Source organism: Sphingobium sp. BS19, from assembly GCF_027925545.1.
Classification (GTDB): domain Bacteria; phylum Pseudomonadota; class Alphaproteobacteria; order Sphingomonadales; family Sphingomonadaceae; genus Sphingobium.
In genome coordinates this window covers 1-230,686 of record NZ_BSEF01000003.1, presented here as the reverse complement: position 1 = coordinate 230,686, position 230,686 = coordinate 1, and the positions used below count along the sequence as shown (strand labels likewise).

191 protein-coding genes, 1 tRNA gene and 2 riboswitches (1 of these 194 cut by a window edge) are annotated in these 230,686 nt (G+C 61.5%); of the genes, 106 read left to right on the top strand and 86 right to left on the bottom strand.

Annotated features, from left to right (window positions below; translation table 11 throughout):
• Positions 1-1,129: the 5' end (the start) of a TonB-dependent receptor gene (locus QMG56_RS04645; protein WP_281821424.1), read on the bottom strand. 1,205 nt of this gene lie to the left of the window's left edge; the window shows 1,129 of its 2,334 coding nt (coding positions 1-1,129); its start codon is at positions 1,127-1,129; its stop codon lies off the left edge, out of view.
• A gap of 220 nt (positions 1,130-1,349) precedes the next feature.
• Between QMG56_RS04645 and QMG56_RS04640 the strand changes: the two genes are divergently transcribed.
• Entirely contained in the window at positions 1,350-1,958 is a 609-nt protein-coding gene (locus tag QMG56_RS04640) for a TIGR02117 family protein (protein WP_281821423.1), read from the top strand.
• A gap of 7 nt (positions 1,959-1,965) precedes the next feature.
• Here QMG56_RS04640 and ligA read toward each other — a convergent pair whose 3' ends face one another.
• The 8 genes from ligA to QMG56_RS04600 all read right to left on the bottom strand — a co-directional run bounded on the left by ligA (position 1,966) and on the right by QMG56_RS04600 (position 14,128).
• Positions 1,966-4,026: an NAD-dependent DNA ligase LigA gene (gene ligA, locus QMG56_RS04635; RefSeq protein WP_375713641.1), complete on the bottom strand. Its 2,061-nt coding sequence runs from the start codon at positions 4,024-4,026 to the stop codon at positions 1,966-1,968.
• Positions 4,027-4,243: 217 nt separating this feature from the next.
• A complete protein-coding gene (gene recN, locus QMG56_RS04630; protein ID WP_281821421.1) occupies positions 4,244-5,908 on the bottom strand; it encodes a DNA repair protein RecN in 1,665 nt (554 codons plus the stop codon).
• Positions 5,909-5,954: 46 nt separating this feature from the next.
• Positions 5,955-6,728: an outer membrane protein assembly factor BamD gene (locus tag QMG56_RS04625; RefSeq protein ID WP_230187242.1), complete on the bottom strand. Its 774-nt coding sequence runs from the start codon at positions 6,726-6,728 to the stop codon at positions 5,955-5,957.
• 84 nt (positions 6,729-6,812) lie between these two features.
• Positions 6,813-7,826 (bottom strand): sensor histidine kinase, encoded by a 1,014-nt coding sequence (locus QMG56_RS04620; RefSeq protein ID WP_230186713.1) that lies wholly within the window; start codon positions 7,824-7,826, stop codon positions 6,813-6,815.
• An 82-nt stretch (positions 7,827-7,908) separates the two neighbouring features.
• Positions 7,909-8,757: a phosphodiesterase gene (locus QMG56_RS04615; protein ID WP_281821420.1), complete on the bottom strand. Its 849-nt coding sequence runs from the start codon at positions 8,755-8,757 to the stop codon at positions 7,909-7,911.
• Positions 8,758-8,780: 23 nt separating this feature from the next.
• Entirely contained in the window at positions 8,781-10,715 is a 1,935-nt protein-coding gene (locus QMG56_RS04610) for a cytochrome c3 family protein (protein WP_281821419.1), read from the bottom strand.
• A 4-nt stretch (positions 10,716-10,719) separates the two neighbouring features.
• Positions 10,720-11,595 (bottom strand): hypothetical protein, encoded by an 876-nt coding sequence (locus QMG56_RS04605; RefSeq protein WP_281821418.1) that lies wholly within the window; start codon positions 11,593-11,595, stop codon positions 10,720-10,722.
• Between the two features lies 1 nt (position 11,596).
• The gene (locus tag QMG56_RS04600; RefSeq protein WP_281821417.1) at positions 11,597-14,128 is read right to left on the bottom strand and encodes a cyclic nucleotide-binding domain-containing protein; all 2,532 of its coding nucleotides are present in this window, start codon (positions 14,126-14,128) and stop codon (positions 11,597-11,599) included.
• 151 nt (positions 14,129-14,279) lie between these two features.
• Here QMG56_RS04600 and QMG56_RS04595 point away from each other — a divergent pair, with 151 nt between their 5' ends.
• Entirely contained in the window at positions 14,280-15,230 is a 951-nt protein-coding gene (locus tag QMG56_RS04595; protein ID WP_281821416.1) for a tetratricopeptide repeat protein, read from the top strand.
• Here the strand turns inward: QMG56_RS04595 and QMG56_RS04590 are convergent.
• Positions 15,227-16,255, bottom strand: a complete 1,029-nt coding sequence (locus QMG56_RS04590; protein WP_281821415.1) for a 2-oxoadipate dioxygenase/decarboxylase family protein — start codon at positions 16,253-16,255, stop codon at positions 15,227-15,229. The two genes, QMG56_RS04595 and QMG56_RS04590, sit on opposite strands and share 4 nt — an antisense overlap.
• Before the next feature lie 77 nt (positions 16,256-16,332).
• Between QMG56_RS04590 and QMG56_RS04585 the strand changes: the two genes are divergently transcribed.
• From QMG56_RS04585 to QMG56_RS04575, 3 genes are all read left to right on the top strand, one after another.
• Entirely contained in the window at positions 16,333-18,144 is a 1,812-nt protein-coding gene (locus QMG56_RS04585) for a tetratricopeptide repeat-containing sulfotransferase family protein (RefSeq protein ID WP_281821414.1), read from the top strand.
• Positions 18,145-18,277: 133 nt separating this feature from the next.
• Positions 18,278-20,653 carry a TonB-dependent receptor gene (locus QMG56_RS04580; protein WP_281821413.1) on the top strand — a complete coding sequence of 792 codons (2,376 nt, stop codon included), beginning with the start codon at positions 18,278-18,280 and terminating at the stop codon, positions 20,651-20,653.
• Positions 20,654-20,739: 86 nt separating this feature from the next.
• The gene (locus QMG56_RS04575) at positions 20,740-22,071 is read left to right on the top strand and encodes an amino acid permease (RefSeq protein WP_281821412.1); all 1,332 of its coding nucleotides are present in this window, start codon (positions 20,740-20,742) and stop codon (positions 22,069-22,071) included.
• On the opposite strand, the gene QMG56_RS04570 is transcribed toward QMG56_RS04575, so the two are convergent.
• The 6 genes from QMG56_RS04570 to QMG56_RS04545 all read right to left on the bottom strand — a co-directional run bounded on the left by QMG56_RS04570 (position 22,033) and on the right by QMG56_RS04545 (position 28,961).
• A complete protein-coding gene (locus QMG56_RS04570) occupies positions 22,033-23,634 on the bottom strand; it encodes an NAD(P)/FAD-dependent oxidoreductase (protein ID WP_281821411.1) in 1,602 nt (533 codons plus the stop codon). The genes QMG56_RS04575 and QMG56_RS04570 overlap by 39 nt on opposite strands.
• On the bottom strand, positions 23,631-24,776 hold the full coding sequence (locus QMG56_RS04565; RefSeq protein ID WP_281821410.1) for an aromatic ring-hydroxylating dioxygenase subunit alpha: 1,146 nt from the start codon (positions 24,774-24,776) through the stop codon (positions 23,631-23,633). The genes QMG56_RS04570 and QMG56_RS04565 overlap by 4 nt, the downstream gene beginning before the upstream one ends.
• Positions 24,777-24,863: 87 nt before the next feature.
• Positions 24,864-26,228 (bottom strand): M20/M25/M40 family metallo-hydrolase, encoded by a 1,365-nt coding sequence (locus QMG56_RS04560; protein ID WP_281821469.1) that lies wholly within the window; start codon positions 26,226-26,228, stop codon positions 24,864-24,866.
• A 116-nt stretch (positions 26,229-26,344) separates the two neighbouring features.
• The gene (locus QMG56_RS04555) at positions 26,345-26,665 is read right to left on the bottom strand and encodes a PilZ domain-containing protein (RefSeq protein ID WP_281821409.1); all 321 of its coding nucleotides are present in this window, start codon (positions 26,663-26,665) and stop codon (positions 26,345-26,347) included.
• Positions 26,666-26,739: 74 nt separating this feature from the next.
• Positions 26,740-27,378, bottom strand: coding sequence for a carbonic anhydrase (locus QMG56_RS04550; RefSeq protein WP_230186701.1), 639 nt, complete (start codon positions 27,376-27,378; stop codon positions 26,740-26,742).
• Positions 27,375-28,961 carry a SulP family inorganic anion transporter gene (locus QMG56_RS04545; protein ID WP_281821407.1) on the bottom strand — a complete coding sequence of 529 codons (1,587 nt, stop codon included), beginning with the start codon at positions 28,959-28,961 and terminating at the stop codon, positions 27,375-27,377. Before QMG56_RS04545 ends, QMG56_RS04550 begins: the two co-directional genes overlap by 4 nt.
• A gap of 257 nt (positions 28,962-29,218) precedes the next feature.
• On the opposite strand from QMG56_RS04545, the gene QMG56_RS04540 reads away from it, so the two are divergent.
• Together QMG56_RS04540 and QMG56_RS04535 are read left to right on the top strand one after the other, a co-directional pair.
• Positions 29,219-29,890, top strand: coding sequence for a glutathione S-transferase family protein (locus tag QMG56_RS04540; RefSeq protein ID WP_230186699.1), 672 nt, complete (start codon positions 29,219-29,221; stop codon positions 29,888-29,890).
• 251 nt (positions 29,891-30,141) lie between these two features.
• Positions 30,142-30,912, top strand: coding sequence for a SapC family protein (locus tag QMG56_RS04535; RefSeq protein ID WP_281821404.1), 771 nt, complete (start codon positions 30,142-30,144; stop codon positions 30,910-30,912).
• A 244-nt stretch (positions 30,913-31,156) separates the two neighbouring features.
• Here QMG56_RS04535 and QMG56_RS04530 read toward each other — a convergent pair whose 3' ends face one another.
• Complete coding sequence (locus QMG56_RS04530) at positions 31,157-32,086, bottom strand: N-formylglutamate amidohydrolase (protein WP_281821403.1); 930 nt, start codon at positions 32,084-32,086, stop codon at positions 31,157-31,159.
• Positions 32,087-32,247: 161 nt separating this feature from the next.
• Between QMG56_RS04530 and cpdR the strand changes: the two genes are divergently transcribed.
• The 11 genes from cpdR to QMG56_RS04475 all read left to right on the top strand — a co-directional run bounded on the left by cpdR (position 32,248) and on the right by QMG56_RS04475 (position 42,564).
• A complete protein-coding gene (gene cpdR, locus QMG56_RS04525; protein ID WP_230187239.1) occupies positions 32,248-32,625 on the top strand; it encodes a cell cycle two-component system response regulator CpdR in 378 nt (125 codons plus the stop codon).
• A 93-nt stretch (positions 32,626-32,718) separates the two neighbouring features.
• Positions 32,719-32,793, top strand: a tRNA-Val gene (locus QMG56_RS04520).
• Positions 32,794-33,526: 733 nt separating this feature from the next.
• Entirely contained in the window at positions 33,527-34,564 is a 1,038-nt protein-coding gene (locus QMG56_RS04515) for a site-specific integrase (RefSeq protein WP_281821402.1), read from the top strand.
• Between the two features lie 93 nt (positions 34,565-34,657).
• Positions 34,658-35,176 (top strand): hypothetical protein, encoded by a 519-nt coding sequence (locus QMG56_RS04510; RefSeq protein WP_281821400.1) that lies wholly within the window; start codon positions 34,658-34,660, stop codon positions 35,174-35,176.
• 1,102 nt (positions 35,177-36,278) lie between these two features.
• The gene (locus tag QMG56_RS04505) at positions 36,279-37,175 is read left to right on the top strand and encodes a 3'-5' exonuclease (RefSeq protein ID WP_281821398.1); all 897 of its coding nucleotides are present in this window, start codon (positions 36,279-36,281) and stop codon (positions 37,173-37,175) included.
• 125 nt (positions 37,176-37,300) lie between these two features.
• A complete protein-coding gene (locus tag QMG56_RS04500; protein WP_281821396.1) occupies positions 37,301-37,855 on the top strand; it encodes a hypothetical protein in 555 nt (184 codons plus the stop codon).
• Between the two features lie 130 nt (positions 37,856-37,985).
• Positions 37,986-38,819: a hypothetical protein gene (locus QMG56_RS04495; RefSeq protein WP_281821394.1), complete on the top strand. Its 834-nt coding sequence runs from the start codon at positions 37,986-37,988 to the stop codon at positions 38,817-38,819.
• 337 nt (positions 38,820-39,156) lie between these two features.
• Complete coding sequence (locus QMG56_RS04490) at positions 39,157-39,570, top strand: hypothetical protein (RefSeq protein WP_281821392.1); 414 nt, start codon at positions 39,157-39,159, stop codon at positions 39,568-39,570.
• Positions 39,571-40,026: 456 nt separating this feature from the next.
• Entirely contained in the window at positions 40,027-40,287 is a 261-nt protein-coding gene (locus tag QMG56_RS04485) for a hypothetical protein (RefSeq protein WP_281821390.1), read from the top strand.
• A 130-nt stretch (positions 40,288-40,417) separates the two neighbouring features.
• Positions 40,418-41,452 carry an IS110 family transposase gene (locus QMG56_RS04480; protein WP_281821388.1) on the top strand — a complete coding sequence of 345 codons (1,035 nt, stop codon included), beginning with the start codon at positions 40,418-40,420 and terminating at the stop codon, positions 41,450-41,452.
• Between the two features lie 416 nt (positions 41,453-41,868).
• Positions 41,869-42,564: a hypothetical protein gene (locus tag QMG56_RS04475; protein WP_281821386.1), complete on the top strand. Its 696-nt coding sequence runs from the start codon at positions 41,869-41,871 to the stop codon at positions 42,562-42,564.
• 161 nt (positions 42,565-42,725) lie between these two features.
• On the opposite strand, the gene QMG56_RS04470 is transcribed toward QMG56_RS04475, so the two are convergent.
• Positions 42,726-44,642 (bottom strand): SIR2 family protein, encoded by a 1,917-nt coding sequence (locus tag QMG56_RS04470; protein WP_281821384.1) that lies wholly within the window; start codon positions 44,640-44,642, stop codon positions 42,726-42,728.
• 489 nt (positions 44,643-45,131) lie between these two features.
• Between QMG56_RS04470 and yhhA the strand changes: the two genes are divergently transcribed.
• The 7 genes from yhhA to QMG56_RS04435 all read left to right on the top strand — a co-directional run bounded on the left by yhhA (position 45,132) and on the right by QMG56_RS04435 (position 50,589).
• A complete protein-coding gene (yhhA, locus tag QMG56_RS04465; RefSeq protein ID WP_281821383.1) occupies positions 45,132-45,302 on the top strand; it encodes a YhhA family cyclophane-containing RiPP in 171 nt (56 codons plus the stop codon).
• Between the two features lie 17 nt (positions 45,303-45,319).
• Positions 45,320-46,444 carry a cyclophane-forming radical SAM/SPASM peptide maturase YhhB gene (gene yhhB / locus QMG56_RS04460; RefSeq protein ID WP_281821382.1) on the top strand — a complete coding sequence of 375 codons (1,125 nt, stop codon included), beginning with the start codon at positions 45,320-45,322 and terminating at the stop codon, positions 46,442-46,444.
• Positions 46,441-47,022, top strand: coding sequence for a cyclophane-containing peptide 2OG-Fe(II) oxygenase YhhC (yhhC, locus tag QMG56_RS04455; RefSeq protein WP_281821380.1), 582 nt, complete (start codon positions 46,441-46,443; stop codon positions 47,020-47,022). Before yhhB ends, yhhC begins: the two co-directional genes overlap by 4 nt.
• Positions 47,019-47,849, top strand: a complete 831-nt coding sequence (locus QMG56_RS04450; RefSeq protein ID WP_281821379.1) for an HEXXH motif-containing putative peptide modification protein — start codon at positions 47,019-47,021, stop codon at positions 47,847-47,849. Before yhhC ends, QMG56_RS04450 begins: the two co-directional genes overlap by 4 nt.
• A 264-nt stretch (positions 47,850-48,113) precedes the next feature.
• Complete coding sequence (locus QMG56_RS04445) at positions 48,114-48,923, top strand: hypothetical protein (RefSeq protein ID WP_281821378.1); 810 nt, start codon at positions 48,114-48,116, stop codon at positions 48,921-48,923.
• Positions 48,884-49,960: an IS5 family transposase gene (locus QMG56_RS04440; RefSeq protein ID WP_281821377.1), complete on the top strand. Its 1,077-nt coding sequence runs from the start codon at positions 48,884-48,886 to the stop codon at positions 49,958-49,960. The genes QMG56_RS04445 and QMG56_RS04440 overlap by 40 nt, the downstream gene beginning before the upstream one ends.
• A gap of 170 nt (positions 49,961-50,130) precedes the next feature.
• A complete protein-coding gene (locus QMG56_RS04435) occupies positions 50,131-50,589 on the top strand; it encodes a hypothetical protein (protein ID WP_281821376.1) in 459 nt (152 codons plus the stop codon).
• Between the two features lie 36 nt (positions 50,590-50,625).
• Here QMG56_RS04435 and QMG56_RS04430 read toward each other — a convergent pair whose 3' ends face one another.
• From QMG56_RS04430 to QMG56_RS04405, 6 genes are all read right to left on the bottom strand, one after another.
• Positions 50,626-51,651, bottom strand: a complete 1,026-nt coding sequence (locus tag QMG56_RS04430) for a hypothetical protein (protein ID WP_281821375.1) — start codon at positions 51,649-51,651, stop codon at positions 50,626-50,628.
• Positions 51,584-52,060 (bottom strand): hypothetical protein, encoded by a 477-nt coding sequence (locus tag QMG56_RS04425; RefSeq protein ID WP_281821374.1) that lies wholly within the window; start codon positions 52,058-52,060, stop codon positions 51,584-51,586. Before QMG56_RS04425 ends, QMG56_RS04430 begins: the two co-directional genes overlap by 68 nt.
• 152 nt (positions 52,061-52,212) lie before the next feature.
• Positions 52,213-53,505, bottom strand: a complete 1,293-nt coding sequence (locus QMG56_RS04420) for a hypothetical protein (protein ID WP_281821373.1) — start codon at positions 53,503-53,505, stop codon at positions 52,213-52,215.
• Between the two features lie 1,273 nt (positions 53,506-54,778).
• On the bottom strand, positions 54,779-55,066 hold the full coding sequence (locus tag QMG56_RS04415) for a hypothetical protein (protein ID WP_281821372.1): 288 nt from the start codon (positions 55,064-55,066) through the stop codon (positions 54,779-54,781).
• 415 nt (positions 55,067-55,481) lie between these two features.
• Entirely contained in the window at positions 55,482-55,769 is a 288-nt protein-coding gene (locus QMG56_RS04410; RefSeq protein WP_281821370.1) for a hypothetical protein, read from the bottom strand.
• A gap of 242 nt (positions 55,770-56,011) precedes the next feature.
• Entirely contained in the window at positions 56,012-57,082 is a 1,071-nt protein-coding gene (locus QMG56_RS04405) for a hypothetical protein (protein ID WP_281821369.1), read from the bottom strand.
• Between the two features lie 346 nt (positions 57,083-57,428).
• On the opposite strand from QMG56_RS04405, the gene QMG56_RS04400 reads away from it, so the two are divergent.
• From QMG56_RS04400 to QMG56_RS04385, 4 genes are all read left to right on the top strand, one after another.
• Positions 57,429-57,794: a response regulator gene (locus QMG56_RS04400; RefSeq protein WP_281821368.1), complete on the top strand. Its 366-nt coding sequence runs from the start codon at positions 57,429-57,431 to the stop codon at positions 57,792-57,794.
• 66 nt (positions 57,795-57,860) lie between these two features.
• Positions 57,861-58,244 (top strand): hypothetical protein, encoded by a 384-nt coding sequence (locus QMG56_RS04395; RefSeq protein ID WP_281821367.1) that lies wholly within the window; start codon positions 57,861-57,863, stop codon positions 58,242-58,244.
• Between the two features lie 416 nt (positions 58,245-58,660).
• Positions 58,661-58,825 (top strand): hypothetical protein, encoded by a 165-nt coding sequence (locus tag QMG56_RS04390; protein ID WP_281821366.1) that lies wholly within the window; start codon positions 58,661-58,663, stop codon positions 58,823-58,825.
• 875 nt (positions 58,826-59,700) lie between these two features.
• A complete protein-coding gene (locus QMG56_RS04385; protein WP_281821365.1) occupies positions 59,701-61,140 on the top strand; it encodes a hypothetical protein in 1,440 nt (479 codons plus the stop codon).
• 87 nt (positions 61,141-61,227) lie between these two features.
• On the opposite strand, the gene QMG56_RS04380 is transcribed toward QMG56_RS04385, so the two are convergent.
• The 5 genes from QMG56_RS04380 to QMG56_RS04360 form a co-directional block, all read right to left on the bottom strand.
• Positions 61,228-64,053 carry a TonB-dependent receptor domain-containing protein gene (locus QMG56_RS04380; RefSeq protein WP_309298538.1) on the bottom strand — a complete coding sequence of 942 codons (2,826 nt, stop codon included), beginning with the start codon at positions 64,051-64,053 and terminating at the stop codon, positions 61,228-61,230.
• Positions 64,054-64,247: 194 nt separating this feature from the next.
• Complete coding sequence (locus tag QMG56_RS04375) at positions 64,248-64,454, bottom strand: hypothetical protein (protein ID WP_281821364.1); 207 nt, start codon at positions 64,452-64,454, stop codon at positions 64,248-64,250.
• 215 nt (positions 64,455-64,669) lie between these two features.
• Positions 64,670-65,317, bottom strand: a complete 648-nt coding sequence (locus tag QMG56_RS04370) for an SOS response-associated peptidase (RefSeq protein WP_281821363.1) — start codon at positions 65,315-65,317, stop codon at positions 64,670-64,672.
• Positions 65,318-65,531: 214 nt separating this feature from the next.
• Complete coding sequence (locus QMG56_RS04365) at positions 65,532-66,272, bottom strand: hypothetical protein (protein ID WP_281821362.1); 741 nt, start codon at positions 66,270-66,272, stop codon at positions 65,532-65,534.
• A gap of 154 nt (positions 66,273-66,426) precedes the next feature.
• Positions 66,427-66,732 carry a hypothetical protein gene (locus QMG56_RS04360; RefSeq protein ID WP_281821361.1) on the bottom strand — a complete coding sequence of 102 codons (306 nt, stop codon included), beginning with the start codon at positions 66,730-66,732 and terminating at the stop codon, positions 66,427-66,429.
• A gap of 376 nt (positions 66,733-67,108) precedes the next feature.
• Between QMG56_RS04360 and QMG56_RS04355 the strand changes: the two genes are divergently transcribed.
• The 4 genes from QMG56_RS04355 to QMG56_RS04340 are packed head-to-tail and all read left to right on the top strand — an operon-like array spanning position 67,109 to position 72,673.
• The gene (locus QMG56_RS04355) at positions 67,109-67,840 is read left to right on the top strand and encodes an ImuA family protein (RefSeq protein WP_281821360.1); all 732 of its coding nucleotides are present in this window, start codon (positions 67,109-67,111) and stop codon (positions 67,838-67,840) included.
• Entirely contained in the window at positions 67,761-68,519 is a 759-nt protein-coding gene (locus QMG56_RS04350; RefSeq protein ID WP_281821359.1) for a DNA polymerase Y family protein, read from the top strand. The genes QMG56_RS04355 and QMG56_RS04350 overlap by 80 nt, the downstream gene beginning before the upstream one ends.
• A 4-nt stretch (positions 68,520-68,523) precedes the next feature.
• Positions 68,524-69,312: a DUF6504 family protein gene (locus QMG56_RS23330; RefSeq protein WP_309298539.1), complete on the top strand. Its 789-nt coding sequence runs from the start codon at positions 68,524-68,526 to the stop codon at positions 69,310-69,312.
• 43 nt (positions 69,313-69,355) lie between these two features.
• Positions 69,356-72,673 carry an error-prone DNA polymerase gene (locus QMG56_RS04340; RefSeq protein ID WP_281821466.1) on the top strand — a complete coding sequence of 1,106 codons (3,318 nt, stop codon included), beginning with the start codon at positions 69,356-69,358 and terminating at the stop codon, positions 72,671-72,673.
• 335 nt (positions 72,674-73,008) lie between these two features.
• Here QMG56_RS04340 and QMG56_RS04335 read toward each other — a convergent pair whose 3' ends face one another.
• The 4 genes from QMG56_RS04335 to QMG56_RS04320 all read right to left on the bottom strand — a co-directional run bounded on the left by QMG56_RS04335 (position 73,009) and on the right by QMG56_RS04320 (position 75,832).
• Positions 73,009-73,737, bottom strand: coding sequence for a hypothetical protein (locus tag QMG56_RS04335; protein WP_281821358.1), 729 nt, complete (start codon positions 73,735-73,737; stop codon positions 73,009-73,011).
• Between the two features lie 76 nt (positions 73,738-73,813).
• A complete protein-coding gene (locus tag QMG56_RS04330) occupies positions 73,814-74,908 on the bottom strand; it encodes a hypothetical protein (protein WP_281821357.1) in 1,095 nt (364 codons plus the stop codon).
• 14 nt (positions 74,909-74,922) lie between these two features.
• Positions 74,923-75,270 (bottom strand): hypothetical protein, encoded by a 348-nt coding sequence (locus tag QMG56_RS04325; protein ID WP_281821356.1) that lies wholly within the window; start codon positions 75,268-75,270, stop codon positions 74,923-74,925.
• Positions 75,260-75,832: a hypothetical protein gene (locus QMG56_RS04320; protein WP_281821354.1), complete on the bottom strand. Its 573-nt coding sequence runs from the start codon at positions 75,830-75,832 to the stop codon at positions 75,260-75,262. The genes QMG56_RS04325 and QMG56_RS04320 overlap by 11 nt, the downstream gene beginning before the upstream one ends.
• A 1,350-nt stretch (positions 75,833-77,182) precedes the next feature.
• On the opposite strand from QMG56_RS04320, the gene QMG56_RS04315 reads away from it, so the two are divergent.
• The gene (locus tag QMG56_RS04315) at positions 77,183-78,130 is read left to right on the top strand and encodes a hypothetical protein (RefSeq protein WP_281821353.1); all 948 of its coding nucleotides are present in this window, start codon (positions 77,183-77,185) and stop codon (positions 78,128-78,130) included.
• A 159-nt stretch (positions 78,131-78,289) separates the two neighbouring features.
• Positions 78,290-80,191, top strand: a complete 1,902-nt coding sequence (locus QMG56_RS04310) for a hypothetical protein (protein ID WP_281821352.1) — start codon at positions 78,290-78,292, stop codon at positions 80,189-80,191.
• A gap of 11 nt (positions 80,192-80,202) precedes the next feature.
• On the opposite strand, the gene QMG56_RS04305 is transcribed toward QMG56_RS04310, so the two are convergent.
• Both QMG56_RS04305 and QMG56_RS04300 read right to left on the bottom strand, forming a co-directional pair.
• Positions 80,203-80,559 (bottom strand): hypothetical protein, encoded by a 357-nt coding sequence (locus tag QMG56_RS04305; protein WP_281821350.1) that lies wholly within the window; start codon positions 80,557-80,559, stop codon positions 80,203-80,205.
• Positions 80,543-80,764 carry a hypothetical protein gene (locus tag QMG56_RS04300; RefSeq protein ID WP_281821349.1) on the bottom strand — a complete coding sequence of 74 codons (222 nt, stop codon included), beginning with the start codon at positions 80,762-80,764 and terminating at the stop codon, positions 80,543-80,545. The genes QMG56_RS04305 and QMG56_RS04300 overlap by 17 nt, the downstream gene beginning before the upstream one ends.
• A gap of 125 nt (positions 80,765-80,889) precedes the next feature.
• Between QMG56_RS04300 and QMG56_RS04295 the strand changes: the two genes are divergently transcribed.
• The 4 genes from QMG56_RS04295 to QMG56_RS04280 are packed head-to-tail and all read left to right on the top strand — an operon-like array spanning position 80,890 to position 88,127.
• Positions 80,890-83,712: a DNA methyltransferase gene (locus tag QMG56_RS04295; protein WP_281821348.1), complete on the top strand. Its 2,823-nt coding sequence runs from the start codon at positions 80,890-80,892 to the stop codon at positions 83,710-83,712.
• Entirely contained in the window at positions 83,709-84,875 is a 1,167-nt protein-coding gene (locus QMG56_RS04290) for a hypothetical protein (protein WP_281821347.1), read from the top strand. Before QMG56_RS04295 ends, QMG56_RS04290 begins: the two co-directional genes overlap by 4 nt.
• Positions 84,872-86,941 (top strand): DEAD/DEAH box helicase, encoded by a 2,070-nt coding sequence (locus QMG56_RS04285; protein ID WP_281821346.1) that lies wholly within the window; start codon positions 84,872-84,874, stop codon positions 86,939-86,941. The genes QMG56_RS04290 and QMG56_RS04285 overlap by 4 nt, the downstream gene beginning before the upstream one ends.
• 1 nt (position 86,942) lies before the next feature.
• The gene (locus tag QMG56_RS04280) at positions 86,943-88,127 is read left to right on the top strand and encodes a GIY-YIG nuclease family protein (protein ID WP_281821345.1); all 1,185 of its coding nucleotides are present in this window, start codon (positions 86,943-86,945) and stop codon (positions 88,125-88,127) included.
• A gap of 372 nt (positions 88,128-88,499) precedes the next feature.
• Here QMG56_RS04280 and QMG56_RS04275 read toward each other — a convergent pair whose 3' ends face one another.
• The 5 genes from QMG56_RS04275 to QMG56_RS04255 form a co-directional block, all read right to left on the bottom strand.
• Complete coding sequence (locus QMG56_RS04275) at positions 88,500-88,805, bottom strand: hypothetical protein (protein WP_230186678.1); 306 nt, start codon at positions 88,803-88,805, stop codon at positions 88,500-88,502.
• A gap of 77 nt (positions 88,806-88,882) precedes the next feature.
• Positions 88,883-90,469: an amidohydrolase gene (locus tag QMG56_RS04270; protein ID WP_281821344.1), complete on the bottom strand. Its 1,587-nt coding sequence runs from the start codon at positions 90,467-90,469 to the stop codon at positions 88,883-88,885.
• 88 nt (positions 90,470-90,557) lie between these two features.
• The gene (locus QMG56_RS04265; protein WP_281821342.1) at positions 90,558-92,153 is read right to left on the bottom strand and encodes an amidohydrolase; all 1,596 of its coding nucleotides are present in this window, start codon (positions 92,151-92,153) and stop codon (positions 90,558-90,560) included.
• 129 nt (positions 92,154-92,282) lie between these two features.
• Positions 92,283-95,342, bottom strand: coding sequence for a TonB-dependent siderophore receptor (locus tag QMG56_RS04260; protein ID WP_281821341.1), 3,060 nt, complete (start codon positions 95,340-95,342; stop codon positions 92,283-92,285).
• Positions 95,343-95,410: 68 nt separating this feature from the next.
• The gene (locus QMG56_RS04255) at positions 95,411-95,710 is read right to left on the bottom strand and encodes a hypothetical protein (protein WP_281821340.1); all 300 of its coding nucleotides are present in this window, start codon (positions 95,708-95,710) and stop codon (positions 95,411-95,413) included.
• Between QMG56_RS04255 and QMG56_RS04250 the strand changes: the two genes are divergently transcribed.
• Positions 95,693-96,136, top strand: coding sequence for an Lrp/AsnC family transcriptional regulator (locus tag QMG56_RS04250; protein WP_281821339.1), 444 nt, complete (start codon positions 95,693-95,695; stop codon positions 96,134-96,136). The genes QMG56_RS04255 and QMG56_RS04250 overlap by 18 nt on opposite strands.
• 3 nt (positions 96,137-96,139) lie before the next feature.
• On the opposite strand, the gene QMG56_RS04245 is transcribed toward QMG56_RS04250, so the two are convergent.
• The gene (locus QMG56_RS04245) at positions 96,140-96,553 is read right to left on the bottom strand and encodes a hypothetical protein (RefSeq protein WP_230186673.1); all 414 of its coding nucleotides are present in this window, start codon (positions 96,551-96,553) and stop codon (positions 96,140-96,142) included.
• Between the two features lie 133 nt (positions 96,554-96,686).
• On the opposite strand from QMG56_RS04245, the gene phhA reads away from it, so the two are divergent.
• From phhA to QMG56_RS04180, 13 genes are all read left to right on the top strand, one after another.
• Positions 96,687-97,547, top strand: a complete 861-nt coding sequence (gene phhA / locus QMG56_RS04240; protein ID WP_281821337.1) for a phenylalanine 4-monooxygenase — start codon at positions 96,687-96,689, stop codon at positions 97,545-97,547.
• A 176-nt stretch (positions 97,548-97,723) separates the two neighbouring features.
• Positions 97,724-100,807 (top strand): CHAT domain-containing protein, encoded by a 3,084-nt coding sequence (locus QMG56_RS04235; RefSeq protein ID WP_281821336.1) that lies wholly within the window; start codon positions 97,724-97,726, stop codon positions 100,805-100,807.
• A gap of 6 nt (positions 100,808-100,813) precedes the next feature.
• Positions 100,814-102,817 (top strand): adenylate/guanylate cyclase domain-containing protein, encoded by a 2,004-nt coding sequence (locus QMG56_RS04230; RefSeq protein ID WP_281821334.1) that lies wholly within the window; start codon positions 100,814-100,816, stop codon positions 102,815-102,817.
• A complete protein-coding gene (locus tag QMG56_RS04225; protein ID WP_281821332.1) occupies positions 102,804-103,568 on the top strand; it encodes a hypothetical protein in 765 nt (254 codons plus the stop codon). The genes QMG56_RS04230 and QMG56_RS04225 overlap by 14 nt, the downstream gene beginning before the upstream one ends.
• A 305-nt stretch (positions 103,569-103,873) precedes the next feature.
• Positions 103,874-105,628, top strand: coding sequence for a ShlB/FhaC/HecB family hemolysin secretion/activation protein (locus QMG56_RS04220; RefSeq protein WP_281821331.1), 1,755 nt, complete (start codon positions 103,874-103,876; stop codon positions 105,626-105,628).
• Entirely contained in the window at positions 105,628-112,989 is a 7,362-nt protein-coding gene (locus QMG56_RS04215) for a hypothetical protein (protein WP_281821330.1), read from the top strand. Before QMG56_RS04220 ends, QMG56_RS04215 begins: the two co-directional genes overlap by 1 nt.
• Before the next feature lie 19 nt (positions 112,990-113,008).
• The gene (locus QMG56_RS04210; protein WP_281821328.1) at positions 113,009-114,655 is read left to right on the top strand and encodes an acetolactate synthase large subunit; all 1,647 of its coding nucleotides are present in this window, start codon (positions 113,009-113,011) and stop codon (positions 114,653-114,655) included.
• Between the two features lie 46 nt (positions 114,656-114,701).
• Entirely contained in the window at positions 114,702-116,135 is a 1,434-nt protein-coding gene (locus QMG56_RS04205; RefSeq protein WP_281821327.1) for an aldehyde dehydrogenase family protein, read from the top strand.
• Between the two features lie 125 nt (positions 116,136-116,260).
• Positions 116,261-117,697, top strand: coding sequence for a multiheme c-type cytochrome (locus QMG56_RS04200; RefSeq protein WP_281821326.1), 1,437 nt, complete (start codon positions 116,261-116,263; stop codon positions 117,695-117,697).
• 1 nt (position 117,698) lies between these two features.
• Positions 117,699-119,660: a heme-binding protein gene (locus tag QMG56_RS04195; RefSeq protein WP_230186663.1), complete on the top strand. Its 1,962-nt coding sequence runs from the start codon at positions 117,699-117,701 to the stop codon at positions 119,658-119,660.
• Positions 119,661-119,663: 3 nt separating this feature from the next.
• Positions 119,664-121,532, top strand: coding sequence for a hypothetical protein (locus QMG56_RS04190; RefSeq protein ID WP_281821325.1), 1,869 nt, complete (start codon positions 119,664-119,666; stop codon positions 121,530-121,532).
• Positions 121,532-125,572 (top strand): LVIVD repeat-containing protein, encoded by a 4,041-nt coding sequence (locus tag QMG56_RS04185; protein ID WP_281821324.1) that lies wholly within the window; start codon positions 121,532-121,534, stop codon positions 125,570-125,572. The genes QMG56_RS04190 and QMG56_RS04185 overlap by 1 nt, the downstream gene beginning before the upstream one ends.
• A gap of 120 nt (positions 125,573-125,692) precedes the next feature.
• A complete protein-coding gene (locus QMG56_RS04180) occupies positions 125,693-127,564 on the top strand; it encodes a CHASE3 domain-containing protein (RefSeq protein ID WP_281821323.1) in 1,872 nt (623 codons plus the stop codon).
• 88 nt (positions 127,565-127,652) lie between these two features.
• Here the strand turns inward: QMG56_RS04180 and QMG56_RS04175 are convergent, their stop codons facing one another.
• From QMG56_RS04175 to rimP, 11 genes are all read right to left on the bottom strand, one after another.
• Positions 127,653-127,796 carry a hypothetical protein gene (locus tag QMG56_RS04175; protein WP_281821322.1) on the bottom strand — a complete coding sequence of 48 codons (144 nt, stop codon included), beginning with the start codon at positions 127,794-127,796 and terminating at the stop codon, positions 127,653-127,655.
• A 69-nt stretch (positions 127,797-127,865) separates the two neighbouring features.
• Complete coding sequence (gene pnp, locus QMG56_RS04170; RefSeq protein WP_281821321.1) at positions 127,866-130,178, bottom strand: polyribonucleotide nucleotidyltransferase; 2,313 nt, start codon at positions 130,176-130,178, stop codon at positions 127,866-127,868.
• 213 nt (positions 130,179-130,391) lie between these two features.
• Positions 130,392-130,661 carry a 30S ribosomal protein S15 gene (gene rpsO, locus QMG56_RS04165; RefSeq protein WP_230186659.1) on the bottom strand — a complete coding sequence of 90 codons (270 nt, stop codon included), beginning with the start codon at positions 130,659-130,661 and terminating at the stop codon, positions 130,392-130,394.
• Positions 130,658-131,596 (bottom strand): tRNA pseudouridine(55) synthase TruB, encoded by a 939-nt coding sequence (gene truB, locus QMG56_RS04160; RefSeq protein ID WP_281821465.1) that lies wholly within the window; start codon positions 131,594-131,596, stop codon positions 130,658-130,660. Before truB ends, rpsO begins: the two co-directional genes overlap by 4 nt.
• A 2-nt stretch (positions 131,597-131,598) precedes the next feature.
• On the bottom strand, positions 131,599-132,150 hold the full coding sequence (locus QMG56_RS04155) for a GNAT family N-acetyltransferase (protein WP_281821320.1): 552 nt from the start codon (positions 132,148-132,150) through the stop codon (positions 131,599-131,601).
• Positions 132,151-132,182: 32 nt separating this feature from the next.
• On the bottom strand, positions 132,183-132,764 hold the full coding sequence (locus QMG56_RS04150) for a thymidine kinase (protein ID WP_281821319.1): 582 nt from the start codon (positions 132,762-132,764) through the stop codon (positions 132,183-132,185).
• Between the two features lie 12 nt (positions 132,765-132,776).
• Positions 132,777-133,175, bottom strand: coding sequence for a 30S ribosome-binding factor RbfA (rbfA, locus tag QMG56_RS04145; protein ID WP_281821318.1), 399 nt, complete (start codon positions 133,173-133,175; stop codon positions 132,777-132,779).
• A gap of 103 nt (positions 133,176-133,278) precedes the next feature.
• Positions 133,279-135,852 (bottom strand): translation initiation factor IF-2, encoded by a 2,574-nt coding sequence (gene infB, locus QMG56_RS04140; protein WP_281821317.1) that lies wholly within the window; start codon positions 135,850-135,852, stop codon positions 133,279-133,281.
• 9 nt (positions 135,853-135,861) lie between these two features.
• Positions 135,862-136,602 (bottom strand): DUF448 domain-containing protein, encoded by a 741-nt coding sequence (locus QMG56_RS04135; protein WP_281821316.1) that lies wholly within the window; start codon positions 136,600-136,602, stop codon positions 135,862-135,864.
• 42 nt (positions 136,603-136,644) lie between these two features.
• Entirely contained in the window at positions 136,645-138,252 is a 1,608-nt protein-coding gene (nusA, locus tag QMG56_RS04130; protein WP_281821315.1) for a transcription termination factor NusA, read from the bottom strand.
• An 8-nt stretch (positions 138,253-138,260) separates the two neighbouring features.
• Positions 138,261-138,785, bottom strand: a complete 525-nt coding sequence (rimP, locus tag QMG56_RS04125) for a ribosome maturation protein RimP (protein ID WP_230186652.1) — start codon at positions 138,783-138,785, stop codon at positions 138,261-138,263.
• A 190-nt stretch (positions 138,786-138,975) separates the two neighbouring features.
• Between rimP and QMG56_RS04120 the strand changes: the two genes are divergently transcribed.
• Positions 138,976-140,115 (top strand): PQQ-dependent sugar dehydrogenase, encoded by a 1,140-nt coding sequence (locus tag QMG56_RS04120; RefSeq protein WP_281821314.1) that lies wholly within the window; start codon positions 138,976-138,978, stop codon positions 140,113-140,115.
• A gap of 8 nt (positions 140,116-140,123) precedes the next feature.
• Here the strand turns inward: QMG56_RS04120 and QMG56_RS04115 are convergent, their stop codons facing one another.
• From QMG56_RS04115 to rpmI, 8 genes are all read right to left on the bottom strand, one after another.
• Complete coding sequence (locus QMG56_RS04115; protein WP_230186650.1) at positions 140,124-140,855, bottom strand: extensin family protein; 732 nt, start codon at positions 140,853-140,855, stop codon at positions 140,124-140,126.
• Positions 140,852-141,628 (bottom strand): NUDIX domain-containing protein, encoded by a 777-nt coding sequence (locus QMG56_RS04110; protein ID WP_281821313.1) that lies wholly within the window; start codon positions 141,626-141,628, stop codon positions 140,852-140,854. The genes QMG56_RS04115 and QMG56_RS04110 overlap by 4 nt, the downstream gene beginning before the upstream one ends.
• A gap of 67 nt (positions 141,629-141,695) precedes the next feature.
• On the bottom strand, positions 141,696-143,273 hold the full coding sequence (locus QMG56_RS04105) for a peptide chain release factor 3 (protein ID WP_281821312.1): 1,578 nt from the start codon (positions 143,271-143,273) through the stop codon (positions 141,696-141,698).
• Positions 143,274-143,376: 103 nt separating this feature from the next.
• Entirely contained in the window at positions 143,377-144,249 is an 873-nt protein-coding gene (locus QMG56_RS04100) for an aldose 1-epimerase family protein (protein WP_281821463.1), read from the bottom strand.
• A 102-nt stretch (positions 144,250-144,351) separates the two neighbouring features.
• On the bottom strand, positions 144,352-146,775 hold the full coding sequence (pheT, locus tag QMG56_RS04095; RefSeq protein WP_281821311.1) for a phenylalanine--tRNA ligase subunit beta: 2,424 nt from the start codon (positions 146,773-146,775) through the stop codon (positions 144,352-144,354).
• On the bottom strand, positions 146,772-147,851 hold the full coding sequence (gene pheS / locus QMG56_RS04090; RefSeq protein WP_281821310.1) for a phenylalanine--tRNA ligase subunit alpha: 1,080 nt from the start codon (positions 147,849-147,851) through the stop codon (positions 146,772-146,774). Before pheS ends, pheT begins: the two co-directional genes overlap by 4 nt.
• An 89-nt stretch (positions 147,852-147,940) precedes the next feature.
• The gene (gene rplT / locus QMG56_RS04085) at positions 147,941-148,306 is read right to left on the bottom strand and encodes a 50S ribosomal protein L20 (protein WP_104951758.1); all 366 of its coding nucleotides are present in this window, start codon (positions 148,304-148,306) and stop codon (positions 147,941-147,943) included.
• Between the two features lie 13 nt (positions 148,307-148,319).
• Entirely contained in the window at positions 148,320-148,523 is a 204-nt protein-coding gene (rpmI, locus tag QMG56_RS04080) for a 50S ribosomal protein L35 (protein WP_230186645.1), read from the bottom strand.
• A gap of 158 nt (positions 148,524-148,681) precedes the next feature.
• On the opposite strand from rpmI, the gene QMG56_RS04075 reads away from it, so the two are divergent.
• Positions 148,682-150,844 (top strand): AsmA family protein, encoded by a 2,163-nt coding sequence (locus tag QMG56_RS04075; RefSeq protein WP_375713639.1) that lies wholly within the window; start codon positions 148,682-148,684, stop codon positions 150,842-150,844.
• Positions 150,845-150,847: 3 nt separating this feature from the next.
• Here QMG56_RS04075 and hisN read toward each other — a convergent pair whose 3' ends face one another.
• Positions 150,848-151,633, bottom strand: a complete 786-nt coding sequence (gene hisN, locus QMG56_RS04070; protein WP_281821309.1) for a histidinol-phosphatase — start codon at positions 151,631-151,633, stop codon at positions 150,848-150,850.
• 101 nt (positions 151,634-151,734) lie between these two features.
• Between hisN and QMG56_RS04065 the strand changes: the two genes are divergently transcribed.
• Positions 151,735-151,968 (top strand): hypothetical protein, encoded by a 234-nt coding sequence (locus QMG56_RS04065; RefSeq protein ID WP_281821308.1) that lies wholly within the window; start codon positions 151,735-151,737, stop codon positions 151,966-151,968.
• Positions 151,969-151,991: 23 nt separating this feature from the next.
• Here the strand turns inward: QMG56_RS04065 and QMG56_RS04060 are convergent, their stop codons facing one another.
• A complete protein-coding gene (locus QMG56_RS04060) occupies positions 151,992-152,927 on the bottom strand; it encodes a ribose-phosphate pyrophosphokinase (RefSeq protein ID WP_230186642.1) in 936 nt (311 codons plus the stop codon).
• A 118-nt stretch (positions 152,928-153,045) separates the two neighbouring features.
• Here QMG56_RS04060 and QMG56_RS04055 point away from each other — a divergent pair, with 118 nt between their 5' ends.
• The 8 genes from QMG56_RS04055 (at position 153,046) to ribH (ending at position 161,019) form a co-directional block, all read left to right on the top strand.
• Positions 153,046-154,701 carry an NAD+ synthase gene (locus QMG56_RS04055; RefSeq protein ID WP_281821307.1) on the top strand — a complete coding sequence of 552 codons (1,656 nt, stop codon included), beginning with the start codon at positions 153,046-153,048 and terminating at the stop codon, positions 154,699-154,701.
• Positions 154,698-156,032, top strand: coding sequence for a glutamate--tRNA ligase (gltX, locus tag QMG56_RS04050; RefSeq protein WP_281821306.1), 1,335 nt, complete (start codon positions 154,698-154,700; stop codon positions 156,030-156,032). Before QMG56_RS04055 ends, gltX begins: the two co-directional genes overlap by 4 nt.
• 195 nt (positions 156,033-156,227) lie before the next feature.
• Complete coding sequence (locus QMG56_RS04045) at positions 156,228-156,896, top strand: energy transducer TonB (protein ID WP_230186639.1); 669 nt, start codon at positions 156,228-156,230, stop codon at positions 156,894-156,896.
• A 148-nt stretch (positions 156,897-157,044) separates the two neighbouring features.
• Entirely contained in the window at positions 157,045-157,614 is a 570-nt protein-coding gene (locus QMG56_RS04040; protein ID WP_230186638.1) for a hypothetical protein, read from the top strand.
• A gap of 11 nt (positions 157,615-157,625) precedes the next feature.
• Positions 157,626-158,609 carry a bifunctional diaminohydroxyphosphoribosylaminopyrimidine deaminase/5-amino-6-(5-phosphoribosylamino)uracil reductase RibD gene (gene ribD, locus QMG56_RS04035; RefSeq protein ID WP_281821305.1) on the top strand — a complete coding sequence of 328 codons (984 nt, stop codon included), beginning with the start codon at positions 157,626-157,628 and terminating at the stop codon, positions 158,607-158,609.
• A gap of 9 nt (positions 158,610-158,618) precedes the next feature.
• The gene (locus QMG56_RS04030) at positions 158,619-159,227 is read left to right on the top strand and encodes a riboflavin synthase (protein WP_281821304.1); all 609 of its coding nucleotides are present in this window, start codon (positions 158,619-158,621) and stop codon (positions 159,225-159,227) included.
• Positions 159,228-159,304: 77 nt separating this feature from the next.
• Positions 159,305-160,588, top strand: a complete 1,284-nt coding sequence (ribB, locus tag QMG56_RS04025; RefSeq protein WP_230186636.1) for a 3,4-dihydroxy-2-butanone-4-phosphate synthase — start codon at positions 159,305-159,307, stop codon at positions 160,586-160,588.
• A gap of 11 nt (positions 160,589-160,599) precedes the next feature.
• Positions 160,600-161,019 carry a 6,7-dimethyl-8-ribityllumazine synthase gene (gene ribH, locus QMG56_RS04020; RefSeq protein WP_230186635.1) on the top strand — a complete coding sequence of 140 codons (420 nt, stop codon included), beginning with the start codon at positions 160,600-160,602 and terminating at the stop codon, positions 161,017-161,019.
• A gap of 48 nt (positions 161,020-161,067) precedes the next feature.
• Here ribH and QMG56_RS04015 read toward each other — a convergent pair whose 3' ends face one another.
• Positions 161,068-162,162, bottom strand: coding sequence for an alkene reductase (locus QMG56_RS04015; protein WP_281821302.1), 1,095 nt, complete (start codon positions 162,160-162,162; stop codon positions 161,068-161,070).
• Between the two features lie 69 nt (positions 162,163-162,231).
• On the opposite strand from QMG56_RS04015, the gene QMG56_RS04010 reads away from it, so the two are divergent.
• The 5 genes from QMG56_RS04010 (at position 162,232) to ssb (ending at position 166,571) form a co-directional block, all read left to right on the top strand.
• Positions 162,232-163,128 (top strand): DMT family transporter, encoded by an 897-nt coding sequence (locus QMG56_RS04010; RefSeq protein WP_281821301.1) that lies wholly within the window; start codon positions 162,232-162,234, stop codon positions 163,126-163,128.
• 9 nt (positions 163,129-163,137) lie between these two features.
• Complete coding sequence (locus tag QMG56_RS04005) at positions 163,138-163,800, top strand: COQ9 family protein (RefSeq protein WP_281821300.1); 663 nt, start codon at positions 163,138-163,140, stop codon at positions 163,798-163,800.
• Positions 163,801-163,881: 81 nt separating this feature from the next.
• Positions 163,882-164,139: a FeoA family protein gene (locus QMG56_RS04000; protein WP_281821299.1), complete on the top strand. Its 258-nt coding sequence runs from the start codon at positions 163,882-163,884 to the stop codon at positions 164,137-164,139.
• Positions 164,136-165,995 (top strand): ferrous iron transporter B, encoded by a 1,860-nt coding sequence (locus QMG56_RS03995; protein WP_281821298.1) that lies wholly within the window; start codon positions 164,136-164,138, stop codon positions 165,993-165,995. Before QMG56_RS04000 ends, QMG56_RS03995 begins: the two co-directional genes overlap by 4 nt.
• A 27-nt stretch (positions 165,996-166,022) precedes the next feature.
• Positions 166,023-166,571 carry a single-stranded DNA-binding protein gene (gene ssb, locus QMG56_RS03990; RefSeq protein ID WP_281821296.1) on the top strand — a complete coding sequence of 183 codons (549 nt, stop codon included), beginning with the start codon at positions 166,023-166,025 and terminating at the stop codon, positions 166,569-166,571.
• Between the two features lie 20 nt (positions 166,572-166,591).
• Here ssb and QMG56_RS03985 read toward each other — a convergent pair whose 3' ends face one another.
• Positions 166,592-168,316, bottom strand: a complete 1,725-nt coding sequence (locus QMG56_RS03985) for a class I adenylate-forming enzyme family protein (RefSeq protein ID WP_281821295.1) — start codon at positions 168,314-168,316, stop codon at positions 166,592-166,594.
• A gap of 67 nt (positions 168,317-168,383) precedes the next feature.
• Between QMG56_RS03985 and lgt the strand changes: the two genes are divergently transcribed.
• The 4 genes from lgt to QMG56_RS03965 all read left to right on the top strand — a co-directional run bounded on the left by lgt (position 168,384) and on the right by QMG56_RS03965 (position 172,515).
• Positions 168,384-169,250: a prolipoprotein diacylglyceryl transferase gene (gene lgt, locus QMG56_RS03980; protein WP_375713638.1), complete on the top strand. Its 867-nt coding sequence runs from the start codon at positions 168,384-168,386 to the stop codon at positions 169,248-169,250.
• Between the two features lie 82 nt (positions 169,251-169,332).
• Positions 169,333-170,313, top strand: a complete 981-nt coding sequence (locus QMG56_RS03975; protein WP_375713640.1) for a class I SAM-dependent methyltransferase — start codon at positions 169,333-169,335, stop codon at positions 170,311-170,313.
• Entirely contained in the window at positions 170,310-171,080 is a 771-nt protein-coding gene (gene pgeF, locus QMG56_RS03970) for a peptidoglycan editing factor PgeF (protein ID WP_281821293.1), read from the top strand. Before QMG56_RS03975 ends, pgeF begins: the two co-directional genes overlap by 4 nt.
• A gap of 100 nt (positions 171,081-171,180) precedes the next feature.
• The gene (locus QMG56_RS03965) at positions 171,181-172,515 is read left to right on the top strand and encodes a cystathionine gamma-synthase family protein (RefSeq protein WP_230186626.1); all 1,335 of its coding nucleotides are present in this window, start codon (positions 171,181-171,183) and stop codon (positions 172,513-172,515) included.
• Here QMG56_RS03965 and QMG56_RS03960 read toward each other — a convergent pair.
• Positions 172,512-173,159 carry an HAD family phosphatase gene (locus QMG56_RS03960; protein WP_281821460.1) on the bottom strand — a complete coding sequence of 216 codons (648 nt, stop codon included), beginning with the start codon at positions 173,157-173,159 and terminating at the stop codon, positions 172,512-172,514. The genes QMG56_RS03965 and QMG56_RS03960 overlap by 4 nt on opposite strands.
• Before the next feature lie 167 nt (positions 173,160-173,326).
• On the opposite strand from QMG56_RS03960, the gene QMG56_RS03955 reads away from it, so the two are divergent.
• From QMG56_RS03955 to QMG56_RS03940, 4 genes are read left to right on the top strand one after another with little or no spacing between them, the layout of a single operon-like run.
• The gene (locus QMG56_RS03955; RefSeq protein ID WP_281821290.1) at positions 173,327-174,436 is read left to right on the top strand and encodes an ABC transporter permease; all 1,110 of its coding nucleotides are present in this window, start codon (positions 173,327-173,329) and stop codon (positions 174,434-174,436) included.
• Positions 174,433-175,311: an ABC transporter ATP-binding protein gene (locus QMG56_RS03950; RefSeq protein ID WP_230186624.1), complete on the top strand. Its 879-nt coding sequence runs from the start codon at positions 174,433-174,435 to the stop codon at positions 175,309-175,311. The genes QMG56_RS03955 and QMG56_RS03950 overlap by 4 nt, the downstream gene beginning before the upstream one ends.
• Before the next feature lie 5 nt (positions 175,312-175,316).
• Positions 175,317-176,276, top strand: coding sequence for an MlaD family protein (locus tag QMG56_RS03945; RefSeq protein WP_281821289.1), 960 nt, complete (start codon positions 175,317-175,319; stop codon positions 176,274-176,276).
• 14 nt (positions 176,277-176,290) lie between these two features.
• Complete coding sequence (locus QMG56_RS03940) at positions 176,291-176,887, top strand: ABC-type transport auxiliary lipoprotein family protein (RefSeq protein ID WP_281821287.1); 597 nt, start codon at positions 176,291-176,293, stop codon at positions 176,885-176,887.
• Positions 176,888-176,891: 4 nt separating this feature from the next.
• Here QMG56_RS03940 and pepN read toward each other — a convergent pair whose 3' ends face one another.
• A complete protein-coding gene (pepN, locus tag QMG56_RS03935; RefSeq protein ID WP_281821286.1) occupies positions 176,892-179,492 on the bottom strand; it encodes an aminopeptidase N in 2,601 nt (866 codons plus the stop codon).
• Between the two features lie 86 nt (positions 179,493-179,578).
• Between pepN and QMG56_RS03930 the strand changes: the two genes are divergently transcribed.
• Positions 179,579-180,433, top strand: a complete 855-nt coding sequence (locus QMG56_RS03930) for an SDR family NAD(P)-dependent oxidoreductase (RefSeq protein ID WP_281821285.1) — start codon at positions 179,579-179,581, stop codon at positions 180,431-180,433.
• Here the strand turns inward: QMG56_RS03930 and QMG56_RS03925 are convergent.
• Both QMG56_RS03925 and QMG56_RS03920 read right to left on the bottom strand, forming a co-directional pair.
• Positions 180,346-181,278, bottom strand: a complete 933-nt coding sequence (locus QMG56_RS03925; RefSeq protein WP_281821284.1) for a DMT family transporter — start codon at positions 181,276-181,278, stop codon at positions 180,346-180,348. The genes QMG56_RS03930 and QMG56_RS03925 overlap by 88 nt on opposite strands.
• Positions 181,275-182,276, bottom strand: a complete 1,002-nt coding sequence (locus QMG56_RS03920) for a low specificity L-threonine aldolase (RefSeq protein ID WP_281821283.1) — start codon at positions 182,274-182,276, stop codon at positions 181,275-181,277. The genes QMG56_RS03925 and QMG56_RS03920 overlap by 4 nt, the downstream gene beginning before the upstream one ends.
• Before the next feature lie 267 nt (positions 182,277-182,543).
• Here QMG56_RS03920 and QMG56_RS03915 point away from each other — a divergent pair, with 267 nt between their 5' ends.
• The 3 genes from QMG56_RS03915 to QMG56_RS03905 all read left to right on the top strand — a co-directional run bounded on the left by QMG56_RS03915 (position 182,544) and on the right by QMG56_RS03905 (position 188,226).
• Positions 182,544-184,874: a hypothetical protein gene (locus tag QMG56_RS03915; protein ID WP_281821282.1), complete on the top strand. Its 2,331-nt coding sequence runs from the start codon at positions 182,544-182,546 to the stop codon at positions 184,872-184,874.
• 240 nt (positions 184,875-185,114) lie between these two features.
• A complete protein-coding gene (locus QMG56_RS03910; protein ID WP_281821281.1) occupies positions 185,115-186,887 on the top strand; it encodes a type I secretion system permease/ATPase in 1,773 nt (590 codons plus the stop codon).
• Between the two features lies 1 nt (position 186,888).
• Positions 186,889-188,226 carry an HlyD family type I secretion periplasmic adaptor subunit gene (locus tag QMG56_RS03905; protein ID WP_281821280.1) on the top strand — a complete coding sequence of 446 codons (1,338 nt, stop codon included), beginning with the start codon at positions 186,889-186,891 and terminating at the stop codon, positions 188,224-188,226.
• 192 nt (positions 188,227-188,418) lie between these two features.
• On the opposite strand, the gene QMG56_RS03900 is transcribed toward QMG56_RS03905, so the two are convergent.
• Both QMG56_RS03900 and QMG56_RS03895 read right to left on the bottom strand, forming a co-directional pair.
• Positions 188,419-188,955 (bottom strand): peroxiredoxin, encoded by a 537-nt coding sequence (locus tag QMG56_RS03900; protein WP_281821278.1) that lies wholly within the window; start codon positions 188,953-188,955, stop codon positions 188,419-188,421.
• A gap of 10 nt (positions 188,956-188,965) precedes the next feature.
• Positions 188,966-189,355, bottom strand: coding sequence for a VOC family protein (locus QMG56_RS03895; RefSeq protein WP_230186613.1), 390 nt, complete (start codon positions 189,353-189,355; stop codon positions 188,966-188,968).
• Positions 189,356-189,452: 97 nt separating this feature from the next.
• Here QMG56_RS03895 and recF point away from each other — a divergent pair, with 97 nt between their 5' ends.
• The 3 genes from recF (at position 189,453) to QMG56_RS03880 (ending at position 191,917) form a co-directional block, all read left to right on the top strand.
• A complete protein-coding gene (recF, locus tag QMG56_RS03890) occupies positions 189,453-190,517 on the top strand; it encodes a DNA replication/repair protein RecF (RefSeq protein ID WP_281821277.1) in 1,065 nt (354 codons plus the stop codon).
• Between the two features lie 132 nt (positions 190,518-190,649).
• A complete protein-coding gene (locus QMG56_RS03885) occupies positions 190,650-191,162 on the top strand; it encodes a CHAP domain-containing protein (protein WP_281821276.1) in 513 nt (170 codons plus the stop codon).
• Positions 191,163-191,248: 86 nt separating this feature from the next.
• Positions 191,249-191,917, top strand: coding sequence for a CHAP domain-containing protein (locus QMG56_RS03880; RefSeq protein ID WP_281821275.1), 669 nt, complete (start codon positions 191,249-191,251; stop codon positions 191,915-191,917).
• Positions 191,918-191,920: 3 nt separating this feature from the next.
• On the opposite strand, the gene QMG56_RS03875 is transcribed toward QMG56_RS03880, so the two are convergent.
• From QMG56_RS03875 to QMG56_RS03860, 4 genes are all read right to left on the bottom strand, one after another.
• A complete protein-coding gene (locus QMG56_RS03875; protein WP_281821458.1) occupies positions 191,921-192,187 on the bottom strand; it encodes a DUF3297 family protein in 267 nt (88 codons plus the stop codon).
• Positions 192,188-192,290: 103 nt separating this feature from the next.
• Positions 192,291-194,216 carry a 1-deoxy-D-xylulose-5-phosphate synthase gene (dxs, locus tag QMG56_RS03870; protein WP_281821274.1) on the bottom strand — a complete coding sequence of 642 codons (1,926 nt, stop codon included), beginning with the start codon at positions 194,214-194,216 and terminating at the stop codon, positions 192,291-192,293.
• Positions 194,217-194,297: 81 nt separating this feature from the next.
• Positions 194,298-194,762 (bottom strand): Fur family transcriptional regulator, encoded by a 465-nt coding sequence (locus QMG56_RS03865; RefSeq protein ID WP_230186608.1) that lies wholly within the window; start codon positions 194,760-194,762, stop codon positions 194,298-194,300.
• Between the two features lie 87 nt (positions 194,763-194,849).
• Entirely contained in the window at positions 194,850-196,364 is a 1,515-nt protein-coding gene (locus tag QMG56_RS03860) for a catalase (RefSeq protein ID WP_281821273.1), read from the bottom strand.
• Between the two features lie 142 nt (positions 196,365-196,506).
• Positions 196,507-196,694, top strand: a riboswitch (yybP-ykoY riboswitch).
• Positions 196,695-196,707: 13 nt separating this feature from the next.
• Here QMG56_RS03860 and QMG56_RS03855 point away from each other — a divergent pair.
• The 6 genes from QMG56_RS03855 to QMG56_RS03830 all read left to right on the top strand — a co-directional run bounded on the left by QMG56_RS03855 (position 196,708) and on the right by QMG56_RS03830 (position 202,424).
• Entirely contained in the window at positions 196,708-197,289 is a 582-nt protein-coding gene (locus QMG56_RS03855) for a TMEM165/GDT1 family protein (RefSeq protein WP_281821272.1), read from the top strand.
• A gap of 76 nt (positions 197,290-197,365) precedes the next feature.
• The gene (locus tag QMG56_RS03850; protein WP_230186605.1) at positions 197,366-198,583 is read left to right on the top strand and encodes an argininosuccinate synthase; all 1,218 of its coding nucleotides are present in this window, start codon (positions 197,366-197,368) and stop codon (positions 198,581-198,583) included.
• Positions 198,584-198,669: 86 nt separating this feature from the next.
• Positions 198,670-199,323: a methyl-accepting chemotaxis protein gene (locus QMG56_RS03845; RefSeq protein WP_281821271.1), complete on the top strand. Its 654-nt coding sequence runs from the start codon at positions 198,670-198,672 to the stop codon at positions 199,321-199,323.
• Positions 199,324-199,370: 47 nt separating this feature from the next.
• Positions 199,371-200,018 (top strand): DUF1345 domain-containing protein, encoded by a 648-nt coding sequence (locus QMG56_RS03840; RefSeq protein WP_281821270.1) that lies wholly within the window; start codon positions 199,371-199,373, stop codon positions 200,016-200,018.
• Between the two features lie 66 nt (positions 200,019-200,084).
• A complete protein-coding gene (locus QMG56_RS03835) occupies positions 200,085-201,062 on the top strand; it encodes a CorA family divalent cation transporter (RefSeq protein ID WP_281821269.1) in 978 nt (325 codons plus the stop codon).
• 54 nt (positions 201,063-201,116) lie between these two features.
• Entirely contained in the window at positions 201,117-202,424 is a 1,308-nt protein-coding gene (locus QMG56_RS03830) for an isoprenylcysteine carboxylmethyltransferase family protein (RefSeq protein ID WP_281821268.1), read from the top strand.
• Between the two features lie 3 nt (positions 202,425-202,427).
• Here the strand turns inward: QMG56_RS03830 and QMG56_RS03825 are convergent, their stop codons facing one another.
• Positions 202,428-203,801: a glutamate--cysteine ligase gene (locus tag QMG56_RS03825; protein ID WP_230186601.1), complete on the bottom strand. Its 1,374-nt coding sequence runs from the start codon at positions 203,799-203,801 to the stop codon at positions 202,428-202,430.
• 103 nt (positions 203,802-203,904) lie between these two features.
• Positions 203,905-204,657 (bottom strand): 16S rRNA (uracil(1498)-N(3))-methyltransferase, encoded by a 753-nt coding sequence (locus tag QMG56_RS03820; RefSeq protein WP_281821267.1) that lies wholly within the window; start codon positions 204,655-204,657, stop codon positions 203,905-203,907.
• 97 nt (positions 204,658-204,754) lie between these two features.
• On the opposite strand from QMG56_RS03820, the gene ubiA reads away from it, so the two are divergent.
• Both ubiA and QMG56_RS03810 read left to right on the top strand, forming a co-directional pair.
• Entirely contained in the window at positions 204,755-205,657 is a 903-nt protein-coding gene (ubiA, locus tag QMG56_RS03815; RefSeq protein ID WP_230186599.1) for a 4-hydroxybenzoate octaprenyltransferase, read from the top strand.
• 83 nt (positions 205,658-205,740) lie between these two features.
• Complete coding sequence (locus QMG56_RS03810) at positions 205,741-206,193, top strand: hypothetical protein (RefSeq protein ID WP_230186598.1); 453 nt, start codon at positions 205,741-205,743, stop codon at positions 206,191-206,193.
• A 1-nt stretch (position 206,194) separates the two neighbouring features.
• Here the strand turns inward: QMG56_RS03810 and smc are convergent, their stop codons facing one another.
• The 4 genes from smc to QMG56_RS03790 form a co-directional block, all read right to left on the bottom strand.
• Complete coding sequence (gene smc / locus QMG56_RS03805) at positions 206,195-209,635, bottom strand: chromosome segregation protein SMC (protein WP_281821264.1); 3,441 nt, start codon at positions 209,633-209,635, stop codon at positions 206,195-206,197.
• Positions 209,636-209,706: 71 nt separating this feature from the next.
• A complete protein-coding gene (locus tag QMG56_RS03800; RefSeq protein ID WP_230186596.1) occupies positions 209,707-210,447 on the bottom strand; it encodes a thioredoxin domain-containing protein in 741 nt (246 codons plus the stop codon).
• 46 nt (positions 210,448-210,493) lie between these two features.
• Positions 210,494-211,177 carry a thioredoxin domain-containing protein gene (locus tag QMG56_RS03795; RefSeq protein WP_281821263.1) on the bottom strand — a complete coding sequence of 228 codons (684 nt, stop codon included), beginning with the start codon at positions 211,175-211,177 and terminating at the stop codon, positions 210,494-210,496.
• Positions 211,178-211,200: 23 nt separating this feature from the next.
• Complete coding sequence (locus QMG56_RS03790) at positions 211,201-211,776, bottom strand: DUF721 domain-containing protein (RefSeq protein WP_281821262.1); 576 nt, start codon at positions 211,774-211,776, stop codon at positions 211,201-211,203.
• A 26-nt stretch (positions 211,777-211,802) separates the two neighbouring features.
• On the opposite strand from QMG56_RS03790, the gene mutY reads away from it, so the two are divergent.
• The 5 genes from mutY to mazF all read left to right on the top strand — a co-directional run bounded on the left by mutY (position 211,803) and on the right by mazF (position 215,653).
• Positions 211,803-212,855 carry an A/G-specific adenine glycosylase gene (mutY, locus tag QMG56_RS03785; RefSeq protein ID WP_281821261.1) on the top strand — a complete coding sequence of 351 codons (1,053 nt, stop codon included), beginning with the start codon at positions 211,803-211,805 and terminating at the stop codon, positions 212,853-212,855.
• Positions 212,852-214,117, top strand: a complete 1,266-nt coding sequence (locus QMG56_RS03780) for a serine hydrolase (RefSeq protein ID WP_281821260.1) — start codon at positions 212,852-212,854, stop codon at positions 214,115-214,117. Before mutY ends, QMG56_RS03780 begins: the two co-directional genes overlap by 4 nt.
• Complete coding sequence (gene nudC, locus QMG56_RS03775) at positions 214,114-215,013, top strand: NAD(+) diphosphatase (protein WP_281821259.1); 900 nt, start codon at positions 214,114-214,116, stop codon at positions 215,011-215,013. The genes QMG56_RS03780 and nudC overlap by 4 nt, the downstream gene beginning before the upstream one ends.
• Positions 215,014-215,078: 65 nt before the next feature.
• Complete coding sequence (locus QMG56_RS03770; RefSeq protein WP_281821258.1) at positions 215,079-215,321, top strand: AbrB/MazE/SpoVT family DNA-binding domain-containing protein; 243 nt, start codon at positions 215,079-215,081, stop codon at positions 215,319-215,321.
• The gene (gene mazF, locus QMG56_RS03765) at positions 215,321-215,653 is read left to right on the top strand and encodes an endoribonuclease MazF (protein WP_281821257.1); all 333 of its coding nucleotides are present in this window, start codon (positions 215,321-215,323) and stop codon (positions 215,651-215,653) included. Before QMG56_RS03770 ends, mazF begins: the two co-directional genes overlap by 1 nt.
• Here the strand turns inward: mazF and QMG56_RS03760 are convergent.
• Entirely contained in the window at positions 215,650-217,056 is a 1,407-nt protein-coding gene (locus tag QMG56_RS03760; RefSeq protein ID WP_281821256.1) for an amino acid permease, read from the bottom strand. The genes mazF and QMG56_RS03760 overlap by 4 nt on opposite strands.
• A gap of 317 nt (positions 217,057-217,373) precedes the next feature.
• Between QMG56_RS03760 and QMG56_RS03755 the strand changes: the two genes are divergently transcribed.
• Positions 217,374-218,720, top strand: coding sequence for a TldD/PmbA family protein (locus QMG56_RS03755; protein WP_281821255.1), 1,347 nt, complete (start codon positions 217,374-217,376; stop codon positions 218,718-218,720).
• A gap of 7 nt (positions 218,721-218,727) precedes the next feature.
• Entirely contained in the window at positions 218,728-219,519 is a 792-nt protein-coding gene (locus tag QMG56_RS03750; RefSeq protein ID WP_281821254.1) for a 3'(2'),5'-bisphosphate nucleotidase CysQ, read from the top strand.
• Positions 219,520-219,610: 91 nt separating this feature from the next.
• Here QMG56_RS03750 and QMG56_RS03745 read toward each other — a convergent pair whose 3' ends face one another.
• From QMG56_RS03745 to crtY, 4 genes are all read right to left on the bottom strand, one after another.
• On the bottom strand, positions 219,611-220,525 hold the full coding sequence (locus QMG56_RS03745) for a phytoene/squalene synthase family protein (RefSeq protein WP_281821457.1): 915 nt from the start codon (positions 220,523-220,525) through the stop codon (positions 219,611-219,613).
• A 96-nt stretch (positions 220,526-220,621) separates the two neighbouring features.
• Positions 220,622-221,203, bottom strand: coding sequence for a TIGR00730 family Rossman fold protein (locus QMG56_RS03740; protein WP_281821456.1), 582 nt, complete (start codon positions 221,201-221,203; stop codon positions 220,622-220,624).
• Positions 221,204-221,252: 49 nt separating this feature from the next.
• Complete coding sequence (locus tag QMG56_RS03735) at positions 221,253-222,734, bottom strand: phytoene desaturase (RefSeq protein WP_230186586.1); 1,482 nt, start codon at positions 222,732-222,734, stop codon at positions 221,253-221,255.
• On the bottom strand, positions 222,734-223,906 hold the full coding sequence (crtY, locus tag QMG56_RS03730) for a lycopene beta-cyclase CrtY (RefSeq protein WP_281821253.1): 1,173 nt from the start codon (positions 223,904-223,906) through the stop codon (positions 222,734-222,736). Before crtY ends, QMG56_RS03735 begins: the two co-directional genes overlap by 1 nt.
• A gap of 104 nt (positions 223,907-224,010) precedes the next feature.
• Here crtY and QMG56_RS03725 point away from each other — a divergent pair, with 104 nt between their 5' ends.
• The 5 genes from QMG56_RS03725 (at position 224,011) to QMG56_RS03705 (ending at position 227,708) form a co-directional block, all read left to right on the top strand.
• Positions 224,011-224,286 (top strand): metal/formaldehyde-sensitive transcriptional repressor, encoded by a 276-nt coding sequence (locus QMG56_RS03725; protein ID WP_230186584.1) that lies wholly within the window; start codon positions 224,011-224,013, stop codon positions 224,284-224,286.
• Position 224,287: 1 nt separating this feature from the next.
• Positions 224,288-225,292, top strand: a complete 1,005-nt coding sequence (gene dmeF, locus QMG56_RS03720; protein WP_281821252.1) for a CDF family Co(II)/Ni(II) efflux transporter DmeF — start codon at positions 224,288-224,290, stop codon at positions 225,290-225,292.
• Positions 225,293-225,503: 211 nt separating this feature from the next.
• Positions 225,504-226,259 (top strand): sterol desaturase family protein, encoded by a 756-nt coding sequence (locus QMG56_RS03715; protein WP_281821251.1) that lies wholly within the window; start codon positions 225,504-225,506, stop codon positions 226,257-226,259.
• A gap of 6 nt (positions 226,260-226,265) precedes the next feature.
• Positions 226,266-226,727: a DUF2141 domain-containing protein gene (locus tag QMG56_RS03710; RefSeq protein WP_375713637.1), complete on the top strand. Its 462-nt coding sequence runs from the start codon at positions 226,266-226,268 to the stop codon at positions 226,725-226,727.
• Between the two features lie 135 nt (positions 226,728-226,862).
• Positions 226,863-227,708, top strand: a complete 846-nt coding sequence (locus QMG56_RS03705; RefSeq protein ID WP_281821250.1) for a MipA/OmpV family protein — start codon at positions 226,863-226,865, stop codon at positions 227,706-227,708.
• Here QMG56_RS03705 and QMG56_RS03700 read toward each other — a convergent pair.
• Entirely contained in the window at positions 227,696-227,974 is a 279-nt protein-coding gene (locus QMG56_RS03700; RefSeq protein WP_281821249.1) for a hypothetical protein, read from the bottom strand. The two genes, QMG56_RS03705 and QMG56_RS03700, sit on opposite strands and share 13 nt — an antisense overlap.
• Before the next feature lie 51 nt (positions 227,975-228,025).
• Positions 228,026-228,132, top strand: a riboswitch (TPP riboswitch).
• 44 nt (positions 228,133-228,176) lie between these two features.
• Between QMG56_RS03700 and thiC the strand changes: the two genes are divergently transcribed.
• A complete protein-coding gene (gene thiC / locus QMG56_RS03695; protein ID WP_281821248.1) occupies positions 228,177-230,057 on the top strand; it encodes a phosphomethylpyrimidine synthase ThiC in 1,881 nt (626 codons plus the stop codon).
• A 42-nt stretch (positions 230,058-230,099) separates the two neighbouring features.
• A complete protein-coding gene (locus QMG56_RS03690) occupies positions 230,100-230,576 on the top strand; it encodes a hypothetical protein (protein WP_281821247.1) in 477 nt (158 codons plus the stop codon).
• The last annotated feature ends 110 nt before the right edge of the window (positions 230,577-230,686 follow it).

Genomic DNA, 230,686 nt, shown 5'->3' with positions numbered 1-230,686 from the left:
AAATCGGCGCGCCGGTCGGGCTGGCGACATAGGGCGTCCACCACAGACCCTGACCCTTGTTATTGTGGTAATAGCCCTGCAGCTTTGCGTGGACGTTGTTGGTGATCGGCGTTTCGAACGTTACACCGCCCAGCCAGTCGCGGCGAATGCCCGCTGCGTCATAATAGGCATCGTCGAGCGACTTGACCGGCGTCGGCAAGGTAACGCCGAAGGTCGGGTAAGGGAGCGGGGCCGTAGCCGAGCCAGCGCGCGCCGCCTGATTGGCGGAGACGGCTGCCACGGTATAGGCGGTCCGCCAATCGGGCGCGAAATTGTCCCAGCGATTGCCAAGGCGACCGATCATTTCAGCGGACATGTCCTGATAATCGTTTTCGCGGCGATCGGAATAGTTTACGAAGCCGGTGATCTTGCCGTCGCCGACATCGGCCACGACCTTTGCATTGACCTGATGCTGACGCTGCTCGCCATCGCCGCGCCATTTGCCTGCGTTCAGATAGCCGTAGCTGAGATACCCGCGCACGCCGCCCAGATCGCCGCTGTCGACGCGAACGAAGCCGCGATAGGTGTCGTCGCTGCCGTAAGTGCCCGACGCCGCGATATCGAAATTCCGCGAAGGATCGCGCGAGGCGAAGAGCAGCGTGCCGCCCAGATTGCTGGTCGATGCCGTGGCAAGATTGCCTGCGCCCTGGCTGACGGTGACAGTGCCGAGATTTTCGGAGATGAGCGCGCGGCTGATGTGCAGGCCGTTATAGTTGCCGTAGCTCATGTCGCCCAAGGGCACGCCGTCCAGCGTAAAGCCCAACTGGTTCTGGTTGAAGCCGCGCAGCGAAATGCGCGTCGACCATTCATAGGCACCAAAGGCGTCGCCCGACTGGAAGTTGACGCCGGGCAGCTTGCTGACTGCCTTGAGCGGCGAGGTGCCGGGGGTGAGCAGCTTGATATCGTCTGCGGCGGCCGTCTGCACCTGGCGCGTTTCGCCAAAGCCGTAGACGACGATTTCGTCGCCGGCATTTGCGTCGGCAGCGGCAGCGGTTTCAGCAGCAGGAACGACATCCTGCGCCTCGGCAAGGGATGGCAACAGGGCAATGCTGGCAACGGAAGCCAGCAAGATAAGATTTTGGCGGCGCATTAGGTAACTCCCCACGAGAAACGTCAGTAAACTTGCGGGCCTCTGCGCCCGGGACATGACTGTTCGGCGGCGCAGCAATTACGTTTCGATGACGAATCGAAGTCGTTGTGTGACGATGCAGGATGGCCACAGTCTTGGCAGGATTGTAGGGGAGCGGAGCTGCGCCTAGGCTGTCGTCATGCAGTGGACAGTCAGCAAGGCAAGGCGGTGGATCGGAGGCATGCTCCTATTGCCGCTGATCCTCATGCTGCTGGTCGTCGGAGGATCGGCGATTCCGGCCAACCATGTGGCAAACCCGCCGCCACGGGGCGTGACCATCCATGTCTATACCAATGGCGTGCACACGGGCTTGGTGCTGCCCACGGTCAATGCTCTGCATGACTGGCGCAGTCGGGTGCCTGCGAGCGATCTGGCAGATCCGCGCCTTGCGGGGCAATGGCTGCTGTTCGGTTGGGGGCAGCGGGACTTTTATCTCAATACGCCCACATGGGATCGGGTCGACCCGGCGACGGTGATCCGCGCCATATTGGGCAGCGACCGGACGCTGATGCATGTCGATCATCTGCGCCAGTTATGGCGCGGGCCGGATTTGCGGTCGGTCGTGCTCACGCCTGAGCAATATCGCGCATTGGTTGCAGCCATCGACGCCGATTTTGCGCCGGGCAAGGCGATTGCCGGATATGGCCCGGACGACGTCTTCTATCCGGGGCGAGGGCGCTATAGCGGAATCCGCACATGCAATGAATGGACGGGCGTTAAACTGCGCGGGGTTGGCGTGCGCGTGGGGATGTGGACGCCGTTGAGCTGGAGCGTGATGCGCTGGTTCTGAGGTTTGGCTAAGCGCCTCGCACGATGTCCGCCCATTCCGCTTCGTCGATCACGCGGATGCCGAGTTCGGCGGCTTTCTTCAGCTTCGATCCGGCGCCGGGGCCGGCGACGATCAGGTCGGTCTTGGCGCTGACCGATCCGGCTGCCTTTGCGCCCAGCGCTTCAGCCTGCGCCTTGGCTTCGTCGCGGCTCATGGTTTCGAGTTTGCCGGTGAAGACGATGGTCTGGCCCGAAACGCTGCTTTCGCGGACATCCACGACATAAGGCGGGGGGGAGACTTCGCTGAGCAGGTCGTCCCAGACGTCGCGGTTGTGCGCTTCGTGGAAGAAGTCGCCCAGCGCCTCGATGACTGCGGGGCCGACGCCGTCGATACCGGTGAGGTCGGCCAAGGCATCGGCGTCCCCTGCCCGCGCCTTGTCTGATGTTTCGCGCAGAGTGGGTAAGGTGCCGAACGCTTTCATGAGATCGCGGGCGGTCACCGCGCCGATATGGCGGATGCCGAGGGCGAAGAGCAGGCGGGCAGCATCGGGGGCGCGGCGGTCCTCGATAGCGGCGAGGAGATTGTCGACCGACTTTTCCTTCCACCCTTCGCGGGCCAGAAGATCGGCGCGGTGGCTTTTCAGGCGGAAGATATCGGCGGGGCTTTCCAGCCAGCCGAGGTCGAAAAATTCGCGGATCGTCTTCTCGCCGAGGCCATCGATGTCGAGCGCCACGCGGGAGACGAAATGCCGTAGCCGCTCGATCCTTTGCGCGGGGCAGATGAGGCCGCCGGTGCAGCGGACGTCGACCTCGCCCTCCGCCGCGACGGCTTCGGAACCGCAAGCGGGGCAGTGATCGGGAAAGACGTAGGGCGCGCGTTCGGCGTCGCGGGTCAGGTTTTCGACGACCTGCGGGATGACGTCGCCTGCGCGTTGCACGACCACGCGGTCGCCGGGGCGCACGCCGAGCCGGGCGATCTCGTCGCGATTGTGGAGCGTGACGTTGGAGACGACGACGCCGCCGACCGTTACAGGGGTGAGCCGCCCGACCGGCGTCAGCTTGCCTGTGCGACCGACTTGGATGTCGATGGCGACGAGGTCCGTCTGTGCCCGTTCGGCGGGGAATTTGTGGGCGATGGCCCAGCGGGGGGCCTTTGCGACGAAGCCGAGGCGATCCTGCCAGTCGAGGCGATCGACTTTGTAGACGACGCCGTCGATGTCGTAGGGGAGATCGGCGCGCAAGGCTTCGATTGCGCGATACTGGGTGAGCAGGTCAGCGACGCTATCGAGTTGCCGCAGATGTTCGGACAGGGGGAAGCCCCAGCGGCCGATGGCCTGCATCACACCCATCTGCGTGTCGGCGGGTAGCGCGGAACAAGCGCCCCAACCATGCGCGAGGAAGCATAGCGGGCGGCTGGCGGTGACGCTGGCGTCCTTCTGGCGCAGCGATCCGGCGGCGGCGTTGCGCGGGTTGGCGAACTGGCGGACGGTTTCGGGATCGAAGACTTCGCCGCGCGTTTCTGCCGAGGCCTGCGCCTGTGCCATCAGGCGGGCGTTGAGCGCCACGAAATCGGCCTTCGCCATGTAGACTTCGCCGCGTATCTCGAACAGGTCGGGGGCGTCGTCGGGGAGCGTCTGGGGGATGTCGGCGATGTGGCGGACATTGGCGGTAACGTCCTCCCCCACCTGTCCGTCGCCGCGCGTTGCCGCCTGTTTGAGAGCGCGATTTTCATAGCGGATGGAGAGGGACAGGCCGTCGATCTTGTCCTCCGCCGTCATCGCCACCGGCGCATCATGGGGCAGCGCAAGATAGCGCCGGACCCGCGCGACGAACTCCTCCACCTCCACATCGGCAAAGGCGTTGTCGAGGCTCATCATCCGCTTTTCGTGGGTGACCTTGGCGAGCGGCGAGGCCTCTACCGACGCGCCGACTTGGCGGTTGGGGCTGTCGGCGCGGACCAGATGCGGGAACTGCGCCTCCAGCGCGTTGTTATCCCGCACCAGCGCGTCATAGTCAGCGTCGCTGATCTCGGGCGCGTCCTCGGCGTGATAGCGGGCGTTGTGATGGGCGATGAGTTTCGCGAGCCGCATGAGGCGGTTCGCAGCTTCGGCTTCGGTCACTTCTGCCACGATTCCCAAAGTCCCAAGATAAGCAAGCCTCCGAACACGCTGATTCCACCGAGTAAAGAGCAAATCAATACCGGCATCATCGGCTTCCCTCGCTGACGACCTGCGAACGCTACAGGTAGTCCAATCAAAAATGCCGTAACTAAAGAACCCACAAAAAGTGATAACCAAGTGAGCGCCATTAAACCCCCTCCAGCAACCGTCCCGCCTGCGCACGAGCCTCGACGGTAATCTCCGCCCCCGACAACATCCGCGCGATTTCTTCGCGGCGTTCGGTGGGGTCTAGGGGGCGGACGCCGGTGCGGGTTACGGTGCCTTCGCTCGATTTGGCGATGAGCATGTGGGCGGCGCCGCGCGCGGCGACTTGCGGGGAGTGGGTGACGACAAGGAGCTGACTGCCCTGCGCCAGCCGCGCGAGGCGGTCGCCGATGGCGCTGGCGACGGCGCCGCCGACGCCCCGGTCGATTTCGTCGAAGATCATCGTGTCGGCTCCGCCCTCCTGCGCCAGCGCGACCTTGAGCGCGAGGATGAAGCGGGAGAGTTCGCCGCCCGATGCGATCTTGACCAGCGGGGCGAAGGGCGCGCCGGGGTTGGTGGAGATTTCAAACTCGACGCGATCCGCGCCCTGTGGCCCCCATTGCGCGTCGTCGAGCGGCGCGACGGCAGTGCGGAAGCGGGCGGCGTCCAGTTTGAGCGGCGCGAGTTCTGACGCGACGGCTGTGTCCAGCCGCTTGGCTGCCGCCATACGTTGCGCAGTGAGCGTTTGGGCGGCTTGGGCGTAAGCCTGTGCTTTCGTTTTCAGGTCCGCTTCCAGAGAGGCGAGGCCTTCTTCGCCTGCGTCGATGCGTTGCAGCTTGCTTTCCATTTCCGCCTGAAACGCGGCGAGATCGTCGGGCTGTACCTGATGTTTGCGGGCCAGTGCGCGCATTTCGAACAGGCGGGTTTCGATGCTGTCGAGGCGGGCGGGATCGAAGCTGAGGGCTTCGTTGGCAGCGGTGAGGTGATCTTCCGCTTCGCTGGCTTCGATGACGGCGCGGTCGAGTGCGGCAAGGGCTTCGGCCAGCATCGGATGTTCGACGGCGATTCGGTCTAGGCGGCGCGCGGCTTGGCGCAAGCGGGCGAGGCCGCCTTCGGAACCGTCGAGGAACTCGGCCACAGCGACCAGATCTTCGGTCAGGCGCGCGCCCTTTTGCATCGTAGCGCGGTCTTCGGCGAGGGTGGCTTCCTCGCCGGGTTCAGGCGCGAAGGTGGTGAGTTCAGCAACGGCATGTTCGAGATAGTCGCGATCGCGCGCGGCGCTTTCCACGTCGGCGCGGGCTTGTGCCAGTGCGGTTTCGGCAGCCCGCCATGCACCGTGCGCCGTGGACACGGCCCCGGTGTCGCAGCGACCGAAGGCATCGAGCAGCGCCCTGTGGCCGCGCGGATTGAGCAGGCCGCGATCATCATGCTGGCCGTGGATTTCGACCAGCGATGCGCCGACTTCGCGCAGCAGCGCTGCCGAGCACGGCTGGTCGTTGATGAAAGCGCGGCTGCCGCCATCGGCCTTCAGCGTGCGACGAATGATGATCGGTTCGCCCGGTTCGATATCAAGGTCGTTTTGCGCCAGTGCCGCGCGGATCGGGTGATCGGCATCGGGTTCGTCGAAGGTCGCGGTGACGCTGGCCTGTGCCTCCCCCTGCCGTACCAGTCCGCTATCCGCGCGCGCGCCCAGCGCCAGCCCCAGCGAATCGAGGAGGATCGATTTGCCTGCTCCCGTTTCGCCCGTCAGCACGCCCAGCCCCGGCCCGAAAGCCAGATCGAGCGCTTCGATCAGTACGACATTGCGGATGGACAGGTTGGTCAGCACGTTACGGCTTTAGCCCCTTAGATACGAAAGGGGAACAGGACGCGCATCACGCCTTGGGCGGATGCTCCTGCATGAGCTTGTACGAGCGCTCATACCATTTGGACCCCGGATAGTTAGCGCCAAGCACGGCGGCTGCCTTCTTCGCTTCTTCGGGCAGACCGAGCGACAAATAGCTTTCGACGAGGCGTTCGAGCGCTTCAGGGGTGTGCGTCGTCGTCTGATATTCGTCGACGACCTGACGGAAGCGCAGGGTCGCGGCGAGCCACTGGCCACGGCGCTGATGGAAGCGGCCGATTTCCATTTCCTTGCCGGCGAGATGGTCGTTGACCAGATCAACCTTCAACCGTGCATCGGCGGCGTAGCGCGTGCCGGGGTAGCGGCGGATCAGTTCGCCAAGCGAATCGAGCGCCTGCTTGGTGATTTTCTGATCGCGGGTGACGTCAGCGATCTGTTCGTAATAGCACAGCGCAATCAGATAGTAGGCGTAGGGCGCATCCTTGTTACCCGGATGGATCGACAGGAACCGCTGCGCACCCTGAATCGCTTCGTTGTAATCGGTGTTCATGTAATAGCTGAACGCCGCCATGAGCTGCGCGCGGCGCGCCCAGGGGGAATAAGGATGCTGCCGCTCGACTTCGTCGAACAGCGCCGCCGCGATCTTGAACTGGCCGCGATCCAACCGGTACTTGCCCGCATTATACAGCGTCGACACGTCGCGCGCGACGTAGAGCGTATCGGCCTTGTTCTTGGACGTGGAACAGGCGCCGAGCGTGGCAACAGCGGCAATCGCCAGCGCGAACTTTATCGAATGTTTGTGCATAGGCGTCGGGTCATAGCGGAGGAGCGCCGCGTCGCCAAGCGGCAGATTGCGAGGATGCGACAAGACAGCCGAATGTCCGTGTGCCTATGCCGATGCCGGAATAGCCAGCAGGGCGCGCGTCCCGCCATTTTCACCCGGTGCGATGCGGAAGGTGCCCCCAAGTTGCTGCGCCAATGTGACGGCGATACGCAGGCCGAGGCTGCCGCTATTCTCCAGCTTGAAATTTTCCGGCAGACCGCATCCGTCGTCCACGATCTCCATATCCAGCCCGTGGCCGCCACGAATGCCGATGCGGATACTGCCGCCCGAACCATCGGCAAAGCCGTGTTCCAGCGCATTGGCAATCGTTTCCGTCAGGATGAGCGCGAAGGGAATCGCGGCATCGGGATCGATAGTGGCATTTTCGTCGATCACCATCTCGACACGCACGTCGGTACGACCGTTTGCGTCGAGGATATCTTCGGCAAGCGTTTCAACAAACGACCGGATGGACAGCAACTGGCCGTTGGGATCGTACAGAGAGCGGCTGATCTTGCCGATCAACGCCAGACGCCGCGATGCCTCGTCCAGTGCCTTACGAGCATCGGGGTCACTGATGTCACGGCGTTGCAGCGCCATAAGCGCAGCGGCAACCTGAAGATTGTTCGATATCCGATGCTGCAGTTCGCGAAACAGCATTTCGCGGTTTTCGGCCATCGATGCGCTTCGTTCACGTTCGATAGCCAGCTTGCGATTGGACGATTGCATCCAGAGAATGAGGACAATGTCCACCACCACTACGACCAGATAGAAGAGCAGTGCGACCAAAGCCCCCGAGTTAAAAGCAAAAGAATTGCGGGGAGTGATGAAAAAATACCAGGCCAGGAGCCAGCATATCAGGCAAGCAACAATCGCAGGACCACGACCGAACAGAAACGCGGCAATGACGACGGCTGGAAAGAAACTGACATAGGGGTACCCATTGCCCAGGGCAGGGTCCGCAAACATGCGCACGGCCCACGCCAAAGCGCACAAACCGAGCGTTGCCGCATAGGCCAGCAATGGATGCAGGTTGGCGATCGGTAATCGCTCAATAAGCCGCTCATTGTATCGTTGCATGATGCCTTTTGCGTTTTACGCTGATGAGCCCTTTAGCAGATCGTTACACCGTCGCACTAACATCGATCAAGATATGCGCAATTCAGGCAGGACGTTCGCTCACCAGCGCGCGGACCAATGGCTGCATCTTATCGTCGAACTTGGCGAGCATGACATGTTCGTCCGCCGTATCGAAATGACTGACGAGTCCGTAGGGAGTCCAGCGATGCAGCGCGAAGGCTGGCGGATCGGCGATGATCATCGGGCGGTTGTCCGGCTTTTCCGGGTCGATCGGCCTTAAATCCAGCGACACTTGCGGCGCAGTGGACGGGCAGATGGCAATGGTGGTGCCTTTCCACGGGGCAACGATGGCGCGGTGGAGATGGCCGCAGATCAACGCCTGTATCTGGTCATGTCCGGCAATGGTGGCGGCAAAGCGCGCGACCCACGGTTCCTCAGGGTCGGTGTTCATCCATTCGATGCCCACCTCTACAGGAGGATGGTGCATCACGATGATCGTGGGCGTATCGCGATCTTCGGCCAGTCGTGCGCCGAGCCACGCGGCCCGCGCTTCACAGAACGCGCCGCCGTGGCGATCCGGCTCCAGCGTGTCGATGACGATCAGGCGTAGCCCCTCAAGAGGGACGACATATTGCACGAAGCCATCGACGACGGGAATGTGCGGGAACAAGGTAGCGAAATTGGCGCGGTCGTCATGATTGCCCATGCAGGGGTAGACGGGAAATGGGCAGATGCTGAGTGCGTTGGCCAGGCGGCGATAGCTGTCGATGTCACCCCGATCCACAAGATCGCCGGTGGCCAGCAGCATGTCCGGGCGATTGGGACCGTCCATCAAGTGATTGAGCACTTGGTCCAGCCGCTTGCGGTTGAACTCGGCCGGATTGTCCGGCTCAAAGCCCAGATGAATGTCCGTGATCTGTGCGATCAGCATCGGACGAGCGCCCCTCTCTGGTTTTACCGGTTTCGTTTCGTATTGCTCGATAACCCACCCGTTGATGCTTTCGATGCCGTGGCACCGGAAAGCGCGATGACCTTTGCAACCGTTTTGTCCTGAATGCTGTTGGCCGGCACCCAAGGTGCACCATCCCCGATGTGATAACTGTGACATAAAGCACAGCCTGACGGGACATCGACTTTTGCCTTCTCTCCGCCATGGCATTGGCGGCAGTTGGCGATGCCGGGGAGCAGCAGGTCGCTCGCTTGCTTCGATTTGGGTGCCGCGTGGCAGCTTTCGCAGGTTTCGGTCTTGTGCGCGGCGTGGTCGAACCAGCCGTTCATCATGTAGCGCATCGGCTGATTCACAGGTGTGACGTACCAACTGGCGTTGCCGCCCGCACCCGGAGGCGTGATGACGTGACAGTCGTAGCAGGCACCACCCTTTGAGAAGACGGCGCGGATCGCCGCTTCCGCATTGCCGGGCCGGGCCGAGGCGGCCTGAACATAGGCGGCATTCACCTTGGTTGCGGCATAGTCGCCCGGAAGGCGACGGGCCATGCCGCCCAGTGCGATCGGACGCGCAGGGCCGGTCGAGCGGTAATAAGCACGCAGATCGGCGATGACCTGTGCCGGCTGTCCGTGACGCAAGGTGCGAACCGTGCCGCCCACGCTTTCAAAGCCCAGGCTGTGGCAGGACTGGCAATCGGTTTCCATGTCGACCGGCAGGAACCGGACGCCGTCCGCCGTCGGGCGATGGCAGTCGGCGCAGGCAAGCGCATCGCCATAGCCTTCTTGCGCTTTCAACGTCCGCGCCATGCGCGCAACGCCGCCGCTCTTGCTCAGGTGCATATCGTGCGGGAATTTGAGGCCGCTATTGTCCGTCGGCTTCTTATCGAGCGAAATCCGGTCGAAGCGCGGATATTTCATGCCGATGCCCGCAGGGGCGACCATGACCGCGGGTTCGAACTGCGGATGGCTGGTGCTGAAGTCACCGGCATTGCCGAGCTTCGTGTCCTTCAGCCGCTGGTCCATGGTCCCGTGGCAGTCGGTGCAGAATTGCTGTGCAGTCTGCTGCATCGGCGCAGCGCCTTCATGTTCGCTGTGGCAATCGACGCAGGAGCCGGCGGGCGGCTTGCCGAAAGCCGATGCAACGCTGGCGAGGAAGCGACCGCCCAGCCCCGGTGTTTCGCGCGCCATGGCGATGCGCGCAGCGGGGGCGTGTTCGTGCACGTCCTTGGGATTGTGGCAGGTCTGGCAAGCGGTGTCCTGCACCGCGACGAAGGCCTTGACGTGGCAGCTTTCGCATTTGCCTTCGAGCGCGTGATGCGCTTTGCTGAGCGGGCCGGGAGACCATGCGGCATCGCCAGTGACGGTGTCGCCTTGCGTAAGGCTCGCCTTCTGCATTTGCGCCTGCCGCTCGTTCTTCACCGCGTAGATATTGCGCGTGTCTGGCGCGGGGCGCGTAGCGTAGCTGATGATCGGGATCGCCAGAAAACCGATGAGTATCGACAGCGCAAAGGCCCATGCCATCGCCCGCCGACCGGGCAATAAGCCGATGAGCGAAAACACCCGCGCTTCGTCTTTTTCCTCCGACGCATCGGACAGGGCATCGACGCGCTGGACCGCGAGGATGATCTGATCGTCCTCGCCATGCGATACGGTGATGCGGTGCGCGCCGAAGCGCAGTTCCGCGCCTTTGACGGCGTCGATGTCGACGCGCGTGACGGTGCGACCGTCAACGTCGAAGCCCAAGGTCCCGGTGGCGCGGACGATAACCCGACGCGCGTCGACCTGTTCGATGCGGGCATGGTCGGGCGTAACCGCCAGATCCTGAAGGTGAATGTCGCTGCCGGCGGCGCGGCCGATGGATATCTGCGGCTTGGGCAGCACGGCATCGCGGACGATTTCGCGTCCGGTGGCAGTGTAGCTGATCTGGCGGATGAGAAATGTCATGCAATCACCAGTAGAAAAAGACGCTGACGATGTGGGCCGTCAAAGCTGCCAGGAGGGCGAAGGTGGCGGGCACATGGACGTACAGCCAGATTTCGAGAAGCGCACGCAGCCGCAGATGCTTGCGCAGGCGCGCGAGCATTGCCTGCTTGCGTTCCAGCAGCGCATCGACCCGTTCGAGTGGATCGTCGCCGGTATCGGGCCGCGACCCGGTCCATTGGCGCAGCGCCGCCTGCGCGCGGGCGGTGGCGCAGTTGGGGTAATTTCCGGTAAGCCGACGCCAGAGTCCGCCGCTGAAGGGGTCTTGATCCAGCGACCATTGCACCGCTTCGGCTTGTTCGTGCGGCAACGGCTGTGCAGCGTCATGCAGTTGCCGGTCGATGGCGCGGAGCGCGTCGAGCATCTGGCCCTGCGTCATTTCATCGCGATTGTCGCTGAGCGCGGCGGGGATACCCGCATACATGGCGACACCGAACATGCCCGAGACGATCACCAGCACCATCAGCGCCCAGGCAAGCGTGTGGACGTTCCAGCCAAGTTGAAAGCCGGTGTGCATCGTGCCGATGACGATCAGGCTGAGCCCCAGATAGACATGCGCGGAGGTCCATGCCTTGAGCGACCAGCGCCCGGTAGTCATCGCCCGCTTGCGCATGCCGAGCGCGGTCAGCCAGAGGATCAGGAGAACGCCGATGGTGCCGAGCGTATAGCCATACCAGCTTCCGCCATTATGCCGCGGCGTGATGTCGATCATCAGATAGCTGGCGATGACGACAAGGCACAAAGCCGTCGCGATCTTGAGCCAGCGGAATCCCGCATGGGTAAGGAACCCGTCATGACGGGTTTCGCCCTTTACGCGGCGGGACGTCGTCGCACGTGTGGCCATATCAGCGATTGTCCCCGGTGATCCGTTCAAGGCGCGCGACGCTCAGGAAATCTTCCGGTGAGACGCGGATTGCAGCGCCCGTGGGGCAGGCGCGGACGCAGGCTGGGCCGCCGTCGATCCCCGAGCACATGTCGCACTTGATTGCCTTCTTCGGCTTTTCGACGCCCGGGTCGGCATTTTTGTAGCGCCACTTTTTCGATGGTTCCCCCGGCCCCGGTCCTGCGCCGAACAGCATCCAGCTTAGCAGTCCCGGCTTCTTCGGCGGCACGCTGTCCATGCGGATGACGCCATAGGGGCAGTTGCGCTGACAATTGCCGCAGCCGATGCAGGTATCGTCGATGAACACTTCGCCGTCGGGCCCGCGATGAATGGCATTAGGCGGGCAATCCGCCATGCAGTGCGGATGTTCGCAATGGCGGCAGCTCGTGGGCACATGCAGATGCGCGTAGGTCTTGCCCGCTTCGCGATCCAGCCGCGAGAGGCCTTCATGGCTGTCGGCACACGCCTTTTCGCAATTGTCGCAGCCGACGCACAGATGCTCGTCGATCAGCAGCACGTCGGTCGCTTCGCCGATGCCGTTATCGACCAGGAATTTGGCGGTCTGCGAATACATGTCGACGACGGTCGAAAAGCTGTCCTTGCGGCTTTCGACGAAGGCGTTGATGTCCTGCCGCGCGGCCATGTCGCGGCGGGCGCGCTCCAGCAGTGCGGGCTTGGCCTCCATCAGTGCACGGAAGGCTTCGCCTTTCAGGCGGATGACTTCGGATTTGATCGTGGCTTTGACGCTGGCGGTGCGGCGTCCGCCCGATATCAGCGCCATTTCGCCGACATAGCTGCCTGCGGGCAAGTAAGACAGGAACACCGGCTTGCCGCCGACGACCTTCTCGACAATCATCGACCCGACGCGGATGACGAAGATGTCGTCGCCTTCCTCACCTTCGCGGATGATGAAGTCGCCTGCCTTCACCGTCATGATTTCGGCGGTGTCGAGCACTTCGGTCAGGTCCGCCGGGGTCAATCCCGCGCCGAACATCTGGAGCAGTTGCCGCTCGGTCGAAATGCGGGTGACGGCGCGCTTGGCCGCCGGGACCGACGACATGAGTTTGAGCGCGGCGGTGCGCGAGACCTCGACCATGATAGAATCTTCGCCTGCGCGGACGGTCGCGCCACGGCGGCGACCGGAAATGAGGCCGACTTCGCCGAAGATCGATCCCTGTTCGATCGGTACGCTTATGGATGGCGCTTCCGACCGGATCTCGACCAAAGCCGATCCCTGCGCGACGGCGAACAGCGAGGAACCCGGATCGTTCTTTTCGAAGATCACTTCACCCTTGCGATAGGCGCGCGCTTCGCTGTCGAGCATGAATTCGCGCATCTGGAGCGGCGACATGCCTTCGAGAATCGAGACGTTGGTACGCAGCACCTCCAGCCATTCGTCGACGCTCTTCTTGCCCGGCAGATCCTTGAACTTGGCGGCGAGAATCGGTTCGTCGGCGGGTTTGAGCGAGGTGTTGCCGTTGATGAACTCGACCACGTCGTGGCCCTGATTCATGCAATGCTTGATCAGCGGATAGCCCGCGAGTGCACCGATGACGAAGATGCCGGGCGCCGTCGTTTCGAACACCGGCGAGAGCTTGGGGAAAGCCAGACGGTCGCCGCTGGTAAATTCGATGCCGCATTCTTCGACGAAACCGCGCGGCGGGGCGGAGCCCATGCGGGCGATGATGCGGTCGCAGGGCAAGCGGACTTCGCCATCGCGGGTATCGACGGTGATGAAGCCGGTTTCGACCTTCGACGTCGTGCTTTCGACGAGCAGGCTGACGCGGCCGGCGGCGCTTGCCGCCATCAGAGCCTGAACATTCGCGCCCTTGGCGGTCGAAAATTCCGCACCGCGATTGATGAGGCTGACGATGTTCCCCTGCGCTTCGTCGGCGGCGAGCCCGAGCGCGTTTTCAATGCCGGCGTCGCCGCCGCCGATGACGAAGATATGCTCGTCATTATATTCGGCAGGATCGTCGAGCTGATATTGCACATGGGGCAGATCGCCGCCAGGGCAGCGCATCAGATTTGGGTTGCCCTGCGTCCCTATGGCCAGAATCACGGCGTCGGCGATGATCTCGGTGCCGTTCGTCAGCGTGATCTTGTACGGCGGGGCATGACGCTGCTTCTCGCGCGTTTCGCTGGTGCCGTCGCGATTGCGGATGACCGTTTTCTGGATGCTGCCGGGGATAGGATCGCCGGTGCCCTCGATGGCCTTCACTTCGCTTTTATAGGCGACGTTGATGCCCTGCCCTGCGGCCTGTTCGTTCCACGTGCCGAGGATCTTTTCGCGCTTGCCAGCGTCAAAATCGAAGTCGGAACGCAGCACGAGCTGGCTGGGCGTCGCCATGACATGCTTGCCCTTCTGATACTTGTAGATCGTATCGGAAAGGTGATCGGTCTTTTCGAGAAGAACGTGAGACAGGCCAAGCCCAGCGGCGCGCGCAGCCGCACTCAGGCCCGCTGGACCAGAACCTACAATAGCGATGCGCACGCGGTCACCCACAGCTTTCCCCCATGAATCTGTCAGACGCTCCGACCTATCCCCCGGCCGGTTGCGCGTCGTACGGGTGCGAACCGTGGCGGCACTCTACCATTTCCACCGCTTCGCGCTAGACTGCAGTTACAAGTTAGAGAGGATTTCGATGACGGAGGGGACAAAAGCACCGGGCAGGACAGGCCGGATGCTACTGATCGGGGCAGCGGGCATCGCGATATTGTCCGTGGCTTATGCTGTTACGCGCGAATCGGACGCGCCATCGGCTCCTGCCCCGGCCACCGGTCCGGCTGCCATGAAGGGTGCCGCGCCCGATCCTGCAGCGGTCATTCAGGAGCTGCAGAACCGCGTCGGCGCGAATCCCAACGATGCCGAAGGGTGGCAGATGCTGGGCTGGGCCTATTTCGAAGCGAACCGCTATGCCGATTCGGTGCGGGCGTACAAGCGCGCGACGGCGCTGGTGCCGGGCAATGCGACGTTCTGGTCCTCGCTCGGCGAAGCGCTGGTGATGGGCAGCGCGGATAACCCGATGCCTGACGATGCTGCAAAAGCATTCGAAAAGGCGATCGGCATTGATGCGAAGGAACCGCGCGCGCGCTATTTCCTTGCCGTGCGCAAGGATCTGAAAGGCGATCATGACGGTGCGATTGCCGATTGGCTGGCGCTGCTGAAGGATACGCCGAGCGGTGCGCCGTGGGAGCAGGATTTGCGGCGAACCATTGAACAGGTGGCGCGCATTCATAAGGTCGACGTGGCCGCGCGACTGGCGGCGATCAAGCCCGCGGCGCCGCATCCGGCGCTAGGCTCGGTGGCGACGGCAGCGATCCCCGGCCCGACGCGCGATCAGATGCAGGCAGCATCCGCCCTGCCCAAGGGTCAGCAGGACCAGATGATCGAAGGCATGATCAGCAGCCTGGAAGGCAAGTTGAAAGCCAATCCCGCCTATGTCGACGGCTGGATCATGCTGATCCGCAGCCGCATGACGTTGGGGCAGACGGCGCAGGCAAACGCCGCGATGAAGAATGCCGTGGCGGCGAACCCGACACAGGCAAAACGGATCAGGGACGAAGCGAACCTGTTGAGCGTGCCGGGGGTCTAGGCGTCCAGCGACGCCGTCATCTTGAAGATACCCTGCGCATTGCTGCTGTCGAATTTGAGATCGAGGCGACCGCTTACGGGGTCCACGGCGCGGTCGATAAATTCGTAGAAGGAGCCGGGGACAGTGAGTGTGACTTGCGTTCCGTTGTCATCGACGAAGGGGCGTTCGACCCAGTCGGCGCGATAGGCGGTCTGGCGGACGCGGCCGCTGCCGGAGACTTCGACGCGGTCCTTCATGGCGCGACCGGCGGCGCGCTGCGCATCGGCGACCGCTTCGACGTCAGTGACGCGGTCGGTGCCGTGGTTGAAGGCATTGCCTTCGGTGGCGATCCATGCGGCTTCGGCGCTGGAGCCTTTCAGGGTTTCGTAATCGCGGACGAAAGGCACGTCGTGATGCCGGTCGAACGCCGCGACGATAGCGGGCATGGCGGCGAGTGCCTGTGCGAGCGACACCTGCCCTTGCGCGGCGAATGCGGCGAGGGCGGCGTTGGCGCTATCGTCGAGGGCGTCGCGGGTCGTGGCGAAGATGCGCGTTGCGGCGGCGGCGAAGTCTGCGTCGAAGCGGTCGACATGCAGTTCGCTGACGAAGAATTGCGCGATGCTGTCGGGGAAATCGTCATGGCACCAGGCAAAGCCGGTCATCCGCAGACGGTCGAGCGGGTAGATGTCCGCGCGGCTATACCCCAGAGGTTGCAGGATGCGGGCGAACGCCGCCGCACCAGCCGGGATCGCGCCGGTGGCTGCGCCATCGGGCAGGACGACCGTGCGCAGCGCGCCGTGATCGAGCATGATCGGACGACCCGCGGCCCGGCAATCGACTGCATAAGCGGCGGCCGTCGGTACGCGGGCCAGCAGCCCCCAGTGCAGCGCGACCGTCATGGCGAGTGCGAACTCGGCGCGAGTGACGGTATCGGGGCCGCTGTCGGGGATGTCGGTCGGAACGACCAGATCGGCAATGGCGCGGGATGCGTCCTGCCCCAAAGCGGCAGCGACGAGAGCGGTGAGTTTGTCCGGTGCGATAGTCATGTGACATAGATAGCGTCTGGAACGGCTGTACACCAGTATAACTAGGCGAAGGGCGGACGAGGCGCTACGCTGGGCAGATGCAAGCTCCTTCCGATGCCATTCCTGTTCCCGATGCTCTTGCTTATGCGCGACGCCTGATCGGGAGCGATCCCACGCGGGCGCTGGCGCAAGTTCGTGAGGTGATTTCGGTAACGCCGCATGTGGGGGAAGCGCATCGGCTGGCGGCGCTGGTGCTGCGGCGGCTGGGGCGAGTTGCCGAAGCGGAGGACGCGGACCTTGAGGCAGTGCGGATGGCGGTGCACGATCCGGACATGCTGACGGCGGCGCAGGCGATGCTGGCCAACGAGCTGCACATTGCCGAGCCGATATTGAAAGGACGATTGAAAGCCGAACCGACCGATTGCGCCGCCATACGCATGCTGGCGGAACTGGCCGCGCGGATCGGGCGGTTGCCGGATGCGGAACATCTGTTGCGGCGGGTGCTGGAACTGACGCCCGGTTTCGGGGCGGCGCGGGCCAATCTGGCGACGGTGCTGTACAAGCAGAACCGCTTTGCCGATGCGGTTGCCGAACTCGACAATGTGCTGACCGACGACCCTGACAATGCCGCGCACAGCAACTTGAAAGCCGCTGCATTGGGGCGGATCGGCGGCTATGACGAAGCTATCGCGCTGTATGAGGAACTGACGCAGCGCTTTCCCGATCATGCCAAGTTGCACATGAGCCATGGGCATATGCTGAAAACCGTGGGGCGGCAGGAGGACAGCATTGCGGCCTATCGCGCCGCGCTGGCGGTGCAGCCGGGACTGGGCGAAGTGTGGTGGAGCCTTGCGAACCTGAAGACTGTGCGGTTCGATGAAACGGATGTGGCGGCGATGGAAGCGGCGCTGGGCGATCCGGCAATTTCGGTCGAGGATCGCTTCCACCTACATTTCGCGCTGGGCAAGGCGGCGGAGGATGCGAAGGACTGGGCCGCGTCTTTCGGGCATTATGCGCAAGGCAATGCGCAACGGAAGGCGCAGATCGATTACGATGCCGATGACATAAGTCGACACGTAAAACATGTTATCGATAGCTTCACGCCCGAATTTCTGGCGGCGCGGGCGGGCGTGGGGCATGATGCACCGGACGCTATCTTCATTCTGGGGATGCCGCGCGCAGGCTCTACGCTGATCGAGCAGATATTGGCGTCGCATTCGATGGTCGAAGGGACGATGGAGCTTCCCGATATTCCTTCCATCGCGATGCGTGAGGGGCGGGACCATGGCGATGTACCGGGAAGCTGGGTCGCGGCGGTGCGCGATATGCCTGCGGAAAGACTCGCGGAGCTGGGCGCGGAATATCTGGCGCGCACGCGGGTTCAGCGGAAGAGCGACAAGCCGTTCTTCGTCGATAAGCTGCCGAACAACTGGCTCTATAGCGGGCTGATCCACCTGATCCTGCCGAATGCGAAAATCATCGATGCGCGGCGGCATCCGATGGATTGCTGTTTCTCCAACTTCAAACAGCATTTCGCGCAGGGGCAGGCGTTCAGCTATGCGCTGGACGATGTGGGGCGCTATTATGCCGATTATGTGCGGTTGATGCAGCATATCGACACGGTGCTGCCGGGGCGTGTGCATCGGGTTATTCATGAAGCGCTGGTGGCCGATCCCGAAGCGGAAGTACGCCGCCTGCTGGATTATCTTGGTCTGCCGTTCGAGGAAGGATGCCTTCGCTTCCACGAAAATGCACGGGCGGTGCGAACGGCGAGCAGCGAACAGGTGCGTCGGCCCATCAATCGCGACGGTATGGACCGGTGGCGGCATTATGCGCCATGGCTGGGGCCGCTGGAAACTGCGCTGGGCGATGTGCTGACGGCCTATCCACAGGTGCCGCCGCTGCGCTGATCGTGTCGATCCTGCAACAGTAGGATAAATTCGTCTGCCGCTGTTATACGTTTGTCATAATCATCTTGCGACGCGTGAAATTTCGTGAGGAAATGCCCCTGTAGATCAAATAGATCGCAAAGGGGGCCACTTCATGCAATTTTCGACAACCACCAAGCGTATTGGAACAGCGGGTTCCATTGCGCTGCTCGCATCGACGATGCTGTGCACATCGGGCATCGCCTATGCGCAGGAGCCAGCCGACACCGCCGGTAGCGATGCCATCGTGGTGACGGCGCAGCGCCGCACCGAAAATCTGCAGGACGTGCCTATCGCGATTACGGCGTTCGGCACCGAAAAGCTCGACCAGTTGCAGGTACAGAAGTTCGAGGACTATGCACGCTATCTGCCCAGCGTCTCCTATCAGACCAGCGGCCCGGGGTCGGCCAAAGTCTATTTCCGTGGCGTAGCCAGCGGCGAGAACGCGAACCATTCCGCGTCGCAGCCTTCGGTCGGCATCTATCTGGATGAGCAGCCGATCACGACGATTCAGGGTGCGCTGGACATCAATGTCTATGACATCGCGCGCGTCGAAGCGCTCGCGGGGCCGCAGGGGACGCTTTATGGCTCCTCCAGTCAGGCAGGCACGATCCGCATCATCACCAACAAGCCTGATGCGACCAAGTTCGAGGCTGGTGGCGACTTCGAACTGAACAGCGTGGCCAAGGGCGGCGAAGGCTATGTCGCGCAGGGGTTCATCAACACCCCCTTCAACGACAATATCGCGCTGCGCGTGGTCGGCTGGTACAAGAAGGACGCGGGCTATATCGATAATATCGCAGGCAGCCTGACCTTCCCGTCATCCGGCATCACGATGAACAATGCGCCCTATGTCGAGAAGGATTATAACGACGTCACGACCTATGGCGGTCGTGCCGCGCTGAAGATCGACCTCGACGATAACTGGACCGTCACGCCGCAGATCATGGGGCAGAAGCAAAAGTCCAACGGCAGCTTCGCCGTGGAAAGCGGCTTGGGCGACCTGCAGACGATGCAGTTCAACCCGGAAGGCGCGAAGGACAACTGGTATCAGGCGGCGCTGACGATCGAAGGAAAGATCGGCACGTGGGACGTGACCTATGCCGGATCGTATCTGAAGCGGAAGGTCACGACCAACAGCGACTATGCCGACTATTCGTATTTTTATGACAAGCTGGCCGGATACGGTAACTATTTTTACGACAACAACGGCGATCTGGTGAACCCGAACCAGTATATTCAGGGTATCGACCGGTTCACCAAGCAGAGCCATGAATTGCGCTTCGCTTCGCCAGCCGATGCCGTGGTGCGGTTCGTGGGTGGAGCGTTCTACCAGCGGCAGACGCATAATATCCGCCAGAACTATATCATCGACAATATTGCGGACTCGCTCACCGTGCCGGGGACCGCCAGCAATATCTGGCTGACGGAGCAATATCGCGTGGATCGCGACTATGCCGTTTTCGGCGAATTGACGGCGGACGTCACGGACAAGCTGGCGGTGACCTTCGGCACCCGCATCTACAAATATGACAACAGTCTGGTCGGCTTCTTCGGCTATTCGGCGGGATATTCCAGCAGGACCGGCGTAGCCGCCTGCTTTGCACCGACGATCGTAGCCGGTTCACCCTGTACCAACCTCGACAAGAGCACCAAGGACACAGGGTTCCTGCACAAAATCAATGCGACGTACAAATTCACGCCCGATGCGCTGGTCTATTTCACGACATCGCGCGGCTATCGTCCCGGTGGCATCAATCGGCGCGGCGACCTGCCGCCTTACAGCGCCGATTTCATCGACAATTACGAGGCGGGCTGGAAAACAAGCTGGGCCGGAGACCGCATTCGCTTCAATGGCGCGATCTATCAGCTCAACTGGCAAGATCTGCAGATTTCGATACTCGGCGCAAACGGCCTGACGCAAATCCAGAACGCCGGTAAAGCGCGCATTCGCGGGTTCGAAGCCGAATTGTGGACCCGACCCGCAGACGGTCTGACGCTGTCGTCCAGCATTTCGTATAATGATGCGAAGCTCACCAAGGCCTATTGCGGCGTCGACGATGCCACCGGCTGCCCTGCTGGCGAGGTCCTTGCGCCAAAGGGCACACGTTTGCCGGTAACCGCAAAGGTGAAGGCCAATGCCGTAGTGCGTTACGAGTTTCCGATCGGATCGATGAACGTCCATATGCAGGCCGCAGGAATTTACGAAGGGCGGCGCACGACCGACCTTCGGCCACTGCAGGGCGGTATCAAAGGTGATCTCCCCGCTTACGCCACCTTGGATACCAGCATCGGGGTTTCAAGCGGCATGTGGACTGCTGAAATCTTCGCCACCAATTTGCTCGATAAGCGAGCATTTAGCACGGTTGGCATACAGTGTCTGGAAACTGTGTGCGGCGATCCCGATGGTCAGACGGCAATCGGTCCCAAAATCTACCGCACGCCGATCCAGCCGCGCCTGATCGGTGTGAAGGCCGGGTTCAAGTTCTGATACGCATCTGTTGCGTCCCTTTCTCCCGATGAGGAGGGGACGCAACATGGCTTGCATATTGGCGGGACTTGCTTCCTAATTCGCAGGTGACGACGCCCAACGCCCCTGCCCCTATCCAGCGCGTCGCCCGGCCGCTGGGCCTTGCCGCCTGCATCGCGCTGGTGATGGGAAATATGATCGGCAGCGGTGTGTTCCTGCTGCCCGCAGCGCTCGCGCCTTATGGCTGGAACGCGGTGGCGGGCTGGGCCATTACCATATCGGGAGCGCTGGCGCTGGCATGGGTCATCGCGCGGCTGACGGTCCGTTTGCCCGATGCCAAGGGACCGCCTGCGATGATCGCCGCAGCCTTTGGCCCCGTCGCCGGATTTGCGCTTGGCTGGTCATATTGGGTGTCGATCATCACCGCCAATACGACGATTGCCGTGGCAGTGGTCGCGAACATGACGCCTATCGTCCCCCTGCTGGGGCAAGTGCCTGCCCTTGGCGTGGGTGCGACGCTGGCGATATTGTGGGCGACGACGGCGCTCAATCTGCGCGGTGCGCAGGCGGCAGGATCGCTGCAACTGGTAACGGTGATTTTGAAGCTGGTGCCGATGGTCGTGGTGGTCGTGCTGATCGTAGTGGCGTTGAGCAGTGGCAGCGCCGTCGTTGCGCCATTTCCGCGCGAAGGACTGACCCTTCCTGCGGTCACGGCTTCCGCTGCGCTGACCTTATGGGCCCTGCTAGGGTTCGAATCCGCGAGTGCGGCAGCGGACAAGGTGGCGGACCCCACGCGCACCATCCCGCGCGCGACGATCATCGGGACGGCAGCGACGGGCGCGGTCTATCTCTTCGTCTGTTCCGGCATCGCGCTGATGCTGCCCATGGCGGAGGCCGCATCGGCATCGCCCTTTGCCGCGTTCGTCACACGATATTGGGCGCCCGGTCCCGCCAATCTGATCGCGTTGTTCGCTTCGATCAGTTGCCTTGGCGCGCTTAATGGCTGGACGTTATTGCAGGGCGAAGTGCCGCTGGCGATGGCGCGCAACGGGGAATTGCCCGCATGGCTGGGGAAGACTGACGCGAGAGGAACCCCGGTGCGGGCGCTGATCGTGTCAACTGTCTTTGCCAGCCTGCTGTTGATTGCGAACAGCCTCAATGGGTTGGTGGCGATCTTCACGGCGATGGCTTTGCTGTCCACCTCTGCGACATTGTGGCTCTATCTGGGTTGCGCCGCTGCGGCCCTGCGCTTCCGTGTCGCCATTCCCGCAGGGGTGCTGGGCGTCGCCTATGCGCTTTGGACCTTATGGGGCGCGGGACTGTCCGTCAGCGGACTGAGCCTCGTCCTGATGCTGGCGGGGTTGCCGCTATACTGGTGGGCGCGGCGGGGGGCGAAGCGTCTACCGCCCGCGCAGTTTGCCGAAGATGCTGCCGTCTGAGAGGATGGCGCGGGCGGCGTTGTGGCCCGGCGCGCCGGTGACGCCGCCGCCGGGGTGGGTGCCTGCGCCGCACATGTAGAGACCGGCGACGGGGCCGCGATAGCTGCCGTGGCCCAGCACCGGGCGGGCGGCCCAGAGTTGGTCGAGGCTCATATTGCCGTGCATGATGTCGCCGCCCGAAAGGCCGAATTTGCGCTCCAGACCCTTGGGGCTGAGGCGCGTTTGCGCGATGATCGAGGCGCGGAAGCCGGGGGCGTTTTTTTCGACGGTGTCGATGATGCAGTCGGCAGCGGCTTCTTCTTCATCGTCCCAATCGCGGCCATCGGGCAGGACAGGCGCGAATTGCTGGCAGAAGAGGCTGGCGACGTGGCATCCCGGCGGGGCGAGGCTGTCGTCCACGGTCGAGGGAATCAGCATTTCGACGATGGGTGCCTTCGACCAGCCGTGCATCTTTGCGTCCATGAAGGCGCGGTCCATGTAATCGAGCGTCGGGGCGATGATGATGCCGGACTGGTGATGTTCGCCCGGTTCGGGGTGGCTGGTGAAGCGCGGCAATTGGGACAGCGCGACATTCATGCGGAAGGTGCCGGAGCCGGCCTTGAACGCTTTGGCCCGTTTGAGGAAATCGGCTGGCAGGTCGGACGGCGCCATCATCTTTTCGTAGAGCAGCTTGGGTCCGACATTAGCGATGACGCGGCTGGCCGCGATTTCCTCGCCGGAGACGAGGCGGACGCCCACGACCTTGTCGCCATCGACCAGCACTTGGTCGACGGGGCTTTCAAGGCTGATCTCGACGCCCATGTCGCGGCAGATCTTTGCCATGATCTGGGTGATGGTGCCCATGCCGCCGATGCTGTGGCCCCATGCGCCTTTCTTGCCATTCACTTCGCCGAAGACGTGGTGGAGCAGGACATAGGCGCTGCCCGGCGTATCGGGCGATGCGTAGTTACCGACGACCGCGTCGAAGCCGAAAGCCGCCTTCACCGCTTCGCTTTCGAACCAGCTATCGAGGAAAGTGCGCGCGGATTTGGTGAAGAGGTCGAGGACGTCGCGCTGCTGTTCGAGCGTGAGCTTGGAGAGCGCGCGGCCCTGCATCGCGCCGTCGTAGAGCGTGCGAAGGCCGTCGCCGACGTTTGGCGGGGCTTTGAGCGCGAGGCCGCGCAAGACTTCGGCGACATTTTCCAGCGCGTCGTAGTAAGCGGGGAGCGCGGCGGCGTCCTTTTTGGAGAAGCGCGCAAATTCGGCCTGCGTCCGCTGGAGACCGCCGCCGAGTTTCAGGAAATCGCCATTTTCCTGTGGCAGAAAATTGGAGATGGGCCGCTCGATCACGCGATAGCCGTGATCGGCGAGCTTCATGTCCTTGATGACTTTGGGCTGGAGCAGGCTGACGGTATAGCTGGCCACCGAATTACGGAAGCCGGGATGAAATTCCTCCGTCACGGCCGCGCCGCCCACGATATCGCGCCGCTCGACGATGCGGACTTTCAGGCCTGCACGCGCGAGGTAGAAGGCGCAGACAAGGCCATTATGCCCCGCGCCGATGATCAGTGCGTCATAGGTCATGTTCGGCTCCATCCGGGGGTGGGTCGCTGTTCTTCGCGGGCCTGTGGGATCAGCGCGCGCATCTGGCGGCAGAAGGCGCGCAGGCACACTTCGCTTTGCCCCAAGGGCCCGATCGAGAAGCTGCGCGAGGCCATGCCGTCCTGCACACGGGCGATAAGCTGGGTATCCTCTGCATTGACCTGCCGGTTGATGCGCCAGTTGAGGTAGCGCGCGGCCTTCATCTCGCGACGGTCATCGGGCAGCACATAGCTGATTTCGCGGATCAGCGTTTCAGTGGGGCTGACGGGAAGAAACTGCATGAAATCGACCTGATCGGGATAGATGTCGAACGCGACATTGGGCCATAGCTTGAAATAGAGCCAGCGTTTCTGCGCGGCCTCCGGCAAGTGCGGCACCGGCGGCAGCAGCGTCTGATACAAGCGCTCGGACCAGTTGGCCGAGGGTCGCTCGATCAGGTCGCCCCACATGCGGTCGACATGCGTTTCCGCCTCCACGCCATAGCTGCGCCCGAAGAGGCGGGTGAGGCCGGGATGCGCGACGGGAATATGCAGGCCATCGGAGTAATTATCCGCGACATTCTTCCAGTTCACGGTGCGGGGACGCAGCGTGACGCGGCCGAGCGCGGTCAGTTCCTCGAAACGATAGGGCGCGACCTGATCCTCATAGGGGGCCATCATGTCCGCGACCGATGGGCCTTCGCTGACGAGGCGCACGAAGATGAAGCCGCGCCAGATCTCCATGTCCACTGGCGTCAGGCCATGCTTGCCCGTGTCGAGACCGGGATAGTCGCTTTTCTGCGGCACGCCCGAAAGGCGCCCGTCAAGATCGTAGGTCCAGGCGTGATAAGGGCAGACCAGCTTTTTCGCGCAGCCGCTTGCGCCATCGACGATCCGCGAGCCGCGATGGCGGCAGACGTTGGTGAAGGCACGGACGGCATCGTCGTCTCCGCGCACCACGATGATGCTTTCGCCCAGATATTCCAGCGTATGCCAGTCGCCTCGCGCAGGGATATCGCTAATGTGGCAGACGACCTGCCAGCTTGGCGCGAAGACGCGTTCCTGTTCCGCCCGGAAAAAATCGGGATCGTCATAGGTCCAGGCGGGGAGGCTCCAGCCTTCGAGCGGATCAGATATAATGGTCATTGTTGTGCGAACGTAAAACAATGACCATTGGCGCGCAACCCTTGGTTATTTGGCCTTGGTTATTTGGCCCTGCTTATTTGGCCCTGCTTATTTGGCGATGGCTTTCAGCACGCTATCCCATTGCCCCAGTGCACCGGCGATGCCATCGACAGGCACGCGTTCGTTCAGGCCATGCGCAAAACCGTCGCTGGATTTCATGAAGAGGCTGCTGACCCCATAGCTCGGTACGCCCAGCGCGCGGAAATAGAGGCTGTCGGTGGCACCGGCGGACATGTTCGGCGTGATTTCCAGCCCGGGATAGCGCGCCTGCACCGCTTTGGTGACGGCGGCGGTCACATCCTTGCGCAGGGGTGAGGCATCGCTGCCGGTCGGCTTGTCGATGGTTGTGATCGTGGCGCTGTCGTCGGCTATGACCTTGGTCAGTTCAGCCTTTACCGAGTCGATGGCGACGCCGGGGAAGATGCGGCAGTTGACGCTGACGGTCGCGCGCTGCGGCAAGGCGTTCAGGGCGTGACCGCCGCTCAGCATTGTGGCGACGCAGGTGGTGCGGACCTGACCGATAAATTCCGGCTTGGAGGACAGGTAGGCAGCCGCCTCAGCGTCCTTCGGATTGGCAGCATAGCGGGCCATCGCTGCGCCCGCCTCTCCGCCGATGCGACGCGATCCGGCGAGCATCGACGCCTTGGTCAGTTCGTTCGCCATGGGCGGGAATTGATAGGCGCCCAGGCGATCCAGCACCTTGGCCAGACGATAAATCGGGTTGGTCGCGGTCGGTGCGCTGCTGTGGCCGCCAGGATCGGTGATCGCGATTTCGAAATCGGCATAGGTTTTCTCACCGGCCTGCAGCAGATACATGGCAGGCTTGCCGTCCTCACCGATGACACCGCCGCCGCCGTCGCCGTTCAGGACGAGTTCGGCGCCCTTATATTTTTCGGCCAGCGCGCGCGTGGTCGCCATCTGGGTTTCTTCGTCGCCGGACAGCAGCAGGATGATCGTGCGGCGCGGCGCGAAGCCTTCGCGCTTCAACTGGGCGAGCGATGTCACCATCATGGCGACGTCATATTTGTTATCTTCCGATCCGCGTCCGAAGATGTAGCCATTTTCCTCGACCGGGACGAAAGGATCGCGCGTCCAGTCCTTTCGTTCGGCGGCGACGACATCCATGTGGCCGATCATCACGATGGGTTTCAGCTTTGGATCGCTGCCCTTGAGGGTCGCTGCCAAAGTGGCGGTTTCGCCGATCGGGGTAATCACGATATCGGCGTCCTTGAACCCCGCGTCCTTCAGCACCGAAGCATAATAGGCCGCGAGTTTGGGAACCTGCCCCTCCCCTTCGACCGTCTTGAAAGCGACCGATCGCAGCAGAACCTGCTTTGCGAGCGCCGGGTCCGCCGCTGCACGCGCTGCTGTCGTCACCGCCAGCGGTGCCAACAGAGCCGCAGTTGTCATCATCGCGCGTGTGAAATTCATGAAAGCCGACCCCTGCTGGTGCGCCGAAGCGCGAATGCATGGCAAGGGTGTGGCACAGGCTTTAACCGTAGCCAACGAGGAATGCTGCCAAAGTCGCCTTAGACGACGTGCATCGTCGCCCGGCGATAGACGGCAAGGTCGATAACGGAGGAAAAACGTATCCCTGCCCGCCCGTTTCGCAGGCGAGCAACGGTGCAGATGATTTCCCCGACGCCCGGCAATCGTGCGACAAGCACATCGTCGATCCGCAGCGCCGCCGGGGAATCGATCAACATGCCCGACGTGGAGATATTGCGTACCCGGCTTCTGAACGGAGCCACCGTCGGGCCGTAAAGGTCGGCATGGCACTGCCCCTCTTCGCGGGGCGCACGCTCCACAAAGTCCGTTTTGGTTTCTATCGTTGCCAGTGGGATCGTCATGTCATATCCAATGTGCCTTAACGCACCTTATTGGAAAAGACTTACCCTACTGTTAATTCAAGGAATTAATCGCGTTACACCAGCACCCGTTCTGGCTTGCCCACTTCCTCCAGATTGGTTTGCGCGTCGATTTCCATCAGCGGCTTGATCAGGCCGTCGCGCATGTCATAAACCCAGCCATGCAGAGCGAGCGGCTGGCCGCTCGAAAACGCACCTTGCACCGTCTTGGTGCGTGCCAGCCTGATCAATTGGTCGCGCACGTTCACTTCGACGAAGCGATTGACCTGCGCATCCCGTTCGCCCGCACCGGCGATTTCATCGGCATGGTCTGCACGAACCTGCCGGGCATTGTCGAGCCACTCATCGACCGCACCGTCTACCTGGCCGTCCAGCGCGGCCATGATCCCGCCGCAGCCATGATGGCCGCAGATGATGATGTGCTTCACCTGAAGCACGGTGACGGCATATTGCAGCACCGACATCAGATTCAGGTCTTCGTCATTGACCAGATTGGCAATGTTGCGGTGAATGAACATGCCGCCCGGGGGCGTCATGGTCATCTGTTCGGGGTTCACGCGGCTGTCGGAACAACCGATCCAGAGAAATTCAGGCATCTGGCCGGTAAGCTGACGCTTGAAGAAATCGGGATTTTCTTCCTTCAGTTCCATCGACCACGCCTGATTGGCGAGCAGCAGTTGCTTGTAGCTTTTCATGCGAAGCGTACCCCGGATTCTTGCGCGTTGATGAGCGGCGAGATTTTTTCAGCGATGTCAGCCCGCAGGCGTACCGAGATATTGCGATAATCGGCGCTTTTGATGAAGGCATTGATGATGCCGACATTGTCCAGATCGACATAGTTGGTCGACGACAGGTCGATCAGCACCGCGCAATCGTCAGGCACCTGCGCCAGTACCTTCTGCAATTCATATTTGTGGATGAAATACAGGTTGCGGCGGGCGCGGATGATGCACTCGGTCCCCTCTGCGTCGCACGCATAAGTGATGGCAGGGCGGAAGTTGCGCGCAATCACGAATATGAAGCCGACGACCAGACCGATCAGGATGCCGATGAGCAAATCGGTAAACAGGATCGCGACGACGGTGACGACGAAGGGAATGAACTGCGTCCAGCCCTGTTTGTAGCGTTCGATGAACAGCTTGGGCTTGGTCAGCTTGTACCCCGTAGCGATCAGCACGGCGGCAAGCGCGGACAAGGGAATGAGATTGAGCACCGTCGGGATCAGCAGCACGCTAAGCAGCAGCCAGAAGCCGTGCAGAATCGTCGACATCTTGCTTTCCGCGCCCGCATCGACGTTCGCGGAGGAGCGGACGATGACCGACGTTACCGGAATACCGCCGATCATGCCGGACAGGATGTTACCGCCGCCCTGCGCCAGCAATTCCCAGTTCTTGTCAGTCGAGCGACGGCGCGGATCGATTTCGTCGACTGCCTTGAGGCTGAGCAGCGATTCGAGGCTGGCGACAATCGCCAGCGTCAGGGCCACGGTCCAGACAGTGGGGTTGGAAATGGCAGTGAAATCGGGGGTCTGGAAGAACGAGATGAAGGCCGACAAATCTTCAGCCACGGGCACCTGAACCAAGTGGCTCGTCCCGATATTCAAGGTCGGCGCAACTTGTCCGAACAGCAGATTGCCGAAGATACCGATCAGCACGACCACCAAGGGGCCGGGCAGGAAACGCAGCGGGCCCGTCTTCGGCCGTGCGCCATCCCACCAGAAGAGGAAGGCAAGGCTGAGGACGGCGATCAACATCGCGCCCCACAGGAAGCTGTCGCCGAGCGAAAAGAGAATGGCCGAAAATGTGTTCATGCCATCGGTTTGGGTAAAGTTGAACGTGCCTTCGTAGCTGCCGTCATAGCCGAGCGCGTGAGGCAATTGTTTGAGGATGAGGATGAGGCCGATGGCGGCCAGCATGCCTGTAATAACCGAAGAGGGTACAAACTCGCTCAAAATGCCCGATTTGGTAAAAGCGAACGCCAATTGCATCACGCCCGCGATGACCACGGCAAGCAGAAACGCTTCGTAGGTCGGCAGGCTTTCGATGGCGGAAAATACGATGACCGTCAGGCCGGCGGCGGGGCCGCTTACCGACAAAGGCGATTTGGACAGACAGCCGACGACGATGCCACCGACGATCCCAGCAATGATACCGGAAAACAACGGCGCACCGGAAGCAAGCGCAACACCCAGACACAATGGCAGCGCGACAAGTGCAACGACAATCGACGCGGGGACATCAGCACGCAGGTTCGCGAAAAGAGACTTGGGTTGAGACACGGCAGCTCCCTGAAGCATTGGTAGCGCGTGCGGACGTTACCCGATCGGGTACGCTGCAGTGCGCAATAGAATGCCAGATAAAGGATAATTCCATCTGCCGGACGAACGCGCTGTAACAAAATGTTTCTGGTGCACTGCAGCATAACGGTCTCGCGACGTTTTCGCTTTTCCTCGTTGGACAATCATATTTCGCGGAAAATGCAATAGCGCTGTCATTGTGCCTTTCCCCTGCGCGCTGTGGAGCCTAACACGAGGGCATGTGGCAACTTTATCAATTTCCGCTCTGCCCCTTTTCGCGCAAGGTTCGCTTGCTGCTGGGTGAAAAAGGAGTCGGCTACGATCTGGTTCGCGAATCGCCGTGGACGATGCGCGACGAGTTCCTCGACCTCAACCCTGCAGGCACCACGCCGGTCATGGTGGATCTGGACAAGGGCGTGACCCTGATCGACAGTCAGGCAATCTGCGAATATTTCGAGGAAACGGTGGACAAGTTTCCGCTGATTTCCGGAACGGCGGCGGGCCGGGCCGAAGTGCGACGGCTGGTGACGTGGTTCGACCAGAATTTCTATGGCGATGTCGTTGCGCCGTTACTGCACGAACGGATGAAGAAGCGGATCGTCCATCGCGCCTCCCCCGATGGCGGCGTGCTGCGCGAAGCGATGAAGCGCGCGAACACCCATATGGATTACATGGACTATCTGCTCGACCATCGTAGCTGGCTGGGTGGCGGAACGATGAGTCTGGCCGATGTCGCGGCCGCCGCGCACCTGTCCGTCGCGGATTATCTGGGCGGGATCGACTGGACGGGGCATGAGCCGGTCAAGCGCTGGTACGCCGGGTTCAAATCGCGGCCCTCGTTCCGGCCGTTGCTGTCGGAACGCATGGAAATCGTGGTGCCGCCGGCGCATTATGAGAAGCCGGATTTTTAGCGCGTCCTGGCGTCTGACGGTGACAGAATGAGCGCGGCCGTTCCCCTGCTAACGCAGGAGTCTGGGAGGGTTGGCACGACCAACGCTTAACGCCCTGGGCTCCTGCCTACGCAGGAGCACTGCGGAGTGGGGAGATTGCTCCATACCCATCCGACAAAGCGATTGCGTCGAACGCGCAGGATCATTACTGCGCTGGCCCATCCGACCAGTTTAGCGCGGCCTTTGCGCTTTCGATCCATGGAGAGAATTTTATGGCCACTGCGCCGAACAACGGATTGCCCATTTTCTACAACGACCTGATCCCGCTCAACAGCCAGGAGCATGGCGATTACCATATTCGCCCGTCCGATTCGGCACCGTATCTGACCAATCAGCATGCCGTGCCGCTGACCGTCGATGAGTTCATTTCGGCGCAGCGTTTCGTGCCGATCATCTTTTCCGCAGGCGAAGATCCGGTGCCACTGGCGCTGATGGGCCTGAACGAAGGCATCAACACCTTCGTCGACGATGAAGGCAAGCTGCGCGGCCCGACCTACCTGCCTGCCTATGTGCGTCGCTATCCCTGGATGCTCGCAAAACTGCGGCCCGACAGCGAAGAGCTGTCGCTGTGCTTCGATCCGACCAGCGGGCATGTCGGCGTGTTCGAAGAAGGCGAAGCCTTGCTCGCCGACGGTCAGCCGACCGAAACGACCACCAATATCCTGAAATATTGCGAAGAATTTGAGCAGGCAGCCGCCCGCACCGGCCAGTTCGTTGCCGAGTTGAAGACGATGGGCCTGCTGATGGATGGCGAAGTGTCGATCCAGACGCCGGGCAATGACCAGCCCTTCATCTATCGCGGATTCCAGATGGTGAACGAGGAAAAACTGCGCGACATGCGCGGCGATCAACTGCGCAAGATTACCCAGAACGGCATGCTGCCGCTGATTCACGCGCACCTGTTTTCCTTGCAGTTGATGCGCGAAATCTTCCAGCAGCAGATCGATCAGGGCAAGATGCCCAACGTTCCGGCACCGCAATAACGCCTCAAAAGCGTCGGTTCGGCGGGGAACGAGAAAAAAGGTTGCCAAACCGCACCGAATTTTCGCTTCCCCGCTTGAAACTTCCGGCACTTGATCTTAATTCACTGAGATACGGCGCACCTGTTCCCCTTTCGGGTGTGCTGTATGGATGTCTCTTCGGAGACGTCTCCTCCCTGAACCTAGGCCACCCCGTGGAAACACGGGGTGGTTTTTTTGTAGGCCGCAAGAAATGGGGCGGTTGACGCTATTCCGCTGCCTGGGCAAAGTCGGTTGCGGGCCATTCATCGGCCAGCGCTTGCGCGAGGTCGATCAGCAACGCCTGCATGGCTGCTACGCCCGCTGTCGGGCGGTCCAAAGCCGAATCGAGATACAGGCTGCGGTCGATCTCTATCTGAACGGCGTGTAGCCCCCGATCCGGCCTGCCGTGCCGATCGATCAGGTAATTGCCGGGATAAGGATGATTCTGCGCCACGCGGATGCCGCGCGCTTGCATGACATCGGCGGCGCGCGCGGTCAGGCGATTCGACGCGCTGCGACCGAAGCGATCGCCCAGCACGATATGTGGCGCGTCCTGCCCCGGCGTAAAGGGCAGCGGCGGCATCGAATGCAAGTCGATGAGAATCGCATAACCATGCACGTCGCGCGCCCGCGCCATCATGGCGGCCAACGCATCGTGATAGGGGCGATGCACCTGGGCGATGCGGCATTGCGCCTCCGACCAGTCCAAGGGGCCGCGCCACAGCTCATTCGCGCCTTGCAGGCGGCGAGGGAACAGCCCCAGCCCACCGCGCAGCTTGGCCGTGGAGCGAAGTGCCGCCCCATGCGGCGCGTCGCGCAGCATCACTGGGTCGATTTCGCGTTCGTCGCGGTTGAGATCGATCAATGCGCGGGCGGTGCGCGCGATCAGCACTTCGTGCCCCAGATCGATCAGGCCATGCGCGAGCAGATCGGAATAGCGATCCTCCAGCCGCCGCAAAGTGATGGCCGGGACACGTGCCTGCGCCAGAAGCGGTGCGGGATATTCGCGCCCCGCATGCGGCACCGATATGACGATGGGACTGGATACCGATCCACTGCGCCCACCGAAGCGGTCGAAAGCGGCATGGCGCTCGACAGGCGCGCAGGAGGAAGGAAAGGATGGCGAGTCGATATCGGGGTGCGACGCGCCGACCATGAATTTCCTTTCATAGAGCGCGAAACATGTCGCGCGGCTGGAAAATATTAAGCCCTTGTCGCATAAGGTGACGCTTCATGCCAAGCCCCGCGCGCCTGCGGGTGCAGCACTGTGTCCGGGCATGTCCGTGCCGGACCGGAACCGAAAGACTGATGACGACCATGGTGCGGATATTGCTGGCGGAAGATGACGATGCAATGCGGCAGTATCTGGCGCGGGCGCTGGAGAAATCGGGCTATGAAGTCGTGGCGGTCGACAGGGGTACGGCGGCGTTGCCGCTGATCCAGACCGAACGATTCGATCTGCTGCTGACCGACATCGTCATGCCAGAAATGGACGGCATCGAACTGGCGCAGCAAGCCGCGACGATCGCACCGGACATGCGGGTCATGTTCATCACCGGCTTTGCTGCCGTGACGCTGAAAGCAGGGAAAACGATGCCGCAGGCCAAGGTATTGTCCAAGCCGTTCCATCTGCGCGACCTCGTGCTGGAAGTCGAACGGATGTTCGGGCCGCAAAGTGCAACCGGGTTAAGCTGAGGCCGAACCGGAGCGCAACAGGAACACCGCGAAGAAAGCGCGATTCCCGCTTGCACGGCCATCCAACCCTCGCTAATGGCAGCCTTCCTTCGTGGGCGTGTAGCTCAGTGGTAGAGCACTGTGTTGACATCGCAGGGGTCGCAAGTTCAATCCTTGCCACGCCCACCATCGAAAACCCCGCCAATTCAAGTTGTTGGCGGGGTTTTTGCTGCCATAAGATATTGCCAGCAGCCTACTACGTGCCGTTTATTCGCACAGCAAATTTGGGCAATTTCACGGACTTTTGGGCAAATACTGGGCACGCCGAGGGTGACGAATCTTGGGTTCAGATCGCTTGCTTGGCAGAAATCGAAATCTGCGATATAATGTATTTCGGCGCTCCACTCGCTTGCGCGTGGAGAAGCCGGCTCGACGATACTCAGGAAACTTCGCGTGTGCGGGTCTCCGGCCGTCGCCGAGTGCTAGGCCGGGGACCCGTGCGCGCCGACGAGTGGATTTTCCACATGTTGATTAAAGATCCTGCAGCGGAGGCCGTCAGCCGAACCGATGCAGTGGTGCCGCCAGAGTCTATGACTAAGGCACCTATGGCTGACACGACGCCGAGGGCATCGCCTGATCAAGCAGCGGTTTCACCGCAGCCATCCTCTGCGCCCAAAACTCATGCCCGTGGCTGCCTCTCAGACAATGGTCCGGCGCGTCCCCCTCCCTGTGATGCCGACGTCGCGTGCAGCGATGTTCTACTTACGCCCAACGAAATCCTGTCTCGGTTGAGAATGAGTAGCACTGAGCCAGCGAAATGGTTGCGGCGTACTTTCGATAAACATGGCGTTTCCTTTGTGCGGGTGAACGGAAAGACACTCGCCACCGAAGCGCAGTATCGTGAACTTCTGGGAAAAATCACATGCTCACCATCCGCCGCCGTGGGAAGAACGGCAATTTCTATATCCGTGGTTCAGTCGCGCTCGGCGACAAGCGGATTGAAGTCAAAGAATTCAGTTCAGGATCGTGTAACGCAGATGCTGCGTCGCACTTGATGGCTGAGTATGAAACCAGGCTGCGCAATCAGTTGATGTTCGGTCCTGCCGCGCTTGTCGCAGAGGGTGTGAACGCCGACGCCTTCAACAGCTATTTGTCGAAGGCCAAACCGCCCGGTGCGTCGGATATTCTGCGCATCGGTAAGTTAAATGCCCACATCGGCGAAATGTCCATAAGGGAGCCGAAGCAGGCGTGGGATCAGTTTCGTCGCACTTACTTAACTGGGCATGATCCCGCTGGGCAGGATCGCTATCGGGCTGTGTTTCAAGCGGCGGTTAACGTCCACCACGAACTGCACAATTTAGCACCAATTAAGATCAAGGGCATCCCATTCGTTAACCAGCGCGTGCGGTTTCTGAGCAAAGTAGACCGGGATCGTTTAATTGCGTCATACACGCCACACGTTCAGCCGATCATTACAATGCTCGCCTTTCAAGGCCCTCGCGTTCAAACGGCGCTCCAGATCCAGTGGGGGGTAAACGGTGTAGATATCAGTCGCGAAGCTATCCGGCTGAACCATAGCAAAAACGCGGTGACACAGTCGGTTCCAATGCACCAGCGTGTAAAGGCGGTGCTGCTGCCGATCTGGAAGGCACAGGGCGAGCCCACGAGGGGTCACGTCTTCCTGAACCGGTTCGGAAAGCCCTATCAAGACACGCGGGTCGCGCCGATTCCAGGAGGTAACCCTTTGAAACGTCAGCATGCTACGGCGTGCACGCGCGCAGTTATAGAGGACTTCACTGTCCACGACTGGCGCCACCATTGGGCGTCGCATTGTGTGATGGCTGGTATCGATCTCATTACCATCATGCACATGGGTGGCTGGAAGTCGCTCCGGATGGTGCAACGGTATGCAACCGTCGGCGTCGATCACATGCGCGAGTCTATAAACAAACTGTCCTGACGGCCATCATTTATGTTTCAATAAGAACGCCGACACCCATTAACAATATCAAACAGTGCGTTGCGTTGTAGACGAAAGAAGAAGGTTGGTTGTATGGATGATGCGGAATTTGAAGCTTGGAGTGCCTCTATTCTGTCGGCAGGTATCAGTACTTTCGCGGATGATATAATTGGTTTCCCCATACGTCTTCTGCCTGCCCCTGTAGGAACTATTGGTCGCGATGACCCTGTAGTTCTATCTGCGCTCGGTCAAAACATGTGGTGGCTTGACGAACCAGCCGTTCAGGCACGGCTTCATGCCATACTGCTTTATCAGCAGGCTTCGGAACGGTCGGTGCGGATCCCTGATCGAACTGGTCGCGACATTGAAGTTGATAATCCGCTGTTCGGTGCAACGCTGCTTGCTGATGTCCAGCAGGCCGACGATGCTGTTAAGCGCATTCTCGCCGATGAAGCCCGGAAGCAAGACAACTTTCTAGTTCTGGTGTCGCAACTCCCAGAATGGTGTGAGCATCGCATTTACGTGTTGAGCAGCGCTCTTTCGAGAAAGATATATTGGCTGCCGAGATATCGACGTTCTTCTAGGTTTCGCACAGTTGCGACGCGGCCTTAATACCCTAAGTAGGCGACCACAAGTGGGTATCGAAGACCATAGACCGTGTTAAGTTCACGACGTCTAACCATGTTGAATCGGTCAGGCTTTCTTTCTGAAAACGCAACCTACTGCGGACCCCGTGTGGGAGCGTTTAGCTACAGGAAGCAGGCGGATGGCTCCGAGTTGGAGATGCTCAGTCACATTGGGCAAAGCCGCCACCATGATTTGCAGTCGTTTTACGAGAATGGCTGCGCCTCCTTTCATGAACCAGGCCTCTGAGTATTTCCGCGGTCCCGTACCTTCCCGCGTATGGCCCACGATGTCGTCAACGACGAGTTGCTTCGTGTCCGAAACTTCCGTGAGAAGTCGGGCGTATACTCTTCAAAAAGGCGCTCCAAAATCTCGCTCGCGTCGGCGGTTAAGCGAGCGGCGACATTATACATTGGTGAGAAGATGCGACTGCTACGCCCATCCTCGTCAGGTTTGATATCATAGTGCCACGCCGTCGTTACGCCGAGCTCATCATTCAGCCCGTGCTTGAAAATCACCACCGCGTCGCTTGCCGTCATGTGTCCGCGGCCGATCTGTTGGATCATCACGTTTGTTGTCTCCCATCGAACCGATAGACACGCAGCAAGGCGACGAGCCTCAACGGGGTCAGCGGTTCCAAATGAGACGGTTATAGGACGGCTTATGACATTCCGCAGGTAGATTCGACGGCGGTAATGATGGCGAGCTCCACGTCGGAGCAGTTAGCTGGTAGTAGCCGCATTCAATTCTCGGCGTCGCGTCGGCGTAAGCGTGTCGAGCGAGGGGACTATGCTGAGGGGCACCAACATCACCGAGCGCGCCAAGCGCAGCGATATCGGTGTTGCAGGTGCGCCCGCTGTCTTTTCGTCCTACAGCGTTTATCACTGTGCGGTGGGACGGGTCTCACACTCAGTGATCTCCAATAGCATAGCGCGATCGATGTTCACACGTTGCTTCCTCAACGCTGCGCCTGAACGCCATCGTCACGTGGCTTCTATGGAAAAGCCGCCGGTCACGGCTTGTTTTGATCGAGATACAGTGAGGGGAAAAGGTTTCTCCAAGTCTCGGTCGACACAGGAGCATTTCGACCATGACACACAACAAGGCTGCCGGGAACACGGCAGCAACAACCTGCGCGGGCTGCGCGCAGGACGACTGGGACGTGCGCATCGTGCGCCGCGTCGGCAGGCTGGAAGATTTTCCGCTTGCCCTTGACCCGCAGGGTCCGATCCGGCGCATTGCCGTTATCGACACCGAGACGACCGGCACCGATCCGGACCGCGACGAGATCATCGATATCGCCTATGTCATCCTGCAGGTCGACGCACGCGGTGAGATCTGCGGCATCGAGCGCTGGGGCCAGGCACTGCGCGATCCGGGCATGCCGATCCCGCCGATGATCACGCAGCTGACGGGTATCACCGATCACGACGTGAGAGGCCTCGCGGTGGATCTGGACGCGCTGCAAGCCATATTGTCCGGTGTCGACGCCTGTATTGCCCATAATTGCAAATTCGATTCTGTTTTCCTGCAGAACCTGCTGCCGGCGATGGCGGACGCGCCATGGGCGTGCAGCGCCCGCGACTTCGACTGGTTCGAAGCCGGATTCGACGGCAGGGCGCGGGCGCTGGGATATCTGCTGATGCAGGCGAATTTTTTCAACAAAGGCCACCGCGCGATGGCCGATGTCATCAGCCTGATCCATCTGCTGGCCTGGCGGCAGCCCAATGGCCAGACGGTGATCGGCACACTGCTGGCCAATGCCGAACGAGACACCGTGCGCGTCGAAGCCAACGGCGCCGGCTATCACAAACGTTCTGTTCTTAAAGCACGCGGCTACCGCTGGGACCCGGCGGCCAACGTGTGGTGGATCGAAGTGTCGCAGGAACAAGTCGACGACGAGACCTTGTGGCTGCGGCTTCAGGTGCTGCCCTATGGCCCGGCGCCCCGCACCGTTCCCCTGAGCTGGCGTCAGCGCCACCGCTGAACGCGCAAGGAGAAGAGTGCCGCAGCCACGGGGCTGCGGCACTTGTCCCATCAGCATTGGAAAGTGAGCCCCACGGGATGTGGAAAATGGCTCCGGCGCCAAGCCGAACCCAAGAAGGAATAGTAATGAACTCTCTTAAAGATACGCTGCACGCTTCTCCGCAGAACCACATGCTGGGACTGCGCCAGGAAATGGGCTTTCCGCACACAGCGCCCCAGCAGCCAGCAGTCGGATGGACGCACGGTGGCCCGGTGAACGCGCAACGTGTACATGACCTGGCGCAGCTTGCCGGGATGACCAGCTGTGATTTGATTTACGGCGCATGGGATACGGACGCGCAGGCGGCACCGGACGAATATGTTCTCGTTCTCCGGAAGGGCTCCACGGTCGCACTGATCCGCCATTGTGCCTTCTACGCTGCCGATGCGACGGCACCAGTTGTGATCATCGCCCCGTCGCGGAACACCCACTACGCCCTCAACGGTGATCTGAGGCTGGAGTGCCGCACAGGAATGCCGGGTGCAGACCTGGCGCAGGGACAGAGCCGTGCACTTGCGCGCATAAATCAGGAGGCGCTGGCGCGTGAGAGCGGAAATGTCGTCGGTTACAGCCTGCTCTGGTGCAGCGGCGACACGCTGTCGCAAGCCGACGCGACCGACACGGCTGTGCGGTTCGACTGATCCAGGCGGCAGGCTGCACCCATGCAGCCTGCCTTGCAACTATCCCATGATTATGCCCGCAAGTCCGGGCTGGAGACCATCCATGAAATTCGACATGATATTCGAACCCCGTCGTCCGCGCGCCTATGTCGTGCTCGACATTGAAAGCGCCGTACTCGATGACACGGCGCACAAGCGCTACCAGGCGATGGAGCGCTGGGCGCCAACCAGTGAAGAAGAGCCCAGCCGCCGCGGCTACAAGCGCTGCGACGATCCGCTCGTCACGCCACGCTGGCCGTTCCAGACTCTGGTCACTGCCGCCATCATGCTGCTGGTGGAACATGCCGATGGCAATGTCGATGTCGCCCGTTTCGTGACGCTGAGCGCGCCGGACCTTGATGAGCGCGAAGTGCTAGCCGGCATCATCCAGGTGCTGGCTGACGCGCCGGAGGGTGCTGAAATCGTGACCTACGGCGGCAGCATGCATGATTTGCCCATGATCCTCATGGGGTTGCTCAAACACGGCTTGACCTTGCCACGCCGCTGGCAATGGCTGAGCCATGGCGGTGTGGGAAACACGCCGCACATCGACTTCAGCCGCACCATCACCGGTGGATACCGGATGAAGCCGGTGCACGAAGCTGAAATCCTCGCCGCGCTGGACATTCCGGCAAAGGTGCCAGCGCCGGCGTTCGCGGTGAGCGGACTGATTTACGCTGGAGAATGGGAGACGGTTGCAAGCCAGTGCGAATTCGATGTCATTGCAACATCCCTCCTGCTCGCCCGGTGGAAGAAGCTGCATGATGCGCGCGTGGAGGTGCCGGTGTTTGAAGATCGCATCCTGCGGCGAGTCATAGAGCTACGCGAAGGCCGTGGCTACATTCCGGCGCTGCAAGCGCATCGCAAGCGGATCTTCGCGCAGCAGACGGCAACGGCCGAGCAGGCGATGGGCGTACTGGCGCCCTGGTTGCAAGACGAAGCATGATTGGTCGGGCGGTGGCAGCGCCGCCGCCCGGAACCCCTTGGAAGGCGAAGCAGCAACGCTGGCGTGGCTCGCTCGGCGGCGGTGCATCCGCCCCCTTTTGGACGCGCTGACAGCGCGGCTCGATGGGAAACATTCGGAATCGGGATCCGTGAATCTGCGGAAAATTGGAAACCCCCGGCCAGCAGGCCGTCAGCACAAACATTGGAGTATGAACATGACGCACCCTTACATCGCACGGGGACAGGCCTGGATTTTGGCCTTGAGATCACTTCTGGGTTATCCACTACATGAACCCACGCGGCACACGATGGCCTTCTGCGCGAGCGGGCCGCGTACAATGGGAACAATCGTCCATGTCACGCAATTGGCCCAGGAGATGCAGCGGGATTTCCTGCATCTGGCGTTCCAGTCCGTCGATGCCCCTGAACCGTCCCTCATATCGTTGGCGGTCCTGTTGCCACTCAGCGTCGAGTGGGTCGACGGATGTCAGCTCTATGCCGCCAGCGAAAAAGCGCCAGTGGAGCTGATCCAAAACGGCAAACGGTGGCGTATCGATGAGCGCAACCAGCTTGTGAGCGCAAAGCCGCCAGCGCGCCATCTTCTGGTCCGTGGTGAGCAGATCGCCTGGGACCGCTGGCGTCGGATGTCGGTGGAAATGGAAGGTGTTGGACTGGACGGCAACATGTTCGTGCCGCAGGGACAGGCCTTCACCGATGCGCAGCCGGTCGAGGCAATCAGAGTCGTTGGCTGAACAAAGCCCATTGGTTCGCGACGTCAGGTCGCTCGGCAACGCCGCCTTCGGGCGGCGTTGCCGTTTCAGGAGGCATCATATGCTTAGCGGCACAGACATTATCGAGCGCCGCGCTAAGCTCCAACGTTTTCGCCCTTAAGTGCACTTTATCAGGATGATGGGTCACACATCCCGGAGCTGCTGGGCCCCGTAGGCGGATTTTCGCGCTGCGGGCTGCAGTGACAAAGCAGGCGATGATTGTGCTGGCGCCATGATTTCAAAACGAAGCATGATCGGTCCGGCCTCGCAGATTTCGATCGCTGGTGAGAAGAGGGGGAGCTCAGAGATGCGAATGTCTTGAATGCGCCATTTGTTGCCATTGAATGTGGCCAGTACGGATCCCAGTTGCAGACATTCCGATAGCCGGGTACCTTACGGGGTATGTGGGTTGGCTTGGCCGTTCTTCTAGGACTTACCGTGGCAGGTGCGCTGTTGACTTGTGTGGCATCGGTCATTGTTCATCGTGCGGGAGCATGCGACAAGTGGCGTACCGCGCTGAGCGGAGTTTGCTTTCCCGCCATTCTTTTCTTTGTCGGTAGCGTTGATGTGATCTGCTTCCAAGATGTTGATGGACCGCCGCCTGGTATGATGCTGCTTGGCTTGCTCCTGACGAGCATCGCTCTTTTGCCATTTACCTCGCTAATGGGGCTTTTTATGGCTCGACGTGCCCCGCACTAAGCGCGGTAAACGACCAAAGTTGGTCGTTCCAGACTAGTTCTGCCGATCCCGAACCTGATGGGGTGGACGCCCCCCGACGGCATCTATGTGCCAAAGTGGAGGTGTTGATTCACCACTGAAGGAGGCGTCCGTGTCGGAAGTTATCACGATTGGTTTGGATATTGCTAAGAACGTTTTTCATGCGCACGGCGCTGATGAGCGCGGCGCGATGGTGTTCAGTCGCAAGCTGACGAGGGGCAAGCTGCTAGACTTCTTTGCAACTCAGCCGACGTGCGTGGTTGCGCTTGAGGCGTGCGGTGGCGCGCATCACTGGGCGCGCGAGTTACAGGCGATGGGACATGAGGTGCGACTGATCCCACCGGCCTACGTGAAGCCGTTCGTGAAGCGGAACAAGAACGATGCGATCGATGCCGAAGCGATCTGCGAAGCGGCGCAGCGCCCCGGCATGCGCTTCGTTGCGGTGAAGAGCGAGGAGCAGCAGGCTGCTGGGCTTGTGTTCCGGACACGCGATCTGGTTGTGCGTCAGCGCACCCAGCTCATCAATGCGATCCGAGGTCATTTGGCCGAGTATGGCTGGGTAGCGCCGCGCGGGACGGCGCATATGACGATGCTCGCCGACCTCCTCGAGGATGAGGAGATGGCCTCGACCCTGCCGGAAGCAGCGCGGCCGATGTTCAAGCTCATGGTCGAACTGCTGACCGATCTCGACAAGCAGATCTCTGTGCTCGATCGTGAGATCGCCCGGCGAGCAAAGGAGGACGAAGCGGCCCGGCGGCTGATGACCATCCCCGGCATCGGTCCTATCGCCGCCACCGCCATCATTGCGCTAGCTCCTCCGATCGAAACATTCCGCAAGGGTCGTGACTTCGCCGCCTGGCTCGGTCTCGCCCCGCGCCAGCACTCGACCGGCGGGAAACAGAGGCTTGGCAGCATATCGAAGATGGGCGAACGGACCATCAGGCGGCTACTCATCATCGGGGGCAGCTCGATGGTGCGACAGGCGTGTCGCTTTGGCGCGCCGGCCGGATCATGGTTGGAGCGGATGCTGGCACGCAAACCGCGCATGCTCGTCTCGGTCGCGCTGGCGAACAAGATGGCGCGCATGGTCTGGGCGTTGCTCACAAAGAAGGAAGATTACAGAGCTCCGGTGGTTGTCGCGGCATAAGCCAAGGCAGCGGCCAGAGGCGTCGGGGACGTAGGCGGCCGAAGGAGGGTATGGCACAACAGTCGGCGAGACGGGGCCGGAAGAACCAGTGAATGGCAGAGCGCTACCCAAGCGCGCAAGCCTGTAATGGATCCGGTCCGCGAACTCCCATACTGGCCCGCAGCTATGGCGCTGCTCATCGAGGCCGGACAGATGACAGCATCCGACTACGTGCCAACATACCCAAATTTACCGCTTGCATCCAAAGGGGCGTCCACAGATGCCATTCGTGATGCACAAATCAAAACTTTTGCATCAGACCGCGATCTATAGACCTACGCATTTTTAGGTCGAAGCTTGGCAAACTGCTGCCCCTGTTTCTGACTGACGATTTCGCCCCATGATGCTAGGTGGAATCTGTAAGTACCGGGGGACATATGAAATTCGGATTTGTTTTTGTCACCGCAGCACTCTTTTGTGCCGCACCAGCGTTTGCTGGAACCAAGCTCTGGGGCGACTTTGAAGCGGGAATGATTCCGCAGCAGGTTGTTGATGTGGCTGTGAAAATTCCAGGGGTGAGCAGCGCTAAAATCAAACAGAAAAAAGATCGTGTTGAGGTCAATGTCAGTCACGGCATGTACTCGAAATTTGAAGTCGCCGGAAAAAAGAGCCGGTTGAACTTCACTTTCCGCAATGGTGTGCTGTTCGCAGTCGATATTTCGCCGGAGCCGTATGAGTTTGGAACACCTGGTTGCATCCAGGGTGGTGTTCAAGCGTTTCGCTACTATGATGAGCTACTGAAGACAAAATACGAGCGCAACTATGACCCCACTCCGAATGTAGACGATAGTCAAGTTAACCTGATGATCGCTCGCGCTAACCTCGCGACGCTGAGCAAAGAACGCTATGCCGTACCGGTGGATAGCATGGCTGCGGGCTATAGCGATGGAAAGGTGCAGATCATTAATCGAGTTCGATTTGCGTATCTCACGGTCGGCCTATGCGGGCGTCAGGGCAACCTGCGCGGGTCTACCTCCCTCAGCTACATGGACAAGGCCGAGTTCGAGGCTGCGGCGAAGCTGAACCAGAATAGCCGTGACCAAGCGGTGACGAATCTTGGCAAGGATCTTTAGACGCAGCACGTAACCGCCATGTCAGGGTGGCGCAGAGCATCCATGATACGAAGATCACCAGTTTTGCATCAGGACGATAGGTTGGCCGCCGTGAAAATCATCGGTGCCCGCGTCTGGTGTGCTGTGTAATCATTCCATGATCTAAAGCACTGTTGGTCAAATTACGCTTCGCAATGCAACCGGTTGCGGATTCGACCAGCACTATGCTCATCATCGAGCGCCTCGTAGATGCTCAACGCGGCCTCGAAAAATTGCGCCTCCTCGACACGGGAGCCGTGTGCCTCGTCATTGAATTTCGCCCGCATTGAACGGATCGCCTCCGCCAGGTTCTCAAGTGCACCAGCGTGCTGTTCGCCGGGCGTGTTCAAGCCGGTCCACTGGACCACCTCGCGAAACAGCGTTTGGGCCTCTCTCAATCGGCTTGCGGCTTGAACGCCTTCCCCCTCATACTCAGCTAAGGCGATGAGTGCGCCAGCGAGACCCTCCTTGCATTCCTTGGCCTTATTCGCATCCTTGGAGGAAAGACCGGGAAGCGCAGCGGCATAAAATTGCCGCGCCTCCTCCAAGCGCGCCTTCCGTTTTTTCTTCGTCGCACCGACCGCATCGTCGTCGCCGCGCCGCTCCTGCTCGGCCTGCGATTGAACGGCTTCAGCGAGATAGAAAGTCATCTGTGACCATTCGCGCTGTTGTGCATGGGCGTCCAAACCGTCCCTCACCCGCGTCGCAATGTCCTCGATCAGCGAGAAAACCTCGGCGAGTTTAGTCGCGTCCTCCGCGAGTGCATCGGACTGCTCCCGCAGCGCTTCGATGTACGTGATGACGTCAGCCGTTCGTTCGACCCCGGTTCGCTCCACTAGGACACGCAGTTCGTCGATAGCCGTCTTCAACGCTTCGTGATCGGAGAGTCTGCGCTTGTAATGGTTGAAGAGGCTGTCGGCGTGGATTGCGAGGAGGTCGTCGTCTGCTGAGAATTCGTCGTTGGCTTCGATGGCCTCGACCGCCTTACGGAATTGCAACGCAGATCGGAATTCTGTCGCGTCGTCCGTTGACGTCCTATCGAGCCTACCATGTTCCACAGCATGCGCCACCCGCGCCTTGTATGCCTCTTGCAGCCTTTTCACGTCAGGACCCGCACTCGAATCGATGCTGATGTCTGCTTGGCGTTCCAGCACCCCAAGCGGATCGCTGAGCCAATCCGGGGCACCGATCCCGGCCTCGCCTACCACCTGATTGAAAAAGTCGTCCGCCTTCTGGCCGAGGATGAAGAACTTGTTTTCACCAGTGGCGAGCAGCGCTTTGGCTCGGTCGGAAAGCAGGTCCAGATCGTCCTCGTAGGCGATCCAGTAGACAACCATGCGGGGCAGCGCCTTCGCGGCATACTGCAAGAGGGTCATGACCCCCTCCTCTCCGCCGGCATAGCCCACGACCACGAGGACGCTAGCCTCCTTGAGCAGGCTCATCATCATGACCTGGAGGCCGCGATCGTCCTCTGTCTCCCTCAGTGCGGCATAGCTGTTCCTTAGCTCATAGGTGTGCATCGATCCGTGCAGGTGCACGACCTGTGGCCGTGACGGCGTGGGCGAAATGCGGTTAAGCGATTCGAGTCCGTCCGCGACTACCGGCACGATGCCGGTGCGTATCACGCCCTGTAGTGCGAGCTGGTCGAAGTTGGTGGTTAGAATCGTATGAACGAAGCGCTTTTGCACGAGGGCACCGAGGCAGGCGTGTGCCCAGTTGAGAGTGTATTCCTTGTCCTCGACTAGCCGGCTGATAAGCTCGCGCTGCTCGTTCGGATGCTTCATGTGTTCGGTGAAGATGTAACTGTAGAGCCTGCCCCACGGTATCACGCCATCGACCGGACCGTATCGATCGGGCACGCGGTTGGTGGCGATAAGGGCGACGAGAGCCTCATCGGCGCTCGGCCCGTCGCGCGCGACGCCGTAGTCGTCGGCGATGCGTAGGATGGCTTCCTTAGCAACGCCCGCCGCTAGCGGAATGCCCGCACTGGCGGAGCAACCGGCACCGATAAGAAAAACTGCACGGCCACGATTCCGCGCCTGGCCGACATTTTCAGCCACGTCTGCGCCATCCCCTCCTTCACGGGGATGTCCCCGAGCGCGCTGAAGATCTTGGACAAGCTCGCTGATCTCTCGCGGTCGTGGGCCAATCTGCGGTCGTGTCGGCAAGGGTTTCTCCACTCTGTTACCCGAGAGAGGCTAACGTGAGGATACGCTCCGGTCTACAACGTAATAACAGTACGAATAAAGGCGGTAAATTTTAGAAATTGACGCAGATTGTCACATATTTCGCTTGATCCAAGCTTACGAAGTTCGCATCAATGATGCACAAGAGTAGGAAATTCACTGCCATCAGCTGTGAATAGGTTTCATGATAGCCGATAGAGAACTAACAGGATAGTTTGGGTCATTTGGCCTAAACTGTGATAATATGTTTGGATTCGTGGTCGGTTGAGAAGATTGAACGTTAGTGCCAAAAGATCGTCTGGATCGGGGCTTGGGTTTGGGTTGACGAACCGCTATGATAGAAACTCAATCAAGGAGACTCTCATGGACGATGCCGCTTGGACGACCGCCGATCGCACCGCTTACTCATCGGACGACGCGCTCGAGGTCGAGTTCACCAGTCCAGCGATCGCGCGGTTGATCGAGGAAGTCCGCGTCGAGGAATCAGGTGTGCCGCGCAGCTACAACCGCACCTTCAACCGTCACAACCGGTAAGCGAACGGTTCAGGCCGGTGCACATCGACACTGTCCTCCTCAAGGTCGCGAGCCGCTGCAACCTGGATTGCGGCTACTGCTACGTCTATCACATGGGTGACGACGGTTGGCGATATCAGCCGAAGCGGCTGAGCCGAGAAGTCCAAGCCAGCGTATGCGCCGACCTTGGAGATCTTTTGCATTCGCAGGGCCGACCGTTCTCCGTCGTATTGCATGGCGGCGAGCCGCTGCTCATGCGTGCCGGTGAGCTTGCAGCATTGTTCGCTCAACTGAGGGCGGAGTTGAGTGACACCTGCGGCATCAGTGTGCAGACCAACGGCGTGCTGATTGATACGGATATACTCGATGCCTGTGCGGATCATGGCGTCACCATCTCCGTGAGCATCGATGGGCCGGCGGAGATCCACGACCGCTTCCGGATTGACCTTACCGGCAAGCCGACACATGCCAAGGTCCTTGCCGGTATAGAACGCCTCAAGGCGCATCGTTGGGGCAACCATCTGTTCTCAGGGGTCCTGGCCGTCGTGGATCCAACATCCGATCCGTCGTTCGTATACGACTGGTTCCGCGATCTCGGAACGCCCAGTGTGGATTTCCTGTATCGCGACGGGAACCACGACGAACTGCCCTACGGAAAGGCTGCTTACGGGTCGGTCGAGTACGGACGCTGGATTTGCGGCATACTCGACCGATACATCGCTGATCCAAACCCGTTTCGCATCCGCATGCTCGACGACATGATGAAGCTCCTGTTGGGGGGGAGCGGAGTGAAGGAGGGCGTCGGCCTAACCGATTACGGAATCCTAGTGATTGATACGGACGGATCCATTAAGAAGAATGATACTCTCAAGAGCAGCTCGCCACGCGACGCCTTCTCGTCAATCTTGTTCGCGGGGGGTAACTCCATCGCGCAGTTCGCTGAAAGCGAAGAATTTCTCGAATATCATCGCGCTCAGAGACCGAGTTCTGCCGTTTGCCAAGCGTGCCCAATCTTGAAAGTGTGCGGAGGCGGGATGATGACGCATCGTTTCAGTGCGAGCCGGGGCTACGACAATCCGACCGTGTTCTGTGAGGATCAGCGGATGCTAGTGGAGCGCATGCGTGCCCATCTGTCCGGTCATCTCAACCGGGTGGCCGCATGACCACGACCTTCATTTGTAACGCAAGGCGGGAACCGTTTCCACACGCCACCTCAAGATCGCCGCTTCCATCCGATCTGTGCGGAGCACTGCTAGATTGGTTCGAGGGCGATGCTCCTTGGAAGCTGAGAATCGCCAGCTTCTACGAGCAGTGGGAGATGCACTTGGATGCCGCCGCCCTGCCGCCGCATGTCCAGTCCATCGTATCCGATGAAGTCGCAACGAACCTTTGCTCGGGTCTGCTTCTGCCCATTGGCGCGCGCCTTCCGCGTTTGACGGAGGTGACGGCGCACAAACTGCTCCCCGGTCAGACCATCCGGATCCACAACGACCACCTTGACGATGGGGAAACCCACCGAATTTTGGTGCAGCTCAATCGCGGATGGTCAGACAAGCAGGGCGGATTGCTAATGCTGTTCGGCAGCGCGACGGCCACCGATGTGCGACGCATAGTGCGACCGCTGCACGGCTCCTCCTTCGCGTTCGAGATCAGTCCAAGGTCGTTCCACGCCGTCTCCACGATCGCATCGGGCGAACGCTACACGCTGGTGTATTCCTTCAAGGACGTTGGGCAGGCGTGACTGATGCCGAAACGGTGCCGTGGCGCCTACCGGGCAGAACCCACAACCGTCGGCCGCCCGCGTCGCCGACTTGGCTTCGGGACAGGATCGTCGCTGCGCCGCAGGACGTAATGTCAGACGTGGTCCTACAAGGGCTTACCACCCTCGTCACCGTGACGATCGATCCGGACATGTGCCTGCGCTCCCAGCAACTGATCGAACAATGCGGTGCCCTCGCCGATGTCGTACGAGGCGCGATCCAGGAAATTCACCTGCTCGATGCAAAGCCGGGTTATGATGTGAGCCACAGCGAACCGTGTTGGCTCCACCGCGTTTTTGTCTCCGTGCCCGATCGCCATGACGAGATCGGCGCGCTCCGCTTTGCCGAAGGCGTGATTCATGAGGCAATGCATCTCGAACTCACACTTCTTGAGAACGATCGACCGCTGGTCCAAAGTCCAGCTGACACTATGTTGTCACCTTGGCGCGAGGAGGCGCGCCCCATAGGCGGAGTCCTGCATGGGCTGTTCGTCTTTTCCTGTCTTCACACCGCCTTTCGCATGCTGGTCAGCGGAACCGATGCGGCGGCGACCGATCATGTCCAAGGCCGTCTTCATGACATCGCCGAAGAGGTCAGCTCGATCGATTTGGCGACATTGTCATCAGGATTGACCCCCACTGGATGCACATTGGCGCGACAATGGTCTGAAGCGGTAACACTGAGCAGGTTGCCGCAGCCGAACCGAAAATCAAAACTTTTGCATCAGGGGATAGGGACTGAAACCGTGGATTTGTCCCCTTTATGGGCACCATCTTTGCATCAGATTTTTGCATCAGGGAGCCGCTGAGGGCGTTGTCATTCCGCCCGATCTCCTCGCCCATGTCTCGACGCTGGGATGGGAGCACATCAACCTCACCAGCGAATACCGCTGGCCAAAATCCTTAGCGTAGGATTTCGCCCCCTCCCGCAAACGTCCCCTGAGTAGGCTTTTTGCCTTATCGCCTGATGATCTGTTGATTACGAGGGCCGTGCCAGTCCCGTCATGACCTGACGAGACTATATCTTTTTGTGCTCTCATGTTAAATTTCTCGGACTGGCGGGGAGCAACAAGGTGGGAAAACTCTTCAATTTTCGAAGCAGGGCGGCTGCCGCCGCTATTTTGTTTGCCCTATCCACTCAGACAAGTGCACAAAACGATCCGACCGCAGGGACTATCGCCGATACCGCAAAAATTAATGCTGAGGCCGAAAGGCTCAAGGCCGAAGCGGGCAAGATTAATGCGCAGGCCGACCTCGAACGGGCTAAAGTGTCGGCGTTAGGCTTGCCCTCGTATGCGGGCACAACCAAACTCAATGCGGGTGCCGGAGATATGGAAGCGATGCTCCTAACAGCACCTGCCGTGCGCGTTAGCGGCGCAAAAATTGCTGAGGCGGTACCCACCGGCGATCACGTCCTGCTTCTGACTCGTGACGATACGTTCGACTTCGGTCTTGTCGGCTCCATAACCGCTGAAATTGATGGTCTGGCCAGACAATTTGAGGCGTTCGGCATCGACTCTGGCGGCCCGCTCAGGGGGCAATCAGTCAAGCTTGTCCCTGGCGCGGTTGCCGTAATCTCGGCGATCGCCGGCATGGCACGGTCGGAAACAGAAGCTACCGCCGCAAATGTGTCCGTCTCCGATTCGATGTTACTAACAGCCGTCGCCGCAAAACTGAAAAACCGTGCGCGGCTACCCGGGAGCGCTATCGGAACTGTTGAGGTCGCTTCAGATGGAACCAACTCGCCCCTTCTCGCGCGGCTGGGTAACCTGGGCACCTCCATTTACCTCTCGCCATGCGGTCGCTGGTATGATTCATTGTTCCTGAGGATCGGGAGCGTGGCATGCGGCAAGCAGGACTTTTCGGCTTATCGGAACATCTGAAACGGCTTTCGGCCAATGGCGATCCGCTGGAGGAACTGGGTCTGATCATCGACTTTGAGGCTTTTCGCCAGACGTTGGTGGCGGCGGTGGCCTATGGGGATGGAGCGAAGGGCGGCAGACCGCCGTATGATCCGGTGGCGATGTTCAAGGTGCTGATTTTGGCGGCGCAGAACAACTTGAGCGACGGGCGCATGGAGTATCTGATCCGCGACCGGTTGAGCTGGATGCGCTTTTTGGGCTTCGACCTTGGCGCGGCTACGCCGGATGCCAACACGATCCGCATGTTCAGGGAGCGGCTCACAGCCGCCGGCGCGCTCGATACGCTGTTTGCCGATTTCGACCGTCATCTCAAGGAACGCGGCTATCTGCCCATGGGCGGGCAGATCGTCGATGCGACGCTGGTGGCAGCGCCCAAGCAACGGAACACCGAGCCTGAGAAGGCTGCGATCAAAGAAGGCAGGACTGCCGCCGAGATTTGGCCCGATGCCCCGGCTCGGGCGGCGCAGAAGGATACGGATGCGCGCTGGACGCTCAAGTTTGCCAAGGGTCGGCCTGCGACAGACGGAAAGCGGCAGATCGATATCGCGATCCCGAGCTTTGGATATAAAAGCAGCATCGCGATCTGCCGGGCCTTCGGCTTCATTCGCAAGGGCAAGACCACCGACGGCGCTAGGTTCGACGGCCGGATGCTTCGCGACGTGGTGACCAACGACAACACGGCTTCGGACGTCTGGGCCGATACGGCCTATCGCAGCCAGGCCAACGAGAAATGGCTCAAAGCGCAGGGCCGGGTCAGCCGGGTCCATCGCCGCAAGCCCAGGGGTACGCCGATGCCCGAGCATATCCGGCGCGGTAATGCCACGAAGTCCAAGGTCCGTGCCCGGGTCGAGCATGTGTTCGCCCAGCAGAAAGCAAAGATGGGCCTGTTCATCCGTACCATCGGCATCAAGCGTGCCGAGGCCAAGATCACGCTCGTCAATCTGGCGTACAATATGAACCGCCTGATCTTCCATGAACGACGGGCCACCATGGGCTAGGTGCGCCCGGCAGCCAGGAAAACCGCCTGACGCCACGGCGATATGCCGGAAAAGAGGCCGAATTTACCGAAGATCCCACGTCAGCCCTCCAGATCCGATCAAATCGCCCGGTAAATGGAGGTGCCCACCTTGCAACGCTGGACGCTCTTGCGCAGACCAAGCGCGACACTGTGGCGGCTAGCAACGGTGGTAAGCCCAGTGACAGCGACAAAGCTAGAATTGGGGGGATTGATGCGGTGCGAAGGCGCTACGACACCTTCTTTTCCCGGATGGTCACGGCCGATGCCCAAGGAGCGGTGCCGATCGCCCGTGCCGCTCGGCTCGAGTTGCTGATGTCAAAAGTGAAGGGCGTATTACGCGTTCACGTCGAGAAATCCGGCGGCAGTTTTATAAATACCAAAAATATTGCGACTTTTTTTGGTGCCGATCCAGTCCGTGTTAGCGGTGGCGTAGTAGTGAGCTTTATTCTCACGCGGCCTTCCGATGGTGCGGTAACGAAAGCAGGCATCATCCAGTGTCGAACTGCTATAACACGGCTTCGCAGCATCCAGGAAGATTCTGTAAAATTCAGACGCCCAGTCAGTGATAACCTAGCTCAGACAGCCAATGCCTTCTGCGAAGGTATATGATCAGAAAATCTGCCGCATATTCTCGACTCCCATCGTCTAAGGTGACGCAATCAAGCCTTCGAGCCCTTTCGATGTACCGCTAAGATCCTTCACAAGCTCAGGTTTAACCATGAACACAGCACCCGCTTCAAGCTCCGGTGCCGCCACGGTTTGCAGAATCGAAGCGACATCTGAGCTATCCCACGCAGGTCCAAGCAAATCATCTCTTTCGATGAAGGTCATTCCCGACGGACCATGCTTAGTAATTTTATTCAGAAACGATATTGTTCTTGATAGTTGAAGGCCCTCGTACTGTGACATTCTTAACAACGAGGCATTTGACGAGAGCCCGCCACAGGATCTTAGTAAATCTATAGCAACAGGAATGACTCCCTCTTTAAACTCAAGAGTCGAGCCGCCACTGGCAAGGGCATTCCACCAAGCGTTCCTTTTATCGACCGGCAAAAAGTCGTCTACCTTCACCATCCCTGAAATGACAAGGGGATAACGCAACACAAACTTTAGTCCGTCGGGCTTAGTGAGCCAGTTATAGATCTCTCGACCATCGCGACTTTCCCAACGGATCTGAAGCGGAAGGGAGGCTCCGGCCTGAATAACTTTTGGTAGCTTTAGCAACTTTCTAAGTCGTGCTTCCTCGGCAGGGTTAGAAACGAGCGAGACGTCCATCGAAACCGTCGAGGTATTACCAGTATAGTTGCCAGCTCCTGATAAATAGCCTTTCTGCAATAACATCTGATCCTCAGCAGCAGTTATATTTGGACGCCGAGCAACTATTGTGAGACTTAGTACCGCTACTTTACCATCCGGATCGATTACAGAATAACCAGAGTGAACGAGACCAGCAGCGGGCACTCCCTGAAGGCCGTCAGATATAACAGCAGCCAGAGGGACGGGCACGTAGAAACCAGGCTGAAGGGAGTCAACTACAGCAACACGATTGAGTAGCTCGAAGCGAACATTACTAGGGAACAATGCTTGCCCAAATGCCTCTTGGCTAACAAGGAGGGGCATCGAAAGCGAGAAAAGGGGCAAGCATATTCTGAATACGTTCAGCTTCATCATTAGATATCCTTTGCTTCGCCTTGTCACGCGCTAAAAGCTTTATCTCAAACTTGGAAAGCAGCGCGGCCTCCGCTGACGTGCAGATCACACTCCTCGAGCTAGGATCTATCGATTCTACTTGTTCCGTATCGAGACTATAAAACGAGCCAATCTTTGGTAAGATAGCGGACGGATTGCCGTCTGAATCCACAAGTATCAGCTCGGTCGTGGCAGCGAACCTCAGCGTCGAGCGAGTGGAGGCGAGGAGAACATGATAACCTTCGGTATCGCGAGACAAAAAGCCGTACAACGCCGTTGGATCAGCAACCCATTCTAGTCGCCTCGCCTCGCCCAGCTGCAATGATGTATCAAGCTCTTTGGGTTCTACAAAGATCCAACCAGAAGTCCCCCCATAGCGGAACCCCTTCATGCCACTTGCAGTAGCCGGCGGCCTCTTGGATGCTGCAGCGGGCCGACTACCGCGCCAATCCGACGGTAGAGCGGCCCACCTTTCGCCCCATCGCTGCGCGCAGCCGCTTGATAATGCGGCCGCAGATAAAAGGAAGAGATAGGCAATGGGCTTCATTTAGTTGTCAGATATTCCAAAATATCTGCGTTACCGATCTCAGATCCGGCGGCGTTAACACCGGCTGGGCGACCCTGAAGCTGGCGTAATTTCGTCAAGCTGTAATCGACATAGCATCCGCGATCCATAGCCTTATCAACAAGTATCTCGTACTGAGACTGAGTTATCTGACCGGACGCCCTCATCTGATCAAGTGCCGCAATGTTGTTTTTGCGGCACTGTTTGTGCTGACCGGCAATTGCCTGGAAATCGGATGAGGTAGGAAATGGCTTGTTAGTATCGGAAAGATTCTTGACATATTTCCTTAGTTCAGGTCCCCCAGATGGAAAGCTCATGCCTAAAGCAACTTCCTCTTCCACGGTAAACTGAGCGTCGACGGCGAAAGCAAGTTCTTTGGTTTCATCGTATCGTTCAAATCCGCCGCCGACGCTGACGCCCCATCCCCACTTGCCGCCGCCACCTGGCGCATCCGGTAGTCCTGAGGGCTTAAGCTCTTTAGCGAAAAAGCCGGTGCGCTCTGTGAGTTGTTCCATGAACGATGCGAGAATTTTACTAACATCAAATTTGTCAAAATCCTCCTGTCGGCACTGTCTGACGTTCAGTTTGACAATGCCCTTTGCAACAAGAGTTTGCCACTCTGTTTTAGCTGCTCCGCCGACAGCCCCCCACCATCCGGAAGCCTTGACCTCTGCTTTGAAGTGCTCGTATGTTTCCTTGAAATTTGCTGTGACGTCAAAGTCGCAGCGATTACGAACGCCGTTGAACTTCATTGTGTAGAGTACGCCGAACGTAGAGGCGTTATCGCCCCCTGCTTGCACAAGGGCGCGCACATCGAAAGACTTGTCAGAAAGCTTGACCTGGAATGGAATACCGGCCTCGACTAGCCCACCTTTGACAACCGACTTTTCCTTACCATTCCAATCGTAGTATTGTCCGCCCACAAGTAGCTGAGCCGTGGTCTCTGTCGGAGCAATATAACGGAAGTTAACCGACGTAGCTCCATCAGCCTTCGCCTGTGCTTCGACTAACGTCTTCGCACTCTGCATTGTTGCGTCATCGACGTACGGCTGCATCGTAACATTTAGTAGAGCGTTAATACCATCAGGATCAAAACTCGATACTCCGGAGTGTACAAGGCCAAAAGCAAGCTTGCCATTTGGAGTTCGAACAATCCGAGCTACGCTGGGCACGAGCCAATAATTACGAACCTCCTTCGTATTATGGTTGTCAGGATAAATCGTGATAATGCCCTGAAAGTTTGCAGGCAGTGGAATGGGCTCCTCCAGCATCGGTAGCGCATATGCTGGCTCTGCCGCGATTAAGCCAAGCGCACCCAGCGCGGCTAGTACTATCCTCGACTGCATCTAATTGCTCCCCTCAATTTCCTGGCCAACTCAGAATACTCGGAACGATATGCGCTACTTGAGACTGTACGCTAAGCGGAACCTGATCATGACCAACCCGCAAGCAGCGCCATCGGCGCTTATATGGCGCGATTCGGGTGTTTACCTGCCGCGGTTGTTTGCCCGCAAATGTGACCGTAGAGACAATAAAAACAAACTCGGTTCTGTTCTCAAATCCTATACAGGACTGACCGAGCCAGTCGCGCTTTAGCCAAAGACGCCCCCAGTATGCGCCGGGTTCAAACGCTTGGGCTTGCAGGGGAAGAGACTTCGCCCCGCCCGCAGATACCAAGATTCCTCTAGCGCCGCCTGGTGCAGCTATCGAGGCAATCACGCGATCCGCTCCGAGTCTGTCAGTAGACAAGCGAACTTCCAAATTATGTCTTGAGGTGGAGACGGTAGCTCCGAGGAACTTTATATGTTCCGAATGGAAAGCCGGGATGAAGACGTCGAAACTGTCCTCGGATATCGGACTCCCGCTCGTAAACCGAAGCAGGATCTCATAATTCTTGCTTTGCGAGGACAGCAGCCGTGTCTGGTAGGGCTTGCTCAGTCGGAGGTCGAGACGATTGGACTCATCATCACGTAGAACAACCGCGCGGTCGATAGGCTGCGTCATGCGCGGCCTTTCGACGATCTTGTCGCTGTGCGGACTTATATAGCCGATCGGGCGCTCATTCTGTACGCATCCGCACAGAAGCATATTACTGACAAAGCTCGCGTACAGTCTGCCGCTCACTGATAGCTCCCTCCGCGCATGATGTTACATGGTTAATGAGAGATTGCACACTGAAAAGCACAGCGCGGGATTCGAAAATTTTTGGGGGGACTTAGGTCTCGTGGGCGAAGGATGAACAAAGGGACCCTTAAGGCATTCGATGCTTCCTGATGCAAAAATTACAAATTCTGTATCAAGCAAAGAACCGCAGAAAACATCGACACTCGGCGATGCAAAAACCCGATGCAATTTGGCACACGGATCCGATGTCGGCTTTCCTATGGCGAGGACCTAAAAGCTGCCGGTCCGCTCCCCCAACCACCTCAGCGATTTGGGAGGGGTGAAGGCCGCGGGAGTCGCGACGATGCTGCCGGTCCGGTTACGTCCGTACCAAATCCGACGCCACAACGGCGCTGACGGGTGGGGAGCCGACTGTCTGGTTTAAGTGTTCAATAGGGCATTATCGGACCAAATGTCCTCGTGTCCAGGAGCAACCAAGAACCTCCATCCGGGCGGCAAAGCGATGAACGGCAGCGCGGCAGGGCAGTCCTGCTGTAGGTGATATAAGTGAAGAGGTTTGAAAAAGTCGGGGTCATCCGACAGTTCACCGGACCAGATGAACCAGCCCGTCGTTCCACTTTCCGGCGGATGGCGCACGCCATTTAACGGCAATTCACCACGGAGGGCGCTATCGGAAATACCGAGTTTGTATGTTTCATCGGATGGCATGAACTTGGCACCATACCGGAGGCATATCTCTCGCTGAACTTGGTCCATACATTCGATTTAGCGTGACCAGCCTAGGTCGGCTATCTGGAATTGCAACAACGGCGATGAACGGCGAAAAATGGTCGCCTGCCGCCCGGCAGCTTTCATGACGTCCAAGCATGCCTATATGCAAAAGCGGATCGGCAGCTATCACTATCTTCCTGCCCGTAACCGAACAGTCTGAAATCGGCCAATGCTTACGCCCTTTAAACGATTACGTGGATAGAAAGGGGCGATGAATGCAGTCACGCCTATCGGAGATAATCTACCCCGCGCTCCTTTCGAGGCGGCACGGGATGCAGCGGCAAGCTGGAGGGGCCAGTGTCTCGATCTTTTCGCGCGCAGCGAAGCGGCAGTGACCGAGACGTTGCTGGTCTTAGCCTCCGTTGAAAAGCGCGGCGCGGCGGTTAAGCTCCCTCATCTTGTAGGGCAGCGTTACGATGCTCTGGCGACAGCAGTTGGCCGAGGGGGGCCTTTTGCCGAAGAAGGCAAAGGTGCAGCTGAAGCCATCACGCAATTCCAGAAGCACGATCCGCTTCGAATGCGCTTGGCGCACGGTATATTCACCGTCACTCTTGACCACCGCGGTCGATGGCACCTCGTAGCGCGTGTCATCGCACTGCGCACTGGTCGGGAGTCGCGTGATCTGTTCGTCGCAGAACAAGATTACACTGCAGAAATATTGGGCGCGATCGGAAAGGACAGCAGCCGTTTGCGGTCAGTCTTGGGTCAACTTCGCCACCGTATGAAACCTGCTGTGCCCGCGGTGTGAGGTTTCCATTAAAAGATGGGCGGGAATGTCTGGGTCTACTCCATTTCGTTCAAGAGCTGCATTTCCGCTATCGGCCACAACCGAACCCCAGTGGTCAGGTATCTGCCCGCCGCCTTCTGCCGTTCTGACGCATGCTAAATTGCCAGTTTGGACAAGAGCAAAGACAAGTCGCCTTGTCGGCGTGTGCAGGTTTTCATGAATACCTTTTTCAGCTGGGTTCGCAGTGTCTCCTCGGAAGTCCTGAGTTCTGAGGACAGGGCTTTCAGCGATTGTCCCGTGGCGATCGCGCGTGCCACCCGTGCTTCGGCAGGGGTCAGGTCAAATAGGGCTGAAATCAAATCTGCTCCAGGTACTGACGCGTTGTCTGGATGGGAAAGAATCGCGAAACTGAAGACGTCGGAAAAGATGTCACGGGCGTCCCGTCTCGCTGGAACCAGGTGCAGCGCGGCTTGACCAACACGGTTTTTGTCCCGGATCGCTAGAGAAGCGCCTGTGTTGGAATGCTCCAGTTTTCGAAGCGCCGTTTCGAAGTGACGGTCTCCCTCGGCGTCGATGATCATGAGTCGAGATCGACCATCGCGCATTAGCTCTCCGAGAAAAGTGGAAAACAAGGTGGTCGCGGCGAGGATTTTCCCGGTCCTGCTGAGTAACGCCACGGACAGCTGCATCGCCTCAAAGGATTGTATGACCTTTGCGTTCTGCAACTTCTGGGCGTTGTTCCCCATCACTAAAGCGCGTGCGATATGGGGGCGCAAGTGATTCAGCTTTGCAACCGCGCCAGCTGCCGACGCATGATCGGGAAAACATTCGATGGCCAGGACAACTGCGTCATGACTCGCACCCTGGATCAAAGTCGCCGCTCCAGCGTCGGCCTTCCTCGGCGTCAGGAACTCCGTGTAAATCGGCAAAGATGACAATTCCGCCGCTGTATGGACATCCGCATCGGTGAGGAAACCAGGATGCGGCGAAAGACTTAAAAGCCGACTTACTCGGCTGTTCTTCTCATTCCACCCAGCCGAAATGAACTCCTGCGTCAGGTCCGCGACCGCCAGCGAGGAAGTCAAAGTCACGCCAGAGGCGTTGCTCCGAATGAGATTACCACCTCGCGCACCGACGTGCTTCGCAATGTCATGCAACACTTCGGGCCATCGTTCTTGAAAGACTCCGGCCTCGTATATGCCATCCAGTAACCGGTCTTCATCCATGAATGATGCTGCCCCCGCTGCAGTGGGGTAAATAATCTAGTTTTCTATGGCTGTCACCCGTTTGGGTGATGCGGGAATCCCGAAGGCTTCGTACGAACAGAAGGCGACCCGAGGGCTTTGGCCCTTCAACTAGCCGATGATCTGAAACCGGATCATCGGCTCCTTTGCTAAGGTCGTGAATGTCTTTGAGGCCGATCACCGCATGCCGCTTCCACCACTATAGGTCAAACGCCTGTTCGGAACATCCGGCAATCAGCTCGAGCACCTGGACTGCGCCGACTTAGGCATCATACCAAGGGCACCCCACGAATGGAGAATGAGGCGGTGGCAGGCGAAGTGATGGTGATTGAATAACTTGCTCCACAAAAAGCTTTATGCTGCTGTGCTGCGGGCTCACGGATATAATCCAATCGAAGTCGCTGACGAACGAACCGCTGTCGAGGCTGCTGCGCGCTTACAACCCATTGCAGCTATTATTGATATCCTCCTGCCGTCTGTCGATGGCAGAGTCATAATTGCTCAGCTTCGGCAGGACACCCGCACATGCGATATACCAATCCTGGCGGTGTCTGCGGCCGCCATCGAGAACATTGCGAAAACCTGCTATTCTGCTGGAGCTGACCGGTTCCACGCTAAGCCAGTGCCCATGTCTGCGATTGTTAGCGACATCATTGAACTATCGGACCAAGCGAAGGTAAGCAGTCTTACCTAAGGTACTGCGCGAGCGACACGGCATAGTGAGTGATATACCCATCAACACGTAATCGTAGGGGGGGAGATGACGATGGACAGCGCATCACCAGTGGCCGAATGGCCTCGGATTTTAGTATTGGAGGATGAGTATCATCTGGCCGCCGAGATGAGCGAAGCTCTGACCGCGCACCATTTCCTCGTCGCCGGACCCTACGGCCTTTTGTCGGCGGCGCTGTTCGCGGAACCCGAGATGAAAATCGATGGAGCTATCGTGGATTTAAATCTCCATGGCGAACTGGCCTATGAATTCGCCGATTACCTCGATCAGCGAGACATTCCGCGCATCATCGTAACAGGATATTGTTCTAACGCGATGCCGGAGCGCTATCGAGACGGGCGCTGCCTACGCAAGCCGGTCGGGGCAGATGCGATCATGGCCAAACTGATGTCGCTGATGATGGTGCATTGATCAACTGTAAGCGACCGCTTTCGGCTAGGGTTGCTATCCTATGCTAAGCCTTCGGTCAGTCCTTGGAACGGATAGTCATTGGCGCGGTTGGTGGATTACCGGCGCACTTGGTTCCCCCATCCCCGCGCTGGCAGAATTGAGCCCCGTCAGCACCCCATTTCCGCTGGCGGGGCTTTTCTCCGTCACATCTAATTCGTTGAACCTGCGAGATGATGTGATACGCTGCCCTGACGCCGAGCCTCCAACGGGTGGGATGGTCGAGGCTCTGCTACGGCTCTTCGGCACCGGCTGATAGGTGTCCCGTCGAAACGCCCCAGCCTGTGCCTAGCCGTTGCTTAGCAAAACCACGCTGTTGATCTGCCGGGAGGAAAGGGTACAAAAAGAATCATGTTCGCGTTTTGCACCTTGTCCCGCGAATGATCACCGAAGACTGCCAAGTGCACTTGGTAAAACCAGTCAACGACTATGCAGTGGGCACTGTGGGTATAGTCGTTTTGGTTTACCCTTGCGGGACCCAATTTGAAGTTGAAATTGAAGGCTGGTTGATCATTGTCGACGAAAGCGAAATCGAAGGCATCTGATTTCAAATACATCCTCAAATACGCTCTGAGAGTCCGTTTGGGAATGCAGGGTTGCAGCCGGATTACTCGGACGGCGCATCCTCCTCGTTCTCTTCGCTATACCGGCTTCGCACGCGCATGAGGTCGAGCGCCTTGCGGGCGAAAGGCTGTATACGGTTTGGCCAGCCTGTGGCGAAGCGGCAGGTTTCGGCAGTTTTGATCCAAGAGGCGCCGACGGTAGTGCGCCACTTCCCGCCGTTCGGTGGCCCATTACCTTTTCCCGGAAACGGTAATTTGTTCAGAGCCCAGCAGTCCTTCTGGCGATGCAACAGCAGACGATCGGCCGTCGACTTTTTGCGGACGTTCAGCCCTTCCTCCTGTCCTCCCGATCGCGGCGGGCGGCTTAGATATCGGATGTTGAGTAGCGCGATCCGTTGTTCGGCGATTAGCAGTAGTCGGCATATTGAGTGGCATATGTTTCCGTAAGTGCTGAGCCAAGGCGTTGTTGGCTAGCTATCAACTAAAATCCTTTCCCAATCTTGCCACTGACATTCTCAGCTTGCCGCCGCTTGCGCTTAGGCTAGCGTGCATGCTCCACGCATTTGGTACTGGGGAACGTCATGCGCAAACCTTCGAACACCGCCGCCTGCTTAGCAATCTGTTTTGCTCTCGCGAACGCGCCTGCGGTTAGCCAGACGAAAGACCCCGCGCCTAAAGACATTTCCAAAAATATTGGCTCGATTCAGAACCTGCAAAACCGCGCACTTTACAGGCTATTCAATGACTGGCGCACATTTGTTACGCCGGTCGTACGCAATGAGTTGCCTGACTACAGCCGACCCGCGATGGCCAAAGCCGCCGCTGGCCTGACTTCTTATAAATCGAGGCTTTTGGCGTTGGATCATGCTGAATGGACGATCGCACAGCAGAATGACTACCGATTGATCGAGGCGGAAATGAACGCGTTCGATTTCAATCTGCGAATATTGAAACCATGGGCCCGCGATCCCTCGTTCTATCAAACGGTTTTCGCCGACCAAAGCGACGTTCCTGCGCATGAAGGTCCGTCGGCCGCTCCGAATATCGACTTGTTCTCGTACAGCTTCCCGCTCTCGCGTCAGGATGACGCAAAGCTTGCCATGTTGATCGGCGCGATCCCGCGCCAGTTAGCTTCGGCCAAAGTCAATCTCGCCGACAGTCAGGCGCACGACCTCTGGGCTTACGGTGATCGTGCATTGAAGGAACAAAGCCAGATGCTTGCCGCGTTGCAGGCTGGCACGCTGAGGATGCGATCGCTGGATGGCTATACGCCGGCAACGATGACGGGCGCCACCCCTAAGCTTTTACGCGCGATAGCGTCGGCCCGCGTAGCGACTGACGAATTTGCCAGTTGGATCGCGGCAGAAGCCCCTTCGCGCACCGGCCCCTCCGGCGTCGGCAAGGACAATTACAACTGGTATCTCAAGCATGTCCAGTTGAACCCCTATACCTGGGAAGACCAGAAACTGCTGCTTCAGCGCGAACTGGACCGATCGTTGGCCTCGCTCCGCCTGGAGGAACTGAGAAACCGCAATGTTCCGTCTATTACCGACCTAAGCGACCCTGCACGGTACAAGCAGATGGCGGATGCAAAGACAGCCAAGTTCAATAATTTTCTGGTCGCTACCGGAATTGTGCCGGACAAACCCTATTTCAGAGCCGCACTGGTGGCGCAGACCAGCGGATATGTGCCGCCCGCAGAGCGCAACTTTTTCAGCCATGGCGCCGCTCTTGATCCTTTGCCGCTGCTTTCCCACTCGACGCACTGGATCGAACTCGCGCGGCTGAAACACGAGCCGCATCCGGATCCAATCCGCGACACGCCGCCCCTCTTCAACATCTTCTCCGACCGGTCGGAGGGATTTGCGACGGCGATGGAAGAGCTCGTCATGCAGGCAGGCCTTTATGACGATATTCCGCATGGTCGAGAACTGGTGTGGATCATGCTCGCCAACCGCGCAGCGCGAGGGTTGGCATCCCTCCATGTTCAAGCCAATGATATGACGCTGGATGAGGCGGGACGCTTCCATGCCGATTGGACGCCGCGTGGCTGGTCCGATCCGGCCAGTCCGCTCGTGGGGTTCGAACAACTGCTCTACCTGCGGCAACCTGGCTATGGCCCAAGCTATATCATCGGCAAAATCCAACTCGACAGCATGATAGCGCGCGCGTCCCATGCTGCGGATACGAGCAAGACGGCATTTAACATGGGCGAACTTTACGCCCGCATTACCAGCATAGGCATTCTGCCGCCGGCACTTATCGAAGCGGAGTTGTTCGCGAACGCCGACAAATAGCCGGGCCAGAATGCTTGCAGCGCTAAAAATAGGGGCCGCTACCAACCAGGTAGCGGCCCCTATTTATTAGAGCGTAAGGCAGCCAGCTTACATCTTGTAGCTGATCCGCGCGTATCCGAACTGGCCAGGCACGTCATAGGTCGTGGGATCGTAGTTCGGGCCGGTGCAGGTGTTGCACGCTGGCGGATCCTGGTTGAACACGTTGTTCACGCCGATCGTGAAGGCGGTGCGCCTGTCCAGGAAGGATGGCGTGAAGCTCAATTGTACGTCACCGTAGAAGGTGTTGCCCAGCTTGTTGCCGTCGCCTTCGACGACGCCGCGGATATAGCGGCCCGTGAAGGAGGCGGCGACGTCACCCAGCGACCAGTCGACCACCGCATTGCCCTTGAACTTGGGATAGGACTGATCAGGGAAGCCCCGCGTCGTTCCGCGATAGCTGGTCGTATCGAAGCCCGTCGCGCTGGGGAAAGTTTCCTTGTAGCGCAGCAGGAAGTTGCCATTGACCGCCAATCCGAACATGCCCGCGGAAGTCTCTGGCGTGCGATAGTTGAAAGTGACGTCAATGCCCTTCGTCTTGATGCTGCCGATGTTCTGCAGCACACCATTGATGCGAGCAATGTTGCCGCTGGCCACGCGGATCACCGAAGCGCAGCTCAGCGCGTCGCCGCTCAGAGCACAGCGCGACAGCGTCGTCTGCGGTGCGATGTTGGCGATCGCGTCGCTCACCTTGATGTCGTAATAGTTGACTTCGAGGCTAAGCAGGCTCGCAAAGCCGCCGTTGCGTGCCCATGATGGGCTGTAGACGCCACCGAACAGCCAGGTCTTCGATGTTTCCGGCTTCAGGTTGGTGTTGCCACCCGTCAGAACGCCAAGCTGGCCGCCGGTCGGCTCGGCATAACTTCCGCTTGCAGGAACGCCGTTAGCGATGCAGTTCGTGCGCACCGTCGCATTTCCTGCGAACAAACCGCCCGCAGCGCTGGTGCACGGATCATCGATCGGCGCGTCCGACCGCGATGCCGCGCCGAACAATTCACCGATACTGGGAGCCCGGAAACCTTCGGCATAGGAACCACGCAGCAGGAAGTCTGCAACGGGCTTCCACAATACGCTCCCGGTTAGCGACGTGTTACTGCCGCTGGTCGAGTAATTGGAATGGCGCACCGCGCCATCCAAGTCGAGCGAGTGGAAGAACGGCGTGTCCTTCAGCACGGGTACACGCAGCTCGGCATAGACTTCGTCGGAGTTATACTTGCCGCGCGCCGGCTGGGCCGGGATATCCGCACCCAAGCCTGCCGTGATGATGGCGTCCGGCGTGAACGTGCCGCGCTGGTAACGATGCTCGTAACCAATGGCGACGCCGACGGGGCCAGCGGGCAGATCAAACAGCTCGCCCGAAAGGTTCGCGGTATAGTCCTGCAGTTGCTGGCTGCTGCGATCCTTTTCGGTGAAGCCAACGAAGGCCAGCATCGCCGGTGTGACGGACCCTGCTCCGCCGAAGATGTTGAAGGGTACACACGGTCCGGTGCAGTTACCCACCGGTCCCAGTGCCTGCGCGAGGTTTGCGGCGTTGATGTTGCCGGTAAACGTCTGATGCGCATCGTTGAACCCGACGATTGCCGTCGCGTCCCAGTACCACTTGCGCTCACCGATATCGAACGATCCGTCCAGTCCTGCGGTGGCCGTCATTGTGTCGACGCGCTGGCTGTATGTACGCTGGCCTGCTTCGACCAGACGCCGGCGTACCGTTGAATAGGTCGCGGGCTGGCCGTTACCGCCTGCCGACAAGGTGTAACCGAACGGGTTGAACGGGTTGGTCGCATCGATCGAAATCGTGTCGAGCAGATTGCCGTTGCCAGCGTCCGGGCCGACGAACAGCGGCAGGAATGCGGCCTGGTTCTGCGAATTTCGGCGGTTGTAGACCAGCTTTGCGCGGAAGTTTACGCTGTCGCTCAATTCCTGCTTCGCGCTGATGAACGCGCCGTAGCGCTCAGAAGGCGTCAGGAAGTAGTTGAAGGGCGAGAAGTTGAAGCGATCCGCCGTCGTCAGCGCACGGAAGTCGCTGTTGGGCCCGGTCGGGTTCAATGGATCATAACGACCGCGACCATTAAGCGGAGGATTCTTCGGCGTGAGGACCGATCCGCTACCCAAATCAATAAAGCCGTTCACCGTCGCGCTCGAACAGCCACCGACCGGATCGGTACAGCTGGTCTGGCCGGGATTAGGGAATTGCGACGTCTTGCGATCGCGCGTCCGCACCGCTTCCTGCTTAACATAGCTGCCGCCGATGACGATGTGCGTCGTCGGACCATTGATGCCGTAGCTCAACTGATAGTCCTGCGTGTGGCCGTCACCCTGACGGAAGGTGCCGAACTGGGCAGAGGCCTGCAGGCCGTCCTGTTGTGACTTGGTGATGACGTTGACGACGCCCGCAAGCGCGTCCGAGCCGTACAGCGGCGACTGACCGGATTGCAGCACTTCGATGCGCTCGATCATGTTCGCGGGGATCGTATTCAGATCGACCGTCGAGGGGATACCGCTGCCGCTCGTGCCGTTTACGTAACGGACGCCGTCGACCAGCACCAAAGTGCGCTTGGCTTGCAGATAACGCAGCTCGATTTCCGCCGAACCCGCGCCAACGCCACCGCCGTCTGGCGGGTTGCCGATATTTCCGCTGTTGTTGACCTTCGAGTTGAGACCACCCGAAGCGCTGGGCAGCCGCTGCAGTACATCGGCCACTGCAGACAAGCCGGTGCGGGCTAGCGCCGTCTGGTCGATGGTGATGACCGGTGAATCCTGCTCAAGCGGGTTCTGGCGGATGCGCGATCCGGTAACGATGATCGCCTCGCCACCCTCTTCCGCCTGCGGCGCAACTGCGCCGATATCCTGCGCCATTGCCGCAGTTGCGAGTGCCAATACAGGCAAAACGGTACTGCACCGAAGTAAGGTCTTTAACATGAATTTAGCCCCCATCATTTTTGATATGGGGAGGTTTTGGGCGTCTGTTTCTAAGCTGGCAATCGTAATACTGCCTTGTCTACTGGTCTGATGTCACAATTCTGAATTATGTTGCGGCGGTGCAACATTTTACGCACTTCGCTTGAATGTATTCAGCAGCCGGATATTGATCGGTCGCCGGAATGACGGAAAAACGAAGCGTTACCTTCGATGCCATAAATACGGACAGCTGCATGCGCGGACGGAAGTTCACGCAATGTTTCGCTTGTACTTAATAGGAATGGCAAGACAGCAGCGCGGATGTGCTGAGCGCCATCGTTGTCGAGATTCAGTTGGCGGATAGCCAAAGCTTGCTTCATGAGATCATGTGATTTTTGCCCCTAACCAGCGCAAATTCTGTTTTGAATAAGCCTTCACGTCATGCGAGCGGCAAAAAAAATGGGCGACGGTACGCCGACAGCTATTTTCGTCCACAACTGATCGCCTGTCCAACAGTCGACCGGCAGCTATCGCCGTCTGTCCGCTGGAAAGCTGACAGTCTCAAGTCGGCCATTTTTGCAAGTTGCCGGGGGGATCAGAGCAGCGCCGCTGCTGCTTCACCGCTCGCCTTCAACCAGGGTTCGCTGGTCCGCTCGATCTCGATGAGGTCGTCCGGAAAGCCACGTGACTGGAAGCCGACCACGTCTTCGATCGTGCCATGCAACCACTGGTCATATTCATGCCGCATCAGCAGCACCGGCATGCGATCGTGTATCGGGCGGATTGCCTCATTGCAGTCGGTCATGAGGCCCGTGTAGACCGATCCCCACTCTATGCTCTCGCGCCAGAATCCTGCCCAGGCGAACACGGCCTCACCCTTCACCCGGAACCATGTCCGTGTCTTGCGGCCCTTCTCGCCTTCGGCTTCGGCAAAGGCAGTGACCGGGATCAGGCAGCGCCAGTGCGGCTTGGGCGCAATGCCGCGCCACATTGGCTTCGTTACATCAGCGACGTTGTTCACCGGCAGCGGCTTGATCGGCAAGCCAGTACGCTTGCTTTTCTGCGGTAGCGGAAATCCCCACGTCATCGACTGGAGGATACGCTCGCCAGCCTGCTCGCGTACCACCATGCCGGGCCAGCCGGGCACCGTCTCGTCCGCCGCGTTGAAGGGGGTCGGAATTTGCGCGCTGAACAAGGCGGCAATTTCCGCGGCAGGTTTCTTGGCCTGGTAAAGATTGCACACGCACCGTTAATGGCATGGCCCATGCAATCCGCCAAGGGCCGGATGACAGTGTTGGACAGCCAAAGGAAAGCTGGCGAAGGAGTGGGCTGCATAGAGTGCCGTCATTCTACGACACTCAACGATCGTGCAATGATCAATGGGTGCAAGATCTCACCAGGCAATCCGCCGCGCCGCCTCAAGACGAGGCGGTGCGGCAATGACATCAGGCAGAGGTCTAACTGCCATTCGATGGCGAACGTTCCGTATGCGACTGAAATGGAAGCTGCGTGTCAGTTGGATCGACTTTCGAAATCTTCACGTCTACTGGTCGGTCGGCCGATATATCACCTGCCTCTCCACCGAGGGGAAACAGGGATCGCTCTTCTTCTTCTTCTTCTTCTTGCAAAGCCACCTCCGCTTCGCGCTTGCTGCTGGCCGCCATCGCGCCATTCAATCTAAGCTCTTCGAGGTGCCCCATTAGCCTTTCGTTACGACGTTGCGCTGCTTTGAGATCCTCATCAAGCTTGGCCGTCCTGAGCCATTCCAGTTTGAGATCGTTTTCCGTTTTACATAATTGCTCGATGATGTCGGCGTTTTCTTCCTCGGCCTGCTCAGCGCGCTGCCGGTCTACCGCAATGCTCGACTGGGCAAGCCCATGATAGTATTGTGCGACTGCGTCAGTCGACCGCCTGAATATGGCCAACAATGTCTCGTTCGACTGCTTGAGCCCCTCCTGAAATGTATTTTCTGCTTCAGGCGGCACATAGATGTGCGACGAGCCAGCAATTTGTGCCTGCCGCTTCCTCCAGTCTGCAAGCATCTCATAGAGCTTACCGCCCGCGCTGCAGCCAAGCCTCTTCGCCACTTGATAGCCCTTGACTTTGGCTGGCGTACAAGCTTCCTCTGATTGTATTGCGGCTGCGGCCGCATCCACCATTTTCTGGGTAATCTTTATCTCGTTCGTGTTCATCGTCATTCTCGCTTCTGCGGCGGGCGAGCGACACGCGCGATATCGCGCGATGTCTGGCGATATCGCGCGATATCGCTACTGTCGTTGTCCAACGCCCGCATTTCAGTAATGCATGCAGCTCATGGGCTCACACGCACAATTCTGCGGTAATGATCTGAAGTTAGGGAGCGTCCCAATGTGCAGGGGGGTGGCTCAGATGCCGGAGCGCCGTGTACATCACGTGACCAGCATCATGTACCAGATCGCGGGTCCGTATAAACAAGTCGATCAAAATGCCGAGTGCCAACAAACCGAGTAGAGTGGTTGCAAGATGGCGAATTCGTCCCCACACGCCCTTGCGCCGCTCTTCCTCTGCTTTGATTAGTCGATAGACGATGAGCAACACCTTCCCCATCGGGGTAATCTTATTGTCTTGGAGCATCTTTTCTGCAAGCGCTTGGCTGTTGATCAAAGATTCAGGTTCCACAAAATCAAATATAGAGCGAAACCGGGTCTTCGACAAGTCACATCAGATAAATTATCTTGTAGGAGCCACTATATCGCTAATAGAACAGCGCCTCCACTTGTGCAGCAATAAGTTTTTGTCGTGAGAGTGAATAATCGACTATCATAATTGTGTCACAAAATTCAGCCAGTTGGCAATGCCATTGGTGCGTTATCATACCGTGCCACACCAAGTCACTTCTGCGTCTTTCAAGGCCGGCGTAGAAAAATTTATGTGCATCGGAATGGCGGATTTGCGCCACTGTTGCTTGGTACGTCGCGGTCGGGCGACTTGACGAACGCCTCGCGCAATAAGAACATAAGAGGAACGTAACGCCACTTCTGAGTCTTGACCTGTCATGCGCCAATCCACCGTCATCGATACTCTGCGTGGCCATATCGCCGCGATCGAAGGCGTGGCGGCACGGCATGCAGTTCTGCCGTTCGGCGTTGATACGATAGATCAGCGCCTGCCGGGCGGCGGCATTGCAGCGGGCGCGCTGCATGAGATCGCAGGCAGCGTCGATCTGGCCGATGATGCCAGTGCCACGATCTTCCTGGGGGGCATGCTGGCGAGGATGGAGGGGCCAGTATTCTGGTGCCTGCGCTGGCGCGACCTGTTCGCTCCGTCCCTGCATCTGGCCGGATTGCACCCGGACCGGGTCGTCTATGTCGAGGCTGGCAGCGACACCAATGTCCTGCTCGCCATGGAAGAATGCCTGCGCCACGCCGGCATTGCTGCTGTCGTCGGCGAAGTCAGCCGCTATTCGACGACGGCATCAAAGCGGCTGCAACTCGCCGCCGAAGCCTCGGGCGTGACGGCGTTCGTATTCCGCCGCGCCTCCATGCCCGCGGCGCTGGCAGAGGGCACGGCGGCTGCGACGCGCTGGCGCATTACCGCGCATCCAAGTGCACCGCTGGGTATCCCAAGCCTCGGCCGACCACGCTGGCATGTCGCGCTGGAACGCGTGCGCGGTGGCACACCGTACAGCTGGATCGTGGAGGGGGCTGATGCGCAGGGTCGTATCGCTCTTCCTGCCGCACTGGTCGACAGACCGGCTGCGGCGGAAGACCGCCAAGTCGCCGCCTGAAGCGGGAAAGCCACAGCTGCCGCTGGTAACAGCAATGCCCGACCACGGGCGGCGCATCATCGCGTCGGTCGATCAGGCAGCGCGCAGGCTTGGCATCATGCCCGGCATGACGATCACGCGGGCGCGGATGCTTAGCCCGGACCTGCACATCGTCGATGCCGATCCGGACGCCGATTGGGAAGGGCTGCGTCGCCTCACCCTATGGGCAGGGACACGCTATTCGCCGATTGTCTCACCCGATCCGCCGGACGGCATCTGGATCGACATCACTGGCTGCGCACAGCGGTTCGACAATGAGCGCGCATTGCTCAAGGATCTGCACCGGCGTGTCGCTGCCAATGGGCTTGGCGTACAGATCGCGGTTGCCGACACGGCAGGATGCGCGCACGCAGTCGCGCGGCATGTGCCCTCCGGCAGGCCGACGACCATCCTGCCCGGCGAGCATCGCAACGCGATGGCATTACTGCCCATCTCGGGCCTCCGATTGGATGCCGTGACCGTTGATGGACTACGCAAGCTGGGTTTCGAGCGCGTCGAGCAGATCATCGCCACCCCGCGTGGACCGCTCGCCAAAAAGGTTCGGACGCAATCTGCACCGCCGGCTGGATCAGGCGCTGGGCTTTGTACCCGAACCACTGCAGCCGATCTTTCCCGATCATCTGCCGAGCAGCCGCCGTGACTTCATGGAGCCTTTGTCGACGGCAGAAGCCTTTACGCAGGTGATGGGTGACCTTACCGCGGAGATAGTCGAGCATCTTGGGCATATCGGTCAGGGCGCGCGCCGGCTCGACTGCTACTTCCATCGTGTTGACGGACAGATACAGGCGGTCCGCGTTGGCACCGCCGTGCCGTCGCGCGACGGGCAGCATCTTGCAAAACTGCTATCGGCACGAATCGAGACGGTAGATCCCGGGCTTGGTATCGAAGCCATGACACTGGTCGCGTCGCTGATCGAGCCATTGCGGCCAAGCCAAGGCGAAAGTCTGCAGAGCCTCGTCCAAGGTGGGCCGGACCTTGCGGCGCTGGTCGACACCCTCGCCAACCGCTTCGGCCAGCGCAGTCTGTACCGGTTAACGCCGCAGGCCAGTGCCATGCCCGAGCGATCGGTCGCCATGGCGCCGGCGGCTGGCGCGCCACACGATGTCGCCTGGGACGACACACTGCCACGCCCGTGCCGGATGCTGCATCCGCCCCAGCCGGTGGACGTGATGGCGATGCTGCCCGACCATCCTCCTGCGATGTTCGTCTGGAGGGGCAAGCGCTTCAAGGTCACGCAGGCCGATGGTCCCGAGCGGCTGCACGGCGAGTGGTGGCGCGAGCGGGGCCATGAAGCGCAACAGCCCTTTGCCGTGCGCGATTATTATCAGGTCGAGACCGAAACCGGCGGCCGTTATTGGCTATTTCGCATGGGCGACGGGACAAATCCCGCCACGGGCCCGATGCGCTGGTTCATCCACGGAGCCTTTGCATGATCCATCGTGGATCACGCCGCAGTTCTTGTCGTCGCAGCGCATGATGAGCGGTGCAGCATCGTCCTATGTCGAATTGCAGGTGACGACGCATTTCAGCTTCCTGCGCGGTGCGTCCTCGCCGGAGGAACTGTTCTCCGCCGCCGCGCTGCTGGGACTGCCGGCGCTGGGGGTGGTGGACCGCAGCAGTGTCGCCGGAATCGTCCGCGCATGGGATGCGCAGCGCGCCACCGGCGTGCGTTCGATTGTCGGCTGCCGGTTGGATCTCATCGACGGCACCGCGCTGCTGATCTATCCGACCGACCGCGCCGCTTATGGCCGGATGTGCCGATTGCTTACCATCGGCAAAGAGCGGGCAGGGAAAGGCGCGTGCCACCTCGATTGGGCAGCGCTGGAGGCCTGGCAGGAGGGACTGCTCGCCATGCTTGTCCCAGATCGTGCGGACACGGTCACGCAGGCGGCGCTTGTACGCCTGTCCCGCATGTTCGGGGATCGCGCGTATATGGCGCTGACGCTGCGCCGCCGACCGCGCGATGCTATTCGGTTGCGCGATCTTGCCATCATGGCTGCTGCCGCCAGCGTACCGACCGTTGCGACGGGCGACGTGCTTTATCATTCCCCTGATCGCCGCTTACTGCACGACGTCGTGACCTGCATCCGCGAGAAATGCACGATCGATGCACTGGGTAATCGCCGCGAGCAGTTTGCAGACCGGCATCTGAAAAGCGGCGAAGAGATGGAGCGGCTGTTCCCCCGCTATTTGAAGGACACCGGCCCTGTTGCCCGCAGCGCCGAACTGGCAGCGCGCTGCACCTTCAGCCTCGACGAATTGCGCTATCAATATCCGGACGAGATTCGCGTGCCCGGTCGCACGCCGCAGCAGGAACTCGTACGGCTCACTTGGGAGAAAGCGCCGGAACGCTATCCAGACGGCATCGACAAGCCGGTCCGCGATCAACTGACCCATGAACTCAAACTGATCGCGCAGCTGGATTATGCGCCTTACTTTCTGACCGTTCATTCCATCGTCGCCTTTGCCCGCTCACGCGGTATATTGTGCCAGGGGCGCGGCTCTGCCGCCAACTCGGCCGTCTGCTATGTGCTCGGCATTACCTCAATCGACCCGGTGCGATCCGAACTGCTCTTCGAGCGATTCGTGTCGGCCGAGCGACGCGAGCCGCCGGACATCGATGTCGATTTTGAGCATGAGCGGCGCGAGGAAGTGATCCAGTGGATCTACGAAACCTATGGTCGCACCCGTTCGGCGCTGACCGCCGTCGTCACCCGCTACCGCGCCCGTGGCGCGGTGCGCGAAGTTGGCAAGGTTCTGGGTCTCTCCGAAGATATGACCGCAGGTCTTGCTTCATCGGTATGGGGCTGGAGTCGCGAAGGGGTCGAAGAACGCCATGCGCAGGAACTGAACCTTGATCTCGCCGACCGCCGCCTGGCACTGACGCTGGAATTAGCCAAGACGCTGATCAATACGCCGCGGCATCTGTCGCAGCATCCCGGCGGCTTCGTGCTGACCCGCGACCGGCTCGACGAACTGGTGCCGATCGAACCCGCCGCGATGGACGATCGGCAGGTGATCGAGTGGGACAAGGACGACATCGACGCCCTGGGCTTCATGAAGGTCGATGTGCTGGCGCTGGGCATGCTCTCCTGCATGCGGCGGGCTTTCGAGTTTCTGGAAAGCGCCAAGGGGATACGCCATGATCTTTCGACGATCCCCGCCGAAGATCCCGCCACCTACGCGATGATCCGCAAGGCAGACACGCTGGGCGTGTTCCAGATCGAGAGCCGCGCGCAGATGGCGTCGATCCCGCTGATGGCGCCACGCACCTTCTACGACTTGGTCATCCAGGTGGCGATCGTGCGTCCTGGACCGATACAGGGCGAGATGGTCCATCCCTATCGCCGCCGTCGCAATGGCGAGGAGGAAGTGACTTATCCCACCGAAGAACTGCGCCGGGTGCTGGAGAAGACGCTGGGCGTGCCGCTGTTTCAGGAACAGGCCATGCGGGTCGCGATCGAATGCGCGGGGTTTACTGCCAGTGAAGCCGATCTACTTCGCAGGGCAATGGCGACGTTCAAGCTGACCGGCGGCGTCAGCCATTTTCGTGACAAGCTGATCGATGGGATGGTGAAGCGCGGCTACGATCATGACTTCGCCGAGAAGACCTTTCGCCAAATTGAGGGCTTTGGCTCCTATGGCTTTCCGGAGAGCCATGCTGCCAGCTTTGCGCTAATCGCCTACGCCAGCAGCTGGATGAAGTGCCACCATCCGGACGCCTTCTGCGCCGCGCTGCTGAACGCGCAGCCAATGGGCTTCTATGCGCCCGCGCAGATCGTGCGCGATGCGCGCCGGCATGGCGTTGAGATACGCCCCATCGATGTCAACCACAGCCGCTGGGATTGCACGCTCGAAAACGCTCGCGGTCGCTACAAGGCGGTGCGGCTGGGCTTGCGCATGGTGCGCGACTTGTCCAACGGCGATGCCGCTGCGATCGTCGCGGCACGGGGTGACCAGCCCTACACCAGTGTCGAGGAGCTCCAGCGCCGCGCAAATGTTGGGCGCGGCGCGCTCGATCGTATCGGCGAAGCCGACGGCTTTGGATCGCTCGATCTCTCCCGGCGCGCAAGCCTGTGGGGCGTCCAAGGCTTGGGCAACGCCGCGCTCCCGCTTTTTGCCGCGGCGGACGAGCGCGAAGGCAAATTACGCGCCGAAGCCATCGAACCGCAGGTGCATCTTACGCCCATGGCCGAAGGGGCCGAAGTCGTGGAGGATTATCGTGCCTCCGGCCTGTCGCTGCGCGCCCATCCGCTGGCGTTCCTTAGGGAAGAACTCAAAGCCCGCAACATGATCCGCTGCGCTGACTTGCAGTCGATCAGGGACGGCCGATGGATCAACCTGGCCGGACTGGTGCTGGTCCGCCAGAAGCCGGGTTCCGCCAAGGGCGTCATGTTCATCACGCTGGAAGACGAGAGTGATGTCGCCAATCTGGTCGTCTGGACCACGGTGTTCGAGAAGAACCGTCGCACCGTGCTCGGCGCATCCATGATGGGCGTGCGCGGCCAGGTGCAGCGCGAAGGGGAAGTGATCCATGTCATCGCCCAGCGGCTGGAAGACATGTCCTCCATGCTTGCGAGCGTTGGCAGCCGAAGCGATGTTGCCGACATCTACCGCGTCGGTCGCGCCGACGTAGTCAAGAGCGGCCTGGCGCCTGACTCGCGTGATCCGGTCGAGAAGCCGCTGGGACGTCCGATCCGGGAGATTTACATTCCTGATTTTCGACTGGGATCGGGCATCGTGCCGGGCCAGCAGACTGAAGGCATCAAGATCAAGCCGCGGGACTTTAGGTAGTCGGACGGAGGTGACGCGATCGGCATTTATGCTTTTTGTTCTCGTTGCGACGATGTCGAAGTTGCGATGGCCGACATTGTGAACCTAGCCGACTGACTGGTTCCAGAACGGAATCAGGAAGCGTGACCCTTAATGACGCGCCTATAGCTTTTCTCCAGGTTCATCAGTGCGATGCGGCACGCTGGAAGAAAGCAATCTTTGACACCACCTGATCGCTCTCGCCCTCCACTGCTCGAGCCGGCGGGTCAGGTGACGTCCCGCAAATCAACGCTGCCTGTGATTGCCGCACGGGTCACTTCTCAGCAGCAATCAACAGGTGCCGCAGCGCAGCGCCCTTAACGGATTCCCCGCGGGCGAATTTTGCAACTCACTGCCGCAAGGAAGCCTCGAAGCCGGGCTTTCTGATTGGTCTGACGCGCGATCCTGTCCCCGAAACGTCCGTCGAGGGTAAGGACGTAGTCGCCTGATCGGAAACGCAGTTCGCCCGTCATATCGGCCAGCTTCTCGAAAATAGGACGAAAGCCGTTACCATGACCGGTGTCGCGGGTGAAGCGCGATACGCCCGCCTCCACCATCGCCTGGAGCGCCTCGCCATGATCGCTTAGCATCGCATTTTCAGGATTTTGGGTGAGGCTGTCCAATACTCCTATCCCATGGTCCGCAACCACAAACTCGAATTCCCCCTTGCCGGCGGAGAATAGCGCCGCGGCCGAACGCGGATCTTGCGAATGATCAACTACATTCCCGACCAGCTCGCCCAACGCGGCCACAAGCATGCCCGCCTGTGCTCCGAAGCCCGCATTTTTTGCCGCCTTGTGCGCGTCGATCTTGAAACTTGACAGAACATCTTCTTTTTCAAGTCCGTCGCCGGTCACCAGGCCCTGACGGGCATCTCGGGCTAGCCAGTGCCTTGGCTTTGCGAGAAAGGCGTCCAACAGCGGCTCAAGAGAACCGTCGCTGAGCCAGCTTTCCTGCCGAATTTGGTGCAGCTTCTCGGCCGAAGCAAGATTTACGACCTCAACAAGCGGCCCGATTGCAAGCGCGCGATAGAACCGCCCTGACATGTTGGGCGGCTGTCCACGCTGCCAGGATCTGCCAAGACCATCAACGACGCCATAATCGAAATGTGGGGTGAGAAGATCAGGCTGCAAGTTTGACGTTCGGCATGTTGGACGCGAACCAGAGTTTGGACACGCGAATATTCTCCTCAAGCAGTTCGTCCACCGGCTGTCCTGTGGTGGTGCGCCGATCATCCCATCGGCGCTGCCCTTGCTCATCAAGGAAGGCGATTTGACGGTGCTGCGCTTTCTCGAAAGGCGAACTGTCGATGAAGCTCACATCGAAATTTTCGGACAACAATCCGCTCACTAGGGACCCGCCGCGAAGGAGCAGGCCTAGGCGCCGTGACGACGCCTGCGACAATTCAGCGAGCCATCTCGTATGCTGCATCATGCGACTAGGATTGCGGGCTCCGGTGGTGAACTCATAGGCTATGTGGGTGACCTCGGGATGGTCGGATATATAATCGCCCCATCGCGCGAAGTCTGTTTCCGTCCGACCATTCACATGGAGTGCCGCCGGCTGCCCTTCGGACACAAGTTCGTGGTAGGCGAGCACGATACGGCGCATCGAATGGAGATCATCCCAGCGCGGGCGATCCACGATCAGGCTGAAATTAGGAGTGGTAACCATCGTGATACCAAGGCGTCGCAGGTTTCCGATCGCCTTGATCCGCCCTAACTGCTCCAATCTCCACCACTTCTCGACCTCGCGGTCCTGCGCAACGCCGGAGAGCAGTATTCGGGTGGTCGCTTCCAGCTTGAAGGCCTCTCGGACCGATTGCGCATCTTCAAAACGACAATCGCCATTGCGGTCAAAGAAGCGGTACAAAGGTATTGCGATCGTCGGCGCGTCCACCGTCTTCTCCAGCGCGCTTCCATGAAAGAACATGGGAACATAGGAAGGGAGCAGATCTACTGGCAGGAGCGGCCCGCGCGGAGTGTCGAGGGGCAGTCCCTTTACCTCCCGGACCCGGTCTGCATAAATGTAGGCGTCGGGGCAGACGATCTGGCAAGTGGCAGGGCTGCCGCAGCAATGGTCCAGGCAGCTGAAGCTTGCTCCATCTATCGTCTGGCCGCCGCAAATGGCCTTTTCAGGACAGCCGAGGCACCCCAATGACATGGCCGCGTCGGGTTTGCTCCAGAGACGTTTGAAAGCACGTTGTTCGCGGGACATCTTCATTTCGCCTTTTAGTGGATGGTGACCTCAAAAATTCCGCTGATCGGATCGGAAGCGACGACGCTCGCGCGGGCTATGTTGCAGCCCTGTTCGATTGAAAGACGTAGATTTTTCGTGGGGTTGGAGACGAGAAGGACGGGCGACGTTCCGCGCCGTCCCACCAACTGGCTGCCTTCCATGCGAACCGAAAAGGATTCACCTACAGAAACGGTCGCACTGCCGATGGCTTCTGCTTCGTAGCGGCTGGGAGCGCGATCGGCCCCACGGGCAAACAGATCGGGCGTATTGGCTGCAACCGCAGCATTGTCCCAACATTTCTCGAACGACCGCTTTGCCTTTGCCTTAAAGTCAGCTCCCATTTTCACCTCCTGCAAATATAGGTTTGTAGGTCTTGGTGCGCCCCTGCGCCTGCTCGCTAATCAGGCCAAGAGACGACAATGACGAAAGGCGATTATTCCACGCTGTAACTTTGACGTCGCTCTTTTCTGTTTCCATTAGGCGAGTCGCAGTCGTCTCACCATGACGGTTCACAAGATCGAAAGTAAGCTGCTGCATGGGATCAAGCGTCCCGATCCGACGGCAGCTAATAACTCCGCCATCCAACCCGAGCGTGCAAAGCATCAGGACATCGCCACGCGGCTGCACTACTTCCACAAGATCATCGATGACGTCCGTAACGGCGTTGGCGATTGCCGGATAATAGTTTGATTTCCGGCTGCGTACGAACGTCCGGAATGCAATGACCGATTCCCGAAGGAAACTTGCGGTTGCAATTTGGACGCCGCTGAAATCCAGGAAAAGAGCCTCAGGCTTGGCAGGCTCCTCCGGTAGTGTTTCAACCAGCTTGGCGTAGAGCTGTCGGCCGCTGGGAGCGCCCGAAAGGATGTCACCACCAGCCAATTTCGCAATGTCCAGAATCACAACAACCTCAATCTCATGTTATATACGTGAGATATATGATTTGGATGATGGACGCAAGCTGCGATCTTAAATGCCGTTATTCCTTTAATTGCCCCGACTACTTCGGGCGTTGCGGAAGCAACGTCATCGGAACTTCGCAGCACCCCGGTCCGGCGTCGATCGGGATGGCTTCATGCGATATCGCGCGTCCAAAGCTGTTTGCGACGTCTGCGCGCTCCAGCTGGGCTGCTTTCCGGACCAGCCTGGCCGCAAGATCCTACATTCATTCCATTCAAGCGACCGTGATCGGGCTTGTGATCCCGCGCTGACTTACGCCTACGTCCTCACGCAGGAATCCAAAGAAGGTCGAGATGCTGTCTGCGCGCCTCATCCAACTTAAAAAAGAGAATGTCGCAGGTGATGTCGCCGGAATGCGGCTATGCTTTCCAATTAAGAGCACTGTGCGCAATTCCTGAGTGCGTGTGTAGCAGCACGATTTCGGTGGGATGACAGCGGAACAAACCTACTTATGCAGGCCTCGCGTCGATCCCTTATCCAAATGGTCGTTCGCCGAGGGGGCGGATCGTTGTCAATCCCGTGCGGATCGACTGTTTCGGCCAATTCGGCCAAGAAGGCCGAGAAAAGCACTCCGACCGCAAACCGGTGCCTGACGTTACCTCACGACCACAGTGCTAATCTGGATCGGCAGATCCTCGGCACAGAGGTGCGACGGAATGCGGGCAGAAGGCCTAAAACGAGCGACTTGGCAAAAAGCGCCGATCAAGATATAAGGACGACTGGCGCTCCCTCCGCTTGCCGGGAGAGTTGCCGGCCAGATGTGTGCAGGAAACCACGGCGTGCCCGGGTCCTTGGCCAAACATCTGGTGCTAGGTCAAGGGCCCGGCGCACGCCGACGAGTGGATTCTCCCTATGTCGATAACCCATGCTACTTCCGTGGCCGCCAGTCGCCCGGAAGAGACGGTGACACAATGGCCGCAGGCCGTGTCACTCACGATTGGACGGGACGACAGGATGTCGCCCGCTGAGCAGGCTGAGACCAAGCCGATGTCGATCACCCCCCATGCACGGGAAGAGTCGCTCGGACGATGGCCAGGAAGGTGGAGCACGTGCTCCGCCGTGCATGAGGCATGTCGCCAAGGGCGACACTCTCCTCGCGCGCGCCATAATTTCGCCCAGCCGAACATCACCGGTTTCCAGTTGGCGAAACGGGATGCGGCGCGTCTTCAAGAAACTCGGCGTGCCTATCTCATTTGCGCCATTTCACTTTGCGGAACCGACCGCAAATGCTTGTCACCCGAGCATCCGCACCTTGCGAGCCGGACCGGCACTCATCAATAGCAGGAGACGATCATGACTTTGTACTCACCTGATCTGTCAACGATACCTGCGGACCCGGTGGCTGCGTGCCACTTTGCCATTGAGCACGGCCGCCAGCTCGCGCTGGACGACCTGAATGCGCGCCGTGACCAAGACGCCGGAACCTATGCCCTCGCTGCGGCAAACTATGTCTATGCGACGCTGATGCCATTCGCCGGCAAGCATATGTTGGCGAAGATAGCCGACAACCCCACCATGGCTGGATCGCCAGTCCTCACTGCTGCTTACTTCAGGGAGCACAAACTCCAGCTTGAAGGATTAAAAGATCGCTTGAGCTATGTATGGTGCGACTGGGCCTGCTACATGCAGGACATCGCCGTCGGTATCGCTGACGTTGCTGACGAGTTGTTCCGGGCCGAGGGGGACGGTCGCGGACACCCCGGTTCGTCCGTTCGAGAGTTCCTGTTTCAGTACGTTCATGCGATGCCGGAGCACAACTACACCAGTGTCACGTCGCCAGTCACACGCCCGGTTAGCCTGTCCATTTGTATCGCGGAGCACACGTTCGCCTCCGAAGCAGGTGGCGACGCCGTCGAAGATGCGGTGCCCGTCATGTGTCCCGTTGACGCACCCCGACCGGCCGCGCTGTCCGCCATAGGGACGGAAAAGCCTGTCACGACTGCGGGTCTGATCGACCAGTGGCTGGGCGCTAAGGGTAGCCTCAGCAGATCGGAGCGATCCCGGCGGGGCAGTTCGGCGAGACTGTTCCTTGAAGCGTTTGGCTTGAACGGGGCAACAGCTGATCGCCTCGCCGAGATTGGCCGCAACGGCGCTGAACAGTTCATCAAACATGCCCTTGCGGTACCGCTCGCCGAACGAGGGGAGCGCGCGCGCATCGCGCATATCAAGAGCTTCATCGCCTATGCGCAGAGCATGCACATCGCGGTGCCCGACCAGGACTGGACCCATGTGCACAATTGAAGCGGCCCAGTACGAGTTTCCCGAGAAGAGAAACATGCACAAACAGAAGCCAATAATTGTTCAATACCTGATTTCGTCTGCCGGGCAGACGAAATCGTGGGGCCGGTCTTCGACCGGCGGCTTTGTGCTTCGCGTTAGGCCTTCCTGTGGAATGCGGCAATGCCGGTAGCTCGCGCACTTTTTGCCGGCACGCATCTCGAGAACGCCCCTCAGTGGTTGCTCGAGATCGAGGCGCTGACAATGGGCGGGTGGAAGCTCAGGCGCGGTCCCATGGTTCGTAAGGAGATGACCGGCGATCGGGGCCAGGGTCATCAAAACGAGTCGACGAAACGTGGGCGGCGGTCCTCGGTTACACCTCAATATCAGGTCGACCGGTTCGTCCGCATCTCCGAGCCCCGCCCAGCGCCGCGACCCAAGCTGTCGGCGCGGCATCATCATTTCGAGCAGAAGGTCATCCTCGCATCGGCCAAGGGGACCGTGTCGGTCGCCGAGCGACGCGCAGCCTATGGTGAGGCGTTCAACGCGACCAATTCTCTCGTCACCGAAGAGGTGCGAGCGACCAACGAGGCCTCATATACCGAGGGGCACAAAAGCACCGAGGCTGAACGCGTCGTCTATGTCACTGCCACCAACGGTGACAGTTACGACGAGCGCATGCGGTTTTGGGATCTCGCCAATGAGAATGCCCATTTCGTCGGCGAGCACACCGTTACCGTCACGACGCACGGCGTGGAGGAACCATGGGATCGGGCGACGCGCGACGCAACAATGCCGGATATGCTGCGCGAGGCAGCCGCCAAGGCGAAAGCGGACGCAGTCGGATCCGCGACGATCGCGGTCAACGACGCCGGTGTCGTCAAGCGTTGGCTTTCGAAGCGCACGCGTTCGTTCCCCGCTGAACTTCGGCCGCACATCGCCTTGAAGACGCCGCACAACAGTCGGATCGCCTATTCGATTGTCGGCCAATTCCCCCACGATATGTCACCCGATGGTATGCGCGGCTGTCTCGATAAGCTCGTCGGCGAGTTCACCGCACGGAAGATTCCCTGCCAGGCTGTCATCCACGAGCCCACCGCTAAGAACTCGAAGACAAACTGGCATTTTCATCTGCTCTACTATGCTGGTGAAGCCGAGCAGCTCGATAATGGTCGATGGAGCTTCGAGCGCGAATATAAGCGTGACGAGTGGGGAACCATGAAATGGGTCCCGCTTAAGCGCCTCGGGCGCAACGCGGAGGTAGCAGCCGATGATTGGGTTCCGAAGATCAAGGAGCGCTGGTCAGACATAATCAACGCGCAGGCCATCTCAGAGGGTATCGCTACGCGCTTCACAAATGAGACCAACGAAAAGCGAGGGCTGCCCAAGGCGCAGATCCGCTACTCACCCGGGCGGCAGGCGCTGCACACACAGGGCTATTTCACCGATACTGATGTCGAGCAAAATATTGCCTCGTGGCAAGACTGGCGAAGGCGCAAGCGAGCCCAGCTCCGTACACAGGTTCAGACAGTGCGGCGGGCATATGAACGCCTTCGCGATGACCCGCGGCTATCGGAACTGGAAGAACCCTCGCACAAGGATATCGGCAACCGTCTGAAACGAGGCCAGATGGTGCTCGACGAGGTCGATGCGCTCATCGACACTGCAGTTCATGCCGCCATGCTGCGGCACATGATGCTGAGCGGCCCCAACGACTCCATTGCGCACTATACCGGCGTCGACGAGGCGCTCAGCCAGAAGCCTCCCACAGCATCGCGAATAACCCGGCGCGCTTTCGCGCAGGAGGTGTGCGCCGCCGCACACACCCATCTTTTGGCGATCGAGCCGACCCAGAAGCGCCTCGCAGAACTGGAGGAGGCGTCGCTGCACAAATTGAAGGAAGCACACACCGCCCTGCGCGCATTCCTTCCCAGACTTGGCAATAAGATTGGCGAGGCGGTCGCGGGTTACCGCGACCAGGCTGCGGAAGTTGGGCACGCCCACACACTACTCACACCCACGATCTCGTTGAGAACTCACCAGGCAATGGCGGCGCATTTCGCATCGGGCAGAGGTATGGACTGACCCACCCTCAATCAGGGGGCAAAATGCCCATGCGCTTCAGAACAGCCTTCTAGCGGCACTTTCTGCGATCGAGAGAGGAGAGAGGAAAAGCCTCGCTGCGCTCGGTCGATTTCAAACAGGAAGTATCGACCATGACTCGCATCACCAACACTGCGCCAGCCATGACCGGCCGGTATCGCGCCGACGATCCAGACATCCGCATCCTGCACCGGGTGCCAACACTCGACAATTTTCCGCTTGCCGAGCGGCGATCCGATCCGGACCGTAGCCGTAGCCGTAGCCGTAGCCGTAGCCGTAGCCGTAGCCGTTGCCGTTGCCGTTGCCGACGTCGAAACGACGGCCGCGGACCCCCTAGTCGACAAAATCATCGACTTCGCAGTTGTCATAGTGGAGGAGGATCGCATCATGCGCCAGGTACCCGAACTGCGCGTCGGGCATGGGTATCTCGCAGAACTTGAGCGCGCCGTTCTGCGCGATTCGCCGCCAGCGTTTCAAAGGCATCGAACGATGCAGCGATTTTGGCGCTCTGGCTTGATAAGGACGCGGCCTGAAAACAGGCGGCGGCGAAACCATTCCCGCCGAGTTCGCGCGATTACAGTGGTAAGCAGCTTCGACGGTGACTGTGGCGCGTATCCGCCCTATACACACTATCTGACCGGGGGGCATCAGTGGGATGCAGGCCCCAACCGAGCAATTCAATGAACGCAGTAGAAATCGAAGAAGCCGTATCCGAGCTTGTCGCCCAGCCCTTCGAAGCGACAGAGTTTCCATTTCAGTTCATTACCGCCTTCGGGGCGAAGAAGACGACCGTCGACCGCCTTCGCAAGGGCGACAGCAACCAGTCGGACATTGGCGGGGTCCTCCAGCGCAACAACGTTCACATCGCCGTCGCGCCCTCCGGTCAGGTGCAGGACACGCTGGCGGCCCTGCGCGCCAGCCCAAAGACTGTGTCGCAGAAGGCCAAGTTCATCCTCACCACCGATGGCGAGACCGTCGAGGCCGAGGATCTGGTCGGCGGCGATGTGATCGCCTGCGCCTATGCCGACCTGCCGCGCTATTTCGCGACGTTTCTGCCGCTCGCGGGCATCTCCACTGTCAAAGAGATCAAAAACAATCCCGTCGACGTGAAGGCGACGGGGCGGCTCAACAAGCTCTACGTCACGCTGCTCAACGACAATCCGGACTGGGCAACCGAGGAGCGGCGGCACGAACTCAACCAGTTCATGGCGCGGCTGATCTTCTGCTATTTCGCCGAGGACACCGGCATCTTCAACGGCGAGGGGCTGTTCACCTCCACCGTGGCCAAGATGTCGGAGGCCGGGCACGGCAGCGGCGACGCGCAATGGGGCAATACGCACGAGGTGCTGCAGCACCTGTTTCTGGCGATGGAGACGCCGGTCAAGCACGAGGGCAATTTCGACGATCGCTACCGCCGCGCCGCCGGCATCCGCCCCTACGCCGACGTCTTCCCCTACGTGAACGGCGGGCTGTTCACTGCTGCTGGCGAATGCCCCCGGTTTAGCCGCACCGCCCGCGCTTATCTGCTCAGTGCCGGCGAACTCGACTGGAAGGAGATCAACCCGGACATCTTTGGGTCGATGATCCAGGCAGTCGCCGACGATGGCGAGCGTGGCGAGCTGGGCATGCACTATACCAGCGTGCCCAACATCTTGAAGGTGCTAAACCCGCTGTTCCTCGACGACCTGCGCGAGCAATTAGAGGCGGCAGGCGACAGCAAGCAGAAGCTGCGCAACCTGCGCAAGCGGCTGGCGAACATCCGGGTGTTCGACCCTGCTTGCGGATCGGGCAACTTCCTCGTCATCGCCTACAAGCAGATGCGCGCGATCGAGGCGGAGATCGTGGACCGGCTGGGCGGCGAGGCCAATCTGAAGCTGGACGAGCGCCGCAGCGTCATCCCCCTCTCCAATTTCTACGGTATCGAGATCAAGGGCTTCGCCGCCGAGATCGCCCGCCTCGCGCTGCTAATTGCCGAATTCCAGGCGGACTGCCTCTACCTTAGTCAGCAAGAGGCGCGTGCGATCGTGCTGCCGTTGCACAAGACGGGGCAGATCACAGTCGACAATGCCTTGAGACTGGATTGGTTAAAAATTTGCCCGCCGGAATCGATACCCGTGGCGGCGGAGCATGATCTTGCTGGCCCGACTGGACGACTGTTGTTGGAGGACAATGGCCTCGCAAGGGTGGATACGATCGAAACGTATATCTGCGGCAATCCTCCCTTCTCAGGAACGCGCAAGCAGTCTCTTGATCAAAAGTCCGACCTTGAGAGAGTATTTTCACCCATTTCAAAAAGCTGGAAGAACGTAGACTACGTAGGCGCGTGGTTTATGCAGGCCGCCATTTACAATACCCATTGCGCCGCCCCATTTGCTTTCGTTGCCACCAACAGTTTCTGCCAAGGGCAGCAGGTAGCCATCACGTGGCAACTTATATTTGATCGCGGCCTTGCTATCCGGTTTGCCCATACGTCGTTCGAATGGAAGAACTTAGCCGCAAATAAAGCGGGCGTGACGGTAGTGATCGTAGGGCTCGATTCTGGTGCGTCCGGCCGGCGAACGATCACGACGGATGATATAGTGCAGGAGGTGGAATACATAAATCCCTACCTGACTCATCATAACATCCGAGGTGTCAGCGCTGAAAGGTCATCTTTATCCGGGCTGCCGAAAATGGATTACGGAGTATATTACTCGAAATCTGAAGGGCTGATGCTGGATTTCGCGGAGCACGAACGTCTCGTGCAGAGCGGCTTTCCCTCACGCCTCCTTAAGCGATTTCTCGGATCTACCCAGTTCATCAACGGGGTAGAGCGTTACTGCCTTTGGTTAGGGGACGGTGATGTTGAGGAGGCATGTTCCTTTCCTGATATTAGAGAGCGCATTGAGCGTGTTAGGCGGGATCGGATCGAAACAACGGATGTCGCGGTAAACAAATTAGCCGAAAGACCGTATCAATTTCGAGAGCGCAAGGGTGACGATCCGAGCAAAATCTTCGTGCCCATCGTTTCATCGGTTAACAGGCCGTATCTTCCCTGCGGTATAGCAGGAGAGGATGTTATTCCTTCCAATAAGGCGTTCTATATAGCTGGTGGCCCATTGTGGACCCTAGCTATCCTTACTTCCAGATTACACCTATGTTGGATCGCAACGGTCTGCGGACATCTGCGTAACGATTATTCATATTCCAACATTCTTGGATGGAATACATTTCCCGCACCGATCATGACTGATCAGGACAAAGCGGACCTGAAGCGATGTGCGGAAAACATTTTATTAGCACGCGAGGCTCAATTTCCGTCCTCAATCGCCAACGTTTACGATTTGGATGAGATTTCAACTGACCTCCGCCGCGCACATGAGGAGAATGACGAGGTGCTGGAGCGCATCTATATCGGCCGCCGCTTCCGCAACGATACCGAGCGGCTGGAAAAGCTGTTTGAGATGTATACCAAAATGACTGAGAGTCGAGCGAAGCCAGGCAAGGGTCGGAAAGCGGCATGAGCGACGCTGACCGACGACCGGGCTGGGACCGGCAGGCAATAATGGCCATCGCGGCTCGTGACTATGGCGGCCTTCCAGCCCTGTTCGCTCACCACGGCTGGGACCCTGGTGAAAAAAGCCTGAGCCAAATCGTATCTACCCTCGTCGTCAGCTCGTATGGCTCGGTAAAAGCGTTTCAACGGGCGCATCCAGTCGAGCTACCCGGTCCGCTGGATATCATTCGTGCGGAGCAGCCAGATGCGTGGCTGACGAGCTTCTACGGCTTCGCGCCGCGCAACTGGGGCTTTCTCGGCTTTACTGAGGAACGCATGCGCGACAGTTTCATTCGGCGCAGCAAGCCGGGCGCATTGGTGGTCATCTATGCGGCGTCCGGCGGTCAACCGAACGAGCGTGGCAAAATCTTGGGCGTTCAGCAGGTCAGCCATCGCATCGGCGACGCGCAAGAATTCATGACCCCGCATGCATGGCAGGAGAAGCAGGCTAACTTCGAGCGTCGCGGCAAGTGGAATTACGCTGTGCAGGCGGTGCGGGCCTGGCGCGTGACACCGGAGACTAGGCCGACCGTTGCGAAATTTGCGCCTATCACTTTCACGCCCGGTCGTGGGCAGGTGATCGGCGCACAGGGCATGCGGCTGGACCGCACTGAAGCCATGCGCCTGCTCGACCTGGACTTCGAAGAGGTGGAGGTGTTCGGCGGCGGGACCATCCATCACGCCGCCGCAGGCCCCGCTGCAGACGTGCTGAAGCCGAGCCAGCCGGGGCCCGTCTCAAGCACCCCGCATATGGTGCGCGAAGCGGAAGGGCCAAAGCACCTATACGTTCTACGGCTTGACGGCAATGTGCATCACGCAATGGGTCGTGACGTGGAAGATCGAGCGATTGTGAAGGTCGGCTTATCGCGGAGCCCCTCCACGCGGTGCGAGGACCACAATCGGACCTTGCCGCAATGCGCTTTTCGCTGGTCGGTGGAGCGCTCGACCTTCCTTGAGGGCCGGGAGCCATTCCCGTCCTCAGTTCCGGCGCTCGCCGGTGAGCAGGTCATGAAGGACTGGCTTGAGCGATATGGGGAATCCCTGGGCGGCGAGTTCTTTCTCGCAGACCAGGATCAGGTGGAGCGCGCCTGGCGGCGCGGTGTCGAAGCGGCAGAAAAGAAGAGCAAGTGACCACACACACCATTCCCGGCATCAGCCTCGCCACTGCACACACCGGTGCGTCGGCCAAAGCGAATGAACTCGGCATGCGACCGATGCAGGCCCGCGCCTATAGCCATCGTGGCGAGCGATATCTGCTGATCAAGTCGCCCCCCGCCTCGGGCAAGTCCCGCGCGCTGATGTTCATTGCACTCGACAAGCTGCACAATCAGGGCGTCACGCAGGCGATAATCGTTGTGCCGGAGCGATCGATCGGCGGCAGTTTCGCCGACGAGCCGCTGAGCAAGTATGGCTTTTGGGCAGACTGGAGGGTCAAGCCGCATTGGAACATGTGCAACGTCCCCGGCGCCGACGACGTGAAAGTCGCTAAATCGAAGGTGAAGGCAGTCGGAGAGTTTCTTGCCAGCGGCGATCCGGTGCTGGTTTGCACACACGCCACCTTCCGCTTCGCGCTCGCCGAACTGGGGATTGAGGCCTTTGACGGCCGGCTGATTGCGGTAGACGAATTCCACCACGTCTCGGCCGATCCAGACAACCGGCTGGGCGCACTGCTCGGCCAGCTGATCACGCGTGACAAGGTGCATCTGGTCGCGATGACAGGGAGCTATTTCCGTGGCGATGCTGTCGCTGTGCTGACCCCGGAGGACGAGGCCAAGTTCACAACCGTCACCTACACATACTATGAGCAGCTGAACGGCTATGAGTATCTCAAGACGCTCGACATCGCTTACAGCTTCTACACCGGGCGCTATATCGACAAAATCAATGATCTACTCGACCCGATGGTCAAGACAATCATTCATATTCCCAGCGTCAATTCGCGTGAGAGCACCAAGGACAAGCACCGCGAGGTGGAGGAGATCATGGATCACCTTGGAAAGTGGATCGGGCCTGACCCGGCCACCGGCTTTCACTTGATCGAGACGGCCGCGGGCAACACGATCAAGGTTGCCGATCTGGTCGATGACGATCCGGCTACGCGGGATCGCGTGTCATCAGCCCTTAAAAGCACCGAGGCCCGCACCAATCGTGATCACGTCGATATCATCATCGCGCTCGGTATGGCCAAGGAAGGTTTTGACTGGATTTGGTGCGAGCACGCGCTGACGGTCGGCTATCGCTCAAGCCTGACCGAGATAATTCAGATAATCGGACGCGCCACGCGCGATGCGCCGGGTAAGACGGTGGCCCGCTTCACTAACCTGATTGCCGAGCCTGCCGCCGCCGACGACCTTGTGGCCGATGCCGTCAACGACACGCTCAAAGCGATCGCAGCGAGTTTGCTGATGGAGCAGGTGTTGGCGCCGCGCTTTGAGTTCACGGCCAAGTATGTCGGTCCAAAGGAAGGCTTCGATTATGGTCCCGGCGGCTATCGCGAAGGCGAGGCTAATGTCGGCGTCAACGAGGAACGCGGCCAGTTTCACTTCGAGCTGAAGGGACTGGTCGAGCCGACCACACCCGAGGCGAAGCGCATCTGCCAGGAAGACCTGAACGAGGTCATAACCAGCTTCATCCAAGACAAGCAGGCGATCGAGCGCGGCCTGTTCGACCCTGAAGTGGTGCCCGAAGAACTGACTGTTGTCCGGATGGGGAAAATTGTGCGCGAGCGCTATCCTGAGCTCAGCGACACAGATCAGGAAGCTGTCCGGCAACATGCCATCGCTGCGCTAAACATCACGCAGCAGGCGGCAAAGGTCATCAGCGAGACGGCAAGCGACGACGGAACGGGCGAGCTCAACGCGAACACGTCATTTGTCGATGGCGTTCGCAAATTCATGAACGTGCGCGAACTCGACATCGACTTGATCGACCACATCAATCCTTTCGACGCGGCCGTGGCCATCCTCGCCAAGGCAATGAATGCGGGTCTGCTGCGGCAGGTGCAGGCGGCGATCACCGCCCGGAAGACGACGCTCTCCGAGGAGGAGGCGCGCGCCTATGCCGTTCGCGCTGTGCAATGGAAGCGCGAGCGCGGCCGCGCGCCCGACGTTACGTCGCAGGACCCCTGGGAGCGTCAGCTTGCCGAGGGTGTTGCCGCTTTCGCCCGCTATCGCGCCCGGGCCGCCGCCAATGCCTGAGATGACCGACGCTGATATTCTCTCCGAGTTGGGCGTCGATCTGGCACCCAAGGAGGATCGCGCGCGCACGCCCCGTGAGGAGCGTATTATCGCCGGCTTCGAGGACATCATTAAGTTTCGCCAGGAGCATGGCCGTGCGCCAGAGCATGGAGAGGGCAGTGAAATCTTCGAGCGTATCTACGCGGTGCGGCTCGGTCAGTTGCGCGCGCTGCCGGAAAGCCACGAGCTACTCGCCGAGATGGACAGGTACAATTTTTTGGGGGGCGGCAGTGCGACAGCCCCCGCCCCGCTAGAGGATCTGGACGATAGCGCGCTGCTGGCCGAATTGGGCGTCGACGACGCGTCGACGTCCGAAGACATCACACAGCTGCGCAACGTTCGCTCAAATAGCGAGCGCAAAGCGGCCGAGGAAATCGCGAGCGCTGAGCGGTGCGAGGACTTCGCGATCTTTAAGCCGCTTTTCGACCGCATCGAGGCCGATCTAGCGTCAGGCGCGCGAGTTACGCGACCGTTCGGTCGGGACGCCGGGATCGACCAGAGCGATTTCTTCATCTTGCGCGGCCAACTCGCCTATGTAGCCGAGGTCGGTGATCTCACCAAAGCTCCTAATGGACAGAATGACGCGCGGCTGCGCGTGATCTATTCGAACGGCACCGAGAGCAATCTGCTGCGCTGGTCGCTCCAGCGAGCGCTCTACAAGGATGAGAGCGGCCGCCGTGTGACCGAGCCGGATGCGGGGCCCCTGTTCGATGGTGCAGCAGATGACCCTGACTTCCTGTTCACCGGAACGCTCTATGTCCTGCGCAGCCGGTCGACCCATCCTAAGATCGCCGCGCACCGAGATCTGATCCACAAGATTGGCATAACCGGCGGCTCGGTCGAATCGCGGATTGCCGGAGCTCTCGACGACGCAACGTATCTTCTCGCCGGCGTTGACGTTGTTGCAACTTACAAACTGTTCGACGTCAATCGACCCCGTCTCGAACGGCTCATCCACCACGTCCTCGAAAACGTGCGGTTCGAAGTCGAGATTCCGGATCGCTTTGGAAAGCTCGTGCGCCCGCGCGAGTGGTTCCTTGTTCCTTTGTCTGTAATCGATGAGATCGTGCAGCGCATTGCGGACGGAACACTTGTCGACTATACCTATGACCGCACGCATGCGGCCCTGGTGAATGGGACCGGTTGAAGCCTCTTCGAACACACAAATGAGGTGTAGCTGCTGCTTGGAGGAGGCCTGGCTAGGCTATCCGCATCGTAACGGAAGCGACGATCGGCCGTTAATTTTTGTATTAAGTCAAACAGAGCGATGGATTGACCGCGTGCGGCCGACGTGAGATTCTGAATCAAAGGAGCTGCGACTGATGGGCGATTTGAGCAAATGCTGGGCAAGCGCATCCGCCGTATCATCTAACGTGTTGATTAGTCAGCCGAAATATGACGCCTGTCACTGCATTGACATCGCAGGGGTCGCAAGTTCAATCCTTGCCACGCCCACCATTAAAAACCCCGCCGTGCAGCGCACTGGCGGGGTTTTTATATTCCGGCGTGAAAAACGGGATCAGCCCGGATCGACAGCGAAGACAGTGACGCCTTCATATTTCGGGTCCTTGGGATCGTAGAGCGGCATACGGTCGAACGGGGTATTGGTAATAAGGACATCCTTAAGCCCGGCCAGCTTGAACGTGCCGAGCTTTAACTCACGGGGCGGCTGCCCTTCGCGTTCGACGGTCACGGCGTCGAGATACAGCTCGTCATGGCGTGTGTAGAGAATGTGCGGAGCCAGCATCGCGACGGTGCGATTATAAGTTGCCTGCACGCATTTGCGCAGCGCGATGGCCTCGAAAAAGATGCGGTTCGTATCCATGCGTTCAAATTGTTCGCTGCGACGCGGATGTCCAGCGCTTTTTGTGCGTCGCAGCACTGATTAGCGCATAATTCCGATCATTTTGGCGCAATGGGAGGATAGGCGACGCCCAGCTGTTCCAGATAGCTGCCATATTTCGACGGATCGTAATAAAATTGCTCCATCTTTGGGCGCATCCGCGACATGATTTCCGTATTGAGGAAGATGGCGGGCTTGTCCTCCGGCGTCAGCGCGGGATCGTATTTCTCGTCCTTGAACTGGACGGTCTGCTGATAGTCCTTTGCCTTGGCAATCAGCGCAGGCGTCGTCATCAGGTCGAGGACGGTCAGCGCGACAGCCTTTGCGCCTGCCACGGCGCCCTTGTGCGCGATGGGCGTCGCCATCGCCATTGCCGAGGTCACATGATGGCCGATGGTGTTGGGAATGTTGGACGGAAAACCAATCGTGATCGTGGGCACCGTCCACATGACATCGCCGATGTCATCCGACCCGCCAAAGTTCGCGCTGCCGCGCGTCTCGGGTGTCGACAGGGGCGTGATCTGGCTGTCGAGGGGTTTGAGTTTGAAATCATTTTCGGTCTGGACCATCTTGGCAAATGTCTGATCCGCGGCGCTCCATTTGGGCATTCCGACCATCTGAATATTGGCATAGGCAGCTTCGGCCAGCGGCTTGTTGCCGTAATTGGGTGCGGCATAGCCCAGCACCTTGCGGGAGACGGTAGTGCCGGTCGCCTGCGCCGCCGCTTCCGACACGGTATTGCCGGTAGCGAACAGATCTTTGATCGATTTGAAGTCTTTCTCGCGGAAATAATACCAGACCGAGGCGACGCCCGGCACGATGTTGGGCTGTCCACCGCCATTGGTGATGACATAATGCGACCGCTGGCTGAGCGGCAGATGTTCGCGCCGGAAATTCCAGGCAGCATCCATCCATTCGACAGCGTCGAGCGCGCTACGGCCATTCCACGGCGCAGCGCCATGCGCAGTCTTGCCGTGGAAGGTATATTCGACTGAGACCATGCCGTTGAGGCCCAGATTGCCATAGCCGGTGCCGAAACCAGAACTGACATGGGTAAAGATCGAGGCATCGACCCCCTTGAACATGCCATCGCGGACATAGAACGCCTTGGTCGCCAGCAGTTCCTCTGCCACGCCGGGCCACAGCATCAGGCGGCCCTTGATGTTGTTCTTGACCATCACGTCCTTGGCAGCGAGCGCGGCAGCAATCATCAGCGGCATACCCGAATTATGCCCTTCGCCATGACCCGGCGCGCCTTCCACCTGCGGCACGATCTTTGCGGAGCCGGGTGCCTGCGACAGGCCCAGCAGCCCGTCGATATCGCTGCCGAGCGCGATCAGCGGACCGCCCTCCCCCCATGTCGCCGTCCATGCCGTCGGGATTCCGGCGGCGCCGCGGGTGATCGTGAAGCCGTTCTTTTCAAGAATGCCGGTCAGATATTCCGACGTCTTGACCTCCTGAAACCCCGGCTCGGCGAAGCTGAACACCGAATCGACCATTTCCTGCACCAGCTTTGCGCGGGCATCGACCTCCACGATGGCTGCCTTTTTCAGCGCGGGACTGGCCTGCGCACAGGCCGTTTGCGGCGCGGTGAAGGCGCTGGCGGCGAGAAGCAGGGCGGCGCAGGAGGAAAGGGTTTTGGTCATGAGAGGCGCTTTCGGTAGATGTGGGCGGCAGCTTTGGGAAAGACAGCAAAGCCCCCGGCGAAGCGATCCGCCGGGGGTTGGTCAGTGCTTATTTGCCGGTCTTGAGGTCGGGATAGGTGATGCCGAGTTGTTCCAGATAGCTGCTGTACTTCGACGGATCGTAGTAGAATTTCTCCATCTTCGGCCGCATCTGCACCATGATATCGTGGTTGAGGTGGATGGCGGGCTGATCCTCTGCGGTCAGCACGGGATCGTATTTCTCGTCCTTGAACTGGACGGTCTGCTGATACTCCTTCGCCTTTGCGATGAGCGCGGGGGTGGTCAGCAGGTCGAGCACGGTCAGCGCCACGGCCTTGGCACCGGCAACCGCGCCCTTGTGTGCAATCGGCGTCGCCATCGCGAAAGCGGATTGGACATTGTGGCCGATCATGCTGGGAATGTTGGAGGGGAAGCGGATGGTGATGGTCGGCACCGTCCACATGATGTCGCCAATATCGTCCGACCCGCCGCCCATAGACGGCCCGCGTGTTTCGGGGGTAGAAAGCGGCGGGATTGTGGTGGGCAGCGGTGCAATCGGCTGATCGTTGGCGGTCTGCGCGGCCTTGGCGAATGCCTGATCGTCCGCCGTCCATTTCGGCAGGCCGACCATCTGGATGTTCTTGTACGCCGCTTCGGCCATCGGCTTATTGCCGAAATTGGGTGCGGCGTAGCCCAGAATGCGCTTGGTCACGGTCGTACCGGTCGCCTTGGCGGCCGCTTCGGCGATGGTGGTGCCGGTTTCGTAAAGCGCACGGATCGACTTGAAATTCTGTTCGCGGAAATAATACCAGACAGAGGCGACGCCCGGCACGATATTGGGCTGTCCGCCTCCGTTGGTGATGACGTAATGCGACCGCTGCGTCAGCGGCAGATGCTCACGCCGCATGTTCCAGGCCAGATCCATCAATTCGACGCCGTCCAGCGCGCTGCGCCCGGACCAGGGTTGTCCGGCAGCATGCGCGGTCTTGCCCTTGAACGTATATTCGACCGAGACCATGCCGTTATTGCCGCTGTCGCCATAGCCTGTGCCGAAGTTCGATCCGACATGGGTGAAGATCGACGCATCGACATTCTTGAACATGCCAGCGCGCACGAAATAAGCCTTGGTCGCCAGCAATTCTTCCGCGACGCCCGGCCACAGCATCAACCGACCCTTGATGTTGTTCTTGACCATCACATCCTTGGTCGCCAGCGCGGCGGCGACGATGAGCGGCATACCGGAGTTATGTCCTTCGCCATGACCCGGCGCACCTTCCACCATTGGCTTTACGACCGGCGATCCGGGATATTGTGACAATCCGAGCAGACCGTCGATGTCGCTGCCCAGCGCGATCATTGGGCCTTCGGTGCCCCAGGTTGCCGTCCACGCCGTAGGGATGCCCGCGACGCCATGCGTGATGGTGAAGCCGTTCTTTTCGAGAATGGCAGTCAGATATTCCGAAGTCCTGAATTCCTGAAAGCCCGGTTCGGCAAAGCTGAACACGGAATCCACCATTTCCTGCACCAGCTTTGCGCGGGCATCGACGCCAGCCATCGCTTCTTTTTTCAGCTTCGGGCTGGCCTCGGCATGGGCGGACTGGAACGGCGCGGCCAATGCGGCAGTCGCCAGCAAACTGGCCATTAATGTCGTGCGTGTCAGGGTCATTGTTCATCCTCCGGGGCAGAAATCGGCCCGTTTGCCAGGCCGTTGTGAGCGACAGTTACGTTCAGGGAAATGCGGCAGAGCCGGACCGGGCGAGAAGGGGAGAGCGCCCGGTCGGCGTGCTGCTCCACATCAGATCGCCAGGCGAACGCCCATGCGGAATACGCGGCCAAGCACATCGTAGAGACTGCGATTGGTCTGCGGATAGGCAGGTGTGTTGTTGCCGGTCGGGCCGTTGCCGACATTGACCGGATCGGTATTGAGTATGTTGCGGATCGATATGAATGCCTGCATCTTGGCGTTGCTGACTTCAAACGAGTAGCTCGTGTTGAAATCGAGGTAGAAGGCACCGGGGATCTTGTTCCGGTTGATGGTGCGATTATCCGCTGTAGAGACGGGGCAATCGGTCGAGCAGACGACATAATTGTTGTTGTAGACACCGCCGCTGACGCCGCGACCGACGAACTGGAACGCAATGCTGTCATTGTCGTAGCCAGCGGTCAGACGGTAGGTCCAGTCCGGCAGACTTCCGGTGTTCTCGCCTGCACTATCGGTATCTAGCGTCACGCCGTTCTTGGTGGTCAATTCCAACGCACGGCTGGCAAGGGCGCGGAGCGTGATGTTGCCACCGAAAGCGGGACGGCGATAGCTGGCTTCGAAATCGATACCGCGTGTCTTTACGCTGACGAAGTTGGTCGGCTTGATTTCGATGCTGGTGACGGCAAGGCCCGGTGTCGTGACGCCGCGACCGCCCGTGGTGGAAATGAACGTACAGGCCGCTGCGATGTTCTGGAGATAGCACTGATCCGTCAGAGTCTGTGCCGTCAACGATGAGATCGCATCCTTCAGCGTGATGTCGTAATAATCGACAGACAGAGCAAGACCCGGCAGGAAAGTGGGCGTTACGATGACACCTGCGCCATAAGTCTTGGCGACTTCGGGGCGCAGATTGGCATTGCCGACAGTCGACTCGTTGAACTGGTTCGCGGCGACCGTGCCGTTCGCCTGCGGCACGTTGACGGTGTTGGTGCGGCCCGTGCCCGGTGCGAACAACTCCGACAGGTTGGGCGCGCGAATGTCGCGGGATACGGTGCCGCGGAACTTGATGTCGTCAATCGCCTGCCATGTCAGGCCAGCCTTCCAGGTCTTGACCGTACCCGAAGTAGAATAGTCGGTGATGCGGAAGGCGCCGTTGAAATCCATGCCTTTGAAGATAGGCACGATGGTTTCGACATAGGCTTCCTTCACATTGTATCGGCCCTTGGTGGGCAAATAGTTGCCGTAGATCCAGGTGCCAGTGGTTACACCGTTGGAGACGCTCGGTTGAAAGAGCGGATCGACAAAGCCGGTCACCGATTCCTTGCGATATTCGCCACCAAAGGCGATCGAGACTGGCCCAGCCCACATATCGAACAGATTGTTGGTGGAGAAGTTGAACGCCGCCACTTCCTGCTTGAGATTTTGCGTACGAAGCGGCTGTGCGCCGATGTCGTTGTACAGCACATAGTTGACCGCCGCCTGAGACGCGCCGCCCACGCCGATACGGTTCAGCGGAATACAGCCATTGGTCGGGCTGGTCAGGGTCGAGCGGCAGACGATGGTGCCTGCTGCGATGCCCGCTGCGTTACCGGCCGGCGCGACGACGGCATCCGTGGCCAGATTCATGCGCTGGATATTCCAAGCGTTGGTCAGCAGCTCACGTGTCTTGGTCTGCCCGTATTGATAATAAGCGTCCCAGCTCCATTCCTTTCCGAACACACCGAAATCGCCGTTGGCACCCACGACATAGCGGCCGACTTCACGCTCGTTATCGCTGCCCTGCGGCGGAATTTCGACGTTGCTGGTGCCGATCTGAATCGAGCTGAGGTTGTTCGCGACCATCGCTGCACGCACGGAGTCGGGCAGATAGGCATTGTCGCGCTGGATCGTCACGCCGGTTGTCGGGGTCTGCTGATAGAAGCTTTTGCCGGTGTAGTAGCTGTACGACAGTTGGCCGTACAACTCGAAAGCAGGTGAAAATTCGTAGCTTACGCGGCCAAAGGCGCTGGCGCGTCTTTCCGAAGGCAGCAGCGTTGCGCTGCCGCGATGGCCTGCGGTCGTGATGTCGGTGTCGCCGCCGAGCATCCACTGCCCGCTGGTGGCGCCGAAGTTAAGTTGATTGACCGTCGCCTTGCCGGTTGCCGGATTGACGCTGCCAAAATAGTTGCCGAACACTGAGGCCAAAGCTGCGCCAGTTGCGGGGATGAAACGCGGACCTGTGGGGCTGGGGTTGGGAACCATAGCGCCGGTTATCAAGCCGCCGGGCGTGAACTGGCCGGTGCCGATACCGTCTGACACGATATATTCCGGTACGCAGGGGGTGTTGAGCGATGCAGCATCGCGACAGGTTGCTGCGCTGTAGGCCGGATTATTGGCCAGGAAATAGCCACTTTCGTTCCAGTCACGATCAATCGTCTGGATGCCTTTTTGCGTGAAATATTCGCCGCTCAGCAGGATGTGGCCCTTGCCGTCAGCGAATTCCTTGCCGCCCGTGGCGCTGAATTTGTGGTTGGGCCCATCGCCATAGGTGGTGACGCCATGCTCATACTCAGCCTTGAAACCTTTGAATTCCTTGTCGAGAATGAAGTTCACGACGCCCGATACGGCGTCCGACCCATAAGCGGAGGACGCGCCGCCGGTCACCACTTCGACACGCGCAATCAGCGCCTGCGGGAAGGTGTTGACGTCGACCTGCCCCGTGGTTGTGGATGCGACAGAACGTTGGCCGTCGAACAATACCAAGGTGCGGTTCGCACCCAGGTTGCGCAGGTTGACGCTGTTGATACCCGCAGCACCGTTCGAGAGCGATCCGTTGCTGCTGGCCGCGGTGCCGCTACCGCGCACCGCCGGAAGTGTGTTCACGAAGTCGGAAATATTGGCGGGCGCTTCGGACTTCAGTTCCTTGGTGCTGATGACGCTGACCGGTGTCGGCGCGTCATAGCCATCGCGGACGATGCGCGATCCGGTGACGGTGATGTCCATCGATTCCGACGCAGGTTCGTCAATTTCAGGTGCTGGAGCTACATCCTGCGCATCAGCGGTTTGCGCCGCAAGGCAGAAGGCGGCCGTGCCGATAGTTGCGAGCAGGCTCAGTCTACCGCGCTGTTTGGTCTGTGCACGGCTTGTTACCGTTGAATATTGCAGAACGCCCATATTATTTTATCCCCCTGGATCAATAATGCTGGCCTTCCGACATCCTTTTCCCGTGTCGCCTGACGGCGTTATTGCGTTTCTTGTTTGCGGGCCGGGGAATATTCGCCCCCCGACATGGCGTGTTCGTCATCAGATTGAAGCTGGAAATATTGTTTCCTGATTAGCCTAACGAACTTGCCGGCTATTTCCTCCACCTGCCCGGAGACAGCGTGGAACACAGCGGCACGCGCCTTGCGCCCATTATGGTTTTGATGCAGATATTCGTAGATCGAGACCGAAATTACGCGGCTTTGGAGGAAATATTGGCGAATTCCATCGCAATAACGCTGGATACCATCGATTTTCGAATCTTGAAGGAATTGTCCCAAGACGGTCGCGCATCCGACGTGTCGGTGGGCGAACGAATCAACTTGTCGAGCAGCGCGGTGGCGCGTCGTCGCAAGCTGATGGAGGAAGCCGGTATTATCGGCGGCTATAATGTGTCGGTGAATTTGGCTGCGCTGGGGTTCAGCGGCGTCGTGTTCGTGGCCGTCGAACTCAATTCACAGGCGGAGAATGTCTTGAACGAATTCGAACAGGCCGTCGTGCAATGCCCGTCCATGTCCTATTGCGGGTTCGTTTCTGGGGACACGGATTTCATCATCATGATCCACGTCACGTCGTTCAACGATTATGACAAGATCTATCGCCAGGAGCTATCGATACTCCCGCATGTATCGAAGATACGCAGCAGCTTCGTCATGCGGGAAGTCGCGCGGCGGACGAACCCCCCGACCATATTTCAGAAGCGATAAGCCTCAGTTCGCTGCAGCGGATTTGACCTTCTTGTACGGGACGAATTCGCCAAGGCCGACCGATCCACGCTCGAACCGTGCGGCAGTATCGAACAACCGAACGATGTCGACGTTACACAACTGAGAAATCGATGTGCGAGTCACAAGCGCATCGCCATCCCGCAGGCTGCTGGCGCCCGATACCGGACGGTTGACATAAACAGTGCCGTTATTCGTTTCGTACAATATCGCCGTGCCGGTGATGATGCGCGTCGAGCGAATGTCGCGGGAATTGATGCAATTGACCGGCTTGCCGGGTGTACGCCCTTCGATGGCCTTCGCCAGTTTTTGTTCGGGGGTATCGCGCGACGCCGCCTGCGCCTGCGCGCCCGCTGCCATCAGTGCCGTGGCCAAAATCATCGAAGGCAAGATACGCATGTCGTCACCTTTCCGGAACGCGAAATGATTGTCGTTCCTACCCGATAGCGCATGAACGCATGCTGACCAATTCCCGTTCAGGCTTCGCCGAGATGTAGTGACAAATGAAACTTTATTCCCCATACCAACAGCCATGAGCACAGACCTGACCCGCCCGCCCGAAGCTGCGCCCGACTGGACGATATCGCAGGATTGGGCGCGCTATACGGCGGGCGAACATGCAATGTGGGACAGGCTGTTCGCGCGGCAATCCGCAATGCTGCCGGGGCGGGTAACGTCGGCGTTCATGGACGGGCTGGACGTGCTGCGCATGACAAAACCGGGGATACCGGATTTTGACGAACTGTCCGAACGATTGATGCGCAAGACCGGATGGCAGGTGGTGGCCGTGCCGGGGCTGGTGCCGGACGAGGTCTTCTTCGATCATCTGGCCAATCGGCGGTTCGTCGCGGGGCGTTTTATCCGGACGCCCGACCAGATCGATTATCTGCAAGAGCCGGATATATTCCACGACGTATTCGGGCATGTACCGCTGCTGGCCCACCCTGCCTTTGCCGATTATATGCAAGCCTATGGACAGGGCGGATTGCGCAGTCTGGGCTTTGGCGCGCTGCACAAGCTGGCGCGGCTCTATTGGTACACGGTCGAGTTCGGCCTGATCCGCGAAGGCGGCGACCTGAAGCTTTATGGCGCGGGGATCGTGTCGTCCTACGGCGAATCGCGCTTCGCGCTGGAGGACGCTTCACCCAACCGCATCGGCTTCGACGTGATGCGGCTGATGCGGACGGACTATCGGATCGACGATTATCAGCAGAGCTATTTCGTGATCGACAGTTTCGAAGATCTGTTGCGGCAAACGATGGAGACCGACTTCGCGCCTCTATATGCTGCGCTGGAAGATGAGCCGGACCTGGCGCCCGATGCCGTGATCGACGGCGACGTGGTGCTGACGCGCGGTACGCAAGCCTACGCCAAAAACGCAGCGTCGCTGTAGCGGCGGCTCCATTTGCGCTTGCGGCTTTGGGCACGGGCGCGCTATTGACCTGCCACTAATAAAACAGGGCGTCGCGTCAGGGTCTTCGGCAGGACAAAGTCCGCCGGAGAAGTGGGAGACTTGCGGTGCAGCGCGTACGATTTTCAATGGCAGCGGGGGTCGCTGCATTTTCACTCATGCTGCCTGCATCTGTAGGCGCGCAGTCGGCCAGACCCAGCCTGATGGACAGTTTCCGCATTGGCAGCGGCGGTGGCGCACTGTGTCAGGCGCAGAACAAGATCAACGATCCCGCCGGTGGCGGCATGTTCGATCGGGCATGGACGATTGCCTGCCGCGATTCGGCGCAGCCGGTGGGGCGGCTCTATGCCCTGCGCCTGCCAGCGAACATCAGCGATGCCGATCTGCTCGACAGGCTGGCGAAATCCCGTGGAGCGACATTAGGATGCAGCGCCGAGGGTAGCATAACGCTCCCCGATCTGGGGCCGGTGATGCTCCGCAACTGCCGGATTGCAGGGAACGGGACTGCTTATCGCATCGCTCGCCTGACGCGAGGCAAGACGACTTATGTCGCGCAGGGTTTTGCCAGCTATGCCAGCGCACTCGATTTGGGTCTGCGCACGATCGTTACCGACCGCATCGTCGACGGACCGGTCGAGATCGCGACACTGGGTGGCGAGGATATGACGGCGTTTGCGCGACTGCAGGCCGCAAGCCTTGACCCGCAAACAGTGCTCGCGGAGGGATATCGCCGGAACAATTCGGGCAATTATGCCGAAGCTGCGGAGTTTTTCGACAGCCTTGAGGATCGGTTGGCCAATGCCCCCGATGCGGCAAATCTGGGTGCACCCGAACGCGCGGCGCTGGCCCACGAATATGTCATCAACCGCGCACTGCAACTTTCCAACATGGGGGAATTTGCGCAGGCCGATGCATTGTTCGGGCAAGCACATGGAATAGCGACACGCGACCGAGTGCAGATCCGGCTGCGGCGCAACTTCGAAGCGATGCATCGGCTTAACCAGCGCGATTATGCAGGTGCACTGGCACTGCTCGACCAGCCGCTGACCGATCCGCCGCGCGATTTGCTGGACGAGGCCGGTGGCGTTTCGGTGACGCCGATGATTGCCGCGGAGATCAACAGCGGCGTACCGACGACACAGGCGCTGGGCACCGCGCAATCGACCAAGCTGTCACCGGAAGAACGCGCAGCCATTATCGACGCACAGACGCAGCAGTTGCGCGGCACGTTGCTGCGCGTGACCGGCAAACCGGCGGAGGCGCGGACGACGCTGAACAAGGCGCTGACCGATGCAATGGCGATCCGGCAGGGGCGCGTCACATCGATCACCCGACTGCGCGCGCAATTGCTGGCGGAAATCGCGCTTACCTATGAAGCGGAAAGCAATTTCGGACAGGCGGAAACGCTGCTCAATCAGGGCATTACCTTGCTCGCGGTGCAATATCCCGAGACGGTAGCGCTGAACGGCGCGCGCGCACGGCTGGGCGCGTTTCTCGTGCGGCGCGGGCGGAAGGACGATGCGATTGTCCTCTATCGCCAGATCATTGCCTCTACGACCGAGAACCATAATGCGCTGACGGGCCTGTCCAATCAGTTGCAGCCGTGGTTCGCGCTGCTGGCCCAAGAAATTCCTAACCGGCCCGAACTGACCGCCGACCTTTTCCGGGCGACGCAGACTTTGGTGCGCCCCGGCGCGGCCGATACGCTGGAAGTGCTGAGCCGTGAGCTGTCGGCAGGCACGGGGGATTCGGCGCGGTTGTTCCGGCAATCGGTCTCGCTGGCGCGCGATATCGAACGGGCGCGGATCAAGCTGGCGCAGTTGACGCTGTTGCAGGCGAGCGATCCATCGATTGCTCCGCAGATCGTTGCGCAGCAGCGGGATATCGAATCGCTGGGTGAGCAGCAGGCGACGACGCTGGCATCATTGAGCGCCTATCCGCAATATCGCGCGGTGGCGAAGGATGTGCTGACGCTGCCCGATATGCAGGCGGTGCTCAAGCCCGGCGAAGCCTATCTGAAGATGGCGCAGCTTGGCGATTCGCTTTATGCAGTGTGGGTCGATCGGCAGGGTGCAACGGGCTATCGCGTGGGTGTCGGCGCAGCGGCGCTGCAGCAAAAAGTGGCCGCGATCCGCGAGACCATTTCGACCACGGTCAATGGCGTGCAAGCCACCTATCCGCTCGATGTCGCTTTGGCACGGAGCCTGTATATCGACCTGTTCGCGCCCGTCGAGAGTCGGCTGGCCGGGGTCGAGCATCTGATTTTCGAGCCCGATGGCGCGATGCTGCAATTGCCCGTCAACCTGCTGATCGCCAGTCAGGCAGGCGTCGATGCGTATGACAAGCGCGTTGCCGCCAAGCCCGATACCGAGTTCGATTTCCGGGGTATCGACTGGCTGGGCCGCAAGCATAGCGTGAGCACCGCGCTGTCGGCGCGGGCCTTCCGCGATGCGCGCAACGCACCGGCATCGGCAGCGGCGCGCGACTATATCGGCTTTGGCGAAAATGCGCCGGTATCGGCGATGCGGACCGTTGCCCTGACGCGGTCTGCGTCTCAAACCGTCGGACCCAATTGCAACTGGTCGCCCGCGGAATGGAACAAGCCCATCGCCGCGACCGAATTGCGCGAAGCGGCCAAGCAAGTCGGCCTCGACGGGTCGGAAGTGCTGACCGGCAAGGCATTTACCGACGATGCGATCATGGCGCGTACCAATCTCAACGATTTCCGCATTTTGCACTTCGCCACCCACGGTCTGGTAACGGCCCCGCGCGCGCAATGCCCGGCGCGCCCTGCCTTGCTCACCAGTTTCGGGAACAGTGCAACGTCGGACGGCTTGCTGCAGTTCAGCGAGATCTTCGACCTGAAACTGGATGCCGATCTGGTGATCCTGTCCGCCTGCGACACAGCGGGCAAGGCCAGCCGGGAAGCGACGCAGTCGGCGGGGCTGACTGGCGGCGGCGGTGCGCTCGACGGGCTGGTGCGCGCGTTCATCGGCGCAGGCGGCCGGTCGGTGATCGCCAGCCACTGGCCCGCACCGGAAGAGTTCAAGGCGACCGAGCGGCTGATCAGCGGTCTGTTTTCCGCGCCGCGCGGCATGGGCGTCGCCGATGCGTTGCGCACTGCCGAAATCGCGCTGATGGACGAAGCCGATACCTCGCATCCCTTCTACTGGTCGGGCTTTGCGATCATCGGCGATGGCGCACGTCCGCTGGTGGCTCCAGCGACCGTGGCGCAGCGCTAGGCATTCGTGGGCGAGAACCGAAAACCGGCCAAATCTTGGCTATATCGCGCAACGCGCATCCTGCAGGATGCCGGTCGGTGGCGGCTGATCGCAACGGCGGCGGTGTTGCTGGTCGCCTTGCTCTGTGCGCGATTTAGCTGGGATTACGTGCCGGTCATTCGGGATGCCGAACGGTCCCTCTATGATTTTCGCATGACGGCCTTTGCGCCGCGCGTCGATCAGGATCCGCGCGTCGTGCTGGTCGTGTATAACGACCAGACGCTGATCGCGACGCGGAAACGCTCTCCGCTGGACCGGGCGTTGTTGGCCAAGGCTTTGCGTAACCTCGACACGCTGAGGCCGAAATCCATCGGCATCGATATATTGATCGACCAGCCGCAGGATGAAGACGCCGAACTGATCGCGGCGCTGCGCGCGATGAAGACGCCGACTTATCTGGGCTATGCCGGAATAACGGACAACGTCGACCAGATTATCTACGAACAGCAGCAATATCTTGAAAGCTTCTTCAAGGCCGTAAGTACCGAAAAGGTGAAGCCATCCAGCATCCGGCTGGAGGCGGACGCAGATAATGTGATGCGAAGCTGGCCGGCGCAACTGGCGACCTTGCCCACGATATTGGTGCAGGCAATGGCCCCCTCCCCCGCCTTCACCAAATATCGCGGCAGTATCCGATACCGCTTGCCCACCGATCCCGACCGCCCGGTCTTTGCGTCCTTCCCCATCGATCTGTTCGCCGATCCCTCCGTCGGCAGCGCCTTTGCCGATCAGATCCGCGGACGGCATGTGATGATCGGGGGCGACATCGTCGATAACGACCAGTTCGAAACGCCGATGTCGGCGCAGACCGGCAAATCCATGATCGGGCTGGAAGTGCACGCCAACATGCTGGCGCAGTCGCTGGACGGCGCGGCACTGACGCGGGTGCCCGGCTGGTTGCTGTGGGGCATCGCCTTTCTGGCGGTGCTGGCGGCAGGGTTCACCAGCCTGACCGAATTGCGCTGGTATGCGCTTGCGCCTTATCTGATCGTGCAGGCTATCCTGTTCGGCGGGCTGCCGTTTTGGTTCCAGAGCAGCGGCTGGGATACGCAAGGGGTGCCGGCCATCGGATGGGCATTGGGCTGGATACTGGCATTCGCGGCCGTGGGATCGGCGGCACGCGCGGTGGGGTCTCAGCAGCGGCGGTTCGCGCAATCGGCGCTGGGCAAATATCTGCCCCGCGACATTGCCGCGCAGATCCTGCAGGAGCCAGAGAAGCTGGCGCTGCATGGTGAGAAGCGCGCAATATTCGTGGTGTTCACCGATCTGGAAGGCTTCACCAAGCTGTCGCACGCCATTGCGCCGGAAATGGTGGCGCAATTGCTCAACCGCTATCTCGACAGCCTGTCCGACGTCGTGCTGGCGCATGGCGGCACCATCGACAAGTTCGTGGGCGATGCCGTCGTGGCGTTCTGGGGCGCGCCGATCTCTCGGCCCGACGATGGCATGAACGCCGCCAAGGCCGCCTATGCGATGTGGGAAGCGGGCGAAGCGTTCCGCAAGGACATTCCCGATGGCGTGCCGCCCATCGGCAAGACGCGCGTGGGCCTGCATTACGGTGAGGCGATCGTCGGCAATTTCGGCGGTGAAGGCCGCATTCAATATACCGCGCTGGGCGACAGCATGAACACCGCCGCGCGGCTGGAGGCGGCCAACAAATCGCTGCATTCCAACATGATGGCCAGCCGCGAAGCGATGGAGCGATCCGGGCTGGAATGGTGGCGACCGATGGGGCGGGTGATCTTGCGCGGGCGCGCCAAGCCGGTCGAAATATTCGAACCTGTGCCCGATTTTCCGGCCAGTGATCGCGATCACTTAACCACGATATTGAAACGGGTAGAAGAAGACAGGGCCGGTGCTCTGCAGGATTTGATCGCACTTGTGATGCGACATCCACAGGACACCGCTTTGGCACATTTGCTATATCGGATCGAGCAGACCGAGGATGGAGACGCATATGTTTTGGGGTAGAAAAACGTCACTGGGTATCGCCATGATGCTGGCGCTGGGCGCCGCAACGGCGATGCCTGCAGCAGCCGAGACAATCGTGGTCCGCGCGTCTGGGCCATCGGCCAAGGGCTATCCCCCAGGCAAGAAGCTGGCCGATAGCGGCACGCTGTCGCTCAAAGCGGGCGATGTCGTGACGCTACTCGATGGACGCGGTACGCGGACCTTGCGCGGGCCCGGCACCTTCGGATTGACGGCGCAGGCGAGCGCGGGCACCGACAGCCGCAACACGCTGGCGTCGCTGCTGGAAACCAAGCGCGTTCGCCGCGCACGCACCGGGGCCGTACGCGGCGGCGTAGAGGAAGACGCGCCGGCGCCGCGCAGCCCGAACCTGTGGTATGTCGACATCAGCCAGCCGTCCACGGCCTGCGTCCCCGATCCCGCCAATGTCCAATTGTGGCGCCCGGATATCGGCAGCGCCGTGACATTGACGATCACTCCGATCAACGGCGGTGTCAGCGCGCCAGTGACCTTTGGCGCAGGCGAAGCGGTGGCCGGTTGGCCGGCTGCATTGCCGGTCACTGAGGGCGCCAGCTATCGGCTGAACTGGGCCGGTCTGGCCAAGCCGGTGGATATCGGCTTCTCCTTGCTGGGTGCCAGTGCAGGCGGGCTGGAAAACATGGCATCGACGCTGATCGCAAAGAAATGCGATGCGCAACTTGCCCTGCTGGTGGAGACAGTGGCACTGCCCGATCCGGCGCCCGACGCGCCGTGATTGGCCGAGACATATAAAGACCCAAGCGGCTCATAAAGGGACATGGTCGGATCATGCCTGCGCTTGTCAGCGACGAGGCAGGCTGATAGGCCATCGCCCTGATGAGCGCCGCCACAAGAGCGGTGCCGAGTCCCTTTACGGTCGCAGACATATCAAGACAGTCGGTGGTGCGGCCACTGTCGTCTTTCGCGCATATAAGACACTGTTTTCGCAAGCGTAACACATAGTTGCGCGCGAACGGTCGGGGGATCGTAATGGGGCTGAATTTTCGTGCAGGCTGTTTCGGATCGCGCATTCTCGCGCTCTTGACGACGTCTGCCCTGCTGCCCGGCGTGGCACTGGCGCAGGCCGTTCCACCCACAGGCGGTGCACCCACACGCGAGGAAATCGAACGCGGCACTATGCCGACAACCCAAGCCCCCGCTCCGTCCCGTCTGACCGTCGACGGTGGCGTGGAGCGTGCACCCTGCCCGCTTGCCGATCCGCAATATGCCAAGGTCATGGTGACCTTCGCCAGCGTGCAGTTCAACAACATGGCGGCGGTCGATCCGGAAAGCCTGCGCGATAGCTGGGCAGAGTTCGCCGGGCGCGAAGTACCGATTGCGACGCTGTGCGAAGTGCGCGACCGCGCCGCGACGGCGCTCCGTGCGCGCGGCTATCTCGCCGCCGTACAGGTGCCTGCCCAACGCATCGAGAAGGGCGGCACCGTCGTCATGGACGTGCTGATGGCCAAGCTGGTCGGCGTCGAAGTGCGCGGCGACGCAGGCAATAGCGAGAAAATGATCGCCGCGCATCTCAATGCGCTGAGCAATCAGCCGGTGTTCAACGTGCACGATGCCGAACGGCACCTGCTGCTCGCGCGCGATATGCCCGGCTATGATGTGCGGCTCGCGCTGCGTCCGGCAGGGTCGGGCAAGCCGGGCGAAGTCATCGGCGAAGTGCAGGTGACGCGGCGACAGGTACAACTCGACGTCAATGTGCAAAACCTCGGGTCGCAAAGCGTGGGACGCTTCGGTGCGCTGGCCCGTTTGCAAGTGAACGACATTACCGGCATGGCTGACAGCACTGTCTTCAGCATCTTTTCCACGGCGCAGACCAGCGAGCAAACCGTCCTGCAGGTCGGGCATAGCATGGGTATCGGCAGCGATGGCGTCCGGCTGTCGGGCGATCTCACTCATGCGTGGACCAAGCCGGATATTGTCAACCGCACGCTCAAATCCAAAACGCTGATCGGCAGCCTGACGCTGAGCTATCCGCTGGTGCGGCGGCAATCGCGCAACCTGATTAGTGCGGTCGGTATCGACATCGTCGACCAGAAAGTCGAATTCAGCAATGTGCCGCTGAACCGCGACAAGCTGCGCGTGGTTTTCGCGCGGCTCGATGCCGAAGCCATCGACGCAGCCAGCCTGACGAGCACGGCGGGCTATTCCGCCGGGGAACCCAAATGGCGCGTGGGCGGATCGATGGAGTTGCGGCAGGGGCTGGACGCGCTGGGCGCTAGCAAGCCTTGCGGTCCCGGCGGGGTAAATTGCGCAGCGCCGCGCGTTCCGCTGGGCCGTATCGAAGCCGATCCGAGCGGGTTTGCCGTGCGGCTGAACGGCTATGGCGAATATCGTCCGGTGCCCAACATCGCCTTCACATTGTCGCCGCGCGCACAATATTCGCCCGATGCGCTCCTGGCCTATGAGCAGATGAGCGCCGGCAACTATACGGTCGGGCGCGGCTATGATCCCGGTATTTTGATTGGCGACAGCGGTGTCGGCTTCGCGGCCGAAATACGCATTGGCAGCGCGATGCCACGGGGGCCGAAGGATCTGACCGTCCAGCCTTTCGCCTTTTTCGACGCAGCATGGATATGGAACAGGTCCAGCGCCTTTGACGGAATCGACCCGCAAAGGCTGTATTCGGCGGGCGGCGGCATACGCGGCGCATTCGGCAGCCGTGCGCGATACGACCTGACCGTCGCCGCGCCGCTCAAGACCACGACTTTCGAAACACAGCGCAGCGACGTGCGCGTGCTCCTGTCGGTGACCGCCCAATTGCTGCCCTGGAGGCGATAATGCATAAGCTGAAGCAACGATTGTTCTGCACCTGCGCCACGGCGCTTGCCATGGGCGCAGTCGCTTCGATCCTGCCCGCGCAAGCGCAGCAGGGCTTTCTGGGCAATGTCACCGGCACGTTCGGCAGCGAAGGGATCGGCCCTTCGATCAGCGGATCGAACAACATCATTTCGCTGAGCGATCGCGAATCCATCATCGACTGGCAGCCTTCGGACCAGAATGGTACGGGGCCGATTGATTTTCTGCCGCAGGCAAACAGCGTCCTGTTTCAGGAGCAGGTCAGTGCGACGATTACGGACTTCACCGTCCTCAACCGCATCCAGCCCACTACGGGCGCGGGTGTGCCAGTATCGCGCGTCATCGAGTTGAATGGCACGATCCAGAGCCGCTTCAATGGCGTCGCGGGCGGATCGGTATGGTTCTATACGCCCGGCGGATTTGCCGTTGGCGCTAATAGCGTGTTCGATGTCGGCAATCTGGTTCTCACAAGCAATCAGATCGACACGACCGGCGGCCTGTATGGCGCGAACAACACGATCCGCTTTCGCGGTGCCGTGGGCAGCACGGCGGGAGTCACCATCGCCTCCGGCGCGCAGATAACCGCTTCGTCAAGCAACAGCTATATCGCGCTTGTCGCGCCGCGCGTGGTGCAGGGCGGCACTGTCAGCGTCAACGGATCGACGGCCTATGTGGGGGCCGAGCAGGCGGACATTCGGATCAACGGCGGGTTGTTCGACATAGCGGTGACGGTCGGCACGACCGACGCGCATGGCGTGGAGCATACAGGAACGACGACCGGACCGGCATCGGTCGATGCGAGCCCGACCACTCCCGATCCGCAGCGTGTTTTCATGGTGGCCGTACCGAAGAACAATGCGCTGACCATGTTGCTGTCCGGCGACATCGGCTATGCCGCTGCGGCAACCGCCCTGGAAGAGAACAGCGCGGTGGTGTTGTCATCGGGTTACGACGTTGAAAACGGTATAGTCTCGGCGGCACCCAATAGCACCGCGACAGGTGCTGCGGGTATAAGCATCGGGGCGGGGACGTTCTCATCGCAACTTAACGGATCGGCAACCGACGGTATTACCGTCAGTTCCGGGGCCGCCACGCAGTTCTCCGCCGATGCGACATTGAATGCGCTGAGTTCGGTGACGCTGTTCGCTGGCGAGGATGCCTCCATTACAGCGCTGGGCAATCTCACGCTTAATGCCGGCACCGGGACCGATGGCGGCTCGATCGGTGTCAGCGCCTTTGGCGACGCCATCACTTCGGCCGCATCGGGCTTCATTAATGTCGCGGGACAGATGACGATCAACGCACGGGGCAGTGGCACGTTCGTCGCGCCCAATGCAGTGGGCGGCACTGTCACCATCAGTTCGGACGGTGGCGACATCCGCTTCGGTAGTCTGGCCGTCGACGCCACAGCCAATGCCAGTGCCGACGCAACCCGCTCCGGCAATGCCATAGGCGGCGCGATCACGTTGGAAGCGCTCAATGCCGGGACGTATACGATCGGCAGTATGACGCTGGACGCATCGGGTAACGGGTACTTCCTGTCGACGCCTCCCTCAATCGGCGGCGATGGGCAAGGCGGCACCATCCGGGTAACCGGCGCGGGCGGCACGATGGACTTTGCCGATGTCACTCTGCGCGCGCAGGCGACTGCAGGAACGTCATCGACGGGCGCAGCCGGTCTGGCCACTGCAGGCGACATCTATGTCGATATTTCCAGCGGTACGCATGACTGGACCGCCCTGTTCGCCGATGTATCCAGCGTTGCGGGCTATTCCACCAATGGCGGCACAATGGCCGGGGCCACGCCAGGGGCGAACGGCATCAGCATCGACGTGCGCAATGGCGCAACGCTCAATCTGTCGCAGTCCATATCGCTCTATGGCGACGCCTATGCCTATGGTCCGGGGAGCGGTCCGTCCGAAGTGCGCGGCAGCAATATTACGACACGCGCTCGCGACGGTGGCACATTGAGCATGGTGCTCGATTATTTCGCCTCAGCACAGGCGCGTGGGGCCAATCAGGTGTTTACGCAAACCCCAACGACCGGACCGACCGCCTTCGGCGGCAACATATCGTTGAGCGCGGAAAGCGGGACCTTTTCCGCAGGCAGCATTGAACTTTATACGCGGGCCAATGCTATCAATGCCGACACGCCGGGGAACGCGACCGCCGGCAACGTCACCCTCTTTGCAAACAGCCCCGGCGCGCAGCGGGGAAGCTTTGCCCTGACCGATTGTGTCAACGCGTTTTGCGAGATAACCGCTACCGGCTCAGGGGCCAGAGGCGTCAATGGGTCGAGCGGTCAGGGTGGCAACATACTGATATATGCCAGCGACGCCGATCTGACCTTGCCCGGCGATTTCACCGCTTATGCTTCGGCACAGGCTGGCGAATCGCGCAACGGGGATGGCATTGTGGGCATCTCCGGCACCGCAACGGCGGGTACGGTCACGGTAGAAAGCCGTGCTGGCGCGCAAAATTCCGCTGTGCTTTCCTTAGGCGCGTTCAACGTGGACGCCAAAGCAGTCGCTACGGCCCCATCCGAAGGCCCCAGCTTCGTCGCTGGCAATGGCGGCGACGCCGTTGGCGGCGGTGTCGTGTTCAATATTCTGGGTGGGCAGTTCTCCGCAGATACCCTTGAGATCACCGCCGACAGCTTTGGTGGGGCATCTGCTGTGACCTGTCCGGGGTGCGACGGGGGCGGCGTGACGCCGTTTCAAGCGGGCACCGGCACAGGCGGCACGGCCAGTTTCCTGATGGCAGGCGGCACGGCAACGATCGGGACGTTGACCATTTCCGCACTGGGCGTGGGGGGAGACGCGGAGAGCCCCTTCAGCACCGACTCCATCGGTGCAATCGCGGGGGTCGGACGGGGCGGCACGGCCAGTTTCGAAGCGCGGTCTGGAACGATTACCGTAGGCACCCTCACCGTCTCGGCCGGGGGCCGAGGGGGCGCCGGTGGCGCCACCCTAGATGCAAATGCCGTCGATGGCGGCGCGTCCGTTGGCGGCACAGCCAGTTTCCTGATGGATTTCGGCAGCAATGCCGTGGTCAACGTAACCAGTCTGAATGTGTCCGCCGCTGGTACTGGCGGCATGGGCGGCACGTCCGAACTGAGCGACACTGATGACGCTTACGGGGCAGGGAGCGGCGGCAGCGGGTCGGGTGGCACCGTCGATTTCGTGCTGGCGGGCGGCACGCTTACCAGTCCATTCATCACGATCTCTGCGTTCGGCACCGGCGGCGATGGCGGACGTAACGGCAGTGACGGCGCAGGCGGCAACGCAGGCAGCGGCACTGGCGGCACCGCCCAGTTCACGCTGGCCAGCGAAGGGCATAGCCTGGGCGTAATCGGCGTCGAAGCGAACGGCAGAGGCGGTGTCGCGGGCGACGCCAAGGCGATCGTGGGCTATGATGCGTTCGGCCAGCCCATCTATGCCGTTGGCATCGGCGCGGGCGGCAGAGGCGGGTCCGGCACGGGCGGTCGCGCAAATATGGTGGTCGATGTCGATCCGATCCTCACCAACCTGACGATCAGCGCAAATGGAGCGGGCACGAGAGGCGGCATTGGTGCAACAGGTGGCAATGGTGGAGCGGGCAATGGCGGCACCAACGGCCTGGGTGCCCAGTTAACCGTCAGCTTCGGCGCATTCACCGTGACAAATCAACTGGATATCACCGCCGAAGGATTTGGCGGAGAGGGCGGCAATGGCGCGACCGGGCGCGGCGGCGATGGCGGCATCGGGACCGCCGGCGAATCCGGGTTTATCGCAACCGGCAGCAGCACGCAGGTCCAAACCAACATCCTCCAGATCATCAGCTATGGATTAGGCGGCGATGGCGGGGAAAGCGCCGGCATCGGCGTTGCAGGTGGAAGCGGCGGAGCGGCCTTTGGCGGGACGGCTGGTCTTCGCGTAGCCGACAACGCACAATTCGCCTTCGGACAGCGCTCAGTAATCAGCGCCGGGGCTATTGGTGGCACCGGCAGAGGCGGCACGGCAAGCAGCGTCCCGGGCACCGGCGGTGCCGGCGGCGCGGGCGGGAGTGTAACGGGCGGCATTGCAAGGCTTGCCGTCGAAAACGCGACCTTGATCGACGGGCCCAATGGCAACGTTCAGATTTTTGCAGGCGGACTTGCCGGTGTCAGCGGCCCCGGCGCGCCGGATGGTGGGCTTAACGGACCCGGTGGCGATGCCCTGGGCGGACTGGCGCAGCTCGAAAGCGCGAGCGGCTCCATCACGTTGAATAGCGTTACCGTCGATGCCTCGGCGCTGGGCGCGCGCGATGCGCGGGGCGGCACGGCCAGCGCTGACTTCTTCAATTTCGTCGGGACCGCACTCCCCGCCCCCGGCACCGCAAATATCGCTTCACTACAACTCGATGCGAACGCCTCGGCTAGTTCTCTCGGCGGCTCCATAGGTCTGGGCGGCGCGGGCGCCAATGCCATAGGCGGCACTGCGGCAGCCACGATGGATGGCGCGGGCATAGTGACGCAACTGGGCAGCTTCAGCGCGACTGCCAGAGCCTTTGGCGGCAGCGCACGACAAGGCCTTGATGCAGGAACGGCGGGCGCAGACGGTGGAACGGCGACCGGCGGGCGCGCACGGTTCGTCGCGACGGGCAACAGTCAGACGACGCTCGGCTCCTCGTTCAGCCTTATTGCCGACGCCACAGGCGGGGTCGGCGCAGACGGCGTGTCCGGTACGGTAGGCGGCGCCGGCGGCAATGGCGGCACGGCGCAGGCGGGCGACGCACGCTTCACCATCGACGCGGCTCAAGTGTTGGCAAACAGCGGCGACTATCTGATTTCCGCACAGGCGACGGGCGGTGCTGGCGGGGCGGGCGGCAATGGCACCAACTCCGGCGCCAGCGGCGGGATCGGCGGCAATGGCGGCGACAGCACGGGCGGCCTCGCGCTGTTCCGCGCAACCCAAAGCGACTTCGATCTACCCAATCTATCCATCTTCGCAAATGCAACGGGCGGGCTTGGCGGGATCGGCGGCTCTGGACCGGCGTTCCCCGGCAACCCTTCGGCGACCCCACCCGTACCGCCGTCCGGCCCGATCCAGTCAAGCGTGGGCCTGAGTGGTGGCGGCTCGGGCGGCATCGCGCAACTCCTGCATGCCGACACAGGTTCGTTGGCATTGGGGGCGCAGCGGAGCATCGACGGGGTCACTATGCAGGCAAGCGGGATATTCCCTGCCGCCTCAACCTTTGGTGTTGGACCTACCGCGGGCCGGATCGACATTACGGACACATCGACAGCCGCAGGCGGCGGTCTGATCATCAACGGGACGTTGTCTGGGACAAGCTTGGGCGATGGCGCCTGCGCCTGTTCGGGCATCAACGTCAGCAGCAGTGCCAACCCGATCCAGACGTTCAACACGTTGCTGTCCACCGACGGTGCAACGTCCTTTGCCTTTACCGGCGGCGGCTCTCTGCGCGCTTTGGGCGTGCTGAACGCCGATAGTGGCCGAACGATTACGATCACGCACAGCAATCAACCCGCCACCCCGGTCGATAGTCTGTTCGGGGGAGTAGTATCGCTATCGGCACAGGGTAGCATAAATGCCGATGCTGGCAGCGCGCTGCGTGCCGCAGGCAACCTCCGCATCGTAAGCCAGCTTGGCTCGGTCCAGTTGGCGAACGCTCGTGCCGGTGCTGCAGCCGATATCCAGGCCATCGCTGGGTCGGTGCAGGGCAACATGCTATCGGGCGCAAGCATTACCGTTAGCGGCAATCAGGGCATTAACTTCTCAACGGTCAGTTCCGGTGGGACGACAAGTTTGACTGCGCCGAATGGCGCTATTCTTCTGGCGGATCTGTCGTCTGTTGGCGCAGTGACGGCAACCGGACGGTCCGTGACCATAGCTGGCACCGGTGCACTTACTTTCACCAATGGCACCGCGACCGCCGGAGACCTTTCGCTGAGCGCCGGGACGCTCAGCATTGGGGATGCGTTCGCAAGCAACTCCCTCTCGCTCATCTCGACGGGTGAACTGACGGCCGGAACGGTTACCGCCACCGATGATATGACATTGACCAGCGGTCTTTCGACAACCGTGACGGGAAACATCGATCCGCGCAGCCTGACGATCACGTCGGGGCGCGACGTCAATCTGGGCGCGGGGGTTCTGGTGACGGGGCCGCTGCGCATCACGGCGCAAGGGACTGCGCGGTTCCAGGGGCAAGTCAACGCCCAAACCATCGACGTGCGATCCAGCGATATCGTGATTGGCACCGCAGGACGCCTGGGCGTGCAGGGTACGACGCAATCGCTCATCCTGAACGCCGCATTCCGGCAAGGCCGCGATTATATCGGGGGCGCGGATCAGGCCAATGCGTACAGCCTGTCGGGCGACGAAATGTCGCGGCTTTTCGCGCAGAACATAACGATCAATCCGCAGGGGCAGACCACCGTCGGCGGATTTACGCTGACGTCGGGAACGTCCGCATCGGGAGTTCCGGGAAATCTGGGTCCGAACGGAACGCTGACCATCAACTCGCCGGGACGCATGGAAATCGTCGGCGCGGTGCAGTTGACCGGGTTGGGCCAACAAGGTGGGCTGGCATTGCAGGCGGGCAACGGCATCGATCTGCTCACCGATACCGGATCGATCGATCTGCGCGGTAGCGGGGCGGCATTGGGCGGCGTGCTGACGATCGACAGTGTCGGCTTCTATCAGGCAACGCGCACTACGCTGGATGCGATAACCGGCATCAACATTCCGCTCGACACCCGCAGCAACCGGCTGGCGATCAACGACGGAGCCGTCAACGATCAGGGGTTCACCCGCGCCGGCACGATACGCTTCGCTACGCCGCTCAACCTGTTCATTCAAAACAGCGGCGCGAGCACGGCCTTTGCCGACCGTCGCGGTTTCACGGCCAACAGCGTGTCGATCCAGAATGCCACGGCCAATACGGAAATCGCCATCAACGGACGGCTGGTCGATGCATCCGGCGCGTTCGTCACGGGGCTGCAGGCAATCCCGCTTGTCTCGATCAATGGCGTCGGCGGGGGGCAAATCGGGTCTTTCGCGGCACGCTCGACTGCCAATGGTTGCCTGATCGGCAATGTCGCGAACTGTGGCGTGATCGCGCCGACCGTGCCGGAGGTCGAGACGCAGGACAATCGTGACAGCATCGACCGGATCGTCGATCCAGCCGTTGCCGGCGGACAGATTTTCCCGGTCATCGTCGTTGAGCTGCGCGATTTCGTGGTGGAAGGATATCCGCCACTGATCGACGAGCCAGTGACCGGCGCAGGCAATGAAGACCTGTGGGACAGCGATTGCAGCGTAAGCGGTGATAACGGATGCGGCGATTCAGTAGCGCCTTAACGGATCAAAGGGGACATTTATGACGAAGGCTTCAGACCTGTTCATTCAATGCCTGGAAGAAGAAGGCTGCGAATATATCTTCGGGGTTCCGGGCGAAGAGAATCTCGACATGCTCGACAGTTTGAGCCGGTCGAAGTCGATCAAGCTGATCCTGACGCGCCACGAACAAGGCGCTGGCTTCATGGCCGCGACCTATGGACGGCACACCGGCAAAACCGGCGTGTGCATGGCGACATTGGGCCCGGGCGCGACCAATTTCGTAACCGCTGCCGCTTATGCTCAGCTTGGCGGCATGCCGATCCTGATGGTGACGGGGCAAAAGCCGATCAAGAAGAGCAAGCAGGGCCGGTTCCAGATCCTTGACGTGGTGTCGATGATGGGGCCGATCACCAAATATACCCATCAGCTTGCGAGCGCCGACAATATCCCGAGCCGCGTGCGCGAAGCCTATCGCCTCGCCGAAGAGGAAAAGCCCGGTGCGACGCATCTGGAATTTCCAGAGGATGTGGCGGACGAGGATACCGACAGCACGCCGATAAAGCCCAGCCTTGCGCGTCGCCCCTCCGCTGACCCCAAGGCCGTGCGCGCGGCGGTGAAGATGCTGGAGAAGGCGAAAGCGCCAATCTTGGTGATCGGTGCGGGTGCGAACCGGAAGATGACGGGCCGGATGCTCCTGCAATTCGTGGAAAAGACCGGCATTCCGTTCCTCACCACGCAGCTTGGCAAGGGCGTGATCGACGAGACCCATCCCAAGTTCCTGGGGTGCGCGGCGCTGTCGGCAGGTGATTTCGTGCATCGCGCGATTGGTGCCGCCGACCTGATCGTCAATATCGGCCATGACGTGATCGAAAAGCCGCCTTTCTTCATGAAGAACGATGGCGGCACGCCGGTCATCCACATTTCCACCCGTTCGGCAGAAGTCGATCCGGTCTATTTCCCGCAAGTCGAAGTAATCGGCGATATCGCCAACGCAATCTGGCAGATGAAGGAAGACATCGTTCCGCAAGACTGGGCCAGCGATAAAATGCTGGATTATCGCAAGGCGGAAGTCGCCCACACGGCCAGCCTGGACGGCGACGACCGCTTCCCGATTTTCCCGCCTTATCTGGTACGCAAAGTGCGCGAGGCGATGCCGAATGACGGCATCATCTGCCTCGACAATGGCGTCTACAAAATCTGGTTCGCGCGTAATTATCCGGCGCGGCAGCAGAACACCGTGCTGCTGGACAATGCGCTGGCGACGATGGGCGCGGGGCTGCCTTCCGCAATGGCCAGCGCGATGGTCTATCCCGATCGCAAGGTGATGGCGATCTGCGGCGATGGCGGCTTCATGATGAACAGTCAGGAGATGGAAACGGCCGTCCGCCTGAAACTGAACATCACGGTGCTCATCCTGAACGATGGCAGCTATGGCATGATCCGTTGGAAGCAAGCCAATATGGGTTTTGCCGATTTCGGACTGACTTATGGCAACCCGGATTTCGTAAAATATGCAGAGGCCTATGGCGCGTTCGGACATCGCGTGGAAAGCTCGGCGCATCTGAGCGAATTACTCAAGCACACACTCGACACGCCCGGCGTGCATCTGATCGACTGTCCTGTGGATTACAGTGAGAACGACAAGATATTGAACAAGGACATCAAGGAACTGAGCGCAGCGCTCTGACTTCTGCTATTGCCTCCTGCCAGCGCGCAGGAGGCAAGGAGACACCATGACCAAGCTGAAATCCGTCTATCCGCTCTACCTCAACAACAAGGCGCAGCAGCCGAACACCGATCTGGAGGTGACCGACAAGTTCACCGGCGAAGTCGCGTTTCGCGTGGCGCAGGCCGACAAGGCAACAATCGAGGAAGGCATTGCCGGTGCCGTGCGCGCCGCCGAACCGATGGCGCGCATGGCCGCCTATGAACGGCAGGCGGTGCTGCAGCATTGCGTAGATCGTTTCAAGGAACGGTCCGAAGAACTGGCCTATGCCCTGTGCGTGGAAGCCGGCAAACCGATCAAGGACAGCGAAGGCGAAGTCGGTCGACTGATCGACACCTTCCGCATTGCTGCCGAAGAATCGGTGCGGATGACGGGTGAGGTCCAGCCGCTCGACATATCGCCGCGCGCGAAAGGCTATCAGGGTATATGGAAGCGGGTGCCGATCGGCCCCTGCTCGTTCATTTCGCCGTTCAATTTCCCGCTCAATTTGGCCGCGCACAAGATCGCACCAGCCATTGCCGTCGGCTGCCCCTTCGTCATGAAGCCCGCCAGTCGCACACCGCTGGGCGCGATCATCATGGGTGAGGTGCTGGCGGAAACGAACCTGCCCGAAGGCGCGTTCTCGATCCTGCCTGCGCATCGCGAAGGTGCGGACCTGTTTACCGAGGACGACCGGCTGAAACTGCTGTCCTTCACCGGATCGCCCGGCGTGGGCTGGGATCTGAAAGCCAAGGCAGGCAAGAAGAAAGTCGTGCTCGAACTGGGCGGCAATGCGGCGGTCATCATCGATCACGATGCGGAATTGGACGATGCACTGGAGCGCGTGATCTTCGGGGCGTTCTATCAGTCCGGGCAAAGCTGCATCGGGGTTCAGCGGATCATCATCCACGAATCGGTGTACGACCGATTCCGCGACATGCTGGTCGCCAAGACCAGGACGCTTGTTGCGGGCGACCCGAAGGACCGCAACACCTTTATCGGCCCCATGATTTCCGAAAGCGAAGCGCGACGGCTCGATGGCTGGATACAGCAAGCGGTCGAGGGGGGCGCGACATTGCTGTGTGGGGGCAAGCGCGAGGGCGCAATGCTGGAAGCGACGCTGCTCGAAAATGTCGACCGTTCGGCCGCAGCCTATCGCGAGGAAGCCTTCGGACCGCTGGCATTGCTGAGCAAATTCAGCGATTTCAATGCCGCTCTGGATGAGGTCAACGACAGCAAGTTCGGGCTGCAGGCAGGCATCTTCACCCGCGACCTGTTCAAGATGTTCGATGCATGGGATCACCTCGACGTCGGTGGCGTCGTAATCAATGACGTACCGAGCTATCGTGTGGATAATATGCCTTATGGCGGGGTGAAGGATTCGGGGCTGGGGCGCGAAGGCATCAAATTCGCGATGGAAGACATGACGGAGATAAGAAACCTCGTCATCCGTCGTAAATGAGCCGAATTCCCGATTGAAAGATGGCCCCGGTCAAGGCTAGGGTGATCTAACAAGATACAAGCGGTCGCTCGCGAATATTGGGGGCGCGTCACGGCTGAGGCCGGACGCGAATTGGGGGCGTGCAGATGACGTTTGGGGGCAGAAGCGTCCGCATTCAGGCCGTGGTGGCTAGCATGCTGCTGGGCATTTTTGCCATATTCGCGCTGGTGCTGGGTGGATTGCCCGGTGTCGGGACGCCGTCCGCTGACGCCACCTCCACCGTGGCACCCGCCCCGGCATCAATTTCGACGTCCTCCGCGCCCGGCGGATTTGTCGGCGTTGCATCCTGCGCAGGCACGACATGCCACGGTCGTATGGAAGCCGACGGCAAGGTCGTGCGGCAAGATGAACTGCAACGCTGGCAGGAGCCTTCGACGCAAGGTGGCGCGCATAGTCGTGCCTTTGCCGTGCTGTCCGGCACACGCAGCAAGCAAATTGCCGCCACGCTGGGGATTGGCGATCCGACCGCGGCAGGCGAGTGTCTCGGCTGCCATGCGACGCCTGCCTCCGGCGCGCGCGGTGCGCGGTTCCTGAAACAGGATGGCGTCGGATGCGAAGCGTGCCATGGTGCAGCATCGGGCTGGATCGCGTCGCATTATGCCGTGGGTGCCAGCCATGCAAGCAACGTCGCCAAGGGTCTGATCCCACTCGATCGTCCGGCGGCGCGCGCGTCGGTCTGCCTCGACTGCCATTTCGGCAGCGCGAAGCCCGGTCAGTTCGTGACGCATCGGATCATGGCGGCGGGCCATCCGCGCATCGCCTTCGAACTCGATCTTTTCTCTTCGCTGCAGGCGCATCATGACGAGGATGCGGACTATGTTCAGCGCAAGGGGCGCACCGACAGCGTGCGGATGTGGGCGGTGGGACAGGCGCTGGCACTGGAACGGTCGCTGGCCCTGTATGCCGGGGCGCGCGGGACCGAAGGTGTGTTCCCAGAATTCTATTTCCTCGATTGCCATAGCTGCCACCGCCGAATCTACGATCAGGACACGCGCGTAAAGACGTGGGAAGCCAATCCTGGTCGCCCGATCCCGGCGGGGATGCCGCCCTATAATGACGAAAATCTCATCATGCTGTCTGCAGCAGCGCAAGTTGCCGCGCCAGCGTTGGCCGCGCGGTTCGATGCCGACAGCCGCGCTTTCCACGCATCGATGGGTCGCGACCGGCCAAGCAGCGTAGCAGCAGCGCGCAAGCTGGCGGCGAGCGCAGCGGCGCTGGCGGCGGAATTTGCCAGCGACCGGCTGGGCGGCGATATGGGATTTGCCATCATCGACAGGATTTCCAGCACAGCGATGGCGCCGCGCTTTACCGACTATGAGGGATCGGTGCAGGCCGTAATGGGCGTGGATACCTTGCTCAACGCACTGGTAAAATCGGGCCGTGTAACCGTGGGTGCGGCGGCGGGCATTCGGGCGGATATCAACCGGGCTTATGGGGCCGTGAAAGAGCCCAACAGCTATCGCCCCGCTGATTTCCGCAGTGCATTGGGCAGTGCCTCCCGCGCGATAGGGGCACTGCGCTGATATGAAACGTGTGTCCGCATTGCTGGCCGGTGCCGCACTGATCCTGTCGTCCTGCGGCGGTGGAGGGAGCAGCAGTGCGCCGACCCCTGCACCTTCGCCGACTCCGACGCCTACTCCCGCAGGGCTTTATGCCGTGCCCGCGCAGGAAGCGCTGACCGTCGCCGATGTCGAGACCGTCATCGCTCGCGCCGCTGCCGAAGCAACCGCGCGCAATCTGCCCGCGGTGATTGCGGTGACCGACCGGGTCGGCAATGTGCTGGCGATTTTCAACATGAACGGGGCGCGCGCGACTGCGACCACCAGCGCTGCCCCCAACGGACAGAATATTGACGCGCAGAACCTGACCGTTCCTGCCGCCGCCGGGGCTATCGCGAAGGCAATCACTGGCGCGTATCTTTCCAGCGGCGGCAATGCCTTTTCCACCCGCACCGCCAGCCAGATCGTGCAGCCGCATTTCCCGCCTGCACCGACCACTGTAGGATTGGAAAGCGGGCCGCTCTACGGGGTGCAGTTCAGCCAGTTGCCTTGCTCCGATCTGGCCGCGCGCTTTGCCCCCTCGGGCGCGGGCGCACTGATCGGGCCAAAGCGTTCGCCGCTGGGACTTTCCGCTGATCCCGGTGGCTTTCCGCTCTACAAGAACGGCGTGATCGTTGGCGGGATCGGGGTGATGGCCGATGGCGTCTATGGTTTCGATCCCAACATTCTCGATGACGACAACGACCCGGAAGAGTTCATTGCGCTGGCCGGGACGGTCGGATTCGAAGCGCCCGAAGCGATCCGCGCCAATCGCATTTCCGTCGATGGCACATCGCTGCGCTATTCCGACGCCAGCTATGATCGGTTGATGGCCACCGGCACGCCAAGCTATGCCGCGACCAACCCGGCGCGTGGGACGCTGGTTGCGGTGCGCGGCTATTATGGCGATCCCGCACCTGCGATTTTGGCGGGCACGCCCTACGGTAGCGAAATATCGGGCATCCGCGCTTCACGCACGGCGGAGTTCTCCAATCGGGATGCGTTCATCCTGACCGACGGATCGGGCAACAACCGCTTCCCGATCCGCGCAGCGACTGACGCCGGCGATGTGGCGCAACCGCTGACCGCTGCTGAAGTCACGGCGATCCTGGAAGAAGCCTTCACGGTCATGAGCCGTGCGCGCGCGCAGATCCGGCAACCGCTCGACAGCCGCGCGCAGGTGAGCATTTCGGTGGTCGATACGCGCGGGCAGGCTTTGGGCGTCGTCCGTTCGCCCGACGCGCCGATTTTCGGGACCGACGTATCGCTGCAAAAGGCGCGGACGGCGGCGTTCTTCTCCGGCGCGCGGGCAGGCGAAGAGTTGCTTCTCAATCCCAGCGCCGATGTGCGGGATTTCGTGGCGAAGGCGCGAACCTTCTTCAACGATCAGACTGCGCTCACCGGCAAATATGCCTTTACCGATCGCGCCAATGGTTTGATTTCGCGCCCCTATTTTCCCGATGGCGAAGTCGGTCGCCCGAACGGCCCCTTCTCGCGTCCCATTGCGCAGTTCAATCCTTTCTCGACTGGGCTACAGTCAGCGCTGATCCTCGGCGATCTCGCCGCGCATCTGGGCTTCGTAACCGGCGCATCGGCCACCGACACGCCGCAGCGGTGCACGTCCCTCCCCGCGCCCGCCGCCAACCAGAACCGTTTGCAGAACGGCATTCAGATTTTCCCCGGTTCGGTGCCGGTCTATCGCGGCAATGTGCTGATCGGCGGCGTCGGCGTGTCGGGCGACGGCATCGATCAGGATGACATGATTAGCTTCCTCGGCCTCAACAATGGGGGCAAGCGGACCAGCGGCGTCGGCAATGCGCCGGTCGCGATCCGCGCGGATCAGATCGTCGTGCAACTGAGCGGTGCCAGCGTGCGGCTGCGTTTTGTCGGTTGCCCGTTCGCGCCGTTCCTCGATACCAATGCGCAAGACGCCTGTGGCGGGCTGTAGGCGATGACGCTGGCTTCCCTCCTGCCGCTTGTCGCGGCGCTGGCCGGATCGGGCGCGCAACCCCCGGCCGAGCCTGTGCCACCGCCGCCGCCCGACAACTGGCAGCAGATCATCGACGCGCCCGAACATCAGTCGCAGGCCGATGCGGACGAACAGATTATCGACGGTCGACGCCGTCCGGGGTTCGAGCAGGAACTGCCGGACAAGGTGACACAGGACAATGTCGGCGCGCTACGTGCGCCGCCGCCCGAAGCCTTTCCCACCGATCAGATCCCGATCCCCGACCGCTGGCGCCTGATCGAATCGCTGGGTGTGGTGAAGGAACGCTGGTTCGACCCGTATAACCAGAACACGTTGAAGGGTGACCGGCCCATAAACCGTGAAAAGGCGAAGTGGCTGCCGATCAAGGGCGACGACTGGTTCTTCATCGCCAGCGCCGTCAGCGACACGGTGCTGGAACCCCGCACCTTCCCCATTCCGGTGGGCGTGCAGACCACCGAACGCCCCGGCAGCCTCGACGTGTTCGGCAAGGATGCGAGCTTCGTCTTCTCACAGACCTTCATTGCCAGTGCCTCGCTGGTGAAGGGATCGACGGCCTTCAAGCCGCCCGAAATCGAATATCGCGTGGCACTGGCGTTCAACGTCAATCATGTGAACGTGCCCGAACGGCGCGTGTTGTTCGTCGAGCCATCGAAGCCCAGCCGCCGCACCGATCATTTCCTCGGCGTGCAGGAATTGTTCGTCGATTACCATCTGGCGAACACATCGGACCGATATGACTTCCGCTCACTGCGTGTCGGGATTCAGCCGATGCAGTCCGATTTCCGCGGCTTCCTGTTCAACGATCAGCAGCTTGGCATCCGACTGTTCGGCAATCGCGACAATAACCGTTTCCAATTCAACCTCGCGGCTTTCTGGCGACTGGAAAAGGACACGAACAGCGGCCTCAACAGCGTCGTGCAACGCCCGCGCGACGACTTTGTCTTTCTCGCCAACGTCTATCGGCAGGACTTCCTGCTCCCCGGCCTGACCAGCCAGATCACTGCCGTGTACAACATGAACCGCGAGAAGAATGACGTCGAGATCGACGACAATGGCTTTCCGGTGCGCCCTGCCCTGCTCGGCGATCTGCGCGGGCGCGAATATGATGTCGTCTATCTGGGCTATAATGCCGACGGACGGATCGGGCGGATCAACCTGACGGCATCGCTTTACGGCGCGCTGGGCGAAGACCGGAATAACTTTTTCACCAGCAAGAAAGCCGAAATTCGCGCTTTCTTCGCCGCTGCCGAAGCCAGCTACGATATCGACTGGGTACGTTTCCGACTGTCCGGGCTGTATGCAAGCGGCGATGGCGATCCCTACGACAATACCGAAAACGGCTTCGACGCGATTTTCGAGAACCCGGTGTTTGCCGGTGCCGACACCAGCTACTGGATCCGCCAGACGATCCCGTTCGCGGGCGGCGGGCGCGTCATCAGCATCAACGGCCGCAACGGAATCCTCAATTCGCTGCGCTCTTCGAAAGAACAGGGGCAGTCGAATTTCAACAATCCCGGCACGATCCTGGCCGGGGCGGGCGCAGATTTCGACATCACGCCGCAGGTTCGCCTGTCGGCCAACGCCAATCACCTGTGGTTTGAAAATACCGCCACGCTGCAGGCGCTGCGTGTCGAGGGGAGCATCCCCAAGTCGATCGGCTGGGACTTGTCCGGGGCAGCGATCTGGCGGCCCAAAGCGACCCAGAACATCGTGTTCCGCTTGTCGGGCGCGGCGCTCCTGCCTGGTGCGGGTTTCAGAGACCTTTTCGATAACCGCGACAGCCACCGCAATTATTATTCGGTGCTCGCCAACCTGATTGTCAGCTATTGATGCGCGGCTTGCTTCCCATTCTCTCACGGCTGAAAGGCTGGGCGCTTCTCCTCCTCGCCGCCTTGCTCATTCCCGTTGCCATCGTTCAGGCGAGCGACGACGAAAAGCCCGTGAAGCGCGTCTATGCCGTCGCCCCCGCCGCGCCGATGAGTCAGACCGCAGAGCAGGTCGCCGGTAAATCCGATGGTTGCTATAGCTGTCACACGAAGACCGACGAACCATCGATGCACACAACGCCTGCGGTCATGCTGGGCTGCACCGATTGTCATGGCGGCAATGCGAGCGTGCGGGGCAATCCCGAACTGGGCTTCGACGATCCCGCCTATGCCGCCGCGCGGGACAAGGCGCATGTGCTGCCGACCTATCCCGAAAGCTGGCATTATCCCTCTTCGGCCAATCCGAAACGCACCTATGCGCTGCTGAACAAGGAAGCGCCGGAATTCGTACGCTTCGTTAATCCGTCCGACTATCGCGTGGCGCGCGAAGCCTGCGGGTCGTGCCATCTGGCCACCATCGAAGCGGCAGAACGCTCAATCATGGCGTCGGGCGCGATGCTGTGGGGCGGTGCGGCGTATAATAACGGGATCGTCCCGTTCAAGAACTACATCTTCGGCGAAGCCTATACGCGCGAAGGCGAACCCGCCAAGATCGTCACACCCGGTAATCCGCCGGGCAAACTGACCGACGCGGAGAAGGCGCGCGGTGCGCTGGCCGAACTCTATCCGCTGCCGACATGGCACGTCATTCCGCCCGGCGACGTGTTCCGCGTGTTCGAGCGTGGCGGGCGCAATATCCAGACGCAGTTTGCCGAAATCGGCCTGCCCAACCCGACCGGATCGATCCAGCGGCTCGAAGAACCGGGCCGCCCGGACCTGAAGCAATCGAGCCGCGGTCCCGGCACCGGCCTGCGCGTTGCGATCCCCGCGCTCAACATTCACAAGACCCGCCTCAACGATCCGTTCATGTGGTTCATGGGGACCAACGACCAGCCGGGCGACTATCGCCATTCGGGCTGTTCGGGTTGCCATGTCGTCTATGCCAACGACCGCGAACCGCGCCACAGCCTGATCTACGCGCAATATGGCCGCGACGGGCAAAGTGCGACCGTCGATCCGACGATTGCCGCCAAAGTCGAACATGCCGAAGTGGGTCACGGCGGCCTGAAAGGTCCGCATGGCGAAACCGTCGCGTCCAATCATGACGACGCCACGCCTGAGCATCCCATCGCCGCCGCGAAGGAAAGCGGCCACCCGATCAAGCATGCTTTCACCCGCGCGATCCCTACGGCGCAGTGCATGAATTGCCACATGCATCAGCCCAACATCTTCCTGAACAGCTACCTTGGCTACACCATGTGGGACTATGAGTCCGACGCGCCGCTGATGTGGCCCAAGAAGCAGAAATATCCGACCGCCGCCGAAGTCCACGAGACACTGGAGCGCAACCCCGAAGGCGCGGCGCCCAAGGGCAACTGGTCCGATGTCGATTTCCTGCGCAATGTCTATGACCTCAATGAAAAGGCCAAGGACACGCAGTTTGCCGACTATCACGGCCATGGCTGGAATTTCCGCGGCATCTTCAAGCGCGATCGCGAAGGCAATCTGCTCGACAAGGACGGGAAGATCGTCGCGAATGACGATCCGGAAAAGTGGCGCAAAAAGGGTGAGGAGAAATTCGTCCAGCCCGGCACCAACCCCGGCAAGACCGTGCATATGATGGACATCCACGCCGAAAAGGGTCTGCAGTGCGCGGATTGCCATTTCGGGCAGGACAGCCATGGCAATGGCTACATCTATGGCGAAGTCGCCAACGCCATCGAAATCGGGTGTAAGGATTGCCACGGCACAGCGGACGCATGGCCGACACTGCTCACGTCCGGTCCCGCAGCCCCGCCCAACGGCACCAACCTCGCGTTGCTGCGCAATCCCGATGGCAAGCGTCGGTTCGAATGGTTCTACGATGCCAGCGGTCGGCGCAAGCTGATACAACGGTCCATCGTCGATCCGACACTCGAATGGGAAGTCAGTCTCGTCAAGGACAGCGTGGACGCCACCAGCCCGCATTTCAATGCGCGCGCAGCGCGGTCTAAGCTGATGAGCAAGACCAGCGCAGAAGACGGCAGTTACGGTTTCGGGCCGGGAGTCGCCAAGGCGGACCGGGCGCATGGCGACGATCAGATGGCCTGCTTCACCTGCCATTTGAGCTGGACGACGAGCTGCGGTGGCTGCCATTTGCCCATCGAGGCGAACTGGAAGACGAAGCTCCACCATTTCGAGGGCGAGGAAACGCGGAACTTCGCGACGTACAACCCGCAGGTCGCGCGTGACGAGATGTTCCAGCTTGGCCGCCACATGACGACCAAGGGGAACGAAATCACCCCGGTTCGCTCGACCAGTGCGCTGGTGCTGTCCTCAACCAACCTCAATCGAGAGCGCATCTATATTCAGCAGCCACCGATTTCAGGCATCGGCTTTTCCTCGCAAGCGTTCGCGCCGCACTTCCCGCATACCGTGCGAACGACCGAGACAAAGACCTGCTCCGACTGCCATCTGTCGGCGAAGGACGACAACAACGCGATCATGTCGCAACTGTTGTTGCTGGGCACGAATTTCGTGAACTTCGTGGGTTTGAATGCCTGGACCGGCCTTGAAGGTGGGTTTGAAGCCGTGCGCGTCACCGAATGGGACGAACCGCAGGCGGTGATCGGCAGCTATCTTCAGAAATATGCCTATCCCGATTACTGGCGCATGCATGTCGAGGACAATAAGCGCGAGTTGAAGGATTGGGTACGCGGCAAGGTGTTCGACGCCAAGGCCTCTGGCGAAACGCAGCCGATGGAGGAGTTCAAGAACATCGTCCAAGGCACCACCGACCGGGTCGGCTGTCTGCAATTGCGCGGCGAATATATGTTCGTGGCAGAAGGCAAGGGCGGCTTCCACGTCTATGACGTTGCCTCCATCGCCAACAAGGGCTTCTCCGAACGGATCGTGAGCGCGCCCTTCTCAAAACTGGGGCAGAACACGCGGGTCAAGACAACCAATGCGACCTGCATGGCGATTGCGACCAATCAGCCGGTCAACCCGCTGCGCAACACGCCGGAACTGCGGACCATCAATCAGGAGCAGCCGTTCCTGCCGATCTATTCCTACGCCGCCGTCACCGACAGCGTCGAAGGGCTGGTGATGGTCAACATCGAGACGATGGCCGATGGCGAATTCCGCAACAATTTCCTGAAACGCGCGGTGACATGGAACCCCGACAATGTGCTGAAGGGTGCGCGGCATATCCAGTTGGCCGGTCAAATCGCCTATATCACCGCCGATGTCGGGCTGGTGGTGGTCGATCTGTCCGATCCGCTGAAGCCGCGTCTCGCAGCGGTACGTCCGCTGAAGGATGCGCGGGCCAGTGCGATCCAGTTCCGGTATCTCTGGGTCACGGATGCCGAAGGGCTCAAGCTGTTCGACGTGACCAAGCTGACCGATCCCGTTGCCGTGCCATCGGGCACCGTGCCGCTGGCGGACGCGCGGCGCATCTACCTGGCGCGCACCTATGCCTATGTCGCGGGCAAGGCAGACGGTCTGGTAATCGTCAACATCACCAACCCGATGCAGCCTTTGCTCTATGCCAAGGAGACGTTTGGCGGGACGATGAACGATGTCGAGGACGTGATCGTCGCCACCACCAACGCATCCTTGTTCGCTTATGTCGCGGATGGTCGTAATGGCCTGAAGGTCATTCAGCTTACCAGCCCCGACAGCCAGCCCAATTTCTATGGCTTCTCGCCCGCACCGAAACCTGAATTGATCGCTTGGGCGAAGACCCCGTCCCCTGCGCTGGCGCTATCCAAGGGGCTGGATCGCGACCGGGCCGTCGATGAAACCGGTGGGCAGATCGCCGTGTTCGGACGTCTGGGCTCACGACCCTTTACCCGCAGCGAGATGGAGCGGCTGTTCCTCGACCGGCGCGGTATCCCGTACAAGGTCAGCGACGAACCCGACATGCGCGACTGGCGACCGCCGATGAAGGTGCCCAACCGCTGAACCGGGGATTTCGCGCACCCCATTAATCGGGGAATACGGAAAGATATCAAGACGTTCACTCCGTCGGCAAATGCACGGCTGGAGAGTTGACCGACCGACAAAAGCAGCTAAGCACTAGCGATGCTCACTTTTCGGTTCGACAAGTCCATTCGCGCGCTGGTCGCCGGTTTTCTGTTTCTCGCGCTTGCCATCGGCGGGAGCATCTGGCTGTCGGTAAGGCAGGACCAGTCGATCGCAGCGATTACACATACACAGGCCATGCAAAACCGCCTGTCAGGCATCTTGTCCCGCCTTCAGGATGCCGAGACGGGGCAACGTGGGTATCTGTTGACCGGGCTTAGGACTTTTCTGGAACCCTATGAGGCAGCTTTGCGCAGCCTGCCAGCCGATTTCGCCGCACTGGAAACAGCGCTGGCCGACAATCCCGCGCAGATCCAGCGTCTCAAGAAGCTGCAGGAAATTACTGCAGGACGGCAGGAATATCTTCGTCTTGCCATCGCCAAATTCGAGCTGGGTGCACCGATAGATACCGACGAGCTGTTGCGTGGCAAAATGTCCATGGATAATGCCCGTCGTGCAATTGCTGCCATGCAGCGTGAAGAGCAGAACCTGTTGTTCAAACGCGAAGCAACAGCCAGTATGCAACGCACAGCCATTGCCATTGCACTAGCGGTGAGTGGCGTGACCGTGATGCTGCTGGGCCTGTACACCATCCGCAGCGCACGCAGCCGCTTGATCGAAGCGGTGGCAGCACGCGATGCAGTGGCCGAAGCCAACGCACAACTGCATGAGGAGGCCCAAAGCCGGACTGCCGTGGAGACACAGCTTCGCCAGTTGCAAAAGATGGAGGCGGTCGGCCAACTGACCGGCGGTATCGCTCACGACTTCAACAATATGCTGGCCGTTGTGGTAGGTTCGCTGGACATCGCACGGCGGCGGCTGAACGAGGATGCCGACCCGAAGGCACTGCAAAATCTGGATAATGCGATGGAGGGCGCGCAGCGCGCGACTCAGCTCACGTCGCGCTTGCTTGCCTTTTCCCGTCAGCAGCCGCTTGAACCGCAATCCCTCGACGCCAACAAGCTCGTGGGTGGCATGTCCGAACTGCTGCGGCGGACCATCGGCGACAACCTGCGCGTCGAAACGGTGCTTGCCGGTGGGTTGTGGACGACGTTTGTCGATCCCAATCAGCTTGAGAACGCCATTCTCAACCTGTGCGTCAACGCGCGCGATGCGATGCCGGATGGGGGCAAGCTGACGATCGAAACAAACAACGCGCATCTCGATGACGATTATGCCGCGGCGCACAACGAGGTGACTGCTGGCCAATATATCGTAGTGTCGGTGACGGACACAGGCTTTGGCATGCCGCCGGAAGTTGTCGAGCGCGCGTTCGAGCCGTTCTTCACGACAAAGGGCGTTGGACGCGGAACGGGCCTTGGGCTCAGCCAGGTATTCGGCTTCATCAAGCAGTCGCAAGGCCATGTGAAGATTTACTCCGAGCCCGGCGACGGCACGTCGATCAAACTCTATCTGCCGCGCCACTATGGCGAGAGCGAAGGTGTTGGATCGGGTCGAAGCGTCCCGACAACCACAGACCTACCCCGCGCGCGCGATGGTGAGATCATTCTGGTGGTCGAGGACGAAGATCGTGTCCGGCACGTGTCCGTCGATAGCCTTCGCGAGCTTGGCTATACGGTTGTGCAAGCGTCGGATGCCAGTCAGGCGCTGGCCGTACTGGCTATTCAGCCGCGTATCGACTTGCTGTTCACCGATGTGGTGATGCCCGACATGAACGGGCGCAAGCTAGTGGACAAGGTGCTGATCGACCGCCCCACGCTCAAGATACTCTACACTACCGGCTACACGCGCAACGCCATCGTTCACAACGGAATGCTGGACGCCGGGGTCGCGCTGCTGTCCAAGCCGTTCACCATGAGCCAGTTGGCACATAAGATACGGCAGGTTCTGGATAGCGACCCGACCGACTGAACGGCTTGTCCTCCAGCGGCGGCAGGTCATCGAAAGAGCTGTATCGAAAGCCGTTCCGCGACGTTGTGTCGCCATGTCCGAAATCTCCCTAGCCGCGCGCCGTCATCGCCGCGACCGCCGCCACGTCAGCAGAGACTTGGCACGCGAAACGCGGCAAGAGCGGGAAGATGCGTGGGCTTCGCTCGTCGCTCTGCTCCACGATAGCCGAACCTGATACATCTTCTGCGGGCATGAAAAAGGGGCCGCTCGGTACTGCCGAACGACCCCTTTTTCAACGATTGCGGCGCAGGGCCGCAGCCGATCAGTCTTGCGTCAGAAAGTCAGGCAAACCGCCAGCGTCGCTGTCCTTCGACGCTTCGCTGCTTTCGCTGCGCGGACGGTCACCGCGACCGCCACGATCGCGACGATTGCGATCGCCACCGCCGCCATCGCGACGCGGACCACGGTCACCGCGATCCCCACGGTCGCCCCTGTCACCGCGCGGCTCGCGCGCTTCACGGGGCGGACGGGTGTCTTCCAGTTCGGCGCCGGTTTCCTGATCGACAACGCGCATCGACAGGCGAACCTTGCCACGCGGATCGATTTCGAGAACCTTGACCTTTACTTCCTGGCCTTCCTTCAGGACGTCAGCCACCTTCTCGACCCGCTCATTGCGGATTTCCGAAACGTGGACCAAGCCGTCCTTGCCGCCCATGAAGTTCACGAACGCGCCGAAATCGACCATGTTGACGACCTTGCCGTCATAGACCTTGCCGACTTCCGCTTCCTGCGTGATGCCCAGGATCCACTTACGTGCTGCTTCGATCTGGTTGATGTCGGAAGAGCTGATCTTGATCAGGCCTTCGTCGTCGATGTCGACCTTCGCGCCGGTTTCCGCGACGATTTCACGGATAACCTTGCCGCCGGTGCCGATGACTTCGCGGATCTTCGACTTGTCGATCTGCAGCGTTTCGATACGCGGAGCATGTGCGGACAGTTCGGTGCGGGTGCTGTCCAGCGCCTTGGCCATTTCGCCCAGGATGTGCGCACGGCCTTCCTTGGCCTGCTCCAGCGCCTTGCGCATGATCTCTTCAGTGATGCCGGCGATCTTGATGTCCATCTGCATCGTGGTGATGCCTTCGGATGTGCCTGCAACCTTGAAATCCATGTCGCCCAGATGATCTTCGTCACCCAGAATGTCAGAAAGAACGGCGAAGTCCTTGCCTTCCAGGATCAGACCCATCGCGATGCCCGATACCGGCCGCTTGAGCGGAACGCCCGCGTCCATCATCGAAAGCGAACCGCCGCATACCGTTGCCATCGACGAAGAGCCGTTGGATTCGGTAATGTCGGACAGAACGCGGATCGTGTAAGGGAACTCGTCCTTGCTGGGCAGTACGGGGTGCAGCGCACGCCATGCCAGCTTGCCATGGCCCACTTCACGACGACCCGGCGCACCGAAGCGACCGACTTCACCGACCGAATAGGGCGGGAAGTTATAGTGCAGCATGAAGTTTTCGTACGAAAGCCCGGTCAGGCCGTCGATCATCTGCTCGCTGTCCTTGGTGCCCAGCGTGGTGGTGCAGATCGACTGCGTTTCGCCGCGCGTGAACAGCGCCGAACCATGGGTGCGAGGCAGGAAGCCAACGATGGCTTCGATCGGACGGATCTGCGTGGTCGAACGACCGTCGATGCGGGTGCCATCCTTCAGGATTGCGCCGCGAACGATTTCCGCTTCCAGCTTCTTCATCAGCTTGGAGGCTGCCATCTGATCCTGCGGGGTCGCATCGGCAAAGGCTGCCTTGGCGGCTGCGCGGGCTTCGTTGAGCGCGCCTGAACGTGCCGACTTGTCGGTCAGCTTGTAAGCGGCGGCAATGTCCTTGCCGATCAGCTTCTTCAGCTTGTCCTTGGCAGCCGACAGGTCAGCCTGGGCGGCCATTTCCCACGGATCCTTGGCAGCCTTCTCAGCCAGCTTGATGATCGCGCCGACAATCTTCTTGCAGGCGTCATGAGCAAAGCCAACGGCGCCAAGCATGACCTCTTCGGACAGCTCCTTGGCTTCCGATTCGACCATCATCACTGCGTCATGCGTGGCGGCGACGACCAGATCGAGTTCACCGGCCTTCACATCGTCCATCGACGGGTTGAGGCTGTATTCGCCATCCTTGTAACCGACGCGCGCCGCGCCGATCGGACCCATGAAAGGTACGCCCGAAATGGTGAGCGCAGCCGACGCTGCGATCATCGCAACGATATCGGGCTCGCTTTCGCCATCGAACGAGAGCACCTGGCAAATTACGTTGATTTCGTTGTAGAAACCTTCGGGGAACAGCGGACGGACCGGACGGTCGATCAGGCGGCTGGTCAGCGTTTCCTTTTCGGTTGCGCCGCGCTCACGCTTGAAGAAGCCACCGGGGATGCGGCCTGCTGCGGAGAATTTTTCCTGATAGTGAACGGTGAGCGGGAAGAAGTCCTGCCCTTCCTTCACGGATTTGGCGGCGGTCACGGCGCACAGCACCACGGTTTCGCCATAGGTGGCCAGAACAGCGCCGTCAGCCTGACGCGCAATACGACCCGTTTCGAGCGTGAGGGTCTTGCCGCCCAGCTCGATTTCTACTTTTTTAACGTCGAACATGTTTCATTTCCTTCGCCCGCGATGCCCTATTGCATGGCGGGGCCTTTGGTGGGTCCAGTGACCCATGGGTGGAGAGCGTTGGGCTCTCCCTTGCCGTTCATATATCGAACGGGGCGGGGGACGTCCCCCGGATCATGCCGTCGCGCCGAATTGCCCGGCGACATGTGTCAGAATCGGAAACGGCCCCGATTGGGGCCGTCCCTTCGTTTCGGCTTACTTACGCAGGCCGAGCTTTCCGATCAGGTCGGTATACCGCGCCTGATCCTTCTTCTTGAGATAATCCAGCAGGCTGCGACGCTTATTAACCAGCATCAGCAGGCCACGACGGCTGTGATTGTCCTTGTGGTGCGACTTGAAATGCTCGGTCAGGTTCGTGATCCGCTCGGTCAGGATCGAAACCTGGACTTCGGGAGAACCCGTATCGCCTTCAGCGCGGGCATATTCCTTGATGAGCACTTCCTTGCGCTCTGCCGTGATCGTCATGTATTTTCTTCCTTCGACATCAGGTTAAAACCGCGAACCACCTTGACCTCCAGCCCTGTTTCCAAGGCCAGCGCCTCAACCAATGCGACCGGGGTTTCGCCCAGTATCGCCAGATGGAGGCCGGTGGTTGCAGCTACCCCGGTCAGCGTTCGGCCCACTTGAAGGGCAGCGGCCTGATCGGGACTGACAGCCAGAGCCGGGATGTCGTCCAGCCCCGCTGTCAACGGCAGCATAAGCTGCGCGATGGTGCGCGCATTAGCAGCATCGGACAATTTGTCCAGCGAAATCGCGGTGTCACGGGTGAACGGCCCTGCCTTCGTTCGCCGCAGCATGGTAACATGGCCGACCGTGCCCAGCGCCAGCGCAATGTCCCGCGCGAGGGAGCGGATGTAGGTGCCTTTGGAGACATGCGCGGTGAGAGTGATGTCATGCACCGCGCTTTCCTCGGTGTGTTCGCGCGGAGGCGCGGAGACGCGGAGAGAATGTACGGTGACGTGACGGGTCGCCAGAATGACTTCGGCCCCCGCCCTGGCGAGATCATAAGCGCGTTCGCCATCGACTTTCAGCGCGGAGTAGGCGGGCGGCACTTGATCTATCGGGCCGGTGAACTGGGGTAGCACGGCTTCGATCTGCGCCAACGTCGGATGCACGTCGCTTTGCGCAACCGATACGCCTTCCATATCGAGCGTGTCAGTCTGCACACCGAAACCGATGGTGAAGTCGTAGATCTTGTCACTGTCGAGCATCCGCCCGGCCAGCTTGGTGGCTTCGCCAATGGCTATAGGCAGCACGCCTTCGGCCAGAGGATCCAGCGTCCCGCCGTGTCCGACCTTCGTCTTGGGTTCTCCGGCTGTTCGCAGTGCGCGTTTGACGGCGGACACTGCCTGGGTCGATCCCATGCCGCGCGGCTTGTCGAGAATGATCCACCCGTGCAGCATCAGCGCGGCCATTCGTCATGAAGTATGGAAAACACCACCGTATCGCGGACGAAGCCCGTCCACGTCACCCGCTGCCGCCGCAACACCCCTTCGCGCACGGCGCCCAGCTTTTCCACGGCACGAAGCGAGCGCGTGTTTCGTGCGTCGACGCGAAACTCTATCCGCTGAAAGCCGCTGTCGAAGGCACGGGCGATCAACAGGGGTTTCAGTCGCCCGTTCAATCCGGAGCCCCGGACGGCGGGCGTCATATACGTGCCGCCGATCTCCACGACGCCGCTTACCCGATCGATATTGAGGAAGCCCGATATCCCGACAAGTGCGCCATCGACATGGATCGCGAAGGGCCGCCGGTCGGGATTGCCGACGATCCCGTCGAATGTGGTATCGAACTGTTCGCCGGAAAGCCGCACGGGATAGATATCCCACACCGGATCGTCTGGCGGACAGATCGCCCGGAGCGCTTCGCGATGCTCTGCACCAAGCTGCACCAGATGCAGGTTTTCGTAGTCGATAGGTGCGATCAGGCGGTCGAGGCTGGCGGAACATGTCATAGCAACGGCCTTAGCGGCGCGATGCGTCGCTGTCAGCCTTCGCGGAGCCGCGCCATGAAATGCCGTCGACATAGCGCGATGTAGCTGTCGTTCCCGCCGATCTGCGTTTGCGCGCCGTCACGCACCGCGCGGCCAGCGCTATCGACGCGCAGATTCATCGTGGCCTTGCGTCCGCAATCGCAAACCGCCTTGATCTCTGATAGCGAGTCCGCGAGCCCGAGCAGGTGCGCGCTGCCTTCGAACAAGGCACCGCGAAAATCGGTGCGCAGGCCATAGCAAAGTACGGGAATGTCGCTTTCATCGCATATCCGGGCAAGTTGCAGCACCTGGTCGGCGGTCAGGAATTGCGCTTCGTCGATCAGCACGCAAGCTATCGGCGCATTTCCATGTTGCTCAAGAATCGCCGTGCGCAGATCGGTATCCGGATCGAAAACATGCGCCTGCGCCTCCAGCCCGATGCGCGAAGTGATATGTCCGGCGTCATAGCGATCGTCTATCGCGGCGGTCCACAGCATCGTTGCCATGCCCCGCTCCCGATAATTAAAGCTCGATTGGAGCAGGGTCGTCGATTTCCCTGCGTTCATCGAGGAATAATAGAAATAGAGTTTGGCCATCGACGGAGAGTGTCAGTCTTCGTCGTCGCTCGCCAGATCCTGCGCGACTTTCGGCGCACGGAGCAGTTTGTCGATGTGGCTGCCTTCGTCGAAGCTGTCGTCGGCGAGGAATTTGAGCTTCGCGGCGTATTTGAGGCCCATGCGGCTGGCGACTTCGCGTTGCAGATAGGCAGTGTTGGTGCGCAGCGCCTTCAGCACAGCCTCCTCATCCTTGCCCAGCAAGGGTTTGATGAACGCCGTGGCATGGCGCAGGTCAGGCGACATGCGCACTTCAGTGACACTGACGACATGCTTCGCCAGCACCGCATCATGCACGTCGCCGCGCATCAGCACTTCGGAGAGAATGTGGCGCACCTGCTCCCCCACGCGCAATACGCGGACGGACGGGCCTTCGGATGGAGTCACAGCCATAAGCAATCCTCGTCACCCCAGCGACGGCTGGGGTCTGCGGCGACAGGCACGATCAAGCGGCACGAGACCCCAGCTTTCGCTGGGGTAACGCACAACTTGTTTACTACAGCGTCCGTGCGCGTTCCTCGACTTCGAAGGTTTCGAGGTAATCGCCTGCCTTGATGTCGGTGAAGTTCTGCGTGAACGTGACACCGCATTCCAGACCGGCACGCACTTCCGAAACATCATCCTTGAAGCGACGCAGCGATGCGATTTCGCCCTGATAGGTGATGACATCGTCGCGCGTGATACGCGCCTTGAGCGCCTTGCGGATGACACCGTCGACCACGAGCAGACCGGCTGCCTTGCCGTGCTTGCCTGCGGAGAAGACGTCGCGGATTTCCGCACGACCGACGACCGTTTCGATGCGTTCCGGCGCAAGCTGCCCGGCCATTTCGTTCTTCACTTCCTCGATGAGGTCGTAAATCACGTCATAGTAGCGCAGCGACACCTTATCCCGCACGGCCAGCGCGCGCGCCTTCGCATTGGGACGCACGTTGAAGCCGATAAGTGGCGCACCCGATGCGGCGGCAAGCGTAACATCGCTTTCGGTGATCGCACCCACACCGCTTTGCAGCACGCGGACCTTGATCTCCTCGGTCGAGGCACGGTTGAGCGCGCTGACGATCGCTTCGACCGAGCCCTGCACGTCGCCCTTCACCACCACCGGATATTCGATGACGGTTGTGTTGAGCGCAGAGAACATATGTTCAAAGCTGGTCGGTGCCGACGTCGTCCGCTTGCGCGTCTTCTGTTCGGCGCGATAGGCCGCGACTTCGCGAGCACGGGCTTCGTTTTCGACGACCGAAAGCTGATCGCCGGCCATTGGTACGCCGGAAAGGCCCAGCACTTCGACAGGTGTCGAAGGACCGGCTTCCTTCACATTCTGGCCCTTGTCGTTGACCATGGCGCGCACCTTGCCGCTCTCTGCACCGACGACGAAAGTGTCGCCGACCTTGAGCGTACCCTTGCGCACCAGCACCGTCGCGACCGGACCGCGACCCTTGTCGAGCTTGGCTTCGATCACATTGCCTTCTGCGGCACGATCCGGGTTTGCGCCCAGTTCGAGGATTTCGGCCTGCAACAGGATCTTTTCGACCAGTTCGTCGAGGCCAGTCTTTTTCAGCGCAGATACGAGTACGTCCTGCACATCGCCGCCCATATCTTCGACGACAATGTCCTCGCTCAGCAGGCGCTCACGCACCTTCTGCGGATTGGCTTCGGGCTTGTCGACCTTGTTGATCGCAACGATCATCGGCACGCCCGCGGCCTTGGTATGATTGATCGCTTCGACTGTCTGCGGCATCAGGCCGTCGTCGGCGGCCACCACCAGAATGACGATGTCCGTGACGTTGGCACCGCGAGCACGCATTTCGCTGAACGCTTCATGGCCCGGCGTATCGAGGAAGGTGATGATATCGCCGCCCTTGGTCTTCACCTGATAGGCGCCGATATGCTGCGTGATCCCGCCGCTTTCGCCAGCGACCACATCGGTCCCGCGCAACGCGTCGAGCAGCGAGGTCTTGCCGTGATCGACATGGCCCATGATGGTGACGACCGGCGCACGGATTTTCAGCGTTTCGGGCGCATCCTGATCGCCTTCGATACCGATTTCGACGTCTGATTCCGACACGCGCTGAATGCGATGGCCGAATTCTTCCACCAGCAGTTCGGCGGTATCCTGATCGATCACTTCATTGATCGTGACGGGCGTGCCCATCTTGAACAATGCCTTCACCAGATCCGCACCCTTTTCGGCCATGCGGTTGGCGAGTTCCTGAATCGTGATGCTTTCCGGCACGACTACGTCGCGCGTCTGCTTCTCGCGCGGCTGCTGACGGCCACCGCCATGCGTACGGCGCTCCTTTTCACGCGCACGCTTCAGCGCGGCAAGGCTGCGTGCACGGGCGCTGTCGTCGTCGGCAAGTGCCTTGGTGACGGTCAGCTTGCCCGATTGGCGACGATCGTCGACGCCACGCTTCGCCTTGTCGGGCTTGACGGGTTCGGGGCGCTTGATCGGCGAAACCGGCGTGAAACGACGCGGCGGCGGCACGACAGCGGCGGTTTCTGCAGGCGCCGCAGCTTCAGCAGCAGGCTTTGCAGGGGCCGCTTCGCTTGGCGCAGCAGGTGCAGGAGCCGCAGCTTCAGGAGCCGCAGGCACTTCAGCAGGCGGAGAAACAGCGGGTGCTTCTTCCTTGACTTCAGGCGGATTGGCGAGCTGTTCGGCCCGACGTTTTTCTTCTTCGATCGCAGCCTGACGCGCAGCCTCTTCACGACGACGCGCATCTTCCTGCGCCTGCATGCGGGCTTCTTCGGCTTCACGCAGCAGCTTGGCCTGCAATTCCTGACGCGACATCAGGCTATTGCCGGGGTTCTGACGCGGCGGCGGGGGCGGCGCAACCGGAGCGGGCGCAGGCCGGGGTGCCTGCGCAACCGGTGCAGGTGCGACTTCGGGTTCCGGCGCGGCTACAGGCGCTTCACCGGGTTTGCCAATAAGGCGGCGCCGCTTCACTTCGACCACGACCGTATTCTTGCGGCCGTGGCTGAAGCTCTGCTGCACCTGGCCGGACTCGACCGTGCGCTTGATACCAAGCGGCTTGCGGCCCAAAGTCGGCTTGTCTTCCTTGCTGTCACTCATTGACTAAACTTAACCCTTCACTTGCGTCATCTGGGCGCGCGAACCATCCGGTTCGCAGGCCAATTCCTCATTCTGATCGGCCGGAACGCCCAAAGCGGCGGCGACTCCATCCTCTTGGGACGGTGCCACGCGCGAAGGCGCCGCATTAGCGCATCCGAGATAGCTTTGCCAGCGGCCAAGGGCGGTGCCCAAACGGGCAGCGGCTTTCTTGTCGGTTACGGCGATATGGACGACGTTCTCACGCCCCATTGCCTTAGATAAGGCGTCGCGGCCCACAGGCAAGACAAGGCCAGCCATTTCAGTACCTTCCGCATCCTGTCCCACGCGCAGCGCCTGATCCAGTTTGCGGCTTCCATCGGGGCGCGCATCGGCAGCGTGGAACAGTTGCACGACATTGCCACGCCGGCACGCATCTTCGATCTTTGCCGATCCGGTGAGCAGCATGGACGCTTTCGCCTCGAGCCCCAACCGGTCGAGCAACGCATCGCGCAGTGCAGCGTCGATCCGTTCGGCCAAGTCTTCGGGAATGGCGATATCGCTGGTCTTGAATGCGCGGATCAGCGCACCTTTCAACTTGCTGTTCGCCAGCGCCTTTTCCAGCACCGGACGGGGCACACCGATCCATGCGCCGCGACCGGGCGCCTTGGCGCGCGGATCGACGGCGACCTGACCGTCCGGCCCAAGCGCAAGGCGCACGAAACCATCGGGATCGGCACGTTCGCCCGACAGGATGCAACGGCGTTCGGTCATAAAACCCCTCCCATATGGGAGGGGAAGCTATGCTCTAGCGTGTCATTGGGGAGTTTCCGCAACAGCGTCCTCCCCAGAATCGGTGGCTTCGTCTTCGAACCAGTGGGCGCGGGCGGCCATGATGATTTCATTGCCCTGCTCTTCGTTCAGACCAAATTCGGCCAGAACGCCACCCTTGTCCTCGACGCTTTCCTTGCCGCGACGGCGCGTGTCGACGCGCTTCTTGGCAATGAGTTCGTCGGTGGCGAGGTCGGCCAGATCGTCGAGCGTCTTGATCCCTGCCTTACCCAGCGTGACGAGCATCGCTTCGGTCAGATGCGGGATTTCGGCCAGCGCGTCCTCGACGCCCATGCCACGACGTTCTTCGCGTGCCCCCGCTTCGCGACGCTCCAGCGCTTCAGCGGCACGGCTTTGCAGTTCTGCCGCCAGATCGTCGTCGAAGCCTTCGATGCTCGCCAGTTCGTCGATGGAAATATACGCAACTTCTTCCAGTTCGCCGAAGCCTTCGGCCACCAGAAGCTGCGAGAGTGTTTCATCGACGTCCAGTTCGCTCTGGAACAGTTCGGAGCGCTGAACGAATTCCTTCTGGCGCTTCTCGCTGGCGTCCGCTTCGGTCATGATGTCGATGGCCGAACCGGTAAGCTGGCTGGCGAGACGGACATTCTGGCCGCGACGACCGATGGCCAGCGACAACTGATCGTCGGGAACGACGACTTCGATGCGGCTTTCATCTTCGTCGATGACCACGCGGCTGACGGTAGCCGGCTGCAATGCGTTGACGACGAAGGTGGCCGTGTCTTCCGACCAGGGAATGATGTCGATCTTTTCGCCCTGCATTTCCTGCACGACGGCCTGCACGCGGCTGCCCTTCATGCCGACGCACGCGCCGACCGGATCGATGCCCGAATCGCGGCTGATGACGCCGATCTTTGCACGGCTGCCCGGATCGCGCGCTGCCGCCTTGATCTCGATAATGCCGTCGTAGATTTCGGGAACTTCCTGTGCGAACAGCTTCTTCATGAAGTCGGGGTGCGCGCGGCTCAGGAAAATCTGCGGTCCGCGATTTTCACGGCGGACGTTGAGGATGATCGAACGGATGCGGTCGCCGGTGCGAACCACTTCACGCGGAATCTGTTGATCGCGACGGATGACGCCTTCGGCGCGACCCAGGTTCACGACGACATGGCCGAACTCGACCGACTTCACGACGCCAGTGATGATTTCGCCGACGCGATCCTTGAACTCTTCATGCTGGCGCTCGCGCTCTGCGTCGCGGACCTTCTGGAAGATGACCTGCTTGGCGGACTGCGCATCGATGCGGCCAAGATCGATCGGAGGCAGCGGATCGACGATGAAGTCGCCCACAGCGGCATCGGCCTTCAGCTTTTGCCCAGCCTTCAGATCGACTTGCTTGAAATAATCCTCGACCACTTCGACCACTTCGACCACGCGCCACAAACGCAGATCGCCGGTATCGGGGTCCAGCTTCGCACGGATATCGTTTTCGGCGCCATAGCGTGCGCGGGCGGCACGCTGAATTGCGTCCTCCATCGCTTCGATCACGATCGCCTTGTCGATCATCTTTTCCGATGCCACAGAATTGGCAATGGCGATCAACTCGGCCCTGTTGGCGGAAATGGCGTTGGCCATGTCGGGACTTATCCTTCCGTTTCGATTTCGTCCGCTCCGTCCGAGGACAGCGGCATTGTAGCAGAAATGAGTGCGTCGGTCAGCACCAGCTTTGCGCTGGTGATATTGGCAAAGGAAACCTCGACCCGACCGACCTTTGCGTCGATCAGATGGATCGTTTCACCCTCATGCCCTTTAAGAATACCCTTCAGCGTCTTGCGACCCTCAACGGGTTCCTCGACAGTGATGCGGGTTTCGTGTCCCTTCCAGTCGTCGAAGTCGTGCAGGCGCGTGAGCGGACGGTCGATACCTGGCGAGCTGACTTCCAGACGATAGGCGTCCTCGATAGGATCGGTCTCGTCGAGCAAGTCGGACAGGCGGCGGGAAATGGCGGCGCAATCCTCGATCACCAACTGGCGCGTTTCGCGCCGCTCGGCCATGATCTGCAAGGTGCGCTCATCGCCTGCGCCGAACAGCTTTACGCGCACGAGGTCGAAGCCCAGGGCTTTTACCTCCGGCTCGATCAACTGGGTAAGGGCAGCGATATCCGCCATTAAAACTCCACATGAAACACATAAGCGCTTGTCGCCGCCGACCCCGTGGGAGCCGACCCTTGCATGTCTGACGATGTAAGGAAGCAACGGCGATATAGGCAGAACACCAGCGCAAGGCAACCTTATTTGCATGCAGGCATTTGCGTAGTATCCAATGTGTCCGAACACGCCCCCAGGAGAGGATCTTTTCATGCGCCATTCGCCGCTCGCCATCGCCCTGCCTCTTGCGCTGCTGGCCTGCACCGGCGGAGAGCCTGCCAATGGTCAGGCAGCCGTCAGCACCGAAAAGCCCTTCGACGTTGCCACTATTGCCGATTTCGATGCGCCCTGGGCGATGACGTTCCTGCCCGATGGCAGGATGCTGATTACCGAAAAAACCGGCAGCCTGCTGCTCTTCGATCCCAAGAATGGGACGAAGATTCCGGTGTCGGGGATTCCCTCCGTCGACAGCGCCGATCAGGGCGGATTGATGGACGTCGTACTGCACCCGCAATTTGCAACGAATAAGCAGGTCTATGTCAGCTTTTCGGAAAAAGGCGCTGGCGGCAAAGGCGTTGCGCTGATCACCGGGACTTTCGCGCAAGCCAGCGATGGCGCGGCCACGCTATTCAATGTGAAGACCATTTTCCGCGCGACTCCCTATGTCGATGGCGGCGGACATTATTCTGGCCGCATCGCATTTTCGCCGGATGGCAAATATCTGTTCTTCACCAATGGCGAGCGGCAGAAATTCGATCCGGCACAGGATCCCAAGGCGACATTGGGCAAGGTGCTACGCCTCAATCTCGACGGCACACCGGCCGCAGACAATCCGCTCGCAGCTAAGGGCTTCAATCCTGCCATATGGTCCTATGGCCACCGTAACCTGCTGGGCATCGCCTTCGACGACAAGGGGCAGCTTTGGGAACAGGAAATGGGTCCGATGGGCGGCGACGAGATCAACCTGATCAAACCGGGCCTCAATTATGGCTGGCCCAAGGCGTCGAACGGCACCCATTATGATGGCCGCGACATTCCCGACCACAAGGCAGGCGACGGCTTCGAAGCGCCCGCCGCAAGCTGGAACCCGTCCATTTCTCCCGCCGGGCTCATCTTTTACAATGGCAATCTCTTCCCCGCGTGGAAAGGCTCGCTGTTCGTCGGCGGCCTGTCCAGCCAGGCGCTGATACGTCTCAAGGTGGATGGCTCGAAAGCGACCAAAGCCGATCAGTGGGATATGGGCGCGCGCATTCGCGAGGTCGAACAGGGGCCGGACGGTGCGTTGTGGGTGCTGGAAGACGGCGCTGATGGGTCGCAGGGACGTTTGCTGAAACTGACGCCCAAGAAATAAGGAAGCCGTCAGCGGCAGGCGCGCCAGCCCATTGCTCCCCGCTCCGCTTGATCGAGGTGGAGATGGTCGGCATGGGCAGCGTTATAGTCGGGTGACAGCACCGTCGAAAACAGGTCGCATGCCCCGTCGCGGACATCGCGAAGGAATTGCGCGTCTTTGCCTTCGCCCGACCAATCCTTGAGTATCCGGATCTGCCGACCGTCGCTCAGGACGAAACCGGCGATATCGATGGCATCGGCTGTCGCATGCTCGCTGAAATCGCCGCTGGATCGCCCATACATGCGCCGGCAACTGAAACTGCCGAGGTGATTGATACGCACGACCTTCAAGCCGAATGCTTTCTGGGCGGCGGGTTGTACCACATGCCATTCCCACAGTTTGAGCGCGGCGACGACGGGACAGGATGGCGCAACGGACGCGGGTGCAAGGCTGGCGGCACCTTTGCGCGCTTGCAAGCGCACGCCGTCGCTATGCACGCACTGCCCGCTGCCCTTCGCGCCCACTGCAACAACGCCGATCCCCGCGCGATCCAGCAGATCCCGGCATTGCTGCGGGTCCTGCGTCAAACCGGCGAGCTTTCTCCCGGTGAACGCGCCAATCGGCTGGGCCAGGTCGAGCGGCGTCCACGGCATGTCCTGTGGGCGCCCCTTCAACACCGCAAAAGCAACAAGCGCCAGCCCGGCGGCAATCAGCAGCCAGATCAGCCTGCGCGTCCAGCGATAGACCGTTCGCGCCGTCATCCCCGCGAAGCGGTGTCGACCCGCTCTTCGCATACCGGATAGCCCAGATGATTCGGGATGCAGAGGAACCGACCCTCCGGTCGATCCTCGATCCACGGCACGACCTTTTCTACCGAAGTGGCCTGTGCATGGCTTTCGAGATCGGTAATCGAATCGAATTGGGCAAGGCGTTCGAGATTACGGCGTGTCGGAAAGATGATACGGCCACCCCCCGCTTCGCACCGGGCCAATGTGTCTCTCGCGGATGCCCAGAACAGATCGACATGTTCGGTATTGTCCACGGTGGGTTCCGGGCCATCCCAATCATATCTGGCGAGAAAAAATCGCGTGTCGAATACGTGCCGAAGCTTTTCAGCCGGATTGGGATGCCAGCGGGAAAAGGGCGTCAACATGCCGATTTTCAACAACAGGTCATTGGACTGGATCAGTTCGGAGAACAGCATGCCAGATGCCAACGCGGTGCGCATTTCCGCCAGAAGGCCGGGATCGCGGACATTCAGGCCCGGCGCAATGCCGCTTTCCTCCAAAGTCTCGCGGATCGCCCCGATCCGTGCCGCTGCCTCGTCAACCGGCAATCCATCGGCGAATGTCTCGGCCAGTCGGTAGTCGTCTTCATCCAGAGCGCCGCCCGGAAAGACAAGCGCGCCGGCAGCGAAAGCCATCGTCGCTGCGCGCTGTACCATCAGTATCTCGGGCGCCATGGCCGGACCGTCGCGAAGCACGATCAATGTGGCGGCGGGCCTTGAAGTCGCAGATGCGGCGGGCTCAATCATGCAGCGGACTTAAAGGAGACCCGGCGGAATTGCCATGCCGGTGTTGGGCTGCGCAAGGTGTTCAGGCTTACCGCTCCCGCGTGGCGCTGAATTTCACGTCGGGATGGCGCTCCTGCTGGTAACCGACGTCCCACGCGCTTTTGGCCATGAAAACATTGTTGCCGTCACGGTCGGTGGCGAGGTTGGAGCGGTTGAATTCGACGAAGCCTTTCACCGCAGCGTCGCTGCCGGAAATCCAGCGCGCGGTATCGAACGGCGAAGGTTCGAGGACGGCCTCGACCTTATACTCTGCTTCCAGCCGCGAAATGAGCACTTCAAGCTGAAGCTGGCCAACGACGCCGACGATCCACTGGCTGCCAAATTCAGGATAGAACACCTGAATCACGCCTTCCTCGGACAAGTCATCCAGCGCCTTGCGCAACTGCTTGGTCTTGGTCGGGTCTTTAAGCTGCACACGGCGCAGGATTTCCGGCGCGAAGTTGGGCAGGCCGGTGAAGCGTACATCGGCCTTCTCGCTCAGCGTATCGCCGACGCGCAACGTACCGTGATTGGGGATGCCGATGATATCGCCGGGATAAGCTTCATCAGCCAGCTCGCGGTCCTGCGCGAAAAACAAGATCGGCGAATGGACCGCAATCGGTTTGCCGCTGCCCGAAGGCGTCAGCTTCATACCACGCCGGAATTTGCCGGAGCAGAGCCGCATGAACGCGATGCGGTCGCGATGCTGCGGGTCCATATTCGCCTGCACCTTGAAGATGAAACCCGTCACGTCCGGTCGCTCGGGCTCCACGGCTTCGGGCTCGGCAGGTTGCGGACGCGGCGGTGGGGCATAGGCGCTAAGCGCATCGATCAATTCGGTTACGCCGAATTTCTTGAGCGCCGACCCGAAATAAACCGGGGTGAGATCGCCATGCCGGTACGCCGCCAGATCGAACGCGCTGTAGCCGCCCTGCGCCAGTTCCGCTTCTTCGCGCAGCCGTGCCAAAGCGCGGGGCGAAAGGAAATCGGCGAGCCGGGGATCGTCCAGCCCGGTGAACTGATGCCGCTCGCCTTCGAACTCCTTGCTGGGGCCGGTCGGCTGCATAAGCCGATGCGTGGCGAAGTCGTAAACGCCTTCGAACTCGCCACCCATGCCCGCAGGCCAGCTCATCGGCACAACGTCGAGCGCCAATGCGTCGGCCACTTCGTCGATGATATCGAACGTGTCGCGGCCTTCGCGGTCCACCTTGTTGACGAAGGTGATGATGGGCACGTTGCGCATCCGGCACACCTCGAACAGCTTGCGCGTCTGCGGTTCGATGCCCTTTGCGGCGTCGATCACCATCACGGCGGAGTCGACAGCCGTCAGCGTGCGATAGGTATCCTCCGAGAAATCCTCATGCCCCGGCGTATCGAGCAGGTTAAAGGTGATCGTCTCGCCATCGCGTGTCCGCTCGAACGTCATGACCGAGGAGGTGACAGAAATGCCACGCTGCTGCTCGATCTTCATCCAGTCGGACCGAGCGCGCCTGTTCGCCCCGCGCGCCTTCACTTCGCCCGCCAGATGGATCGCGCCGCCTTCCAGCAGCAGCTTTTCCGTCAGCGTGGTCTTGCCCGCGTCGGGGTGGGAAATGATCGCGAAGGTGCGGCGGGATGGGATGGTCATGTTTTCTTCTCTTCGTCATCCCTGTATTCGCAGGGATCCCGCTATTCTGGCGGGGTGCAAGTTCAAGCGGGACCCCTGCCTTCGCAGGGGTGACGAGGCAAGGCTAATTCTCGACGAGCGTCACATCCATCCGAAACGATTGGCTATCGCCCGGAGCCAGCCGGATCACCCCCGGCTTGTCCCACACATCACCGGCAAAACCTACCGGATCGGCCATCCCAGCCCAAGGCTCAACACACAGATAATGTGCGCCGGGGACTTGCCACAGGCCGAGCCAGGGCGTGTCGGGGAAGTCGATCTTCAGATGCGGCGTGGCGGGGGCGCCCCAGGTCAGGCTGCGGCTTTCCAGATGATCCCAGATCAGCGCATCGCCGCGAAACATGTCGTGGGTCGGGACCAGCACATTGCCTTCGACCGGCGAGGACACGCTTTCCAGCGCGATTAAACCCTTTTCGTGGCCAACCTTGCGGATGGGCGCGGGTTCGGGCTTTTCAAAAATAACCCGATGCGCGTTTACGTCTGCACCGTAAGGCAGCGGCCAGGCGAAAGCGGGATGATAACCGAAACTGAACGGCATATCCGTGTCGCCACAATTGCCAACGATCGCGGTCATCGCCAGCGTCGCGCCGGTGAGTGCGAAGGCCATGTCGAGGCGGAAGTCGAAGGGGTAATTTTCGCGCGTGGCGTCGTCCGCTTCCAGTCGGAAGAGCGCGGATGTACCGTCGCTTTCGACCAGTGCAAAGTCGCGTTTGCGGGCGAAGCCATGCTGCGGCAGCGTGTATTCCGCGCCGTTCACGCGATAGCGATCTTCCCGCAGACGCCCGACGAAAGGGAAAAGCAAAGGCGCGTGGCCGGTCCAGAAGGCCGGATCGGCATCGGTCATCAGTTCGCGACCATCCGCGTCGCGGAGCGACCAGAGTTCTGCGCCCAACGAGTTAACGGTAGCGGAGAGGGTGTCGGAATGCAGTTCGATCATAAGCCTAATCCCGTCACCCCAGCGATAGCCGGGGTCGCGTGCCTCTTGGTCGTGCGCCATTGCCTGAGGCCCCAGCTTTCGCTGGGGTGACGGAACAGCGTATCACCCACGCAATGCCCCGCCCAGCTTTTCCGCAGCCTTCACCACTGCCGCGCTGATCGCGCCCAGTTCTTCATCGGTGAAGCTCTTCTCGCCCGGTTGAAGGGTAATCTCCACCGCCAGCGATGTGAAACCTTCATCGACGCCCGGGCCGACGAACACGTCGAACAGGCGCGCATCGACGATGCTCTTCTTGTCCGCGCCTTTCACTGCGCGGACGAGGGCATCGGCTTCTACCGCTTTCGGCACAAGAAACGCGAAGTCGCGCTTCACGGCCTGCAAGGCGGGCGGCGTGAAGGGTGCGCGCATAAAGCCACTCTTGCGCTTGAGCGGCACGGCGTCGAGGAAGATTTCCGCCACGACTACGCTGCCGGACAAGCCGAACTGCTTGGCAAGGTTGGGGTGCAGCACGCCATATTCGGCAAGCACCGTCTTCGGCCCCAATCGCAACGTGCCCGACTGGCCGGGATGATAGGCGCCGCTGGCATCCCCGAAATTCTGGAGGTTGGCGACCGGCGCACCGGCTTCCGCCAGCAACGCCAGCACTTCGGCCTTTGCGTCATGGGCAGCGAAGGCCTGCGCCTTGCCCGTCTGCCAGCCACGCGCGGTCTTCTCACCCGCCAGCACGAAGCCGACGGTAGCGCGCTCGCCATCAGCAAAGTAGCGTCGCCCGACTTCGAACAGACGCACCGATGACGCACCGCGATCCACATTCCGTCGCGTCGCCGACAGCAAGCCGGGCAACAGCGAAGGCCGCATGACCTTCATGTCCTCCGAAATCGGATTGGCCAGCGTCCAGTCGCCACCGCCGACTGCGGCGGCTTCCTTCTCCGACAGGAAGGACCAGGTGATCGCTTCGTTCAGCCCGCGCGCGGCCGCGGCGCGGCGCACCCGGCGCTCCAGCTTCTGCTCGGGCGTGGCAGTCGGCGTCGCGACGCCGGGCGTGCGGGGCAGCGGCACCGACGGGACATTGTCGATGCCCGCGATGCGGATCACTTCCTCGACAATGTCGGCGGGTCCGTCGATATCGCGGCGCCAACTGGGTGCGGTGACGCGGAACGCCTCGAAACCTTCGCCCATCTCCACCGGGTCGCCATTGCCGTCCAGCGGCTGAACGGTGAAGCCCAGGCTCTTGAGGATATCGACTTGCTGCTCTTGAGGTACAGCAAGGCCGCCCAGCGTTTCGGCGAGCGCCGGATCGTAGCCGACAACCGGGCCGACCTTCGGCGGCGTACCGCTGCGAGTCACTTCGCTGGGCGTACCCCCGCACAGCGCCAGCACCAGCCTTGTGGCGATCGCCAGCCCCTCGTCGAGGAACTCGGGATCGACGCCGCGCTCAAAGCGGGTACGCGCATCGCTGGTCAGCAGCAGCTTCTGGCCGGTGCGGGCAATATGCTCGGGATCGAAATAGGCGCATTCGATCAGCACGTCGGTGGTGTCGTCCGAACATCCCGAATGCTCGCCACCCATGATGCCGCCGATGTCGTGCACCGCCGCATCGTCGGCGATCACGGTCATGCCGTCGGTGAGCGTATAGGTCTTGCCGTTGAGCGCGACCACGCTTTCGCCGTCCTTCGCCTTGCGCGCGACCAGCCCGCCCGAGAGCTTCGCCATGTCATAGACGTGAAGCGGGCGACCCAGCCCGAACATCACGAAGTTGGTGATGTCGACCAGCGCGGAGATCGGCTTTTGCCCCACGGCCTTCAGCCGATGCTGGAGCCACTCCGGCGAGGGGCCGTTCTTCACGCCGCGCACGGCCTGACCGTAAAAGGCCGGGCAGCCCGCTGCATCGTCGGTCCGCACATCCGGGCCTGCACCCTGCTGCATGATCGGGGGAAGACCCGCAACGACTTCGTCGAGCGGCTTGAGCGTGCCCAGACCCGCAGCCGCCAGATCGCGCGCGATGCCGCGCACGCCCATGCAATCCTGCCGGTTGGGCGTGATGCTGACGTCGATCACCGGATCGTCAAGCTGCGCCCATTGCGCATAGACCTGACCCACCGGCGCGTCTTCGGCCAGTTCGATGATCCCGTCATGATCCTCGCCCAGTTCCAGTTCGCGGAAGCTGCACATCATGCCGTTGGATTCGACGCCGCGGATGGCCGCGACTTTCAGGACCATGCCATTGGACGGCACCGTCGCGCCGGGCGATCCGAACACGCCGACGAGGCCCGCCCGCGCATTGGGTGCGCCGCAGACCACCTGCAATGGGCCATTGCCTGCATCGACGCTCAGCACCTGCAGCTTGTCGGCCTGCGGATGCGGGGCGGCGCTCAGCACCTTGGCGATGCGGAACGCGCCCAGCTTGTCAGCAGGGTTCTCGACCCCTTCGACTTCGAGGCCGACATTGGTCAGCGCTTCGAGGATCGCCGTCAGGTCGGCGTCGGTGTCCAGATGCTCCTTGAGCCAGCTCAGGGTGAACTTCATGCGCCGACTCCTCCGCTCAAAGTGGGTACGTCGAGCGCCGAGAAGCCGTAATGCTTGAGCCAGCGCAGATCGCCATCGAAGAAGGCGCGCAAGTCGGTCATGCCATATTTCAGCATGGCAAGTCGGTCGACGCCGGTGCCGAAGGCAAAGCCCTGCCACTCTTCGGGGTCCAGCCCGCAGGCTTCGATCACCTTGCGATGCACCATGCCGCTGCCGAGCACCTCGAGCCAGCCGTCGCTGCCGCCGATAACGCGCTGGCCATTGACCATGGTGTAGCCGACATCGACTTCGACCGACGGTTCAGTGAACGGGAAATAGCTGGGGCGCAGGCGCAGAACGATATCGTCCCTTTCGAAAAAGGCCTTCAGGAAGGTTTCGAGCGTCCATTTGAGATGCCCAAGCGTGATGCCGCGATCGATAACCAGCCCCTCGATCTGATGGAACATCGGCGTGTGCGTCGCGTCACTGTCCGACCGATAGACACGGCCCGGCGCGATGATGCGGATCGGCGGCTTCTGGGTCATCATCGTACGAATCTGCACCGGGGAGGTATGCGTGCGCAGGAGCATCCGCTGTGCAGCGCCGTCCACATCGGGGAAGTAGAAGGTGTCGTGCATCGCGCGCGCAGGATGCGTTTCGGGAATGTTGAGCGCCGTGAAATTGTGCCAGTCGTCCTCGATCTCCGGACCGGTCGCGACCGAGAAACCCAGATCGGCGAAGATTTCGGCCAGTTCGTCCATCACCTGACTGACGGGATGCACGCTGCCGACCGGGCCGATGTCCGCAGGGAGCGTCATGTCCAGCTTTTCGGACGCGAGGCGTGCGTCGAGCGCGGCCTGCTCCAGCGTGGCTTTGCGCTCTGCAATCGCGGCGGTCACCGATTCGCGCAGATCCTGAATGGCCGGGCCTTTTTCGAGCCGCTCGTCCGCGGACATACCGCCCAGCGTCTTGAGCAGCGCGGTAATGACACCCTGCTTGCCCAGAGCGCCTACGCGCAGTTCCTCGACTGCGGCCAGATTATTGGCCGCCGCGATGTCGGCCAGCAGGCCGGATTTCAGTGCTGTTGTTTCGGTCATGCCGCGTCCGCTATCCTAATTGCGGGCAAAGAAAAAGGGTGCCGGAAGCATCTGCCCCGGCACCCTTTGGATTCGTTTCTCGCCTTGGCTTACGCCGCTGCGGGAAGCGCTGCCTTCGCCTGGGCGATGATGGCGCTAAATGCGGCGCCTTCATGCATCGCGATGTCGGCCAGGACCTTCCGGTCCAGATCGACGCCTGCGAGCTTCAGACCGTGCATGAACTGGCCATAGGTCAGGCCTTCCATACGCACGGCGGCGTTGATGCGCTGAATCCACAGGGCGCGGAAGCTGCGCTTCTTTACCTTGCGATCGCGGTAAGCGTACTGGCCGGCCTTTTCGACGGCCTGACGGGCGATACGGATCGTGTTCTTGCGACGGCCATAATAGCCCTTCGCCTGTTCCAGAATCCGCTTATGCTTTGCGCGGGTGGTTACACCCCGTTTTACGCGTGCCATAGTCCTCTACTCCTTACTTCAGGCCGTAGGGTGCCCAGAGGCGGACGTGCGCGACGTCGGCCTCGGACAGCACGGAAGTGCCACGGTTCTGGCGGATATATTTCGCGTTATGCGAGATCAAACGGTGGCGCTTGCCGGCAAAGCCGTGCTTGACCTTACCGGTGGCGGTGAACTTGAAGCGCTTCTTCACACCGCTCTTCGTCTTGAGCTTGGGCATTTTCGTCTCCTTGATTTGACGATTATGGACTGACGCGGCAGCCCTACTGGCCGGTCCGTCCCATCAATTCCCGCAGGCACGAGGCCCGTGGGAACGCGCGCCTATATGCGGGAAGCCGCGCAAACGCAAGGCTGGACCGAATCCCTTGCCTATGCGTTATGACCGCCATGCCCGATTCCGTACCCCCTGCCCAGCCCATGACGGGAAGCCGCAATGTGGGTTACCACGCCCGTGCCACACGGGAACGCTGGCGGCGGCTGCCTCTGGCGGCGCGGATCGTGCTTTGGATAGTCTTCGCGCTGTTTGCGGTCTGGCTCATCCTGTTCATTACCAAAGGGCGGTTCCTGAAAAGCCCGTTCCAGAGCATCCTGTCCTCCTCGCTGCAGCGGGACGTAAAGGTCGGGGGTGATTTCCAGCTTTATTTCGCGCCGATTCGCATCAAGTTTCTGGCCGACGATTTTAGCATTTCCAATCCGGCCTGGGCGAGCAAGCCGCATCTGTTCCGCGCCGACCGGATCGACGCGCGAATACAGCCGTTCAGCCTGATTTTCGGGGACAAGCGCCGGGTCGTGTCGCTCCTTCTGCAAAAGGGTGACGCGGATTTTGAATGGGACCGCGCGCACAAGACCAACACCTGGACGATGGGCGATCCTGACAAGCCGGGTAAGCCCCTGGAACTGCCGGTCATCGAGCGGGCTATGATCGCAGGGACGGCGTTGCGCTATCGCGATCCGCAGATGTTCTTTTCTGCCGATCTGGCCTTCGACACGGTGCAGGCGCGCGACACGCGCTTTGCGCAGGACGTGCGCTTTACTGGCGACGGCACGATGCGCGGCAAGCCTTTCACCATGCGCGGCGGGATGCTGTCGCCCAATGAAACCGTGGTCGGCGGGCGCAATCAATTGGTGATCGATGCGGCGGCAGGCGACACCAGGCTGAACGTCGTCGGCACTTTGCCGGGGCTGACCGAGCTTGAAGGGTCCGATCTCAAGTTACTGACCACCGGACCCAATGCTGCGATCCTGTTCGAATTTCTGGGCGCCACGCTGCCCGATACGCGGCGCTTCCGCTTTACGTCCGACCTTACCAAAGCAGGCGAGGAATGGCGCTTCACGCGAATCAAGGGGCGCTTTGGCGATAGCGATCTGGCAGGGCGGATGACGGTCTCGCTGCCCAAAGGACGACTATATATAAAGGCCAATATAGCGACCGACGTTCTCCACATGATCGATGTGGCCCCATTCATGGGCTACGATCCGGCAAAGCTGGAGGCGAAGGGCGCGGACGGGATGGTCGAAACCGTGGCGGGGCGGCCGCGTCTCCTGCCCGATGCATCGCTGAAGATCGAATCCATCCGCGCGTTCGACGCTGACGTGGTGTATAAGATCCGCAGGGTCCGGGGCGACAATTTGCCGCTGCGGAACATCGACCTGACGGTTAAGCTCGACAAGAGCTTGCTGGCGCTATCCCCGCTGAACTTCGACATGGCGGGCGGCTTCGTGTCGTCCGACATCACCATCAATGCGCGCGGTACGCCGGTTAAGACGACTTACGATATTCGCCTGTCGCCGACGCCTATGGGGAAACTGCTGGGCGGCTGGGGCGTGGAGGAATCGGGGACCACCGGCACGATCAAAGGCCGCTTGCTGCTGACGGGCGCAGGCGATTCGGTGCACGAGTCGCTGGCCAATGCCGATGGACGCATTGCCGTCATTCTGCCCGCCGGTGCGATGTGGGCGCGCAACATTCAATTGTCGGAACTCGATATCGGCACGTTCGTGCAGAAGATGTTCGAGGATAAGCTGAAGGAACCCGTGCAGATCAATTGCGGGCTGATTGCCTTTACTGTCAGGAAAGGCGTTGCCGCAGCCGATCCCATACTGATCGACACGCGCAAGAATGTGATGACCGGGCGCGGCGGTTTCAGTTTCCGGAACGAGAATATCGATCTCGCCTTCCGTGCGGACAGCAAGAAATTCAGCCTGTTTGCGGGCCAGTCGCCTGTGGGCATTGGCGGCTATTTCGCCAAGCCGTCCTACGCCGCGATCAGTCCCGAATTGCTCAGCCGCGCAGGTGTAGGATTGGGGCTTAGCCTGATCGGCACGCCCGTCGCCGGGCTGCTGGCGTTTGTCGATGTGGGCGATGCGAAGAGCACCGCTTGTGGCCCGGTCCTCGCTGGTGCCAATGCCCTGTCGCAGCGCACGACCAAGGGCGAACAGCGCGATGATGTGGGGCGTGGCACCACGGCCAAATCGGAAGACGGCACGTCGAACCGCGGCGAGCGCAAGGATCAGAAGAAGAAGTTTCTCGGTATCTTCTGAGCGTCAGTGGTCGGCGTGTCCGTGCGCCAGCGCTTCCAGCACATCGTCCACTCGTGCCGCATCGCCTACTGCGATGACACGTCCGTCGCCATCCGAATCGATGGGCTCGCCTGCCCAGTCGCACATGCGCCCGCCAGCGCCCTCGACCACCGGGACCAGCGCAGCGATATCATGCAGCTTTAACCCGGCCTCGACCACAATATCGACATGGCCGGAAGCGACCAGTCCGTAGTTATAGCAGTCGCCGCCCCACACGGTGTCCCGGCATTGCCCCGCCAGCACGGCGAAATGCTCCCCTGTGCAGCCGGAGAAATATTGCGGGCCCGTTGTCGCAAGGATCGCTTCGTCCAGACTGCGGCAGGTCCGTGTGGTCACGGGCTTCCCGTTGAACGTAGTCGGCTGACCGATCATGCCCGCCCAGCGTTCCTTGGCGATGGGCTGGTCGATGATGCCGATGGTGGGCCATCCCGCTTGCGTCAGTGCGATCAGCGTTCCGAAGATCGGGCGCCCGGCGATGAAGCTTTTCGTCCCGTCGATGGGATCGAGAATCCAGATGCGCTCGGCATTTTCGCGCGTTGCGCCATATTCCTCACCGATGATGCCGTCGTTCGGGCGCTCTTTTTCCAGGATCGCGCGGATCGCGGCTTCGGCGGCGCGGTCGGCCTCCGTCACGGGCGACTTGTCCGCCTTGAACTCCGTATCGTAGCGCGCCCGGAAAAAGGGCCGGATCGCTTCGCCAGCCGCATCGGCCAGACGGTGAGCGAGGGTAAGATCGTCGCGTGTGGTCATCCCTGCTCCTTCGCGCGACGGGCCAAGGATAGCAAGACAGTTGCGCGATCCCTAAGCTTGTGACGCGCAATGCCGTTCTTATGCGGTGAAGGGACGGGCATATGGCACTTGTCGGATGGATCATCAGTGCAGCGGCGCTGCTGGGCGGGTTGGCCTTGCGGCAGGACATGCCCTTTAGTCATACCTATGAAATCGCGAATGGCTTGCTGTTCGCAGCGTTTCTGACCTGCCCCGCCTTCTGGGCCGATGCGCCTTTCGGCATTACGGCCAAGCCGCGCATCATGGCCTGCCTTGCGATGGTTCTGGCGCTGCCGCTGGTCCTCCTCAGACCGTAAACAAGCGACTGACGGCAGACGCTTTAGTCGAACAGGCTGGAAACCGAGCTTTCGTCCGCGATACGCTTGATCGCTTCGCCCAAGAGCGGCGCAATCGGCAACTGGCGGATGCGGCCCGATGTCTGGACGCCTTCGGTGCCCATGATCGAATCGGTGATCACCAGTTCCTTGAGACTCGACGCATTGACGCGCGCAACGGCGCCGCCGGACAACACGCCGTGGGTAACATAAGCCACCACGTCTTCCGCCCCTGCTTCGAGCAGCGCCGCGGCAGCGTTGCAGAGCGTGCCGCCCGAATCGACGATGTCGTCGACGAGGACGCAGAAGCGGCCCTTCACATCGCCGATGATGTTCATCACTTCGGATTCGCCTGCACGCTCACGGCGCTTGTCGACGATGGCGAGGGGTGCGTTGTCCAATCGCTTGGCCAGCGCACGTGCACGGACCACGCCGCCCACGTCCGGGGACACAACCATGATGTTGCGGTCGCCGAACCGCGCCTGAATATCGGCCGACATGACCGGCGCACCGAACAGATTGTCCGTCGGAATATCGAAAAAGCCCTGAATCTGGCCTGCGTGCAAGTCGACCGAGAGCACGCGATTGGCGCCTGCCACAGTGATGAGGTTCGCAACCAGCTTGGCCGAGATCGGCGTGCGCGGACCGGGTTTACGATCCTGGCGGGCATATCCGAAATAGGGAAGGACCGCTGTGATTCGCTTGGCCGATGCGCGTTTCAGCGCGTCGATGCAGATCAGCAGCTCCATCAGATTGTCGTTCGCCGGATAGCTGGTCGACTGGATCACGAACACGTCTTCGCCGCGAACATTCTCATGGATTTCCACGAAAACTTCTTCATCGGCAAAGCGACGGACGCTTGCGTTGGTCAGCGGGATTTCAACATAGTCTGCAATGGCGCGCGCCAAAGGCAGATTGGAATTACCCGTCATCAATTTCATGGCCGTAGGAACCCCGTGACGTTTCTGTGACGCGCTTGCTCGGCGCCCCTTTAGCGAGGAGGGGTCCGGTAGGAAAGGCGCTTTTGCGCGTTACGCCAAAATGCTCTACGGGCGCGCCATGACGAACACGCTTACGATTGCCCTCGCCCAGCTTACACAGTCCGTTGGCGACCTCGTTGCCAATGCCGACGCCATGCTGGAATGGCGGGACCGCGCGAAGGGTGCGGACCTTATCGTGTATCCTGAACTGCAACTGATCGGCTATCCGCCCGAAGATCTGGTGCTGAAGCCTGCGCTGGTGGAGCGCGCGGGGATCGAGTTGCAGCGGTTGGCCAAGGCGACCGCGGATGGCGGGCCTGCAATGCTGGTCGGCACAGTGGTGGCAGCGCATGGCGTATTGTTCAATGTCGTCGCGATGCTGGATGGCGGCGAGATCACCGCCATACGGCAAAAGCGCGAGCTGCCCAATTACGGCACGTTCGACGAGAAGCGCCTGTTTGCCCCCGGCCCCCTGCCCGAGCCTGTCGAGTTTCGCGGCGTAAAGCTGGGCCTGCCGATCTGCGAAGATGTGTGGTTCCCGTTCGTGACCGCGCATCTGAAGGCGCAAGGCGCGGAAATTCTGATTACCCCCAATGGCAGCCCCTATGAAATCGGCAAGGACGACCGCCGCCTGCATCAGGTGTGCGCAGCGCGGGTGCAGGAAACCGGATTACCCATAGCCTATCTCAATCGCGTCGGCGGGCAGGACGAACTGGTGTTCGATGGCGCCTCCTTCGTCATGGGCGCGGACCTGACGACGCTGCACCAGATGCCCGATTGGGAAGAAGCGTTGCTGATCACCCATTGGGAAAAGCGCGATGGCACATGGCATTGCGCGCCGGGGGATATCCATGCGCTCGATCCGCATCCTGAGGACACGTATAACGCGATGGTGCTGGGCCTGCGCGATTATGTGAACCGCAATCGCTTTCCCGGTGTCGTGCTGGGCCTGTCGGGCGGGATCGACAGCGCGCTGTCGGCGGCGGTCGCTGTCGATGCGCTGGGCGCCGACCGGGTGTGGTGCGTGATGATGCCCTCGCGCTTCACCAGCCAGGACAGTCTGGACGATGCCGCCGAATGCGCGCGGTTGCTAGGTGTTCGGCTCGATTCGATACCCATCGAGCCAGCGGTCGCCGCGTTCGACACGATGCTGGCGGGCGTGTTCGAAGGACGCGACCGCGATCTGGCGGAGGAGAACATCCAGTCGCGCATTCGCGGCGTCACGCTGATGGGGATCAGTAACAAATTCGGCCCCATGCTGCTGACGACCGGCAACAAGAGCGAGATGTCGGTCGGATATGCCACCATCTATGGCGATATGGCCGGTGGTTATTCGGTGTTGAAGGACGCCTACAAGACGACGGTGTTCGACCTGTCGCGCTGGCGGAACGAGGCGGTGCCGTCGCTGGGCCTTGGCCCCTCCGGCCCCGTCATGCCCGAGCGAGTGATTACCAAGCCGCCAACTGCCGAGCTGCGCGACAATCAGCGCGATGACGACAGCCTGCCGCCTTATGAAGTGCTTGACCCGATCCTGCACGGGCTGGTCGAGGAGGAATTGTCCGTCGATCAACTGACGGCGCGCGGTTTCGAGCGGGATACGGTCGCGCGGATCGAACGGCTGCTCTATGTCGCGGAATATAAAAGGCGTCAGGCACCCCCCGGCGTGAAGCTGGGCACCCGCAATTTCGGGCGCGACCGGCGCTATCCCATTACGAATGCGTTCAGAACATTATGACCATCACCACCCGTTTCGCGCCGTCGCCCACCGGCCATCTCCATGTCGGCAATATCCGCGCGGCGCTGCACAACTGGATGTGGGCGCGGAAGAATGGCGGGCGCTTCCTGCTGCGCCTCGACGATACCGATGCGGAACGCTCACGGGCGGAATATGTCGAGTCGATCCACGCCGATCTGGCTTGGCTCGGACTGGACCCCGATGCCGTGGAGCGCCAGTCGGACCGATTCGCGCTCTACGAAGCGCGGCTCGCGGAATTGTGTGCGTCGGGCCGGGTCTATCCCTGCTACGAAACGTCCGAGGAACTCGACCTGCGGCGCAAGGTGCTGCTGGGGCGCGGCTTGCCGCCCGTCTATGAGCGCACCGCGCTGGCGCTGACGCCGGAGCAGATTGCCGCGCTGGAAGCGGAAGGCCGCCGCCCGCACTGGCGGTTCAAGCTGGATCATGACGTGCCGATTGCGTGGACCGACCTTATTCGCGGCGATCAGCATTTCGATCCCAGGCTGCTGTCGGACCCGGTAATCCGCCGTGCCGACGGCTCGTGGCTGTATATGTTGCCGTCGGTGATCGACGATATCGACATGGGCATCACCCATGTCGTGCGCGGCGAGGATCATGTGTCGAACACCGCGACGCAGCTTCAGATGTTTTTGGCGCTGGGCGCGACGCCGCCCGCATTTGCGCATGAAGCGTTGCTGACGGGCGCAGAGGGCAAGCTGTCCAAGCGGCTGGGGTCGCTGGGCGTATCTGCCTTTCGCGAGTCGGGGATCGAGCCGGTTACGCTGGTCGCCCTGCTGGCGCGCCTTGGCACGAGCGATCCGGTTGAGCCGGTGGCCGATCCCGCGCCGCTGATCGCGACATTCGATTTTGCGCGTTTCGGGCGTGCACCGGCGCGCTTCGACGAAGGCGAACTGGCGACGCTGAACCAGAAGGTGCTGCATCTGCTGGACTATGCCGATGTCGCGGCGCGTCTGCCCACGGGTATGACCGAAGCGGGATGGCTGGCGATCCGTCCCAATCTGGAAACGCTGGCGCAGGCTGCCGACTGGTGGGCGGTCGTGACCGGGCCGTTCGCGCCGCCAGCAGCAGAAGCCGATGACCGGGCGTTTCTGGCGGAAGCGGCAGACAGCCTGGCGGGACTGCCCGATGACGATGCGCTGTGGCGCGGGCTGACCGATGCCCTCAAAAGCAGCACCGGGCGCAAGGGCAAGGCGTTGTTCCTTCCGCTTCGACGGGCACTGACGGGGCAGGATCATGGGCCGGACATGGGCGCTTTGCTGCCGCTGATCGGCCGTGCGCAAGCCATCGAACGGCTGCGGCTGGCCGTTTGAGCCGATATTAAAGCCAATAAGTCGACACGTAAAATTAGTTCTGTACGCACAGATCTGTACGTACAGCCTCCTATCGGCACGCATCTCACCGCCAAAATAAAACCGCTTGCCGCTTAAATGAAATGTTGTAACATTGCATTGCGGTTCAGGCCGAAAGCGGTCGGATCGATAATCCACAGGATGGAGGATGAGAGGATGCTGCTTTCCCGTAAAAGCGCCTATGCCGCGCAAGGTTACACCGGTTCCGCCCCTTCGCGGGTCGGCATTGCCGGTACGATTGCCGTTCATGCGATATTGGTCGGTGGATATTTCCTGATCCCTGCGCAGATGATCAAAACAATTCTGCCAACGCCTATTTTCATCAAGAATATCCCTTTGCCTCAGGACCCGCCCGAAGTCGTGGTGGAGCAAAAGGCAGCCACCAAGCCCCAGCCGGCGCAAGCGGATAACCGCCCGTTCGTTCCCGACCCGACATTCGATTTCAAACCCGCGATCGACAATCCCGGCACGCCAATCAAGTTCGACTCCGTCGACATCAAACCGTTCGATCCCGGCATTATCGACTCGCCGCGCAATCCGGTGCTCACCGCCGTTTCCCCCGATCCGCGGTACATGCGCGATTTTCAGCCGGACTATCCCCCCGCCATGCAGCGCGCGCAGGAGGAAGGGAAAGTCACCGTGCGCGTCACTATCGGCGCCGATGGCCGGGTGACCGATATCGAGAAAATCTTCGCCACCACCGATGCCTTCTGGGAAGCCACCCGCGCTCAGGCGATGCGCAAATGGCGGTTCCGCGCCGCGACTCGCGATGGCGTTTCGGTCGCTTCGGAAAAGGTGATGACGGTGCATTTCCAGCTAAGCTGAAAGGCGGCTCACATAAAAAGACCCGGCGGCTTTTGACAGCCGCCGGGTCAGGTAAGACGCGCCTAGAAGGCGCCTCTCGGGTCGCAAGGCCCTTCTACGCAGGTTGCGCCGCATTACCGTGACGCGGGTCACAGATCGGACGATTTTTATGTCAGCAGACCGCATCGACACCTGCGCTTTGCATCCGGCCCGGCGATCCCTTATATTGAACAGCATGTCGATCTTTCCCAAACCTGTTTCCCCCAAGAGCGCACTGGGCGACTTCTGGTCGTATTTCGCGCAACCGCGCGCGCATAAATGGCCGCTGCTGGGGGTGGCCGCTGCAGTGACATGGGTCATCATGTGGGCGTTCGTGCTGGATGCGAAGACCAATACCGGGCCCAAACGGTACAAGATCACTTATGTGCAGAGCTGGGACGCGAACCGGTCCGACGCCGTGATTATCGCCAAGCAGAAGGCCGATCTGGCGAAGGGCGAACTGATGCTGGCGAAAAAGCAGAAGGAAATGCAGGCGCTGGCCGACATGACCGGCATCGAATGGCGCGAGGAAGCGGCACGCAACGCCGTAAAGCGGGACAAGGCGCTGAAAGAGATCAACGCGCTGCTCGATGCCCGACTCGCCAAGGCCAAGGCGCTGGAAGCTACAATGGCACCCAAAACCGTCGCGCAAAAATCGGACGCCGGGAAATCAGGCGTACAGAAATCGGGCCAGCCATAAGCCCGTTGCATATGCCCACCCCTGCCGAAGATCGCCGGTTCATGGCGGCCGCGATTGCCCTGTCGCTGCGTGGCCGAGGCCTGTCCACCCCCAACCCCAATGTCGGCTGCCTGATCGTGCGCCATGGGCATGCCGTCGGGCGCGGCTGGACACAGTCCGGCGGGCGTCCCCATGCCGAAGCGCAGGCCTTGCAGCAAGCATCCGACCGGGCGCACGGCGCGACCGCCTATGTCACGCTGGAACCCTGTTTCCACCTGTCGCCGCGCGGCCCGCGTTGCGTTGACCTGTTGATCCGATCCGGCGTGGCGCGCGTAGTGGTGGCGGCGCGCGACCCCGATCCCCGCACCGACGGGCAAAGCATCGCCCTGCTGCAGGCGCGCGATATAACCGTCGAAACCGGCGTGATGGCCACCGAAGCGCGTGATGCCATGGCGGGATTTTTCCTGCGCCAGACGACGGCGCGCCCGCATGTCACCCTCAAACTGGCGCTGTCGCTGGATGGGCGCATTGCCTTGCCCGACGGCAGCAGCCGCTGGATCACCGGACCCGCTGCCCGCGCGCATACCCATATGGAACGCGCACGCCATGACGCCATATTGGTCGGCGCTGGCACGGTTCGTGCCGACACGCCCCGGCTCGACGTGCGCCTGCCCGGTCTTGAAGCGCGCTCCCCCCGCCCGATCATGCTGGGCAGCGGCGCACCGCCCGACGGGTGGACCGCGATTCGCGATCCGCAGGATATCGCCGACCTGCCCAATGTCGATCATCTGATGGTCGAAGGGGGGGCGGCAACGGCGGCGGCATTTCTGCGTGCGGATCTGGTGGATCGCCTCCTGCTCTATCGTGCGCCGATCCTGATCGGCGAAGGCCGCGCGGCAATTGGCGACATCGGGCTGGACCGGCTGGACGCCGCGCATGGCCGGTGGCGCCTGACCGACAGCCGGATGCTGGGGCCGGATCGGCTGGAGGTTTACGCGCGCCTCCGCAACGCTTAGGGGAAAGCCATGTTTACCGGCATCATCACCGACATCGGCCACATTCGTTCCATCGAGAATCGTGGCGACATGCACCTCACCATCGGCTGCGGCTATGAGATGGAAGGCGTGGCCATCGGCGCGTCGATTGCCTGTTCGGGCGTATGCCTGACGGTTGTCGAGAAAGGCGCGGACTGGTTCGCAGTCGATGTATCTGCGGAAACCCTCTCGCGCACCGCACCGGGACAATGGGTCGAGGGGCAACGCCTCAACCTTGAGCGGGCGCTGAAGGTTGGCGATGAACTGGGCGGTCATATCGTGACCGGGCATGTCGATGGCATCGGCACGCTGGTATCGGCGCTTCGCGAAGGCGACTCCACACGTTTGACCATTGCCGCACCGGCGGCGCTGGCGGCCAGTCTGGCAGCGAAAGGGTCGATCACGGTCGATGGCATTTCCCTGACCGTCAACACGATAGAGGATCAGCCGGACGGCAGCGTGCATTTCGGCCTGAACATCATTCCGCACACGGCGCAGCAAACCACGTTGAACGACCTGCCCGCCGGTCGCAGTTTCAATCTGGAGATCGATGTGCTTGCGCGCTATCTCGACCGGATGCTGGCCGTTCGCGCAATGTGATGGTGGGGGCTTGCAATCACATTATAATGTGATTACCTGATCTGAGCGCTCTGGTCGCGCCAGCAAAGGGTCTATTCATGAATACGAATTTGGTCGATACGCTTCGTCATCTTGTGTCCGATGGCGGCGTATCGCGCTCCGGTCTTGCCCGTGCTGCTGGCCTGCACGCGAACAGCCTGCGCCGCCTGGGCGAAAGCGACTGGAACCCGACCGCCGACACGCTGGGCAAGCTGGAAGCCTATCTGTTGCAGCGCGAAGGCGGCACTGCGCTGGCGACGCCCGAAGAAATCATCAACGAAGCGCGCAACGGCCGCATGTTCATTCTGGTCGACGATGAAGACCGGGAGAATGAAGGCGATCTGGTCATCCCCGCACAGATGGCGACGCCCGACGCAATCAATTTTATGGCAACCCACGGTCGCGGCCTGATCTGCCTCGCGCTTACCAAGACGCGCGTCGATCAACTGGGCCTTGACCTGATGAGCCGCCACAACGGCACCCGGCATGAAACGGCATTTACCGTCTCGATCGAAGCGCGCGAAGGCGTGACCACCGGGATCAGCGCCGCCGACCGCGCGCGCACCATCGCGGTGGCCATCGACGCAGGCAAGACCTCGGCAGACATTGTGACCCCCGGCCATGTCTTCCCGCTGGTGGCGCGTCCCGGCGGCGTCCTCGTTCGCACCGGCCATACCGAAGCGGCGGTGGACGTGTCGCGTCTTGCCGGGCTTAACCCCTCGGGCGTGATCTGTGAGATCATGAAGGACGATGGCACCATGGCGCGTCTCGACGATCTCATCCCCTTTGCGCAGAAGCATCGGTTGAAGATCGGCACCATCCGCGACCTGATCGCCTATCGCCGCCGCAACGATCACCTGGTCGAAAAGCTGACTGAAGTGAATTTTACCAGTCAGTGGGGCGGCGAATGGAAGGCGATGACCTTCTTCAACAAGGCGACCGAGACCGAACAGGTCGTGCTTCAGAAAGGCCGGGTCGATCCCGACCAGCCGACATTGGTGCGGATGCACCAGCTATCGCCATTTGTGGATGCCTTTGGTGAGAACAGCCCGCGTAGCGGCTTGCTCGCCCGGTCCATGAAGATCATTGGTGACGCCGGGTCAGGGATCGTCGTGGTTCTCAATCGCAATGCGCCCGATGCATTTACGCGCATGTTCCAGATGAAAGCGGCGAATCAGGCGACATCGGCCGACATGGACGAACTGCGCGATTATGGCGTAGGCGCGCAGATCCTGGCGGAGCTGGGGGTGCACGACATGATCCTGCTGACCAACAGCCGCCACAGCCTTATCGCTCTCGACGGCTATGACCTGGCCGTCGTCGGCGAACGTCCCATCGATTAAGGAATAGCGACATGGCCAAGTTTCTCATCGTGGAAGCCCGCTTCTACGACCATCTGAACGACATGCTGATCGAAGGGGCCGTCGCCGCCCTGAAGGAAGCGGGACACAAGCATGAAGTGCTGACCGTTCCCGGCGCGCTGGAAATTCCCGGCGCGATTGGCATGGCGGCGGAAAGCGGACGCTATGACGGTTTCATTGCCATCGGCGTCGTCATTCGCGGCGAAACATACCACTTCGAAGTCGTATCGAACGAAAGCGCGCGCGGCCTGATGGCATTGTCGATGGACGGGATCGCCATCGGCAACGGCATCATCACGGTCGAGAACGAAGCGCAGGCGCTGGCGCGTGCGCGCATGACCGAGAAGGACAAAGGCGGCGAAGCGGCCAAGGCAGCGATGGCCATGCTCGCCATCCGCGAACGCTTCGCCTGAAGAAAAAGGATCGGGAAGCCACAAAAGGCTTCCCGATCCGTTACTGACTTATGCGTCGGTTTTCGCCAGCGCAGGATAGTCGATATAGCCTTCCGGACCCTGGCTGTACCAGGTCGCCATCGGCGAATCGGCCAGCGGAGCGTCCAGAGACAGACGCTCCGGCAGATCGGGGTTCGCGATAAACGGGCGACCGAAGGCGATGGCGTCGGCCAACCCGCTGTCCAGATCCGCCTGCGCGCGCGCCTTGTCATAATCGCTGTTGAGCACCAGCGGCCCCTTGAAATGCTGACGGATCAGCGGTGACTGGCGCGGCTGATCGGTGGCGCCGAATGTTCCGCCCGGCCCCGGTTCGCGCAGTTCGAGGAAAGCGATGCCGAGGGCGTCGAGGGCCTGCGCAGCGACGCCAAAGACGCTTGCCGGGTTGGAATCGATCACACCCTGCGTTTCGCCATTGGGCGACAAGCGGACTGCGGTGCGATCCGCGCCTGCTTCACCGACCACCACCTGCGTGACTTCACGCAAAAGGCGCACACGGTTTTCCGGGCTGCCGCCATATTCGTCGGTACGCAGATTGCTGCTGTCGCGCAGAAACTCGTCGATCAGATAGCCGTTGGCGGCATGAATTTGCACACCGTCGAAACCGGCACGCATCGCGTTGCGCGTCGCATGGGCATAATCTTCGAGCAGGCGGGGGATTTCCGACACTTCGAGCGGGCGCGCTTCGGCATAAGGCTTCTTGCCTTCATAAGTGTGCGCCATGTCGGGCGCCGTCGTCGCGCTGGCCGAGACCGGCGGCGCGCCATTGAGGAAATCGGGATGGACGATCCGCCCCATATGCCACAACTGGATCATGATCCGGCCGCCCTTGCCATGAACGGCATCGGTTACGGGCTTCCACGCTTCGACCATCTCGTCGGTCCAGATGCCGGGCGCGAAGGGCCAGCCGAGACCTTCCTGACTGATCCCCGTCGCTTCGGTGATGATCAGGCCGGCACTGGCGCGCTGCGCATAATAATCGATCATCATCGGCGTAGGCACATGCTGCTGCGTACCGCGACCGCGAGTCAGCGGCGCCATCAGGATGCGGTTGGGCGCGTGGATCGCTCCCAATCGGATAGGATCGAACAGGCTAGGTGACGACATACAGCTAAACTCCAACTTGGTTGCAAATTGCAACGGGACTTCCGGTTGTCTGCCAGCTAGGGACTGCGGATGACCGTTTCAATAGTACCCCCCACCGATTCCATTGCGCCCGCAACGCCGCGATTTGCATTTCTGGCACTGCTGGCCGGCAATGTCGCGCTGGCCTTCGGGCCGCTGCTTGTGCGTTTTGCAGATACCGGGCCAGTAGCTGCGGGGTTCTGGCGGCTGTTCCTGGCCATCCCCGTACTGATCGTCCTGGCGCAATGGAAAGGCAAAGGGCTGACGCGGGTCGGGCGGCAATATTGGCTTATCATCGCGCTGGGCGGCCTGTTCTTCGCTGCGGATCTGGCGAGTTGGCATGCCGGAATTGTGCAGACGAAAGTGGCCAACGCCACGCTGTTCGGCAATGTCACCAGCCTGCTGCTGCCGATCTGGGGCATTATCGTCCTGCGGCAGCGCCCTGCCCTGGTGCAGGCCATTGCCATCGTGCTGGCGATTGCAGGCACCGCCCTGCTGATGGGCAACAGCTACGAACTGTCGCCGCGTTATCTGAGGGGCGACATGCTCTGCATTGCTGCGGGCATTCTCTACACCGGCTATATCCTTTCCATCCAAAGCGCGCGGCAGGCGCTGGATAGCTGGTCGCTGCTGGCGGCATCCACGATAGCCGGGGCCGTGCCGATCCTGATTTTCGCGCTGATGCTGGGGGAAACGATCCTGCCGACCGACTGGACCCCGGTCATCGCGCTGGCGATGCTGAGCCAGGTCATCGGTCAGGGGCTGATCGTCTATGCGCTGGCATGGTTTCCGCCGCTGATCATCGGGCTGACGTTGCTGGTGCAGCCGATGATCGGCGCGTTTGCCGGGTGGATCGTCTTCAACGAGACGCTGACCGTCACCGACGCCATCGGCGCCATAGCGATCGCCATTGCCTTGGTCCTTGTCCGGCTCCCCCTGCGCGCCTAGATTGGCGCAATGATCGACATACCCCACGACCCGACTCTGGATGAACTGCGCAATGCGCTCGCACCGCTAGTCGCGCGCAACGCCGCCTTTGACGGCTGGCGCGCCGCTGCGGTCGCCAACGCGGCGGCGCAGGCGCAGGTCGATCCGGCCATAGCGCAACTGGCTTTCGGCGATGGGCCGGTCGCAATGATCGACGCATGGTTCGCCTCCGTCGACGCGGAAATGACCGCACGTTTGCCCGCCGAGACGCTGGCAGCCATGAAAATCCGCGAACGCATCGCCGCGCTGGTCGAAGCGCGTCTGGACATCCTTGCGCCGGATCGCGAATCGCTGCGCCGTGCCCTTAATATTCTGGCGATGCCGCAGAATCTGCCGCGTTCGGTAAAGCTCGGCTGGCGCGCGGCGGATGCGATGTGGCGGCTGGCAGGCGATGTGGCGACCGATTACAATCATTACAGCAAGCGCACGATCCTGGGCGGCGTCTATGCCGCCACGCTGCTGGCGTTCATCGACGACGAAAGCGAAGGGCAGACGGAGACCCGCGCGTTCCTCGCCCGGCGGATCGACGGCATCATGCGCTTTGAAAAGGCAAAGGCCGGGCTGATCCCCGACAAGGATCGTCGGCTCAGCCTGTCGCGATTCATCGGACGTTTGCGCTACCCGGCTGTTTAGGCCCATCTGACAAAGCCACTGGCGCAAGCGGTCAGTTATTGATAATCAGTCGCAACCAACCGATCCTTTAAGGTCCAATCCTTGCGACTTCACCTGTTCCCCCTGCGCCAGCCCGGCTATATCGACAGTGTCGACTGGAGCGTACTGTCCGCGTCCGAAGGTCAGCGTCTACGCGAATTCGGCGTGTGCGAAGGCGCCAGCATCGAAGCGTTGCATCGCGGTGGCCTGATGGGTCGCGGCCCGCTGGCCTGTAAGGTCGGACGCATGACGATTGCGATGCGGCGCAATCATGCCGAAGCGATAGACGTGCGCAGCGGGCCGGAAACACCCACGCAATGACCGCCATCCCGCTCGTTGCGCTGGTCGGCAATCCCAATGCCGGCAAAAGCGCCCTGTTCAACGCGCTGACCGGCGCGCGGCAAAAGCTGGGCAATTATCCCGGCGTGACGGTCGAGCGGAAATCGGGGCGTATATCGCTCGACGATGGCCGCCCGGTGGAGCTGGTCGATCTGCCCGGCACCTACAGCCTCGATCCCACAAGCCCGGACGAACAGGTGACGCGCGACGTGATCCTGGGACGGCAGGAAGGGGAACGCCTGCCCGATGCGCTGGTGATCGTGGTCGATGCGTCCAATCTGGACAACCATTTGCGTTTTGCGCTGGAACTGATCGCGCTGGGGCTACCGACGATCGTGGCGCTCAACATGGTCGATCTGGCAACGCGCGACGGTCTTGAACTGGATGCCAATACGCTTTCGGCCGATCTGGGCGTGCCGGTGATCGCAACCGTCGCGGTGCGCAAGCGCGGTCTCGATCATCTACGCGGCGCACTGGAGGGAATGCTGGATGGCGGACCGCGCCAGTTGCGGCCCTCAGTGCCCGATATTGGATTCGACGCACGGCGCGCAGAAGCGCGACGCATCGCACGTGCGGCCATCGTGACCGAAACGGCGTCGCGGCGGCTCACGGCGGCAGTCGACCGGGTTGCATTGCATCCGGTGATGGGCCTCGTCGTTCTGCTTTCCCTTTTGTTCGTGATGTTTCAGGCTGTCTATGCCTGGTCGCAGCCACCGATTACGATGATCGAAGGCTGGGCCGCCGCCGCAGCCGATGCAGCTTCCGCTGCGTTGCCCGATGGTCTGCTCCGCTCCTTCCTGGTCGATGGGGTGATCAACGGCGTCGGATCGGTGATCGTCTTCCTGCCGCAGATCCTGATTCTCTTCTTCTTCATCCTGATGCTGGAAGCGACGGGATATATGACGCGCGCGGCTTTCATGATGGACGGGCTGATGGCGCGTGTCGGCTTGTCGGGCCGTGCATTCATTCCCCTGCTGTCCTCCTTCGCCTGCGCCGTGCCGGGCATCATGGCGACGCGCACGATCAGCGATCCCAAGGACCGGCTGACGACGATCCTCATCGCCCCGCTGATGACATGCTCCGCGCGGTTGCCGGTCTATGCCGTCATCATCGGCGCGTTCATTCCGGCGCGGTCGGTCGGACCCGGCATCGGCCTGCAGGGGCTGGTACTATTCATACTCTACGTCGCCGGGATCATCGGCGCGCTGATCGTGGCGCTGATCCTGCGCGTGACAGTGACGAAGGGGAAAAGCAGCGGCTTCCTGATGGAAATGCCGAAATATCAGTTCCCCCGGATACAGGACATCCTCATCGGCCTGTGGCAGCGCGCCGTCATCTTCCTCAAGCGCGCCGGGACGATCATCTTTGCGTCCACCGTAATCCTGTGGCTGCTGCTCAGCTTCCCCAAGCCGCCGGTCGGCAGCAATGTATCGCCGGTCGATTACAGCATCGCCGGACGGATTGCGGGCGGTCTCAACGTCGTCATGGAGCCTATCGGGTTCAATCGCGACATTTCGCTGGCGCTGATCCCCGCAATGGCCGCGCGCGAAGTGGCGGTGTCTGCGCTCGCCACTGTCTATTCGCTCGAAGCCAATGACGATGAGGCCGCTTTGGAACGCTCGCTGGGCGACCGGCTCAAGGGGCGCTGGTCGCTGCCGACTGCGCTGGCCTTCCTCGCCTGGTTCGTTTTCGCGCCGCAGTGCATATCGACGATTGCCGTCACGCGCCGCGAAACCAATGGCTGGCGCTGGCCTGCGTTCATGGTCGGCTATCTTTTTGCCCTCGCATATTGCGCGGCGGGCATTACCTTCTGGATTGCTACGGCTGCGGGGTTATAAGGCCCGCTTTACGCTTTCGGAGGCATCATGGCAGGCTCGGTTAACAAGGTCATTCTCGTCGGCAATCTGGGCGCCGATCCGGAAGTCAAATCCTTCCAGAACGGCGGCAAGGTGTGCAACCTGCGCATCGCGACCTCCGAAAGCTGGAAGGATCGCAACACCGGCGAGAAGAAGGAAAAGACCGAATGGCACACGGTCGCCATTTTTTCAGAAGGTCTGGTCGGCGTCGCCGAACGCTTCCTGCGCAAAGGCAGCAAGGTCTATATCGAAGGACAGCTTCGCACCCGCAAGTGGCAGGATCAGTCGGGCAATGACCGCTATTCGACCGAAGTCGTGCTGCAGGGTCTTGGCTCGGTCCTGACCATGCTGGACGGCGCACCCGGTGGCGGCGGCGGTCAGGGCGGCGGCGGTGGCGGACGCTCCAGCGGCAACGATAGCTGGGGCGGCGGCGCAAGCAGCGGCGGCTATGACGATGACTTCGGCGGTGGCGGCGGTCGCAGCAGCAGCAGCGGCGCGCGTGGGGGCAGCAGTGCACCCAGCTTCGGCAACGATCTGGACGACGAAGTCCCGTTCTGATCGAACGGGCTGCTTACCGGTCAGTTGGTGATCGCGTAAGCCTCCTTTAACGCGCGCTTGTCCACCTTCTCGGTGCCAAGCCGCGGCAGGGGATCGGGCAAGATCCATATCCGGGCGGGCCGTTTGAACGCGGCCAGTCTGGTTATCAGAAAGTCGCCCAGCTCCTGCGCCGTCGCATATGTGCCTTCGCGCAGATGGACCACAGCGACTGGCACTTCACCCAGCCGCGCATCGCTCTGCCCGAACACCGCGCACTCCTGCACGGCGGGATGCGCGTACAGCGCCGATTCGACTTCGGGACTGGCGATATTCTCGCCGCCGCGAATGATGATGTCCTTGATCCGGTCGACGATGAAGACATAGCCATCGTCGTCCATATATCCCACGTCGCCGGTCCGCACGAAGCCGTCCGGCGTGAACAACGCCGCAGTGTCTTCCGGGCGGTTCCAGTATCCCTTTATATTCGCGACGCTGCGGATGGCGATTTCACCCGTCTGGCCAATGGGCAGATGGCCGCCCGCCGGATCGACGATGGCGACTTCGGTCAGCGGCTTGGTCGCGCGCCCCGTGCTGGCGGGCTTGGCGAGATAGGCGTCGCGGAAATTGCCGCATCCCACGGCATTGGTTTCGGTCAGGCCGTATCCGATGACGGGATAGGCGCCCGTCAATTCTTCCGCGATCCGTCGCACCTGCTCGGGCGGACGGGGGGCGCCGCCTGAGGCTACGTCTTTCAGCGTAGAAAGATCGTAGCTCCCGCGTTTGGGATGGGTGGCGAGTTCATAGCTCATCAGCGGCACACCGATGAAATAGGTGATCTGCTCCCGCGCGATCAGTCGCATCGCGTCTTCGGCGTCCCATTTCGCCATCATCACCAGCTTTCGCCCGATAAAGAAGCTCTGCAACAGGACCGAAATTTCTGCCGTTACGTGGAACAGCGGGACGCAGACCAATGTCGCGGGCAGATGGGTGGGCGGGGCACCGCGCCGGGTAAACGTGTCGAGCACGCTCACCGTCGCGCTCACGAAATTGAGCGTGCCTTGCACCACCGCGCAATGATCCGACAGCGCGCCTTTGCTGCGCCCCGTCGAACCGGAAGTGAACAATATCGTGGCATCGTCCTGCGGTGTGACATCGGGCAAAGGCGTCGTTTCATCGCCACCGAATTCGGTGAGTTCGGCAAGGCCTTCGGACGTCGCCACGGTCTGCCGGATGCGGATCATTCGCGCGCCATGGGCGACCCCGCATTCGGCCAGCGCTGCATGGCGGCGACCGTCGGCGATAACGATGCTGCACCCCGTTTCGACCACCGCTTCGGCGAGTTCGTTGCCGCCCCACCAGCCGTTGAGCAACGTCGCGATACCGCCCGCCATGCAGATCGCCATATAGGCGATGACCCAGCCCGCACCGTTGCGCGCGGCAAGGCCGATGCGATCCCCCTTCTGCACGCCATAGCCCGCAACCAGCCCCCCGGCAGCCCGACGCGCCGCTGCGTAAGCCTGCACAAAGGTCAGCCGTTCATCGCCATCGACCAGAAATTCGCGGTCCCCATAATGCGCGCAATAGGTCGCGAACAATGCAGGCAAGGTCTGCGGCGCGGACACCACATAAGGCAGTATCACGCCGCGCTGCTCGATCGTACCGAGTTGCAACAGACCGTCGGGCGCGGCCGTCATCCGGGCAATCGCATCGTCCATTTCGCGGTCGAGCCGGGCAGAAATATCCTGCCTTTCGCTAATGTCCGCCATCCTGCTCTCTCCACTTGGTCTTGTGCTTATTCTCCTTTATGCAGGCGAAAATTTCCGGGGAAAAGCCTTGATCCACCTGATCGCCGCTAACGCTACGGCATACGTACAATTTGAAAATCTGGGGCTGGACCCCGTGGCGCTCAACCTGGGTTTCTTCACGCTCAAATGGTACAGCCTGGCCTATCTGGCGGGGATTCTGGTCGGTTACTGGTATCTGCTGAAGCTGATCGCACAGCCCGGTTCGCCGATGGCCCGCCGCCATGCCGACGACATGATTTTCTACGCAACGCTGGGCATCATCATCGGCGGGCGGTTGGCCTATGTCATCTTCTATCAGCCGGCGATCTTCGCGCATCCGCTCGACATCCTCAAATTATGGAATGGCGGCATGTCCTTCCACGGCGGCGTGCTGGGCGTGACCTGCGGGATCATCTACCTCTCGCGCAAGGAGGGGCTGAACTGGCTGCGCGTCCATGATTTCGTGGCGTGCTGTGTACCCTTCGGCCTGTTCTTCGGGCGGCTGGCGAATTTCGTGAACGGAGAGCTGTGGGGCAAGGTGACCGATGTCCCCTGGGCGATCATTTTCCCCACCGGCGGCCCCGACCCCCGGCACCCCAGCCAGTTGTATGAAGCAGTGCTGGAAGGGCCGGTGTTGTTCGCCGTCCTTGCCTTTATGTTCTGGAAAACCGCTGCCCGATATCAGCCGGGCAAGCTGGTCGGCACGTTCCTGCTGGGATACGGCCTCGCGCGTTTCTTCGTCGAATTTTTCCGCGAAGCCGATGCGCAACTCATGGAATTTGCGCAGGAGACCGGGCTGCATATGGGCCAGTGGTTGACCTTGCCGATGATCATCGGTGGCCTGTACCTGATCCTCACAGCCAAGGGCCGTCGCCAGCGGATCGAAGCGACGGCCGGAAGTGCCAGTGTCGCATGAGATCGCTTTCCCCGACCTGCCGCTTGCCCAAAGGCTAAAGGCGCAGATCGAGGCAGGCGGGCCAATTTCGGTCGCGCACTACATGGCCGAAGCGAACGCGCATTATTATGGCACGCGCGACCCGCTGGGCGCGGCAGGCGACTTCATCACCGCGCCGGAAATCAGCCAGATGTTCGGCGAACTGGTCGGGCTGTGCCTCGCCGATGTGTGGCAGCGGTCGGGCCGGCGCGCAGCACCGCTCTATGTCGAACTGGGGCCGGGACGCGGGACGCTGGCGGTCGATGCCTTGCGCGCAATGGAAGCCGCCGCCCTCGCGCCCAAGCCGCATTTCGTCGAGACCAGTCCGGTGCTGCGCGACCGCCAGCGCGCGGTATTGCCGACGGTGGTGCATCATGACGATATCGAGACGTTGCCCGACACGGGGCCGTTGCTGATCGTCGCCAATGAATTTTTCGATGCGTTGCCGACACGGCAAATCGTGCGGACGGACAAGGGCTGGCGGGAGCGCGTCGTCATTGCCGAGGATGGCGAGCGGTTCAGCGCGATAGCAGGCTATCGGGCAATGGACGGCGCGATATTGCCTGCGCTGGCCGACAGCCCTGTGGGTTCGATTGTCGAGATATCGCCCGCCGCCGCGACGGTTGCCTTGGCGCTCGCCAACCGCATCGCGCGGCAAGGCGGAATCGCGCTGATCGTCGATTATGGCTATGTCGGACCGGCGGCGGGCGACACGCTGCAAGCGGTGCGTAACCATGAAAAGGTCGATCCGTTCGCTGACGTTGGCGAAAGCGACCTCACCACGCATGTCGACTTCAATATCGTCGGCAATATGGCGCGGCAGGCAGGGCTGCAGGTGTTCGGTCCGGTCGGGCAAGGCGATTTCCTGAAGGCGCTCGGCATCGACGCGCGGGCCGCGCAACTGGCGCGGCAATCGCCGGAGCGCGCGGACGATGTCACCGCCGCGCGTATGCGCCTCGTCGCGCCGGAGCAGATGGGCGCCTTGTTCAAGGTGATGGCGTTCGTCCATCCCGACTGGGCCGCACCGGAAGGATTTTTGCAATGACCGTGGACCGTTTGACTGCCGCCGCGCTGGATGGCGTGCCGCATGGATTTCTGGGGCGGCGCGGTGGCGTGTCGACCGGGCTGTATGCGGGGCTGAATGTCGGGCTGGGATCGGATGACGACCGCGCCGCGATCCTGCGCAATCGTGACATTGCCCGCGACGCCGTGCTGCCGGGCGCGGCGCTGGTGACGGTGCGGCAGGTCCATTCGCCCGACGTCGTCACCGTTACGCACGCCATTGCCGAAGAGGAGCGCCCGGAAGCGGACGCACTCGTCACCGATCGACCGGGCTTGCTGCTTGGCATACTGACTGCCGACTGCGTCCCCGTGCTGTTCGCAGACCGGGAGGCCGGTGTCGTCGGCGCAGCCCATGCCGGATGGAAAGGCGCGCTTTATGGCGTGACCGACCGCACGATTGCAGCCATGGAGGCACTGGGCGCGGATCGCTCCCGCATCGCCTGCGCCATCGGCCCGTGCATCGCCCGCCGGTCCTATGAAGTGGGCGACGATTTCGCGATCCGCTTCGAGGAAGCCGATGCGGCCAACGAGCGCTTTTTCGGCATGGGGAAACCGGGCCATCGCATGTTCGACATCGAAGCCTATGTCGCCGCGCGACTGGCGGCAGCGGGCGTTGGGCGGGTCGAAGCGCTAAGCGAGGACACGTGCAGCCAGCCGGATCGGTTCTTCAGCTACCGCCGATCCTGCCTTCAGGGAGAAGGCGGCTATGGGCGGCAGATTTCGTTGATCGGCCTGTCCCCCACAGCCTGATCGCGCCACGGCGCATCGCCCGGGGGATTGACTACAGGAAATAAGGTTTCAAGATAGGGTCATTAAATTACAGCGCGACAATCGCGCCGAGAGGATCGACATGACCGACGAAACCCCCAAAGCACCCACCACCGAAGCTGAAATGACCGGCGTCACCCAGCGCCGACGCCCCAAGGCCGACATCATGGAAATCGGCGGCCGCAAGCTGAAGCCTGCTACGCTGATGATGGGCCATGGCTATGACCCGGCGCTGTCCGAAGGTTCGCTCAAGCCGCCGATCTTCCTCACTTCCACCTTCGCCTTCGAAAGCGCGGCGGCGGGGAAGCGCCATTTCGAAGGCGTGACCGGCATCCGCCCCGGCGGGTCCGAAGGGCTGGTCTATTCCCGCTTCAACGGCCCCAATCAGGAAATCGCCGAAGATCGTCTGGCTGTCTGGGAAGATGCCGACGATGCGCTGCTGTTTTCCAGCGGCATGTCGGCCATCGCCACGACGATGCTCGCGCTTGTCCAGCCGGGCGACGTAATCGTCCATAGCGCGCCGCTCTACGCCGCGACCGAAGGACTGATCGGGCGTATCCTTGGCAAATTCGGCGTCCATTGGCTCGATTTCCCGGCAGCAGCGACCGAGGAAGAAATCGGCGCAGTGATCGAAGCGGCCAAGGCGAAGGGCCGGGTCGCGATGATCTATCTGGAAAGCCCCGCTAACCCGACCAACGTGCTGGTCGATGTCGAAGCGGTCGTTGCACGCCGCAACGCCCTGTTCGCGGGCGACGATCATCAGCCGCCCATCGTCATCGACAACACGTTCCTAGGCCCGCTGTGGCATAAGCCGCTGGCGCACGGCGCGGACCTCGTCGTTTACAGCCTCACCAAATATGCAGGCGGGCATAGCGATCTGGTCGCGGGCGGCGCGCTGGGCAATCAGAAGCTGATCGATGCGATCCGCATGATGCGCAACACCATCGGCACCATCCTCGATCCGCACAGCGCATGGATGCTATTGCGCAGCCTCGAAACGCTCGAACTGCGTATGAGCCGCGCGGGCGAGAATGCGGCGAAGGTGTGCGCCTGGCTGCGCGATCAGCCGCAGGTGGAAAAGATCGTCTATCTTGGCTTCCCGTCCGACGCGCGGCAGCAGGATATTTACGACCGGCACTGCACCGGCGCGGGATCGACCTTCTCGCTGTATCTCAAAGGCGGCGAAGCGGAGAGCTTTGCGTTTCTTGACGCCCTCAAGATCGCCAAGCTGGCCGTCAGCCTGGGCGGCACCGAAACGCTGGCCAGCCATCCTGCGGCGATGACGCATCTGTCGGTTCCTGCCGAGCGCAAGAAGGCGCTGGATATCGGTGACAATATGGTCCGCATCTCCATCGGTTGCGAAGATGCCGACGATTTGATCGCCGACTTCAATCAGGCATTGGAAGCAATCGGTTAAACCCAGTCGACCCGCGGCCAACCCTTTTGCGCTGCCAGCACGGCCAGCGCCTTATGGGGGTTGGCCGCATGGGGTTCGTCGGCAAAGGCCAGCATCGGCGCATCGGACACATGATCGGAATAAGCGCGGATGTGCGTCTGGCTGCGCGCGATGCCCTCTGCGGCCATCCACGCTTCGATCATCCGCAGCTTGCCTTCGTCATAGCAATTCTCACCTGAAATCCGCGCCCGGACATAGTCGAGATCCTGGCTTAAATGGTCGGTCGCGATAACCGTGTCGAAGCCGAGCCGCTTGGCGATAGCCTCCACATAGAGCCGGTACGATGCCGTAGCGAGGACGAGGTGATAGCCATCCGCCTTGTCCTGCGCGACTTGCGCCTGCGCGCCTTTGCGCATGTTGTACGCCATCACCTTGTCGGCATAGCTTTCGATATGCGGCGTCAGTTTTTCCCGGCGAACCTTGTGGCCGATCATCAGCGTCTGGTTCCATTCCTTCAACCGCGAACGGTCGATCAGGCGCAGGACATAGGCCAGCATCACAAGGGGGATGAGCGGCAAAAAGATCAGCCGCCACGGCGAAATCGCCCACGCAATATGCATCAGGAACCCGCTATAGGTGCCCGAAACCGTAACCGTGCGGTCCATGTCGTAAATGGCGATTTTGGAAATTGAGTGCATCGAAGATGAAACGCTGCATGTTTGCTGTGTTGCCATGTCGCTTCCGAAACTTTCATGGCTTGCCTTCGTTCTGTCTCAAAGATGGGCCATTTCGGCTTGCCGTGCAACCGATAATGGACCAGTAAACCAGCCACATGATGCAATCAGCCGACTTTCAGGAGGAAAGACGTGACGATGTCGCGATCGTCCGCCTGTCCGGTAATTTCGCAGTGGCGCATCTCGACACCTTGCCGGACCGGCTGGATGCCGTAAACGGCCCGATCGGTCGCGTCGACATGGCCGGCGTGACGCATATCGACACTATCGGCGCGTGGATCATCCATCGGTTTGCCGCGCGCCACGGTGCACAATTGGAAGGGGCGAGCGAAGACGCTGCCCGCCTGATCGCCGAAGTGGGCAAGGACGAAGATCCGGTATCGATCCGCCCCGATGCCAGCCCGCCGCTCCTGCGAGTACTGGGCGAAATCGGCGCCGCGACGCGGATTGCCGGTGAGACCATGTACGGGCTGCTGGGCTTTTTCGGCGCGACGCTGATTACCGCATGGTCGATGATCCGGCACCCCAGCCGGGTGCGGGTCCATGCCGTTGTCCAGCGGCTCGAAGTGGTGGGCGTATCCGCGCTTGCCATCATCGGCCTGATGAGTTTCCTGATCGGTATCGTCATCGCACAGCAGGGATCGGTGCAGTTGCGCCAGTTCGGGCTGGAAGTGATGACGATCAACCTTGTCGGTCGCCTGACCTTCCGCGAACTCGGCGTGCTGATGACCGCAATCATGGTTGCGGGACGCTCGGGTTCGGCCTTCGCGGCGCAGCTTGGCACGATGAAGCTGACCGAGGAAATCGACGCGATGCGCACGATTGGCGTCTCCCCGATGGAAGCATTGGTGATGCCGCGCGTCATTGCGGCGGTGGTGATGATGCCGCTGCTCGGCTTCTATGCCTCCATCGTGGCGATCATCGGCGGCGGCTTCCTGTGCGCCGTGGCGCTCGACATTCCGCCGGTTACCTTCGTTCAGCGTATCCGTGAGGTCGTGCCGATCACCGACGTGTATGTCGGCATGATCAAGGCACCCGTCTTCGGCCTGATCATCGCTATCACCGGATGTTTCCAAGGCTTGCAGGTCAAGGCCAATGCCGAGGAAGTGGGCAACCGCACCACCGCTGCTGTGGTGCAGGCGATCTTTATCGTCATCGTGCTCGACGCCTTTTTCGCAGTGTTCTTCACATGGGTAGGCTGGATATGACCAGCGAAGAAGAAGCGGCGCTGGAAACCGAAAAGCGGCTGGAAGAGGCTGTCAATTCGTCCGATATCGCGATCTCCGTGCGCGGGCTGCGCAACAGCTTCGGCGATCAGGTCGTGCACGAAGGGCTCGACCTCGACGTGCGCAAGGGCGAGATCCTTGGCGTCGTTGGCGGATCGGGCACCGGCAAGTCGGTGCTGATGCGCTCCATCATCGGGCTGCAGATCCCTGACGAAGGCGAAGTGCATGTGTTCGGCGAACCGATGATCGGTCGGCTGGACGATGAAGAAGCGCTGGCCATTCGCAAACGCTGGGGCGTGCTGTTTCAGGGCGGCGCGCTGTTCTCGACGCTGACTGTGGCCGAAAATGTCGAAGTGCCCTTGCGCGAATATTATCCCAACATCGGCCCGCAATTGCGCGACGAAATCGCTGCGTTCAAGATCCGCATGACGGGATTGCCGTGCGAGGCCGGTCCGAAATATCCCTCCGAACTGTCGGGCGGGATGCGCAAGCGCGCCGGTCTGGCGCGCGCACTGGCGCTCGATCCCGACCTGCTGTTCCTTGACGAGCCGACAGCGGGGCTGGACCCCATCGGCGCGGCCGCCTTCGACGAACAGACGCGGCAGTTGCAGAAGACGCTGGGGCTGACGGTGTTCCTTATCACCCATGACCTCGACACGCTGTTTTCCATCTGCGACCGGGTCGCGGTGATCGCGGACAGAAAAATCATCGCGGTGGGTACGATTGACGAGTTGCTCGCGACCGATCACCCGTGGATTCAGGAATATTTCAACGGACCGCGTGGACGCGCAGCGGTCTCTGCCCAGCAGCGGCATTCAATATCGTCGGGCGGCGACGCACCGGCGGAAAGGCAGTAGGGATCATGGAAACACGTTCGAACAATGTGCTTGTCGGATCGGTGGTGCTGATATTGCTCGCCGCGATCATGATCGCTGCCTTCTGGTTCTCCCGCGTGTCGGGCGGCGACGATGTCGAATATGACATCTACTTCAAGCAATCCGTCAACGGACTGGCCAAGGGTTCGGCGGTCACCTTTGCCGGTGTACCATCCGGCCAGATCAAGAATATCGAACTGTGGAAGCGCGATCCCGGCTTCGTGAAGGTGCGAATCACCGTGAAGGAAGGCACCCCCATCCTGCAGGGGACCACCGCAACCATTCAGGGCAGTTTTACCGGCCTCTCCGAAATCGTGCTGGACGGCGCGGTCAAGGGTGCCCCGCCGATCGTCTGCCCGGAGACCAACGCGGCGTCGGCCTGCCCCGATGGCGTGCCGGTCATCCCCACCAAGCCCGGCGCATTCGGCGAATTGCTGAACAGCGCGCCGCAATTGCTTCAGCGCCTGTCGACTCTCACCGAGCGTCTGACCGAAACGCTGAGCGACAAGAATCAGGAAAGCATCACCGGCATCCTGCGCAATGTCGATCGCCTGTCGGGCAACCTTGCGGACCGCGGGCCGGAGATCGCCGCGACATTGGCTGAGACCCGGTTGATGGTGCAGAAGGCAGGGCTTGCCGCCGATGAGATCGCCAAGCTGACGGCTTCGACCAACGCTCTGCTGAACGAGGAAGGGCGCCCCCTGACCGCCGACCTGCGCAAGACCGTACAATCGGCGACGAAGAGCCTTGATACGCTCGACAAGACACTAGCCGAAGCACAGCCGGGCGTCCGTGCCTTCTCGCAACAGACGATGCCCGAAGTCGGCGCGCTGGTGCACGACCTGCGCGAAATGACACGATCTTTTCGCGCGATTTCCGAAAAACTGGACCAGCAGGGGGCCGGATCGCTGATCGGATCGCCCAAGCTGCCGGACTATAAGCCATGAAGAGGATTCACCCCATGATCCGCAACGCGAAGATACTTGTTCCGGCCATTGCGGCGCTGTCGCTATCGGCCTGCGTGTCCTTCGGTGGCAATGCGCCTGCGCAGTTACTGACGCTCACGTCCGACGCGCGCGTGGCGACCGGGACAGTGCGCACCGGCGCTCCGGGGACGAGCATTACCGTGATGGACCCCGACACACCCAAGAAGCTGGATACGGTTCGTGTCCCGGTTCAGGTCGATGCCGTCTCCGTCGCCTACATCAAGGATGCGCAATGGGTGGATAGCCCGCGGCACCTCTTCCAGAAAATGCTGTCCGAGACCATCGCAGCAAGCGGCACTGCCATCGTGCTGGATTCGGGCCAGTACAGCGCCGATCCGGGCAAGCGTCTGCTCGGCGAGTTGATCGACTTCGGCGTGGATGCCCGCACCAACACCGCCGTCGTCACTTATGATGCGACACTGGCACCGGGCGGCGGCGCACCCGTCCTGCGCAAGCGCTTTTCGGCGAGCGTGCCGGTTAGCGCCATCCATGCAGCCAGCGTTGGAGCCCCGATCAATCAGGCCGCCAACAAGGTCGCAGCGGAAGTCGCGGCCTGGGTCAACGGCGGCTGACGGTTTAATCCAGGCTCTTCGTCACCTGCTCGGTCACGTCTTTCGACAGGCCGGGCGTACCCACGATACGCTTGAGTTGTGCGCGCATCTGTTGGCCGCGCACGCTATCGAACCGCCGCCAGCGTCCCAGCGGCGGCACCAGCCGCGCTGCGGTCTGCGGGTTGAGCGGGTCGAGCGCGATGATCAGATCCGCGACCATCCGATAGCCTGCGCCATTGCCCTGATGGAAACCCCACTGGTTCGCCGCGAACGCACCATATAGCGACCGGACGCGGTTGGGATTGGACAAGGTGAAATCCTTGTGCCGCCCCAGTTCCTGCACGATGGCCAGCGTATCGGGATGGAACGCCAGAGCCTGCGTCTGGAACCATTTGTCCAGCACCAGCGCATCGGCGGCATAGCGATTGTAGAAGATATCGAGCGCCGCTTCGCGTTCGTCGCTCGTCCCATTGGCAAGCACGGACAGCGCGCCCTGCCGTTCGGTCATGTTGTCCGCGCGGTCGAACTGGGAAAAGGCGATGGCGGACGCATCCGCTGCACCCGAAGCGGAAAGATAGAGCAAGGCCGTGTTGCGCAGCTTGCGCGCACCCATGGCCGCCGACGACAGCGAAAAACCGTTCGCCTCGGTGCGGGCATGAAGATCGCGCCAGACCGGTTCGAGCATCTTGCCGACCTTCGCTTGCAGCCGTTCGCGCGCGGTGTGGATCGCGTCGGGATCGACAACGGTCATCTGATCGCCGATGTAGCTTTCGCTGGGCAATCGAATGGCCTCGGCGATGAACGCGGCGTCGAGCGCGGTATCTGTGGCCGTGTTACGGATTGCGGCAATCACCGGCGCGTCGTCCACCGCCTGACCCGACACCGTGCCAACCAGCACGTTCACCATCAACTGCTGCATTGCTTCATAGCGGGCGAAGGAATCGTCGTCATGCGCGGACAGGAACGCCAGTTCGCTTTGCGTGCGGTCGCTTTCGATGACGACGGGTGCCGAGAAACCCCGGTTGATCGACAGCACCGGCGGCGTGGCAAAGCCTTCGAACCGAAAGCTCTGTTCGCTTTGCGTCAGCATCAGGACTTCGTCGCTGCGGTGCATATTGGTCGCGCGGTCGAACAGGGCAATGCGCAGCGGCATCGCCATGGGGGACTTCGTCGGCTGACCGGGAGTCGGCGGCACGGTCTGGCTCAGCGTCAGTGTCGCCGTGCCAGAGGCCGCATCATGCGCCAGTAGCGCGCGGACGCGGGGCGTTCCGGCCTGCTCATACCACAGGCGAAACTGGGTGAGGTCGATCTGCCCACCCTCTTCCATCGCCTTGACGAAATCCTCGCAAGTCGCGGCCTGCCCATCGTGCCGGTCGAAATAGAGGTCGCTGCCGGCACGAAAGCGATCCGCGCCCAGCATCGTGTGCATCATCCGAATGACTTCCGCGCCCTTGTTATAGATGGTCGCGGTGTAGAAATTGGCGATTTCCATATAGGATTCCGGGCGAACCGGATGCGCGAGCGGGCCGGAATCCTCCTGAAACTGTGCTGCGCGCAGGATGCGGACATCGTCGATCCGCTTGACGGCGGGCGATCCCATATCGGCGGAAAACGCCTGATCGCGGAAAACGGTGAAGCCTTCCTTCAGCGACAACTGGAACCAGTCGCGGCAGGTGACGCGATTGCCCGACCAGTTGTGGAAATATTCATGCGCGACGACCCCTTCGACGGCGTCGAAATCCATGTCGGTCGCGGTTTCCGGATCGGCCAGGATGTAGCGGGAGTTGAAGATGTTCAGCCCCTTATTCTCCATCGCGCCGAAATTGAAATCGGCGACGGCCACGATGTTGAACACGGCCAGATCATATTCGCGGCCATAGACACGCTCGTCCCACGCCATCGAATCCTTGAGCGCCTTCATTGCGTGTGCGGTGCGCGGCAGGTCGGCTTCCTTCACCCATATGCCCAGCGACACCTGCCGCCCCGACATCGTCGTGAAGCTGTCCGCATTGCAGGCCAGATCGCCCGCCACCAGCGCGAACAGATAGCAGGGCTTGAGAAACGGATCGTTCCATTGTGCCCAATGCCTGCCGCCGTCCAGATCGCCCGCAGCAATCGGATCGCCATTGGCCAGCAGGATGGGATACAGCGCCTTGTCCGCTTCCATCCGCACGCTGTAGCGGGACAGCACATCGGGACGGTCGGGGAAGAAGGTGATCCGCCGGAACCCTTCCGCCTCGCACTGCGTGCAGAGCAGGCCGCCGGAAGCATAAAGCCCCATAAGCTGGGTATTGGCTTCCGGCGCGATCTCGACCACCGTTTCAACCTTATGCGCATTGCCCGAAAGCGGAATGACGAGCACGTCGCCCTCCATCGACCAACTGTCGGTTCCAGTGGCAACGCCGTCGATCGAGACGGACAAGGGCACCAGCCCGTCACCGTCGAGGCGCAGCGGCGTTTCGTGTTGCCCGTTGCGAACGACCGACAATGTCGCGCGCACCCGCGTAGCGGCTGCGTCGAGCGTGAAATCCAGAGCGACGTCCGGCACCAGCCACGCGGGCGGGCGGTAATCGGAACGGTGGATGATTGCGGGCGCTGCTGCGCCAGTCGTTTGAATGTCGGCCATGCCCCCTCCTATGCGGCTGCACGGCATGGGGCAATGATCCGGCGTGACGAATGGACGTTTTTGCCCGAGCGTGTAGAAGGATGCCGATGCCACATATTCTGATTTTCGGGCTGGGTTACACGACCGCCCGCCTTGCGGCGCGCTTGCGGAACGACGGCTGGCGCGTAACGGCAACCCGCCGCAGCGCAACGGACGAAGCCATCGCATTTACCGATACGGACGCCGTCCGCGCCACCATCGCCACGGCCAGCCATATCCTGTCCTCGGTCCCGCCGGGGGACGATGGCGCCGATCCTGTCCTGGCGGCCTATGGTGCGGATATCGTAACCAGCCCGGCGCGCTGGATCGGCTATCTGTCCGCGACGGGCGTGTATGGCGATACAGGCGGCGCGTGGGTGGATGAGACGGCCCCCATCGGTCATGGTCGCCGTGGCGCGCGCGCCGACGCGGACATGGCGTGGAGCAACCTGCGCGACGATGTGCGGATATTCCGGCTGCCCGGCATATACGGGCCGGGACGCTCGGCCATCGACCGGCTGATCGACGGACGCGCGCGGCGCATCGACTTGCCCGGACAGGTGTTCAGCCGGGTGCATGTCGACGATATCGTCAGCGGCGTAATTGCCGGGTTCGATGGGCCTGCCGGTGCCTACAACCTGTCCGACGATCTGCCCTGCAGCCAGAACCGCGTGATCGAAGCGGCCAGCGCCCTGAGCGGACTTCCCCTGCCCCCCCTGCAGTCCCTTGAAGAGGCCCAGCTCAGCCCGATGGGCCGCGCCTTTTACAGCGAGAACCGCCGGATCGCCAATGGCAAGGCCAAGCGCGTCCTGAAATGGACACCGCAGTTTCCGACTTATCGCGAGGGTTTGGCGCGCATCGCGATGACCATGCCCGCAACCGACAGCAACGCGCCGACCACCGCCAGCGTGGACCAGCGATAACCTTCGAACAGAGTCGACAGCAGCATCGCGATGACGGGCGTCAGTACCCCGGTATAAGCGGCACGTCCCGCGCCGATCTGTTGGATCAGTCGGAAATAGAGCGGGAAGGTCACGACCGATCCCGCCACCGCGAGATAGGCGATCCCCGCGATGTAACCGAGGCGCGTGTCGAACACCGGCGGCCCCGCAACGATCCACGCCAACGCCGAGTCCATCAGCCCACCCAGCAGCATCGCCCAGGCAAGCACGCTGATGATCGGCAGGCGACGTGCGATGGGTGCCCCCTGCATTACGTTCGACACCGATGCCGCCATAAGGCCGCAAAAACACAGGGCGATCCCTTCCAGCACCGCGCCGGGCGCAACATCGGCATAGCGATATTCGCGCAGGAACAGCAAAACGACGCCCGTCACTGCAATGACCGAACCGATGATGAAATTGCGGCTGACCGGCTGGCGGAAGGTCAACCACGCGAGCAAGCTGTTGGGGATCAGCAGCAGCGCATAGAACACCGCCACCACGCCCGACGTCAGCACCATTTCGGCGCGATAGACGAAGTTGAAGTTGAGCATGAACTGGCTCGCACCCAGGCACGCGGCAAAGGCGATGCCCCGTCCCCCGATCCACAGCGACAGCCCTCGCGCTCGCGCCAGAATCGCCATCGCGACGCTGGCCAGCAGAAACCGATAGGCCACCGACCAGCTTGCCGGAACGGCGCTCACCTGATCGCGGATCACCAGCCAGGTCGATCCCCAGATCACCGTCACGATGATGAAGGGGACCAGCACCCCCGGCGTCAGCAGCGAAGGGCCGTGGTCGCGTGATGGGTGCGCAGCCTCCGTCACAGCGCGGCGATGGCGTCGGCTAATGGCTGCACGTCATCCGCTGTATGATGCCAGCTCGTGACAAGCCGTGCCGCGCCAGCGCCCCAATCGTAAAAGTCGAAGCCTTGCGCGCGCAGGATCGCCGCTTCCTCCGCCGTTACGCGAATGAAAACTTCATTGGCTTCGACCGGATGCAGGCAGCGCCCGCCCGCTGCATTGCCGATGATCGTCGCGGCGGCGTTGGCGGCGCGCGCGTTGGACAGCCACAGATCGCCTTCCAGCATCGCCAGCAACTGCGCGGCGAGATAGCGCCCTTTGGACAGCAGATGCCCGGCCCGCTTGCGACGGCGCAGCGTATCGGCAGCCAGCGTGGGATCGAAGAACACCAGCGCCTCGGCCATCATCCCGCCATTCTTGACGAAGCCGAAGGACAAGGCATCGACACCTGCCCGCCAGCTCAGATCGGCGGGATGGCATCCCAGCGAGGCCACCGCATTGGCAAAGCGCGCGCCGTCCATGTGGAAGCCCAATTTATGCTCTCGGCACAAGGCACCCAATGCCGCGACTTCATCGGGCGTATAGACCCGGCCATATTCCGTCGCATTGGTAATCGTCAGCGCATGCGGCTGCACCTGATGCACATCGTTGCGAATGGTCGCGAGATGTGCGCGCAGGGCGTCCGGCGCAATCTTCGCCCCGTCGCCGGGCAAGGTCATCAGCTTCGCGCCATGCGTATAGAACTCCGGCGCGCCGCCTTCATCGGTTTCGACATGCGCGTCCTGATGACACAGCACCCCGCCAAAGGGTGGGCATAACGCCGCCAGCGCAAGGCAGTTGGCCGCTGTCCCGGTGGTCACCCACATTACCGAGACCGGCGTTTCGAACAGATCGGCAAACGCGCCGTCCAGCCGCGCACTCCACCTGTCGCCATCATAAGCGGCATCGACATGGTCGGCCTGCGCCAGTGCCGCAAGCACTTGCGGAGACACAGGGGCGGCATTGTCGGAGAAAAATCGCATGCCCGCATCCATGCGTTGTGCCGCAATCGCGGTCAACCGATTGGCGCGTCTCAGCCGCCTGCGCCGCGTCGGTCGTGGACCGATTTTTTGCCCGTTCGACCGCATCGCCGCCAAATCGTCATGAACATCGCATTAATGATGCAGCACAGCGAACACTTCACAGATTGGAGCTAATTATGGGGCATCCCCTGATTTTGGAACCCAAGCATTATGTATTATGCCGCCAATAATACCGAGTTGAAAATCAGTAATGGTGCAACCAACTGGATGCCGACTCATAAACCGGGAACAATTCTCGGCACCAAATATGCCGATGTGTTCTATGCACTGGCTGGCGACAAGATGTCAGGCGGTCTGGGCGATGACCATTATTACGTGTGGAACAGCTCCTATTCTATCACGGAATATGCAGGTCAGGGCATAGATACTGTCTACAGCTATGCCTACACCCCCATCACGTTGTCGGCGAATGTCGAAAATCTGGTGCTGGCGGGGCCAGGTTCCACCATGGGTTTCGGCAACAGCCTAAACAACATAATAACCGCGGGAACCGTCGGCGCCTATATCAATGGCGGCATCGGCAGCGATGTTCTGGTCGGCGGCAAGGGGCTCGACACCTTCGTCATCAATGCTGGTGAAGGCTCTGACGCCATCTATAACTTCACGTCGGGCCAGGATCTGATCCGCCTGGACGGTTTCAAGATCGGCGGCTTTACCCAGCTGCTGTCCCACGCGACGCAAGAGGGCAACGCCGTCAAGTTCTCGCTGGGCAATGGCGAAACGCTCATTGTGAACGACGCCACCATCGCGTCGTTCAAAGCGACGGACTTCTCTTTCCTCAACGACAGCGCGGTCGTCATCGATGCACCGAACGCCGCGCCGTTGGCCGGGCAGAAGACGCTGTCGGGCACCCATGCGGGGCAAACCAACAACGGCTGGTACGCCATCAACAATGTGTGGAATGCCGACCATCTGAAATATGGCACCGATTACACCAACAGCGTTTCGTACACGAAGAACGACCTGTCGACCGGCACGACCTTCAACTGGTCGTTCCCGACGCTGGACCTGAAGCCCGGAACGGCTGGCAGCATATTGGCCTATCCCGACCTGCTCTTCGGCGCGTCGCCTTTCTCCGGCGGCACCAATCCCGGCGACACAGCGCAGGTCTTCCCGGTCCAGCTCAGCCAGTTGAACGGGCTGAAGGCGAATTTCGATGTGGGCTATGGCGGTGACACGGCAGGCTTCAACGTGGCCTTCGATATCTGGCTGACCAGCAAGCCGGGCGGCGACGCAACGACGGTCACCAACGAAATCATGGTCTGGCTGCATCAGGGCGATTTCGAAGCATTCGGCGAGCGGATCGGCACCTATGTGGACGGCGATTTCGTCGGTACGATCTACCGCGCCCCCGGAACGCACTACACCGCTATCGTCGCCAACAGCGACACGCCGGTCGGTACGCTCGATTTCGTCAAGCTGTTCGCTACGCTGACCGACCTGGGTATCGTCAATCAGAACGAATATCTCGCCATGTCTCAACTGGGTGCAGAGGTCGTGTCCGGCACGGGTTCGCTGACGATCAACCAACTGACCTATGATGTGCAGACCAAGAACGCCGACGGCACTATCGAAGTCCAGCATGTCACGGGCGCAGGCACCACGACGCAGATCATCGATCCGGTTGCGACGGTCGATGGCACCAACGGCGACGACACGCTCTATGCAACGGCGACAAAATCGGTGCTGCATGGACTGGACGGCAATGACACGCTGATCGCGATTTCGGGCGACAACACGCTGCACGGCGGCAAGGGCCATGACAGCTATGTCCTGCATTCCGCGCAGGACAAGGTCGTCGAGCTGGCCGGTGAAGGCATCGACACCGTGAAGGCCGGGTTCAGCTACACCCTGACCGATCATGTCGAAAACCTCGTGCTGACCGGCACGGCCGCCATCAACGGTATCGGCAATGCGCTCGACAACGCGATCACCGGCAACGGTGCGGCGAACGTTCTGAATGGCGGCGAGGGCGACGACCGGCTGACCGGTGGCGCAGGCGCGGACACGCTGATCGGCGGCGACGGGTTCGACTTCGCCGCTTATGGCACCGCCACGCAGGGCGTGAAGGTCGACATGATCGCCACGAGCCTGAACACTGGCGACGCCAAAGGCGACAGCTATAGCTCTGTCGAAGGCCTCATCGGTTCCGAGTTCGGCGACTGGATTGCGGCGGACCACAGCGCCAACACGCTGATCGGCGGCGCAGGCGACGATTATTTGTCGGCACGGAGCGGCAACGACATTCTGAACGGCGGCGTCGGCAATGACAAGCTGAACGGCGGCTGGGGTCAGGATATCTTCCAGTTCGAAGCGGGCGGCGGTCGCGACGTGATCGAGGATTTCAACTGGGCCGGGCAACACGATACGATCAGCCTCGACAAGGCGCTGGGCGTATCCAGCTATGCCGATGTCATGGCACACGCCAAGCAAGTCGCGCACAACACCGTCATCACCTTCGATACCGGGGATTCGCTGCTGCTCTACAACACGCAGTTGAAGACCCTTGCAGTGGACGATTTCGCCTTTTTCACCTGACCGACAGTCGTCGATGCGGCGGTAAAACGGGCTGATGCGTTGTTTTGCCGTCGCGTTGACAAGAAATATTTAGCGATTACCCTGCTATTAAGGATATTCGGTAGGCATGGGAGGACGGCCCAGCCTCATTGCGGATATACCGTTCCAGGGCACATCGTACATGTTTCAAGGACTGACAGTTGGGGCCAGTCTCGCCTCTGACCGGTTTTCGAACCTGCCTGCACTGACGGGGCTGCACCCATGACGGCGCTGACGACAGCGTCGCCACCCACCGTCGAAGGCACCGGGTCGGACCTGATGACAGCCGTGCGGCGATACCGCGCCGCGTGGATCACCGTCGGTTTCTTAAGCGCCGTGCTAAGCGTCCTGCAACTGAGCGGCGCGCTCTACATGATGCTGGTCTATGACTCGGTCCTGCCCAGCCGCAGCATCCCCACCCTGATCGGCCTGCTGATCCTGTTGGTCGGCATGTATGCATTTCAGGGCGTGTTCGACACGATGCGCACCCGCATATTGGGCGACATCGCGTCGGCGATGGACCGCGAATGGTCGCCGCGCGTGCAACGGGCGATTTCCGACGCGGCGCTGCGTGGCCACGCTATGCCCGGCGACGGTCTGACGCCGATGCGCGACCTGGAAAACATCCGCACCTTCATGTCCGGTTCCGGCCCCGGCACGATCATGGACCTGCCGTGGATCCTGTTCTTCCTCGGAATCCTGTTCCTGCTGCACGTCTGGATCGGCGTCACGGCGCTGATCGGCGCGATCTTGCTGCTGGGCCTCACGGTCCTGACCGACCGCGCGATAAAGGCGCCCGCTGCCAAGCTCAGCCAGGTCGCGGCCTATCGCAATGGCATGGCCGAAACCAACCTTCGCCATGTCGAACTGCTCACCGCACTCGGGATGCGCGGCCGGATGGAAGAACGGTGGCAGAATATCAACCGCATGTTCCTGTCCGCGCAGAGCAGCCTTGCACGCTCGACCGGGGTGTTGGGCGGTCTCAGCCGTCTGGGTCGCCTGTTCCTGCAATCGGCGATCCTGACCGTTGGCGCGCTGCTGGTCATCGACGGCAAGGCCAGCGGCGGCGTGATTTTCGCGTCCTCCATCCTGTCCGCGCGCGCACTGGCGCCGATCGATCAGGCGATTGCCAACTGGCGCGCATTCGCTGCGGCAAAGATCGGCTGGCGACGGCTGTCCAGATTGCTGCACGACATCCCCGTCGAGCCGGAACGCCAGACATTGCTGCCCGCACCGACCATGCGGCTGGACGTGCAGAGCCTGTTCGTTGCCCCGCCGGGTACGCAGAAGCTGACTGTGCAGGGCGTCGATTTCACGCTGGAAGCCGGTCAGGCGCTGGCCGTCATCGGGCCAAGCGCGGCGGGAAAATCCTCGCTGGCACGCGCCCTCGTCGGCGCGTGGCGTCCTGCGCGCGGTGCCGTGCGGCTGGACGGCGCGACGCTCGATCAGTGGCCGTCCGACATATTGGGCCGGTCGATCGGTTATATGCCGCAGATGGTCGAGCTGTTCGAAGGCAGTATCGCCGACAACATCTCCCGCTTCATGCCCGGCCAGAATTCCGATGCCATCATCTCTGCGGCAAAGGCAGCGGGCGTGCATGACATGATCGTCGCCATGCCGCTGGGCTATCAGACGCCGGTGGGGCATGACGGCGCCAGCCTCTCCGCCGGACAACGGCAACGCATTGGCCTTGCCCGCGCGCTGTACGGCGATCCGTTCCTCGTGCTGCTCGACGAGCCCAATTCCAATCTGGATGGCGCAGGTGAGCGGGCGCTGAGCGCTGCCATCCTCTCCGTCCGCGCGCGGGGCGGCATCGCCATCGTCGTGGCGCATCGCCCCTCGGCGCTTGCCGCCGTCAATCTGGTGCTGGTGATGCGCGACGGTCGTGCCGACGGCTTCGGACCGCGCGACGAGATATTGGAGAAATTCGTGAAGCTGCCTTCGCCGCCCTCCCCGACCTCGCCCGATTCCTCCGCTCAGCAGCAGGCTGCCTGACATGACCGAACACGCCCTTGCCCTGTTGCCGCAGAGCGCGGCAGCCCCCTTCGAACCCGAAGCGCGCCTCAATGGCACGCTGAAAACCGCGGTCGGCCTGATGGCGTTGCTCGTCTTCGGGATCGGTGGCGCAGCGGCGCTCATTCCCATCGGCGGCGCCATCGTCGCCAGCGGGCAATTGGGCGTCGAATCGCACGTGAAGCAGATTACGCATCCGACCGGCGGCACCGTCGCGCAAATTCTGGTGCAAAATGGCCAGCATGTCCGCAAGGGCCAGTTGCTGATGCGGCTGGACGACAAGGTGCTCGGCACCGACGCGGAGCTTTCTGCGCTCTCCGTCGATCAGTTGACGGCGCAGCGCGCGCGGCTGGAGGCCGAACGGCTGGGCGATAGCAGCATTCGCTTTCCCGAAGCGCTGGTGAAACGCACCGACTTCAGCGCGAAGAGCGCCATGGCCGACGAGCAGAAGCTGTTCGCCATTCGCCGGTCGGAAGGCTCCGGCCTCTCCGCGCAACTGCAATCGCGCATCGGCCAATATGGTCAGGAAATCGCCGGATACCGCGCGCAAATCGCCGCGCTGCAAAAGCAGGCCGTGCTGATCAAGCCCGAGCTGGAGGGCGTCCGCGAACTCTACGGCAAGAAGCTGGTGACGCTCAATCGCGTCAACCAACTGGAACGCACCTCGGTCGACCTGAGCGGCAGCGTCGGCGCGCTCAATGCCCAGATCGCCCAGACGATGGCGAAAATCGCCGAAACGCGGCAGCAGATCATCCAGATCTCAGAGACGCGCCGTTCCGACGCGGGCGTTCAGCTTGCCGAGATCAACTCCGCCCTCAATCAGCAGCAGTCGCGCAGCGTGTCGGCGATGGACGCACAAAGCCGCACGATGATCCGCGCGCCGTATTCGGGCGTAGTGGACAAGCTGTCCGCCGCCACCATCGGCGGCGTGATCCGCCCCGCCGACGTGATCATGGAAATCGTGCCCGATCAGGATCGCCTGCTGGTCGAAGGCGCTGTCAATCCTGCCGATATAGACCGCGTCCATGCCGGTCAGGTCGCGCGCATCCGCCTGACCTCGGCCAACGCCACGGCAACGCCCGAACTGCAGGGCAAGGTGGTGTTCGTCGCCGCCGAGCGGACCGTCGATCCGTCAGGACAGCGCAGCTATTTCCCGGTTCGCGTGGAAATCGACGCGCGCGAAGCCGCAAAGAACAACGGCGTGAAGATGAAGGCCGGGATGCCCGCCGAAATCTTCATGGAAAGCGGCAGCCGCACGATGCTGTCCTATCTGACCAAGCCGCTACGCGACCAGATCCAGCGCGCTTTCCGCGATAATTAATATACGGATTTAGACGTTCGCGGGATTGAAACGGCGGCCATGCTGGACGTGTTTGGCGCGTATAGCCTGTGAACCGTTCCCCCGCGAAAGCGGGGGTCCAGGGCAACAAGGCGCTACATGCCCCACACTGGACCCCTGCTTTCGCAGGGGAACGGTGGGGGGTCATAGCTAATGGGCATAAGAGCGAAAGCCTTACTTCCCCTTCTTCATCGCCTGCACGGCGGCCAGCGTGTTCTTCACATGCGCGGCATAGCTCATTTCGCTGTGCACATAGGCAATGCGGCCCGTGGGGGCGATCACATAGGATGTCCGGTTGGACAACGTCGTGCGCTGCGGCAGGACGACGTCATAGCCTGAGATCACAGCCGGACCGGCAGACGCCACGGTGAACTTGTTACGGCATTCCTCGACCGAGAATTTGGCGAGCTTGTCCACCGGGTCCGCCGACATGCCGATCACCGTCGCCCCGGCTTTCTTGAACGCATCGGTCGCATCGGCAAATTCGCGCGCTTCGGCTGTGCAACCCGGCGTAAAGGCAGCGGGGAAGAAATAGAGCACCACGGGCCCCTTCTTCAGCTCGTCCGCCAGATGGATCTGCCGCACCTTACCGGCGAGCGCACCGCGCGTCGTGAAGTCAGGCGCCTTGGCACCCACGGCCAACGCGGCATTGGCGGCGGCAGGCGCGAAGGCCAGAGCAGTCGCAGCGATCAGGGAAAGGCATAATTTCATCGGTACACTCCTAAAGGGCGCGGGTCGGGGGTTCCCACAGTTCGATGGCATTGTCTTCAGGGTCATGAATACGGGCAAAACGCCCGACATCGGGATGATCCCAATCGGCATTGGTGATGATCGCAATTCCCGCCTCACGCAAGCGCGCGAGCATCCCGTCCAGGTCGGCAACACGGAAATTGATCATGAACGCCTTGTCCGCCGCGAAATAATCGGTGTCGGCCTTGAACGGCGCGAATATCATCGGTCCACCCTGAGTGATCCATGCCCATTCGTCGGCCGTCTGATCGGGATCGGTAACGCAGCCCGCGCCGATGCCCAGATGCGCCTTGTACCAGGCCGACAGCGCATCGGGATCTTTCGCCCGAAAGAACAGCCCACCCATTCCCAGAACCGGCATCGTCCTTCTCCTATGGATGGCCGTAGGCGAGTCGCGCCGCCACAGCGCATGACAATCCAACCTTATCATACCCCACAAAGCCCGCTAGAGCACAGCGATGCTCAGCCGCCTCACCGTCAGCGACTTTCGCAACCATGAGGATGCCTTGATCGTCCCGGCGCATCCGTTCGTGGTGCTCACGGGGGAAAATGGCGCAGGCAAGACCAACGTATTGGAGGCTATCTCGCTGCTCGCGCCGGGACGCGGCCTGCGCGGCGCGGCGTTGCGCGACATGGCGCGGCAAGGGGGCAGCGGCGGCTTCGGCATCGCGGCGCAGGTCGACGATGTCACCATCGGCACCGGAACCCTGCCCGGCGCGCCCGACCGGCGCACCGTGCGGATCGGCGGCAGCCCCAGCGCCGCGACTGCGCTGGCCGAGCGTCTCTCCGTCCTGTGGCTCACCCCCGCCATGGATCGCCTGTTCGCCGAAAGCCCGGGCGGGCGGCGGCGGTTTCTCGACCGGCTGACGCTTGCGCTGCATCCCGGCCATGCGACCCACAGCACCCGCTACGAAGCGGCGATGCGCAGCCGCAACAGCCTGCTCGCCGACGCCCGCGCCCCCGATCCGGCATGGCTGTCCGCGCTGGAAAGCCAGATGGAGGTCCATGGCACGGCGCTGACCGAGGCCCGAACCGACACCGTCGCGGCATTGGCGCAGACGCTGCTGACCCAGCCCGATGGCCCGTTCGCGCGGCCCCTACTCACGTTGGAAGGCTGGAGCGGAAACGACGTGCCGCTTTCCGACCAACTGCGCGAAGGACGCAGGCGCGACGCTGCCGCCGGACGCACCCTCACCGGCCCGCATCGCACCGACCTGCTTGTCATCCACGCGGCGAAGGATCAGCCCGCCGCGCTCTGTTCCACCGGCGAGCAAAAGGCGTTGCTGCTTTCGATCATATTGGCCCATGCCGCGCTGGTATCGGACCGCGCCGGTCATCCGCCGGTCCTGCTGCTGGACGAAGTCGCCGCCCATCTCGACCCTTCACGCCGCCTTGCCCTGTTCGATCGGCTGGCCGCCACGGGCGGGCAAGTGTGGATGACCGGCACGGAATCCGCGCTGTTCGAAGGGCTGCCGGACGCCACCCGGCTGCATGTCGAAGCGGGCCACATAGCCCGCGTCTGAAATGTTCCCCTCAATTGAACGCAGGATGAACGGTGCACCCTGCCCTCGCAACGTTTTGCCGCAGTGCGGTAGCGGACGAACCGAGGATCGCCTTTAACCCCCTCAAGCCAAAGCGAGGGGTCGCAAAAGATAATGCAAGCTATAGTTCGGGCGCTCTTTGCGCTGGTCGTGTCGCTCGGCCTTATTTCAGCGAACACATCGGCCATGGCAGGCACCTTGCAGTGCGCACCCTATGCCCGTCAGATTTCCGGCATTCAGCTTTTCGGTCGCGCAGCAGACTGGTGGCAGCAGGCAGAAGGTCAATATGATCGCGGCCAGCAGCCCCGCGTAGGCGCAGTCCTGTCCTTCTCGTCCAGCCGTTCGATGCCCGCCGGTCACGTCGCCATGGTCAGCCGCGTCGTATCCGAGCGCGAAGTTCTCCTCACCCACGCCAACTGGTCCTATCGCGGCGGCATCGAACATGATGTCCGCGCCGTCGACGTGTCGCCTAACAATGACTGGAGCGACGTAAAGGTCTGGTACGGCCCGATCGGTAACCTCGGCAAGCGGTCCAATGCCGCACGCGGTTTCATCTACCCGTCGAAATCGACGCTTTCCGAGAAGCCGGTACAGATCGCCGCTCTCGACATCGCGCGCTCGCGCTAAGCCGCCAAACGTCCTTAACCCGTTGCTAGGCATTCGCTGCCTATACTCGTTCCCGTTCAAAGCGTTACGGATTCGGGATCACAGGCATGGGACGATTTCAGGGCAAGATCGCGGCATGGCTGCTCGCTTCCGGCCTCGCCCTTTCCATAACGATGCCGCTACGCGCCGCCGATATCCTGCAATGCGTGCCTTATGCCCGTGTCGTCTCCGGCGTGTCGCTTTATGGCGACGCATGGACATGGTGGGATCAGGCCGCCGGACGCTATGATCGCGGCCACCGTCCGCGCAAAGGGGCGGTGCTGGCATTCCAGCCCTTCGGCCCTATGCAACTAGGCCATGTCGCCGTCGTCAGTGCGATCCTGTCATCCCGCGAGATTCTGATACGCCACGCCAACTGGTCGTCCCCCGGCGCCATCGAGGAAGACGTCCGCGCCATCGACGTGTCCGAAGACGGCGACTGGAGCGAAGTCCGCGTATGGCACAGCCCGACCGGCCAGATGGGCGCGCGCATCAATCCCACCTTCGGATTCATTTATGGCGAAGGCGCGCGGCTGCATCCGTTCAACGGCATGAGCGGCACGCGTCTCACGCAAAACGTCGCTTACGATAAAGCCGATGGCGACGACATCGAAGAGGCCGCTCCCGCGCGCAAAAAGCCCCCGCGCCTCGCTTATGCCGATGTCACCCGCAGCGACGATGTCCGCACACTCGCCGACATTATCCGCGACGTGAAACGCACCGCCAAGATCAAGTAAGCGTTACTCGGCGGTGGGGTCCGCATCTTCGGCGGGATTTTCGTACCAAGCCTCGACGGGGCCGGACAGCTTGATGGTCAGCGGCTGGCCGTGGCGATCCTTGGTCTTGCCGGCGGCAACGCGAATCCAGCCTTCCGAAATGCTGTATTCTTCCACGTCATTGCGCACGCGGTCCTTGAAGCGGATGCCGATGCCGCGCTGAAGCACGTCCATGTCGAAATGCGGGCTGCGCGGATTGGTCGACAGGCGGTCGGGCGGCGTATCGCCAATCGGCGCATCCGTTTCAGGAACTGGGGTTTCTGGCGTATCGGTCATTGTCATATCCTGCTGGAAAGCCGTGCGCCTAACCCCGGACGGGCCACGGCGTCAACCGTCACGCCCGCACTTCGCCCACCACACCGGCGCTGTTGTGCCGCAAAGCGGTCAGCACCGTATGCACGATGCCGTCGGCATCCAGCCCCGCGTCGGCATATTGCTTTTCCGGCTTGTCCTGATCCTGAAAGAGATCCGGCAGACGCAGCGTGCGGATTTTGAGCCCCGCATCGGTCAGACCCAGATCGCTCGCCAGCGTCAGCACATGCGCGCCCAGACCGCCGACCGAGCCTTCCTCCACCGTCACCGCCACATCATGCGTGGACAGCAGCTTGCGGATCATCTCCTGATCCAGCGGCTTGGCAAAGCGCAGATCGGCCACGGTCGTGGACAGGCCCTTGGCCTCCAGCGCATCCGCCGCTTTCAGCGCTTCCTCCAGCCGCGTGCCCAGCGACAATATCGCAACCTTATGCCCCTGCCGCACGATCCGGCCCTTGCCGATCTCCAGCAGTTCGGGCGTTTCGGGCAACGCAACGCCGGTGCCATTGCCGCGCGGATACCGCACTGCAATCGGCCCGCTGTCATGCTGCGCGCAGGTATGCACCATGTGCACCAGTTCGGCCTCGTCCGCCGCCGCCATCACCACGAAATTGGGGAGCGTCGCCAGATAGGTCACGTCGAAGCTGCCCGCATGGGTGCTGCCGTCCGCGCCCACCAGACCGGCGCGGTCGATGGCAAAGCGCACCGGCAGATTCTGAATCGCCACATCGTGCACGACCTGATCGTAGGCGCGCTGCAGGAATGTCGAGTAGATCGCACAGAACGGCCGCATCCCCTGCGCCGCAAGGCCTGCCGCGAACGTCACCGCATGTTGCTCCGCAATACCCACGTCGAATGTGCGGTCGGGGAACAGCTCCTGAAACTTGTCCAGCCCCGTACCAGCCGGCATCGCCGCCGTAATCGCGCATACCCGGCTGTCCTTCTGCGCTTCGGCAATCAGCGCCTTGGCAAATACGCCAGTATAGCTGGGCGGTCCCGGCGGGGCCTTCGCCTGCGCGCCGGTGACGACGTCAAATTTCTGGACGCCGTGATATTTATCGCTGGCCGCTTCGGCAGGGCCATAGCCTTTGCCCTTCTTGGTCACGACATGGACCAGAATCGGGCCCTCCTCGGCATCGCGGACATTTTCGAGGACGGGGATCAACTGGTCCAGATTATGCCCGTCGATGGGACCGACATAATAAAAGCCCAATTCCTCGAACAGCGTACCGCCCATCGCCATGCCGCGCGCAAATTCGTCGGTCTTCTTCGCGGCCTTCTGCAGCGGCAGGGGCAATCTGCGCGCGACGCGCTTCAACGCATCGCGCACCGACAGGAATTCACGGCTCGAAACGATCCGCGCCAGATAGGCCGACAGACCGCCGACCGGCGGCGCAATCGACATGTCGTTGTCGTTCAGGATCACGACCAGCCGGTTACCTGCTTCGCGCGCGTTATTCATCGCTTCATAGGCCATGCCCGCCGACATCGCGCCGTCGCCGATCACGGCAATGCCCTTGCCCGGCGTGCCTTTCAGCTTGTTGGCAATCGCAAAGCCCAAAGCCGCGCTGATCGAAGTCGAACTGTGCGCCGCACCAAACGGATCATATTCGCTTTCCGAACGCTTGGTGAAGCCCGACAGGCCGCCGCCCGCGCGCAGTGTACGGATGCGGTCGCGACGCCCCGTCAGCACCTTGTGCGGATAGCATTGATGCCCCACGTCCCAAACCAGCCGGTCGTTGGGCGTGTCGAATACATAATGGATCGCCGTGGTCAGCTCGACCACGCCCAGTCCGGACCCCAGATGGCCACCGGTCACACCGACAGCCGAAATCACTTCCTGCCGCAACTCGTCGGCCAGTTGGGAAAGCTGTTCGGGTTCCAGTTTACGCAGGTCGGCAGGCAGATTAACCTGATCGAGCAACGGGGTAGAGGGGCGTTCTGACATAATGAAGCGTATCTCCTGGCCCCAGCTTAGCCGGTTCCGCTTTTCCTGTCGAATGTCGTAATATTTCAGAAATACAGTTGGTCAGGCCGCACATTTGGCGCAGGTGCCCAGCACCTCGATCACCGGACGTTCGGCGATGAACCCTTCATTGGCCGCGCGTTTGCGCACGTTGCCGGTCAGCGTGTCGTCATCGACATGCGTCGCTTCGCCACAGGTGCGGCACACCAGAAAGATGCAATCGTGCAGGCAGCCGGGATGCGCGTTGGCGATATAGGCATTCGCGCTTTCCACTCGCATGGCGAGGTTGGACGACACAAACAGGTCGAGAATGCGATAGACGCTGTTCGGCGCCACGCGCTTGCCCCGCGCCTTCGATACGGTGTCGGCAATGTCATAGGCCGACGCCGGTTTTTCTTCCCCCGCCAGCGCCTCGAAAATGGCCGCGCGCATGGGCGTCCACTGTTCGCCGTTACGCTCCAGCGTCGCCTGCGCCTCGCTGGCCAGCGACATGCCGGTGGGTTCGTGGTGATGATGTTGCTGCGCCATCGCTCTTATCTAAGGCGGCGGCAGCATCGCGGCAATAGCCGAAGGCCGCACCCGTCAAGGATGCGGCCTTCGTCATTGTCTCGTCGATCAGGCCGAGGCGTCCGCCATCGCCTGATCCGTGGGTGCCGAGATCGAAGGATTGCGGTCCTTGATCGTGGCCCGCGCCTTGCGGACGCCCGCGCCGTAATCGGGATGCACCTGATCGAACAGCTTGCACTGACGTTCCTCGATGAAGTCCGGAATATCGCCCATCGCCGCAGCGATATTGGCGAACAGCCGTTGCTTCTCCCCATCGTCGAACAGCTCGAACAATGCGCGCGGTTGACCGAAATCGTCATTGCCGTCGCGATGATTATACCGCGCCGCATCGCCGGAAATCTTGAGCGGCGGTTCGAGGAACTTGTTGTCCTCGACCGGACCGCCAAAGCTGTTCGGTTCGTAATAGGCCGCCGGATTGGGATTGTTCGGCGTGAACCGCATCGCCCCATCCTTATGGTAATGGTTCACCGGGCATTTGGGGGCATTGATCGGCAACGCTTCATAATGCGTCCCGATGCGATGGCGATGCGCGTCGGCATAGCTGAAGATACGCGCCTGCAGCATCTTGTCGGGCGAAAAGCCGATGCCCGGCACGATGTTCGACGGGCTGAACGCCGCCTGCTCGATCTCCGAGAAATAGTTGTCAGCGTTCCGGTTCAGTTCGAACTCGCCAATGTCGATCGGCGGGTAATCGGCATGTGGCCACACCTTCGTCAGATCGAACGGGTTATACGGCGTCTTGTCTGCATCCAGTTCGGGCATGATCTGGACCTGCATCTTCCACTTGGGGAAGTCGCCGGTTTCGATGGCTTCGAACAGATCTTCCTGCGTCGATTCGCGAGTCCGCCCGACGACGCCGGCCGCTTCCTCGTTCGTCCAGTGCTTGTGGCCCTGCATCGTCTTGAAGTGGAACTTGACCCAGAACCGCTCGCCCGCATCGTTAAGCAGGCTGAACGTGTGGCTGCCATAGCCGTTGACGTTGCGCACGCCCACCGGCAGGCCGCGATCCGACATCAGGATCGTCACCTGATGCAGCGATTCCGGCGACAGCGACCAGAAATCCCACATCGCCGTCGGCGAACGCAGATTGGTGCGCGGATGGCGCTTTTGCGTGTGGATGAAGTCAGGGAACTTCACCGGATCGCGCACGAAGAAGACCGGCGTATTGTTGCCGACCAGATCCCAGTTCCCTTCGGGCGTGTAGAATTTCAGCGAAAAGCCGCGCACATCGCGTTCGGCGTCCGCTGCGCCCGCTTCGCCAGCCACCGTCGAAAAGCGCGCGATCATCGGCGTTTCCGCGCCGGGCTGCAGCACCTTCGCTTTTGTATATTTGCTGATGTCGCCGGTAATCCGCAGCGTGCCATGCGCGCCCCAGCCCTTCGCATGGACGACACGCTCAGGGATACGCTCGCGGTTCTGATGCGCCAGCTTTTCGAGGAGCTGATAATCCTGCAGCAGCAGCGGACCGCGCGGACCGGCACTCAGAGAATTCTGGTTGTCGGCAATCGGCGCCCCGGCGCTCGTCGTCATCTGCGGCCCGCCGGATTTGGCTTGATCTGTCATCGCTCGTCTCCTTCAATATCTGAATCTGACCACCGGGATATACCAGCGCCATTCCATCAAAAAATTGATTAATGTGCCCATACTGATCGTTTTAGACGATATGCCTTCGCGGCTTGCACTTTTCACGTATCGGCTTATTACCCCAAACGTCATCTGGGGAGTAGCCAGCCACGGACATTCCGTGGGCCGCGCGTCAACATATTTGGTGGAGACATCATGGTGCGCGGGACAGGATCGATACGGTTCTGTCTGTCGAGACCAATGGCATCGGCTTTCCGTCCCGGTCGGGCGGGAGGGCCGGTGGCATTGCGTTTTCTTCTGCCCGACCCTGGATATTGACCCCATGGAAGCTTTTCTCACGTCCACCGCCGTGGTCGCGCTCGCCGAAATCGGCGACAAGACGCAATTGCTGGCGATCCTGCTCGCCACGCGCTTTCGCAAGCCGGTGCCCATCATCGCCGGTATATTGGCGGCCACCCTTGCCAACCATTTCCTCGCCGCACTGGTCGGCCACAGCATAGCGGGCCTGCTCGACAGTCCCGCCTTCCGCTATGCCATTGCCGCCGGGTTCATCGCCATGGCGCTGTGGACGCTCGTGCCGGACAAGATCGACGACGACATGAAGACGCCGACGCGCGCGGGCGTGTTCGTGACCACGCTGGTTGCCTTCTTCCTCGTGGAAATGGGCGACAAGACACAGATCGCGACCATCGGCCTTGGCGCGCAATTCGGCACGCATATGATCGACGTGCTGGCCGTTACGGCGGGCACCACCTTTGGCATGATGATCGCCAATGTCCCTGCGGTCTATCTGGGCGAAGCGCTCATCAAGCGCGTCCCGCTCGGCACCGTGCGCATCGTTGCGGCGTCGCTGTTCTTCGCGCTCGGCCTCTGGCTGCTCGCTTCGTTGCAAGGATGGGTGTGACGCGCAGTTGCGATTCGCGCCCGCCCCTGTTACCGGCCCGCCAAACGTCCGCGCCTTTGCACGAAAGTCCGCTTACATGTCCGATCAGATCAACCGCGTCGTCCTTGCCTTTTCCGGTGGCCTCGACACCAGCGTCATCCTGAAATGGCTGCAACAGACTTATAATTGCGAAGTCGTGACCTTCACGGCGGACTTGGGGCAAGGCGAGGAGCTGGAACCGGCGCGCAAGAAGGCCGAGCTGATGGGCGTCAAGCCCGAGCATATCTTCATCGACGACCTGCGCGAAGAATTCGTGAAGGATTATGTTTTCCCGATGATGCGCGCCAATGCGCTGTATGAAGGGCTGTACCTGCTCGGCACGTCCATCGCGCGGCCGCTGATTGCCAAGCGCCAGATCGAAATCGCCAAGATGGTCAACGCCGACGCGGTCAGCCATGGCGCAACCGGCAAGGGCAACGATCAGGTCCGCTTCGAACTCGGCTATTACGCGCTCCAGCCGGATATCAAGGTCATTGCCCCGTGGCGCGAATGGGATCTGACCAGCCGTACCCGCCTGATCGCCTTTGCCGAAGAGCATCAGATTCCCATTGCGAAGGACAAGCGCGGCGAAAGCCCGTTCTCCACCGACGCGAACATGCTGCACACTTCGTCTGAAGGCAAAGTGCTGGAAGACCCGTGGGACGAAGTGCCCGACTATGTCTATTCGCGCACCGTCAACCCGGAGGACGCACCCGACCAGCCCGAAACCATCACCATTGACTTTGAGCGCGGCGATGGCGTGGCGATCAACGGCGTCGGCATGTCACCCGCGACTTTGCTCGAAACGCTGAACGAATATGGCCGCAAGCACGGCATCGGTCGCCTCGATCTGGTGGAAAACCGCTTCGTCGGGATGAAGTCGCGCGGCATGTACGAAACGCCCGGCGGCACCATCTATCACCTCGCCCATCGCGGGATAGAGCAACTGACGCTGGATCGCGGCGCCGCGCATCTGAAGGACGAGCTGGCCCCGCGTTATGCCGAATTGCTTTACAACGGCTTCTGGTTCTCGCCGGAGCGCGAAATGCTTCAGGCCGCCATCGACCACAGCCAGGAAAAGGTCACCGGCACCGTCCGCCTGAAACTCTACAAGGGCAATGTCTCGGTCACCGGGCGCAAGTCGCCTTTCAGCCTCTACAGCGAAAAGGTCGTGACGTTCGAAGACGACGCCGGCGCCTACGATCAGCGCGATGCTGCGGGCTTTATCAAGCTCAATGCCCTGCGTCTGCGCCTGCTGGGTCGCCGGGATATCTGATCTGGATCAGGGCGTTTCTAAACGCGCCTTTAAGGATGTTTTCAGGGTTGCGCGCATAGGCCCGTCTCATTGAGATGGAGAGACTTATGCACGGGATTCAGCCAAACATTGGCGCAGTTTGGCATGCGGTGAAGCGCAGTGCGACAGTCGCCACCTTCGACATGAAGGGGCATGTCACGGGCGCCAACGACAATTTTCTGGATCTCTTCGGCTATCGGTTCGACCAGATCGTCGGCAAGCATCATCGCATGTTCTGCACACCCGATTATGCGCAATCGGACGACTATGCCCAATTCTGGCGCAAGCTGGCCAGCGGCCGTTTCGACAGCCGCGAATATGCCCGGCTGGACAGCAAAGGCCGCGAAATCTGGATTCACGGCAGCTATAATCCCTTGCTGGACGATAAGGGCGATCAGATCGGCATCGTCAAATTCGCGAACGACATCAGCAAGGAAAAGCGCGCCATCGCTGCGCAGGATGCGCTGCAACGCGACATGCGCGATGCCATTGCGACGCGCGGCACCGAAGTGGAGCATGTCTTGCGTGAGGTCGCGCAGATCGTCGAATCCATCGATTCAATCGCGCGCCAGACCAATCTGCTGGCGCTGAACGCTTCGATCGAAGCGGCCCGCGCAGGCGACGCCGGCAGAGGCTTTTCCGTCGTCGCGACCGAAGTCAAGAAACTCGCTTACGATACGCAGGACGCGACGATGAAGGCGAAGCTGCTCATCGCACGCTGATCCGTCGCCCTCTTGCCTATTGACGGGAAATGCGTCTTAGCTCCGGCATGCGCAGCGCTCCCTCAGCCTCCCGCCGACCGCCGATATTCCCGTGGCGGTACAGCATGTTTCTGGCGCTGCTGGTCATCGCCGGTCCGCTCCTGACGGTGATCCCCTGGCATGAGGCACTCATGGCCGCATTCGACATAGCGGCGGCGGCGTTCCTCGTCTCGGTCTACCCGCTGCTGAAGTCCGACGCGGACACCATGCGCCGCAACGCCGCGAACAACGATGCCAATCGCGAACTGATGCTGTTGCTGACGTTCATCGTCACGCTCGTCATCCTGATTGCCGTTGGCGTGGCGGTTACTGCGCACAATGCCCCCGTGGGCGGTGCCATCGTTCTGTTGCTCGTCACGCTGACGCTTGCCTGGATATTCTCCAACACCGTCTACGCCCTGCATTATGCGCATATCTGCTACATCGCGGACGGACAGGAACCGGAAAAGGGCGGCATAGACTTCCCCAACAGCGAACAGCCCAATTATTGGGATTTCATCTATTTCGCCTTCACGCTGGGCATGACCTTCCAGACGTCCGACGTCAGCATCACCAACACGGCGGTCCGCAAGACAGCGATATTCCATTGCCTCGCCGCATTCATATTCAATCTGGGCGTGATTGCGTTCACCATCAACATTCTTGGCGGCGGCTGATGGCATCATCTGCGCGAAGACAAGACGCCGCCGGGCATGTTATGATGGAACCATCGGAGGCGCTGCATGGGACTTGGGCCGACAGCCATTTGGGCGATAGACTTTGAGGACGGCATTCCCGTCCCTTGCGGGGACAGCGATCTGACGGTCATGCCGCAGGCCGGAACATTCCGCTGGTTGCACCTCAGTCTCGCCGATCAGATCAACCGCGAATGGATTCGTACCGCCGACAGCCTTCCTGCCGGGTTGCGGACCATGCTGCTGGGCGCCGAGGAGCATCAGCGCGCGCTGGTGGAAGAGGGATATCTGGGATGCGTCCTGCATGACGTCGAGCGGGATTTCGATCGGCTGGATGCCGAACGCACCGGGGTGCTACGCATGGCGCTCGGTCCGTCGCTTATGGTTACGGCACGCCACCATCCGCTGCGGTCGGCCGACATAGTCCGCCGCCATGTCGAACGGGACCGGATTCCGGTGCGATCCGCCGCCGATGCGCTGGATCTCGCGGTTTCGGCCATCGTCGAGAATATCGGCGGCGTCGCATCGGCGCAGGCGCGGCAGATCGAAGAATTCGAAGACGAACTGCTCGACCATGCCGAGCGCTTCGATCACCGCCGGTTGATAGGCATTCGGCAGCGCGTCGTGCAATTTCACCGGCTGCTTTCGGGGATGCGCAACGTGTTCAAACGCATGGAACAGGATGCGGACTTGCCTGCATTGCTTCTCCCGACCGTGGAAAAGCTGGCGCAGCAATTGAGCGCCATTGACGATGAAATGCTTTCGATTCACAGCCAGCTTCGCCTCTTGCGCGAGGAAGCGGATTTGCAGGCTGCACAACGCACCAATCAAAATCTCTACGTGCTGTCCATCCTCTCCGCCTTGCTGCTGCCTGCCACGCTCGTCACCGGGTTTTTCGGCATGAATACAGGCGGCCTGCCCTTTGCCCACAGCGGCTACGGCACGGCATTGGCCGCATTGCTGGGCGTTGCCTCCTCGGGCGGCGTATATGCAATGTTGCGGGCGATGGGCCTGCACCGATCCTGATCGGCTCTGCTGCTCTTCACGCCTTGATTACCATTCTGCATTAGACGGGTCGGCATGCGCACGCAGTCCGATCCCTGCCCCCCTTCGGCGGTAAGCCATGGCGTCGGCATTGCCGGTCTGGTCGGCCTGATCGGCTGGACGCTGGTGGCGTGGCATTACGGTATGGATGGCCCCTATGCGGGGATGGCGGCGGTGATCGCCTGCGGCATCCCGATGGTGCTCTGGTCGCTGCTCGTCGACCGCGTCCACCGCAATGCGTCCACGGGCATAGACTGGGACAACGCGCCCCGGCCTTGGCGCGATACACTCGACATCAGCATCGTCAAGATCACTGGCCTGTGGGCGACATGGGGCGGCATTGCCGTCCTTTATTGCCTTGGACGCTGGTATTGGGACGGCGGCTATCGCTTCGCCATGGAGATGTTCGGCACAGCCGCCCCGTTTCTGCTGGCGGCCTCCATCCCCTATGTCCTCTGGCTTGACCGTCGCCTGATCGAGCCGCGCGACGCCTCCTACGCCTTCGGCCAATGGGTGATCGGCGGCGCGGCAGGCAAGGCCGACCGCGCACAGGTCGCGCATCACCTCCGCGCATGGCTGGTAAAGGGCTTCTTCCTTGCCTTCATGCTCTCGGTCGTGCCGTCCAACTTCGCCAATCTGGTGCAGTGGAACCCGGCGGACGTGCTGGCCAACCCCATCGGTCTCGCCAATTTCCTGATCGTGCTGCTGTTCCTGATCGACGTAGCGTTCGCGACCGTGGGCTATATGCTCACCATGAAACCGCTCGACGCGCATATCCGCACCGCCAATCCGTTACTCGCGGGATGGGTCGCCGCGCTGATCTGCTATCCGCCATTCGTGCTGATGGGCAATGGCGGCCCGCTCGACTACCATCACAACACTGCCGACTGGAGCCACTGGCTCGCCGGAGACACACCGGCAATCGTCGCGGTGCAATGGCTCTACGGCAGCGTCCTCGTGATCCTCACAGGCATCTACGCCTGGGCGACGGTCGCATTCGGCCTGCGCTTCTCGAACCTCACGCATCGCGGGATCGTCACCCACGGCCCCTATCGCTGGACCCGCCACCCGGCCTATCTATCGAAGAACCTGTTCTGGTGGCTGTCCAGCCTGCCCTTCCTCGTCACCACGCACAGCCTGGTCGACATGGTGCGCAACACAGCGACGATGGCGATTGTCAGCGCCATCTATTTGTGGCGCGCAAAGACCGAGGAAGCGCATCTGGGCACCGACCCCGCTTATGCCGCCTATAGCGACTGGATGCGCCGCAACGGCTGGATCGACCGCCTGATCGCAAGGATCAAAGCGCCTCGACCTGCACCGACCGTTCAGCCTGCCGAGTAAGCCTTAAAAGCTTTCCTCGGCATATACGCGGCTGACATCGCCCTGCCATTCGCCATGATAGCGGTCGAGCAAACGCTCCGCCGGTGTCTTGCCGCTGGCCACGACATCCTGCAACGCGGCCAGATAGCCGGTTTCATTGTCGCCCACGCTGTTCAGACGCCCGCGCGCCGCCAGCCCGCTGCGCGAAATCTCCAGCACTTCGCCCGCGATATGCCGCAATGTCTTGCCGCCACCGATAGGCGCGTCGAGGCCGAGCCGCGGCACCGAGTCGCGCAGAGCCTGACGCTCGTCCATCGACCAGTCCTTCACCACGTCCCACGCCGCGTTCAGCGCCGTCTCGTCATACAGCAAGCCGACCCACAGCGCGGGCAGCGCACAGATCCGCCCCCACGGCCCGCCATCGGCACCGCGCATTTCAAGGAAGCTTTTCAGGCGCACTTCGGGGAAGGCGGTGGAAAGATGATCTTCCCAGTCCTTTTCCGTGGGCTTTTCACCCGGCAGCACCGACAGCTTGCCCTCAAGGAAATCGCGGAACGAGAGGCCCGAAGCGTCGATATATTTGCCATCGCGGAACACGAAATACATCGGCACGTCGAGCGCATAGTCGGCATAGCGTTCATATCCGAAGCCATCCTCGAACACGAAGGGCAACATGCCCGTGCGGTGCGGATCGGTGTCCGACCAGATATGGCTGCGATAGGACAGGAAGCCGTTTGGCTTGCCTTCGGTAAAGGGCGAGTTGGCGAACAGCGCCGTCGCCAGCGGCTGCAAGGCCAGCGATGTGCGGAACATCTTCGCCATGCCCGCTTCGCTTTGATAATCCAGATTCACCTGCACGGTGCAGGTGCGCAGCATCATGTCGAGGCCCATCGATCCCACGCGCGGCATATGCCGCAGCATGATTTCATAACGGCCCTTGGGCATGATCGGCAATTCGGCGCGTGTCTTGTCCGGCCACATGCCAAGGCCCAGAAAGCCGACGCCCAGCATGTCGCCGACATACTTCACCTGTTCCAGATGCCGCCCGGTTTCCGCGCAGGTCTGATGCAGATTTTCCAGCGGCGCGCCGGACAGTTCGAGCTGTCCCGCCGGTTCCAGACTGATCGTCCCGTCGTCGCCTGCCAGCGCGATGATGTTCTCGCCTTCGAACACCGGCTTCCAGCCATAGCGGGTCAGGCCGATGAGCAGCGTATGGATACCGCCCTTTTCCTCATAGGAGGGGGCGTGATGATCCTTCATCGAATAGACGAATTTCTCATGCTCGGTGCCGATGCGCCAGCGTTCGGGGGGCTTTTCCCCCTTGGCAAAAAGCGCAATGAGCTGATCGCGGCTTTCAATGACCGGATCGTTGCCGCCTGAATCTGTCCTTGTGCTCATGCGCCGCCCTTAGCTGTTACCCCGCACACGTCAAATAGAGCGGACGGATCGCAGATAAGCCCGACCTATCGGCGACGCAATCCCATTGCGGATCGAAACTGTTTTATTCTTTAGCCCAGTCGCCATTCAGCGTCATCCACGCTGCCGTAGCGGCAATGGCCGCTGTCTCCGCGCGCAGGATACGCGGCCCCAGCGACACCGGCACTGCAGCGGGATGCGCGCGGATCGCGTCGCGCTCAGCCGGATCGAAACCGCCCTCCGGCCCGACCAGAAACGCTGCCGGGCCTTTATGCGCCGTCAAAGCCTCCGCAATCGGCGCGCCTCCCGTCTCATCGGCAAAGAACAGATGCCGCCCGTTGGGCCAGTCACGCAACAGCGCATCCAGCTTCATCATCTCGGAAAGCTCCGGCAACGCCGTTCGCCCACACTGTTCGGCAGCCTCCACCAGATGCGCACGCAACCGATCCAGATTGAGCTTGTCCACCACTGCGCGCCGGGTCAGCACCGGCTGCAGCCGCGCGACGCCCAGTTCGCACGCCTTTTCCGCGATCAGGTCGATCCGTCCCTTCTTGATCGGCGCGACACACAGCCAGAAATCGGGCGTCGTTTCCAGCGGTCGCGTCTGCGCGACGCACTCCAGCACCAGATCGCGCTTGCGGATATCGCGCGCCTTCGCGGCCCACTCCCCCGATGCGCCATCGAACAGCAGCACGATCTCATCCGCCTTCACGCGCATCACACTGATCAGGTAATGTGCCGCATTGCCGTCCACCGCGACTGACACGCCCTCCCCCAATGCCGTTTCGACATACAAACGCGGTGCGCTTTGCGGCGGCCATGCAGGGGTTGCAGTCATCGAGAAATCCATCCATCCGTTCGGCCGAACATATCGACCCGCTTTCTTCTAAAGACCAAGAACCGCATTTCGACAAGCACAGGCGAACGGAACACAGGTGACCCAGAATATCGTCCCCGACAGCGAAGCCCGTGGCCTGATGGCGCGCCTCCCCGCCACATGGCGCAGCCTTGCCCTGCTCGCGCGCTTCGACAGGCCGATCGGCTGGTGGCTGCTGTTCTGGCCCGGTGCCTGGGCGATAGCGTTGGCGGGCGGCGCAATTGCGCGGTGGGACATGATCGCATGGTTCCTGCTGGGCAGCATCGCGATGCGTGGCGCAGGCTGCGTCTATAACGACATCGTCGACCGCGATCTGGACCGGCAGGTGGCTCGCACAGCGGCACGGCCCTTGGCCAGCGGTGCCCTTTCGCTCAAAGTCGCGTGGATATGGCTGGTTGCGCTCAGCTTCTTCGGTCTCATCGTCCTGCTCCAGTTGCGGCTCTATGCGCAGGTCGTGGCCCTCGCCAGCCTTGCACTGGTCGCCGCCTACCCTTTCATGAAGCGCATCACCTGGTGGCCGCAGGCGTGGCTGGGGCTGGTCTTCAGTTGGGCCGCGCTGGTCGGGTGGAGCGAAATCGCCGGATCGCTGACCGCGCCGGGGCTGACGCTCTACGCCGGGAGCATCCTCTGGGTCATCGGTTACGACACCATCTACGCGCTGCAGGATCGGGAGGACGACTCGCTGATCGGCGTCCGGTCCAGCGCCTTGCGCATGGGAAAGCGCGTCCGTCCCGGTGTGGCGTTGTTCTACGCCGGGGCGCTGGCCTGCTGGGCCGCTGCCATCTGGCAGGTCCGCCCTGAACCGCTGGCCCTGCTGGCCTTGCTCCCAATGGCCCTGCATCTTGGCTGGCAGGTCGCGACGCTGAAGGAAGACGGCGCGGACCCGCTGACCAAGTTCCGTTCCAACCGCTTCGCCGGGCTGCTGATGTTCCTTGCCTGCCTCGTGGTCGGCAGCGCGTAATCGCCCTGCCATCAAAAAGCCGTATGAAGCGGACATAAAGGATGTCGTCCTGCGTTCACGCACGACAACAGGAGCCAATCCCCGTGAAGAATGCATTTGGAATATGGGCGGATATGCTCTCGTCATGGAGCGCCGTGGCCCAATCGACTCAGCGCATGGGGACGATGGCGACCGATTCGGCTTATGTCGTCGATCACCGCACGAAGCTGATGGCCGACGCCCTGCGTAACCCGATGACCGGCGATTATGCCGAACTGTCGATGATGGTGCCGGAAAAGGTAACAGCCTTCTCGCAAGCCGGCATCGCCGGATGGAGCGCAATGGCCGCCATGCAGTCCGACAGCTTCGCGATCTGGCAGCGGATGATGACGATGGCGCTGTCGGGAAAGCCGATGACCGCCGCGCAGGGCCGGGCGCTGGCCGTCCAGTCCAGCCGCGCCATCAAGCGTGCCAGCACCGCGTCCGACCGGATCATGGCCCCCGTGCAATCGGGCGCCAACGCCAATGCCAAGCGCCTGAGAAGCAAGAAAGCCTGATCTATTCGGCGGCGAGCAACCGCTCCGCGCCGCCCAGATCGACCGAAACGAGGCGGCTGACGCCTTGCTCCACCATCGTCACGCCGAACAGCCGATGCATCCGCGCCATCGTCACGGCGTTATGCGTCACGATCAGATAGCGCGTCTTGGTATCCGCGACCATCCGGTCGAGCAGGTCGCAGAACCGCTCGACATTCGCGTCGTCCAGCGGCGCATCGACTTCGTCGAGGACGCAGATCGGCGCGGGATTGGTCAGGAACAGGCCGAAGATCAGCGCCACTGCCGTCAACGCCTGCTCCCCGCCCGATAACAACGTCAGCGCCGCCAGCTTCTTCCCCGGTGGTTGCGCCATGATCTCCAGCCCCGCCTCCAGCGGATCGTCGCTGTCGATCAGTTGCAGATGCGCTTGCCCACCGTTGAACAGGGTCGTGAACAGCCGCCGGAAATGCCCGTCCACCGCCTCGAACGCTGCCAGCAACCGCTGTCGCCCCTCGCGGTTCAAACTACCGATGGAGCCGCGCAGCCGATGGATCGCCTGTGTCAGTTCCTCGCTCTCGGCCCGGCTGCGCGCCTGATCGGCTTCCAGCTCGGCCAGTTCCTGCGCCGCTACCAGATTGACCGGACCGATCCGCTCGCGCTCCGCCATCAGCCGGTCCTGCTCGGCCTGTTCGGTCTGCGCGATCCGGATCGTCGCGCTGTCGAAGCCCAGCTTTTCAGGCAGTACCGGCGGCGGACATTCGAACCGCTCACCTGATAGCCGCCCCATTTCCAGCCGCTTTTCCTGCGCCGATTCCGCGCGCGCGACGGCACCGGCGCGTGCTTCCCGCGCCTCGCTGACGCCTTCGCCCATCGCCTGGGTATGCGCTTCGGCCGCGCGCAAGGCGGCTTCGGCATCGCGCTCCGCCTGTTGCGCCTGCGCCGCGGCACCGTTCAGCGCTGCCGTGTTCTGCGACAATGTCGCGATCTCGGCATCCAGCGCTTCGGGTTTCCCGATCAGCACCGCCCGATCCGCCGCAATCGCTTCGGCCCGCCCCGCCATCGCCGCGATCCGCTTGGCCGCTTCGCCTGCGCGCGAACGCCAGCTACGCGCTTCGGCGTCCGCCGCCGCCATGCGGTCTCGATCCGCTGCGATGGCCCGCTCGGCCATCGCCCGATCCGCCTGCATCTGGCTGACCGACAGCCGTGCCCGCTCACTTGCCTGCGACAGCGTGGCCACCAATTCTCGCATTTCCGATCCATCGGGAATGTCTGCGCGCGCCGCCTGCGCCGCCTCATGCTCAGCTTGTGCGGCGGCATAATCCCGGCCCATATCGGCGAACCGCGTTTCCAACTCCGCGCGCCGCGCCGCCAGCCGTTCCAACGTCCCGCTCGTCTCGTCGATGGTCCGCAGCGCAACGCGCAGCCGCTGATCTGCATCGGACAGCCCCACCCGCCCCTGCGTCAGTGCCGCCGCAGCCCCCCGCGCCGCCTCTTCCGCCGATGCAAGCGCCCCCTGCGCCTGCCCGACAGCCTCCACCAGAGCCGGTCGTGCCGCCGCGATAGCATCCAGCCGATTGAGCCGGATCAACCGCTGCGCTGCTTCCGCCCCGCCTTCGGTCGCAACGAACCCGTCCCAGCGCCGCATCTGCCCGTCCAGCGTCACCAGCCGCTGCCCAACGGCCAGCACCTGCCCCGCATCGCGGTCCGCCACCGCGACTTGCGCGAGCCTGCGCGCCAGTTCAGGCGGGGCCGTCACATGTTCGGCCAGCGCCGCACAGCCAGCAGGCACAGCCGGATCGTCCGCCAGCGCAGCACCCCCCGCCCAGCGACGCTTGCCGTCGCCGCCAATGCCCGCTTCCAGATCGTCGCCCAGCGCCGCCGCCAGCGCACGTTCATATCCCGGCGCAGCCTTCACCCGATCCAGCGCCCGCCCACTACCAGACCCCCGCTCGACTGCCTTGGTCAGCGCCGCCGCTTCGCTATCCAGCGCCGCCAGCGCCGCGCGGGCAGACGACAGCGCCGATTCCGCCGCACTGCGCGATACGCTGGCGCTCTCCCGCGCAGCCTCTGCCTCGACGATGTTCGCTTCCGCCGCCTGCCGATCCGCCTGCGCCACTGCCTGCGCCTCGGTCGCATCCTGCCGCTTCTGCTCCAGCGGCGCAGCGTCCGGCAAGGTCCGCACTTCGCCCTCCAGCTTCCGCAGATCGCGCTCCGCCCGCTCCAACCGGCCCCGTGCCGCCACCAAAGCCGCCTCGGCCACGCGCAACTCGGCCTGCTCGCCCGCTTGCTTGGCCATCGCCCGCGCCAGTTCGACTTCAGCGTCACGCGCCGCCGTTTCCGCCTGCGCCACGCGCGCCGCCCGCTCCGGCTCCGCAGCCTGCGTCTCGGCGATCCGCACCTTCAGCATCGCGATCTCGCCCGCCAGCCGCTCCAAAGCCTCGGCAGCATCATGCGCCAACGCCCCTTCACGCCCGCGATCTTCCTCCAGCCGCTCGGCCTGTGCAGACAAGTCCGCCAGTCGCTGCGCCGCCGCGCTGCGTTCCGCCGTCAGCGCGGTCAGCCGATGCCCCGCTTCGTTCGCTGCGTCGCGCGCCTGCTGCGCCACCGCGCGCGCCTCCGCCAGCGCATCCACGGCAGCCCGACCATGCGCCGCCGCGGCCATCTGCGCTTCCTGCGCTGCCGTCACTGCGGCTTCGGCAGCCTGCGCCTCCGCCTTCGCCGCGTCCGCCGATGCCGCCGCCTCCCGCCAGCGCGCAAAAATCGCCCGTGCCTCAGCGGTCCGGATCTGCACCGACAGCGCCGTATAGCGTTCCGCCGCCCGCGCCTGCCGCCGCAGCGCATTGGCGCGATTGTCCATGTCGCCAAGAATATCGTCCAGCCGCGCCAGATTGGTTTCCGCCGCGCGCAATTTCTGCTCCGCATCGCGCCGCCGCACATGCAGGCCCGCAATCCCTGCCGCTTCCTCCAGCATGGCGCGCCGTTCCTGCGGACGCGCGGCGATCACGGCGGCGATCTTGCCCTGACTGACCAAAGCGGGACTATGCGCCCCCGTCGCCGCATCGGCGAAGATCAGCGACACGTCCTTGGCGCGCACGTCGCGGCCATTGGCGCGATAGGCGCTGCCCGCGCCGCGTTCGATCCGGCGAATGACTTCCAGCTCGCCGTCCGCGCCGACATCGACCGAGGGGAAAAGCTCGCCCTGCTCCTGAATGGTCATCAGCGAGACTTCGGCAAAGTCACGCTGCGGGCGGGTGGCGGTGCCTGCGAAGATCACATCTTCCATGCCCCCGCCGCGCATGGATTTGGCGCTCGATTCGCCCATCACCCACCGGATCGCTTCCAGCAGGTTGGATTTGCCGCAGCCATTGGGACCGACAATGCCCGTCAGCCCCGGCTCGATCCGCAATTCGGCAGCATCGACGAAGCTTTTGAAACCGCTAAGTTTCAGCCGCCTTATCTGCACGACGCGCCCCAGTTACAGCAAAGGGCGCTGGTGCAGATACTCTTAAGGAAAGACCGCCCCCCGCGCGCCAATCAGACGCCTGCTTCCTTGAGCTTTTCGCGCAGCACTTCCCATGTCGTCGCATTTTCGACGACGGTGCCGTTCATGATGAAGGTCGGCGTGCCGGTAATGTTATACTTCGCCGTCGCGTCCTGCACGCCCTTGGCCAGCTTTTCCGCTTCGGCGGTGTTCGCGAGGCATTGCTTGCCCTGATCTTCGGCAATGCCGCGCTGCATCGCGAATTCCAGCAGGCCTGTGTCGTTCGCCAGCATGATGAAACGCTGCTGCGGCGGCGCGGCCATCGCGGTCTGATAGGGGCCATCGCCCATCTTCTGCACCTTTTCGAACATCGGCGCCTGATTGGCGAAGAACTGTTCGGACAGCGGGAAATAGGGGCCGGTGCCACCGCAGCGCGCCAGCAGCGCCATCGTCATGTCCAGCGGATCGCGCACATAATTGCGCGATTCAAAGCTCATCTTGCCGGTGTTCACCAGGTTACGGATTTCCTCAGACGACTTCTCGGAGAACTCTGCGCAATGGCTGCAGGTGTAGGATGCGAATTCGATGACCTTCACCTTCGCATTGGGATTGCCCATCACGAACCCGCCTTCGGGCGTGGTCGCAACCGTATCGGCCCATGTCGTTCCGGCAGGCGCAGCGACCGTGGCAACCGGCGCACCGGACGGTGCGGAAGCATTGCCCGCGTCCTTTTCGCTACAGGCGGCGAGGGAGAGGGCCAGGGCGGCAGTTGCGAGACCGGTCAGAAATTTCATGCGAAGCGTTTCCGTCATTTGGGGGCAATATCGGCGCGGGTTTAATTCACTTGGTCCCGGCGGGCAATGCAGCGCGCAGCGTGTCCCAGGTCGATGTGCTGGTGAGCAGCTTGCCGTTCACCGTAAAGCTGGGCGTGCCAGTGATCTTCAACGTTTTCCACGCTTCCTCGGTCATGCCCGTAACCTGCTTGAGCGCGGCCGGACTGGCGACACAGGCGTCGAGCTGCTGCGGCGTAAAGCCGCGCTTGCCCATCAGCGTATACAGCCCCGTCTTCTTGCCGATCTCCTGCAGCACGGCGGCAGGCGACTGCTTCGCCGGCGGCTCCGTTTTGGCAGCGTCAAAGGCTTCCACTTCGGCTATCCACGCAGCCTGATTGGCAAACAGCGCTTCATGATTGCCATAGAAGCGCGCCGGTCCCCCGCACCGCGCCAGCAACGCCGCCGTCAGGTCATAGCGGTCGCGCACCGCATTGCGCACTTCGACGCTCGCTTTGCCGGTCTTCACCCAACCGGCCTTCAGCGGCGCGGAAGCCTCCGCCACGAAATGCGCGCAATGGCTGCACGTATAGCTGATATATTCCACGATCTTGGTCGGCGCGGCGGGGTTGCCCATCATATAGCCCCCTGCCGGAGACAGCGTAACGCGCGTCGTCCAGTCCACGGCCTTCGCGGCAAAGGCGGTGGCGGGAATGAGGGCGAGCAGGCCAAGCACCGATGCGCGTTTTTTCATGAATCAATCTCGATAGGGAAGGATCAACTGATCTTGGGCAATCCGCTGGAATTGGCAAGCCCCTGCGCCAGCGATTCGAGCACCGCGCGCAATTCGGGATCGCCGATATCGCGCAGCGAGTCGCCCAGTTCGACCGGGATGGGCCGCAGATTTTTGGGCGGCGGCGTGCGCAACGGCGTCTTCGGTTCGACATGCCCCTGCCGCATCGTCACCTTGGCAATCGCGGCATAGCCGAAAAAGCGGTTCACTCGCTCGATGATGTCGGGCAGCACATGCTGCAGCATCGTCGCATGGCCGCTGGACACCGTCAGCGACAGGGTGCCGCCCGCTTTCTTCCCCACCGGAAACCTGATCGAGTCGGGCGCGCTGATGTCGGCATAATGCGCGCCGACGATATCGCCCCAGCGCGTCACGATGCTCGATTGCACAAAGCCAAACTTGCGGAACGCGGCGCGACCGATGTCCGGCATCAGGTCCGCAATCGCGCGCGATCCGTTGATCCGCGGGCGTTCGTCCGCGGGTTTGGGTACCGCTTTGGCAGCCGACTTCTTCGGCGCAGCTTTTTGTTTGGCCGCAGGAGGATCAGAGCGTTCCGTCATCGCGCGCTTAATGGCATAGCCCGCCCATGCCCGTCGAGAGTTCATCGGTCGCCAGCCGCCTGCTTGCCCATTATGACCGCCACGCCCGACGGTTGCCGTGGCGCGCCCTGCCCGGCGCGAACGCCGCCGATCCCTACCGCGTCTGGCTGTCCGAAGTGATGCTCCAGCAGACGACCGTCGCCGCCGTCATCCCCTATTTCGAAAAATTCACCGCGCGCTGGCCTACCGTGGCCGATCTGGCCGCTGCGCCCGATGCCGACCTGATGAGTGCATGGGCGGGCCTTGGCTATTATGCCCGCGCCCGCAATCTGCTCGCCTGCGCACGCGCAGTGGTCAGTGATTGGGGCAGCGCTTTCCCGACAACCGAAGCCGATCTGCTGAAGCTCCCCGGCGTGGGTGCCTACACGGCCGCAGCCGTCGCCGCGATAGCCTTCGGCCAGCGCGCCGTGGTCGTGGACGCCAATGTCGAGCGCGTGGTGGCAAGGCTGTTCGCGCTCGAAACCCCGCTCCCCGCCGCCCGCCCCGAAATTCGCGCAAAAGCCGACGCCCTCACCCCCACCACCCGCGCCGGAGACTTTGCGCAGGCGATGATGGACCTGGGCGCGACCGTCTGCACCTCCCGCAACCCCGCCTGCGGCATCTGCCCGCTGCGCGAGGATTGCGCCGCCTTTCGCACCGCCGATCCCGCTGCCTATCCGCGCAAGGCCGCCAAGAAGGCGAAACCGCAGCGCAGCGGCCATGTCTGGTGGATCGTCCGCGACGATCATGTCTGGCTGGAACGGCGACCCGACAAAGGCTTGCTCGGCGGGATGCGTGGCCTGCCGACGTCGGACTGGTCCGCCACCCCCGACCCCGCGCCGCCCGCCGACGCATGTTGGACGGCGTTGCCCACGCCCGTCGCCCATGTCTTCACGCATTTCGCCCTGTCGCTAACCGTTCACATCGGCGCGATAGATAGCGATTGCATGGACCACCAAGACGGGGAATGGTGGCCCATAGCACGCATGGCCGATGCGGGCCTGCCGACGCTGTTCGCAAAGGTCGCCGACGCCGTATCGAAGAAAGAGGATGCCTTATGACCATGACGATTCTGGACCGCCGCAGCCTCCTGCGCGGCGCGGCCCTGCTGGGTGCGGGTGCGGCCTTCCCCTTTCCCGCCTGGGCGCGGACGCCGCAGTGGGAAGGGCTTCAGGTCCTGATCGACGGGTATATCGCGGAAAAGAAATTCCCCGGCAGTGTCATCGCCGTGGGCAAAGGCACCGCCGCCCCGGATTTCCTGACCGGCGGCACCATCGCCAGCGATTCGGCCACGCCTGCCGATGCCGATACACTCTGGCGCATCTATTCCATGACCAAGCCGATCACCGGCATGGCCGCGATGATCCTGATCGGCGAAGGCAAGCTGAAACTGGATCAGCCGATATCCGATTTGATCCCCGGCTTCGCGTCGATGCAGGTATTGACCAGCCCCGACACCAGCCTCGACGCCGTTCCCGCCAAGACCGCGATCACCGTGCGCCATCTGATGACGCACACGGCAGGCCTTGGCTATTCGATCATCACCAAGGGACCGTTGCTCGCCGAATATCAACGTTTGGGCCTCTACGCCTTCATCGCGTCGCGCGCGCCGTTGCCCGGCCAGCCGCCGATGGTCCACGCGCCGTCGCTCAAGGATTTTGCCGACCGCCTCGCCACCTTGCCGCTGATCGCGGAGCCGGGCACCAAATGGAGCTATTCGGTCGGTCTCGACGTACTGGGCCGCGTGATCGAAGTTGCATCGGGCCAGCCCTTCGACCGCTTTCTGCAGGACCGCCTTTTCACGCCGCTCAAAATGAACAGCACCGGGTTTCAAGTCGCCCCGGAAAATGCCGGACGCCTCGCCACCAATTATTATCACGCCGGGCCGCTCACCCTGCCCGTGGACACCGGCGCGGCATCGGTATTCCTCGATCCTTCCCCCTTCCCCTTCGGCGGCGCGGGCCTGATTTCCAGCGCGCGCGATTATGACCGCTTCCTCGCCATGCTGGTGGGCGGCGGCACGCTGGACGGCGCACGGATCATGCCGCCGCAGATGGTGCAATTGGGCATGTCCAACCTCTTGCCCCCCGCCGTACCGACCAATGTACCGCTGCTGGACGGGCGCGGCTTTGGCGCGGGCGGGCGCGTGACGCTCACCGGCGTCGGCGCCGGCAGCTATGGCTGGGCAGGTGCAGCAGGCACGGTAGGCTTTGCCGATCCGGTGCGCAAAATTCGCGCAGGGGGCTTTGCCAATTACATGCCTGCCGAAACGATCCCGTGGCAGACCGGCGTCGCCGCCGCTGTATACAAGGCGATCCTGTGACGCTGCCCGGTTTCGTCGGCGGCACGCTGGACCGCGCCGACCGCGTCAGGAACGACCCGGCCTTGATTGCGGAAGCCTTCGCTGAACCGAGCGCGCGGGTGGTGGTGCTCGATGGGCTCGATCCGCTGGTGGACGGTGCCAGCCTTGCGACCGGGCCGGTGCCGCCACACGCCGATGTCGCGGATTTCCTGTTGCTCGGCGTGGGTGACAATGGTCCGATGTTCGTCGCGCTCGACGCGGCGCAAGGCAATGGCGCAGCCTTCGCGCCAAAGGTCTGGAGCCTCGCCTCGCTCCTGACGCCCGACCAGTTGGCGCTCTATGGCACTGCGCGCAGCCTGATCGACTGGCACGCGCGCCACGGCTTCTGCGCCCGCTGCGGCACCCCTACTGCGCCGATCAAGGCAGGCTGGGCGCGCCGTTGCGGCGGGGCGGTCAGCGGCAGCGAAAGCGAACCGCGCGGCTGCGGCGCGGAACATTTCCCCCGCGTCGATCCGGTGACGATCATGCTCGCCGAACATGACGGCCGCGTGCTGGTGGGCCGCCAGCCCCGCTTCCCCGCCGGTCGCTACTCCGCGCTCGCCGGCTTCGTCGAACCGGGCGAAACCATCGAGGAAGCCGTCGCCCGCGAACTGTGGGAAGAAGCCGGGATCGTCGTGGACAATGTCCGCTACATCATGAGCCAGCCCTGGCCCTTCCCCTCCTCCCTCATGATCGCCTGCATCGCAGAGGCGCGGGACGACACGCTCACCATCGACGAAACCGAAATCGAACACGCCATGTGGGTGACCAAAGAAGAGGTCCGGGCAACGTTAGCCGGAGAAGCAGGCGCCCCCTTCGTCGCGCCGCCGGAAATGGCGGTAGCGCATCATCTGTTTCGGGCTTGGTTGAGGGAGTAGCCAATAAAATTGACTTCCCCCTGCAAATTTGTATATACTTAGTATCTACATTTTAGGAGTCCGCCATGCGCAGTCAGGTCAAAAAATGGGGGAACAGCGCATCCGTTCGTATCCCCGCGAACGTCTTGTCGGCGGCGGCCATGCGGATCGACCAGGATGTGGAGATCCGTGAAGAGGAAGGCCGCATCGTGATCGAAGCGATTGCCGGTCCGCGTTATGACCTCGACACGCTCCTAGCTCGCATAACGCCAGAGAACATGCCCGACGACATCGACTTCGGCACGCCGGTTGGCGGAGAAGTCTGGTAGTGGCAGGTTATGTCCCCGATGTCGGCGATATCGTATGGCTGCATTTCGATCCGCAGGCAGGGCATGAACAGGCGGGACATCGTCCGGCGCTGGTGCTGTCTCCCGCCCGCTATAACGGCCTGCGCGGCATGATGATCTGCTGCCCGATGACATCGCGCATCAAAGGCTATCCCTTCGAAGTCGTCGAAAGCACAACGCCGCCGAGCGCCGTACTGGCCGATCAGGTCAAAAGCCTCGACTGGCGCGCGCGCCGTGCCGAGAAAAAGGGGCGGGTTTCCGCCGCTACTCTTGCCGAGGTGCAAGCCAAGATAAAGGCACTACTCAGCCTTTAACCCGCCTGCCCCAAAACACTCCGCTTCCGCCCATACGCAAAATACAGCGCCAGCCCGATCACGTTCCATATCGCGCACGCCACCAGCGTCTTGGTCGGCAGGCTGGTGAATAGATACAGGCACCCCAATATCGCCCCCGGCCCGACCAGCCACGCCAGCGGCACCCGGAACGGGCGGCGTTGATCGGGCGCGCGGCGGCGCATCACCAGCATACAGGTGCCGACGGCAGCGAACGCAATCAGCGTCCCGGCATTGGCCAGCGCCGCGATCTCGTCGATGGGCAGCAACCCGGCCAGCACCGCCACCAGCACGGCGGTCAATATCGTGATCCGCACCGGCGTCCCGCGCTTCGATATCCGTGCGAGACTGACGGGCAGAAACCCGTCCCGCGCCATCACCAGAAAGATGCGCGACTGGCCATAGAGGAACCCCAGCAACACCGTCGGCAACGCAATGACGGCAGCAATCGCCACGATCCGCGCCACCTGCCCCTGCCCCAGTTCGCGCAGGATCAGCGCCAGCGGCTCCGGGCTGTCGGCAAAGCGCGTGAACGGCAACGCCCCCACCGCCGCCGCCGCGACGAAGATATAGATCAGCGTACAGGCAATCATCGACCCGACGATCCCGATGGCCAGATCGCGCTCCGGCTTCTTCGTTTCCTCCGCTGCCGTCGAAATCGCGTCGAAGCCATAAAAGGCGAAGAAGATGATCGCCGCCGCCGCCATCACCCCGCGCTCGACGCCGTCCGGCCCCATATGCTTGGCAAAGCCATAGGGCATGAACGGATGCAGATTGGCGGCATCGAACACCGGCAATGTGTAGAACACGAACAGGCTGAGCGTCGCGATCTTGATGACGACCAATATCGTGTTCAGCCGCGCGCTCTCATGCGTGCCGATGCTGAGCAACAGCGCCACCACGCCGATGATGAAGATCGCAGGCAGGTTGACAATCCCGCCCAGCGCCGGACTAGCCGTCAGCGCCGCCGGGAACCCCACCGATGTCAGCAACGGCGTCGCATAGCCTGACCAGCCCACCGCCACAGTCGACACCACCAGCGAATATTCCAGGATCAGGCACCACCCCACGATCCACGCCACCAGCTCGCCCAGCACGGCATAGCTATAGGTATAGGCGCTGCCCGCCGCGGGCATCATCGTCGCCATTTCAGCATAGGCCAGCGCCGCGCACGCACAGATCGCCCCGGCAATCGCGAACGACAGCAGCACCGACGGCCCTGCGCGATCCACGCCCACGCCGATCAGCGTCAATATCCCCGTGCCGACAATCGCGCCGATCCCCAGCGCCAGCAGATGCGGCCACGACAAAGTCGGCACCAGCCGGTGCCCGTCTTCCTTGGCGACGAGCGTATCCAGCGGCTTGCGCCTGTTCCATGCGGCCATCGTTCACCCTTTGCGTAACGTCTTCTTTATGCCCGGCACGATAGCGCGCGATAACGGATTGGGCGAGAGCCAAGCCCAACAGTTTCCCCCCTCGCCCTATCCCGTCACCCCTGCGAAAGCAGGGGTCCCGCTTCCCCTTCTGCGCCATAGCTAACAGAAGCGGGGTGCCTGCTTTCGCACGCATGACGCAAGAGAGCGGCGCGGGGACCAGGCCATCAGCCCTTCACATCCACCCCCACCGCCACCACATTGCACCTGTCAGCCCATGTCGCTAAGGCGCAGGGCTTCCCCGAACCCCCGTGAGTCCTCCCTCGTTTATGCTCAGTCTTGAAGAAGCCCAGAAGCGCGCGGAAAATCTGGTCGATGCCGCCCGCAAGGCCGGCGCCGATGCCGCCGACGCGATCTATGTCTGCAACGCCAGCACCAATGTCTCGGTGCGACTGGGTGCGCTGGAGGATGTCGAGCGGTCCGAAGGGGAAGAGATCGGCCTGCGCGTGTTCCTGGGTCAGCGGTCCGCGACAGTGTCCGCGTCGGACATGAATCCCGCCAGCCTCGATACGCTGGTCGAACGCTGCATCGCGATGGCGGGGCAAGCGCCGGAAGACGCCTATGCCGGACTCGCCCCCGAAGACCGCCTGCTCCGCAAAAAGCCCACTGCGCTCGATTTGTGCGACAAGGGCGAGCCGGATCCCGCCACCCTCAAACTCCGCGCAATGGAAGCGGAAGATTCCGCCCGCGCCGTCCCCGGCATCACCAACAGCGAAGGCGGCGGCGCATCGTCGGGCCGCAGCCAGATCGCGCTCGCGACCAGCCACGGCTTTTCGGGCAGCTATGGCGCGACCAGCCATTCCACTTATGCCAGCGTCCTCGCGGGCGAAGGCGCAGGGATGCAGCGCGACTATGCCAGCCACACCGTCCGCCATCTCGACGACCTCGACGATGCCGAGGCCATCGGCAACAAGGCCGGGCAACGCGCCGTCGCCCGCCTCAATCCGATCAAGGTCGAAAGCGGGCAGATGCCCGTCATCTTCGATCCGCGCGTCGGCTCCAGCCTGATCGGCCATCTCGTCGGCGCCATCGTCGGCCCGTCGATTGCCCGCCGCTCCAGTTTCCTGCTCGAACGTCTGGGCGAAGCGATCTTCGATTCCAACGTTACCATCGTCGACGATCCGCTGCGCCCACGCGGCCTGCGCTCTCGCCCCTTCGATGGCGAAGGCTTGCCGACTCAGCGCCGCGCGCTGATCGACGCAGGCGTGCTGACCGGCTGGCTGCTCGACAGCGCATCGGCGCGGCAACTCGGCCTCGACCCCACCGGCCACGCCAGTCGCGGCACTGGCGGCGCGCCGGGCGCAGGACCGAGCAATCTCCACATGGAACCGGGCGATGCTACCCCCGGCGAGCTGATGGCGGACGTGAAGCGCGGCCTCTATATCACCGAACTGATCGGCATGGGCGTCAACGGCGTGACCGGCGATTACAGTCGCGGCGCATCGGGCTTCCTCATCGAAAACGGGGCAGTGGTTCAGGCAGTTGCGGAAATCACCATTGCCGGTAACCTGATCGACATGTTCCGCACGCTTGTCCCCGCCAACGACCTGCATTTCCGCTATGCCACCAATGTGCCTACGATCCGCGTCGACGGGATGATGGTGGCGGGCGGCTGAGAACGGGATGCACGACAAGCTCTTTCGACAGACGATAGACGCGGTCACGGAGGCCGCCGATCACGCGCTGACCCTGTGGGCAGGCGGCAAGACATTGGTGCAGCGCTGGGAAAAGACCCCCGGCGAAATCGTGTGCGATGCGGACATGGATGTGAACGCGATGCTGAAAAGCGCGCTGTTCGACCTTGCGCCCGACGCCGGCTGGCTCTCGGAAGAAACTGCCGACAGCGCCCATCGCCTCGGTACCGACCGGGTCTGGGTGGTCGATCCCATCGACGGCACCCGCGATTATCTGCGCGGACGTCCCGGCTGGGCCGTATCCGTCGCGTTGATCGAAGCGGGCCTCCCGCGCTTCGGCATATTGGCCGCCCCCGCGCGCAACGAATTATGGATCGCGCAGGCCGGGAGAGGCGCCACCCGCAATGGCAAAATGCTGATGGCCAGCACCCGCGACACGCTCCCCGGCGCGCGCGTCCCCGCCGATACCTTGCCAAAGGCCGACCGCGACCTGACCACCGTGGTCAAACCCAACAGCATCGCGCTGCGCATGGCGATGGTCGCGGCCGACGAAGCCGACCTCCTCGCCACCATACGCTGGGGCAATGAATGGGACATCGCCGCCGCCGCCCTGATCGCACAGGAAGCCGGCGCAGCCGTCAGCGACGCACTCGGCCGCCCCCTGGGCTTCAACCGCGCCAACCCCACCGCCTTCGGCATATTATGCTGCGCGCCGGGAATACATGGGGCGGCAGTGGAAAGGCTGGAACCGAGGGCAAGAGAGATATTGGGGCGGGAGTAGGCAAACCAAATCTCCCTCTCGCCTTCAGGGGAGAGGGCCGGGGAGATTGGGCCGCAAGAAAGCCCTCTCCCCTAAAGGGGAGAGGGAGTCTTCACCGCTCCCTAGTCCATAACCCTTCCCTACCCACACCCGCAGGCCACTTCCGCGCCCGCCCGCGCGCCTGCAGCGCCGCCTTCGCCACCCAGCCGACCTTCGCCGCCTTGGTCGTAAACACCCGCTCGCTCAGCGCGCGTTCCCCGCGCAGCGCCACTTCCCGCGCGATGTCGCCATAGATCCCCGCTGCCGACAGCACCGCCCAGGCACTGCGGTAACCCAGCGCGCCCGTGCCATGCCGCGCGCTCGCCTCATAGGCCGCGGCCTTCACCGCCAACCGATTCTGCAACGCCGCCAGCTTCGCGCGATCCGCCATCAAGGCACCCGGCGCGATGCCCGCTTCCGCCAGCCACTCCTGCGGCAGATAACAGCGCCCGGCCCCCGCATCCTCCGCCACATCGCGCGCGATATTGGCAAGCTGGAACGCCAACCCCAGATCGCACGCCCGGTCCAGCGTCGCATCGTCGGCCGGATCGACGCCCATCACCACCGCCATCATCAGGCCCACCGCACCCGCGACATGATAGCAATATTGGAGCATGTCGTTCTCGGTCTGCGGTCGCCACTCCGCCGCGTCCAGCGCGAAACCGTCGATCAGGTCATAGGCAAAGCGATGCGGGATGCGGCATTCCGCCACCACCACGCCCAGTCCGTCGAACGCCGGATCACCCGTCGCTTCGCCGCGCAACGCTGCATCGGTCAAAGTGCGGATCGTCGCCAGCCGCGTCTGCGCATCCTCGACCGACGACATCGTCCCGCCATGATCCTGCCCGTCGGCAAGGTCATCGCACTTGCGGCACCACGCATAGAGCAACCACGCTCGCTCCCGCGTCTCCGGCGCGAACAGCTTGGACGCTAGCGCAAAGGATTTGGAACCCCGCGCGATGCTCTGGGCAGCATGGGCGACGAGCATTCCCCTCCCGCTTGCGGGAGGGGTCAGGGGAGGGACTGTAAGGGCCATAGCGAGCACATGCCCTCCCCCAGCCCCTCCCGCAAGCGGGAGGGGAGATTAGAGTTGCGCTGCCTTCATCCGAAAGATCGTCTCATGCGGCTGATACGCCGCCATCGCGTCCAGCAATTCGCCGATCGTTTCGCCATGCACGATGATCCCGGCATGGGCGGGACGGATGAAGCCCACGTCGATCATATGCCGGTTGAACGCGATCAGATGGTCGTAAAATCCCGCCGCGTTGAGCAAGCCCACCGGCTTTTCATGATAGCCAAGCTGCGCCCAGCTTACCGCTTCCCACAATTCGTCCATCGTGCCGACGCCGCCGGGTATAGTCACGAACCCGTCCGACAGGTCGGTGAACAACGCCTTGCGCTCATGCATGTTGGCGACGACGCGCAGATCGGTGCAGCCCAGATGCGCGACTTCCGCGCCAACCAGCGCCTCCGGGATCACCCCGATCACTTCGCCGCCCGCCTCCAGCGCCGCGTCGGCAACAGCGCCCATCAGGCCGAGCCGCCCGCCGCCATAGACGACACCAATTCCGCGCTCCGCCAATGTCCGCCCGACATGGCGCGCCGTTTCGATATAGACGGGGTCCGAAGGGGTGGCAGAACCGCAATAGACGGCAAGGCGTTTCATGGTCACTTAAGCCCCTCCCTTGAAAGGGAGGGGAGTATCTTGCTCCCCATCACAGCAAATCCTCGATCATCAACGCCGCCGTCGCCTTCGCACTCCCGACCACTCCCGGAATCCCCGCACCCGGATGCGTCCCCGCACCCACCAGATACAGGTTGGGGATCACATCGTCGCGATTATGCGCGCGGAACCAGGCACTCTGCGTCAGCAGCGGTTCCAGACTGAACGCACTCCCCAGATGCGCGTTCAAATCGCGCCCGAAATCGTTCGGTGCATAATGGAACTGCGTCACGATCCGCGAACGAATATCCGGGATCAGCCGCTTCTCGATCTCGCCCAATATGCGGTCGGCGTAGATCGGCCCCATCTTGTCCCAATCGATGGGCAGCTTGCCCATGTGCGGCACCGGCGACAGCGCATAGAAGCTGGAGCAGCCTTCGGGTGCCATCGACGGATCGGTGACGGTCGGATGATGCAGATAGAGCGAGAAATCCTGCGCCAGCACGCCATGCTGATAAATGTCGGTGAGCAACCCTTCATAGCGCGGCCCGAACAGGATCATGTGGTGCGGAATGCCCGGCCATGTCCCCTTGATCCCGAAATGCACGACGAACAGCCCCGGCGACCATTTCTTCCGCTCCAGCTTTTCGCCTTGCTTCTTGCCGCGCGGATGATTGCTCAGCAGATCGCGATAGCTGTGCATCAGGTCCGCATTGCTCGCCACGGCATCGGCCTCGCCGCGCCAGCCGCTCGCTGTGCGCACCGCCGTCGCCTTGTCGCCCACCGTTTCGATCTCGACCACCGGATCGCCGACACGCATCGTGCCGCCGATCCGCTCGAAATGTGTCGCCATGCCCGCGACCAGCCGGTTGGTCCCGCCCTTGGCGAACCAGACGCCGCCGTCCTTCTCCAGCTTGTGGATCAGTGCATAGATCGCGCTGGTGTTCATCGGATTGCCGCCGACCAGCAGCGTGTGGAACGACAGCGCCTCACGCAGCTTCTCGTTCTTCACAAAACTCGACACCATCGAATAGACCGACCGCCACGCCTGATATTTCGCCAGCGCCGGCGCTGCCTTTATCATCGAAGCGAAGTCGAGAAACGCCACCGACCCCAGCTTCTCATAGCCTTCGTGAAACACGCCCGCGGCATAGTCCAGAAAGCGTTCGTACCCGGCCACATCCTCCGGGTTCAGCTTGCCGATTTCCTTACGCAGCGACACTTCGTCATTGGAATAATCGAAATTGGTGCCATCGGGCCAGTTGAGCCGATAGAAAGGCATGACCGGCATCAGCGTCACGTCCGCCGCCATGTCATGCCCCGACAGCCGCCACAGTTCAGCCAGGCAGTTGGGATCGGTAATCACGGTCGGCCCCGCGTCGAAGGTGAAGCCGTCCTTCTCCCAATAATAAGCGCGGCCGCCCGGACGGTCGCGGCCTTCGATCAGCACGGTCTGAATACCCGCCGATTGCAAGCGAATGGCCAGAGCCAGCCCGCCAAAACCGGCGCCGATCACGATAGCTTTTCTGTCCATTACGATCCCCGGTTCAATAGCGTCTTTATGGCACTGCTTATGGGGACCGGCGGACGCCCGCACAAGATGCGGCCCTTGTCGTAAAGGGTCGACCGCCCCGCATAAAAGCGCTGGATCAGCGCAGGCGACAGGCCATAGAAACGCTGGAAAACCTTGTATTGCAAACCGGGTTTGGCGGCGAAGAACAAAAGACTGCCCAGCATCCGGTAATAGCCTGCCCCCGCCCAATGCGCCTTTGCCCAGCGGCGGCTTTCTGCCGCAAGGCTCGTGCCGTCCAAGGGCCAGCGATCCGCAACATGCAGCGCGAACGCTACGGCATCGGGCAGCGAATATCCGGTCAGCGGATGGAAAATCCCGCCGCGCACCCCCGCGCGCGCCACCGGATCGCGCTCCGGCCACAGCGCGTCGAAGTCGCCGTCATGCACCACCGGCAGCACGCCGGTCTCCTCATGCGTCACCGCTTCGACTGTCCAGCCCTGCGCTGTGGCATAGTCCGCGATGCGCGCGCGGATCGCGTCAGCGGGCAAATCCGGCCCGTCGCTATAATATGTGTCTTCGACAAATATTTCCGTTTCACCGGTCGGCAGCAGGTAGACGAAGCGATATCCGTCGATCTGTTCGACCGTGGTGTCCATGACGACGGGCCGTGTCAGCCCATGCGGCGCGGACAGACGCAGCGACTGGCCGACGAATTTCTGCCACCCGCATTTCAGCACCGACAGGTCGCCGCCGCCGCGCGCGTCGATCACGCTCGCGGTCGCGATGTCCCGCCCGTCCTCCAGCGTCACCGAATCGGGCGACAGGTGCGCGGCGGCCCCCTGCACGATCCGGTCGCCCAGCACGGCGCGCAGATGCGCGTCGAACTTGCCCGACGTTATGCTGTTATAGGGGGTAGAGAGCGTCCGCCGGTATTTGGGGAAGCGCACATCATACCCCCCCGGCCAGCGATGCGCGATCATCGGATCGATCAGCCAGCGGTCGGCATCCGGCACGTCTCCGTCGAAAAACGACCAGACATGATTGCCGCCCACGGTCCGCTCGCGCTCCAACAGCAGGATGCGCGCATCGGGATGCTTGTTCAGCACCGCCAGCGCAATCAGCCCTCCAGCCAGACCGCCGCCAACGATCGCCAGATCGCAGGACAAGCTGTTGGAGGGCGGCTGCGAGGACATGACACAGCCCTAGCGGGAGACGCAGGGCGGGGGAAGGGCCGGGAAGCGCGGCAGTGAAAATGCCGCCTTTTGCAAAGCGCCAATATAGTATAGGGGGGTATCCTATGGGACATCATGTAGTCGATCGCGATAAGCTGCTGGGGCGCATTCGCCGCATTGCCGGACAAATTGCCGCCGTTGAGAGACAATTGCTGGACGACGCCGATTGCTCGGCGACTCTGCAACTGGTCGCATCGGTGCGCGGAGCCGTTGGCGGGTTGATGGAGGAACTCATCGAAAGCCACGTTAGAGAGCATGTCGCGCAACCGGGCCTGTCCGATACAGCCCGTGCCGCTGCGGCTGAAGAACTGCTTGCCATCATCCGCCGCTACGGGAAGTGACATGACCGCCCATTCGCATAGCCATCCCGAAAAGCCCGGTCGCCTTCACGACGAAGACGAACATTATTTCGACCATATCTATCTGGCGGCGGGGCATGACAAAAATGCCCAGCGCACCCTCTGGGTCGTCTGGCTGACTGCCGTCACCATGGTGGTGGAGATTGCCGCCGGCTGGTTCACCGGATCGATGGCCTTGCTGGCGGACGGTTTCCACATGGCAACCCATGCTGGTGCGCTCGGCGTCGCGGCGCTCGCCTATCGCTACGCAAAGACCCACGCCCGCAACCCCCGCTTCACCTTCGGCACGGGCAAGGTCGGCGATCTCGCGGGATTTGCCTCCGCACTGTTCCTTGGCCTCGTCTCGCTCGGTATCGCGGTCGAATCGGCGATGCGCCTGTTTCAGCCGATCCATGTCGACTTCGGGCAGGCAACATTGGTCGCCTGCTTCGGCCTGCTCATCAACATCGTCAGCGCCTTCATGCTGGCGGAGGATCACAGCCATCACGGGCACAGCCACGGCCATAGCCATGCACATACGCATGACGACCATGGCCACGACGATCACGATCACGACCACCCCGTCGAAACCCGCAAGCATCGCGACAACAATCTGCGCGCTGCCTATGTCCACGTCCTTGCCGACGCGCTGACATCGGTGCTGGCCATCGTCGCGCTGCTCGCGGGGCGCTATCTGGGCTGGCTGTGGCTCGATCCCGTGATCGGCATCATGGGCGCTATCGTCATCGCGAAATGGGCGTGGGCTCTGATGGGCGACACCGCCTCGATCCTGCTCGACACCGCCGAACCGCAGCTCATGGATCGCATCCGCACGCTGGTCGAGACACAAGGCGCGACGCTGGGCGACCTCCACGTCTGGCGCATCGGCCCCCACGCCCACGCCGCGATCATCAGCCTCACCACCCCCACCGACACAAACGCCCTCCGCGCCAAGGCTTTGGCGCTACCGGGCATGGAGCATGTCACGGTGGAGTGTTTGGGTAACTAGTTTCTCCCTCTCCCCTTCAGGGGTCGATGGGAGGCACGTGACTCCCATCGAGGTCGGGGAGAGGAGGCTGTCCGGGGCATCCATACTCCAAGCCGGGCACGTTGCACTCCCCTCTCCCTAACCCTCTCCCCTGAAGGGGAGAGGGAATCCCGTTACCCCCAAGTTTCCCCGCGTGACGCATCGCCCGCAACGCGCTATATCGCACTGCAATATGAGCGTCGCCGTCCCCATAGTCCTCTCCGCATTGGCGATGAGTGCCATCGTCGCGGTCCGCTATATGCTGGCCAGCGCAGGCTTCGCGTTCGCCACCCGGTTGAAACATCGTGATCTGTACGCTGGCCTGGATCCGCAGATACGCCGCGAAATCGGCTGGTCGCTGGTCTCGGCGCTGATCTACGGCATACCGGCGGGCGTCGTCGCCTGGGGCTGGCAGGAACGCGGCTGGACACAGATTTACACCGATGTTCACGCGTATCCGCTCTGGTATGTCCCGGTCTCGATCCTCGCCTATCTCTTCGCGCACGACACATGGTTCTACTGGTCGCACCGCTGGATGCACTGGCCGCGCATATTCCGCGCCGCGCACGCCGTCCATCACGCCAGCCGCCCGCCAACCGCATGGGCTGCGATGAGCTTCCACCCATGGGAGGCACTGACCGGCGCCATCGTCATCCCCGCGCTCGTTTTCCTCATTCCCATTCATGTCGGGGCATTGGCAGCGGTGCTAAGCATCATGACGATCATGGGTGTCAGCAATCATATGGGGTGGGAGATGTTTCCGCGCTGGATGGTGCGCGGCGGCGTGGGCCACTGGCTCATCACCGCCACCCATCATCAGCGGCACCACGATCAGTATAACTGTAATTACGGCCTCTACTTCCGGTTCTGGGACCGGCTCTGCGGTACGGATAAAGGCCTAGGCGACTTCAACAAAAACGCTCACTTCAATAAAAATGCGGCGGTGTAAAACCCTATGACTTCCTTGCAGAAAATCGGACAACTGGCGGCACTGACTGCACTGTGGACGATGTCGGGCGCAGCCGCCTCGATCGCGACGCCGCAGAATCTCTCGGTCGATGTGGAGGCGCTGCGGTCGGCCAAGGGCTCGATCATCGTCTGCCTCACCCGCCTGCCCGATCATTTCCCCGATTGCACCGGCGATCCGGACCGGCGGCACTATATCGTCCCCGTGGCGCAGGCGCGCGCGGGCGGCATCGCCATTCCCGATCTGCCGCCCGGCGGCTATGCGCTCGCGCTGATCCACGATGAAAACAACAATCGCAAGCTGGATACCTTCGCCGGTATCCCGCGCGAAGGCGTGGCATTCAGCCGCAATCCGCCGATCCGCTTCGGCGCCCCCAGCTTCAATTCCGCGCGCTTCACCATCGCGGGCGCGCCGGTGGAGCAGGACGTGAAGATGAAATATTTCCTCTGATCTGCCACTGGTCGGGCACTGTCACTTTTGGGCAACGCATTGATACAATAGACTTGCGGCGCATCTGAAACGGGAACTGTTGGCTGGCGCGATACATTCTCGCGCCAACACACCTTTTCAGGGATTTCCCGTTTCATGCCCGTTTCGCGCCTTTCGGCCTTCGTTGCCGCTGCCTTTCTGTCGACCGTCGCAACCCCCGTTCTGGCGCAACAGGCGGAGGAAAATCACAGCACGCTCACCATCGGCGGCGGCGCGGCCATGATCCCCAGCTATGAAGGGTCGGACGATTATATCGTCACCCCTGTCGTGCAGGTGGTCGGCAAGGTGCATGACTTCGCCTTCTGGTCGCGCGCGACGACGCTGTATGTCGATGCCATTCCCAACACCGATCCCAATGGTCTGGACTTCGAACTCGGCCCGGTCGTCAATTTCAACCGCAACCGCGTCAGCCGGATCAAGGACGATCAGGTCCGCGCACTGGGCAAGCTCGACACCGCCATCGAACTGGGCGGCTTCGTCGGCATCGCGAAGACCGGCATCATCACCAGCGATTACGACAGCCTCACTTTCAACGTCGCGTACATGACGGATGTGAACAAGGCGCATGGCAGCTATGTCATCACCCCGCGCCTCGAATATTTCACGCCGCTGTCGGTCAAATCCTTCGTCGGCCTGTCCGCCTCGGCGGATTATGTCGGCAAAGGCTATGGCCGCTATTATTATGACGTGACGCCCACCGGCAGCATCGCCAGCGGCTTGCCCGCTTATGCCGGGGCCAGCGACGATTCAGGGTTCAAGAGCGCCACCTTCAACCTCACCGGCGGATACTCGCTGTCCGGCGATCTGCGGCGCGGCTGGGCGATCTTCGCGCTCGGTGCCTATTCCAAGCTGCTGGGCGACTACAAGCGCTCGCCCATCGTAGCCGTAGCGGGCAGCAGCAACCAATGGACCGCCGCAATCGGCATCGGTTACACCTTCTGACCCGATCCTAGCCGTGCCCGCTTCCAACGCCCGCGCAATATCCGCGCGGCGATCAGGAACGGGATCGACAGCACCACCGGCACCAGCCCCAGCACGCGCGGCGACCATCCGCCCACGTCATGCACCCCCGCCAGCGGCAACAGCATCGTGCCGATCCCCACCGCGAGCAGGATCATGCCCGCGCGCCGGGGCCGCACTGCCACCATCCGCATGTCGTGCCGCCATGCCTTGCGGCCTGCCTTCGTCGTAAGATCGGGTGTTTCCATCGCGATACGCTTATTGCCGCTGGACCTTCGCGGCAATGCCCCTTATCCTCCTGCCATTCCCCGGGGAGCCATGAGGCTGAGAGGTGCGGTGCAAGTCCGTACGACCCGCTGAACCTGATCCAGTTGACACTGGCGTAGGGAGGGCATGGCGTTTCCATCAATCGGAACCCGCACTCTCCCCCGCCAACAGGAGAGCATGACGATGGCCGATGTCCCCACGAAGACCGAAATAGGCGTCACCACCGGCCCCATTCGCGGCAGCAAGAAGATCCACGTCGTCGCGCCCAGCGTACAGGCCGGGGAAATCCGCGTCGCCATGCGCGAAATCCACCTCGAACCCTCCTGCGGCGAACCGCCCTTGCGCGTCTACGATACCTCCGGCGCCTATACCGATCCCAAGGCGCTGATCGACATCCGCGCGGGCCTCGCCCAGCTCCGTCGCGACTGGATCGTCGGGCGCGGCGATGTCGAGGAATATGACGGTCGCAGCCTCAAGCCTGAAGACAATGGCCAGCTCGGCCCGGATCGCTCCGGCGGCGTCGCCCCCTTCCCCCATGTCGTACAGCGCCCCCTCCGCGCAAAAGCTGGCATGAACGTCAGCCAGATGCACTATGCCCGCCGCGGCATCATCACGCCCGAAATGGAATATGTCGCCGTCCGCGAAAATATGGGCCGCGCCGAACTGAAAGAGAAAGCCAAGCGCGACGGGCAGGATTGGGGCGCGTCCATCCCCGATTACGTCACGCCGGAGTTCGTCCGCGATGAAGTCGCCCGTGGCCGCGCGATCATCCCCAACAACATCAACCACCCCGAATCCGAACCGATGGCCATCGGCCGCAATTTCCTGGTGAAGATCAACGCCAATATCGGCAACAGCGCCGTCGCCTCCGACGTCGCCAACGAAGTCGACAAGATGGTCTGGTCGATCCGCTGGGGCGCGGACACCGTGATGGACTTGTCCACCGGCCGCAACATTCACGACACCCGCGAATGGATCATCCGCAATTCGCCCGTCCCCATCGGCACCGTCCCCATTTATCAGGCGCTGGAAAAGGTCGGCGGCATTGCCGAAGACCTGACCTGGGAAATCTTCCGCGATACCCTGATCGAGCAGGCAGAGCAGGGCGTCGATTACTTCACCATCCACGCGGGCGTGCGCCTCGCCTACATCCCGATGACTGCCAAGCGCGTCACCGGCATCGTCTCGCGCGGCGGGTCGATCATGGCGAAATGGTGCCTCAGCCACCACAAGGAAAGCTTCCTTTACGAGCATTTCGACGAGATCACCGAGATCTGCAAAGCCTATGACATCGCTTATTCGCTGGGCGACGGCCTGCGCCCCGGCTCCATCGCCGACGCCAATGACGAAGCGCAGTTCAGCGAACTCTATACGCTGGGCGAACTCACCAAGCGCGCCTGGGAACAGGATGTGCAGGTCATGATCGAAGGCCCCGGCCATGTGCCGATGCACAAGATCAAGGAGAATATGGACAAGCAGCTGGAGGCCTGCGGCGAAGCCCCCTTCTACACGCTGGGGCCGCTAACCACCGATATCGCGCCGGGATATGACCATATCACCAGCGGCATCGGCGCAGCGATGATCGGCTGGTACGGCACGGCGATGCTCTGCTACGTTACGCCCAAGGAGCATCTGGGCCTGCCCGACCGCGACGATGTGAAGGTCGGCGTAGTCACCTACAAACTCGCCGCCCACGCCGCCGATCTGGCCAAGGGCCACCCCGCGTCCAAGATGCGCGACGATGCCTTGAGCCGCGCCCGCTTCGAATTCCGCTGGCGCGACCAGTTCAACCTGTCGCTCGACCCCGACACCGCAGAGCAATATCACGACCAGACGTTGCCTGCAGAAGGTGCCAAAACCGCCCACTTCTGCAGCATGTGCGGCCCCAAATTCTGCTCGATGAAAATCACGCAGGAAGTGAGGGACTTCGCCGCAAAGCAGAACCAGGAAGCCGATGCCTTCATCGCCGCCACCGGCGACAAGGCCGACGCCGAAGCCGGCATGGCCGAAATGAGCGAAGTGTTTAAGGAAAAAGGCGGGGAGATTTATCTGCCGGCGGAGTGATCGAGCGTTCAACTACTTAGCGGGCTGTGATACCAAGGCATAATGTTAGCTACACTATTGCAAGCAGCTTTTGCTTTTGTTCTGACCGGTGTAATCGGTGGACGCATCGCGCATGTCTGGCAAGCCCGGGCTGCGCGAGAAGCGCGCTTTTTTGACGCATCGAAAGATATGTACAATCAGATGGTCGGAGCGGCAGACGACCTGTCAGCTCTGATCGGAAAAAGGCTCTACTCGAGTCAGCGTGTGTGTTTAGTAAAAAGGGGCACGCCCAGCTTTGACGAAGCAGTCTCTGGCTATCGTTCTATTATCATAGAATGGAATGAAAGATTACTTTCGCTTGAGCTAGCAGTACGTACCAAATTTCGGCACGCCTCCCTAAACCATTTTGAACATCTTCAAAAAGATTTGGTGAATGTGACTACCCACATTGACAATTATATTAAGGAATCACCCACACTATCTAATGCTGAAATGCTCAACCGCATAAGGTTAGTAAGAGCTAGGGTCAGGACCTGTTAAATTGCTTGCGCATTGGGTGATGGGTTGATTCAATAGCAGCGTTAGGAGGCGCTGCCGATGGATGTTCCGTTTCTGCTGAGTGAGGCGCAGATGCGCCGGATCGAGCCGTA

Coding starts and splice junctions, on each gene's coding strand:
- QMG56_RS04260 (WP_281821341.1), bottom strand. CDS start 95,342: ATGGGCGTTCTGCAATATTCAACGGTAACAAGCCGTGCACAGACCAAA.
- QMG56_RS04305 (WP_281821350.1), bottom strand. CDS start 80,559: ATGATTTTGTCGACTAGGGGGTCCGCGGCCGTCGTTTCGACGTCGGCA.
- QMG56_RS04210 (WP_281821328.1), top strand. CDS start 113,009: ATGACGAAGGCTTCAGACCTGTTCATTCAATGCCTGGAAGAAGAAGGC.
- QMG56_RS04555 (WP_281821409.1), bottom strand. CDS start 26,665: ATGACGATCCCACTGGCAACGATAGAAACCAAAACGGACTTTGTGGAG.
- QMG56_RS04225 (WP_281821332.1), top strand. CDS start 102,804: ATGTTTTGGGGTAGAAAAACGTCACTGGGTATCGCCATGATGCTGGCG.
- QMG56_RS04200 (WP_281821326.1), top strand. CDS start 116,261: ATGACGTTTGGGGGCAGAAGCGTCCGCATTCAGGCCGTGGTGGCTAGC.
- QMG56_RS04535 (WP_281821404.1), top strand. CDS start 30,142: ATGGCCACTGCGCCGAACAACGGATTGCCCATTTTCTACAACGACCTG.
- QMG56_RS03940 (WP_281821287.1), top strand. CDS start 176,291: ATGATCCGCAACGCGAAGATACTTGTTCCGGCCATTGCGGCGCTGTCG.
- QMG56_RS03825 (WP_230186601.1), bottom strand. CDS start 203,801: ATGAGCACAAGGACAGATTCAGGCGGCAACGATCCGGTCATTGAAAGC.
- QMG56_RS04390 (WP_281821366.1), top strand. CDS start 58,661: ATGATCACCGAAGACTGCCAAGTGCACTTGGTAAAACCAGTCAACGAC.
- QMG56_RS04185 (WP_281821324.1), top strand. CDS start 121,532: ATGCGCGGCTTGCTTCCCATTCTCTCACGGCTGAAAGGCTGGGCGCTT.
- QMG56_RS03840 (WP_281821270.1), top strand. CDS start 199,371: ATGCGCAGCGCTCCCTCAGCCTCCCGCCGACCGCCGATATTCCCGTGG.
- pgeF (WP_281821293.1), top strand. CDS start 170,310: ATGACCGTGGACCGTTTGACTGCCGCCGCGCTGGATGGCGTGCCGCAT.
- QMG56_RS04595 (WP_281821416.1), top strand. CDS start 14,280: ATGACGGAGGGGACAAAAGCACCGGGCAGGACAGGCCGGATGCTACTG.
- QMG56_RS04530 (WP_281821403.1), bottom strand. CDS start 32,086: ATGGTCGGCGCGTCGCACCCCGATATCGACTCGCCATCCTTTCCTTCC.
- thiC (WP_281821248.1), top strand. CDS start 228,177: ATGGCCGATGTCCCCACGAAGACCGAAATAGGCGTCACCACCGGCCCC.
- QMG56_RS04585 (WP_281821414.1), top strand. CDS start 16,333: ATGCAAGCTCCTTCCGATGCCATTCCTGTTCCCGATGCTCTTGCTTAT.
- QMG56_RS04625 (WP_230187242.1), bottom strand. CDS start 6,728: ATGCACAAACATTCGATAAAGTTCGCGCTGGCGATTGCCGCTGTTGCC.
- QMG56_RS03820 (WP_281821267.1), bottom strand. CDS start 204,657: ATGACTGCAACCCCTGCATGGCCGCCGCAAAGCGCACCGCGTTTGTAT.
- QMG56_RS04610 (WP_281821419.1), bottom strand. CDS start 10,715: ATGACATTTCTCATCCGCCAGATCAGCTACACTGCCACCGGACGCGAA.
- QMG56_RS03715 (WP_281821251.1), top strand. CDS start 225,504: ATGAGCGTCGCCGTCCCCATAGTCCTCTCCGCATTGGCGATGAGTGCC.
- QMG56_RS04335 (WP_281821358.1), bottom strand. CDS start 73,737: ATGTCAGGGCGGTTCTATCGCGCGCTTGCAATCGGGCCGCTTGTTGAG.
- QMG56_RS04375 (WP_281821364.1), bottom strand. CDS start 64,454: ATGAAGCAAGCTTTGGCTATCCGCCAACTGAATCTCGACAACGATGGC.
- QMG56_RS03995 (WP_281821298.1), top strand. CDS start 164,136: ATGACCGCCATCCCGCTCGTTGCGCTGGTCGGCAATCCCAATGCCGGC.
- QMG56_RS03830 (WP_281821268.1), top strand. CDS start 201,117: ATGCGCACGCAGTCCGATCCCTGCCCCCCTTCGGCGGTAAGCCATGGC.
- QMG56_RS03850 (WP_230186605.1), top strand. CDS start 197,366: ATGTCCGATCAGATCAACCGCGTCGTCCTTGCCTTTTCCGGTGGCCTC.
- dxs (WP_281821274.1), bottom strand. CDS start 194,216: ATGTCAGAACGCCCCTCTACCCCGTTGCTCGATCAGGTTAATCTGCCT.
- QMG56_RS03985 (WP_281821295.1), bottom strand. CDS start 168,316: ATGGCGGACATTAGCGAAAGGCAGGATATTTCTGCCCGGCTCGACCGC.
- QMG56_RS03770 (WP_281821258.1), top strand. CDS start 215,079: ATGCGCAGTCAGGTCAAAAAATGGGGGAACAGCGCATCCGTTCGTATC.
- QMG56_RS04215 (WP_281821330.1), top strand. CDS start 105,628: ATGCATAAGCTGAAGCAACGATTGTTCTGCACCTGCGCCACGGCGCTT.
- QMG56_RS04440 (WP_281821377.1), top strand. CDS start 48,884: ATGCGGCAAGCAGGACTTTTCGGCTTATCGGAACATCTGAAACGGCTT.
- QMG56_RS04365 (WP_281821362.1), bottom strand. CDS start 66,272: ATGACGATGAACACGAACGAGATAAAGATTACCCAGAAAATGGTGGAT.
- QMG56_RS04590 (WP_281821415.1), bottom strand. CDS start 16,255: ATGACTATCGCACCGGACAAACTCACCGCTCTCGTCGCTGCCGCTTTG.
- QMG56_RS04540 (WP_230186699.1), top strand. CDS start 29,219: ATGTGGCAACTTTATCAATTTCCGCTCTGCCCCTTTTCGCGCAAGGTT.
- QMG56_RS03860 (WP_281821273.1), bottom strand. CDS start 196,364: ATGACAGATCAAGCCAAATCCGGCGGGCCGCAGATGACGACGAGCGCC.
- QMG56_RS03845 (WP_281821271.1), top strand. CDS start 198,670: ATGCACGGGATTCAGCCAAACATTGGCGCAGTTTGGCATGCGGTGAAG.
- rpsO (WP_230186659.1), bottom strand. CDS start 130,661: ATGACGATCACGGCAGAGCGCAAGGAAGTGCTCATCAAGGAATATGCC.
- QMG56_RS04205 (WP_281821327.1), top strand. CDS start 114,702: ATGACCAAGCTGAAATCCGTCTATCCGCTCTACCTCAACAACAAGGCG.
- ssb (WP_281821296.1), top strand. CDS start 166,023: ATGGCAGGCTCGGTTAACAAGGTCATTCTCGTCGGCAATCTGGGCGCC.
- QMG56_RS03950 (WP_230186624.1), top strand. CDS start 174,433: ATGACCAGCGAAGAAGAAGCGGCGCTGGAAACCGAAAAGCGGCTGGAA.
- QMG56_RS04060 (WP_230186642.1), bottom strand. CDS start 152,927: ATGAAATTGATGACGGGTAATTCCAATCTGCCTTTGGCGCGCGCCATT.
- QMG56_RS03755 (WP_281821255.1), top strand. CDS start 217,374: ATGCTCAGTCTTGAAGAAGCCCAGAAGCGCGCGGAAAATCTGGTCGAT.
- QMG56_RS04045 (WP_230186639.1), top strand. CDS start 156,228: ATGCTGCTTTCCCGTAAAAGCGCCTATGCCGCGCAAGGTTACACCGGT.
- QMG56_RS04420 (WP_281821373.1), bottom strand. CDS start 53,505: ATGCTGGAGGAGCCCATTCCACTGCCTGCAAACTTTCAGGGCATTATC.
- QMG56_RS04500 (WP_281821396.1), top strand. CDS start 37,301: ATGAACTCTCTTAAAGATACGCTGCACGCTTCTCCGCAGAACCACATG.
- QMG56_RS03735 (WP_230186586.1), bottom strand. CDS start 222,734: ATGGACAGAAAAGCTATCGTGATCGGCGCCGGTTTTGGCGGGCTGGCT.
- QMG56_RS03910 (WP_281821281.1), top strand. CDS start 185,115: ATGACGGCGCTGACGACAGCGTCGCCACCCACCGTCGAAGGCACCGGG.
- QMG56_RS04120 (WP_281821314.1), top strand. CDS start 138,976: ATGCGCCATTCGCCGCTCGCCATCGCCCTGCCTCTTGCGCTGCTGGCC.
- QMG56_RS04325 (WP_281821356.1), bottom strand. CDS start 75,270: ATGGGAGCTGACTTTAAGGCAAAGGCAAAGCGGTCGTTCGAGAAATGT.
- QMG56_RS03725 (WP_230186584.1), top strand. CDS start 224,011: ATGGGACATCATGTAGTCGATCGCGATAAGCTGCTGGGGCGCATTCGC.
- recF (WP_281821277.1), top strand. CDS start 189,453: ATGCTCAGCCGCCTCACCGTCAGCGACTTTCGCAACCATGAGGATGCC.
- ribB (WP_230186636.1), top strand. CDS start 159,305: ATGAATACGAATTTGGTCGATACGCTTCGTCATCTTGTGTCCGATGGC.
- QMG56_RS04280 (WP_281821345.1), top strand. CDS start 86,943: ATGACCGACGCTGATATTCTCTCCGAGTTGGGCGTCGATCTGGCACCC.
- QMG56_RS04310 (WP_281821352.1), top strand. CDS start 78,290: ATGCCGGTAGCTCGCGCACTTTTTGCCGGCACGCATCTCGAGAACGCC.
- QMG56_RS04350 (WP_281821359.1), top strand. CDS start 67,761: ATGCGCAGGGTCGTATCGCTCTTCCTGCCGCACTGGTCGACAGACCGG.
- gltX (WP_281821306.1), top strand. CDS start 154,698: ATGACCATCACCACCCGTTTCGCGCCGTCGCCCACCGGCCATCTCCAT.
- QMG56_RS03705 (WP_281821250.1), top strand. CDS start 226,863: ATGCCCGTTTCGCGCCTTTCGGCCTTCGTTGCCGCTGCCTTTCTGTCG.
- QMG56_RS03960 (WP_281821460.1), bottom strand. CDS start 173,159: ATGGACCGCACGGTTACGGTTTCGGGCACCTATAGCGGGTTCCTGATG.
- QMG56_RS04565 (WP_281821410.1), bottom strand. CDS start 24,776: ATGACCATTATATCTGATCCGCTCGAAGGCTGGAGCCTCCCCGCCTGG.
- rbfA (WP_281821318.1), bottom strand. CDS start 133,175: ATGGCTGTGACTCCATCCGAAGGCCCGTCCGTCCGCGTATTGCGCGTG.
- yhhA (WP_281821383.1), top strand. CDS start 45,132: ATGGACGATGCCGCTTGGACGACCGCCGATCGCACCGCTTACTCATCG.
- QMG56_RS04475 (WP_281821386.1), top strand. CDS start 41,869: ATGAAATTCGGATTTGTTTTTGTCACCGCAGCACTCTTTTGTGCCGCA.
- QMG56_RS04415 (WP_281821372.1), bottom strand. CDS start 55,066: ATGCCATCCGATGAAACATACAAACTCGGTATTTCCGATAGCGCCCTC.
- QMG56_RS03795 (WP_281821263.1), bottom strand. CDS start 211,177: ATGAAAAAACGCGCATCGGTGCTTGGCCTGCTCGCCCTCATTCCCGCC.
- QMG56_RS04295 (WP_281821348.1), top strand. CDS start 80,890: ATGAACGCAGTAGAAATCGAAGAAGCCGTATCCGAGCTTGTCGCCCAG.
- QMG56_RS04300 (WP_281821349.1), bottom strand. CDS start 80,764: ATGGTTTCGCCGCCGCCTGTTTTCAGGCCGCGTCCTTATCAAGCCAGA.
- QMG56_RS04005 (WP_281821300.1), top strand. CDS start 163,138: ATGATCGACATACCCCACGACCCGACTCTGGATGAACTGCGCAATGCG.
- QMG56_RS04105 (WP_281821312.1), bottom strand. CDS start 143,273: ATGACCATCCCATCCCGCCGCACCTTCGCGATCATTTCCCACCCCGAC.
- yhhC (WP_281821380.1), top strand. CDS start 46,441: ATGACCACGACCTTCATTTGTAACGCAAGGCGGGAACCGTTTCCACAC.
- QMG56_RS04135 (WP_281821316.1), bottom strand. CDS start 136,602: ATGACCGAACGCCGTTGCATCCTGTCGGGCGAACGTGCCGATCCCGAT.
- QMG56_RS03835 (WP_281821269.1), top strand. CDS start 200,085: ATGGGACTTGGGCCGACAGCCATTTGGGCGATAGACTTTGAGGACGGC.
- mutY (WP_281821261.1), top strand. CDS start 211,803: ATGCCCGTCGAGAGTTCATCGGTCGCCAGCCGCCTGCTTGCCCATTAT.
- nusA (WP_281821315.1), bottom strand. CDS start 138,252: ATGGCCAACGCCATTTCCGCCAACAGGGCCGAGTTGATCGCCATTGCC.
- QMG56_RS04150 (WP_281821319.1), bottom strand. CDS start 132,764: ATGGCCAAACTCTATTTCTATTATTCCTCGATGAACGCAGGGAAATCG.
- QMG56_RS04075 (WP_375713639.1), top strand. CDS start 148,682: ATGACCGCCATGCCCGATTCCGTACCCCCTGCCCAGCCCATGACGGGA.
- QMG56_RS04100 (WP_281821463.1), bottom strand. CDS start 144,249: ATGATCGAACTGCATTCCGACACCCTCTCCGCTACCGTTAACTCGTTG.
- hisN (WP_281821309.1), bottom strand. CDS start 151,633: ATGACCACACGCGACGATCTTACCCTCGCTCACCGTCTGGCCGATGCG.
- QMG56_RS03865 (WP_230186608.1), bottom strand. CDS start 194,762: ATGGCGCAGCAACATCATCACCACGAACCCACCGGCATGTCGCTGGCC.
- QMG56_RS03945 (WP_281821289.1), top strand. CDS start 175,317: ATGGAAACACGTTCGAACAATGTGCTTGTCGGATCGGTGGTGCTGATA.
- QMG56_RS04190 (WP_281821325.1), top strand. CDS start 119,664: ATGACGCTGGCTTCCCTCCTGCCGCTTGTCGCGGCGCTGGCCGGATCG.
- QMG56_RS04180 (WP_281821323.1), top strand. CDS start 125,693: ATGCTCACTTTTCGGTTCGACAAGTCCATTCGCGCGCTGGTCGCCGGT.
- QMG56_RS03880 (WP_281821275.1), top strand. CDS start 191,249: ATGGGACGATTTCAGGGCAAGATCGCGGCATGGCTGCTCGCTTCCGGC.
- QMG56_RS03975 (WP_375713640.1), top strand. CDS start 169,333: ATGGCCGAAGCGAACGCGCATTATTATGGCACGCGCGACCCGCTGGGC.
- QMG56_RS04605 (WP_281821418.1), bottom strand. CDS start 11,595: ATGGCCACACGTGCGACGACGTCCCGCCGCGTAAAGGGCGAAACCCGT.
- QMG56_RS04270 (WP_281821344.1), bottom strand. CDS start 90,469: ATGACCAAAACCCTTTCCTCCTGCGCCGCCCTGCTTCTCGCCGCCAGC.
- QMG56_RS03740 (WP_281821456.1), bottom strand. CDS start 221,203: ATGAAACGCCTTGCCGTCTATTGCGGTTCTGCCACCCCTTCGGACCCC.
- QMG56_RS04570 (WP_281821411.1), bottom strand. CDS start 23,634: ATGACCTATGACGCACTGATCATCGGCGCGGGGCATAATGGCCTTGTC.
- dmeF (WP_281821252.1), top strand. CDS start 224,288: ATGACCGCCCATTCGCATAGCCATCCCGAAAAGCCCGGTCGCCTTCAC.
- QMG56_RS03920 (WP_281821283.1), bottom strand. CDS start 182,276: ATGCGATTTTTCTCCGACAATGCCGCCCCTGTGTCTCCGCAAGTGCTT.
- QMG56_RS03955 (WP_281821290.1), top strand. CDS start 173,327: ATGATGCAATCAGCCGACTTTCAGGAGGAAAGACGTGACGATGTCGCG.
- QMG56_RS04315 (WP_281821353.1), top strand. CDS start 77,183: ATGACTTTGTACTCACCTGATCTGTCAACGATACCTGCGGACCCGGTG.
- QMG56_RS03855 (WP_281821272.1), top strand. CDS start 196,708: ATGGAAGCTTTTCTCACGTCCACCGCCGTGGTCGCGCTCGCCGAAATC.
- QMG56_RS04010 (WP_281821301.1), top strand. CDS start 162,232: ATGACCGTTTCAATAGTACCCCCCACCGATTCCATTGCGCCCGCAACG.
- QMG56_RS03690 (WP_281821247.1), top strand. CDS start 230,100: ATGTTAGCTACACTATTGCAAGCAGCTTTTGCTTTTGTTCTGACCGGT.
- QMG56_RS03965 (WP_230186626.1), top strand. CDS start 171,181: ATGACCGACGAAACCCCCAAAGCACCCACCACCGAAGCTGAAATGACC.
- QMG56_RS04505 (WP_281821398.1), top strand. CDS start 36,279: ATGACACACAACAAGGCTGCCGGGAACACGGCAGCAACAACCTGCGCG.
- QMG56_RS04430 (WP_281821375.1), bottom strand. CDS start 51,651: ATGATGAAGCTGAACGTATTCAGAATATGCTTGCCCCTTTTCTCGCTT.
- infB (WP_281821317.1), bottom strand. CDS start 135,852: ATGAGTGACAGCAAGGAAGACAAGCCGACTTTGGGCCGCAAGCCGCTT.
- rplT (WP_104951758.1), bottom strand. CDS start 148,306: ATGGCACGCGTAAAACGGGGTGTAACCACCCGCGCAAAGCATAAGCGG.
- QMG56_RS03760 (WP_281821256.1), bottom strand. CDS start 217,056: ATGGCCGCATGGAACAGGCGCAAGCCGCTGGATACGCTCGTCGCCAAG.
- QMG56_RS04015 (WP_281821302.1), bottom strand. CDS start 162,162: ATGTCGTCACCTAGCCTGTTCGATCCTATCCGATTGGGAGCGATCCAC.
- QMG56_RS03710 (WP_375713637.1), top strand. CDS start 226,266: ATGACTTCCTTGCAGAAAATCGGACAACTGGCGGCACTGACTGCACTG.
- QMG56_RS04275 (WP_230186678.1), bottom strand. CDS start 88,805: ATGGATACGAACCGCATCTTTTTCGAGGCCATCGCGCTGCGCAAATGC.
- QMG56_RS04155 (WP_281821320.1), bottom strand. CDS start 132,150: ATGACATGTTCCGCCAGCCTCGACCGCCTGATCGCACCTATCGACTAC.
- QMG56_RS03895 (WP_230186613.1), bottom strand. CDS start 189,355: ATGCCGGTTCTGGGAATGGGTGGGCTGTTCTTTCGGGCGAAAGATCCC.
- QMG56_RS04510 (WP_281821400.1), top strand. CDS start 34,658: ATGGATGATGCGGAATTTGAAGCTTGGAGTGCCTCTATTCTGTCGGCA.
- QMG56_RS04245 (WP_230186673.1), bottom strand. CDS start 96,553: ATGCGTATCTTGCCTTCGATGATTTTGGCCACGGCACTGATGGCAGCG.
- QMG56_RS03700 (WP_281821249.1), bottom strand. CDS start 227,974: ATGGAAACACCCGATCTTACGACGAAGGCAGGCCGCAAGGCATGGCGG.
- QMG56_RS04110 (WP_281821313.1), bottom strand. CDS start 141,628: ATGATTGAGCCCGCCGCATCTGCGACTTCAAGGCCCGCCGCCACATTG.
- phhA (WP_281821337.1), top strand. CDS start 96,687: ATGAGCACAGACCTGACCCGCCCGCCCGAAGCTGCGCCCGACTGGACG.
- QMG56_RS04550 (WP_230186701.1), bottom strand. CDS start 27,378: ATGAAAAGCTACAAGCAACTGCTGCTCGCCAATCAGGCGTGGTCGATG.
- QMG56_RS04055 (WP_281821307.1), top strand. CDS start 153,046: ATGACGAACACGCTTACGATTGCCCTCGCCCAGCTTACACAGTCCGTT.
- pheT (WP_281821311.1), bottom strand. CDS start 146,775: ATGAAGTTCACCCTGAGCTGGCTCAAGGAGCATCTGGACACCGACGCC.
- QMG56_RS03780 (WP_281821260.1), top strand. CDS start 212,852: ATGACCATGACGATTCTGGACCGCCGCAGCCTCCTGCGCGGCGCGGCC.
- QMG56_RS04490 (WP_281821392.1), top strand. CDS start 39,157: ATGGGAACAATCGTCCATGTCACGCAATTGGCCCAGGAGATGCAGCGG.
- QMG56_RS03750 (WP_281821254.1), top strand. CDS start 218,728: ATGCACGACAAGCTCTTTCGACAGACGATAGACGCGGTCACGGAGGCC.
- rimP (WP_230186652.1), bottom strand. CDS start 138,785: ATGGCGGATATCGCTGCCCTTACCCAGTTGATCGAGCCGGAGGTAAAA.
- rpmI (WP_230186645.1), bottom strand. CDS start 148,523: ATGCCCAAGCTCAAGACGAAGAGCGGTGTGAAGAAGCGCTTCAAGTTC.
- QMG56_RS04425 (WP_281821374.1), bottom strand. CDS start 52,060: ATGAAGGGGTTCCGCTATGGGGGGACTTCTGGTTGGATCTTTGTAGAA.
- QMG56_RS04615 (WP_281821420.1), bottom strand. CDS start 8,757: ATGCTGATCGCACAGATCACGGACATTCATCTGGGCTTTGAGCCGGAC.
- QMG56_RS04030 (WP_281821304.1), top strand. CDS start 158,619: ATGTTTACCGGCATCATCACCGACATCGGCCACATTCGTTCCATCGAG.
- QMG56_RS04115 (WP_230186650.1), bottom strand. CDS start 140,855: ATGACGGCGCGAACGGTCTATCGCTGGACGCGCAGGCTGATCTGGCTG.
- QMG56_RS03915 (WP_281821282.1), top strand. CDS start 182,544: ATGCCGACTCATAAACCGGGAACAATTCTCGGCACCAAATATGCCGAT.
- QMG56_RS04235 (WP_281821336.1), top strand. CDS start 97,724: ATGCTGCCTGCATCTGTAGGCGCGCAGTCGGCCAGACCCAGCCTGATG.
- QMG56_RS04195 (WP_230186663.1), top strand. CDS start 117,699: ATGAAACGTGTGTCCGCATTGCTGGCCGGTGCCGCACTGATCCTGTCG.
- QMG56_RS04340 (WP_281821466.1), top strand. CDS start 69,356: ATGAGCGGTGCAGCATCGTCCTATGTCGAATTGCAGGTGACGACGCAT.
- ribD (WP_281821305.1), top strand. CDS start 157,626: ATGCCCACCCCTGCCGAAGATCGCCGGTTCATGGCGGCCGCGATTGCC.
- QMG56_RS03745 (WP_281821457.1), bottom strand. CDS start 220,525: ATGCTCGTCGCCCATGCTGCCCAGAGCATCGCGCGGGGTTCCAAATCC.
- pepN (WP_281821286.1), bottom strand. CDS start 179,492: ATGGCCGACATTCAAACGACTGGCGCAGCAGCGCCCGCAATCATCCAC.
- QMG56_RS23330 (WP_309298539.1), top strand. CDS start 68,524: ATGGAGCCTTTGTCGACGGCAGAAGCCTTTACGCAGGTGATGGGTGAC.
- QMG56_RS03885 (WP_281821276.1), top strand. CDS start 190,650: ATGCAAGCTATAGTTCGGGCGCTCTTTGCGCTGGTCGTGTCGCTCGGC.
- QMG56_RS04290 (WP_281821347.1), top strand. CDS start 83,709: ATGAGCGACGCTGACCGACGACCGGGCTGGGACCGGCAGGCAATAATG.
- QMG56_RS03905 (WP_281821280.1), top strand. CDS start 186,889: ATGACCGAACACGCCCTTGCCCTGTTGCCGCAGAGCGCGGCAGCCCCC.
- QMG56_RS04640 (WP_281821423.1), top strand. CDS start 1,350: ATGCTCCTATTGCCGCTGATCCTCATGCTGCTGGTCGTCGGAGGATCG.
- cpdR (WP_230187239.1), top strand. CDS start 32,248: ATGGTGCGGATATTGCTGGCGGAAGATGACGATGCAATGCGGCAGTAT.
- QMG56_RS04330 (WP_281821357.1), bottom strand. CDS start 74,908: ATGTCCCGCGAACAACGTGCTTTCAAACGTCTCTGGAGCAAACCCGAC.
- QMG56_RS04580 (WP_281821413.1), top strand. CDS start 18,278: ATGCAATTTTCGACAACCACCAAGCGTATTGGAACAGCGGGTTCCATT.
- QMG56_RS04355 (WP_281821360.1), top strand. CDS start 67,109: ATGCGCCAATCCACCGTCATCGATACTCTGCGTGGCCATATCGCCGCG.
- QMG56_RS03900 (WP_281821278.1), bottom strand. CDS start 188,955: ATGAAATTATGCCTTTCCCTGATCGCTGCGACTGCTCTGGCCTTCGCG.
- ribH (WP_230186635.1), top strand. CDS start 160,600: ATGGCCAAGTTTCTCATCGTGGAAGCCCGCTTCTACGACCATCTGAAC.
- QMG56_RS03930 (WP_281821285.1), top strand. CDS start 179,579: ATGCCACATATTCTGATTTTCGGGCTGGGTTACACGACCGCCCGCCTT.
- QMG56_RS04515 (WP_281821402.1), top strand. CDS start 33,527: ATGCTCACCATCCGCCGCCGTGGGAAGAACGGCAATTTCTATATCCGT.
- QMG56_RS04560 (WP_281821469.1), bottom strand. CDS start 26,228: ATGATGACAACTGCGGCTCTGTTGGCACCGCTGGCGGTGACGACAGCA.
- QMG56_RS04395 (WP_281821367.1), top strand. CDS start 57,861: ATGACGATGGACAGCGCATCACCAGTGGCCGAATGGCCTCGGATTTTA.
- QMG56_RS03790 (WP_281821262.1), bottom strand. CDS start 211,776: ATGACGGAACGCTCTGATCCTCCTGCGGCCAAACAAAAAGCTGCGCCG.
- QMG56_RS04040 (WP_230186638.1), top strand. CDS start 157,045: ATGTCAGCAGACCGCATCGACACCTGCGCTTTGCATCCGGCCCGGCGA.
- QMG56_RS04065 (WP_281821308.1), top strand. CDS start 151,735: ATGGCACTTGTCGGATGGATCATCAGTGCAGCGGCGCTGCTGGGCGGG.
- QMG56_RS04620 (WP_230186713.1), bottom strand. CDS start 7,826: ATGCAACGATACAATGAGCGGCTTATTGAGCGATTACCGATCGCCAAC.
- pheS (WP_281821310.1), bottom strand. CDS start 147,851: ATGACCGAAACAACAGCACTGAAATCCGGCCTGCTGGCCGACATCGCG.
- pnp (WP_281821321.1), bottom strand. CDS start 130,178: ATGTTCGACGTTAAAAAAGTAGAAATCGAGCTGGGCGGCAAGACCCTC.
- QMG56_RS04265 (WP_281821342.1), bottom strand. CDS start 92,153: ATGACCCTGACACGCACGACATTAATGGCCAGTTTGCTGGCGACTGCC.
- QMG56_RS03800 (WP_230186596.1), bottom strand. CDS start 210,447: ATGAAATTTCTGACCGGTCTCGCAACTGCCGCCCTGGCCCTCTCCCTC.
- crtY (WP_281821253.1), bottom strand. CDS start 223,906: ATGTCCTCGCAGCCGCCCTCCAACAGCTTGTCCTGCGATCTGGCGATC.
- ligA (WP_375713641.1), bottom strand. CDS start 4,026: ATGCGGCTCGCGAAACTCATCGCCCATCACAACGCCCGCTATCACGCC.
- QMG56_RS04175 (WP_281821322.1), bottom strand. CDS start 127,796: ATGCCCGCAGAAGATGTATCAGGTTCGGCTATCGTGGAGCAGAGCGAC.
- QMG56_RS04405 (WP_281821369.1), bottom strand. CDS start 57,082: ATGGATGAAGACCGGTTACTGGATGGCATATACGAGGCCGGAGTCTTT.